The sequence below is a fragment of the Devosia sp. Leaf64 genome, assembly GCF_001421945.1.
Classification (GTDB): Bacteria; Pseudomonadota; Alphaproteobacteria; order Rhizobiales; family Devosiaceae; genus Devosia.
Genome location: NZ_LMLO01000002.1, coordinates 56,808 through 279,935, shown reverse-complemented (window position 1 = coordinate 279,935; position 223,128 = coordinate 56,808). Strand labels below are relative to the sequence as shown.

At 60.9% G+C, this 223,128-nt stretch carries 227 protein-coding genes and 2 tRNA genes (1 of these 229 cut by a window edge); 95 read left to right on the top strand and 134 right to left on the bottom strand.

Features of this window, described 5'->3' with window-relative positions; all coding sequences use genetic code 11:
• From ASE94_RS01380 to ASE94_RS01350, 7 genes are all read right to left on the bottom strand, one after another.
• On the bottom strand, positions 1-2,073 hold a 2,073-nt coding region (locus ASE94_RS01380; RefSeq protein ID WP_244483875.1), incomplete at its 3' end, for a methyl-accepting chemotaxis protein.
• Between the two features lie 107 nt (positions 2,074-2,180).
• The gene (locus ASE94_RS01375) at positions 2,181-4,262 is read right to left on the bottom strand and encodes a methyl-accepting chemotaxis protein (RefSeq protein ID WP_082460724.1); all 2,082 of its coding nucleotides are present in this window, start codon (positions 4,260-4,262) and stop codon (positions 2,181-2,183) included.
• Positions 4,259-4,756: a chemotaxis protein CheW gene (locus tag ASE94_RS01370; RefSeq protein WP_061911690.1), complete on the bottom strand. Its 498-nt coding sequence runs from the start codon at positions 4,754-4,756 to the stop codon at positions 4,259-4,261. The genes ASE94_RS01375 and ASE94_RS01370 overlap by 4 nt, the downstream gene beginning before the upstream one ends.
• Positions 4,753-6,828, bottom strand: coding sequence for a chemotaxis protein CheA (locus tag ASE94_RS01365; protein ID WP_062628883.1), 2,076 nt, complete (start codon positions 6,826-6,828; stop codon positions 4,753-4,755). The genes ASE94_RS01370 and ASE94_RS01365 overlap by 4 nt, the downstream gene beginning before the upstream one ends.
• Positions 6,825-7,193 carry a response regulator gene (locus ASE94_RS01360; protein WP_062628882.1) on the bottom strand — a complete coding sequence of 123 codons (369 nt, stop codon included), beginning with the start codon at positions 7,191-7,193 and terminating at the stop codon, positions 6,825-6,827. Before ASE94_RS01360 ends, ASE94_RS01365 begins: the two co-directional genes overlap by 4 nt.
• A gap of 19 nt (positions 7,194-7,212) precedes the next feature.
• On the bottom strand, positions 7,213-7,524 hold the full coding sequence (locus ASE94_RS01355; RefSeq protein ID WP_061911687.1) for an STAS domain-containing protein: 312 nt from the start codon (positions 7,522-7,524) through the stop codon (positions 7,213-7,215).
• A gap of 601 nt (positions 7,525-8,125) precedes the next feature.
• Complete coding sequence (locus ASE94_RS01350) at positions 8,126-9,175, bottom strand: LacI family transcriptional regulator (protein WP_244483873.1); 1,050 nt, start codon at positions 9,173-9,175, stop codon at positions 8,126-8,128.
• Between the two features lie 302 nt (positions 9,176-9,477).
• Between ASE94_RS01350 and ASE94_RS01345 the strand changes: the two genes are divergently transcribed.
• Both ASE94_RS01345 and ASE94_RS01340 read left to right on the top strand, forming a co-directional pair.
• The gene (locus ASE94_RS01345) at positions 9,478-10,578 is read left to right on the top strand and encodes a Gfo/Idh/MocA family oxidoreductase (protein WP_062628881.1); all 1,101 of its coding nucleotides are present in this window, start codon (positions 9,478-9,480) and stop codon (positions 10,576-10,578) included.
• A 301-nt stretch (positions 10,579-10,879) separates the two neighbouring features.
• Positions 10,880-11,089, top strand: a complete 210-nt coding sequence (locus ASE94_RS01340; RefSeq protein ID WP_061911684.1) for a cold-shock protein — start codon at positions 10,880-10,882, stop codon at positions 11,087-11,089.
• A 202-nt stretch (positions 11,090-11,291) separates the two neighbouring features.
• On the opposite strand, the gene ASE94_RS01335 is transcribed toward ASE94_RS01340, so the two are convergent.
• Genes ASE94_RS01335 through ASE94_RS20380 form a run of 5 tightly spaced genes read right to left on the bottom strand, consistent with a single transcriptional unit; the run spans position 11,292 to position 15,314 of the window.
• Positions 11,292-12,098 (bottom strand): heme ABC transporter ATP-binding protein, encoded by an 807-nt coding sequence (locus tag ASE94_RS01335; RefSeq protein ID WP_062628880.1) that lies wholly within the window; start codon positions 12,096-12,098, stop codon positions 11,292-11,294.
• A gap of 4 nt (positions 12,099-12,102) precedes the next feature.
• Positions 12,103-13,182, bottom strand: a complete 1,080-nt coding sequence (locus tag ASE94_RS01330; RefSeq protein WP_244483871.1) for an iron ABC transporter permease — start codon at positions 13,180-13,182, stop codon at positions 12,103-12,105.
• Between the two features lie 23 nt (positions 13,183-13,205).
• Positions 13,206-14,081 (bottom strand): ABC transporter substrate-binding protein, encoded by an 876-nt coding sequence (locus ASE94_RS01325; protein ID WP_062628878.1) that lies wholly within the window; start codon positions 14,079-14,081, stop codon positions 13,206-13,208.
• A gap of 12 nt (positions 14,082-14,093) precedes the next feature.
• Entirely contained in the window at positions 14,094-15,149 is a 1,056-nt protein-coding gene (locus ASE94_RS01320) for a hemin-degrading factor (RefSeq protein ID WP_062628877.1), read from the bottom strand.
• A 9-nt stretch (positions 15,150-15,158) separates the two neighbouring features.
• Positions 15,159-15,314, bottom strand: a complete 156-nt coding sequence (locus tag ASE94_RS20380) for a hemin uptake protein HemP (protein ID WP_082460720.1) — start codon at positions 15,312-15,314, stop codon at positions 15,159-15,161.
• Between the two features lie 196 nt (positions 15,315-15,510).
• Here ASE94_RS20380 and ASE94_RS01315 point away from each other — a divergent pair, with 196 nt between their 5' ends.
• From ASE94_RS01315 to ASE94_RS01290, 6 genes are all read left to right on the top strand, one after another.
• Positions 15,511-17,664, top strand: a complete 2,154-nt coding sequence (locus ASE94_RS01315; protein WP_062628876.1) for a TonB-dependent receptor — start codon at positions 15,511-15,513, stop codon at positions 17,662-17,664.
• Between the two features lie 156 nt (positions 17,665-17,820).
• Complete coding sequence (gene ytfQ, locus ASE94_RS01310) at positions 17,821-18,792, top strand: galactofuranose ABC transporter, galactofuranose-binding protein YtfQ (protein ID WP_061911678.1); 972 nt, start codon at positions 17,821-17,823, stop codon at positions 18,790-18,792.
• Positions 18,793-18,958: 166 nt separating this feature from the next.
• A complete protein-coding gene (locus ASE94_RS01305; protein ID WP_062628875.1) occupies positions 18,959-20,476 on the top strand; it encodes a sugar ABC transporter ATP-binding protein in 1,518 nt (505 codons plus the stop codon).
• Positions 20,473-21,477: an ABC transporter permease gene (locus ASE94_RS01300; protein ID WP_061911676.1), complete on the top strand. Its 1,005-nt coding sequence runs from the start codon at positions 20,473-20,475 to the stop codon at positions 21,475-21,477. Before ASE94_RS01305 ends, ASE94_RS01300 begins: the two co-directional genes overlap by 4 nt.
• Entirely contained in the window at positions 21,474-22,448 is a 975-nt protein-coding gene (gene yjfF / locus ASE94_RS01295; RefSeq protein ID WP_062628874.1) for a galactofuranose ABC transporter, permease protein YjfF, read from the top strand. Before ASE94_RS01300 ends, yjfF begins: the two co-directional genes overlap by 4 nt.
• Before the next feature lie 8 nt (positions 22,449-22,456).
• Positions 22,457-23,191 carry a FadR/GntR family transcriptional regulator gene (locus ASE94_RS01290; RefSeq protein WP_062628873.1) on the top strand — a complete coding sequence of 245 codons (735 nt, stop codon included), beginning with the start codon at positions 22,457-22,459 and terminating at the stop codon, positions 23,189-23,191.
• Between the two features lie 200 nt (positions 23,192-23,391).
• On the opposite strand, the gene ASE94_RS01285 is transcribed toward ASE94_RS01290, so the two are convergent.
• The 5 genes from ASE94_RS01285 to ASE94_RS01265 form a co-directional block, all read right to left on the bottom strand.
• Positions 23,392-24,330: a Gfo/Idh/MocA family oxidoreductase gene (locus ASE94_RS01285; RefSeq protein ID WP_062628872.1), complete on the bottom strand. Its 939-nt coding sequence runs from the start codon at positions 24,328-24,330 to the stop codon at positions 23,392-23,394.
• A gap of 92 nt (positions 24,331-24,422) precedes the next feature.
• The gene (locus ASE94_RS01280; RefSeq protein ID WP_062628871.1) at positions 24,423-24,773 is read right to left on the bottom strand and encodes a VOC family protein; all 351 of its coding nucleotides are present in this window, start codon (positions 24,771-24,773) and stop codon (positions 24,423-24,425) included.
• Positions 24,774-24,842: 69 nt separating this feature from the next.
• On the bottom strand, positions 24,843-25,625 hold the full coding sequence (locus tag ASE94_RS01275; RefSeq protein WP_082460718.1) for an endo alpha-1,4 polygalactosaminidase: 783 nt from the start codon (positions 25,623-25,625) through the stop codon (positions 24,843-24,845).
• A gap of 2 nt (positions 25,626-25,627) precedes the next feature.
• Positions 25,628-28,183 carry an FtsX-like permease family protein gene (locus ASE94_RS01270; RefSeq protein WP_062628869.1) on the bottom strand — a complete coding sequence of 852 codons (2,556 nt, stop codon included), beginning with the start codon at positions 28,181-28,183 and terminating at the stop codon, positions 25,628-25,630.
• A complete protein-coding gene (locus tag ASE94_RS01265; RefSeq protein WP_200913557.1) occupies positions 28,183-28,947 on the bottom strand; it encodes an ABC transporter ATP-binding protein in 765 nt (254 codons plus the stop codon). Before ASE94_RS01265 ends, ASE94_RS01270 begins: the two co-directional genes overlap by 1 nt.
• A gap of 130 nt (positions 28,948-29,077) precedes the next feature.
• Here ASE94_RS01265 and ASE94_RS01260 point away from each other — a divergent pair, with 130 nt between their 5' ends.
• Together ASE94_RS01260 and ASE94_RS01255 are read left to right on the top strand one after the other, a co-directional pair.
• Positions 29,078-29,596 (top strand): hypothetical protein, encoded by a 519-nt coding sequence (locus ASE94_RS01260; protein ID WP_062628868.1) that lies wholly within the window; start codon positions 29,078-29,080, stop codon positions 29,594-29,596.
• Positions 29,597-30,089: 493 nt separating this feature from the next.
• Complete coding sequence (locus ASE94_RS01255; RefSeq protein WP_062628867.1) at positions 30,090-30,302, top strand: hypothetical protein; 213 nt, start codon at positions 30,090-30,092, stop codon at positions 30,300-30,302.
• A 99-nt stretch (positions 30,303-30,401) separates the two neighbouring features.
• On the opposite strand, the gene ASE94_RS20795 is transcribed toward ASE94_RS01255, so the two are convergent.
• From ASE94_RS20795 to ASE94_RS01225, 7 genes are all read right to left on the bottom strand, one after another.
• Complete coding sequence (locus tag ASE94_RS20795) at positions 30,402-31,283, bottom strand: hypothetical protein (protein WP_156351741.1); 882 nt, start codon at positions 31,281-31,283, stop codon at positions 30,402-30,404.
• A 164-nt stretch (positions 31,284-31,447) separates the two neighbouring features.
• Positions 31,448-31,732 carry a hypothetical protein gene (locus ASE94_RS01245; protein ID WP_061911666.1) on the bottom strand — a complete coding sequence of 95 codons (285 nt, stop codon included), beginning with the start codon at positions 31,730-31,732 and terminating at the stop codon, positions 31,448-31,450.
• Between the two features lie 140 nt (positions 31,733-31,872).
• Positions 31,873-32,070 (bottom strand): hypothetical protein, encoded by a 198-nt coding sequence (locus ASE94_RS01240; RefSeq protein WP_061911665.1) that lies wholly within the window; start codon positions 32,068-32,070, stop codon positions 31,873-31,875.
• Positions 32,057-32,206 (bottom strand): hypothetical protein, encoded by a 150-nt coding sequence (locus tag ASE94_RS21190; RefSeq protein ID WP_164474162.1) that lies wholly within the window; start codon positions 32,204-32,206, stop codon positions 32,057-32,059. The genes ASE94_RS01240 and ASE94_RS21190 overlap by 14 nt, the downstream gene beginning before the upstream one ends.
• Positions 32,207-32,259: 53 nt before the next feature.
• Complete coding sequence (phnN, locus tag ASE94_RS01235; RefSeq protein ID WP_061911664.1) at positions 32,260-32,826, bottom strand: phosphonate metabolism protein/1,5-bisphosphokinase (PRPP-forming) PhnN; 567 nt, start codon at positions 32,824-32,826, stop codon at positions 32,260-32,262.
• The gene (locus tag ASE94_RS01230) at positions 32,823-33,959 is read right to left on the bottom strand and encodes an alpha-D-ribose 1-methylphosphonate 5-triphosphate diphosphatase (RefSeq protein WP_062628865.1); all 1,137 of its coding nucleotides are present in this window, start codon (positions 33,957-33,959) and stop codon (positions 32,823-32,825) included. The genes phnN and ASE94_RS01230 overlap by 4 nt, the downstream gene beginning before the upstream one ends.
• 2 nt (positions 33,960-33,961) lie before the next feature.
• Positions 33,962-34,651 (bottom strand): DUF1045 domain-containing protein, encoded by a 690-nt coding sequence (locus tag ASE94_RS01225; protein ID WP_061911662.1) that lies wholly within the window; start codon positions 34,649-34,651, stop codon positions 33,962-33,964.
• Between the two features lie 121 nt (positions 34,652-34,772).
• Here ASE94_RS01225 and ASE94_RS01220 point away from each other — a divergent pair, with 121 nt between their 5' ends.
• From ASE94_RS01220 to ASE94_RS01205, 4 genes are all read left to right on the top strand, one after another.
• On the top strand, positions 34,773-36,029 hold the full coding sequence (locus ASE94_RS01220) for a glycerate kinase (protein WP_062628864.1): 1,257 nt from the start codon (positions 34,773-34,775) through the stop codon (positions 36,027-36,029).
• 130 nt (positions 36,030-36,159) lie between these two features.
• A complete protein-coding gene (locus ASE94_RS01215) occupies positions 36,160-38,469 on the top strand; it encodes a Tex family protein (protein ID WP_062628863.1) in 2,310 nt (769 codons plus the stop codon).
• A gap of 82 nt (positions 38,470-38,551) precedes the next feature.
• Positions 38,552-39,157, top strand: coding sequence for a sulfite oxidase-like oxidoreductase (locus ASE94_RS01210; RefSeq protein WP_062628862.1), 606 nt, complete (start codon positions 38,552-38,554; stop codon positions 39,155-39,157).
• Entirely contained in the window at positions 39,150-39,893 is a 744-nt protein-coding gene (locus ASE94_RS01205) for an FAD-binding oxidoreductase (RefSeq protein WP_062628861.1), read from the top strand. Before ASE94_RS01210 ends, ASE94_RS01205 begins: the two co-directional genes overlap by 8 nt.
• Here ASE94_RS01205 and ugpC (ASE94_RS01200) read toward each other — a convergent pair.
• The 5 genes from ugpC (ASE94_RS01200) to ASE94_RS01180 form a co-directional block, all read right to left on the bottom strand.
• On the bottom strand, positions 39,890-40,948 hold the full coding sequence (ugpC, locus tag ASE94_RS01200) for a sn-glycerol-3-phosphate ABC transporter ATP-binding protein UgpC (protein WP_062628860.1): 1,059 nt from the start codon (positions 40,946-40,948) through the stop codon (positions 39,890-39,892). The genes ASE94_RS01205 and ugpC (ASE94_RS01200) overlap by 4 nt on opposite strands.
• 10 nt (positions 40,949-40,958) lie before the next feature.
• Entirely contained in the window at positions 40,959-44,153 is a 3,195-nt protein-coding gene (locus tag ASE94_RS01195) for a glycoside hydrolase family 38 C-terminal domain-containing protein (RefSeq protein ID WP_062628859.1), read from the bottom strand.
• The gene (locus ASE94_RS01190; protein WP_061911656.1) at positions 44,150-44,962 is read right to left on the bottom strand and encodes a carbohydrate ABC transporter permease; all 813 of its coding nucleotides are present in this window, start codon (positions 44,960-44,962) and stop codon (positions 44,150-44,152) included. The genes ASE94_RS01195 and ASE94_RS01190 overlap by 4 nt, the downstream gene beginning before the upstream one ends.
• Complete coding sequence (locus ASE94_RS01185) at positions 44,962-45,852, bottom strand: sugar ABC transporter permease (protein WP_061911655.1); 891 nt, start codon at positions 45,850-45,852, stop codon at positions 44,962-44,964. The genes ASE94_RS01190 and ASE94_RS01185 overlap by 1 nt, the downstream gene beginning before the upstream one ends.
• Positions 45,853-45,984: 132 nt before the next feature.
• Positions 45,985-47,301: an extracellular solute-binding protein gene (locus ASE94_RS01180; RefSeq protein ID WP_061911654.1), complete on the bottom strand. Its 1,317-nt coding sequence runs from the start codon at positions 47,299-47,301 to the stop codon at positions 45,985-45,987.
• Between the two features lie 297 nt (positions 47,302-47,598).
• Here ASE94_RS01180 and ASE94_RS01175 point away from each other — a divergent pair, with 297 nt between their 5' ends.
• Positions 47,599-48,615 (top strand): LacI family transcriptional regulator, encoded by a 1,017-nt coding sequence (locus ASE94_RS01175; protein ID WP_062628858.1) that lies wholly within the window; start codon positions 47,599-47,601, stop codon positions 48,613-48,615.
• Here ASE94_RS01175 and ASE94_RS01170 read toward each other — a convergent pair.
• The 3 genes from ASE94_RS01170 to ASE94_RS01160 all read right to left on the bottom strand — a co-directional run bounded on the left by ASE94_RS01170 (position 48,612) and on the right by ASE94_RS01160 (position 53,336).
• Positions 48,612-49,802, bottom strand: a complete 1,191-nt coding sequence (locus tag ASE94_RS01170; protein ID WP_200913556.1) for an OpgC domain-containing protein — start codon at positions 49,800-49,802, stop codon at positions 48,612-48,614. The two genes, ASE94_RS01175 and ASE94_RS01170, sit on opposite strands and share 4 nt — an antisense overlap.
• Before the next feature lie 28 nt (positions 49,803-49,830).
• Positions 49,831-51,588, bottom strand: coding sequence for a glucans biosynthesis glucosyltransferase MdoH (mdoH, locus tag ASE94_RS01165; protein WP_200913554.1), 1,758 nt, complete (start codon positions 51,586-51,588; stop codon positions 49,831-49,833).
• Positions 51,589-51,731: 143 nt separating this feature from the next.
• Complete coding sequence (locus tag ASE94_RS01160) at positions 51,732-53,336, bottom strand: glucan biosynthesis protein G (RefSeq protein ID WP_062628857.1); 1,605 nt, start codon at positions 53,334-53,336, stop codon at positions 51,732-51,734.
• 2 nt (positions 53,337-53,338) lie between these two features.
• Between ASE94_RS01160 and ASE94_RS21095 the strand changes: the two genes are divergently transcribed.
• From ASE94_RS21095 to ASE94_RS01110, 11 genes are all read left to right on the top strand, one after another.
• A complete protein-coding gene (locus tag ASE94_RS21095) occupies positions 53,339-53,554 on the top strand; it encodes a hypothetical protein (RefSeq protein ID WP_162236016.1) in 216 nt (71 codons plus the stop codon).
• 188 nt (positions 53,555-53,742) lie between these two features.
• Entirely contained in the window at positions 53,743-54,852 is a 1,110-nt protein-coding gene (locus ASE94_RS01155) for an S-(hydroxymethyl)glutathione dehydrogenase/class III alcohol dehydrogenase (protein ID WP_062628970.1), read from the top strand.
• 70 nt (positions 54,853-54,922) lie between these two features.
• Complete coding sequence (locus tag ASE94_RS01150) at positions 54,923-55,933, top strand: substrate-binding domain-containing protein (protein WP_062628856.1); 1,011 nt, start codon at positions 54,923-54,925, stop codon at positions 55,931-55,933.
• A 344-nt stretch (positions 55,934-56,277) separates the two neighbouring features.
• Entirely contained in the window at positions 56,278-57,429 is a 1,152-nt protein-coding gene (locus ASE94_RS01145; RefSeq protein ID WP_062628855.1) for an extracellular solute-binding protein, read from the top strand.
• On the top strand, positions 57,426-58,304 hold the full coding sequence (locus tag ASE94_RS01140) for an ABC transporter permease subunit (protein WP_062628854.1): 879 nt from the start codon (positions 57,426-57,428) through the stop codon (positions 58,302-58,304). Before ASE94_RS01145 ends, ASE94_RS01140 begins: the two co-directional genes overlap by 4 nt.
• A 1-nt stretch (position 58,305) precedes the next feature.
• Positions 58,306-59,130, top strand: coding sequence for an ABC transporter permease subunit (locus ASE94_RS01135; RefSeq protein WP_062628853.1), 825 nt, complete (start codon positions 58,306-58,308; stop codon positions 59,128-59,130).
• Between the two features lie 199 nt (positions 59,131-59,329).
• On the top strand, positions 59,330-60,370 hold the full coding sequence (locus ASE94_RS01130) for an ABC transporter ATP-binding protein (RefSeq protein ID WP_062628852.1): 1,041 nt from the start codon (positions 59,330-59,332) through the stop codon (positions 60,368-60,370).
• The gene (locus tag ASE94_RS01125; protein ID WP_062628851.1) at positions 60,367-61,203 is read left to right on the top strand and encodes a glycerophosphodiester phosphodiesterase family protein; all 837 of its coding nucleotides are present in this window, start codon (positions 60,367-60,369) and stop codon (positions 61,201-61,203) included. The genes ASE94_RS01130 and ASE94_RS01125 overlap by 4 nt, the downstream gene beginning before the upstream one ends.
• Entirely contained in the window at positions 61,200-62,012 is an 813-nt protein-coding gene (locus tag ASE94_RS01120) for an inositol monophosphatase (RefSeq protein ID WP_062628850.1), read from the top strand. Before ASE94_RS01125 ends, ASE94_RS01120 begins: the two co-directional genes overlap by 4 nt.
• Positions 62,013-62,127: 115 nt before the next feature.
• Entirely contained in the window at positions 62,128-62,871 is a 744-nt protein-coding gene (locus ASE94_RS01115) for a phosphotransferase (RefSeq protein WP_062628849.1), read from the top strand.
• A gap of 105 nt (positions 62,872-62,976) precedes the next feature.
• Positions 62,977-64,218, top strand: coding sequence for a sensor domain-containing diguanylate cyclase (locus ASE94_RS01110; protein ID WP_082460712.1), 1,242 nt, complete (start codon positions 62,977-62,979; stop codon positions 64,216-64,218).
• Between the two features lie 2 nt (positions 64,219-64,220).
• Here the strand turns inward: ASE94_RS01110 and ASE94_RS01105 are convergent, their stop codons facing one another.
• The 9 genes from ASE94_RS01105 to ASE94_RS20365 form a co-directional block, all read right to left on the bottom strand.
• Entirely contained in the window at positions 64,221-64,589 is a 369-nt protein-coding gene (locus tag ASE94_RS01105; RefSeq protein ID WP_062628847.1) for a DUF3088 domain-containing protein, read from the bottom strand.
• A 65-nt stretch (positions 64,590-64,654) separates the two neighbouring features.
• Positions 64,655-65,569, bottom strand: coding sequence for an ABC transporter substrate-binding protein (locus tag ASE94_RS01100; RefSeq protein WP_062628846.1), 915 nt, complete (start codon positions 65,567-65,569; stop codon positions 64,655-64,657).
• Positions 65,570-65,640: 71 nt separating this feature from the next.
• On the bottom strand, positions 65,641-66,675 hold the full coding sequence (locus ASE94_RS01095) for an LLM class flavin-dependent oxidoreductase (protein ID WP_062628845.1): 1,035 nt from the start codon (positions 66,673-66,675) through the stop codon (positions 65,641-65,643).
• A 104-nt stretch (positions 66,676-66,779) separates the two neighbouring features.
• The gene (locus ASE94_RS01090) at positions 66,780-67,709 is read right to left on the bottom strand and encodes an ABC transporter substrate-binding protein (protein ID WP_082460711.1); all 930 of its coding nucleotides are present in this window, start codon (positions 67,707-67,709) and stop codon (positions 66,780-66,782) included.
• A gap of 86 nt (positions 67,710-67,795) precedes the next feature.
• Positions 67,796-69,574, bottom strand: coding sequence for an amino acid ABC transporter permease/ATP-binding protein (locus tag ASE94_RS21555; protein WP_082460710.1), 1,779 nt, complete (start codon positions 69,572-69,574; stop codon positions 67,796-67,798).
• 94 nt (positions 69,575-69,668) lie between these two features.
• Positions 69,669-70,214, bottom strand: a complete 546-nt coding sequence (locus ASE94_RS01080; protein ID WP_061911636.1) for a GNAT family N-acetyltransferase — start codon at positions 70,212-70,214, stop codon at positions 69,669-69,671.
• 68 nt (positions 70,215-70,282) lie between these two features.
• Positions 70,283-71,617, bottom strand: coding sequence for an LLM class flavin-dependent oxidoreductase (locus ASE94_RS01075; protein WP_062628843.1), 1,335 nt, complete (start codon positions 71,615-71,617; stop codon positions 70,283-70,285).
• Positions 71,618-71,634: 17 nt separating this feature from the next.
• On the bottom strand, positions 71,635-72,645 hold the full coding sequence (locus tag ASE94_RS01070; RefSeq protein ID WP_061911634.1) for an MsnO8 family LLM class oxidoreductase: 1,011 nt from the start codon (positions 72,643-72,645) through the stop codon (positions 71,635-71,637).
• Between the two features lie 253 nt (positions 72,646-72,898).
• Positions 72,899-73,054: a DUF2256 domain-containing protein gene (locus ASE94_RS20365; protein WP_082460709.1), complete on the bottom strand. Its 156-nt coding sequence runs from the start codon at positions 73,052-73,054 to the stop codon at positions 72,899-72,901.
• A 232-nt stretch (positions 73,055-73,286) separates the two neighbouring features.
• On the opposite strand from ASE94_RS20365, the gene ASE94_RS01065 reads away from it, so the two are divergent.
• On the top strand, positions 73,287-73,625 hold the full coding sequence (locus ASE94_RS01065; protein ID WP_062628842.1) for a DUF3307 domain-containing protein: 339 nt from the start codon (positions 73,287-73,289) through the stop codon (positions 73,623-73,625).
• On the opposite strand, the gene ASE94_RS01060 is transcribed toward ASE94_RS01065, so the two are convergent.
• The 10 genes from ASE94_RS01060 to ASE94_RS01025 form a co-directional block, all read right to left on the bottom strand.
• On the bottom strand, positions 73,622-73,789 hold the full coding sequence (locus ASE94_RS01060; RefSeq protein ID WP_156351733.1) for a hypothetical protein: 168 nt from the start codon (positions 73,787-73,789) through the stop codon (positions 73,622-73,624). The genes ASE94_RS01065 and ASE94_RS01060 overlap by 4 nt on opposite strands.
• Before the next feature lie 58 nt (positions 73,790-73,847).
• The gene (locus ASE94_RS20790) at positions 73,848-74,009 is read right to left on the bottom strand and encodes a hypothetical protein (protein WP_156351732.1); all 162 of its coding nucleotides are present in this window, start codon (positions 74,007-74,009) and stop codon (positions 73,848-73,850) included.
• Positions 74,010-74,097: 88 nt separating this feature from the next.
• A complete protein-coding gene (locus ASE94_RS20785; protein ID WP_156351731.1) occupies positions 74,098-74,259 on the bottom strand; it encodes a hypothetical protein in 162 nt (53 codons plus the stop codon).
• A 120-nt stretch (positions 74,260-74,379) separates the two neighbouring features.
• Entirely contained in the window at positions 74,380-74,946 is a 567-nt protein-coding gene (locus ASE94_RS21215) for a helix-turn-helix domain-containing protein (RefSeq protein WP_200913552.1), read from the bottom strand.
• Positions 74,853-75,356, bottom strand: a complete 504-nt coding sequence (locus tag ASE94_RS21210) for a hypothetical protein (RefSeq protein ID WP_062628839.1) — start codon at positions 75,354-75,356, stop codon at positions 74,853-74,855. Before ASE94_RS21210 ends, ASE94_RS21215 begins: the two co-directional genes overlap by 94 nt.
• Before the next feature lie 166 nt (positions 75,357-75,522).
• Positions 75,523-76,059 (bottom strand): cyclic nucleotide-binding domain-containing protein, encoded by a 537-nt coding sequence (locus ASE94_RS01045; RefSeq protein WP_062628838.1) that lies wholly within the window; start codon positions 76,057-76,059, stop codon positions 75,523-75,525.
• 9 nt (positions 76,060-76,068) lie between these two features.
• Positions 76,069-78,933 (bottom strand): NHLP bacteriocin export ABC transporter permease/ATPase subunit, encoded by a 2,865-nt coding sequence (locus ASE94_RS01040; protein ID WP_062628837.1) that lies wholly within the window; start codon positions 78,931-78,933, stop codon positions 76,069-76,071.
• A gap of 2 nt (positions 78,934-78,935) precedes the next feature.
• Positions 78,936-81,101, bottom strand: coding sequence for an NHLP family bacteriocin export ABC transporter peptidase/permease/ATPase subunit (locus ASE94_RS01035; protein WP_062628836.1), 2,166 nt, complete (start codon positions 81,099-81,101; stop codon positions 78,936-78,938).
• On the bottom strand, positions 81,098-82,360 hold the full coding sequence (locus ASE94_RS21365) for an NHLP bacteriocin system secretion protein (RefSeq protein WP_062628835.1): 1,263 nt from the start codon (positions 82,358-82,360) through the stop codon (positions 81,098-81,100). Before ASE94_RS21365 ends, ASE94_RS01035 begins: the two co-directional genes overlap by 4 nt.
• 7 nt (positions 82,361-82,367) lie before the next feature.
• The gene (locus ASE94_RS01025) at positions 82,368-83,132 is read right to left on the bottom strand and encodes an adenylate/guanylate cyclase domain-containing protein (protein ID WP_062628834.1); all 765 of its coding nucleotides are present in this window, start codon (positions 83,130-83,132) and stop codon (positions 82,368-82,370) included.
• A 167-nt stretch (positions 83,133-83,299) separates the two neighbouring features.
• On the opposite strand from ASE94_RS01025, the gene ASE94_RS21550 reads away from it, so the two are divergent.
• On the top strand, positions 83,300-83,434 hold the full coding sequence (locus tag ASE94_RS21550; protein WP_280137158.1) for a hypothetical protein: 135 nt from the start codon (positions 83,300-83,302) through the stop codon (positions 83,432-83,434).
• A gap of 26 nt (positions 83,435-83,460) precedes the next feature.
• Positions 83,461-85,626 (top strand): SulP family inorganic anion transporter, encoded by a 2,166-nt coding sequence (locus tag ASE94_RS01020; RefSeq protein WP_062628833.1) that lies wholly within the window; start codon positions 83,461-83,463, stop codon positions 85,624-85,626.
• Positions 85,627-85,636: 10 nt separating this feature from the next.
• Here the strand turns inward: ASE94_RS01020 and ASE94_RS01015 are convergent, their stop codons facing one another.
• From ASE94_RS01015 to ASE94_RS01005, 3 genes are all read right to left on the bottom strand, one after another.
• Positions 85,637-86,689, bottom strand: coding sequence for a sensor histidine kinase (locus tag ASE94_RS01015; RefSeq protein ID WP_062628832.1), 1,053 nt, complete (start codon positions 86,687-86,689; stop codon positions 85,637-85,639).
• Positions 86,676-88,178, bottom strand: coding sequence for an ATPase domain-containing protein (locus ASE94_RS01010; RefSeq protein WP_062628831.1), 1,503 nt, complete (start codon positions 88,176-88,178; stop codon positions 86,676-86,678). The genes ASE94_RS01015 and ASE94_RS01010 overlap by 14 nt, the downstream gene beginning before the upstream one ends.
• A 137-nt stretch (positions 88,179-88,315) precedes the next feature.
• The gene (locus tag ASE94_RS01005) at positions 88,316-90,541 is read right to left on the bottom strand and encodes an EAL domain-containing protein (protein ID WP_062628830.1); all 2,226 of its coding nucleotides are present in this window, start codon (positions 90,539-90,541) and stop codon (positions 88,316-88,318) included.
• Between the two features lie 152 nt (positions 90,542-90,693).
• On the opposite strand from ASE94_RS01005, the gene ASE94_RS01000 reads away from it, so the two are divergent.
• Complete coding sequence (locus tag ASE94_RS01000) at positions 90,694-91,485, top strand: transporter substrate-binding domain-containing protein (protein ID WP_062628829.1); 792 nt, start codon at positions 90,694-90,696, stop codon at positions 91,483-91,485.
• A 29-nt stretch (positions 91,486-91,514) separates the two neighbouring features.
• On the opposite strand, the gene ASE94_RS00995 is transcribed toward ASE94_RS01000, so the two are convergent.
• Entirely contained in the window at positions 91,515-92,492 is a 978-nt protein-coding gene (locus ASE94_RS00995) for a YafY family protein (RefSeq protein ID WP_062628828.1), read from the bottom strand.
• Positions 92,493-92,597: 105 nt separating this feature from the next.
• On the opposite strand from ASE94_RS00995, the gene ASE94_RS00990 reads away from it, so the two are divergent.
• A complete protein-coding gene (locus ASE94_RS00990) occupies positions 92,598-93,068 on the top strand; it encodes a RidA family protein (RefSeq protein WP_062628827.1) in 471 nt (156 codons plus the stop codon).
• Between the two features lie 61 nt (positions 93,069-93,129).
• Here ASE94_RS00990 and ASE94_RS00985 read toward each other — a convergent pair whose 3' ends face one another.
• From ASE94_RS00985 to ASE94_RS00975, 3 genes are read right to left on the bottom strand one after another with little or no spacing between them, the layout of a single operon-like run.
• The gene (locus ASE94_RS00985) at positions 93,130-94,131 is read right to left on the bottom strand and encodes an NADP-dependent oxidoreductase (RefSeq protein WP_062628826.1); all 1,002 of its coding nucleotides are present in this window, start codon (positions 94,129-94,131) and stop codon (positions 93,130-93,132) included.
• 22 nt (positions 94,132-94,153) lie between these two features.
• Positions 94,154-94,954, bottom strand: a complete 801-nt coding sequence (locus tag ASE94_RS00980; RefSeq protein ID WP_062628825.1) for an oxidoreductase — start codon at positions 94,952-94,954, stop codon at positions 94,154-94,156.
• A gap of 10 nt (positions 94,955-94,964) precedes the next feature.
• Positions 94,965-95,744 (bottom strand): SDR family oxidoreductase, encoded by a 780-nt coding sequence (locus ASE94_RS00975; protein ID WP_062628824.1) that lies wholly within the window; start codon positions 95,742-95,744, stop codon positions 94,965-94,967.
• Between the two features lie 113 nt (positions 95,745-95,857).
• Between ASE94_RS00975 and ASE94_RS00970 the strand changes: the two genes are divergently transcribed.
• Positions 95,858-96,412, top strand: a complete 555-nt coding sequence (locus ASE94_RS00970) for a TetR/AcrR family transcriptional regulator (protein ID WP_062628823.1) — start codon at positions 95,858-95,860, stop codon at positions 96,410-96,412.
• Between the two features lie 587 nt (positions 96,413-96,999).
• Here the strand turns inward: ASE94_RS00970 and ASE94_RS00965 are convergent.
• The 4 genes from ASE94_RS00965 to ASE94_RS00955 form a co-directional block, all read right to left on the bottom strand.
• Complete coding sequence (locus ASE94_RS00965; protein WP_200913549.1) at positions 97,000-98,289, bottom strand: glycoside hydrolase family 125 protein; 1,290 nt, start codon at positions 98,287-98,289, stop codon at positions 97,000-97,002.
• Positions 98,290-98,478: 189 nt separating this feature from the next.
• The gene (locus ASE94_RS21620) at positions 98,479-98,856 is read right to left on the bottom strand and encodes an FAD-dependent monooxygenase (protein WP_348270940.1); all 378 of its coding nucleotides are present in this window, start codon (positions 98,854-98,856) and stop codon (positions 98,479-98,481) included.
• 104 nt (positions 98,857-98,960) lie between these two features.
• Positions 98,961-99,728: an FAD-dependent monooxygenase gene (locus tag ASE94_RS21615; RefSeq protein WP_348270938.1), complete on the bottom strand. Its 768-nt coding sequence runs from the start codon at positions 99,726-99,728 to the stop codon at positions 98,961-98,963.
• Between the two features lie 50 nt (positions 99,729-99,778).
• Positions 99,779-100,204, bottom strand: coding sequence for a DCC1-like thiol-disulfide oxidoreductase family protein (locus tag ASE94_RS00955; protein ID WP_062628821.1), 426 nt, complete (start codon positions 100,202-100,204; stop codon positions 99,779-99,781).
• A 100-nt stretch (positions 100,205-100,304) separates the two neighbouring features.
• Here ASE94_RS00955 and ASE94_RS00950 point away from each other — a divergent pair, with 100 nt between their 5' ends.
• The gene (locus tag ASE94_RS00950; RefSeq protein WP_162236021.1) at positions 100,305-101,156 is read left to right on the top strand and encodes an alpha/beta hydrolase; all 852 of its coding nucleotides are present in this window, start codon (positions 100,305-100,307) and stop codon (positions 101,154-101,156) included.
• A gap of 21 nt (positions 101,157-101,177) precedes the next feature.
• Here ASE94_RS00950 and ASE94_RS00945 read toward each other — a convergent pair whose 3' ends face one another.
• From ASE94_RS00945 to ASE94_RS00920, 6 genes are all read right to left on the bottom strand, one after another.
• Positions 101,178-102,293 carry an LLM class flavin-dependent oxidoreductase gene (locus ASE94_RS00945; RefSeq protein WP_062628819.1) on the bottom strand — a complete coding sequence of 372 codons (1,116 nt, stop codon included), beginning with the start codon at positions 102,291-102,293 and terminating at the stop codon, positions 101,178-101,180.
• Positions 102,294-102,297: 4 nt separating this feature from the next.
• Positions 102,298-103,659: an LLM class flavin-dependent oxidoreductase gene (locus ASE94_RS00940; protein ID WP_062628969.1), complete on the bottom strand. Its 1,362-nt coding sequence runs from the start codon at positions 103,657-103,659 to the stop codon at positions 102,298-102,300.
• Positions 103,660-103,675: 16 nt separating this feature from the next.
• Complete coding sequence (locus tag ASE94_RS00935; protein WP_062628818.1) at positions 103,676-104,410, bottom strand: ABC transporter ATP-binding protein; 735 nt, start codon at positions 104,408-104,410, stop codon at positions 103,676-103,678.
• Positions 104,386-105,285: an ABC transporter permease gene (locus ASE94_RS00930; protein ID WP_082460705.1), complete on the bottom strand. Its 900-nt coding sequence runs from the start codon at positions 105,283-105,285 to the stop codon at positions 104,386-104,388. Before ASE94_RS00930 ends, ASE94_RS00935 begins: the two co-directional genes overlap by 25 nt.
• Positions 105,286-105,310: 25 nt before the next feature.
• Positions 105,311-106,336 (bottom strand): ABC transporter substrate-binding protein, encoded by a 1,026-nt coding sequence (locus ASE94_RS00925; protein ID WP_062628817.1) that lies wholly within the window; start codon positions 106,334-106,336, stop codon positions 105,311-105,313.
• A 302-nt stretch (positions 106,337-106,638) separates the two neighbouring features.
• Positions 106,639-106,728, bottom strand: a tRNA-Ser gene (locus ASE94_RS00920).
• Between the two features lie 225 nt (positions 106,729-106,953).
• Between ASE94_RS00920 and ASE94_RS00915 the strand changes: the two genes are divergently transcribed.
• From ASE94_RS00915 to ASE94_RS00905, 3 genes are all read left to right on the top strand, one after another.
• Entirely contained in the window at positions 106,954-107,277 is a 324-nt protein-coding gene (locus ASE94_RS00915) for a hypothetical protein (protein ID WP_061908791.1), read from the top strand.
• 53 nt (positions 107,278-107,330) lie between these two features.
• Entirely contained in the window at positions 107,331-107,987 is a 657-nt protein-coding gene (msrA, locus tag ASE94_RS00910; RefSeq protein ID WP_061908789.1) for a peptide-methionine (S)-S-oxide reductase MsrA, read from the top strand.
• Positions 107,988-108,070: 83 nt separating this feature from the next.
• Positions 108,071-108,439 carry an MmcQ/YjbR family DNA-binding protein gene (locus ASE94_RS00905; RefSeq protein WP_062628815.1) on the top strand — a complete coding sequence of 123 codons (369 nt, stop codon included), beginning with the start codon at positions 108,071-108,073 and terminating at the stop codon, positions 108,437-108,439.
• 71 nt (positions 108,440-108,510) lie between these two features.
• Here ASE94_RS00905 and ASE94_RS00900 read toward each other — a convergent pair whose 3' ends face one another.
• On the bottom strand, positions 108,511-109,413 hold the full coding sequence (locus tag ASE94_RS00900) for a S1C family serine protease (protein WP_061908785.1): 903 nt from the start codon (positions 109,411-109,413) through the stop codon (positions 108,511-108,513).
• 196 nt (positions 109,414-109,609) lie between these two features.
• On the opposite strand from ASE94_RS00900, the gene ASE94_RS00895 reads away from it, so the two are divergent.
• Positions 109,610-110,020, top strand: a complete 411-nt coding sequence (locus ASE94_RS00895) for a DUF4260 domain-containing protein (RefSeq protein WP_244483868.1) — start codon at positions 109,610-109,612, stop codon at positions 110,018-110,020.
• Positions 110,021-110,040: 20 nt separating this feature from the next.
• Here the strand turns inward: ASE94_RS00895 and ASE94_RS00890 are convergent, their stop codons facing one another.
• On the bottom strand, positions 110,041-110,394 hold the full coding sequence (locus tag ASE94_RS00890) for a hypothetical protein (RefSeq protein ID WP_062628814.1): 354 nt from the start codon (positions 110,392-110,394) through the stop codon (positions 110,041-110,043).
• Between the two features lie 88 nt (positions 110,395-110,482).
• On the opposite strand from ASE94_RS00890, the gene ASE94_RS00885 reads away from it, so the two are divergent.
• Positions 110,483-111,190 carry a glutathione S-transferase gene (locus ASE94_RS00885; RefSeq protein WP_062628813.1) on the top strand — a complete coding sequence of 236 codons (708 nt, stop codon included), beginning with the start codon at positions 110,483-110,485 and terminating at the stop codon, positions 111,188-111,190.
• Between the two features lie 157 nt (positions 111,191-111,347).
• Here ASE94_RS00885 and ASE94_RS00880 read toward each other — a convergent pair whose 3' ends face one another.
• Positions 111,348-112,076 carry a TetR family transcriptional regulator C-terminal domain-containing protein gene (locus ASE94_RS00880; RefSeq protein ID WP_244483867.1) on the bottom strand — a complete coding sequence of 243 codons (729 nt, stop codon included), beginning with the start codon at positions 112,074-112,076 and terminating at the stop codon, positions 111,348-111,350.
• Between the two features lie 227 nt (positions 112,077-112,303).
• Between ASE94_RS00880 and ASE94_RS00875 the strand changes: the two genes are divergently transcribed.
• The 8 genes from ASE94_RS00875 to ASE94_RS00840 all read left to right on the top strand — a co-directional run bounded on the left by ASE94_RS00875 (position 112,304) and on the right by ASE94_RS00840 (position 122,010).
• Complete coding sequence (locus tag ASE94_RS00875) at positions 112,304-113,584, top strand: aspartate aminotransferase family protein (RefSeq protein WP_244483894.1); 1,281 nt, start codon at positions 112,304-112,306, stop codon at positions 113,582-113,584.
• A 63-nt stretch (positions 113,585-113,647) separates the two neighbouring features.
• The gene (locus ASE94_RS00870; RefSeq protein WP_062628812.1) at positions 113,648-115,144 is read left to right on the top strand and encodes a CoA-acylating methylmalonate-semialdehyde dehydrogenase; all 1,497 of its coding nucleotides are present in this window, start codon (positions 113,648-113,650) and stop codon (positions 115,142-115,144) included.
• A gap of 70 nt (positions 115,145-115,214) precedes the next feature.
• A complete protein-coding gene (locus tag ASE94_RS00865) occupies positions 115,215-116,465 on the top strand; it encodes a Zn-dependent hydrolase (protein ID WP_062628811.1) in 1,251 nt (416 codons plus the stop codon).
• Positions 116,466-116,533: 68 nt separating this feature from the next.
• Positions 116,534-117,985 (top strand): dihydropyrimidinase, encoded by a 1,452-nt coding sequence (gene hydA / locus ASE94_RS00860; protein ID WP_062628810.1) that lies wholly within the window; start codon positions 116,534-116,536, stop codon positions 117,983-117,985.
• Positions 117,986-118,016: 31 nt separating this feature from the next.
• The gene (locus tag ASE94_RS00855) at positions 118,017-118,802 is read left to right on the top strand and encodes an ABC transporter ATP-binding protein (RefSeq protein WP_062628809.1); all 786 of its coding nucleotides are present in this window, start codon (positions 118,017-118,019) and stop codon (positions 118,800-118,802) included.
• A 223-nt stretch (positions 118,803-119,025) separates the two neighbouring features.
• Positions 119,026-119,892 carry an ABC transporter permease gene (locus tag ASE94_RS00850; RefSeq protein WP_062628808.1) on the top strand — a complete coding sequence of 289 codons (867 nt, stop codon included), beginning with the start codon at positions 119,026-119,028 and terminating at the stop codon, positions 119,890-119,892.
• A gap of 239 nt (positions 119,893-120,131) precedes the next feature.
• Positions 120,132-121,001: an ABC transporter permease gene (locus tag ASE94_RS00845; RefSeq protein WP_320408920.1), complete on the top strand. Its 870-nt coding sequence runs from the start codon at positions 120,132-120,134 to the stop codon at positions 120,999-121,001.
• Positions 121,002-121,029: 28 nt separating this feature from the next.
• A complete protein-coding gene (locus ASE94_RS00840) occupies positions 121,030-122,010 on the top strand; it encodes an ABC transporter substrate-binding protein (protein WP_062628807.1) in 981 nt (326 codons plus the stop codon).
• Positions 122,011-122,078: 68 nt separating this feature from the next.
• On the opposite strand, the gene ASE94_RS00835 is transcribed toward ASE94_RS00840, so the two are convergent.
• From ASE94_RS00835 to ASE94_RS00820, 4 genes are all read right to left on the bottom strand, one after another.
• Positions 122,079-122,465, bottom strand: a complete 387-nt coding sequence (locus ASE94_RS00835) for a GNAT family N-acetyltransferase (RefSeq protein WP_062628806.1) — start codon at positions 122,463-122,465, stop codon at positions 122,079-122,081.
• A gap of 284 nt (positions 122,466-122,749) precedes the next feature.
• A complete protein-coding gene (locus ASE94_RS00830) occupies positions 122,750-123,400 on the bottom strand; it encodes a GNAT family protein (protein WP_062628805.1) in 651 nt (216 codons plus the stop codon).
• Positions 123,397-124,266, bottom strand: coding sequence for an SDR family oxidoreductase (locus ASE94_RS00825; RefSeq protein ID WP_062628804.1), 870 nt, complete (start codon positions 124,264-124,266; stop codon positions 123,397-123,399). Before ASE94_RS00825 ends, ASE94_RS00830 begins: the two co-directional genes overlap by 4 nt.
• A gap of 22 nt (positions 124,267-124,288) precedes the next feature.
• Complete coding sequence (locus ASE94_RS00820) at positions 124,289-124,966, bottom strand: glutathione S-transferase family protein (RefSeq protein WP_061908760.1); 678 nt, start codon at positions 124,964-124,966, stop codon at positions 124,289-124,291.
• 112 nt (positions 124,967-125,078) lie between these two features.
• Here ASE94_RS00820 and ASE94_RS00815 point away from each other — a divergent pair, with 112 nt between their 5' ends.
• On the top strand, positions 125,079-125,891 hold the full coding sequence (locus ASE94_RS00815; RefSeq protein WP_062628803.1) for an undecaprenyl-diphosphate phosphatase: 813 nt from the start codon (positions 125,079-125,081) through the stop codon (positions 125,889-125,891).
• Positions 125,892-125,959: 68 nt separating this feature from the next.
• Here the strand turns inward: ASE94_RS00815 and ASE94_RS00810 are convergent, their stop codons facing one another.
• Complete coding sequence (locus ASE94_RS00810) at positions 125,960-126,595, bottom strand: outer membrane lipoprotein carrier protein LolA (RefSeq protein ID WP_062628802.1); 636 nt, start codon at positions 126,593-126,595, stop codon at positions 125,960-125,962.
• Between the two features lie 97 nt (positions 126,596-126,692).
• Between ASE94_RS00810 and ASE94_RS00805 the strand changes: the two genes are divergently transcribed.
• Positions 126,693-126,992, top strand: coding sequence for a hypothetical protein (locus ASE94_RS00805; RefSeq protein ID WP_062628801.1), 300 nt, complete (start codon positions 126,693-126,695; stop codon positions 126,990-126,992).
• A gap of 170 nt (positions 126,993-127,162) precedes the next feature.
• Here the strand turns inward: ASE94_RS00805 and ASE94_RS00800 are convergent, their stop codons facing one another.
• The 3 genes from ASE94_RS00800 to ASE94_RS00790 all read right to left on the bottom strand — a co-directional run bounded on the left by ASE94_RS00800 (position 127,163) and on the right by ASE94_RS00790 (position 131,974).
• Positions 127,163-129,808 carry a DNA translocase FtsK gene (locus tag ASE94_RS00800; RefSeq protein ID WP_062628965.1) on the bottom strand — a complete coding sequence of 882 codons (2,646 nt, stop codon included), beginning with the start codon at positions 129,806-129,808 and terminating at the stop codon, positions 127,163-127,165.
• A 436-nt stretch (positions 129,809-130,244) separates the two neighbouring features.
• Positions 130,245-131,615 carry an ammonium transporter gene (locus ASE94_RS00795; protein ID WP_062628800.1) on the bottom strand — a complete coding sequence of 457 codons (1,371 nt, stop codon included), beginning with the start codon at positions 131,613-131,615 and terminating at the stop codon, positions 130,245-130,247.
• Between the two features lie 20 nt (positions 131,616-131,635).
• Positions 131,636-131,974, bottom strand: coding sequence for a P-II family nitrogen regulator (locus tag ASE94_RS00790; RefSeq protein WP_061908750.1), 339 nt, complete (start codon positions 131,972-131,974; stop codon positions 131,636-131,638).
• A gap of 315 nt (positions 131,975-132,289) precedes the next feature.
• Here ASE94_RS00790 and ASE94_RS00785 point away from each other — a divergent pair, with 315 nt between their 5' ends.
• Positions 132,290-133,504 (top strand): FAD-dependent oxidoreductase, encoded by a 1,215-nt coding sequence (locus ASE94_RS00785; protein WP_062628799.1) that lies wholly within the window; start codon positions 132,290-132,292, stop codon positions 133,502-133,504.
• Positions 133,505-133,519: 15 nt separating this feature from the next.
• On the opposite strand, the gene ASE94_RS00780 is transcribed toward ASE94_RS00785, so the two are convergent.
• Genes ASE94_RS00780 through ASE94_RS00770 form a run of 3 tightly spaced genes read right to left on the bottom strand, consistent with a single transcriptional unit; the run spans position 133,520 to position 135,372 of the window.
• Complete coding sequence (locus tag ASE94_RS00780; RefSeq protein WP_061908746.1) at positions 133,520-133,750, bottom strand: Trm112 family protein; 231 nt, start codon at positions 133,748-133,750, stop codon at positions 133,520-133,522.
• Positions 133,750-134,415 carry an LON peptidase substrate-binding domain-containing protein gene (locus ASE94_RS00775; protein WP_062628798.1) on the bottom strand — a complete coding sequence of 222 codons (666 nt, stop codon included), beginning with the start codon at positions 134,413-134,415 and terminating at the stop codon, positions 133,750-133,752. The genes ASE94_RS00780 and ASE94_RS00775 overlap by 1 nt, the downstream gene beginning before the upstream one ends.
• 12 nt (positions 134,416-134,427) lie before the next feature.
• The gene (locus tag ASE94_RS00770; RefSeq protein WP_062628797.1) at positions 134,428-135,372 is read right to left on the bottom strand and encodes a co-chaperone YbbN; all 945 of its coding nucleotides are present in this window, start codon (positions 135,370-135,372) and stop codon (positions 134,428-134,430) included.
• Positions 135,373-135,667: 295 nt separating this feature from the next.
• Here ASE94_RS00770 and ASE94_RS00765 point away from each other — a divergent pair.
• Positions 135,668-135,742: transfer RNA gene (locus tag ASE94_RS00765), tRNA-Gly, on the top strand.
• Between the two features lie 79 nt (positions 135,743-135,821).
• Here the strand turns inward: ASE94_RS00765 and ASE94_RS00760 are convergent.
• From ASE94_RS00760 to ASE94_RS00720, 9 genes are all read right to left on the bottom strand, one after another.
• On the bottom strand, positions 135,822-136,985 hold the full coding sequence (locus ASE94_RS00760) for an HPP family protein (protein WP_062628796.1): 1,164 nt from the start codon (positions 136,983-136,985) through the stop codon (positions 135,822-135,824).
• Positions 136,986-136,987: 2 nt separating this feature from the next.
• A complete protein-coding gene (locus ASE94_RS00755) occupies positions 136,988-137,803 on the bottom strand; it encodes an alpha/beta hydrolase (protein WP_156351729.1) in 816 nt (271 codons plus the stop codon).
• 103 nt (positions 137,804-137,906) lie between these two features.
• Complete coding sequence (ugpC, locus tag ASE94_RS00750) at positions 137,907-138,962, bottom strand: sn-glycerol-3-phosphate ABC transporter ATP-binding protein UgpC (protein WP_061908736.1); 1,056 nt, start codon at positions 138,960-138,962, stop codon at positions 137,907-137,909.
• 15 nt (positions 138,963-138,977) lie between these two features.
• A complete protein-coding gene (locus tag ASE94_RS00745; protein ID WP_062628794.1) occupies positions 138,978-140,057 on the bottom strand; it encodes a Gfo/Idh/MocA family oxidoreductase in 1,080 nt (359 codons plus the stop codon).
• A complete protein-coding gene (locus tag ASE94_RS00740; protein ID WP_062628793.1) occupies positions 140,054-141,073 on the bottom strand; it encodes a Gfo/Idh/MocA family oxidoreductase in 1,020 nt (339 codons plus the stop codon). The genes ASE94_RS00745 and ASE94_RS00740 overlap by 4 nt, the downstream gene beginning before the upstream one ends.
• 4 nt (positions 141,074-141,077) lie before the next feature.
• Positions 141,078-141,947 carry a carbohydrate ABC transporter permease gene (locus ASE94_RS00735; RefSeq protein ID WP_061908927.1) on the bottom strand — a complete coding sequence of 290 codons (870 nt, stop codon included), beginning with the start codon at positions 141,945-141,947 and terminating at the stop codon, positions 141,078-141,080.
• Positions 141,948-141,954: 7 nt separating this feature from the next.
• Complete coding sequence (locus tag ASE94_RS00730; protein WP_061908730.1) at positions 141,955-142,899, bottom strand: sugar ABC transporter permease; 945 nt, start codon at positions 142,897-142,899, stop codon at positions 141,955-141,957.
• Positions 142,900-142,902: 3 nt separating this feature from the next.
• Complete coding sequence (locus tag ASE94_RS00725) at positions 142,903-144,189, bottom strand: extracellular solute-binding protein (RefSeq protein WP_062628792.1); 1,287 nt, start codon at positions 144,187-144,189, stop codon at positions 142,903-142,905.
• A gap of 58 nt (positions 144,190-144,247) precedes the next feature.
• The gene (locus tag ASE94_RS00720; protein WP_061908726.1) at positions 144,248-145,540 is read right to left on the bottom strand and encodes an extracellular solute-binding protein; all 1,293 of its coding nucleotides are present in this window, start codon (positions 145,538-145,540) and stop codon (positions 144,248-144,250) included.
• 417 nt (positions 145,541-145,957) lie between these two features.
• Here ASE94_RS00720 and ASE94_RS00715 point away from each other — a divergent pair, with 417 nt between their 5' ends.
• Positions 145,958-146,878: a LysR family transcriptional regulator gene (locus ASE94_RS00715; protein ID WP_062628791.1), complete on the top strand. Its 921-nt coding sequence runs from the start codon at positions 145,958-145,960 to the stop codon at positions 146,876-146,878.
• On the opposite strand, the gene ASE94_RS00710 is transcribed toward ASE94_RS00715, so the two are convergent.
• The 6 genes from ASE94_RS00710 to ubiE form a co-directional block, all read right to left on the bottom strand.
• A complete protein-coding gene (locus ASE94_RS00710) occupies positions 146,875-147,633 on the bottom strand; it encodes a HesA/MoeB/ThiF family protein (RefSeq protein ID WP_062628790.1) in 759 nt (252 codons plus the stop codon). The two genes, ASE94_RS00715 and ASE94_RS00710, sit on opposite strands and share 4 nt — an antisense overlap.
• On the bottom strand, positions 147,596-148,345 hold the full coding sequence (locus ASE94_RS00705) for a DUF2259 domain-containing protein (protein WP_082460692.1): 750 nt from the start codon (positions 148,343-148,345) through the stop codon (positions 147,596-147,598). The genes ASE94_RS00710 and ASE94_RS00705 overlap by 38 nt, the downstream gene beginning before the upstream one ends.
• On the bottom strand, positions 148,299-148,757 hold the full coding sequence (gene dut / locus ASE94_RS00700; RefSeq protein WP_062628788.1) for a dUTP diphosphatase: 459 nt from the start codon (positions 148,755-148,757) through the stop codon (positions 148,299-148,301). Before dut ends, ASE94_RS00705 begins: the two co-directional genes overlap by 47 nt.
• A complete protein-coding gene (locus ASE94_RS00695) occupies positions 148,754-149,365 on the bottom strand; it encodes a hypothetical protein (RefSeq protein WP_062628787.1) in 612 nt (203 codons plus the stop codon). The genes dut and ASE94_RS00695 overlap by 4 nt, the downstream gene beginning before the upstream one ends.
• Before the next feature lie 133 nt (positions 149,366-149,498).
• The gene (ubiB, locus tag ASE94_RS00690; protein ID WP_062628786.1) at positions 149,499-151,046 is read right to left on the bottom strand and encodes a 2-polyprenylphenol 6-hydroxylase; all 1,548 of its coding nucleotides are present in this window, start codon (positions 151,044-151,046) and stop codon (positions 149,499-149,501) included.
• Between the two features lie 87 nt (positions 151,047-151,133).
• Positions 151,134-151,898, bottom strand: coding sequence for a bifunctional demethylmenaquinone methyltransferase/2-methoxy-6-polyprenyl-1,4-benzoquinol methylase UbiE (gene ubiE, locus ASE94_RS00685; protein WP_062628785.1), 765 nt, complete (start codon positions 151,896-151,898; stop codon positions 151,134-151,136).
• A 116-nt stretch (positions 151,899-152,014) separates the two neighbouring features.
• Here ubiE and mutM point away from each other — a divergent pair, with 116 nt between their 5' ends.
• The 8 genes from mutM to ASE94_RS00645 all read left to right on the top strand — a co-directional run bounded on the left by mutM (position 152,015) and on the right by ASE94_RS00645 (position 162,244).
• Positions 152,015-152,902 carry a bifunctional DNA-formamidopyrimidine glycosylase/DNA-(apurinic or apyrimidinic site) lyase gene (mutM, locus tag ASE94_RS00680; RefSeq protein ID WP_062628784.1) on the top strand — a complete coding sequence of 296 codons (888 nt, stop codon included), beginning with the start codon at positions 152,015-152,017 and terminating at the stop codon, positions 152,900-152,902.
• 206 nt (positions 152,903-153,108) lie between these two features.
• Entirely contained in the window at positions 153,109-153,375 is a 267-nt protein-coding gene (gene rpsT, locus ASE94_RS00675; RefSeq protein ID WP_061908707.1) for a 30S ribosomal protein S20, read from the top strand.
• A gap of 880 nt (positions 153,376-154,255) precedes the next feature.
• The gene (dnaA, locus tag ASE94_RS00670; RefSeq protein WP_062628783.1) at positions 154,256-155,719 is read left to right on the top strand and encodes a chromosomal replication initiator protein DnaA; all 1,464 of its coding nucleotides are present in this window, start codon (positions 154,256-154,258) and stop codon (positions 155,717-155,719) included.
• Between the two features lie 184 nt (positions 155,720-155,903).
• On the top strand, positions 155,904-156,284 hold the full coding sequence (locus tag ASE94_RS00665) for a hypothetical protein (RefSeq protein WP_062628782.1): 381 nt from the start codon (positions 155,904-155,906) through the stop codon (positions 156,282-156,284).
• 162 nt (positions 156,285-156,446) lie between these two features.
• Positions 156,447-157,568 carry a DNA polymerase III subunit beta gene (dnaN, locus tag ASE94_RS00660; protein WP_062628781.1) on the top strand — a complete coding sequence of 374 codons (1,122 nt, stop codon included), beginning with the start codon at positions 156,447-156,449 and terminating at the stop codon, positions 157,566-157,568.
• A 173-nt stretch (positions 157,569-157,741) separates the two neighbouring features.
• Positions 157,742-158,854, top strand: a complete 1,113-nt coding sequence (recF, locus tag ASE94_RS00655; protein WP_062628780.1) for a DNA replication/repair protein RecF — start codon at positions 157,742-157,744, stop codon at positions 158,852-158,854.
• Between the two features lie 124 nt (positions 158,855-158,978).
• Positions 158,979-161,432, top strand: coding sequence for a DNA topoisomerase (ATP-hydrolyzing) subunit B (gyrB, locus tag ASE94_RS00650; RefSeq protein WP_061908699.1), 2,454 nt, complete (start codon positions 158,979-158,981; stop codon positions 161,430-161,432).
• A 50-nt stretch (positions 161,433-161,482) separates the two neighbouring features.
• On the top strand, positions 161,483-162,244 hold the full coding sequence (locus ASE94_RS00645; RefSeq protein WP_062628779.1) for a metallophosphoesterase family protein: 762 nt from the start codon (positions 161,483-161,485) through the stop codon (positions 162,242-162,244).
• On the opposite strand, the gene ASE94_RS00640 is transcribed toward ASE94_RS00645, so the two are convergent.
• A complete protein-coding gene (locus ASE94_RS00640; RefSeq protein ID WP_062628778.1) occupies positions 162,241-162,423 on the bottom strand; it encodes a DUF3606 domain-containing protein in 183 nt (60 codons plus the stop codon). The two genes, ASE94_RS00645 and ASE94_RS00640, sit on opposite strands and share 4 nt — an antisense overlap.
• 167 nt (positions 162,424-162,590) lie before the next feature.
• Here ASE94_RS00640 and ASE94_RS00635 point away from each other — a divergent pair, with 167 nt between their 5' ends.
• The gene (locus tag ASE94_RS00635) at positions 162,591-163,613 is read left to right on the top strand and encodes an LLM class flavin-dependent oxidoreductase (RefSeq protein WP_061908693.1); all 1,023 of its coding nucleotides are present in this window, start codon (positions 162,591-162,593) and stop codon (positions 163,611-163,613) included.
• 3 nt (positions 163,614-163,616) lie between these two features.
• On the opposite strand, the gene ASE94_RS00630 is transcribed toward ASE94_RS00635, so the two are convergent.
• The gene (locus tag ASE94_RS00630) at positions 163,617-164,117 is read right to left on the bottom strand and encodes a hypothetical protein (protein ID WP_156351725.1); all 501 of its coding nucleotides are present in this window, start codon (positions 164,115-164,117) and stop codon (positions 163,617-163,619) included.
• Positions 164,118-164,203: 86 nt separating this feature from the next.
• Positions 164,204-165,025 (bottom strand): alpha/beta hydrolase, encoded by an 822-nt coding sequence (locus ASE94_RS00625; protein WP_062628776.1) that lies wholly within the window; start codon positions 165,023-165,025, stop codon positions 164,204-164,206.
• 304 nt (positions 165,026-165,329) lie between these two features.
• Between ASE94_RS00625 and ASE94_RS00620 the strand changes: the two genes are divergently transcribed.
• The 4 genes from ASE94_RS00620 to ASE94_RS00605 all read left to right on the top strand — a co-directional run bounded on the left by ASE94_RS00620 (position 165,330) and on the right by ASE94_RS00605 (position 169,502).
• Entirely contained in the window at positions 165,330-168,011 is a 2,682-nt protein-coding gene (locus tag ASE94_RS00620) for a PBP1A family penicillin-binding protein (protein ID WP_062628775.1), read from the top strand.
• Positions 168,012-168,067: 56 nt separating this feature from the next.
• Positions 168,068-168,547: a glutathione peroxidase gene (locus ASE94_RS00615; protein WP_061908685.1), complete on the top strand. Its 480-nt coding sequence runs from the start codon at positions 168,068-168,070 to the stop codon at positions 168,545-168,547.
• Between the two features lie 59 nt (positions 168,548-168,606).
• Positions 168,607-168,897 (top strand): SelT/SelW/SelH family protein, encoded by a 291-nt coding sequence (locus tag ASE94_RS00610; protein ID WP_062628774.1) that lies wholly within the window; start codon positions 168,607-168,609, stop codon positions 168,895-168,897.
• 83 nt (positions 168,898-168,980) lie between these two features.
• Positions 168,981-169,502, top strand: coding sequence for a CreA family protein (locus tag ASE94_RS00605; RefSeq protein WP_062628773.1), 522 nt, complete (start codon positions 168,981-168,983; stop codon positions 169,500-169,502).
• Between the two features lie 34 nt (positions 169,503-169,536).
• Here the strand turns inward: ASE94_RS00605 and ASE94_RS00600 are convergent, their stop codons facing one another.
• A complete protein-coding gene (locus tag ASE94_RS00600) occupies positions 169,537-169,818 on the bottom strand; it encodes a hypothetical protein (protein ID WP_062628772.1) in 282 nt (93 codons plus the stop codon).
• A gap of 275 nt (positions 169,819-170,093) precedes the next feature.
• On the opposite strand from ASE94_RS00600, the gene ASE94_RS00595 reads away from it, so the two are divergent.
• From ASE94_RS00595 to ASE94_RS00560, 8 genes are all read left to right on the top strand, one after another.
• Positions 170,094-170,729, top strand: coding sequence for a peroxiredoxin (locus ASE94_RS00595; protein WP_062628771.1), 636 nt, complete (start codon positions 170,094-170,096; stop codon positions 170,727-170,729).
• A gap of 439 nt (positions 170,730-171,168) precedes the next feature.
• Positions 171,169-171,522, top strand: a complete 354-nt coding sequence (locus ASE94_RS00590; protein WP_061908678.1) for a septal ring lytic transglycosylase RlpA family protein — start codon at positions 171,169-171,171, stop codon at positions 171,520-171,522.
• Positions 171,523-171,707: 185 nt separating this feature from the next.
• Positions 171,708-172,292, top strand: coding sequence for a hypothetical protein (locus tag ASE94_RS00585; protein ID WP_062628770.1), 585 nt, complete (start codon positions 171,708-171,710; stop codon positions 172,290-172,292).
• 76 nt (positions 172,293-172,368) lie between these two features.
• The gene (locus tag ASE94_RS00580) at positions 172,369-173,541 is read left to right on the top strand and encodes an MFS transporter (protein ID WP_062628769.1); all 1,173 of its coding nucleotides are present in this window, start codon (positions 172,369-172,371) and stop codon (positions 173,539-173,541) included.
• Entirely contained in the window at positions 173,538-174,728 is a 1,191-nt protein-coding gene (locus ASE94_RS00575; protein ID WP_062628768.1) for an MFS transporter, read from the top strand. Before ASE94_RS00580 ends, ASE94_RS00575 begins: the two co-directional genes overlap by 4 nt.
• Complete coding sequence (locus ASE94_RS00570; RefSeq protein ID WP_062628767.1) at positions 174,721-175,200, top strand: MmcB family DNA repair protein; 480 nt, start codon at positions 174,721-174,723, stop codon at positions 175,198-175,200. The genes ASE94_RS00575 and ASE94_RS00570 overlap by 8 nt, the downstream gene beginning before the upstream one ends.
• A 10-nt stretch (positions 175,201-175,210) precedes the next feature.
• Complete coding sequence (locus tag ASE94_RS00565; RefSeq protein ID WP_162236020.1) at positions 175,211-176,347, top strand: MFS transporter; 1,137 nt, start codon at positions 175,211-175,213, stop codon at positions 176,345-176,347.
• Positions 176,348-176,452: 105 nt separating this feature from the next.
• Complete coding sequence (locus ASE94_RS00560; protein ID WP_062628766.1) at positions 176,453-176,800, top strand: DUF1428 domain-containing protein; 348 nt, start codon at positions 176,453-176,455, stop codon at positions 176,798-176,800.
• Between the two features lie 6 nt (positions 176,801-176,806).
• Here the strand turns inward: ASE94_RS00560 and ASE94_RS00555 are convergent, their stop codons facing one another.
• Together ASE94_RS00555 and ASE94_RS00550 are read right to left on the bottom strand one after the other, a co-directional pair.
• Positions 176,807-177,358 carry an ActR/PrrA/RegA family redox response regulator transcription factor gene (locus ASE94_RS00555; protein ID WP_062628964.1) on the bottom strand — a complete coding sequence of 184 codons (552 nt, stop codon included), beginning with the start codon at positions 177,356-177,358 and terminating at the stop codon, positions 176,807-176,809.
• 56 nt (positions 177,359-177,414) lie between these two features.
• Positions 177,415-178,719: an ActS/PrrB/RegB family redox-sensitive histidine kinase gene (locus ASE94_RS00550; protein WP_062628765.1), complete on the bottom strand. Its 1,305-nt coding sequence runs from the start codon at positions 178,717-178,719 to the stop codon at positions 177,415-177,417.
• Between the two features lie 136 nt (positions 178,720-178,855).
• On the opposite strand from ASE94_RS00550, the gene ASE94_RS00545 reads away from it, so the two are divergent.
• From ASE94_RS00545 to ASE94_RS00530, 4 genes are all read left to right on the top strand, one after another.
• A complete protein-coding gene (locus ASE94_RS00545) occupies positions 178,856-179,314 on the top strand; it encodes a DUF2852 domain-containing protein (RefSeq protein ID WP_061908671.1) in 459 nt (152 codons plus the stop codon).
• A 149-nt stretch (positions 179,315-179,463) separates the two neighbouring features.
• Positions 179,464-180,213, top strand: coding sequence for a SprT family zinc-dependent metalloprotease (locus ASE94_RS00540; RefSeq protein WP_062628764.1), 750 nt, complete (start codon positions 179,464-179,466; stop codon positions 180,211-180,213).
• Between the two features lie 51 nt (positions 180,214-180,264).
• Positions 180,265-180,609, top strand: a complete 345-nt coding sequence (locus ASE94_RS00535; RefSeq protein ID WP_062628763.1) for a hypothetical protein — start codon at positions 180,265-180,267, stop codon at positions 180,607-180,609.
• A gap of 56 nt (positions 180,610-180,665) precedes the next feature.
• Positions 180,666-181,403: a L,D-transpeptidase gene (locus ASE94_RS00530; protein ID WP_062628762.1), complete on the top strand. Its 738-nt coding sequence runs from the start codon at positions 180,666-180,668 to the stop codon at positions 181,401-181,403.
• A 305-nt stretch (positions 181,404-181,708) separates the two neighbouring features.
• Here the strand turns inward: ASE94_RS00530 and ASE94_RS00525 are convergent, their stop codons facing one another.
• A complete protein-coding gene (locus ASE94_RS00525; protein ID WP_062628761.1) occupies positions 181,709-182,251 on the bottom strand; it encodes a hypothetical protein in 543 nt (180 codons plus the stop codon).
• A gap of 380 nt (positions 182,252-182,631) precedes the next feature.
• Here ASE94_RS00525 and ASE94_RS00520 point away from each other — a divergent pair, with 380 nt between their 5' ends.
• From ASE94_RS00520 to ASE94_RS00510, 3 genes are read left to right on the top strand one after another with little or no spacing between them, the layout of a single operon-like run.
• Positions 182,632-183,204, top strand: coding sequence for an ABC-three component system protein (locus tag ASE94_RS00520; protein ID WP_062628760.1), 573 nt, complete (start codon positions 182,632-182,634; stop codon positions 183,202-183,204).
• Positions 183,201-183,725 carry an ABC-three component system middle component 5 gene (locus ASE94_RS00515; RefSeq protein ID WP_062628759.1) on the top strand — a complete coding sequence of 175 codons (525 nt, stop codon included), beginning with the start codon at positions 183,201-183,203 and terminating at the stop codon, positions 183,723-183,725. The genes ASE94_RS00520 and ASE94_RS00515 overlap by 4 nt, the downstream gene beginning before the upstream one ends.
• On the top strand, positions 183,712-185,628 hold the full coding sequence (locus ASE94_RS00510) for an ATP-binding protein (RefSeq protein WP_156351723.1): 1,917 nt from the start codon (positions 183,712-183,714) through the stop codon (positions 185,626-185,628). Before ASE94_RS00515 ends, ASE94_RS00510 begins: the two co-directional genes overlap by 14 nt.
• A 72-nt stretch (positions 185,629-185,700) precedes the next feature.
• On the opposite strand, the gene lepA is transcribed toward ASE94_RS00510, so the two are convergent.
• Entirely contained in the window at positions 185,701-187,506 is a 1,806-nt protein-coding gene (lepA, locus tag ASE94_RS00505) for a translation elongation factor 4 (protein WP_061908921.1), read from the bottom strand.
• Between the two features lie 114 nt (positions 187,507-187,620).
• Here lepA and ASE94_RS00500 point away from each other — a divergent pair, with 114 nt between their 5' ends.
• Positions 187,621-188,535, top strand: coding sequence for an extensin family protein (locus tag ASE94_RS00500; RefSeq protein WP_062628757.1), 915 nt, complete (start codon positions 187,621-187,623; stop codon positions 188,533-188,535).
• Between the two features lie 31 nt (positions 188,536-188,566).
• Here the strand turns inward: ASE94_RS00500 and ASE94_RS00495 are convergent, their stop codons facing one another.
• From ASE94_RS00495 to ASE94_RS20780, 3 genes are all read right to left on the bottom strand, one after another.
• The gene (locus ASE94_RS00495) at positions 188,567-189,052 is read right to left on the bottom strand and encodes a YidB family protein (RefSeq protein WP_062628756.1); all 486 of its coding nucleotides are present in this window, start codon (positions 189,050-189,052) and stop codon (positions 188,567-188,569) included.
• A gap of 94 nt (positions 189,053-189,146) precedes the next feature.
• Complete coding sequence (locus ASE94_RS00490) at positions 189,147-189,647, bottom strand: hypothetical protein (protein WP_062628755.1); 501 nt, start codon at positions 189,645-189,647, stop codon at positions 189,147-189,149.
• A gap of 55 nt (positions 189,648-189,702) precedes the next feature.
• A complete protein-coding gene (locus ASE94_RS20780) occupies positions 189,703-189,849 on the bottom strand; it encodes a hypothetical protein (RefSeq protein WP_156351721.1) in 147 nt (48 codons plus the stop codon).
• A 110-nt stretch (positions 189,850-189,959) separates the two neighbouring features.
• Here ASE94_RS20780 and ASE94_RS00485 point away from each other — a divergent pair, with 110 nt between their 5' ends.
• Together ASE94_RS00485 and ASE94_RS00480 are read left to right on the top strand one after the other, a co-directional pair.
• The gene (locus ASE94_RS00485; protein WP_062628754.1) at positions 189,960-190,889 is read left to right on the top strand and encodes a LysR substrate-binding domain-containing protein; all 930 of its coding nucleotides are present in this window, start codon (positions 189,960-189,962) and stop codon (positions 190,887-190,889) included.
• Between the two features lie 17 nt (positions 190,890-190,906).
• A complete protein-coding gene (locus tag ASE94_RS00480) occupies positions 190,907-192,160 on the top strand; it encodes an FAD-dependent oxidoreductase (protein ID WP_062628753.1) in 1,254 nt (417 codons plus the stop codon).
• A gap of 184 nt (positions 192,161-192,344) precedes the next feature.
• Here the strand turns inward: ASE94_RS00480 and ASE94_RS00475 are convergent, their stop codons facing one another.
• Positions 192,345-192,572 (bottom strand): hypothetical protein, encoded by a 228-nt coding sequence (locus ASE94_RS00475; RefSeq protein WP_156351719.1) that lies wholly within the window; start codon positions 192,570-192,572, stop codon positions 192,345-192,347.
• Between the two features lie 146 nt (positions 192,573-192,718).
• Between ASE94_RS00475 and mbfA the strand changes: the two genes are divergently transcribed.
• A complete protein-coding gene (gene mbfA / locus ASE94_RS00470; protein WP_062628751.1) occupies positions 192,719-193,699 on the top strand; it encodes an iron exporter MbfA in 981 nt (326 codons plus the stop codon).
• On the opposite strand, the gene ASE94_RS00465 is transcribed toward mbfA, so the two are convergent.
• Positions 193,696-194,190 (bottom strand): DUF2306 domain-containing protein, encoded by a 495-nt coding sequence (locus ASE94_RS00465; protein WP_062628750.1) that lies wholly within the window; start codon positions 194,188-194,190, stop codon positions 193,696-193,698. The two genes, mbfA and ASE94_RS00465, sit on opposite strands and share 4 nt — an antisense overlap.
• 89 nt (positions 194,191-194,279) lie before the next feature.
• On the opposite strand from ASE94_RS00465, the gene ASE94_RS00460 reads away from it, so the two are divergent.
• Positions 194,280-195,062: a LytTR family DNA-binding domain-containing protein gene (locus ASE94_RS00460; protein WP_156351717.1), complete on the top strand. Its 783-nt coding sequence runs from the start codon at positions 194,280-194,282 to the stop codon at positions 195,060-195,062.
• Here ASE94_RS00460 and ASE94_RS00455 read toward each other — a convergent pair.
• From ASE94_RS00455 to ASE94_RS00430, 6 genes are all read right to left on the bottom strand, one after another.
• A complete protein-coding gene (locus ASE94_RS00455; protein ID WP_062628748.1) occupies positions 195,059-196,672 on the bottom strand; it encodes a GMC family oxidoreductase N-terminal domain-containing protein in 1,614 nt (537 codons plus the stop codon). The two genes, ASE94_RS00460 and ASE94_RS00455, sit on opposite strands and share 4 nt — an antisense overlap.
• Before the next feature lie 22 nt (positions 196,673-196,694).
• Positions 196,695-197,624, bottom strand: coding sequence for a LysR family transcriptional regulator (locus ASE94_RS00450; protein ID WP_062628747.1), 930 nt, complete (start codon positions 197,622-197,624; stop codon positions 196,695-196,697).
• Positions 197,625-197,709: 85 nt separating this feature from the next.
• Entirely contained in the window at positions 197,710-197,943 is a 234-nt protein-coding gene (locus ASE94_RS00445; RefSeq protein ID WP_244483862.1) for a BrnA antitoxin family protein, read from the bottom strand.
• Entirely contained in the window at positions 197,927-198,229 is a 303-nt protein-coding gene (locus ASE94_RS00440) for a BrnT family toxin (protein WP_062628745.1), read from the bottom strand. The genes ASE94_RS00445 and ASE94_RS00440 overlap by 17 nt, the downstream gene beginning before the upstream one ends.
• A gap of 31 nt (positions 198,230-198,260) precedes the next feature.
• The gene (locus ASE94_RS00435; RefSeq protein ID WP_082460762.1) at positions 198,261-199,271 is read right to left on the bottom strand and encodes a rhodanese-related sulfurtransferase; all 1,011 of its coding nucleotides are present in this window, start codon (positions 199,269-199,271) and stop codon (positions 198,261-198,263) included.
• A gap of 60 nt (positions 199,272-199,331) precedes the next feature.
• Positions 199,332-200,222 carry an NAD(P)/FAD-dependent oxidoreductase gene (locus tag ASE94_RS00430; protein ID WP_062628744.1) on the bottom strand — a complete coding sequence of 297 codons (891 nt, stop codon included), beginning with the start codon at positions 200,220-200,222 and terminating at the stop codon, positions 199,332-199,334.
• Between the two features lie 123 nt (positions 200,223-200,345).
• On the opposite strand from ASE94_RS00430, the gene ASE94_RS00425 reads away from it, so the two are divergent.
• A complete protein-coding gene (locus ASE94_RS00425; RefSeq protein WP_062628743.1) occupies positions 200,346-200,942 on the top strand; it encodes a hypothetical protein in 597 nt (198 codons plus the stop codon).
• Here the strand turns inward: ASE94_RS00425 and ASE94_RS00420 are convergent.
• A complete protein-coding gene (locus tag ASE94_RS00420; protein ID WP_062628742.1) occupies positions 200,939-201,322 on the bottom strand; it encodes a VOC family protein in 384 nt (127 codons plus the stop codon). The genes ASE94_RS00425 and ASE94_RS00420 overlap by 4 nt on opposite strands.
• 89 nt (positions 201,323-201,411) lie before the next feature.
• On the opposite strand from ASE94_RS00420, the gene ASE94_RS00415 reads away from it, so the two are divergent.
• Positions 201,412-201,990, top strand: a complete 579-nt coding sequence (locus ASE94_RS00415; protein ID WP_062628741.1) for a TetR/AcrR family transcriptional regulator — start codon at positions 201,412-201,414, stop codon at positions 201,988-201,990.
• On the opposite strand, the gene ASE94_RS00410 is transcribed toward ASE94_RS00415, so the two are convergent.
• Positions 201,979-202,296, bottom strand: a complete 318-nt coding sequence (locus tag ASE94_RS00410; RefSeq protein ID WP_280137159.1) for a tail fiber domain-containing protein — start codon at positions 202,294-202,296, stop codon at positions 201,979-201,981. The two genes, ASE94_RS00415 and ASE94_RS00410, sit on opposite strands and share 12 nt — an antisense overlap.
• Positions 202,297-202,311: 15 nt before the next feature.
• Positions 202,312-203,013: a DUF2793 domain-containing protein gene (locus tag ASE94_RS00405; RefSeq protein WP_062628739.1), complete on the bottom strand. Its 702-nt coding sequence runs from the start codon at positions 203,011-203,013 to the stop codon at positions 202,312-202,314.
• A 141-nt stretch (positions 203,014-203,154) separates the two neighbouring features.
• Between ASE94_RS00405 and ASE94_RS00400 the strand changes: the two genes are divergently transcribed.
• Entirely contained in the window at positions 203,155-204,033 is an 879-nt protein-coding gene (locus tag ASE94_RS00400) for a glycosyltransferase family 8 protein (RefSeq protein WP_062628738.1), read from the top strand.
• Here the strand turns inward: ASE94_RS00400 and ASE94_RS00395 are convergent.
• From ASE94_RS00395 to ASE94_RS00380, 4 genes are all read right to left on the bottom strand, one after another.
• Positions 204,023-204,835, bottom strand: coding sequence for a hypothetical protein (locus ASE94_RS00395; protein WP_062628737.1), 813 nt, complete (start codon positions 204,833-204,835; stop codon positions 204,023-204,025). The genes ASE94_RS00400 and ASE94_RS00395 overlap by 11 nt on opposite strands.
• Positions 204,836-204,920: 85 nt before the next feature.
• Entirely contained in the window at positions 204,921-205,814 is an 894-nt protein-coding gene (locus tag ASE94_RS00390) for a hypothetical protein (RefSeq protein WP_156351715.1), read from the bottom strand.
• Positions 205,811-206,710, bottom strand: a complete 900-nt coding sequence (locus tag ASE94_RS00385) for an ABC transporter ATP-binding protein (RefSeq protein WP_062628735.1) — start codon at positions 206,708-206,710, stop codon at positions 205,811-205,813. The genes ASE94_RS00390 and ASE94_RS00385 overlap by 4 nt, the downstream gene beginning before the upstream one ends.
• Positions 206,707-207,072: a GntR family transcriptional regulator gene (locus ASE94_RS00380; protein ID WP_062628734.1), complete on the bottom strand. Its 366-nt coding sequence runs from the start codon at positions 207,070-207,072 to the stop codon at positions 206,707-206,709. Before ASE94_RS00380 ends, ASE94_RS00385 begins: the two co-directional genes overlap by 4 nt.
• A gap of 117 nt (positions 207,073-207,189) precedes the next feature.
• Between ASE94_RS00380 and ASE94_RS00375 the strand changes: the two genes are divergently transcribed.
• Complete coding sequence (locus ASE94_RS00375; RefSeq protein ID WP_062628962.1) at positions 207,190-207,720, top strand: dihydrofolate reductase family protein; 531 nt, start codon at positions 207,190-207,192, stop codon at positions 207,718-207,720.
• Here the strand turns inward: ASE94_RS00375 and ASE94_RS00370 are convergent.
• Complete coding sequence (locus tag ASE94_RS00370) at positions 207,717-209,339, bottom strand: TadG family pilus assembly protein (protein WP_062628733.1); 1,623 nt, start codon at positions 209,337-209,339, stop codon at positions 207,717-207,719. The genes ASE94_RS00375 and ASE94_RS00370 overlap by 4 nt on opposite strands.
• A complete protein-coding gene (locus ASE94_RS00365; protein ID WP_244483860.1) occupies positions 209,336-209,764 on the bottom strand; it encodes a TadE/TadG family type IV pilus assembly protein in 429 nt (142 codons plus the stop codon). Before ASE94_RS00365 ends, ASE94_RS00370 begins: the two co-directional genes overlap by 4 nt.
• A 154-nt stretch (positions 209,765-209,918) precedes the next feature.
• On the opposite strand from ASE94_RS00365, the gene ASE94_RS00360 reads away from it, so the two are divergent.
• Positions 209,919-210,710 (top strand): siderophore ferric iron reductase, encoded by a 792-nt coding sequence (locus ASE94_RS00360; RefSeq protein WP_156351713.1) that lies wholly within the window; start codon positions 209,919-209,921, stop codon positions 210,708-210,710.
• On the opposite strand, the gene ASE94_RS00355 is transcribed toward ASE94_RS00360, so the two are convergent.
• A complete protein-coding gene (locus ASE94_RS00355) occupies positions 210,707-211,279 on the bottom strand; it encodes an SH3 domain-containing protein (protein WP_061908636.1) in 573 nt (190 codons plus the stop codon). The two genes, ASE94_RS00360 and ASE94_RS00355, sit on opposite strands and share 4 nt — an antisense overlap.
• Before the next feature lie 105 nt (positions 211,280-211,384).
• Here ASE94_RS00355 and ASE94_RS00350 point away from each other — a divergent pair, with 105 nt between their 5' ends.
• From ASE94_RS00350 to truB, 4 genes are all read left to right on the top strand, one after another.
• Complete coding sequence (locus tag ASE94_RS00350; RefSeq protein ID WP_062628731.1) at positions 211,385-212,401, top strand: D-glycerate dehydrogenase; 1,017 nt, start codon at positions 211,385-211,387, stop codon at positions 212,399-212,401.
• Between the two features lie 171 nt (positions 212,402-212,572).
• A complete protein-coding gene (locus tag ASE94_RS00345; protein ID WP_062628730.1) occupies positions 212,573-213,235 on the top strand; it encodes a hypothetical protein in 663 nt (220 codons plus the stop codon).
• A 33-nt stretch (positions 213,236-213,268) separates the two neighbouring features.
• A complete protein-coding gene (rbfA, locus tag ASE94_RS00340; protein ID WP_062628729.1) occupies positions 213,269-213,676 on the top strand; it encodes a 30S ribosome-binding factor RbfA in 408 nt (135 codons plus the stop codon).
• 2 nt (positions 213,677-213,678) lie between these two features.
• The gene (truB, locus tag ASE94_RS00335) at positions 213,679-214,587 is read left to right on the top strand and encodes a tRNA pseudouridine(55) synthase TruB (protein ID WP_062628728.1); all 909 of its coding nucleotides are present in this window, start codon (positions 213,679-213,681) and stop codon (positions 214,585-214,587) included.
• Positions 214,588-214,733: 146 nt separating this feature from the next.
• On the opposite strand, the gene ASE94_RS00330 is transcribed toward truB, so the two are convergent.
• From ASE94_RS00330 to irrA, 5 genes are all read right to left on the bottom strand, one after another.
• Positions 214,734-215,624 (bottom strand): ribokinase, encoded by an 891-nt coding sequence (locus ASE94_RS00330; RefSeq protein WP_062628727.1) that lies wholly within the window; start codon positions 215,622-215,624, stop codon positions 214,734-214,736.
• The gene (locus tag ASE94_RS00325; RefSeq protein WP_062628726.1) at positions 215,621-216,160 is read right to left on the bottom strand and encodes a DUF1697 domain-containing protein; all 540 of its coding nucleotides are present in this window, start codon (positions 216,158-216,160) and stop codon (positions 215,621-215,623) included. The genes ASE94_RS00330 and ASE94_RS00325 overlap by 4 nt, the downstream gene beginning before the upstream one ends.
• Before the next feature lie 33 nt (positions 216,161-216,193).
• Positions 216,194-216,781, bottom strand: coding sequence for a YdeI/OmpD-associated family protein (locus ASE94_RS00320; RefSeq protein WP_062628725.1), 588 nt, complete (start codon positions 216,779-216,781; stop codon positions 216,194-216,196).
• A 3-nt stretch (positions 216,782-216,784) separates the two neighbouring features.
• Complete coding sequence (locus ASE94_RS00315) at positions 216,785-217,636, bottom strand: arylamine N-acetyltransferase (protein WP_062628724.1); 852 nt, start codon at positions 217,634-217,636, stop codon at positions 216,785-216,787.
• A gap of 219 nt (positions 217,637-217,855) precedes the next feature.
• Positions 217,856-218,299: an iron response transcriptional regulator IrrA gene (gene irrA, locus ASE94_RS00310; protein WP_061908627.1), complete on the bottom strand. Its 444-nt coding sequence runs from the start codon at positions 218,297-218,299 to the stop codon at positions 217,856-217,858.
• A gap of 177 nt (positions 218,300-218,476) precedes the next feature.
• Between irrA and fabA the strand changes: the two genes are divergently transcribed.
• Both fabA and fabB read left to right on the top strand, forming a co-directional pair.
• The gene (gene fabA / locus ASE94_RS00305) at positions 218,477-219,007 is read left to right on the top strand and encodes a 3-hydroxyacyl-[acyl-carrier-protein] dehydratase FabA (RefSeq protein WP_061908626.1); all 531 of its coding nucleotides are present in this window, start codon (positions 218,477-218,479) and stop codon (positions 219,005-219,007) included.
• An 86-nt stretch (positions 219,008-219,093) separates the two neighbouring features.
• A complete protein-coding gene (gene fabB / locus ASE94_RS00300) occupies positions 219,094-220,320 on the top strand; it encodes a beta-ketoacyl-ACP synthase I (protein WP_062628723.1) in 1,227 nt (408 codons plus the stop codon).
• A gap of 273 nt (positions 220,321-220,593) precedes the next feature.
• Here fabB and ASE94_RS00295 read toward each other — a convergent pair whose 3' ends face one another.
• The 3 genes from ASE94_RS00295 to miaB all read right to left on the bottom strand — a co-directional run.
• Complete coding sequence (locus ASE94_RS00295; protein WP_062628722.1) at positions 220,594-221,493, bottom strand: hypothetical protein; 900 nt, start codon at positions 221,491-221,493, stop codon at positions 220,594-220,596.
• Positions 221,494-221,645: 152 nt separating this feature from the next.
• A complete protein-coding gene (locus ASE94_RS00290) occupies positions 221,646-221,840 on the bottom strand; it encodes a hypothetical protein (RefSeq protein WP_062628721.1) in 195 nt (64 codons plus the stop codon).
• A gap of 136 nt (positions 221,841-221,976) precedes the next feature.
• A protein-coding gene (gene miaB, locus ASE94_RS00285) for a tRNA (N6-isopentenyl adenosine(37)-C2)-methylthiotransferase MiaB (RefSeq protein ID WP_061908622.1) crosses the window boundary here: on the bottom strand, positions 221,977-223,128 show its 3' portion. 240 nt of this gene lie beyond the right edge of the window; only the last 1,152 of its 1,392 coding nucleotides appear in the window; its start codon lies off the right edge, out of view — the gene reads right to left on this strand; its stop codon occupies positions 221,977-221,979.

The window sequence follows — 223,128 nt, the reverse complement described above, 5'->3', positions numbered from 1 at the left end:
CGCCAGTTCTTCTGCCGTCGAGGAAAGCTCCTCGGAGGCGGAGGTGTTCTGCTGGGTGACCTTGTCGAGCTGCTGGATCGCGGTGTTGATCTGCGAGGCACCAGCATTCTGCTCGCGGCTACCAGCGGAGATTTCTTCCACGAGTTCCGCCGTGCGCTGAATATCGGGCACGAGCTTGTTGAGCATTTCGCCGGCCGATTGCGCTGCCTTCACCGTCGTCCCCGACAGGGTCGAGATTTCGGCTGCGGCAGCTTGGCTGCGTTCAGCGAGCTTGCGCACTTCGGAGGCGACCACCGCAAAGCCACGGCCATGTTCGCCGGCACGGGCTGCTTCGACAGCAGCGTTGAGTGCCAGCAGATCGGTCTGGCGCGCAATTTCCTGCACGACCATTATCTTCTGAGCGATGGTTTCCATGGCGCCCACAGCATTGGCCACTGCTTGGCCCGAGGCAATTGCGTCGGCAGCGGACTGACGGGCGATCTTCTCGGTCTGGGAGGCGTTGTCGGCCGATTGCTTGATCGTTGCTGCCATTTCTTCCATCGAGGCCGAAGCCTCTTCCGTGGACGAGGCCTGCTCGGTCGCGCCCTGGGAGAGCTGCTCTGCAGTCGCCGACATTTCCTGCGCACCAGCCGACACATTGTTGGCCGAGCTGATAGCGTCCGAGATCACGTCCCGCAGTTTTTCGACCATCTGCTCGAGCGCGATGCCAAGCGTGTCCTTGTCCGAGAGACGCCGTGGCTCGACCGTGAGGTCACCGCCGGCAATCTTTTCGGCAACAGCCGCGGAGGCGGCAAGACCATCCACCATGCGCTGCATGGACTGGCCTAAAACGTCCTTGTTCGAAAGCACCTTGGGCTTGGCGCTGAGATCGCCATAGGCCACCTGATCGACCACCGCGGCTGAAGCCCTGAGATTGTCGGTCATGACATTGACGGTATCGACGAGGTCCTTGATCTCGTCATTGCTCTTGATCTCGACGCGCTGGTCGAGATCGCCGATCGACACGGCCGAGACCACCTGCTTGACCTTGTTGAGGCCGCGGGAAATGCCAAGAACGATGACGGTTGCCGCAATGCCTGCGACGAGCGCCGAGCCGATGAGAAGGCCGATGAGCAGGGTGAGGCTCGAGTTATAAAGCTGGTCGGCCTGAACGCTCGCCTCTTCCATCAATTCCTTGTTGCGCGCCAGCATATTACCCAGTGTCTCACTGGCAGCGCGGCGAACGGTGGCTGCTTCTTCCGACTTCTGTTGTGCGAAATAGTCGCTTTTGGTGATGGCCATTTCGACCGCACTATCCATTGCGGTGACAAGCTCTGCGAAAGCAGCCTCTGCATTGGCAACCAGGGGTTGCTCAGCGGGCGACACGGTGCGCTGCAAATTGGGGAACAGCGTGCCCACTTCAGCGATGCCGGTCTTGTAGTCGTTGTACCATTCGTCCTGCTTGGCAGGATTGGTCGCTGCGAGAAGCACGTTGCGCTGCTGTCTGAAAATATCGGAGACGGCGAGGAAGGCCGAATTGGCGGCGGAATATGCAGAGAAGGCGCTGAGGTCGCCGGAAGACAGGCGTGTACCCGTGGCCCGGACAAGGGCGGTCATGGCGTCTTCGGTTTTCGACAATGCGGGGCTACCCACAGTGGTCGTAATCTTGAATGCCTCGGTGTCGCTATTGGCGAGCGCAAACGTTTTGGTCGCCTCGAGAAGCGGCACATATTCTTCGAGCTGGGTATCGAACTGCTCGAGCAGTGCACGCACCTGCGTGTCTTTGACATTGGCTTCGAGGAAGTCTCGCTTTGCCGCGATCGCTGCCAAGCTCTTGTCGATCTGGTCGATATTGCCCTGCATCGTTTCGACGTCGTTCGCCATGATGGTTGCGCGCAAACGCGCCCCGACATTTTCGAGGCTGGTCTGCATTTCAGCCATGGCGACGGTGTTGGGGGATCGAACATCGACGATCAGGCTCAGCGAGTTATTCAACTGACCGAGGTTTTGTACGGCGATGAACATGCTGCCGGCAGACAAAGCGACGATCGTCGCAAAAGTGGCCGCGAGCTTGGCCTTGATAGTAAGTCGCATTCTAGAGCCTCTTCTAGGCAGGGGTTGAGCGTCGCTTCGCGGCGGTCGGGGGGGAAGGATGCTGCGCTGTCCATCGCGGCATCCCGAGGTTCAGGGCAGGCTAGGCTTCACGCAGCGCTGCGGCGGGAGAATTCGCCGTCGAGGTCGTCCATGCCGCCTTCGAGATCGAGGTCGAACCCACCGGCATTGGGCTTAGCGCGGTTGGTGGCGCTCATGTGTGGAGCTGAAGCCATGACGGCCGAGCGGATATCGCGCTTGGCCGGCTTTCTCGACGGCGCCGAGAAGGCTGGTGCATTGGCGGTGTCGAGCCGGAAGTAGCTGATCGCGGATTGGAGCTGCTCGGCCTGGCTCGCCAGTTCTTCGGCCGTCGATGACATTTCCTCGGCCGCCGACGTGTTCTGCTGGGTCACCTTGTCGAGCTGCTGGATGGCCGTATTGATCTGCGACGCACCCGCATTCTGCTCGCGGCTACCGGCGGAGATTTCTTCCACCAGTTCTGCCGTGCGCTGGATATCGGGCACGAGCTTGCCAAGCATTTCGCCGGCAGACTGGGCGGCCTTCACAGTGGTGCCGGACAGCGTCGAGATCTCGGCCGCGGCAGCCTGGCTGCGCTCTGCAAGCTTGCGCACTTCCGAAGCGACCACCGCAAAGCCACGGCCATGTTCGCCGGCACGAGCCGCTTCGACGGCAGCGTTGAGCGCCAGAAGATCGGTCTGGCGCGCGATTTCCTGCACCACCATGATCTTTTCGGCGATCGTCTGCATGGCCGAAACCGCATTGTTCACGGCTTCACCCGAAGCAATTGCGTCGGCAGCGGACTGGCGGGCGATCTTCTCGGTCTGCGAAGCATTGTCGGCGGACTGCTTGATCGTAGCCGCCATTTCTTCCATCGAAGCCGAAGCCTCTTCGGTCGAGGAAGCCTGTTCGGTCGCGCCTTGGGAGAGCTGTTCGGCCGTTGCCGACATTTCCTGGCTGCCCGAAGCGACATTGCGGGTTGCAGACGTCACTTCCGCCACGACTTCGCGCAGCTTGGCGGCCATGGCATTGAGCGCCTTGATCAGGTCGCCCACTTCGTCGTCACCCTTGATCGATGCCGTGGCGTTGAGATCGCCGCCGGCGACGTCATTGGCGAGCCGCACGGCGCTCGAAAGAGCACGCGAGATCGACACGACGATCCAGGTTGCCGCGATACCGGCGATAACGGCCGCGCCGATCATCAGCGCGATCAGCAGCATACGGCTCTGTTCGTAGAGCGAGATCGCGTCGGTATTGGCCTGCGCCATCTGCTCGCTGTTGAGATCGATTATGGCGTTGAGCGCATCGACCGAGACCAAGCGGGCTTCACGCGCACCACCATTGGCAAGCTCAGCAGCGAAATATTCGCCATTGGTCTGGGCGGTCGACTGTGCCTGGGCAACGCCATCGAGCCAGGATGTGATCTGCTGCTGATAGGTCGCAAAGGCTGTGCGCTCGGCAACAGGCAGGGAGCGGCCGAGCGTTTCGATCTCGTTCAGCAGCGTCTGCTTCTTTTCCGTCAAAGCGTCGATATAGGTCTGCTGGCGCTCGGGCTGGTTCATGTTGAGAACCACGGTCCGAACTTCGCGCGAGATTTCCAGCATGGCGGTATCAAGCGACTTGAGCGCGCTGAACGTGCGGAAGTCGGCCATGTCGCCAGAGTTCAGAATATTGGATTCGAGCCGGGACTCGATACCGCGCAGGGTTTCGAACGCGGCGCGCTGCGTTGCGCCTGCAGTTTCGATCTGTTCGCTCGCAACGATGTCCGAGTTGAGCCCGGCCAGGCGGTTCACTTCTGCATGCTGGGCGAGATAGTCCATCCAGGCATCGCTGAAGGCATCAACCCGCGGCTTGCCCGCTTCGCTCGAAAGATCGCGCAGTTTAGCGGTTTGCTCGGTGATGGCGGCCTTTTCCGTTTCGATCTGGCCGGCAAACTGCTGGAATGTCTCATCGTCTGAGGCAAGGATGAGGTTCTTCTCATCGCGAGCGACACGCAGCGTCCGGGCGTTGAGATCGGCCGCGATCTGAATGCGCTCGACATTGCCGTCGACCATGGCTTCCATCGAGCTGCTGAGCGCGCCGAGGTTCTGGATCCCCATGAACATGCCCACCGCAGAGGTGGCCACAACGGTGACGAATGTCGCCGCAAGTTTTGTCTTGATGGTCAATCTCATGCTGCAGACCTTTCTTCTGACGCTGCCGCGGACGGACTTCTGCCGCCCGGTGATTCAAAAATCTTTTCCATGTCTGGGATGATGATGAAGCCGCCATTGCGCTTGCCGATGCCCTTCACGAATTCAGGGCGCCAGCGCATGCCGACTTTGGGAGCCTCTTCGATCGAGGCGGTTTCGATATCGGTGACGTCATGCACCTTGTCGGCCAAAATGCCGGCAATGGTGGGCTCGCCGTCGATATCGACTTCCATGACGACGATGCGCGTATCGGCATCGGGCTCGGGCCGGTCCATGCCGAACATGACGCGGAGATCGGCCAGCGGCACGATCGAGCCGCGGACATTGATCAGACCGCCAACAAAAGCCGGGGCGCTCGGCACTTTGGTGATCGGCACAAGATCGAGGATTTCGCGCACCCGGCTCGCCTCGACGGCAAAGAGCTCGTCTTCGAGGCGAATGGTCAGCGCCGTCATATAGGACTGGTCGTCGCTCATGCGGCTCTCCCCAGGTTGCGGTCGACATAGGATTGGCCGGAGGCCACGAGATGGGCGGTGTCGAGGATCAGGGCCACCGAGCCGTCACCGAGAATGGTGGCGCCCGAGAAGGACTTGATGCCCGAATGAAGCTTTGAGAGCTGCTTGATGACCGTCTGGTTGTTGCCGATGATCTGGTCGACCACGAGCCCGACACGGCCTTCGCCCGAGGAGACGATAACCACCTTCTGGTGCGCTTCGGCCTCGCCCTTGATCCCGAACACTTCGCGAAGGCGCAAATAGGGGACGAGCGACCCACGGATATCGAGGAAGTTGCGGCCCTTGGCATTGGCTTCGATGCCTTCGGGCAGTTCCACACATTCTTCGACGGCGGCGAGCGGGATGGTGTAACGGCCGTCGCCGACGCGAACCAACATGCCGTCGATGATTGCGAGGGTCAGCGGCAGGCGGAGGGTAAAGGTCGAGCCCTTGCCCTGGGTCGTCGTCACATCGATCGTTCCGCGCAGCCCGTCGATGGTCCGCTTGACCACGTCCATGCCGACGCCGCGGCCCGAAAGGGCAGTGACTTCCTTGGCCGTCGAGAAACCGGGCGCAAAGATCAGGTGGTTCAGTTCCTGCTCGGTCAGCTTGGCATCAGGGCCGATAAGCCCATTTTCTTCGGCCTTGGCGCGAATGCGTTCATGGTTGAGACCGGCGCCATCGTCGACCACCGAAATGGCGACTTCGGCGCCCGAATAGACGGCCGAGAGGCGCACTGTGCCCTTGGGATCCTTGCCCGCCGCGACGCGCTTTTCGGCGCTTTCGAGACCATGGTCGACCGAATTGCGGATGAGGTGAACCAGCGGATCGGCCAGGCGCTCGATGACGGTCTTGTCGAGTTCGGTTTCTTCGCCGGTCGTGATGAATTCGATCTGCTTGCCAAGCTCGCCCGAGAGATCATGCACAAGGCGGCGGAAGCGCGAGAAGATCGTCCCAATCGGCACCATGCGGATGCCCATGGTCGTATCGCGCAGACCCGAAGACAGGCGTTCCAATTCTTCGGCAATGGTTTTCAGCGAAAGATCGGCAGAACTCGCCGCGATCTGGCTGAGCCGCGCCTGAGCGATGACCAATTCGCCGACGCGGTCCATCAATTCGTCGAGCCGTTCGGCCGGAACGCGGAGCGAGGTGGCTGCCGGCTTTTCGGCTTCGGCCTTTTCCGCAGGTTTTGCCTTCTTCACCGGCGCCGCGGCCTTGGCGACGAGAGCCGCTTCGACGACGGGCTCGGGCACATAGGGCGCCTCGGGCATCGCATCTTCGCTCGGGGCCGGCGCGGCCACGGCAACCGGCGCTGCCGCCGGCGCGCCGAGCGGGGTCAGCGTCAGTTCCATATTGTCGCGGAGGAAGAGGAAGACGTCGTCGATCGCGGCGGTTGGATCGTCCGCGGTCTCGATATCCACCTGCCAGCTGATATGGCTGACTTCGGGGTCGATGATGTCGAGATCGGGAATGCGATCGGTGAGCGCCAGGATTTCGATCGGCCCGATCCCGGCAAGTTCCTGCAGCAGCAGTTCAGGGTTAGTGCCGTAGATCAGCGCGTCGGACGGCAGCGAGAAAACCAACCGCCAGCGCTTGGCGCTATCGGCCACGCTCGACACGCCAACCACTGGCCCAGCAATTGGCGCGGCAACAGTTTCGACAGGCGCCGGCGCTTCGACCGGGCCACCGTTCACGATCGCCCGGAGCGCAACGAGGATCTGTTCGCCACCTTCATTGGGCGCATCCGGATCTTCGATAAGAAGGTGGATATGGTCCTTGGCGTCGAGCGCCACGCCGATGAGCGCAGTATTGGCTTCGCTTTCCCCCTTGCGGACACGGTCAAAGGCCGTCTCGAAATCATGGACGAATTCGGCAACCGCCGTGAACCCGAACATCGCGCCCGAGCCCTTGATCGTATGAAGAGCGCGGAAGGTCGAATTGATCAGGTCGGAATTGGACGGATCCTGTTCCAGGTCCAGAAGGCCGGCTTCGAGCTGATCGAGCAGCTCGCGCGCCTCCTGGCGGAAGGTCTCGGAGGGATCGGAAATGTTCATGCCCCTGTCACCTTCTTGATGACGGCCAGCAACTGGTCCTGCTTGAAGGGTTTGACGATCCAACCGGTGGCGCCGGCTTCCTTGGCCTGGCGCTTGAGTTCCTCGTCGGACTCGGTCGTCAGCAGGATAATCGGGATGCCCTTGCTCGAGGGGTGCTGGCGATATTTGCGGATGAATTCGATGCCGTTGAGAACCGGCATGTTGAGGTCGGTGATAACGGCATGAACCGTATTGGTCGTCGCCTTGTCATAGCCATCCTGGCCATTGACAGCCTCGATGACGTCGAGACCCGCTGAGGTCAGCGTCATGGCGACCATCTGACGGATGGAAGCGGAATCGTCGATTGTCAGAATTGTCTTGGTCATGCCGTCAAGTCCCGTGGGATTAAGAGTGTTCGGTCCAGAAGGACGCTGCCGGCTGGGCCGGGTTCATGAACCCCGCGCCGTCGAGAACGGCCTGCAGCTTTGGGCCTGGAGTGCCCTTGAGAGTGAAGGATTTGCCCAGCGCCTGGGCCTTGTTGCGCGCCGCGAGAAGCGACTGCACGGTCGTGACATCGGCCTGGCCGATGGCGCTCGTGTCCACTGCGATTGCAGCGTGCTCGGCAATGGCCGATTTGAGCTGGCCGAGAAAATCCTGGGCCGATTTGACCGAGAGATCGCCGGTCAATGCGAGCGTGAAGGTGCTATTCCCGGTCATGCCAAAAACCGGGCTGGGTAGTTGATCCGCGATGTCATAATGCTCTCAGGCTTTGGGTCGTTAACAACCGATGAACGGTATGAAGTAATCAGGCGACGAGCGGTCGTCCGGCTAGATGTCTGACTATGCTCGAAGCCGTATTCCCATCCGGCCTGACACTGATAATTTCATGGATGACTTAATCATTGGTTACATGACCAAGTTTTTTACCAGTCTAGATCACGCATCCTTAGTATAACTTCCGAGTTAATACATGAGTCTCGCTAGAGTAACCCATGAATCGATTCAGAGTCCAAAGGGGAGGAGCGTGAATCCGGGCAAATAGACTCTGTGCTGATTCAGAGTCCAAGCTTTGCCAATATTATTTGATTCAACGCAGCTAATGCAGTCTTGACGCAAATGGGGGCCTAAAACCGCTCTCCGAGCGGCTCTTGGCCGACGCCAAATAAGGCAAAGTGACTGCCTTTATTCTGCCCAAATGTAAAACCGCATTTGGGACGTGTCAGAGCAAAACGCATCGAAAACGGCAAAAATGACCGCTCTCAAAGGTTTGCGCTCATTCGCGCAAAAAGCTGAACCCTTTTAGCAAGGCAGATTCGGATCAGCCTTGGGGCCAGTCGTAATGCGGTTTTGCGAGGTAGGTGAGATCGTCTGCGTCCCCGGCAATACGGCGGAGAAGTAACTCACCGAGATGCCGGCCAGCGGCTACGAAATCCTCGGCCACTGTTTCCGCTGCAGGCTGGAACTGCATGAACATCGAGGACGACTGCTTGGTCACGACATGCGCCGTCTTGCCCACAACAAGACCTGCTTCATTGAGCCCACCAATAATAGCAAGAGCCGAGACTTCGGAGGCGCAGATATAACCATCCGGGCCATCGGGGCGCTTTGAGCGCTTGATGACATAGTTGCGGATTGCATCGGTGGGGCTGCTGAGATTGACGTCCGCGGCAAACTCGAAGGCAATTCCCGCTTCGCGCGCGCCGCGCTCCACCCCGGCTTTCAAATGCCCGGTATAGGTCAGCGCACTATCGGGCAGCACGATCGACACCTTCTTGCAGCCGAGCGCCGCAAGGCGCAGCGTTGCGTGATAGGCATAGTCTTCATTGTCGAAATCGACGAAGGGATGAGCTTCGGGCCATTGGCTGCGACCATGGCTGACGAATGGAAAGTCATTGTCGAGCAAGAACCGGATGCGCTCGTCAAAGGCTTCGGCTTTCGAGAAGATGACGCCATCAGCCATGCGATTGCGCACGATATGCCGGATCGGCTCGATCGGCTGCATGTTGCGGAACAGCGGCGTGATGACGAGGTGATAGGCGGTGTCGCGCAGCGTCTCAGTAATCCCTGTCACGAGCGACGTACCGAAGCCATAGATCTGTTCGTCCGGCTCGAGCACCAGCGAAATCACATTGGTGCGGCCGGTCTTGAGGCGGAGAGCCGCGCGATCCGGCAGATAGCCGATTTCGGCCGCGATGCGCTGCACGCGGTCCCGCGTTTCCTGGGCCAGTTCCGGCGCATTATTGAGCGCGCGCGAGATGGTGGTCACCGCAAGGCCCGTCATCTGGGCAATCGTTTTCAGCGTGGGCTTGCCGGATGGTTTTACACCGCGCTTGGCGCGAGCGTTGGCCGGCACTTCGTCTTGCGACACGTTTATCCCCTCACCCGTCCACATGGGGACGACACCAAGGCCGAAACAACACCAGATTGGGCAGGATAGATCAAGAAAAAGAGCGTATCCGCGGGCTCATCCCAATGGCATTCGGCCGGAAAACCGTCAAATACCGGGTCCAACACGGTCTGGACTATTCTGACGTACGTATGTCACCATACCATACAAGAATCTGACCCTGCTGTGCGCCGCCTTTTGCGGCCACCGCAGAAGGGGTTCGGGATGCTGCCAAAGGCAGTGGGAGTTAAGGTTCGTGCTTTGGCACGGCGTGAGGAGACAAGATGCGCAAAGTTGGCATCGGCATTATCGGCTTGGGCAATATTTCGGCGGCCTATCTGAAGGCCGCCAAGGATTTTCCGGTTCTCGACATCAGGGCCGTGGCGGATCTCAACCCCGCGGCGGCCAGGGCCCGCGCCGATGAGTTCGGCCTCAGGGCAGTGACCATCGACGAGATCTTTGCCGATCCCGACATCGAGATCATCCTCAATCTCACCATCCCCAAGGCCCATGTCGAGGTCGGCCTCCGTGCCATCGAGGCCGGCAAGCACGTTTACTCGGAAAAGCCGCTTGGCGTCGTCTTTGCCGAAGGCAAGAAGCTCGTCGAAGCCGCCCGCGCCAAGAATCTCCGCGTCGGCTCCGCTCCCGACACCTTCCTCGGTGGCGCGCACCAGACCGCGCGCCGGGTGGTCGATGAGGGCAAGCTGGGCCAGGCCGTTGGCGGAACGGCCTATTTCATGTGCCCCGGCCACGAGCGCTGGCACCCCAATCCCGCCTTCTATTATGAAGAAGGCGGCGGCCCCATGCTCGACATGGGCCCATACTACATCACCGATCTCGTCAATCTCCTCGGACCCGTCGCCAGGGTCTCCGGCTTCGGCACCATGTTGCGCGACACGCGCACCATCACCTCCGAAGCGCGCAATGGCGAAGTCATCCCGGTTCATGTCCTGACCCATGTCTCAGGCACGCTGGTCTTTGCCAATGGCGCCATCGTCCAGATCTCGATGAGCTTTGACGTTGCCGGCCACAAGCACGTGCCGCTCGAGATCTACGGCACCGACGCGACCCTCATCGTCCCCGATCCCAACAATTTCGGCGGTCAGGTCGAGCTCATGGAAAAGGGCGGCCAGTGGACCAATGTCGACACCGACCAACCCTATGCCGACGGCAATTACCGCTCCATCGGTCTCGCCGACATGGCCCACGCCATCGTCGAAAACCGCCCGCACCGCGCCAATGGCGACCTCGCCTTGCACGTGCTCGAAGTGATGGAAGCCTTCGAAACCTCTTCGCGCACGGGTCAGGTCGTTGAGATCACAACGCCCGTCACCCGTCCGGCGCCACTCGCGACCTCGCTCGTCGATGGGAAACTGGGGCGATAAAACCAGCGCTCCGCCTTATCCTTCCTTCAGCCCTCGTGGTGATGTGCTTGCCTTGCCAGGTCACGCACCATGAGGGCCTTTGCGGACGACCAAAGTCCCAACGAAAATGATATGAATTCCGGGTCCATAACCGCCCAGCAGCCCGATCCACGCGGTCCAGCCCAATCCGGGGCGAAAATCTGACAGCCGCAGCGTGGTTTTTCGGCCCCAAAGCCGCTTTTTTCGGGCTTTGGGGACACATTGGACTTGTTACATTCGGAAAACTCGTTAGCTTGCCGATCCTCTAATCGGGAAATAAATCATGGCTATCAAAGGCACCGTCAAGTTCTTCAACACGACCAAGGGTTTCGGCTTCATTACGCCAGAAACCGGCGGCAAGGACGCATTCGTCCACATTTCTGCCGTGCAGCGCTCCGGCCTGGACGGTCTCTACGAGAACGACAAGGTTGAATATGACCTTGAGTCCGGCCGCGATGGCAAAGAGTCGGCTGTCAATCTCAAGCTGCTCTAATCTCGCGATCGACATGGAGGGGCGCTGAATGGCGCCCCCTATGGTTTGCCTGCCGCCGATCCGGGCATAGTTCCCGCCGAGCGGATAAGGCTGCAGCGCCAATGCGCTGCCAGCTCGCTCAGTCACAGGATGACAGAGTTCGAGCGCACAGTCCTAATGACTGCGCCGATCCTTTTGGTGATAAAACTCTAGGCCAATCGCCCTAAGCGGCACTCATCGCATCGGTACGCACCGATTGCGGCAGAACGAATGTCCCCGCCCGAGGCGCTATACCAACGCGCAAGGGTACATCGAACACGCTCTCAAGCACCGTGTCCGTCAGCACCGCCTCCGGCCGTCCGCTGGCGACGACCCGGCCATCGCGGAGGGCAAGGATCGTATCGGCATAGAGCGCGGTCAGGTTGAGATCGTGCAGCACGGCGATGACGCCGCCGCCCTGGCGGGCAAAGCGTTTGGCGACGTCCATGATCATCAGCTGGTGTTTTATATCGAGGCTCGATACGGGCTCATCCAAGAAGAGATAACGCGGCACGCCGTCGATGACCGGCTCCCACACCTGGCAGAGGACGCGCGCCAATTGCACGCGCTGCTGCTCGCCGCCTGATAGTTCGCCATAAAAGCGCCCGCCAAAGCCGCCGAGATCGACGCGATTGAGCGCCTCGTCCGGCAGGTGCTGCAGCGCCCGACGATCGACGCCCGGCCGCCCCGCCGTCAGCCCCATGGCGACGACTTCGCGCACAGTAAAGGGAAAGGGCAGATTGGACGATTGCGGCAGCACGGCGCGGAGGCTCGCGATTTCAAGCGGGCTCATCTGTGCGATGTCGCGCCCATCAATCGAAATCACGCCGGAATAGGCATGGTCGCGGCAGAGCGCTTTGAGCAGTGTCGATTTGCCCGAGCCATTGGGCCCGATGATCGCCGTCAGTTTTCCCGATGGCGCGCTCAGCGACACGTCGTGGAGGATCTGCCGCGCGCCGAGTTTTACCGAGACGCTATCGATGTCGATCATGGTGTTACCAGGCAAAGGCGCTGCGGCGATGCAGCAGGATCCAGAGGAAGAATGGCCCGCCAAAGGCTGCCGTGACGATGCCGATCGGCAGTTCCGCCGGCGCGACGATGGTGCGGCTCAGGGCATCGCAGAAGAGCAAAAAGGTGGCGCCGAGGAGCGCGCTGGCGGGCAGCAGATAGCGGTGATCCGGCCCGATCGCGAGGCGCAGAAGATGCGGCACGACGATGCCGACAAAACCAATGCCGCCGCTGACGGCGACGGAGGCGCCGGTCGCTGCGGCCACGGCAACGATGGTGATGCGCTTGAACCGCTGCACCGGCACGCCGAGATGCGACGCCGTTGCTTCCCCGAGCGTCATGGCATTGAGCCCCTTGGCGAGGAAACCGGCGACAACCAGCGCCACAAAAATGATCGGCCCGGCGGCAAGAACCTTGATCCAAGTGGCGCCCGCGAGCGACCCCATGCCCCAGAAAGTCAGGTCGCGAAGCTGGTTTTCGCTCGCGATATAGGTGAGCACACCGGAAAAAGCCCCGGCAAGCGCGCCGATGGCGATGCCGGCGAGAAGCATGGTGGCGATGGCCGTCTGTCCGCCGCGCGTCGCGACGCGATAGAGCACGAACGTGGTGACGAGGCCGCCGCCAAAGGCTGCAGCCGGCAAGGACCAGATGCCGAGCGCGGTCGTAAAGGGCGCCAGCGCCGTGCCGCCAAGCACGATGATGACGACCGCGCCAAGTGCGGCGCCGCTCGACACACCGACAAGCCCCGGATCAGCCAGCGGATTGCGAAAAAGGCCCTGCATCAGGAGGCCCGACACCGCCAGGCCAGCGCCGATCAGCACGCCAAGCACCATGCGTGGCAGGCGGATATTGACGATGACGGCATAGTCGCGCAGTGCATCGGCCCCTTCCGATCCCGAGATCAAGGAGCCGATGAGATTTCCAAGCGAGGCGCCCGAGGCGCCGGTGGTCATGGACAGAACCATGGCTGCCAGCAGCGCGAAGACCAGCGCAATGACGGTAATGCGGCCGATATGGCTGCGATCGCCGTCGGGCCGGGTCCGTGCGCCGCTTGCGGCAAGTGACATGGTGCTGTCCATTTCAAACCGCCTTAATGCGAGGCTTGTCCGTAAAGATGATCGGCAAGCTCAGTGGCGGCAGCCGCCGTGCGCGGGCCAAAGCCGAGGAGATAGGCGCCGTCCATGCGGTAGATCGCCTTGTTCTGCCCCGCCGGGGTCAGGGCGATGGCCGGGTGTTCGAGGAGCTCCGTTTCCGTCGCGCCATGGTCGCCACCGCGATCCATGAGGAGGATCACATCAGGCGCCGCAGCAGTGATGGCTTCCTCGGAGAGCGGACGATAGCCTTCATACTCGGTGACGGCATTTTCGGCGCCAGCCAGCGCGATGATGCCATTGGCCGCCGTGCCGGTTCCCGAAGCCTGAATCTGGCCGCCCTGGTTGGAGAGGATGAACAGCACCTTCTTCGGCGCTTCCACCGCATCGGTGCGGGTCTTGAGCGCGGCGAATTCGCCTTCGAGCTTTTTCGCCAGCGCCTCGGCCTTATCTTCAAGACCCAGCGCTTCGCCAACGGCCCGCACCTTTGTAAGAACGCCCTCAGCCGAATAGCCTTCCGGCACGGTCTGATATTCGACGCCTGCATGCGAGAGCACTTCAAGCGCTTCCGGCGGGCCGCTGCCTTCGATGACGAGGAGGCCGGTCGGATTGACCGACAACACGCCTTCCGGCGCCAATGCGCGCATATAGCCGACATCGGGAAGGCTCAGCGCCGCCTCTGGATAAAGCGCCGTCTGGTCGCGGGCGACCAGCGTGCCCTCGGCACCCAGCTCATAGATAATTTCGGTCAGCGAACCGCCGATCGACACCAGGCGGCTCGCATCGGCAAATTTGTGCAGTTCGGCGGCCGAAAGCGGCGCCACGGAAAGCGAAGCTGCCATCAGCACAGCAGCAAAAGAGGAAAAAATGCGCATGGTTGAAAGATCTCAGGCAGCGTTGGGGGTGGAGAACAGCGGCAATTGCTCGACGACAGCGCGCCATTCGTCGCGTTCGCCATGGCCTTCATGGCGCTTGCCGAAGAACTGGATGATCAGTTCGCGGTTCTCGTCATAGAGTTCGACCGAGGTGACATGGCCGTCCTTGGTGGGCTTGCGCACCGCCCAGGCCGCGACGACGTGGTCGATCCGCAAGTGGAGGTGGAAGGTTTCATCCATGACATTGAGCCATGGCCCCATGGGCGAGACCTTGTGGATCGGCCCGGAATGGATCTGGATGCAGCCTTCATTGCCGGCAAAAACCATGATGGGCAGGTCGGTGCCCGCCACCTTGCGGAACATGCCTTCGACGGCAGCATGGTCGAGCTGCCAGGCGAGATCCTCACCCACTGTTTCGAGCGCATCGAGCCGGGGATAGTTGAGCTTCTTGATCAGCCCAAAGAACTGGTGCGTGTCCGTCATCGCTTCCCAGCCCGCGCGAAGCTCGGAGAGCGGGGCGGGCGCAGCTTCCGGCGCGGCCTTCACATAAGCGGTGACATCGAGGGTATCGACCTGCTCGTCGTGACGCAGTTCGCTGACGAGCTTGGTCCAGGCCGCGACATCGGTTGCCGGGCGCGCATGCACCTTATGGACCGCATTGCCCGCACGGTCGAAAAACTGCAGTGAGCGCTTGGTCGTGCCATCTTCCATGGCTTTTTCGATTGCATAGCCATGCACCCAGCGGCTCGGGAAAATGCGGAGGTCGATCTGTTCGCCCAAGACGATCGAGGCATGGGCATTGACCGAGACGCCCTCGTAAACGCCGATCTTCTCATGTACCGCGCTTTCATTGCGCGTCAGCGCCATGACTTCGCCGACGCCCGTCAGGCCATGAAGCAGCATTGACATATCGACCTTGAGCCGCGTCGCCGTATGGCCGACTTCGGCGGCCACCAACTGGCCTTCGCTGATCGAATGAATGCGCGCAAAATCGCGTTCGCGCATCTGCGGATTGAGCGCCCGCAGGCGGCGGATGTCTTCGGCGGTTTTGGATGTCGGTTCGGTCACAGCGCGGGCCTATTTGGTGAGAATGAGCTTGTCCTGCCGGGTGACGCGCAGCCGGTAGATCATGCCCTTGTGCTCGATCTGCAGCTCGGAACCCCCATTCAGAATCTCGGAACTCGAGACAATTTTGATGGGGGAAACGGCGGAGTCAGAGCCACTCGGCGGCATGATTTATCCAACGACTTCATCGCCTTAAGTCATCCGGTATGAATGCCTCGGCAAGAGAATTAAACTTGACTCACATAGCCATATTAAATTATCAGCGCAATAGGTGAATGAAAGAGTCAGCATTCTTTCAACCGGTCAGCCCGCCTCCCGCCAGCCAGCCGATCACAAAAAGACTTTTAAAAAACTGGAGACAGACATGGGGCTGGTCAGGTCACGCGCGGCCGCGCTTTTGGGCGGCGTCGCGCTGGCGCTCGTCGCGCAGCAGGCAGCGCAGGCGCAGAACGTCAACGCAACGAATATTACTCTTCTTGAACGTCTGGTCATCGGTGCGGGGGCGCCGAAAGTTGCCATCAATACGCCTCAGGCGGTGACGGTGCTCGACCAGGCCGATATCGATAAGGAACAGGCCGACACGACCGGTGCACTCTTTGCCACCGTTCCCGGCGTCACCGTCGTCGGCAGCCAGCGCCAGTTCGGCGAGGCCTTCAATATCCGCGGCATCGGCACCACCGAAAACTCGTCGGACGGCTCGCGCGTCATCATCAACATCGATGGTGCGCCAAAGTTCAACGAGCAGTACCGTATGGGCTCGTTCTTCTCCGACCCTGAACTTTACAAGCAGGTCGAGGTGCTGCGCGGGCCTGCGTCCTCGACGCTTTACGGCGCAGGCGCCATCGGCGGCGTGATCAACTTCACCACCAAGGACGCATCCGATTATCTGCGGGACGGCAATAGCGGCGCGCTGCGGGTCAAAACTTCGCTCGACACCAATGGCTTGGGCACGCTGACCTCGGCGGTTCTCGCCCAGCAGGTCACCGACACATTCGAAATTCTCGCCGCCGGCAATTGGCGCCGTCGCGAAAATGTCGAGCTGGCCAAGGGTGGCGAACTCGCCGGCTCCGGTTTCGACACATTGTCCGGGCTCATCAAGGGCACCGGCCATTTCGGCGACAATAACGAGCAGGAACTCAGCCTCTCCTACCAGCGCTGGACCAGCGACGCCAAGGATCAGGCCTATGCCCAGACCGGCACGTCTTCGCTCTTTGGCGTCACCGATCGCGCCGTGCTCGACCAGACTGCGGTGCTGCATTGGGAAAACCCGGCGACCGACAATCCCTGGGTCGATCTCAAGGTCAACCTCAGCTATTCCGACACCCAGAACGACCAGACCAATCACCGCTACGCCCTCGGCGCGCCGCGCACCGTGATCGGGCCGGTCAATCCGGCCTTCCCCCAGAACGTGACCGCCGACAGCATCCTTCTCGATACCCGCTATGGCTATAAGACCTGGCAGCTTACCGCTGACAACACGATCGAATGGATCGGCGACGGGTTCGAGAACTATCTGACCACCGGCTTTGCCGCCTCGACGCAGGACCGCACGGTCGTGCGCCCAGGCACGGCCATTGCCTTGCCGGCACACCCGCAGGGCACCGAGAACAAGCTCGGCATCTTTGCCCAGAACGAATTCATCTGGGCCGAGAAGCTGACCTTGATCGCCGGCGCGCGTGGCGACTTCCACTGGGTCAATTCAACCACCGGCGCCGCCAATATCGAAGGCAGCGCCTTCTCGCCGAAGCTCGCCGCCCATTATGAACTGACGGACAATATCGGCGTCTTCGGCTCCATCGCCCATACCGAACGTCTGCCGACCATCGATGAGCTCTATTCCGTCGCGGCCGCTTCGCCGGGCCGGTCTGCACCAAAGTCGACCAGCCTTGGCCTCCTCAAGGAAGAAGCCAATACGATCGAAGCCGGCTTCTCGCTGTCGGGCAATGATCTGCTGACCTCCGGCGACACGGCTGCGCTCAAGACCACGGCCTTTTATAGCGACCTGACCAACCTCATCGCGTCCAACACCGCCCGTCCCTTCGGCGGCGCCACGGTTCCCTACTATGGCAATATCGGCAAGGCGCGCATTTATGGCGTCGAGGTCGAAGCCTCCTATGATGCGGAATTGCTCTATGCGAGCCTCGCCTATGGCATCACGGTGGGCGATAATCTCGTCAACAACACGCCGCTGACCACCGTGCCGCAGAACAAGCTGGCGCTGACCATGGGCATCCGCAATGTCGAATATAATCTCGACATGGGCGCGCGCCTCACCATTGCCGATCAGGGCCGCTACATCGTCGCCTCCGGTCCGTTCGGTGCCGATGGCCCAGCCGATGCCTATGCGACTGTCGACCTCTTCGCCTCGTGGAAACCCGAGACCGGTCCTCTCGCCGGTACCGAGTTGCAGCTCGGCATCGACAACCTCTTTAACGCCGATTACCGCCCGAACCTCTCGATCGATCGCTCGACCGGCCGCACTTTCAAGATTTCGGTCGCCAAGCAGTTCGACTGGTAAGCCTTTAAAATTCAGAGACTTACGACCCTCGCGGCGGCCTTCGGGCCGCCGTTTTCGTTCCCGTTGAAAGCCTCTTTACATATAATAGTACTTTATAATAGCGTCCTCCCATCGCCCGAAGCGAAAACGCCGGGCGGTCTTTTGGGAGGATTCATCGTGAGCATCATCACCAAGCTTGCCATCGCGGCAAGCCTCGCTACCGCCTTGTCTACCGCTGCCTTCGCGCAGGATATTTCGGGCAAGGTCGTCGGCTTCTCGCAGATCGGCTCGGAATCGGGCTGGCGCGCTGCCGAAACCTCGGTCACCAAGCAGCAGGCCGAAGAACGCGGCGTCGATCTGAAATTTGCCGACGCCCAGCAGAAGCAGGAAAACCAGATCAAGGCCATCCGCGGCTTCATCGCTCAGGGCGTTGACGCCATCCTCGTCGCTCCCGTTGTTGCCACCGGTTGGGACGATGTGCTCGCCGAAGCCAAGGACGCTGAAATCCCCGTCGTGCTGCTCGACCGTGGCGTCGATGCGCCCGAAGATCTCTACCTGACCTCGGTTGCCTCCGATCAGGTCGAAGAAGGCCGCGTTGCCGGTAACTGGCTCGTCGGCGATGTCGGCACCGAGCCGTGCAATATCGTCGAACTCCAGGGCACCGTAGGCTCCACCCCCGCGATCAATCGCAAGAAGGGTTTTGAGGAAGCCATTGCCGGCCACGACAACCTCAAGATCACGCAAAGCCAAACCGGCGACTTCACTCGCTCCAAGGGCAAGGAAGTCATGGAAGCCTTCATCAAGGCGACCAACAATGGCGCCGATATCTGCGCTGTCTATGCCCACAATGACGACATGGCCGTTGGCGCCATCCAGGCGATCAAGGATGCTGGACTCAAGCCTGGCACCGACATCAAGGTCGTCTCGATCGACGGCGTGCCGGATATCTTCACCGCCATCGCAGCCGGCGAAGCCAATGCCACGGTCGAACTGACCCCGAACATGGCCGGCCCCGCCTTCGACGCCCTCGCCAAGTTCTGGGCTGACGGCACGGAACCGGAAAAGTTCATCATCACCGAATCCAAGCTCTACACCTCGGCCGATGACCCACAGGGCGAATACGACCGCCGCAAGGGTCTCGGCTACTAAGGCTTAACCGCAGGATGGGCAGCGGCACACCGCCGCTGCCCAAACCCACGACGTCATTCCCGCGAAAGCGGGAATCCCTTTCCCGAGGTGGAGATTCCCGCTTTCGCGGGAATGACGCGGTGATGAATAATGGTTTCGCCGTCCGAAAGGCGGCAGGGGAGGGGCAATGGCGGAAACTGGCTACGCGCTCGAAGCGCGCGGGATCGTCAAGATTTTCGGCAATCACGTGGCGCTCGATAAGGTCGATTTCGGCCTCCGCCCCGGCGAAGTCCACGCCCTTCTCGGCGAAAACGGCGCCGGCAAATCGACGCTGATCAAGATCCTGACCGGCGCCTATCAGCCGACGCTGGGCGACGTGATCGTCGACGGTGCCCCCGTCACCCTCAATAATCCGCAACACGCCCAGACCTATGGCATCGGCACGGTCTATCAGGAGGTCAATCTCCTCCCCAACCGCTCCGTCGCCGAAAACCTCTATCTCGGCCACCAGCCGACCTGGTTTGGCTTCGTCGATCGCCGCAAGATGGAGCGCGATGCGCGCACTGTTCTGGCGCGCTATGGCCTAGACATCGACCCCTCGAGCGAACTCGGCGCCCATTCCGTCGCCGTGCAGCAGATCGTCGCCATCGCCCGCGCCGTCGAACTCTCGGGCAAGGTCCTCATCCTCGACGAGCCTACCGCGTCCCTTGATCGCAACGAGGTCGAGCGTCTCTTCGACATCATTCGCGACCTAAAGGCCCAGGGCCTTGCCGTCGTCTTCATCACCCATTTCCTCGATCAGGTCTTTGCCATTGCCGATCGCGTCACGATCCTCCGCAATGGCAAGCTGATCGACACCAAATCCCTCGACAATCTCACGCGCACAGATGTGGTCCGCCTGATGCTGGGCAAAGACATTGCCTTTTCCGGGGCTACCCAGCTTGAGGAAAATCGCCCGCTCGGCGAAGTGCTGCTCGACTATAGGGGCTATGGCAAAAAGCGCAGCGTCATGCCCTTCAACCTCACCATCCACAAGGGTGAGGTCGTCGGCGTCGCCGGTCTCCTTGGCTCCGGCCGCACCGAAATGGCGCGCATCATGTTCGGCGCCGATTCCGCTGACGAAGGCACTGTCTCCGTCGCCGGCAAGCCCACTTCCATTTCCAAGCCCACCGATGCCATCGCCCACGGTTTCGGCTTTTGCCCGGAAGATAGAAAAGCCGAAGGTATCTTTGGCAATCTTTCGGTGCGCGAAAACATCGTGATTGCCCTCCAGGGCAAGCTCGGCTGGTTCAGCGCCCTGACGCGCGACGAGCAGATGGAAATCGCCAGCCGCTATGGCGAATCCATGGATATCCGCGCCGCCTCGCTCGACATGCCGATCAAGCTGCTTTCAGGCGGCAATCAGCAGAAAGCGATCCTCTCGCGCTGGCTTGCCACCGACCCGACATTCCTCATTCTGGATGAGCCGACGCGCGGCATCGATGTCGGCGCCCACGCCGAAATCGTCCGCACCATCAATCGCCTGCGCGATGAGGGCCTGGCGCTCGTCGTCATCTCCTCCGAGCTCGACGAGGTCGTCGCCTATTCCTCGCGCATCGTCGTCATGCGCGATCGCGAACTGGTCGCCGAGCTCAATGGCGAAAACATCAATCCCGGGGTCATCGTGCAGGCCATCGCCAATCATAAAGACGGGGTGCAGGCATGATCCGTCGCTCGCTCCTCAAACTCGCCAATCCCCAGCTCCTCGCGCTGATCGGCGTCTTGCTAATCAATTGGCTCCTGTTCCCCAATTTCTTCCGCGTCACCTGGCAGGATGGCCGCTTTTTCGGCTCCTTGATCGACGTTCTCAATCGCGGCGCCCCGGTCGCCATTCTCGCCGTCGGCATGGTCGGGGTCATCGCCACCAAGGGCGTTGATCTCTCGGTCGGCGCCGTCATGGCCGTGGCCGGCGCTGTTGCCGCCACCATGGTCGTCGCCGGCTATCCCGCGCCTATCGCGGTTGTCGCCGCCCTCGTCGTCGGCCTCCTTTGCGGCCTCTGGAACGGCATCCTGGTCGCCATTCTCGATATCCAGCCAATCATCGCGACGCTCGTCCTGATGGTCGCCGGCCGCGGCATTGCCCAGCTCATCACCGAAGGTTTTATCGTCACCTTCACCGATCCGGTGCTCATCTATATCGGTACCGGCTCCTTCCTCGGTTTCCCCATGGCCGCGGTGATCGCGCTGGTTCTCATGATCATCGTGACGCTCGTCGTCCGGCGCACCGCCATCGGTCTCTTCATCGAGGCCGTCGGGGTCAATCGCGCCGCCGCCAGCCTTGCCGGCATCCGCAGCCGCATGCTGCTGCTGCTCGTCTATTCCCTCTCCGGCCTTTGCGCCGCCATTGCCGGCATTATCGTTGCGGGTGACATCCGCGGGGCCGATGCCAACAATGCCGGCCTCTGGCTCGAGCTCGACGCCATTCTCGCCGTCGTCATCGGCGGCACTTCGCTCCTCGGCGGCCGCTTCTCGGTGCCGCTCGCGGTCGTCGGCGCCCTCATCATCCAGGCGATGAACACGGGTATTCTGGTCTCGGGCTTCCCGCCCGAATTCAATCTCATCGTGAAAGCCGGGCTGATCTTCATCGTGCTCGTCATTCAGTCGCCGCTCGCGAGCCGCCTCGCGCCGCCCCGTATCAAACCCGTCGCCAAGGCAGCCGCGAAATGAACCGCTCGCTTCGACCCCTCGTCGCCACGGCGCTGATCTTTGCCATCGCCTATGCGCTGGCCGTCATGCAGTTCCCTTCCATGTTTTCGACCCGCGTGCTCGGAAACTTCCTCACCGACAATGCCTTCCTCGGCATCGCGGCCGTCGGCATGACCTTTGTCATTTTGTCCGGGGGCATCGATCTCTCGGTTGGGGCCGTCATCGGGTTCACGGGCGTCCTCGTCGCCGTGCTGATCTCCTGGCTTGGGCTCCACCCGCTCCTCGCCTTTGCCATAGCAATCATAGTGGCCGGCGCGTTCGGCGCGATCATGGGCCTCGCGATCCATTATTTGCAGGTGCCCGCCTTCATTGTCACCCTCGCGGGCATGTTCCTCGCCCGTGGCGGCGCCTCGGTGATCACGCGCGATTCCGTGCCGATCAACCACGAATTCTATGCCTGGATTTCCGACCTCACCATTCGCCTCCCCGGCGGCGGGCGCCTTAGCGTCATCGGCCTCACCATGGTCGCGATCTTCATCATCGGCGCCCTCCTCGCCCATCGAACCAAGTTCGGCTCCTATGTCTATGCACTTGGCGGCAATCCGGTTTCCGCTTCCCTGATGGGCGTGCCGGTCGCGCGCACCACCGTCGCGATCTATGCGCTGTCTTCCGTTCTCGCGGCGCTCTCGGGCATAGTCTTCTCGCTCTACACTTCGGCCGGCTATCCGCTCGCTGCGGTCGGGGTCGAGCTCGACGCCATCAGCGCCGTCGTCATCGGCGGCACGCTGCTTACCGGCGGCTATGGTTTTGTCCTCGGCACCTTTATCGGCGTGATGCTGCTTGGCCTCGTGCAGACCTACATCATTTTCGATGGCACGCTATCGAGCTGGTGGACCAAGATCGTCATCGGCATTCTCTTGTTCCTCTTCATCGTGCTACAGCGCCTGATCTTCGTGGCGTCCGCTCCTGGAGAGAAAACCTCGAAAGCCTAGTTGCCGCCATGATAGAAGCTGGCAGCCTCATCCGGTCCCTTTCCGGCCGGCACGCTGCGCGCAATTTCCATACGTTCGTGATCAACGAAATCGGCCGGGCCATCATCAGTGGTGAGTTCCCGGTCGGCTCCGTTTTGGCCAGCGATGCCGTCATGATGGAAACCTATGGCGTCTCCCGCACGGTCCTCCGCGAGGCGCTCAAAACGCTCGAAGCCAAGGGATTGGTCGAAGCCCGCCCCAAAGTCGGCACGCGCGTCTCGCCCAAAAGCCGCTGGAATTTTTTCGATAGCCAGGTCCTCGCCTGGCATTTTCACGCCCCGGCCGACCCGGTCTTTTACAGCAATCTCTTCGCCGTCCGCGCCGCCCTCGAACTCCCCGCCGTCGAAGGCGCCGCCCGCCACCGCACCGCCGAAGACGTCCGCATCATGAAATACTGGCTGCACCAGGCCGCCACCGCGGGCGACAGCGTGGAACAATTCGGCCTCGCAAGCCTAGAAATCCACGGCCAAATCGCCGAAGCCTCGCAAAACACCCTTCTGCGCGGGGTGGTGGGTGTCGTCGAACTGCTTCTAGCGCTGGCGCTAACCCGGCAACCCGAAACGCTGCAGGCCTATTGCGCAGAAAGCATCGAAAATCTGGAAGCTGTCATCCAGGCAATCGAGGCGGGGAAGGTGGATGCGGCACGGGACCATCTCGCGGCAGGCATCGAGTTGGATCACAAACGGATTTTGGACGGAGCCTGATCCGCCTATCACTGCTATCAGCCGCCCCTGACAGCATTCCAGTAGATCTCATGGTGAGGTGCGGAGCGCAGCGCAGCCTTGAACCACGAGGGCGTGGCACCAAATCATCGCGGCACGCCCCCGCCCTTCGAGGCCGCTGCGCGGCACCTCAGGGTGAGGGCTACTTATGCTTGGCTACTCAAGTGCCAGGCGCCCAGCCCCTACCACTCAAACGCCGGCCCATTGACCCGCGCGCCCAAGAAAAACACGTCCGACATCAGCCGCAACGGCGCTGCATCGACATCGCTTTCGTGGGCTTCCAGCAGATCCGCGAACCGGTCATACATGGCCGAATATTCGAGATCGCCATGCTCGAGCACGACCTCGCCATTGACCCGCAGCGTGCGTCCGCCGCGTTCCAGCTTGATCTCGTTGCCCTGGCCGGTCGTAAACCGGATGGTCCAGACCTCGCCATTCTCCTCCAGCCAGTTGAACCCGCACGAGAGGTCAGGCTGATGCGCCTGGCTCGATTTGAAGGCAATTTCGACATCGACCGGCGTCTGCCGGTTTTCCGGAAAGGTCAGGGTTGCCTTGTCGACAAAGACCGGGAACGGCATGACCTTGGTGAAAATCGAAAATGCATTGATGCCGGGATCGCAGACGCCGAACCCGCCGGGCTCCCACACCCAGTCCTGTCCCGGATGCCACTTGCGCACGCTTTCGCGCCAGTCGATGCGCGCCGACGTCACGCCTTCTTCAGCGAGGATCACCTTGGTCCGATCGACCGCCGCGTTAAACTGGCTGTGCCAGGTCTGGTAGAGCACGCGATCAAGGCGCTTGGCATGCGTGATCAGGTCGTCGAGCTCGGAAATCGTCGTCGTCGGCGGCTTTTCCATCATCACGTCCTTGCCGGCGTCGAGCGCCTCGCGAACGTAGGTGTGGCGAATGCCGGGCGGGGTGCAGATGGAAACGAGCGACACGTCCGGCATGGCGGCATAAAGCTCGGCCGGCGTCTTGAACACCGGCACGCTGCCATGGCCGACGCCGCGCGTCGAAACCGTCGCGGCCAGTTCGAAATCATCCGAAGCATCGATTACCGGCAGGTGCTGGTCCTGAGCGATCTTGCCGACACCAATCACCGCGATTTTGCGCTTGGCCATAAACAGTCTCCAAAAGCCTTCGGCAGGCTATAGAGCAGAGCCTGCAAACGCCGCCAAGACCCTGCCGCGCAAAAGTATGATTTTAGTGCTTATTAGGATGCCGGCGGCTCCCAAAGCTCGATCTGGTTGCCCTCGGGATCATGGATGCGCGCAAAGCGCCCGGTCTCGGGCGTGTCCCACTCATCCGGCCGCGTCTCGACGGCGATATCGGCGTTCCTGAGCTGGCCAATCAGCCCATCAAGATCGTCCACGCGGAAATTGATCATCCATTGCTTGTCGGCCGGGAAATAATCGGTGCTGTCCTTGAACGGCGCAAACACCGTCATGCCCGCATCCTGGCTCCAAAAACCCGGCACGCCGAGATGGGTTTCGTACCATTCCGCGAGCGCCTTCGTATCCCGCGCCCGAAAGAACACGCCGCCAATGCCAAGTGCCTTTGCCATTTCCAGTCTCCGCTGATGCCCACCGATCTTGGCACGATCCCATCTAAAACGCGATGAGATCCGCCTTTTTCAGCAGGACCGATACGTATAGCCCGGCATGCCCGGCGGCTGCAGGTTGCGGTCTCGAAGAATGATGGAAAATTGGCCGCCACGCGCAGCGCAGGCTTGTTCGAAGAAGCGGCTTTCGGTGTCGGTATATTCGATCTCGAGCACTCGGGCGCCGTAGCGCTCGGCATAGGGCCCGCATTCGTCATATACCTGGCAGGATTCGGTGATGGCGAAATCGAAGGCCGGAAGGTCCGCGCGATCGAGGAGTCCCACGCCATTCTTCTGGCCGAACGCAAGCCAGAGATCATGTGCTTTCTCGATAAGCAGCCCAACAAAGGCGAGGTTATCCTCGATCTTGAGGCGACCGTCAGAGCGAGAATAAGTGTCGAGATTGTCCGCCTCGATGGCGTCGTAGCCATCCCTGGCGCAGCCCTCGATCCAGTCGCCGATAATGTCGGCAAGGGCGCCGCGCTTGGCCGCGGTGCTGGTATCGAGCAGATATTCGCCCGGCCAGTTTTCGTCCTCGACCGGCCGCCCCTCGGCGGTGAGGATCAGGTCCGGGTGGTTGGCCTGCCACCAGGCGTTTTCGCCTGGCTGGGTCTGGAAGGCGTTGACGTAGCAGACATTATAAAGCCCCGGCGCAGGCGCTTCGCTCCGGTCGCGGCTGACGATCCTGGTGCCCGCTGGCGGCGTATAGGCGCCGCCGAGCTGTGAATCATATTGCGCTCCGGCCGCCGGAAAATCCTTGGCCATTACGCTCGCCGAAGACAAGCAGGCGAGTAGGATGAGGGCCAGCCGGCTCATGGCTAAACGCTCGACATTTCGCGCAAGAGCAGCGCTGGGCGGATGGACAGCACGCGGAGCAATGTCGTTGCGCCCAGAATTGCGGTGACGCCGATGAGGCCGACAACGACGATGCCGATCGTCGAAGCATCCACGGTGAAGGCGACATTGAGCAGAACCTGGGTCAGCAGCCAGGCCGTAAAGATGCCAGCTGGTATCGCAATCAGCGCGGCAAAGAGCGAGAGCAGCAGGAACTGCAACAGCGCAGCGACGAGGATTTCGCCGCGCCGCGACCCCAGGACCTTATAGAGCACCGCATCGGATTCGCGCTGGCGACGGCCGGCGGCAAGGCTGCCGATGAGGATGAGAAGGCCATTGAGCACCGCAATGCCGCCAACGCTCGAGACAGCGAAAGAAAGCTGGCTCAGCGCCTCGGTGATGCGGGTCAGGGTCGCGCCGATTTCAATGAATTTGATGTCGAGGAATTCCCCGGCGAGAAATCGCTCGACGTCTTCTTCGCGGCCCGGCTCGGCCGTGACGGCGGCCAGCAGCGTCGTCGGATAGGCATCGAGTGCGCCGGGCGAGAAGGTCACTAAAAAGTCGATGCCGCCCTGCCAGGCATAGTCGCGGAAATTGCCGACCTTGGCGGTGATGGTTTCGCCAAAAATTTCAAAGGTGATCTCGTCGCCGAGTTTGACGCCAAGCCCCTGGCGCAGGTTCTGATGCAGCGACACCAGCGGTTCGCCCGAATAATCTTCCGGCCACCAAGTGCCTTCGACAAGGCGCGAAGCTGGCGGCAGGACGGCGCGAGAGGTCATCGGGATTTCGCCCGAGAGGAGGAACGAGGCTTCTGGCCCATTGGCCGAGAGGCTGTCGACCGGCGTGCCAGCAATAGCGGTGACGGCGCCGCGCAACATCGGGGTCGAGGTGACGAGCGCAATGCCGTGCTCCGGTCCGACATCGGCTTGCAGCGCTTCCATTTCGTCGGGGAAGAGATCGGAGGCGACAAGCGTCGGCGCATCGAACACCGAGGCGCCCAAAAACTCGTTGCGGAGATTGATCGCCAGAACCTGGACGACGACGAGGATCACCATGGCTAGGCCCACGGCGGTGACAACAGCCGAGGAATTGCCCGCCGAGCCAATGATGGCGCGGAGGCTTTGCCGCAGCGGCCGCCAACGCGGCGATGGCAGGCGCGACAGACCCGATAGCGCAAGGCGGCTGCCAAGCTGCAGCAGCAGCGCCGCGCCAATGGCGGAGCCGACAAAGGCAAGAACGAGCAGCCAATCACCGGTCAGTACAACAGCGAGCCAGAAGAATAAAAGGATCGCGACGGCGAGCGGCAACAGTTCGGCCGAACGCAGGAAACGGCCCCATTGGATGCGCGGCGCACCCAGCCCCTTCGAGCGGAAGAGGCTCGCAGGCGACACCATCTGCGCCTGAACCAGCGGCAGATAGGAAAAGGCAAAGGCGGTGAGGAGACCCACAGCGCCGGCAACGAGAATAGCCAACACATCGATATCGCGCGCCAGCGGAATACCGATGGCGGTGCCGACGGCCGGCAGCACGAAGAGGCCGATGGTGACACCAATCACCACGCCAAGGCCAACTCCAATGAGGCCAAGCGCCAGCACCTGAACGAGGAAATGCACCAGCACGCGCCAGCGCGCAGCCCCGAGACTACGCAGTACCGCAATAACACCCGCACGCTCGGCGATATAGGCCGACATCACGCTCCAGACGCTGACGCCGCCGATCAGCAGCGAGCCGAGGCCGACGACGAGCAGGAAGCCGGTGAACAGCTCATAATAGCGCAGCATGGGCCCGAGCCCATCGAGCGCCGAACGAACCTCCCAACCGGAATCACCGAGCTCGCCGACGAGCCGCGCGCGTTCGCCTTCGGTGTCGCTGCTCGCGAGAAGCAGCTTGTAGCGGAAGTTGGTGCCGAGGCCGGGCAGCGGCGAGGTGCGATCGGACACATGAGCAAAGCCATCAGTGCTCAAAAGCGTCGCAAGTCCGAGGCGGAAGCCGCGCACGGGACCATCGGGGAAACCGGTGAGAACGCCGCGCACCTCGAAATCGGTGCCGCCGATCATGATGGTGTCGCCGGTCTTGAGGCCAAGCTGGTCGAGCATGACCGGATCGACCAGGGCCCCAAACATGCCGTCGCGTTCTTCGAGCGCCGTGAAAGGCGCGGTCTGCGCATCCGCATTATCGGTATAGACGCCGCCGAGGAGCGGATAATTGGGGCCAGCCGCGACGAGATCGACAAAGGCTTCGCCTGTCGCTGATTCAGCGCTGAGATTGGTTTCGACCGTGCTCGCAAGGGTGCCCGCCTGTTCGAGAATGGCGATTTCGCTGGCATTGGCCGGACGATCGGAGCGGGTGAATTCGAGATCGCCGCCCATCAGCAGCGCCGCGTTCTGGTCGACGGCGCGGGTAATGGCCGATGAGACCGAGGACACGCCCGCGATCAGCGCCGTGCCGACGGCAAGGCAGATGATGAGGAGGGAAAAGCGGGCCCAATCGCCCGCCATTTCCTTGAGGCCCACGCGGGCCGCGGCAAAGAAGGCGCGCATCAGATCTGGCCCGTGGTTTCGGTCAGTTGACCCTGTTCCATGGTGAACTTGCGGTCGGTGCGCTCGGCCAGGTGCGGGTCATGGGTGATCATGACGATGGCGGTGCCGTTCTGGCGCGCCAGGTTGAACATCAATTCGACGACGACGGCGCCGGTCTTCTGGTCCAGATTGCCCGTCGGTTCATCGGCGAGCAGCAATTTGGGCTTGGTGACGAGCGCGCGGGCCAGACCGACGCGCTGCTGTTCGCCGCCAGAGAGGGCGGCAGGGCGATGATCCAAGCGCTTGCCAAGGCCAACGGCCTCAAGAGCGGCCGCAGCTTCCTTGCGCACTTCGGCCAGCGGCAGGTCGGGCCGGGCGATTTCGAGCGCGAGCCCGACATTGTCGAGCGCGGTCAGGGACGGGATGAGATGAAAACTCTGGAAGACGATGCCGAGCGTCTGGCGGCGGAACACCGCCATGGCGTCTTCATCGCGCTTGGTGATGTCGGTACCCGCAATCGTGATCGAGCCGGCGCTGGCGCGTTCGAGCCCGGCAAGCAGCATCAAAAGCGAGGTTTTCCCGCTGCCTGAGGGTCCGACAATGGCCACGACCTCGGCCGGGCGCACGGTCAGATCGACACCCCGCAAAATGTTGAGCGGCTTGCCTGCGACCTCAACGCTATAGTCGACGTTATGAGCCGTAACGAGCGCATCGGCAGAAGGCGTCGCCCGTTCGCGGATATCGGACTTGCCCGGAATGGTCTGGGTCGGTTCAGACGACTGCACGCTGCCTCCGGCGTTTGCTCTAGCTTACTATGATGCTGCATATTTGCTGGATCACATTAAACTGGCATTGTTGGATGAAATGCTAAAGTCATGAGGTCCATGGCGGACACTTGGGAGAAGAGGGAAAGACGTGGTTAAGGACAAGAAAAAGTCCATTCTGGCAGCGCTGGTCCTTCTGGGCCTTGCAACCGGGCCAAGCCTGGCCGGGCCAAATGAAGAAGCCTTGCTTGCCGGCTATGTCGGCAACTGGCGCGGCGAAAGCATGCTGCAGGGCGGCGACAAGCCCGAACCCTTCCGCTGCCGCCTGTCGGTGAGCCCGGGCAATTCGGGCAAGATCAATTATACCGGCCGCTGCACGCTTGTGAACATGAACCTCTCGGTTTCGGGCACGATCGGCTATATCGCGGACAAGTCGCAATATGAGGCCGTAATGACCTCCAATGCCGGCTTCTCGGGTACTGCAGTCGGCCGTCAGTCGAGCAAGGAGATCGGTTTCGATCTTGTTGAGCGGCAGAAGGATCGGGGCGGCAACGACCTCCAGATCGGCTCGCGGCTCTTTCTTGTCGGCGATGCCATCCGCGTCGAATTCCAGGTGGAGTTCAACGATTCGGGTGATGTGCTGACAGCCAGCGTGCCGTTCACGCGCTGATCTACAGCTTGCCTCGCCTATAACCTGACTCAAACGCTCAAATTTTCAGTGCTCGACGAAAGTCGAGCACGCTTTTTCGTTTTTTTGTCGCTTTGCGCACGCTGATGGACTTTCAAATCCGTGAAAGCTCCCCTATCTTGCCATCGCTGCGCCGCAAAATGCGCGCTTCCATACAGTCAACACTCGCAAGGAGAGGAATGACGATGACGACATCGCAAACCATTACCATCCATGCCGTGTGTTCGACCGTAGTATCCCGCCGATATCATGCCAAACGCTGGCAAGGGTTCTGTCGCTCGAAACGAATGTGACACGTCACATTGCCATGTGACTGAGGTCATGTTCTCGGTGTGAAACAGCCAAAGAGAAATCTGGCAGCAGTCACACCACCGTCTCAGAGTATCGATAAGACCCGCAGCGAGCAGGCTTCACCGGCGTGGATAGGCCCACTGCCCGTGTTTTCCCTATCGTCGCGCAAGTGGAGATTCCACCCATGCAGGAAAACAGTTTCAAGAAGGCCGAAACGCTTCGGCCAACCGTGATCGAAGTGGCAGGCGAGCCGCAGGGCGTCGTCGTGCCGGCCGAGGGCGGCTATCGCTTCCTCGCCGTCAAGCTGCCGGCCTTCGTGGTCGATGGCCAGCACTTCGCCTCGATCGAGATCGCCCATCAGGCGGTGCGTGACGCCGTTCAGGGCGTCGCGCTCTAAGCCATTATTCCGCCTCTGCGGCTGACCCCTTGCTGAAATGACCAAACCGGCTGCCTTACGGCAGCCGGTTCGTCGTCTTCTGGAGCTGGGGCGCAGGGGTCAGAAGACGTAGACGGTGAGGGTGGAGCCGGTGGACTGCACCCCGATGACATTGCCCGGCTGATATTTGGTGCGGCTGAGCGCAGCGTTGATCAGTGCATCGGACGACACGGCGCCGACCATGCGGTGGAAATCCTGGTTACCGGCCAGCCAGCCTGCCAATTGCTTGCGCACTTCGGCGCAGACCGGCACGGGAACGAGTTGGATGCTCGTTGCACGGTCCCAGTTGCGGATGCGGGTGGACTCAAAGAGGTTCACCAACTGGTTTGGATTGGTGCCGGCGCAGGCCGACGTAGCAATGAAGCCGCCATTCGAGCCCGAGTTGCCGGAGCGGTTGATTACGGTGCCATTGCCGTTGGAGCCATTATTCCCCATGGCGCCGTTATTGCCGCGGCCATTGGTGCCGTTCGTGCCGTTGCCGCCATTGCCCCCGTTTCCACCATTGCCGCCGTTTCCGCCATTGCCCCCATTGTTGCCATGGCCCCCGCCGCCGATATTGACGCCGACGCCGATGAGGCCACCAGAGCCGCCAACATTCACATTGGCATCGACAAGACCGCCGACATTGGCGTTGACGTCGAGAAGGCCGTTGCTGCCGCCGAGATTGACATTGGCATCGACGAGGCCGCCTCCGACATTAGCATCGAGCAGGTTGCCGCCACCGCCGCCAAGACCCACATTGACGAGGCCGCTATCGCTGGCCGAACCACTGCTGATCGTCACCAGTTCACCGCCCGTGACGGTGTTGACCGTTTCGGTGACCGTGCTGGTGACGGAATCGAGCGTGCCCCCCAGGCCGCCGAGATCGAGCGCCATGGCCGTGCTGGACCAGAGTGCGGCAGTCAGGCTCAGGGCAATCGCAGTCTTATTCATTCTGAACATCGTTACCTCCTTGGTGAACAACAAGTCTTCTTGCTGTCTTGAGGTAGATGTTGCGCCGCTCACGGCTGACGATAAATTCGAGACTCTACGTATATTATTTTCTTGTATTGAACTGGGTTATTCGGACGTTACTTCATAAAATTGATTCCAATAGATTCTTTATTTTATCTATTCGCTTTTTGATGGAGTTTTGGAAATGAAGCCGGCCAATAGGCCAGCGGTTCCATGACGACCAGCAGGTCGGCATCGTCCGGGAGGTCGGCCATCAGCCGGCAGATACCGAGCACCAAATCGTGGGGCGAGGGATCCTCGGGCACACGGCGGTCGAGCCGGCCATCGGCGCGGTGCTCGAGCGCTCCGGCGCAGAGTTCGTTCTGGTGCACGAAAAGCAAAAGGGCCGTCTGGCCCAGCGGAATATGATCGGGGGAGACGCGAATATAGCGCGCCATTGTCTTGGCTCCACACAGCACACCTCATGAGTGAGGCAATGCCCAAGTGTGCGCCGTGACGATTGGCGGGAAATTTCCGCCCATATGGGGGAAAGAGGAGGGGCCCTAGAGGTTTTGCCGAGGCCCCTCAGGACTATCCCTTAGCCGTCATTGCTTGAATTGAGCTCCTCGGGCCGGCGGCCCTCGGCGGCTGGGCCAGTCGGTTCGATCGATTGCAGCACGGCTTCAGCCAGCGCCTCGACATCGATGCGCTGCGCGCCGGCTTCCGCCTGGCGCTGCAGTTCGACGGTGATCGCAGTCGTGACGGCGGTCCGCTGCAGGTCCTTATCCGTTTCCATCGATCGACACTCCCTGCTGGTCAATGCGCACTTCGACACCCGGGCGGGCCTGCTGCTGCTGATAGGTGTAGACCGCAAAGCCAATCACCGCGATGGCAAGCACTGCCACCAGGGCGTAAAGTCCGTTTCGGCTCATGAAAAACTCCTGACGCTGGATATCCCTTCCAAACGCAGAAGCCCCGCAAGGGTTCACTCTTCGGCAAGGGCCCTGAGCGACATGACAAAAGCCGTTACGCCGATGCCGACCGAACTCGAATTGTCGATGACGATGGGCGAGACGCCCTCGGGCAGGGACGCTCCTTCGCGAGCAAGGCGCGCGGTGATCTGATCCCGATTTTCCCGGCCGCGCTGGGCAAGACGATGGGCGCGGAGCGAAATTTCGGCCGTGATCATGACGACGCGGCAGGCGGGATATTTGGCGATAGCCTTGCCCACCACATGGCGCGAGACATTAGCGACGACGATACGCCCAAGCGCGAGATCGGTATCAACGCTGATCGGCAGCGCATAATTTAGCCCGTGCGCTTCCCAATCGAGCGCCAGGCGGCCATCGCTCCGGGCACGGAAAAACTCCTCGGGCTCAATGGACAGATGGTCCTCGAGATCGATATCGGTGGGTCGGGTGACGAGCCGCCGCACAAAGCTGAAGCGCTTGTCGGCATCGAGGGCGTGGCGGGCGCCTGTGATCAGCGTGTCCTTGCCGACGCCCGAAGGCCCAATGACAAGCACCAGCAGTCCAGGCGGACGTTCGCTCAACTGACCCGCACCCCTTGTTTCAAGACGCTCCGCACTGCCGGAATCCGTCCCTGCCCCGACACTCGCACCAGGTCGGCCCGCTTGCCAATGGCGATCTCGCCACGATCCACAAGCCCGGCTGCCGCAGCCGGATTGCGGGTCACGAGCGCGACGGCCTCGGGCAGGCCGATATCATCGATACGCTGAGGCAGCAGGAACACGGCCTGCAAAAGCGCAAAAGGCACATAATCGGAGCTGAGAATATCAAGCAGCCCCGCGGCGACGAGATCGCTGGCCGAGATATTGCCCGAATGCGAGCGACCGCGGACGACATTGGGCGCACCCATCAAAACCGCAATCCCGGCATCCTTGGCGGCAGCAGCCGCTTCAAGCGTCGTCGGGAATTCGGCGATGGCAATTCCGTTTTCCGCTGCTTCCTCGACATGGGCGATGGTCGCGTCATCATGGCTTGCAAGCGCGAGACCGAGCTTTTGCGCCAGCGAAACAATCGCGGTGCGGTTCTTGGCCGAGTGCTGCTCGTGCTCGGCCTGGCGCGCATCGATATAGGCCTGCATCTGCGCTTCGCTCTGGCCCATATGCTTGGAATAGAAGCGCTTATAGTCCTCGAGCGAGCGGAACTGGCGCTGGCCGGGCGTATGATCCATCACCGAGGCGAGCTTGGTCAGCGGATGATCGGCAAAAGCCTCGAAGTGTTCGAAGACATCATGGCTCGGCAATTCGCAGCGCAGATGCAAAAAGTGCTCGGCACGCAGCCAGCCCTGCTCAGGTCCCTGGCGAATAGCCTCGACCATTTTGCGCGAGTGCTCGAACATTTCGGGCATGTCGACATCCGAGCCGATGCGAACGGCATCGAACACCGTCGTAATCCCCGAGCCGGCGATCTGCACGTCATGCGCATGGAGCGCCGCAAGCGGATCCCAGAAAACGCCGGGACGCGGACGATAATGGGTTTCGAGATGGTCGGTATGGAGTTCGACAATGCCGGGGATCAGATAATCCCCCTCGAAATCCTCACCCTGCTCTACGGGGCCCGTGGCGATATCGGTGATCACACCATCGCGCACCCTGACGCTACCGGAAACGACGCTATCGGCGAGAACGAGGCGCGCGTTCTTGATGACCAGTTCGGACACGCTCAGGCTCCCAGGCGAAAATCTTCAAGGCGGCGGAAATAGGAGGCGGGCTCTGGCTCATGATAGAGCACGAGCCGGTCAAAGGTCAGAGGCTCGGCGAGGTCCGGCGCGAACCAGGCCTGTGCTGCCGCCATGACTTCGGCATGATCCTCTTGGCTCAACCGATCCGTCAACGTCATATGGAAGCGGAATTCGTCGAACACATAAGGGTAGCCATAGGCGTCGAGCAGTTCTTCCTGACGCGGCGTCAAACCCCGCGCAAGGCGCGCGGCGCGATCCTTCAGACTGAGCGGGGCGCGATGCGGCTCGAATTCTTCGACGACCGATGCGGCGAAATCGACGAGCGCTTCATTTTCGGCTTCCGGGATCAGTGCCAGAAAGCCATCGAGCGAGGCAACGGTTAGCTTGCCGATCGAAAAGGGCGATTGACGCTTGGCAAAATCGGCAAGGCTCGCGCGCAAATCATCCACTGTCGCGCCATCGGCCAGCGCCATGGGCGGCTTGATGGTGGCGTGGAAGGCATAGCGATTGGCCGATTGGGTGAGATTGAGCAGCCGATTGCGCTCGATCCCGGCAATCGCGCCCTCGAACAGTTCATTGGTCAGCGGATCGCGCCCAAGCCAGGCCGAGGCCCGGTCCCAGAGGGGGCTATTGGCGGACGGCGCATAGTAAATGGCGAATCGTTCGGTCACATAAAACTCCCTGCGCCTGCCGGTACTGCCTCTATGTGTCCACCTTTTGACAGGCTGGCAAGGCTGGACAAGGACGGATGCCCCCGTCACAAAGGCGCGGGGAAAACGGCCGGAGGACCAAATGGATCGCGAAATCCTGCAATCGCTGTTCGAGCTTGCCGTAGATCGTGCCCAGCCCGCGCTGGCCGTCGAGCGGCATTTGCCCGAGGCGCCGAAGGGGCGGACAATTGTCATCGGCGCCGGCAAGGCTTCGGCGCAGATGGCGCGCGCTTTTGAACAGGCTTGGCCGCACGAGATCCACGCGGGTCTCGTCGTCACGCGCTATGGCTATGCCGAAGCCTGCGAGCGCATCGAAATCGTCGAAGCCGCCCACCCCGTTCCGGACGCCGCAGGCTTTGCCGCGGCTCAGCGGCTCAAGGATTTGGTTTCAGGCCTCACGCCCGACGATCTCGTCGTCGCCCTGATTTCGGGCGGCGGCTCCGCCCTGCTCCCGGCACCGGCCGATGGCCTGACGCTAGAAGACGAGCAGGCGGTCAACCGCGCCCTCCTCGCATCCGGCGCCCCGATCGGCGTGATGAACCTCATCCGCAATCAGTTTTCGACCATCAAGGGTGGTCGGCTCGCGGCATTGGCCGCGCCGGCGCGCGTCGCAACCCTTGTCGTCTCCGACGTTCCCGGAGACGATCCGGCCCTCGTCGCGTCTGGGCCCACCATTTCATTAGCGGGCACGCGGGCCGAAGCGCGTAAATTCGCCGATCTCTATCGGCTGGTCCTGCCAGAAGCGGTGCAAGCGGTTCTCGCAGGCGACGACAACCCAGCCCCGCGTTCGGACGACCCGCGTTTTGTCGGCAATTCGGTGGTGACCATCGCCTCGGCGGCCCTGTCGCTCACCGCAGCGGCAGAAGAAGCCCGCAAGCGCGGCATCGGCGCGGCCATCCTCTCCGATTCCATCGAGGGCGAAGCCCGGGACGTGGCGCTGGTCCATGCCGCGATTGCCAAGGAAATCGCGGGGCGCAATCAACCCTTTGCCAAGCCGGTCGTCCTGCTCTCGGGCGGCGAAACGACTGTTACCCTACGCGGCACGGGACGCGGCGGACGCAATGGCGAATTCCTGCTCGCGCTTGCTATCGCGCTCGACGGCGTCGCCGGCGTCACAGCGCTGGCGGGCGATACCGACGGGATCGATGGCTCCGAGGACAATGCCGGCGCCTTCGTCGACGGCACGTCCGCCCAGCGCATGCGCGCGGCAGGGATAGATCCACTGGCCGCTCAGGCCAACAACGACGCCTATAGCGCCTTCGAAGCGATCGGGGACCTCTTTGTCACCGGCCCGACCGGCACCAATGTGAATGATTTCCGCGCCATTCTGATCCGGTAGGCTGTGGCCTGCCGGTCACCGGGTCTCAGGGCGGAGCAGTCCTCGCTTTCCACAACCCCGCACCCGCCGCATGTGTTTTCGCCAAATTCCCCATTATGGTCGCGCCAGTTCGACTCAACTTGGCTGACCCATGGCGCTCCCCTCCCAAAACCTTGCCACCCGCATCGCTCAGGAAATCGGCGCCAAGCCCGATCAGGCCAAGGCCGCTATCGAATTGCTCGATGGCGGCGCGACCGTCCCCTTCATCGCGCGCTACCGCAAGGAAGTGACCGGCGGGCTCGACGATACCCAGCTCCGCACGCTTGAAGAACGCCTCGGTTATCTGCGCGAACTCGATACCCGCCGCGACGTGATCCTCAAATCGATCACCGAGCAGGGCAAGCTCACGCCCGCGATCGCCCAGGCCCTCGCCGCCGCGCCCACCAAGGCTGAGCTCGAAGACATCTATCTTCCCTTCAAGCCCAAGCGACGCACCAAGGCAGAAATTGCCCGCGAGCGGGGTCTCGGCCCCCTTGCCGAAGCCATCCTCGGCGATCGCCGCCTCGTCCCTGCCGATCTCGCCCAAAAATATCTCACCGACGATGTTCCCGACGTAAAAGCCGCGCTCGATGGCGCCCGCGACATCATTGTCGAACAGATGGCCGAAAACGCCGATCTCGTCGGCCGCCTCCGCACCTATATGAAGGACCGCGCCACCATCCGCGCCAAGGTCATCAAGGGAAAGGAAGAAGCCGGCGCAAAATTCTCCGACTATTTTGACCACACAGAACGCTGGGCCACGGCCCCCAGCCACCGTGCCCTCGCCATGCTGCGCGGCCGCAATGAGGAAGTGCTCTCCGTCGATATCGAAGTCGATGCCGACGACACGTCCGTCGTCAAACCCGCCGTCCGCATGGTCGCCTCCGCTTATCAGGTTGGCGGCTCCCTTCCCGGCGACAAATGGCTCCTTGAAGTCGCCGGCTGGGCGTGGCGCACCAAGCTCTATGTGCATCTCTCGCTCGATCTGATGCGTGATCTGCGCGAACGCGCCGACGAAGAAGCCATTCACGTCTTCGCCCGGAATCTCAAAGACCTGCTGCTCGCCGCCCCCGCCGGCTCTCGCGCCACAATGGGTCTCGATCCCGGCATCCGCACCGGCGTCAAAGTCGCCGTCGTCGATGGCACCGGCAAGGTCCTCGCCACTTCGACCGTCTATCCCTTCCCGCCGCGCAACGATGTTTCGGGCACTCAGGTCGAGCTCGCCAAACTCATCCGCGCCCACAATGTCGAACTCATCGCCATCGGCAATGGCACGGGCTCACGCGAAACCGAAAAGCTCGTCGCCGACATGCTCGCAAGCATGCCCGCGCCCAAGCCGATGAAGGTCATCGTCTCCGAAGCCGGCGCCTCGGTCTACTCCGCCTCCGCCCTCGCCGCTGCCGAATTTCCCGGCCTCGACGTCTCGCTCCGCGGCGCCGTTTCCATCGCCCGCCGCCTTCAGGACCCGCTGGCCGAACTGGTCAAGATCGAGCCCAAGAGCATTGGCGTCGGTCAATATCAGCACGACGTCGATCAATATCGCCTCGCCAAATCGCTCGATGGCGTCGTCGAAGATGCGGTGAACGCCGTCGGCGTCGATCTCAACACCGCCTCGGCCCCGCTCCTCTCCCGCGTCTCCGGTCTCAGCGGCTCGATCGCCGAAGCCATTGTCAACCATCGCGACGCAAACGGACCGTTCAAGACGCGCAAAGAACTGCTCGCCGTCGCCCGCTTGGGCCAGCGCACCTTCGAGCAAGCCGCCGGGTTCCTGCGCATCACCGATGGCACGGAGCCGCTCGATGCTTCCTCAGTCCACCCCGAAGCCTATGGCGTTGCCCGCAAAATCGTCGCCGCCTGCGGCCGCGATGTCCGCGCCCTGATGAGCGATCCCTCAGCGCTCAAGGCCTTGGACCCGCGCGTCTTCGTCGACGAGCGCTTTGGTCTCCCTACCGTCCGCGACATTATTGGCGAACTCGAAAAGCCCGGCCGCGATCCCCGCCCAGCCTTCAAGACCGCGACCTTTGCCGAAGGTGTCGATGACATCAAACACTTAAAACCCGGCATGCAGCTCGAGGGCACCGTCACCAATGTCGCCGCCTTCGGCGCCTTCGTCGATATCGGCGTCCATCAGGATGGCCTCGTCCACGTCTCCCAACTCGCCGATAAATTCGTCAAGGACCCGCACGAGGTCGTCAAAGCCGGCGATGTGGTGAAAGTCACCGTCGTCGAAGTCGACGTCCCCCGCAAACGTATCGGCCTCACCATGCGCCGCGATGGCGGCGCCTCGGCCCGCGAGGATCGTCCGCAGCAACAGCGGCCAGCCAACAGCCGGCCGTCCCAGCAGCGCCCCGCCCCCGCGCCCAAGGCCAGCGACCAGGGCGCTTTCGGCGCGCTTCTCAGCGCTGCCATGAAAAAGAAGTAACCCGTCTCCCCGCCAGCGCGGATTGCCTGAAACGCCGCGCTGGTTTCTACTGAGCTCCAGCTTCACGCCGGAGGAAACGACCATGGCGACACGCGGCTTTACCGGACGCCCCCGCGAACCCGAGCAAAAGGATCGCGTCCCGCCGGGCCAGCATCTCGTCGATTATTTTCCCGTGCTCACCGCCGGCCCGACGCCCCAAATCGCGACCGAAAGCTGGAAGTTCACCCTAAAAGTCGGCCCGCGCCCGGTCAAAACCTGGACCTGGGCCGAGTTCAACGCGCTCCCCATGACGAAGATGGTGAGGGATATCCACTGCGTCACCACCTGGTCGCTGCTCGACACCACCTGGGAAGGCGTTCTCATCGACGATCTCCTCGCCGACGCCTTTATCGAGCCGCCGACCAAGTTTCTGCTCGCCCATTCCTATGATGGCTATTCGACCAATATCCCCGCCGCCGATCTCCTCACCGGCAAGGCGATGGTGGCCCTGAAATATGGCGGCAAGCCGCTAGAGCGCGACCATGGCGGCCCCGCCCGCCTTCTCGTGCCGCATCTTTATTTCTGGAAGTCGGCCAAGTGGGTCAACGGAATCCAATTCACCGAGCGCGACGAAGCCGGCTTCTGGGAATTGCGCGGCTACCATATCTATGGCGATCCCTGGAAAGAGCAGCGCTATACCGATGATTGATACGATCACTCGCGAGATCCGCTGGCAAGAAGCCAGGATAACGCGCGTCGTCCCGCGCACAAAGACGCTCTCGAGCTTCTTTTTCCTGCCGCCCGAGCCTTTTGCCCATCGCGCTGGCCAGCATGTCGATCTGCGCCTCACCGCGCCCGATGGCTATGTCGCCCAGCGCAGCTACTCCATCGCCTCGGCGCCCAATACCGGTCCCGAAATCGAACTCGCCATCGACCGGCTCGATGATGGCGAAGTCTCGCCATTCTTCCACGATGTCGCCGAGGTGGGCGACGAGATCGAACTGCGCGGCCCACTCGGCGGCCACTTCGTCTGGAGCCCCACCAATGGCGGCCCGCTCCTGCTCATCGGCGGCGGCTCCGGCGTCGTGCCCCTGCTGGCCATGATCCGCCACGGCTTTGCCGAAAAATCCGACGCCCGCGTGGTGCTTCTCTTCTCGGCTCGCACCGCCGCCGAAGCACCCTTCCTCGACGACCTCCTCGCCATCGAAGCTGAGTGGGAAAACTTCACCCTGCGCCTCGCCCTCACCCGCGAAACGCCCAGTCGCCCAAGCGACTACGCTCGCCGCATCGACGGCCCGATCATCACAGACACGATCAAAACGCTCGGCGCCGCGCCAAAGCACGTCTTCATCTGCGGCAGCAATGCCTTCGTCAACGTCGCCGCCGACCGCGCGGTCGAGGCCGGCATTCCCGCCGATATCATCCGCACCGAGCGCTACGGCTAGGCGCGGATCGCCCGTCCCTCTCCATCAAACAAATGCACCTCGCCGGGCGGCAGTGCGATATGCATCGGCTGGTGCAATTCGAGGTCCGGCGCGCCGTCGAGTTTGACCGTCACCATTTCCCCGTCCGGCAGTTCGACATAGGCCAGCGCATATTCGCCGAACTGTTCGATCACGGCGAGCGTCCCGCTCAGATGCGCGCTTTCCGGGCTCGCCAAAGTCAGATGCTCGGGCCGTGCCCCGATGGTTTTAACCTTTGAGAGATCGACGCCGCTCAATGTTAACGGAATGTTACCCGGCAGGCGCAGTTGATTGCCCTCTGGCGTCACGGAGATAAAGTTCATGCGCTGGCTGGCGATAAACCCCGCAACGAAGGTGTTGACCGGGTTGCGGTAGAGATCGAGCGGCGAACCGACCTGCTCGATATTACCTGCATTGAGCACCACGATCCGGTCCGCGAGGGTCATCGCCTCGACCTGGTCATGGGTCACGTAAATCATTGTCGCATCAAGCGTATCGTGCAGTTTTGCAATCTCGACCCGGGTTTGCGCCCGCAGCGAAGCGTCGAGATTGGACAGCGGCTCGTCGAACAAAAACACCTTTGGATTGCGCACGATCGCACGCCCAATGGCGACGCGCTGCCGCTGCCCGCCAGAAAGCGCCTTGGGCATGCGATCGAGATAGGCTTCGATCTGCAAAATCCGCGCAGCTTCCCTAACCCGTTGATCCACCTCTTCTTTCGGCGTCTTCTTGAGCTTGAGGCCAAAGGCCATGTTCTCATAGACCGTCATATGCGGATAAAGCGCATAAGACTGGAACACCATGGCGATGCCGCGCTGGGGCGAGGGCACGTCGTTGACCACCCGGCCCTCGATTGAAATCTCGCCGCCCGTAATCGGTTCGAGCCCGGCGATCATGCGCAGAAGTGTTGATTTTCCGCAGCCCGAGGGCCCGACGAAGACAACGAATTCCCCGCTTTTGATCTCGAGATCGACCCCATGGACGACCTCGAGGTTCCCATAGGATTTCCGGACTTGGCGAAGCGTGACATCGGCCATGAAAACCTCCTCAGACTTCCAGGAGAAGCGTTGTGATTTCGAAGGGGCGCAGCTTCAAGGTGACGCTATTGTCCTTGATTGCCAAAGGCTTGCTCGGCCCCTCTTCCATTAGGTTGACGGTGCGCACGCTCTTGACCTTGACCCCGAAGGAGATGGTCGCCTCGGCCCGGATATTGGCGTGCTCGAAGACGCGCAGCACCACGGCGTCGGATTTCTCGGCCTTTTTCACCGTCTCGATGGTAACGTTATCCACGTCCACCTGAGCGAAGCTAAACTGGGCGAGTTCACCAGCCTTCGCCGCCGAAGGCGTCAGATTGCCGATCACGGCGAGGGGGTTGTTGAAGCGTTCGGCCGCGCGATGCACCTGGGCCAGATCCGCCACGCCTTCATGGATAAAGAGCGCATATCGGATGCGATGTTCGCCGAGGTCAGCGTCGGGTGCCGGGAAGGTCGAACCCCGCACCAAAGTCAGCCGAACCGATTGCTCGTGGCAATCATAGGCATATTTGCTGTCATTGATCAGCGCGGCGCCAAAGTCGGATTCGGAAATATCGACCCAACGATGCATCGAGGCCTCAAACCGCGCGCGGTCCCAGGTGGTATTGCGATGGGTCGGGCGCTTCACATGGCCGAATTGGATTTCCGAGCGGATTTCGGAAATGTTGAGATCGAACGGGAACTGCGCCTTGATGACCTGCTGCCGCTCCTGCCAATCGATGAAGGTGTCGAACTCGACCTGACGCGCACCGGCGGAAATCGAAATCACCTGCACAATCAATGACTTTTGGTATTTTCGTTCGACACGGATCGCCGCGCGGTGCGGCCCGGTTTCGACGACCGAAATCTTCGTCGGGCTATCGGCCAGCGGCCAGAACTGTTCTTCGAAATAGCGGTCGATATCCCAGGCGTCCCATTCCATGGGCTTGTCTTCGTAGGCAATCAGACGATTGGCCGTCTTGCCCGGCGCCAGCACATCGCGCTGCCGCTTCTTGTCGAAGATCCCTGTGATCTCGCCCGCCTTGTCGAAGTCGACGCGGATCAGCTCGTTTTCGAGATGCTTTTCGGAGACCGAGACACTGGAGGTCATGACCAGTGGTCCCGCCACGACCTGTGCCGCCGTCCAGCCGAGCGCCGCAATATTACGCACCGGCGCCACGGATTCCGTGCTGCCATCGGCGCGGGTAATGGCCTGGATCGGTGCCGAGCCATTCGCCGTCGCCAGCGTATTGCCATCGGCAACCTGGCCGAGGCTCACCAGTTCCGCGCGGTTCTGGCTCGTGAAATTGAGCACGCGAAGCTGATCCTTGCCGGGCTTGGCAAAGGCCTGGGCCGCCGCATGCCATGGCCCGTTTTGCGAGGAGAGCGTCGAGAAAATCTGGTGATATTCGCCATCGCTATCCACATAAACTTCCGGAATAGATGTGCCCGGCAGGATGTCGTGGAACTGGTTGATCAGTACCAGCTCCCAGAATTCGGCAAGCGTTTCAGTGGGATAGGCATGGCCCGCCTGGGTCAGCGCCATGATGCCGACAAATTCGAGCTCGCGCAAACGGCGCTCGGCATTGCGGTTATTGGCCTTGTTCTTGGCGACCGAGGTCAGCGTGCCGCGGTGATACTGCAGATAAAGCTCGCCATTCCAGGTCGGGAATTTGCCGGGGTTCGCATTCATCGCCGTGCCCAGGCGATCAAGGAATGGCACGATGCCCTCAAGCTTGACCTTGGGCGCGCCGGGAATGCCACGCTCGAGCCGCGTGCCACGCTCGATCATGGCGCGCGTCGGTCCCCCTCCGCCATCGCCATAGCCATAGGACATGACGACCTGATCATAAGCCGCCTTGGGCTCATAGCGCTTCCATGCGCCCATGGTCTCAGAGACCGAGAGATCACCATTATAGGTCGTGAAAATCTGTTCGCTGTCATACCTTTGCGCGGTGATGAGCTGGGCCTTGGTCACCGTCCCATCGATGCCGCGCCAGAAGAACGTGTCATAGGGATGCCGATCCGTGTCGTTCCAAGAGAGCTTCGAGGTCACGAAATATTCGAGCCCGGATTTCTCCATGATCTGCGGCAGGTTGGCCGAATAGCCAAACGTATCCGGCAGCCAGACGGTCTTGGGCGTCACCTTGAAGTTTTCGATATGGAAGCGACGCCCGCGCATGATCTGGCGGACCAGCGACTCCCCCGAGGCGATATTAACGTCCGGCTCCACCCACATGGCGCCTTCGATCTCGAACTGCCCGGATTTGACCTTCTTGAGCATGCGCTCCCAGATTTCGGGATAGTCCTTCTTCAGGAAATCGAAGAGCACCGACTGGTTGTACATGAAGACGAACTGCGGATACTCCTCCATCAGGTTGAGCACCGTGGCAAAGCTGCGCCCGGTCTTGTCGCGCGTATGCATCACGCGCCAGAGCCAACCGACGTCGAGATGGGTCGAGCCCACCGCCGTGATCTGCGGCTGCACCTCGGTATCGACCAGATCGTAGATTTCCTTGGCAATCTTTTCGGCCGCCGGCAGGGTCGCTTCGAACTCGGGCGTATGCCCATCGCGCCGATCAAGCGCGCGCAGGGCACGGTCGACAATATTGAGAATCGCCTGCCGCCGCGGATCGTTCTGATAGAGGCGCACCGCCACATCGAGCGGGGTCTGCAGGTCATAATAGAGTTTTTCCGCGCGCTCATTGCGCACCAAGAAATCCACTTCGAACCCAACAAGCGGCCGGTCAAAGAACGTAAAGGCATTGACCAGAATGACGTGCTTGTTGCCCGGCTTGGCATTGCGCTCAATGACGAGTTCAGTGTGATTGCCGTCCAGCGCCTGCGCGATCTTGCCGTCGAGATAGGCGAGACATTGCGGGTCGGTCGAACCAGGCCGGTCCTGCCATTGGCTGGTGAAATGGGCGACAAACACCTTGCCCTTCGCTTCTGCCGGCACGGTAATTTCAGCGGCGAACCAAGTGTGTTCCTGATGCTTGGCCCAGACAGAGTGGCTGCCGAACTTTTCCCAAGTCCGCCAATCCGCCTTCAGTGCCTCGGCTGCCGTAAACCCGTCGGCGCGCTGCACGTGCCACTGGAATGGCACATTGGCGAGCGGCGTGCGGATCTTTGTTTCAAGGTCCTTGCAGAGGCGGAGGAGCTTTCCTTCCATCTTGAGGTCGTCATCGAGAAGACCGAGCTTGGTGGATTGGGGATTGGAATAGGTCATCCTTTGACTCCGACACCGGCGAACCCTGTGTTCATGTTCCGCCGCAACAAGAAATAGACGGCGATGGCAGGCGCCGCATAGAGAATGGAAAAGGCCGTGAGGAAGCCATAGTTGATGGCGCCCTGCTGGCCGAACGCTGCGTAAAGCCCCACCGACATCGGGAAGGCATCCTGCACGCGCGCAAAGATTAGCGGCAGCAGGAACTCGTTCCAGGCTCCCGTGAAGCTGAAGAACCAGACCACCGCAATGCCCGCGCGCGACATGGGCAACACGATTTTCGTGACAATCTGAAGAAGCGTTGCGCCTTCCACATAAGCGGCTTCCTCAAGCTCGATCGGCACCGTGTCGAAGAAGTTTTTCAAGAGCAGCAGCGTGAAAGGCAGATTGAGAATGGTCAGCGCGATGATGACGCCGAGCTGATTGAGGAGGCCCGAGCGCTGCGCCGCAAAATAGAGCGGCACGAGCACGCCGGCCGATGGCAACATGCGCAAGAGCACCAGCGTCCAGAGGAAAGCGTTGCGCCCCGGAATGCGCAGGCGCGACAGCGGATAGGCCGCCGAAATGCCCACCACGACCGAAAGCGTCGCCGTGCCCGCCGCGATTATGAAGGAATTGAGAAATTGCCGCCCGGCATTGCCGCTGACAGCGAGCCCAAAATTGTCAAAGCCAAATGCCCTCGGAATTTCAAGCTGGCCGGTCGAGAGCGGATTGAAGGCGTTGAGGATCAGCCAGGAAAAGGGGCTGACCCAGATCACCGCCATAAAGGTGAGCGCAATGGCGGTCAGGCGCGAGGGGCCGGTATTGTCCATTATTTTGGCTCCCGCAGAAGACGGAGATAAAAGAGCGACAAGAAGCCGACGATCAGCAGCATGGCGACCGAAATCGCCGAGCCAAAGCCCAGATTGCCGCGCGAAAAGCTCTGATTATAGAGGAACACGGCGAGCGTTTCCGTCTGCCGCCCCGGCCCTCCGCCGGTCATTGCGAAGATCAGCGGGAAATAGGTGAAGGTCCAGATGGTGATGAAGAGCATATTGGTCGCGATATGCGGCCGGATGATCGGCAATTGCACGAGCCAGATGCGTTGGAGCGGCGTCGCGCCATCGACCTTGGCCGCCTCGACCACCTCACGGCTGACCGAGTCGAGGGCTGCGGAAAACAGCAGATAGGACCAGGCCGTACCCTTCCAGATATTGGCGATCGTCACGACCGGCAGGGCGTAATTGTTGATGAAGTTGATCGGCGGAAAGCCAAGCGGCACGACGATCAATTGGTTGATGAGGCCGGTCTGGCTCGTCGTTGCCGACCAAAGGAATGCCGCGACGATATCGGGCAAGAGCCAGCCGAGCATGATGCAGACTTCGACCACCGTGCGCAGCGTCGATTGCGTGCCGCGCAGCGTCGCCGCTAGCAGGAAACCCAGCACCGACTGGCCGACAATGGCCGAGAAGAACACGAAGATAACCGTGGTCCAGAGCGATTCAAGAAAACCGCGGCGCGTAAACAGCCGCTCGAAATTCTCGAGCCCCACCCAGCTCCACTCAACGCTCTTCCGCCCGACCAGTGCGAGATCGGTGAACGAAAAGGCAAAGGCCCAGGCGGTGAAATAGAGCAGCGCACCAATCAGGACGATGGCTGGCAACATGCCGATGACAAGCACATAGAGATTGCCGGTGAGCCAAGGATTGACCTGATTTTTCATGGATTTTTTCTCACTGGCAGAAGATCGGCCACGCATCCCGCGTCAGCCCCAAGAGGGCGACAATCGAGAATAAAACTCCCGTCGCGGCGGCACCCGGAGGACTAGTGGGCGCCGCCGCGTCGGGAGGATTCTTTATTCGTAGGTGATGACGTTCTCTTCGCCGAACTCGTCGACGAGAGCGTTGTGATAGGTCTCGATCACCTCATCGACCGACACACCATCGAGCAGATCCGAAGTCGCCTGCTGGATCAGGGCCGATACCGTCTGATAGCCCGGAACCGTGTCGCGGCCGGTCGTATCGGCCGCAAGCGCCGTTGCCTTGGCAAGGAACGGATCAGCCATATATTCGGGCGAATCCGAGATGTCGGTACGGACAGCCATGCGGTGCGTTTCAAGGGTCCAGGCCTTGAAATTGGCTTCGTCGAAGATCGAGGTGATCAGCTTGAAAGCCAGTTCCTTGTCCGAAGCCTTGGCGTTGACGCCAATGGTCCAGCCGCCCGAAATATTGGTCGTCGCCTTGGTGCCCGGCTCACCCGAACCCGGCCATGGCGTCCATGCCACTTCCGCATCGCGGACTTCGCGGGTGGGCGGGTTGTTGCAGTCCCAAAGGCATGCATCTTCCCATGAACCCGAAGCGAGGATACCGAGCTGATCGGCAGCGAGAGCCGCGCGAACGGCTGCGCCGATATCGGTGGCGTAGTTCAGATCAGCCGGATTGAGCTGATCTTCGGAATAGACCTTGGAATAGAGCTCGAACGTGCGGCGCAGGGCCGGGCTGTCGCCAATCCACTGATTGGTTTCGCGGTTGAGGAGGCGATTGCGATCGCCCTCGGGCACGTCGGCACCGAGGAGGGCCATATAGACGCCCTGCATGGTCGACGCTTCGCCCTGCTTGGTGCCGGCCGGAAGCTGGAACGGATACTGGACGCCCGCATCCTTGAGCTTTTGCGCGGCATCAAGAATGTCCTGCCAGTTCTTGGGCTCCCATGGGGTCGGAATGCCGGCCTTTTCGAAATTGGACAGATCGTACCAGAGCATGCGCACGTCGGTATCGGTCGGCAGCGCGTAGACTTCGCCCTGATAGGAAGCGACTTCCAGGAGGCCCGGCAGATAATATTGGGACTGGTCCCAGCCCTTGAGGTGTTCGCCAAGCGGCTCGAGATAACCGGCGGACGCCAGTTCGGACACCATGAACGAATCCATCAAGGCGACATCGGCGGCAGTGCCGGCGCTGAGATCGAGCGCGATGCGCTGATCATAGCCCTGGCCCGGCAGCTTGATGGCGTTGACCTTTTCACCGGTCTCTTTTTCGAAATTGGCAATGCCGGGCTCGACCAAGGCGGCGATCCAATCGGCATACATGAATGATATTTCAGCCCGTGCAGGCAGCGTCGACGCGGCCATCAGCGTTAGGGCGGCAACGGTCGACAGGAAACCGGTTTTGAGCATTAACTCCTCCTCTGCTCTTTGGCCGCGCTTTGCACCGCGGCTTTGCACCGGACCTCCATATCCAGCACGGCCCGAGGTAATCACAACCTCTGCAACGTTGCAATGGCCTCGTGCCATTTGTCATCCCTGCTGACCTATCCGGTTTTTTATCTAATGATATCAGCGCTTCGATCCGAGCTGTATCGTTTCCATCTAACCGTGCGGCGTATAGAACGTTACAAAAAATTCGCATTGGATTGGCCGTGCGGCCATGTGTAGACTCGCGGTCCAGATAATTCATGAACAGCCAAGACGACAGTGACCAAAGCCAGTAGCGGCAATCAGCGCGTGACGCTGAAAACCATTGCCGAAATGACGGGGCTGAGCCTCTCGACCGTCTCGCTCTCCTTGCGCGGCGGCACGACGCTCAAGCAAGAGACCCGCGACAAGGTCAACGAGGCCGCGCGCGCGCTCGGCTATGTGCCGGACCGTGCCGGGGTGCGCCTGCGCACCGGCAAGACCAATGTCATCGCGCTGGTTCTCGATGGCGCCGAAGACTCCATCGATTTCGCCCGCTCGATGATCCAGGGCATTGGCCACGCCATTCGCGGCACGCGCTATCACCTGACGGTCATCCCCGAATTCGAGCAGCACCCCACCACCGATACGATCGGCTACATCCTCTCCAACCGCACCGCTGATGGTGTCATTATCACCCATACTGGCCCGCGCGATCCGCGCGTGCAGATGATGATCGATGCCGACTTCCCCTTCGTCAGCCATGGGCGCACCGAGTTTTACACGCCGCACGCCTATCACGATTTCAAGTCCGAGGAATTTGCGGCGCTTGCCGTCAGGCGCCTCGTAGACCTCGGACGCAAGGACATCATGCTGGTCATTGGCGATGACAGCACGACCAACTACCAAAACATCGTCACGAGTTTTCGGAAAAACGCCGCCCGCGCCGGCGTCGAGGCGCGCGTACTGGAAGGGACGGCCAAACTGCCTCCCGCGGAGATGCGCCAAGTCGGCTTGAAACTGGCCGCCGCGCCCGACCGGCCGGATGGCATCATTTCAGACAGCGAAATGCGCACCATCGCGCTCGTGGGCGGGCTCACCGAGGGCGGGGTCGTGCTTGGGCGGGAAGTGAGCCTGATTTACAAGCAAACCTCCGGCATTCTGCCGACGCTCTTTCCGCAGATGGACAGCATTCGCGAGGACATTTTTGGCGCCGGCGGCGAATTGACCCGTCTCCTCCTCCGCCGCATCGACGGCGCGCCTATCACCGACTTGCAGACGCTTGCCGAACCCCAGCCGCATTGGCGGAGTGACTAGGGCGCCACCGGCCCCGTTGGCACGGCCTTAGTCCGTGCTTCGCCTGCCCGCATCTTGACGGTGTCGGTCAGGGCGTAAGCCAGGCCCACCTGAATGCCGAGGCCCACAATCAGGATAAGCGCGTCAGTCAGCGTGCTCGCCGGCGTCCCGGCCTTCACGGCCTGGAAAAAGAGGCTCAGCGCAGTGCCGGTCGAGAATACCGCGAGCCCCTGTCGCCCCATGACCCGGAGCGGCGAGACCCAGCGCGAGGCCGCAATGGTCTGCATGGCCGGGATCGAGGCGAGCACATAGAACAGACACAGCGCATGCAGCAGCCGCGGCAGCGACAGGAAGGTCTTGTCGAAGGAATGGATGTAGAACGGAAAGCCCGACTTCCAGAGGAAGGTCAGGAAGCCATTGCCCATGGCGCCAACCGGCTTCACCTTCATCCAGAAAATGGTGAGGATCAGAAAACCCAGCGCCAGCAAAAACGCCAAAGGATTGACCGGGAAGAACCGTCGCGAGGTCTTCATGCCGATGCCGGCAAGAAGGCCGATGACGAAGATCAATTGCCAGGAAAGCGGATTGAAGAACCAGCCGCCAGAATTGGGATAGTTCGGGAAATTGAGCCGGAACTGTCCGGCAATGGCCCAGACCAAGACCGACCCGGCGAGCACCCAATAGGGCTTTTTCAGCGCCGTCATGATGAGGAACGGCGTGAACAGCAGCAGCGTCAGATAGAGCGGCAGGATGTTGAGATAGCCGAACTGGTGCGTCAGCAGCGGAATGCCGATCAGCGTCGGCAGGGGATCGCGCGCCAGGGCTTTGAGATTATTGGTTTCGAGTAGTTCGAAGAGCCCGAAATAGTGTGCAGCTGCGGCAAAGGTGCCGAGGAAGATAAAGGTCAGCGTCAGGTGCACGAAATAGAGCTGGCGCGCCCGTGCCCAAGGCCGGGCGACCGAGAGCCAAAGCGGCGCTTTCTTCAGGATAGAGCCCGAATAGGCCAGCCCCGCGGCGACGCCCGACATGAAGACAAAGGCTTCAGCCGCGTCGGAAAAGCCAAAATTGCGATTGGTGAAATATTCGAAGACCGTGCCCGGCACGTGGTTGATGAAGATCATCACCAGCGCGAGGCCGCGGAACATGTCGAGCCGTTCGTCGCGCGCGCCGGGGGGCAACGGAGCCGGCCCCGCCATGATCGATCGCATGAATGGAATTGCCCCCCAGAAGGAAGGCCTAGGCTGGAGCATGGATACCCACTTCGGCAAGACCCGATGTCTTTACCGGGGCGGTCGCACGCCAGCCGGCAAGAATCAAGTCCGCTTCGCGGATAATCGCGCTTGGTGCCCGCTCGCTGGGCACGCTGAAGAGCCAGGAACTGACCGGCGCATCGCCACCGCGCGAGCTCGCCCAGATGACGAGCGGCGCGGCGAGCGCCGGGGCTGCCACGGGCAGAAGCCAGGGCAGATAGGCCAGAGCGAAGAGCGCCATGAAGACGAGCGTTGCCAACGCGGTCACGACGATCCACCAACTGGCAGCAAAGGCTGTTTTCATCGACACAGCCTTGGCATCCCGTTCGGTCGCCGGCCAGCCACCGTCGAACCCGAACAGAATTTGGAAAACGGCGCGGCTCTGGAAAGCGAGCAGCACCGGAGCGATGACGGTCGAAATGACAATCTCGCTTAAAACCGAAGGAATGATGGCCCAGCCGCCAAACCGCGCATTGGTGCCGTCAATGGCGCCGCGCAGGGCAATGGCGAATTTGGGCAGGAGCAGCGTGGTCAGAACACCGATACCGATGAGCCACGGCGTCGCGCCCCAGCGGTCACCGCCACTATCGGGCAAGATGCTGGCCGCAATGCTGGCGATCAGCAGCAGCAGCCAGAGTGGCGAGGCCAAATAGGCCATGATGCCCTGGACGAAGGTGAACCGGCTCCAGAATTTGAGGCCTGGTGCCGCAATCAGCCGACGATGCTGCAGGTTGCCCTGGCACCAGCGGCGATCGCGCTTGGCATATTCGATGAGGTTTTCCGGGCCCTGCTCATAGGAGCCGCCGAGCTCAGGATCTACCTCGACCTTCCAGCCACCACGGGCAAGCAGGGCTGCCTCGACATAGTCGTGGCTAAGGATATGGCCGCCATAAGGTGGCTTGCCGGAAAGCACGGGCAGGCCGCAGCAGGACGCGAAGGCTCGCACGCGCACGATGGCATTGTGCCCCCAATAGGGACCATGTTCGCCCTGCAGCATGGCGGAGCCACGCGCGAAATAGCGGGAAAAATAGGCCGAGGAATACGCCATCATGCGGCCAAAGACCGTGCGCGCCGCGATCACGACGGGCACGGTCTGTAGAAGGCCCATTTCCGGATCGGTATCCATGCGCCGCACCATGGCCACCATGGTGTCGGCTTCCATCAGGCTGTCGGCATCGAGGATGATGGCATAGTCATAGGCGCCACCCGAGCGGGCGACGAAATCTTCGATATTGCCGGCCTTGCGCCCGACATTGCGGTCGCGGCGGCGATAAAAGATGCGGCCAGCGGCCTCGGGCTCGACGATCAGGCGCTCGAATTCGCTCGCTTCTTCCGCTGCCACCTCAAGCGAGGTCGAATCGGAAAGAATGACGAAGTGAAACTGTGGGCCAAAGCCGCGCGCCACGATCTGGCGGTTCATCGCCGCGATGCGCGCAAAGGTTTCGACCGGATCTTCGTTGTAGACCGGGATCAGCACGGCCGTCTTGCCCTCGGGCCGGCCGACATCGCGCCGCGGTTTCGGCGCCGGCGACAGCGCGCCAAGTAGGCCGATCGTGCCGCCCCAAACCAGCCAAAAGCCGGTGAGGACCAGAAGGGTTGTCCTCACCCAATCGAGCAAAACCGGACGGTTGCCTCCGATCAGGTCGAGAAAGACCGTGCCGGCGGTCAAGCTTACGGCCGCGGCAAAGCTCAGCGTAAGTAGCCTTAGCCACTCAGCCTGCCCCATCGTGTGCCGATTGCTCATACGTTCACTGTCCTAGCCACGCTGCCATACGAACAGGAAAGCACGCCAAAACGATCCAAATGCGGCAGGACGCTCAAGCGCCTGCTTTGGCATGGACAAGGGTGCATTCGGCAAGCCATCTAGGGGCTGGAAATTCTGATGCTTCATGCGGGTACTCCACGCCATTGGTAAAGCCAGGCTTCGGTCAGCGGTTCTCCGCCCGATCCGATGCTGGCTCGCAATTCAATTAGGCTCTGCCCCTCGGTCTCGACATCGAGCACCAACCGCCAGAGGCCATTGGCTTCGATCTGAGAAAAGGTCGATCCCACGATCTCGCCGGCCGATGCTGTCGCCTCGACTTCAAAGACCGTATCGGGCGAAAGTTCGGCGAGCCTGCCGCCATCGAAATCGATGACGAATTTTCTAAGGCTTGCGGCGTTTTCGACACCGGAGACACCGCCCTGCCCGATGCGCGTCTCGACCACATGGGCAAGAGCATCATCGTCGCGCGGCATCAGATCACCCCAGATTAGCCGATAGCCATATTCACGGGCTTCGCCTGCCTTCGGGGGCTCGTTGGGAATCCAGAACGCGCCAATATTGTCATCGGTTTCCGACTTGGCCGGAATTTCAATGAGACGAACCTGGCCCTGCCCCCAATTGCCTGTCGGCTCGACACGCATCGAGGGGCGGCGTTCATAATGGGCGCCGGCATCCTGGTAGGATTCGAATTCGCGATTGCGCTGGTAAAGCCCAAAAGCGCGGATATTGGCGTCCCAGAAGTAGGAATTGCCGAGCTGCTCGTTGTTGTTGAGCTGGCGCCATTGCGGCAGGCCAGCTTCGGGCTCGATGACGAGACCGGAACAATCATGCACCTGGGGCCGGAAATCGTCGAATTCATGCCGGTTGGTTTCGGCAAAGAGGAACATCGAGGTGAGCGGGGCAATGCCCATCTCGGCGATATCGGTGCGGAAATAGAGCCGCGCCGTCACGTCCATGATGGTTTCCTGCTGGCTTTCGCCGGCGGGATGAATGACGAACCGATAGGCGCCGGTGACGCTCTGGCTTTCAAGCGCGGCATAGACCGTCAGCGGGCCTTTCTCGCTTGGGCGCTCGATATAGAATTCGCTGAAGCGCGGGAATTCTTCCGGTCCATCGCGCCAGGAATTGATCAGTAGGCCACGCGCGCTCGAGCCGTAGATATTGCCGCGGCCAAGCGCGCGGAAATAGCTCGCGCCCAGAAACGCGACGAGTTCGTCGGCCACATCCGGACGGTTGAGCGGATAGTTGATGCGAAAGCCGGCGATCCCTGGAAACTCGGCGGTCTCCATCTTCTCGCGCTCGGCCTTGTCATCGAAATGATAGATGAAATCGTCCGAGTTGAAGGCGAAGGGATGGGAATCCCCGTCGGTGATCTCGTAGACCGAGACCTTTTCCTTGAAGAGCCAGCCGGGCGGGAAAGCCTGGATCTGGAAACCATGATCATCGCCGAGCCAGCGCGCCTTCTTGGTGTTGAACTGCACCCGGCGGTAGCCGTCATAGTTGAGGCCGGTATAGGCCTCGGAATCGATCAGCTCGGGGCTCTGATAGGGCTGGCCGGCTAGATCGCGCATGCGCGCGGAAAAACTGTCGAAGTCGAACTGGCCCGAAACGGGTTCGAGCGCCATCGCCGCGCCGGTGAGCGACGTCGTGGAAAGCAGGGCAAGTGTCGCCGCGGCGCTGGTCAGAAAAGCGCGGCGGGAAAAGCGATGGGAATGAGCGGTGAGCATTTGTGACGCTTGTTGTTCTTTGCTTTCCATCAATTTCCGGCAACGCCGCCAAGGTGGGAAAGTTGTTGCATGGCGGGCATGCGAATCACGCATACCCAAACGGCTCTCGTTTCCGCCTTCTGGCGGCCTTGTTCCACGCGTTAAAAATGCGTGAACAGCGCCTCGCTAAGGGTCGATTGGGGCGAAAGGCAGGCGATCAAAAAATGAACAAAAATTGATTTGGTTCCACTAAACCGATGAAATTCCTCAAAATCTCAGGACTCTCGGTGTTTTGATCAGCTGTTTTGCTGGCTTTGCCCGCTTTCGATGCGCCGACTTGCCGCAGATGAAGCCACTCTCGGGGTGACTTGCACCCCGGAGCATGGGCTTGTACCTCACGATCAAGACCGACTTGAGGAAGCCAGCCATGAAATCCCGCGCCGCCGTCGCCTTTGCGCCAGGAAAGCCGCTTGAAATCGTCGAGATCGACGTCGCTCCGCCCAAGAACGGCGAGGTGCTGATCAAAATCACCGATACCGGCGTCTGCCACACGGACGCTTTCACACTCTCAGGCGATGATCCGGAAGGGCTCTTTCCCGTCGTTCTAGGCCATGAAGGCGCGGGCGTCGTTATCGAAGTCGGCGAAGGCGTCACCTCGGTCAAGCCCGGCGACCACGTCATCCCGCTCTACACCGCCGAATGCGGCGAATGCCTCTTCTGCAAGTCGGGCAAGACCAATCTCTGCACGTCGGTCCGCGCCACCCAAGGCAAGGGCGTCATGCCCGATGGCACCACGCGCTTTTCCTATAATGGCGAGCCGCTCTACCACTATATGGGCTGCTCGACTTTCTCCGAATATACGGTCGTCGCCGAAGTCTCTCTCGCCAAGATCAATCCTGAGGCGAACCACGAGCACGTCTGCCTTCTCGGCTGCGGTGTCACCACCGGCATCGGCGCTGTTCACAACACGGCCAAGGTGCAGGAAGGCGACACCGTCGCCGTCTTCGGCCTCGGCGGCATCGGCCTTGCCGTCATCCAGGGCGCCCGCCAGGCCAAGGCCAGCCGCATCTTTGCCATCGACACCAATCCGGGCAAATTTGATCTCGCCCGCGAATTCGGCGCCACGGACTGCATCAACCCCAAGGATCACGACAAACCGATCCAGCAGGTCATCGTCGAAATGACCGGCTGGGGTGTCGACCACTCCTTCGAGTGCATCGGCAATGTCAACGTCATGCGCGCCGCCCTCGAATCCGCTCATCGTGGCTGGGGTCAGTCGATCATTATCGGCGTTGCCGGCGCCGGCCAGGAAATCTCCACCCGCCCCTTCCAGCTCGTCACCGGCCGCAAGTGGATGGGCACCGCCTTCGGTGGCGTCAAGGGCCGCAGCCAGCTCCCCGGCATGGTCGAAGACGCCATGAGCGGCAAGATCGACCTCAAACCCTTCGTCACCCACACGATGGGCCTTGATGAGATCAACCACGCCTTCGATCTCATGCATGAAGGCAAGTCGATCCGCTCGGTGATCAAGTACTGATCACCATCGCCTCTTGACGGGGCGTGGAATGAAAGCAACATCGCGGGCCCGACACTCGAGGCCCGCGATCATGACTGAGGAACGCCGCCCCTTCGTCAGCGCGCGCACCGTCGCCGAGCGCGCCGGCGTTTCCCGCTCCGCCGTTTCCCGCACCTTTACCGATGGCGCCAGCGTTTCCGAGGAAACCCGCCGCAAGGTTCTCGAGGCGGCCGGTGAGCTCGGCTACCACGTCAATCACCTCGCCCGGGGCCTGCGCGAGCGCAGCAATATCGTCTGCCTCGTCGTCGCCGACATGACGACGCCCATCCGCGCACGGCTGATCGACGTCCTGACACGAAAGCTGCAGGCCGCCGGCAAAGTCACCATGGTCATCAATACCGGCACCGACGAGCAAAGCGTCGCCTCGGCCATGCGGCAGACCCTCAATTATCGCGCCGATGCCACCGTCTTTCTCTCCGGCACTCCATCGGCAAAGCTCATTGAAACAAGCCTCACCAATGGCCAGCAGGTCGTCCTCATCAATCGCGACGATCCGCTGACCGGTTGCCACAATCTCGGTGTCGACAATGAAATGGCGGGTCGCGAGGCTTTCTTCCTCCTCCGCCGCGCCGGCTGCACGCGCCTTGCCCTCGTCACTTCTACCGCCCATACCGCAAGCCTGATCGAGCGCGAACGCGTCTTCGTCTCCGTCGCCGAAGCTGCGGGCCTCTCGGTCACCGTCATGGCTGCCGGCCCCACCACCTATGCCTCGGGCTATGAAAGCGCGCGCCGCCTTTTTGGCCGCTCCGACGGTCCCGATGGCGTCTTCTGCGTCACCGATCTGCTCGCGCTCGGCTTCATGGATGCGGCCCGCCACGAGTTCGGCCTCACCCTCCCCGATCAGCTTTGCCTTGTCGGGTTCGACGATATCGAAGAGGGCGCCTGGGAATCGTATAAGCTCACCACCTTCGCTCAGCCCTTTGCCGAAATGGGCGATCACGTGGTCGACCTTCTGGCTGCACCAGTGCCGGTTATCCCCGGCCGCCGCATTTTTCAGCCCGTCCCGATCTGGCGAAAAAGTATAAGAGCCTCAGCACTCTAAAAAGTGCACTGCACAGACAGAAACGCCTTGCACACGTGCGCAGGCTTTCACTGTCATCAAAGCGTTACCCAAGCAAAATATTGAGCACAGTCGAAAGAGATGGAATTGCACTTGTGTGCAAGCATCTTTCGGTGTTGTCTGGTGCTGCAACGATGCACAAGATCGACCCGGCAAAAGATTGGGCTGTCTTCCGCACGCTGCCGCAATGAGGAGGGGAGCCCATGAGTTGGGTGGATGCGAGCTGGCCGCGCATCCGCTGATCGGCCAGCGTGCCGGTTCATGGACTCCGTCGCCAGCGAGAGCGAAGGTAAGCTCGCCCTGAGCTGCCGACACGGGAGAGACTGATGAAACGCCGCCATTTCCTGATTTCCGCCGCCGCTATTTCGGCTGGCGTGACCCTGATGCCCCGCATGACCTTCGCTGCCGAAGGCGTGATCGACGTCTATTTCACCTCGGACCAGAACGTCATCGACTTCTGGACCAATGTGGTAAAACCGAAATTCGAAGCCGCCAATTCCGGCATCACGCTCAATCTGGTTGACGGTGGCGACGGCCCCGGCGTTGCCGCCATCGGCGACCGTGCTCTTGCGGCCCTCGCGAGCGGCGCCGATCCGCAGGCCGATCTTTTCGAAGGTTACGACACCCGCGTCAATGCCGGCGCCATCGACAAGGGCCTCTTCGTCGATTTCTCCGCCGCTGGCCTTTCGAACTATTCCAAGGTCAATCCGCTCGCCAACGACATTCCGACCCGCCTCCCCTATCGCGGGTCGCAGGTACTCCTCGCCTATGACACGACCAAGCTCGATCCGGCCAATGTGCCCAAGACCTGGGCCGATCTCGTCACCTGGATCAAGGCCAATCCGGGCCAGTTCATCTACAACCGTCCCAACAAGGGCGGCTCGGGTGGCAATTTCGTCCGTCGCGCCATTTTCGAAGCCAATGGCAATGACCCCAAGAAATTCACCGTCGACAATTTCACCCCTGAATTTGCCGAAGAAGCCCTGACCCCCGCCTGGGCCATGCTCAACGACCTCGCCCCGTCGCTCTTTGAGAACGGCGCCTATACTTCGGGCAATACCCAGTCGCTGCAGCTGCTCGGCCAGTCGGCCGTCACCATGATCCCGGCCTGGTCCGATCAGGCCCTCTCGGCCATCCAGCAGGGCGTGCTGCCGGAAACCACCGGCCTCGTCCAGCTGCAGGATCTCGGCCTTCCCGGCGGCTTCACCTATATCGCCGTGCTCTCGAACGGCGCCAACAAGGATGCCGCCCTCAAGCTCGCCGACTTCCTCCTCACCGAGGAAATCCAGTCTGCCGTTCTCACCGAACTCGGCGGCTTCCCCGGCGTCTCCTGGGACTATGTTGCAGCAGACCTGCGTGAACGCTTCGCCGATATCATCCCGGAATCGATCCCGACCTTCCCGGGCGGCAAGTGGGAAACCGCCATCAATGATGGCTGGTACCGCGCCGTTGCACCGAACGTGGACCCTGCCTCGTGACATCGACAGAAGCGGGCGCCCTGGCGCCCGCACCCACGCAACGCAAGAGGCCGATCGGCCTCTTGCTCGTGGCCGTGCCCGTTCTTCTCGTTCTCTGGCTCATCATCTGGCCGATCATTTCGGCGGTGATCCAGACCCTCTGGTTGCCGACGCCCGATGGCGGGCGCACCTTTTCGACGGAAAGCTACGAGTTCTTCGTCAGCGATCCCTATAGCCGGGCGAACCTCTCGATCACGCTCTGGACCACCGGCGTCTGCGCCGTGCTGCTCCTCGTGATTTGCTTGCCGATCGCGCTCTATCTGCGCTTTTCCAATTCCAAGATCGCCGCTTATGTGCAGGGCCTCGCCATCTTCCCGATGTTCGTGCCTTCCATCATCCTCAGCTTCGCATTCATCCGCGTCCTGGGGCCAAACGGCACCGTCGATCTGCTCCTCAATTCGGTAGGTCTCCCCAAGATCAAATCGCCCTATTTGACCCCCTGGGGTCCGGTAATCGGTCTTGTCTGGGACAATATCCCGCTGACCGTCCTGATCCTTCTTTCAGGCCTCGGCAATGTGTCCAATCAGGCGATTGAGGCCGCACGCGATGTCGGCGCGGGGCGCTTCGCGCTCCTCTGGCACATCATCCTGCCGCGCATTTCCAATTCCATCCTTGTCGCCATTTCCTTTGCCGTACTCGGCATCTTCTCGGCCTTCACCCTGCCCTATGTGCTCGGTCCTGCCGCTCCGGAAATGATGGGCCCCTTCATGCAGCGCACCTTCCGCGATCTTTTCGATCCGACAAATGCCATCACCCAGGCCGTGATTACCTTCGGCTTCTGCATCGTCTTCGGGCTCTTCTATGTGCGCTCCGTCGCCAAGAACAGGACGCCCTGACATGAGCACCGCTGTAAAAATCAGAGCGCCGATCGACTGGACCGGCATCTTTTTCGCCGTCGTCCTGACCCTCGTCATCGTCGCCCCGCTCCTCGTCGTCGGCACCTGGGCCTTCACCAATGTCTGGCGCTTTCCTTCGGTCATCCCGCAGGAATTCGGACTCAAATTCTGGTACCAGACCCTGGCCCGCGCCGATGTCTGGTCCTCGATCACCATGAGCCTGACGCTTGCGACCACGGTGACGGTGCTCTCCGCCGTCATCTGCCTCCCTGCCGCCTACGCCTTTGCCCGCCTCGACTTCCCCGGCCGCGATATTTTGTTCTTTTCGTTTCTCGCCGGGCACGCCTTCCCGAAGTTCGGGCTTCTCGTCGCCATTGCCGGCATCTTCCTGCAACTGAACCTCATCGGCACATTCTGGGGCGTCGTCCTCATCCAGCTCGTCGGCACGCTGCTGTTCATGATTTGGATCCCTGTCGCCGCTTTCCAGTCGGTCGATCGCAAGATGGAAGAAGCCGCCCGCGACGTTGGCGCCTCACCCTTGCGCGTCTTCTGGTCGATCACCCTGCCACAAGCCGGCCCGACCATCGCCGCCGCCATTCTCCTCAGCTTTGTCGGTACCTTCTACGAAACCGAAGGCGCCTGGCTCATCGGCGCCCCCCAAGTCCGCACCCTCCCGGTTCTGATGATCTCCTTCATCAACAACCAGCCCGTCATCCAATACGGCGCGGTGCTCTCGGTCTTGCTGTGGGTCCCCAGCTTCATCGCCCTCTTGTTTGCAAGGCGGGTGGTCAATTCGGGTTCGTTTGCCAAGGGGTTCGGTGCTTGAGCATGGCCCAGCACACCCCCTCCCAACCTCCCCCATCAAGGGGGAGGTGTCCGATCCAGTTTGAGGCAGCTTCTCGCCTAAACCACCGTCCCTTCACCTCCCCCTTTGATGGGGGAGGCCGGGAGGGGGTGTGGCCAAACTCACCGTTCTCCAGTCGCGCAGCGACCCTTCCCCGCGACCGCGTGACCTAGGAATAAAAATGTCCGTCCTCACCATCAAAGACGTCACAAAGCTCTTCCCCGGCGGCACCAAGGCTGTCGACTCCTTCTCCCTCGAAGTCGCGGACGGCGAACTCGTCTGCCTGCTCGGCCCCTCGGGCTCGGGCAAGTCGACGCTTCTCCGCATGGTTGGAGGTTTCGAGACCCCAACCTCGGGCCTCATCGCCATCGATGGCGAAGACATCACCCGCACGCCGCCGGAAAAGCGTCCGACGGGCATGGTGTTCCAGAGCCACGCGCTCTGGACGCACATGGACGTCGCCAAAAACCTCGCCTTCGGCCTCAAACTCCGTCGCCTGCCGGCAGACGAAATCAAGCGCCGCGTCGAAGCCGTGCTCGAGCTCGTCGGTCTTGGCGGCTATGGCTCGCGCCGCGTCACCCAGCTTTCGGGCGGCCAGCAGCAGCGCGTCGCCTTGGCCCGCTCGCTGGTGCTCGAACCCAAAATCCTCCTCCTCGACGAACCCTTTGCCAGCCTTGACCAGCATTTGCGTGAACGCCTCCGCGAAGAAGTCCGCGACATCCAGCAGCGCGTCGGGATCACGACGCTCTTCGTCACGCACGGCCAGGACGAGGCCCTTTCCATGGCCGATCGCATCGTCGTCATGCGCGATGGCCGCACCGAGCAGATCGATCGCCCCGACGTCGTCTATCGCAACCCGCAGACGCCTTTCGTCGCAGGCTTTATCGGCACGATGAATCTCATCGAAGGCACGGTCAGCAACGGCCAGTTCGCCCGCGCCGGTTTCTCCCATCCGCTCGCCATCGGCGACGGCCCGACCACCCTTGCCGTCCGCCCCGAAGCGCTTGATATCGTCCCGGCTGAACCCGGCGCCGGCAAAGTCCATCGCGTCACCGATTACGGCACCCATGGCCTCGTCGATTTCGACCTCCCAGATGGCAAGCGCCTGAAAGCCATGGTCAATCAGCCCGGCCAGTTCCAGCACGGTCAAGGCGTCAACCTCATGCCCCGCGCCGTCGCCGCCTATCGCGACGACGTCCAGGTGTTCCGGAGCGCCCCATGAGCGATCCCCTCTATCTCGAGCGGGATGGTCACCGCACTTCTATCAAATGGCATCGCGGCCGGCGCAAGCCAATCGATCCGGTGTTCACCGGCAGCCGCATCCTCGAAGCCATGCGCCTCGGGGCCAGTGTCGAAGTCGATCTCGTTATCCACGCCGACCACGGCTGCGCTATCCTTCATAACTTCGCGCTCGATGCCGAAACCACCGGCACGGGCCTCGTCCGCGAAACGCCGGCCTCGGTTCTCCGCGAGCTGAACCTTCGCGGCAATGACGGCCAGCCGATCGCTGACAAGGTTATGCTGCTCGAAGACCTCTGTGCGCTTCTTTCCAAAGAGAAGCCGCACCCCGACGCACTGCTGCAGCTCGATTTCAAGGAAGGCCACGCCGCCCTCACGCCAAGTATCGTCGCCAATTTCGGCGCGAGTGTCGCGCCTGTCGCCGATTACCTTATTCTCTCCGGCGGCGACTTCGATGCTATCGGAATGCTAACGAATTCGGCCCCGAAACTGCGCAGCGGTTACGACCCTTGCTACGGGGAATCCCTCGCCAAGCTACAAGCGACCGGCGACTACCAGACCTTCATTTCCGAGGCCCTCGCGACCGCCCCAGACGCGGACATGATCTACCTCGCCTACGAAATTGTCCTCGCCGCAGATAAGTCCGGCTTCGATATCGTCGCGCCCATCCACGCGGCCGGCAAGCGCATCGACGCCTGGACGATACGCCAAGTGGATTCATCAACCATTCCGCTGATCGAGCGCCTTCTCGCGCTCAAGGTCGATCAGATCACGACGGACGATCCGGAGGGGCTCGCCGCAGCCTTTGCCTCATGAGCCACGATTACCCAAACATTCTCGCCGACATGGTCGCCACCGCCCGTGAGGCCGGCGCACTCACCCTTGAGCATTTTGCGCGTTTCCGCGATCTCGAAATCGGCGTCAAAGGCCCGGGCGACTTCGTCTCCGATGCCGATCGCGACTCTGAAACCCTGATCCGCGAGCGCCTGCTTTCCGCCTATCCCTGGGGCCTGACGGGCGAAGAGTTCGCGCCGGCCGAACGTGATGACGAGACCCATCGCTGGCTCGTCGATCCGATCGATGGGACGACCAATTTCCTCAATGGCCAGCATTATACAATCACCATCGCCCTCCGCCGGGGCAACGAAACCATGTGCGGCCTCATCTACAATCCCGTCTCCGACGAGATGTTCACCGCGCTCAAGGGCGGCGGCGCCTTTCTCAATGGCGAGCGCCTTCATGTCAGCCGCTCAACCGATGTGGCCATGATGTGCATCGGCACAGGCCTCCCAACACCGAACCTGCAGCTCTATCCCGGCGCCTATAGCCGGCTCGACGCCATCCGCGCGCCGACCGGCGCCGTCCGCATCGTCGGCAGCGCCGCCAATTCCTGCGCCTATGTCGCCTGCGGGCGCCTCACCGGCTACTTTGAGGAAACCGGCTTCGTCGACACCGCCGCCGGGATTCTGCTCGTCGAAGAAGCCGGCGGGATCGTCACCGACTGGTGGGGCCGCGGTCCGGACATTTTTGAAAAGACCGGCACACTGATCGTCGCCAATGCGGCAACCCACGCTTTCCTCATGGATCAGCTCAAGGACGTCCCGCGGAAAGATCCCAAACCGTAACCAGATATCCCCGCCCCGGCGCATGGCATTTTCCGCGCCGCCTCCCGACTTATTCCCGGCCCTCCAATCCTGTGGCATGCTCATCGCCAGCAAGGGCTGATGATTTGAACCGCAAATGAGTTGGGATGCGCTGACACTTTGGGACGCGACGCGGATAAAACCGCTCACCGGCGGCTCGTCCAACGATGTGTGGAGCGTCGATATCGGCGGCACAATCGCGGTGGCGCGCTTGGGCAGGCGGAGCGCTGACGATCTTGCCTGGGAGGTCGCGCTGCTGCAGCACCTCGATCGCGCAGGCCTGACCGTGCCCGTGCCGATCCCTACAAAAGATGGCAGGCCGTTCGCGCATGGGCTGATGGTGATGACCTTTATCGAGGGTGGACCGCCGGCCGATGCCAGCGATTGGCGGCGCGTAGGCGAGACGCTGCGCGCGCTTCATCGACTGACAGCGAATTGGCCTCAACGCCCGGGCTGGAAGGCGTCGCTCGAATTATTGCGCGCCAATCACGGCACCCGCATCGATCTCACCGCCATGCCGGACGAAGCCGTCAAACGCTGCCGCGCGGCTTGGGCCCGTCTTGCGGGGCACGAAATGTGCGTCGTCCACGGCAATCCCAACAACCCGGCCAATATCCTCATGACAGGCGATCGGGTCGGCCTTGTCGATTGGGATGAAGCCCATGTCGATGTGCCCCTCCTCGATCTCGTCCTGCCGTTTAATGGCGGCGCGTTGGAGGGCGCCGAGGGTGATGCCGCGGCCCAAGCCTCTGCCGCATGGGAGGCTGCCGTCTGCTGGAAGGATGATTATGCCGAGAATAGGCTGGCCGAAGTGCGTGCCGTGTCAGCCTCTAGAGATTAATTCAAATCCCCTTGTCGCTGAACATTTTTTGGCCCAGACAGCGCGCAGAATGCCGTCATGCCCTTGATGGTGAAACTTCAATGTCCGTAGCGTCAGGACAAGACCATGCCAACATCCCTTACACCTGATTATCGTCAGGTGGCCGCCGATCCCAACCGTCTCGATGCCCTCGAGCGGCTTGGCATTTTGGACACGCCGGGAGAAATGGTCTTTGACCGCGTTGCGGCCTTGATCAAGCTGATCTTCGGGGTCGAAATCGGCATCGTGTCGATGATTGATGCCCATCGCCAGTGGTATAAGGCCGTCGATGGCCTTGAGAATACCGAAGTCTCTCTCGACAGCACGTTTTGCAAGGATACGCTGCAACTGGGCCGGCCGCTGATCGTGCCCGATGCCAGTCAGGACGAGCGCTTTTTCGACAATGCGCATGTCACGGGCGGGCCCAAAGTGCGCTTCTATGCCAGTGCGCCAATCATGACAGGCGACGGCCTGACCATCGGCACCGTGTGCGCGATCGACGGCACCGCCCGCGAGTTCAGCGAACGCGACACCGCCATCCTTACCCATCTTGCAGCCATCGTCATGCACGAGCTGGAGCTGCAACAGGAGGCATCGACGGACGTGCTTACAGGCGCGAGAAGCCGGCGTGCCTTCCAGGATGAGGCGGTCAAACATCTCGCCCTCGCTATCCGTTATGCGGCGCCGCTTAGTTGCATCGCCTTCGATATCGACCACTTCAAGCAGGTGAACGACACCTATGGCCATGCGGCAGGCGATCGTGTGCTGGCGTCGGTCGCAAAGGCCCTCAAGGACGGGTTGCGTGAGAGCGATCTCGTCGGTCGCGTCGGCGGGGAAGAGTTCGCGATTATCCTCCCCCGCACCGAGCACAAGGCGGCGATGGCGACCGCCGAAAAACTCCGGGCCATCGTTAAAGCGCTTGATTTTCCTGGAACATTCCCGCCCATTGCAGTCACTGCATCCTTCGGCGTCTCGACCATCGGCGAGGGCGACGATCTCGATACGCTGCTCGAACGCGCGGATCAGATGCTCTATGTCGCCAAGCGCTCCGGCCGCAACCAGGTGTGCGGGTCGGACGCGCCGACCGAACCACCAAAGCCCAACCGGCGCCGCGTGCTCAAAGCCGGCCAGGTCATCTTCGATGGCGGCAGATCGACATACGATTGCACCATCCGATCGCTCTGGGATGGCGGCGCCGAGTTTGCCGTCTCCCTGCCGATGATCGTCCCCGACGAATTCGAATTGGTCATCAAGGGCACGGCCGAGCGTCATGCCTGCACGCTGTCCAAACGCTCGGCAACGAGCCTTGAGGCCACTTTCGCAGCCTGAGCTCAGGCGACCTTGCTCGCCCCCGCCGCTGGTCGGAGAAGCCGCGGAAACCTATGCCGCTCGGCAAGCAATTCCAGAATGCGCTCGGTGTCGGAAACAAAATGCAGACCATCGTGCACGCGCGCATCACCGGGTGGCTTATCGCCGAGGATCAACAGCGGAAGCCCTTGGTTTGCCTCGCCGACCAAGGCCACGACCTCCTGTCGTGGTCGGGGAAATGCTACCCGGACCACCTCGATATCAAGCGATAGCTGCGGAAAACTGGCGAGCAGCCCTTCAATCTGATTGCAGAACGGACAGACGAAAGGTCCATCGTCCCGGCCCGTAACCTCAAAGCCGGGATCGATCAGAAAAAGCCGGTCATGCGCCATGGTGAACTCCACTCTGGTTGAGAGCATGGGGCGGCCGGCTCTCGCACGGCCGTCGTTTTGATGCGTCAGGTCTTGGGCAGGCCCGGAGGATTGGTCTGGGATTGTTCCACCGCCTCAGCGCTGATGTTCCAGCGTTCGAGGGTCTTGCCGTAAAGGCCTTTCTCGATCAGGCCATTGATCGCGATGGTCACGGCCTCTGCCAGACCGGACCCTTTGCGCGTCGTTGCCGCGATCTCAGCCTTTGCCGGCCAGCCACCGCTTTGCACGCCGACGAGGCGCGTATCGCCGCTCACGGCCGAGGAATAGGACAGCGTTGGGTTGGGGTTGAACTCGACATCGGCACGGCCCGATTGCAAGGCAAGCGTACTGGCCGCGGAGTCGTCGTAGTACTGGATTTCAACCGGTGCGAGGCCCGCTTCCTGGTTGAGGCGATCCCATTCGAGGATGATCTTTTCCTGATTAGTCCCGGCGCCGGTGATGACTTTTAGCCCCGCGACATCCTTGGGCTCGGTGATTGATTGGATGGGGCTATCGTTGCGGACATAAAAACCTACGACGTCCTGGCGGTAGCTCGAAAAGTCGAACTTTTCCTTGCGCTCTTCGGTGACCGTGACGTTGGAAATCACCGCATCATACTTGCCCGAAGTGACCCCGAGCGGCCAATCGGCCCAGGCGGTGGCGACGAGATTGAGCTCGAGGCCTAGGGAGTCGGCGATTAGCGATGCGAGGTCCGGGTCGGCACCTACTACCGTTTGGCCGTCCGTCGCATAGGTGGCGATCGGTGGGTCCCAAGGCGAAACCGCGACGGTAAACTTGCCTTCGGCAGCAAATTTGAAATCAGCCGGAATCGCCGCAATGGCTTCCTGGTTGGGTTCGGCCTTGAGGCGGGCCGGCTGCTCCGGGCTCAGATCGAACTCGGCCGCGTGCACGGCAGTCGCAAGCGCCAGAATGGCAAAGCCGGCAAGAAGAGTAGTTTTCATGATTTCATCCAGATGTCGGAAAAAGTGCGCTTAAGGGAGGGCTTGGCGTCGCGCGGGCGCCGGAGCCAAAGTCATTCGGCCGCGAGAGCGGGCTGGGGTTTTGCGCGCCAACCCAGGGCCGGCGCGATGCGGGTGATCGTGTCCGAAAGGATCTGCTCGTATTCCTCGCGCTTGAACTCGTAGGGAAGTTCGAGGCGCAGCTCCGAGACGAGCGGCAGCACCGGATCATCGAGCAGCCATTCGACGATCTGCTCGGCAGGTCCGACGAGATCGCGCGGAAAAAGCGTGCGGCGTTCGCCCTGTGGCTTCAGCGTGCGATCGAAACGCGACGCGGCAAAAGCCTCATAACGCGTGATACGCGAGGGCGGCGCCGAGTCCGTCGGGACGATGACGCGGCCAAGGGCAACGCGCCCAGACCGCCCGCCTAAAGCCTCGCGCCAGGTGTTGATCAGATTGACCTGGGCCAGATGGAAATCATCCGTTCCTTCGCCGGAAATGACATTGCCGGTGAGGAGGTTAAAGCCATTCTCGCCCGCCCATCGCGCCGACCGCAGCGAGCCGCCGCCATACCAGAGACGATCGACCAGGCCCTCCGCATGCGGCTGGAGGCGTGGGCGCTGCGGGCCAAAAGGCGTTGCCACGAAGGTCTCTTCGTCCCCGAGATAATCACCGCGCAGATTGTCGCGAAACCGCTGGATCCGCGCATGGCTCAGATCATGCTGGCGCCAGTCGCCGTCATGGATCAGGTGCGCGATGAGATGGCTATGCGGTGGCACGCCGGCACTGAGGCCGACATTAAGCCGACCGCCCGAGAGCACATCGACCATTGAGAGGTCCTCGGCGAGCCGGAATGGGCTTTCATAGCCGATCTGGATCACGGCTGACCCCAGTTGGATAGTGCTGGTGCGCTGGCTGGCGGCCGCAAGAAACACGGCAGCAGAGCCGATGCCTGGCTCGAGGTGGCGCTGGCGTACCCAGGCGCTGTCAAAGCCGAGCTGCTCGCCCTGAGCGATGACCTCGAGCGTATCCTCGATGCCGGCAGAGGGCGCGGCATTGTCGAAATTGCCAGGAATGAGGAAGCCAATCTCTTTGATGTGCGCGGTCATGGTCTGTCTCGAGAAGGAGGGGGCGCGGGCGGAACAGGGAAGGAGGGAAGCCACCGCCCGCGCGAGGGACCGATCGTCGTTGGGTCGACCGGCCCCTAAACTAGTCAGGGTTTTGGCAGGCCCGGTGGATTGGTCTGAGATTGCTCGACGCCTTCGGGCGTCAGGTTCCATTGCTCGAGGAGCTTGGCGTAAGTACCGGTCTCGATGAGGTGGTTGATGGCGGCGGTGAAGGGTTCGGCAAGGCCGCTGTCCTTGCGGGTCGTCACGCCTACCTCGGCTGGATTGGGCCAGCCGGAGCTGATCGTGCCGACCAGTTTCGTATTGCCGGTCAGCGCCGCCTTATAGGCCAGCGGGCCATTGGGGTTGAGTTCGACATCGGCGCGACCGGAAGCGATGGCGAGGTCAGAGGCGGCATCGTCGTCGTAGTATTGAATCTCGACCGGTGCGAGCCCAGCTTCCTGGTTGATCCGATCCCATTCGAGCGTAATCCGCTCCTGGTTGGTGCCCGATGCGGTAATGATCCGGAGGCCCGCGATATCCTTAGGCTCCTTGATCGAGGTGATCGGGCTATCGGCCTTGACGTAAAAACCGTGGACGCCCTTGCGATAGGTCGAGAAGTCGAACTTCTCCTTGCGCTCCTCGGTCACGCCGACATTTGAAATGACGGCATCATATTTGCTGCTGCTGAGACCCAGCGGCCAATCGATCCAAGCAATGGGGACGATTTCAACTTCGAGGCCAAGCACCTCGCCTACAAGCCTTCCGAGGTCGGGATCGAACCCGACGACCGTCGCGCCATCGGTGGCATAGGTCGAAATCGGCGGGGCGCCGGCGGCGATGGCGATGCTGAGAACGCCATCCTTGGCATAATCGAAATCGGCCGGCAGGAGCGCTGCGATCGCGTCGACCTTTTCGGCATGGAGCCGACTTGGCGGATTGGGGCTGAGATCAAAGGCCTGAGCGAAGACGGCGGCTGGTGCGGCGGCAAGAAGAAGCGCCGTGGCGCCGATAAGGAATGAACGTCTGAGAAGCATGATAAAACCGGGGTTGAGATCTGGACGTGCGCCATCCTGCCGCTGACCGGCATGGAAGAGGGAGGAGGGCGCAGAGTTGGGAGTGGCTAGAGAACCTTGGCGAGGAACTCGCGAGTTCGGCTGTGCGAGGGCGCGCTAAAGAGGCGTTCTGGCGGCGCGATTTCGAGGATCCGTCCGTTTTCCATGAAGACGATGCGGTCGGCGACTTCGCGGGCGAAGCCGATTTCATGGGTGACGATCACGAGCGTCGTGCCGGATTTAGCCAATTCCTTGATCACGTCGAGCACTTCGCCGACGAGCTCTGGATCAAGCGCCGATGTCGGTTCATCAAAGAGCAGAACTTTTGGCCGTAGCGCCAGCGCGCGAGCAATCGCAACGCGCTGCTGCTGGCCGCCAGAGAGATGACGGGGATAGGCATCAGCCTTATCGGCAAGCCCGACCCGCGCGAGGAGATCCCTGCCCTGCGCCAGGGCTTCGTCCTTTGGAACGCCGGCCACCGACACAGGCGCTTCGATGATGTTTTCCAGCGCCGTGAGATGAGGGAAAAGATTGAAGTTCTGGAACACCATGCCGACACCGGCGCGGCGGCGGCGAATGGCGGGCTCCTTGAGTTCATAGAGCGTGTCGGCGCGTCGTTCGTAGCCGATGAGCTCGCCATCGATGGCGACGATACCGGCATCGACGCGCTCCAGATGATTGATGGTGCGCAGAAGTGTCGATTTGCCGGCGCCCGATGGGCCGATAATGGCCACCACCTCGCCAGAGTGCACGGTCAGATCGATCTTATCGAGCACTTTGAGCGCGCCGAAGGACTTGTTGACGCCGTGGATCGACACTTCGCCACCGATACGGCCGCTTTCGAAACCGGCAAGCGGCTTGCGACCGGCGACCACTGACATGGGCGAGACGGGTGCTGCATCCGGCGCCTTGCGGCCAATAGTGCGGAAGAAGCGATCGACCAGCGGCGGCAGAGCTTCGCGCTTGGCGCCGCGCGAATAGTATTGCTCGACGAGATACTGGAAGCCCGAGAGCACGACCATGATCACGAGGTACCAGACGGTTGCGACCATCAGGAGCGGGATGACCTCGAGATTGCGGCGATAAATCACCTGCACAGTGTAAAACAGCTCGGGCAGCGCCAGCACGTAGACGATGGACGTTGCCTTGGCCAAGCCGATGATTTCGTTGAAGCCCGAAGGCAGAATGGCGCGCATGGCCTGCGGGAGAACGATATGCACTGCCTGGCGCCAACTGCTGAGGCCAAGAGCGGCAGCGGCTTCGTGCTGACCCTGATCGACAGAGAGAATACCGCCGCGGATAATCTCGGACGAGAACGCAGCTTGGTTGAGGCTGAGGCCGATAATCGCGACGGCGAAGGGGCTCAGCGTCTGAACGGTATCGAACTGGGCCCAGAGGATATCGGTGAACGGCACGCCAAGATTGATGCTGGCGTAGAGATAGCCAAGATTGTTGAGCACGAGCAGCAGCACAATCAGCGGGATCGAGCGCAGGAGCCAGATATAGCCCCAGGAAAGCCCCGACAGCAGCGGCGACTTTGATACCCGGGCGAAAGCCAGAAGGCCGCCAAGGATAAAGCCGATGACGGCGGCAATGCCAGTAAGCATCAGGGTTCGCCCGAGGCCTGAAAGCACTGGGGCGGAGAAGAAATATTCCGCGAAGACCGGCCAACCCCAGCGCTCGTTGGTGAACACCGAGTGGAGCGTGATGAGGATGACGGCAGCCGCAAAAATGGTTCCGGCGACGCGCCAGGGATGACGTGCCTCGACCACTTTGAGGCGGTGAAGGTCTTGCGGCGCGGTGCGCTTGGGGGCGCTCTCCAAACCGATGTCAGTAACCGAAGCCATGGCCACACCTTTAATCTACAGAGTTAGTATATATTAATTTGAGAGTGGTGGCGTTGAGAAGCGACGCCATTCTGTGTTTGGAGAGGAGAGGAAACTATTTGCGCGCGACGGCGGCTTGCAGCGCACTGCCATTTTCATTCGCAAATGCTGCACGCGGTGCGACGAGCGCTTTCTCGAATGCCAGAATCTGGATGCTTTCCGGATCGGCTTGAAGATCGAAAAGCGCGGTGTAGCCGGTGCGCAGATAAAGCTCGCGCGCTTCGGGTTGGCGGAAGCCGGTCGTAAGATAGACCCGGCCATATCCTTGGCGCAGCGCCTGCGCTTCGAGCTCGACGAGAATTTTCCGCGCGAGGCCCTGGCGACGATGATCACGATCGGTCCAGACGCGTTTGAACTCGGCCGTCGTCTCGTCGTAGCGCATGAAAGCGCCGCCAGCGATGGGTTTTCCGTTCCGCAGAAGCAGGACAAATGCGCCATCGGGCGCGCCAAAGCGCTCTGGCGGATAGCGGTTCATTTCCTGTGCTGCGCCGCCCTCTTCGAAATAATTGCCGTAGCGGGTTTGGTACTCTTCGGTCAGTTGCTCGACGAGCGGCAGGGCCACGGGATCGGTGGGAAGCGTATAGAGAAAGCTGTCGGTCACGACCGGGCCTCCGCGCTGATGGTTATTAAGTGGGGCGGAGAGCCGCAAAGCCCCCCGCGGTTGGTCGGTCAGCCGGCTGCCTTTTCCGCGGGCAATGCATAGCGGCTTTCGCGGAACGGCAGGCCGAGATGATCGCGTAGCGTCGTGCCGATCTGCTCGCGGTTATGGCGGCCGCGCTTTTCGAGGATGGGCAAGACCTGTCCGTCAAAATCGGTCCAGCCTTGTGCCGAGACCGGAAAGCCAAGAACGAAGCCGTCGGCGGCGCCGGTATCGACCCATTCCTCGATCTTGTCGGCGATCTGCTCCGGAGTGCCCTGAAATTCGCTGCGTGGCGTCGTTTGTTCGAGAGCGACCTCGCGCAAGCTTTGCCCATGCTCCTTGGCTCGGGTCTTGATCCGATCGGTGCCCGACTGGAAATTGTTGCGGCCGATTTCGCCCAATTCGGGGAATGGCGCGTCGAGATCGTATTGGCTGAAATCGTGGTGATCGAAATAGCGCCCGAGATAATGCAGCGCTTCGGTGATGTTCACGAGACCCGCGATCTCCTGATATTTGCGTTCGACTTCCTCATCGGTCGAGCCGACGATGATGCCGACGCCGGGCAGGATTTTGATGGCATCGGCCCCGCGGCCGTGGGCGATGGCGCTTTGCTTGAGTTTTTGGGTCAGCACTCGGTTTTCGTCGATCGATGTGGAGGCCGCAAAAACAGCATCGGCATGGCGACCGGCAAGCTCGATACCGGCCGGCGATCCACCGGCCTGGAACAGCACGGTCTGGCCCTGTGGCGAGCGTTCGATATTGAGTGGGCCTTCAGCGGAGTGAAACTTGCCCTTGAAATCGAGGCGATGGAGCTTGGCGAAATCGGCAAACTGGCCGCTGGCGCGGTCGCGGGTAAAGGCGCCGTCGTCCCAGCTATCCCAGAGCCCTTTGACGATCTCGATATGCTCGGCCGCGATTTCATAGCGGAGGGCGTGGTTGGGATGCTGGACGCGGCCATAATTTTTGGCAGAGCCTTCAAGAGGCGAGGTCACCGCATTCCAGCCGGCGCGGCCGTTGCTCAGGAGATCGATGGAGCCAAACTGCCGCGCCACGGTAAACGGGTCGCTATATGAGGTCGACAGCGTACCGACGAGGCCGATCGTGCTGGTCGTTGCTGCCAGCGCAGAAAGCAAGGCGATCGGCTCGAACCGGTTAAGGAAATGCGGGATCGACTGCTCGTTGATGTAGAGCCCATCGGCAACGAACGCGAAGGCGATGCCGGCCGCTTCGGCCTTCTTGGTCTGCTCTAGCAGGAATTGGAAATTGACCGAGGCATCGGCGGGGCCGCTTGGATGCTTCCAGGCATTCATATGGCCGCCCGGGCCATGCAGCATCAGGCCGAACGGAATGCGGGTCTTGGTCATGGTCTATCTCCGAAAAATCAGGCGGAAAGTGCTGTCGGCGCGGCAGCGCGCTCACGCGCATCGGCGATCAATCCGATGGCGTCGAGGCGGCTATCGCCGGGATTGAAAAGATCGAGAATGAATTCTTCGATGCCATATTGGCGGGCGAGCGCATCGAGCGCCGCAACGATGTCGTGGCCATCGCCGGCAAGGACATTGGCCTTACGCTTTTCAACTTTGAAGTCGGTGACGCCGGCCTGACGAGCATATTCGGCGGCCTGCGCCTCGCTGCCGACGGTGACGCTTTGACCGCCCGGGATGGTGACGCGGAAGGGCGTGAAGCCGGCTGCGGTTTCGCGCGCCTTATTGCCATCCTTCTCAACGATGGCTGCCAGTGCCACGATCGGAGTGCGATGGTTCAGATCGCGATAAGTCGAAATGGACGTTGCCAGCGCGACATCATCACCATTGAGGTGGCGGGCGAACACGAAGTTCCAGCCAAGACTCGCGGCCAGTTCGGCGCTTTCGACACTCGCCCCGAGCAGGAAGCGCTCACTGGTGCTGGCCGGTTGAGGCGTCGCGGAAAGACCTTCCACGCGATCGCCAGTGCCCTCGCCCAGATAGGCGTTAAACTCGCGCAGTTGGGTTGCAAAGTCGGGACGGACTGCAGCGTCGCGGCCGGCCTGCAGCGCCTTGGTCGACAGCGGCAAGCCGCCGGGCGCCTTGCCGATCCCGATATCGATGCGTCCCGGGGCGAGGCTTTCGAGAAGATTGAAATTTTCGGCGATTTTGTAGGGGCTATAGTGCTGCAGCATGACCCCGCCGGACCCGACCCTGATGGTTTTGGTCGAGGTCGCCAAAGCGGCGATCAGGATCTCGGGAGACGAACTCGCAAGCTCGGGCGCGTTGTGGTGTTCAGCGACCCAGAACCGATGATAGCCCAGCGTTTCCGCCCGTTGCGCATAGGCAATCGTCCGCTGCAAAGCCCGGTGGGCGGTTTCGCCCTTGGCAATCGGGCTCTTGTCGAGCAGGCTGAGGCGATAGGTCATGCATGATCCCCTTGGTACAGGGCGCCAGCATAAGTCTAGTATTTTTATAGATAAATAGCTTAGGGATTGCGGGACCTGAAGATGGCAAGTCTTTTTCCCGTCTTACAACCGGCGGAAGCGGCTGCTTTTGTTGATATAGCTTCGTAGGAAACGTTCTGCCTCAAATCATGCATGCAAGAGCAAGCTGCCGAACGACCTTCACCATCGGGCTGACAGGCGCCGCTGCGGATGAATGGCACGCCGAATTACGCCGCTATCCCACCTTGCTATTTCTTTGGGCCCTGCAAGCGTCAGAGCAATATTTGACCTCATCCCAAACCTTGGCCCACTTCTTGCGCCAGACGAAAGGGCGCTCGCAGACCAAGCAAGTCTTCACCGGCAGATCGCTTTTCTCGATGCGCTTGGCCATGCCGAACACCTCGTTCGTTTTTCAAAAGATGCCTCGAAGCCAACCGCAAAAAGGTGTGCCCTTGGAAGACGGATATAGAACTAGGCCTTCCTTGCATGCTCAATAGCAGTGCAAAACAAAAACGCGGCAGAATGGGACGAAGCGTCGGGGCAGGCGACTAGGTTTTTTACGGCCAAGGCGCTATCCAAACCGGACGGCCTCAAGACGTCAGCGCGGGCCGGGGAAACACGCCATGCCCTTCGGTCCGGTCGAGATTTTTGCCCTCATGATCTTTGGGCACATGCTGGGCGATTATCCGCTTCAGGGCGATTTCCTGGCCAAGGCCAAGAACCGGTTCAATCCCTTGCCTGGCACGCCATGGTATCATGCCTTGGCGGCGCACGCCGTGATCCATGGCGGGCTGGTGTTTCTCGCGACAGGCAGCCTGATCCTCGGCGTATTGGAAACCATCGTCCACGCCATTATCGACGACACGAAATGCCGCGGGGCGATTTCCTTCAACATCGACCAGGCCCTGCACATCTGCTGCAAGGTTATCTGGTTGATTATTCTGGTCGTGTGGGCGCCTTAAGTGTCCTTGATCTCGCTGCCGCGACTGTAGGTAACCGTTTCAGTGGCTTGAGAGTTGAGGCCGCCTCCTCCGCCAGCAACCTTATCCAGGGCACTATCCGGCAATTCATCCTTGGCTTTTTTCGAAATTTTCGTGGTGGGTTTCATCCCGGTCTTCTCGGTCATTTTGTCGAACACTGTGAGCAGTAGGCTGACCATCGCAGGCTGTTTGGCCGCGATTAGGTTAGGACGGCTTTACCTCAGGAGGACGCAAGACGACTGCGCCTACTGGATCGCCGCCTTGGGCACCAAAATGCCCCCCGCCCGCTACCTTATCGAGCGCAGCGTCTGGCAGTTCGTCCGTCTTGCCGGTCACGGCGGGCTTCGATTTCGGCTTCAGGGTCACAATCGTCTCCGTATTTATTCAGGCTTCATAGAATTGGATGCACAGGTCGCGAGGAGACAAGCACCACCCTCGCGACCGGCGCAAAGGCTCAGCCGCGGTCGTACTTGCCGTACTGATCGTCAGGTTCGGTCCCATAACCCTTGCTGCCACCCTCTCTCTTGTCACCGCCAGCGACCTTATCGAGCACGCTATCGGGCATTTCGTCTTTCGCTAGCGTCTTTGCTGCAGGCTTCTTGGTTTCGTTTGCCATCATTACCCTCCCTCAATGATGAGCCAAGCTACCATTTTGCCTGACCCTCCGAGAGCGGAGGCTCAATCGGTTTCATCCCAAACCGCTGTGTTTTCGTCCCTAACGCGGCCTTTGCAGTGACTAGGCGCCTGTGCCAGCGGCATTGAGACCCTTGAGCCAGGCCTGCATCCAGTTCTGATCCGCCTCCACAATATCGCTCTTGCTGGCCGCCCGACGGCCAGCCTCAATGATCGCCTCGCGCGCGTTCATGCCATAACGCTGGCGGAAGGCGCGGGAAAATGCCGCTTCATTGGAAAAGCCGTTCATATAGGCAAGCTTGGCGACGACGCCGCGATTGGTCCCGACCGACGATAGCCGTAGGAATGCCCGATTGAGCCGCCGGTCGCGGATATAATCGGCCACCCCGCCCAAGGGCTCGAACGTACGGTAAAGCGCCGACCGCGACAGACCGAAATGGCGCATGACCATCTCAGGCGTCAGGTTTTCGTCGACAAGATGCTTTTCGATAAAGCCCTGGATCGCCTGGACGCCCGTGCCAAGGAGATCAGCCTCAGAAGCCTGCCCCGTCACAGCCGCCGACAGCCCCGCCGAAATCAGTACCGCCCCCACTTCAGTCGCCAGTTTGCCATCGGGGCCACCGAGCCGCGGCGCCACCTTGGCGAGCGACAGCAAATGTTCGCGCAGCAAAATGCCAAGGGAGGTTTCCCCATCCAGAACGGCCCCGTGCAGCGTGTCGAATGTCGTCGGCGCCAGGCCATCAATTGGCGCGGCACGACGAGGCTGATGGTATCGAGCTGCGTCGTCGCTGATTTCATCTGCCGCGATAGATCGAAACAGACGAGATCGCCGGCTTTGCCGCGTGTCTGATAGCCTTCTACATCGAATTCGCAGCTACCATTGACGTAAAGCTGCACTAGCAGATGATCTACACCCACGGCCGAGACCAGATTGGCATCGCGTTGAAAGGTCTGCGGCGAGGCGCTGGTTTTGCCGATCAGGAAACTACCAAGATTATAGGTCGCCATATCGGCGCTGAACGTGTCGAGTTCGCCATCGAGCGGATTGGCCTCAAAAAGGCTCGCCAGCCCATGCGCCACTGTTCGTAGTTTTCCTCTTGCGACAGCGCACTGGAATGGATGGCCTGGCTGGGCGCCGCACTGTCTGCCATGGGGGCTGTCTACCGTCTCAATTCGCAGCGGATGGAGGAGAATGACTAAATTCATTCGCATGAGGAAGATAGTCGCGTAAAATGTGATCGAAGGGCTAGGCGCGTGCGGCAGAGAGGATGGACATCATGTGATCAAAGCGCGCTCCGGCCAGCGACACCTGATCGAGAATGTTTTCGTCCAGTTCGTCGTCCATGATGGCGCCCGCCTTCATGCCCGAATTGCTCTTTTGTCGGTTGGTGGTGCTGCGCAGGCGATCGGCAAGGAAGATCGCCAGGGCCTTATAAAAGCGCCCTGCGAATCCCGGCTCGTCGCGAAGACGCAGCTCGATGGCGCGCTTGTCGATGGCAAGGATCAGGGAGCCAGGCGTCGTTTCGACGGTTACCGACGGCGGCGCGCTATCGATCAGTGACATCTCGCCCACAACTTCGCCGCGCCCGAGTCGCGCCACCTCGCCGACCCCGCTGACCTTGACCACGGCCTCCCCGCCGATGACGAAAAACAGGTCATCGGTTGCCCTTCCCTCTTCGATCAGAACGCTCGCATGACGCGCCTTGATGCGGCGACCGGTGCGGGCCATCCACTCGACGTCTTCATCGTTGAGCTGCCCCAGAATGTAGAGAACCTTGCGCATGGGTGTTTCCTAGATCAGCTGGCGCTTGGCCAGAATGGAAAACGGGCCATCGGCATTGATGAGGTCGTCATAAGTGCCGCTTTCGACCAGTCGGCCCTTTTCGAGCACCAGCACACGATCCACCTCGCGAATGGTGCTGAGGCGATGGGCGATGACGATGCGCGACACGTTGATGCGCGCCAAGGTCTGGGTGACGATGGCCTGCGTGCGATTGTCGAGCGCGCTGGTCGCTTCATCGAGCAGCAGGAGATTGGGCCGCCGCACCAGCGAGCGCGCCAGCAAAACGCGCTGCCTCTGCCCGCCGGAGAGCGTACCGCCGCCGTCCGTAAGCACGGTGTGCATGCCCATGGGCATGGCTTCGATGTCGCGGGCAAGATCGACGAGCCGCGCTGCCGTCCAGGCATCGTCGATGCCAAGTCCCGACGCCCCGACGATGTTTTCGAACATCGAGCCGACGGTAATCCGCCCGTTCTGCAGAACGACGCCGATCTGCGAGCGCAACATGGCCCGGTTGAGCCGCTCGGCCGGCTTGCCATCGAAAAATACCTCGCCGCTTTCGGGTCGATCAAAGCCCAACAGCAGGCGCAGAATGGTGGATTTTCCGCCGCCCGATGGCCCGACAATGGCGACATATTCGCCCGGCTTCACCGAGAAGCTCACATCGTCGAGGGCCAGCGGACTTTCGCTGGTATAGCGAAACCGCACCTGCCGCACTTCGAGCGCGCCGGTCAGGCGGCCCGGATCCTCGCCGCGCTCCTGCTTTTCGGGCGTCGCTTCAAGCAATGGCTTGGTGCGTTCGAGCAAAGGCTCCACAGTCAAAATCTGCGTGGTCGCGCCGACCGCCGTTGCCATAGCCGCTGAGACTTGGCCAAAGGCCGCGATAAAGGCGACGAATTTTCCAGCTGTTATTCCCGGGACAGCTCCACCTGCGCCACCCGGCAACAGCGCGGCCAGCGCCGCTCCCGCGGCATCGGCCTTGGCGAGCGCCACGACCATGAGAAAAATCGACAACAGCGCCAATGGATAAAACACAGCCTGCGCCACGGCCTGCCGCCCAGCCCACGTGCGGGCGCGCACAAAGGCATGCCGCTGCGGCGCACTGCGCCAGGCCCATTCTGCTAGCCCACGTTTTTCGGCCGCCGCACCGCGCAGCTTGGCAATGCCGACCATCAACTGCAGCACAAAGCCCTCGACGCGCCCATTGATGCGCACGCGCTCGCGCTCATGGCGCAACTGCCGCCAGGACAAAAACCCGGATACAGCAGCAATTACGAGAATGGGCACGATGGCCATCAGCGCCATGCGCCAATCGAGCAGCGCCATGGCAGTACCGCCCGAAACAATGCCGATGGCGCCAAAGAGGCCAGCAAGCGCGCTCCCACTAACCAACTGGCGGATTTCCTGCAAACCGAGAGTTCGCTCGGCAAGATCACCGACCGAAAATTTACGGAAGAACGTCACCGGCAGATGCAGCAATCGATGAACCACGGCGGCTTGCAACTTGGCATCAAGCCGCGCCTCCAGCCGCGCCACGCCCAGCGCCCGGACAACTTCGAACATAGTTTGACCGAGCGCCAAGGCACACAGCGCGACGAGGATCTGCACGAGGTTCGAGCGATCCCCGAGCGGCACGACGCTTTCGAAAATAATACCAGTTGCGAAGGGCATGGCCATGAGTGTCAGCGCTGCAAAAACCGACATCAGGCCGATGCGCCGCACATCACGCCCCGCCCCGCTGATCCCGAACCCAAGGAGATCGCGCATGCCGAGCGCCCGGTCGGGAAGGCTTGGATAAAGCTGAAGCGCGCCAGCCGAGATCGTTTCGACCAGCTTGGCAGTCACCACGCCATCCACGCCCGGTCCGCGCGCACGCCAGCGACCGCCACCGATCGGCACGATCGCCAGAGGCCTGCCGTCCCGCGTCTCGGCCAGGAAGGGCAGGCCATCGCGTTTCCACCAGTCCCCGGCGAGCCGTACCGGACGATAGGGCAGATCGAGAAAGCCAAGGACCTGCAGCAGCCGGTTGCCGCCATCGGAAATAGGCAGCGGCCTCGGCAATTCCGGCCCCTTGTGCCCTGCCGCCGCCAGCACCGTTATGATCGCCGACAAGGCCGGGTCGCGCGGCAGTGGCCGGCTCGCCTCCGAGCGCCCCACCAGCGCCGTCATGGCATCGGCCAGTGCCGCATCGGAAACCTGCTGCCGGCCGACAAAACCGGCTTCGGACTGACTGCGCTCCGCCTGCAGCCGTTGCGCAATCAGCATCACGACAGACCCATTGAGCGAGGCAATGGCATCCTGCTGCTGAACTGCACTCGGCCGCTCGATCAGCGTCAGTCGACCGCCCGATGGAGTATCGAACCGCGCGGGCGCCATTGCTGGCATCATTGTGCGAGCCTTTAGCTCCATCCCCTGCCATCGGACAACGCCGCCGTCGACCCGAAGCCAAAGCAATCGCCGCGCGGGCACACCGTAATCGCTGCCGGGTTCAAGTGCCGTCGTCGCCTCGATCAGATATCCCGGCCAATCCTCGCCGCGCGGGCTAGTCGCCGCGCTCATATCCTCGATCCAGCGCTCAACCTGCGCCGTTTCGGCCAATGCCAGATCAACCGCAACAGCTTCGAATGCCGAGCCGAGCGACCCGACTGCAATCAGTGTCCCGCCCGTCGCGGCGCCGCCAAACATGGTGGCGCCATCGCTGGCCCGGAACAGGTGCCGACGCCCATTCCCCGCAGCATCGGCCACGAAAATATCGGCATAGCCACTGACGATGCGATAGGCGACTGCCGCATCATCGAGGCTCAGAGGCCGGTTGCTGCCGCCTTCAATCGGCGGAGCCGGTGGCATGGCGCGCAGCGGGGAGAGGTTGGGCGCCATGCTCAATAGCTCCCCACCAGCGCAACATACTCGCCGTTGAGCGCCATCAGCGTCTCATGATCCCCGCGCTCCACGATACGCCCAGCCTTCATGACGATGATCTCGTCGGCATCGCGAATGGTGCTGAGGCGATGCGCGATGATCAGGCACCCGCAGCCACGGCGGCGGAGATTGTCGTCGATCAGTTTTTCCGTAACCGGATCAAGCGCCGCCGTCGCCTCATCGAGAATAAGAAAACTGGGATTGCCGACCAGCGCCCGTGCAATTTCCAAGCGTTGCCGCTGACCACCGCTGAAATTTGTTCCACCCTCGTCCACCTGACAATCGATCTGCCCCTGCCGCGCGACGATATCGTCCAGCACCGCCGCATCGGCCAAGGCGCTGACGATCCGCTCATCGTCGACATTGGTATTCCAAAGCGTCAGGTTCTCGCGCACTGTGCCTTCAAAGAGGAATATCTCCTGATCGACATAGCCGAGCAGCTCGGACCGCCGCGCATGCGACAGGCGATCCGCAGGCACGCCCCCGACGACAATGTCACCGCCCCAAGGCTTTGCGAGCCCCGCAAGCAAACGCCCCACCGTACTCTTGCCGCTGCCCGATCCGCCAACCAGCGCCACACGCGCACCGGGCTTCAACACAAGCGAGAAGTCTTCGATCAGCGGCAGATCGAGCGGGCTATAGCCAAAGCTGATGGATTGAACGTCGATCTCGTCGGAAAGCGGCACGCCATCCTGTCCCGCCTCGCTATCTGTCTTGGCGCGCAGCACATCGGCCACACGTAACAGGTCGGCACGGATCATCTGCATCTGCCCGGCGAGGGATACAAGTCCCAAAACAGGCGCCCCAAAACTCGCCGCAAGGCCCTGAAACGCCACCAGCGTGCCCAGCGACATCTGGCCGTTCATCACTTGGAGACTGCCGAGCCCAAGCACCAACACGACCGTTAGCGCCTGCAAGAGAACCGGCACGGCATTGATGATCACTTCGGTGACGCCAAGTTCGGCCCGGATATTGAGAAGACGCGCCTGATGGCCGGCCCAGCGATGAAAGAACTGCTCTTCGAGATTGGAGGATTTGACCGTCTCAATGGCGCGGATCGGCCCCAGAGTCGCCGCCACCAAACGCCCGACTTCGGTGCTTTGCTTGATCGCACCCGCTAGTTGCCGCTTACCGCCCCAAGTGATGACGAAGGCATACACCAGCTGCACGGCGAACACCGCAAGCGCCAGCATCGGGCTGAAAAACACCATGATGGCGCCATAGGCCAGCACCGAGATAAGGTTGAAGGCATTGGTCGCCAACTGCCCGGAGAGAAGTTGCGCGATGCGGTCATTTGCCCCCAGCCGGCTCGCCAGTTCGCCCGGATGGCGCTGCATGAAGAACGACATCGGCAATTGCAGCATGCGCCAGAGCAATTGCGTCGCCGGCACCACGGCAATCTTGGCCTCAAGCCGCACCAATCCCCATTGCTGGATCAGCGTCATCACCCCGCGCAAGGCAATGACGATGCCGAGCGCGAGGATAAACGGCACGAACCAATCCTCCTGCCGCCCAATGAGAATATCGTCGATAAAAACGCGTGAAAAAACCGGCAGTGCGATCCCCGGCAGCACCAGAGCCAGCGACGCGACGAGGACGAACAGCAGACCAAGCTTGGAATGGCGCAGCCGGTCGAGCAGCAGCGGCAGGGCCAGCGGTTTTGCACCTTCTCGGAAGAAACCATCGTCGGGCTCGAACGCCAGAACGACGCCAGTAAACGCGTCCGACAATTCGCTTAGCGACACTGTCCGGCGGCCAGAAGCGGGATCGTTGATGAAGGCGCTTTTGCCCACGATGCCTTCAAGCACGACGAAGTGGTTGAAATTCCAATGGAGGATCGCCGGCCATCGCACCTCGTGCAATTGGCTTGCTTCCTTGCGAAATCCCTTGGCGACGAGGCCAAAGCTGCGCGCGGCCTTGAGCAGATTGCTCGCCTTGGTGCCATCGCGCGACACGCCAGCGGCGAGTCGCAAATTTTCCAGCGACACCCAGCGCCCGTGATGGGCGAGGACCATCGCCAGCGAGGCCGCGCCGCATTCGACCGCCTCGATCTGCAAAATACTCGGCGTCTTCCGCCGGCGCGGCGGCAGCTTGAACCGGTGCGCAAAGGAGACTGTTTCGCTCACGCGCCGCCCGCCTGTCGCAGGAAAGGCAGAACAAAGCTGAGCGGGCTGCGCGTTTCGACGGTCACCTTGCCGCCGCCGAGGGTTCCGGCGCTCAGGGGCGTCGTCGCGCCCGAGCCGCCCGACCATTGATAGCCGCTTGGGCTCGATGGATCGGGAATAAGCTGCACCACGACGGCAAACGGCGCGCCGCCTTGCGAAAATTTACCGACCAGAGTGGTATTCTGCGTCACCGCCAGAATGCCCTCGGGGGTCGCGGGAAACGGCGAAACCGAGACAACCTCACCGACCAGCGTGCCCCACTGCTCCTTCTTGAAGCCCTCGAGCTCCACATTGACCGTCATGCCTGTCGTGATGCGTTTGGCCTCGCCCGGCGGCACATAGAGCATGAACTGGAGCTGTCCCTCTCCGCTCGCAACGCTCGCCACTGGCCGCCCAGCCCCCGCCTGCGTCCCGAATGGCGCCTTCCATTCGACCAAAACGCCATCGACTGGACTGACGACCTTGCCGAACTGGTCATTCTGCAAGGTCAATTGGGCGACCTCCGCCTGCGCCGCAGCCAGTTGCTGTTGGGAATTACGCAAGTCGCGCTGCTCGACCGCCTGCGCCGCCAACAGATCAGCGTCGATAGTCAGAAGCCCTGCGCGGGCCGAAGCGAGATCCTGATTGGCCGACGCCAACTGCTCCCGCACCTGCTGCACCGTTGCATTAGCCGCATTACCGCTGGCCGCCAGCCGCTCCTGCGCCTCAAGCCGCGCCGCATAAGCCTCCTGCCGCTGCCCAGCGGCCGCGACTTGATCGACATAGGCCGCCCGACGCGCCTCGGCATTGCTGGCTCTGGCACTGCTGAGCCGGGCCTGTTCCCCCTCAAGAACGTTGAGCGCATCCGAGAGCGCCACAACACGCTCGCGCGCCGCTGCAAGCTGCAGCACCACTTCGGGCTGTTCGATCTCCGCAAGCACAGCGCCGCGCGGCACGTGCTGGCCAATCGAATAGCCTGCCGTACTCAACGTCCCCGAGGCGAGGCTGACGGCATCGACCACCTGCCCGCCACCGGAAAACAGCATGCCCTGACCCTCGATGCGCGTCGGAATCGCGCCGAGGATCGCCCAGGCCACAAAAGTCGCGGCCAACAACAGAATCCCGATCAACCCCGCCCAGGCGCCAGTGCTTGAAATCGAGATCATCTCGTCCAATTGCTCGGGCGAAGAAAGACGATCCAGCGCCTCCTTGCGGTAAAGACTATCGCCCGACTGGCTCATGTGATGCTCATTTCGATTGCGCCGTGAATGTGCCGTCCCACCCGTCTGGAACCGGACCCTCGATCAGTACGGCGAGGCGTTCGGCATAGAGATCGTAGAGCTTTTCGAGCCCGGCCCGTCCATGGCTGCGCGCGCGAGCAAGGCTATCGACGGCCGCTCCAAATCGCCCCCCGGCGTAATCAGACCAGAAGGCCTCGTGGTCTAGCCGGTGCGCCTTGAAGGCATCGGTAGCGGAGAGATCGGCATCCCCCAGCAGCGCATAAAGCGCCACAGGTTCGGTGCGGCCGACGACGCGCACGCGATCTGCTTCGAGAAAGGCGAGATCGGTCGCCTCTTTGTGCGTGTGTTCCGTCACGGCAATCGAGAGACCATAAAATTTGGTGAGGCTTTCGACGCGCGAGGCCAGGTTCACGCTGTCGCCAATCGCCGAATAGGAAAATCTCTGGTTTGATCCGAGATTACCAACGCAAGCTGGCCCGGTATTGAGCCCAATGCCGATGCGAATATCGCTGCCAGTTTCACGGTTGAGCCGTTCGACTGCGCCAACCATGTCGAGCGCGGCAAGGCACGCCTTGCGCGGATGCGCCGCAATATCGAGTGGCGCCTTCCAAAACGCCATGATCGCATCGCCAATATATTTGTCGATCGTCGCCTCGCGCTTGAACAGCACATCGGTCATCGGCGTCAGGAAAGAGTTGAGGAGCGCTGTCAGCGCCTTGGGATCGAGCTTTTCAGACATCGCGGTAAAGCCGCGAATATCGGAGAACAGCACATCTCCTCAAACCTCCGATATGCTTATCGGTCCCCGAAAACCTGTGCGACGGCCATAGCGCAATATTCCGTCCCGCGATGTCTCGCTTTTGTCCCACTCCCAAGACAACCCCTTGCCCACACCAGCAAAGCGCTTGTTAGATCAGCGCCAAAGATGGAGATTGCACGTTGAAGAAGACCAAGGATATTAAACCCAAGACGAGCAAGGACGATCTGCCCCACGCCTCGCTCGACAAGGTCGCCGGCGGCGGCAACCAACCGACTGCAACGATCGAGTCGACTGGCAGCATCAAGACCCTTTAGTCCACCGGGCTGCGGCCTGACCTTGGATGAACACCATTTCCAATCCAACCACTTCGTCCGCCGCACCCGTTTCACTGCGCAGCGAACTCGTTGCGGGTGTTACCCTTTCGGTCATTGCGCTCCCAAGCTCGATGGCCGCTGGGGTCGTCGCCTATCAGGCGCTGGGTCCTGAAATGGCCGCCGCTGGCTCTATTGCCGGTCTTGCAGGCGCCGTCTTTGCCGGCCTTGTCGGTGCCTTGGCCCGCACGCCGAGCCCGGTCCCGACCACGCCCGGCGTCATGGTGGCGCTGTTGCAGGCCAATTTCGCCACAACCATGCTGGCGACCACCGGCAATCTCAATGCCACCATTGCCGCCATGGCGATCTGCGTGGCGCTGGCGGGTCTCTGGCAGGTGCTGTTTGGGCTGGCGGGGCTCGGCAATGTCGTGCGCTACGTGCCCCACCCGGTTCTTGCCGGCTTTGGTCTTGGCGTCTCGCTCCTGCTCTTTATCGGCCAGATGCCCATGCTCTTTGGCCGCACCTCGTTCGGAGCTTTGGTCACCACGCCCTTCGGCGCGTCCGAGCTGGCCATGCCGCTGATCGGCCTCGTCCTGATCGCCGGCATGCTGCTTCTCGTCCGGCGCTTTCCGCGCCTGCCGGTGCCGCTGATCGGTCTTTTCGCAGCCATCGTATTTTACCATGGCCTCCACCTGGTTTTCCCCGGCATTGCGCTGGGCCGAACCGCCAGCGGTGATACCCTTGGGGAACTCGCCGGGATTGTCGGCGCGGCTCTTGGCAGCTTCGCAACGCTCCCTCGCGAAATGATCCAGCCGATCATTCTCAATTCCGTCGCTGTCGCCGCCATTGGCATTTTCGATACGCTGCTCACGGTCCGCGCCAGCAAGGGCTATATCGAGACCGATGCCACCCCGCGCCGCGAACTAGCGGGACTGGGCCTTGCCAATATGGCCGCCAGTGTGTCCGGTGCCGCGGCGATGACAACGTCGCTCTCTGTCGCCGTCCCCGCCTATCTTGCCGGTGGACGCACCACGCTGACGCGCATCGTCGGGTGTTTCGCGCTCCTCGCCATTGCCCTCATCCCCGGCTTTATCGGCTCTATGCCGCTGCTGGGCTTGACGGCGCTGACCCTTTTCTTCGTCGTACGCTCGATCAACTGGTCGGTCATCGACATGGTGCGCGACGCCATTCGTCCGCAATATCCGAGCCTCCGCGGCCGCGCTTGGCGCGATCTGTCCATCCTTCTCGCCGTCATGCTCGGCATTCTGCTCGTCCACCCCACGATGGGCGTGCTGATCGGCGTTGTCCTCTCCTGCCTCCTGTTCATCACCGATATGGCGCGGCCGATGATTGTCGCGCGCACCACCGGCGCAACCCTCCTCTCCCGCCGTGGCCGTTCGGCGCATGACATGGACCTCTTGCGCCAGAAAGGCGAACGCACGCTGGTACTCCGTCTTCAGGGCGTGCTGTTCTTCGGCAATTGCGATGATCTCGATACCGAACTGCGCCGGCTCGAACCAGAGTTCGACACCGCCATCCTCGATATGCGCCGGGTGACCGATATCGACGCCACCGGCAACAAGCTTCTCAACGACATGCGGGCCCGCCTTGCCAAGAACGGGCGCAACCTCTGCATTGCCGGACTTACGCCAGAACTAGCACTCTTCATTGGCCTGGCCATCGAGACCCTGCCCGACCTTGATGCGGCCCTTGAGCGGTTCGAGGAAAAGTCGCTCGGCGAGCATCTCAATGCGCCGCATGCGCAGGACGACCTTGAATTCCTCCAATCCCTGTCCATCGACCGCCGCAAGATTTTCACGGCGGCGGTAGAGCATCGCGCCTATGCCCCTGGCGATATCCTTTGCCGAATGGGCGATGCGGGTGACGGCATGTGGATCATTCTCTCGGGCAGCATCAGCGTCCGCATTCCCGCAACCAGCGGCGCGCTGCGCGTCGCCGGCATCGCTGCGGGAGCCCCAGCTGGCGAACTTGCCCTCCTCGAAGGCAATCCACGCTCCGCCGATCTCCTTGCGGACGGTTCGCTGCAAACCCTTTATCTCAGCAAATCAGCCTTCGAGACGCTCTCGGACGAGGCGCCCGATATCGGCCAGGCCATCATCACCTGGATCGCCATCATCACGGCCCAACGCCTCCGCTCCTCCTCCGAGGCCCTGCGTTTCGCCGCGTCGGAATAGCCGGTGGATGTCAGTCGGTTGGGGTAACGGACTGGGCAAGGCCTGCCAGATCGCCGGTGAAAGCCAGTCGAAAACCCTCTTCTGCGTAACTGATCTCGGATTGGCCCAGGCCTCCGAGGGTCGCGCGGATCAATCGGCTACCAAAGCCCTTGCGCGCCGGGGCTGAAACCGGCGGTCCACCACTCTCCCGCCAATCGAATTTCAATTGGTCGCCATTCGGGCCAGGCTGGATTTCCCACATGACGTCAACCTGGCCGGACTGGTCTGAAGACAGCGCGCCATATTTGATCGAGTTCGTCGCCAGTTCGTGGATGACGAGGGCGAATGACAATGCGGCCTGTGGCGAGAAGTGAATTTCTGGGCCTTTAATGACGAAATTTCGACTATGGACAGAGAGCGTCTGCCGCACCAGTTCGCCGAATTCGGCCTCCTGGAAATCGGTGCTGAACAGCAGGTCATGCGTTCGTGCCAGGGCCGAAAAACGCTCGACGATCTGTTCCTGAACATCGGCCATTTCAGGATGGGGCCGCATAGTCTGCCCAACGATGGATTGAAGCATGGCGATGGTGTTCTTTACCCGGTGTGCCAGTTCGCGCGTCAACAGGCGCTGCTGTTGTGCCCGGCGCTCTAGTTCATCAAGATGAGACTTGGTAACGAACTGACGACGCCGTCCGGCCAATGCCCAGCGGACCGCGCTCAATAGCGCAGTCGAACTCATGGGACGCTCGAGCACCATGACATTGGCGACTTCAGGCGGGAACAAGCGATAGACCGCTTCGGTCTGAACGGCAGAGCGCTTCTGGCTGATTAGCAGGATGAAGGGATAAGACGACCATGTCGGCTGATTGTGGACAGCCTTGAGGAGGGCCGACCAATCCGCCTGCACCAGCGCCTCTTCGCTCATCAGCACCGCGCCGAGGCTTTCGCCGAAATGCCCCACCAGATCGGCCAGCGACGACGCGGTATCCGTGTCGAAATGCTCGCCCCGCAGCAACCCAACTATGCTGGCTGAATCCTTCGCATATGGCGCATAAACGACGACCTTGCCGTCACTGGCTATCATTGGGGCGGCTTTCCATAAGCGGGCCGCGATCACCGACATATTCCGGAGTACCAGTCAGGACGCCCCTGAAGGCAACCAAGGGATCGCCCATACGAATGCCGTGACTGTCGAACTTTATTTCTCTGATTGCATCCTCATGTGCGCCGGCTCGGTTTTTGAGCACTGACATAGCTTTGCGAAGACGGCCCTCGGCTTCGAAAAACCGGAACAGGAACACGACGTCCGCAATGTATGAAATGTTGAGCGCGCCAGAGTGCATCGTACCAACCAATCCCTGCTGCGGATTGATCAGTAGGGTCAGCACACCTTGCTGGTTCAGATAGGAGAGCAGCTCATGCATCTGCAAAATGAGCTGCTTTTCTTCAGGCATCGATGACAGATAACCATTGAGACTATCGAGCACGATGACCTTGACCTGACGCTCTTCTACTTCCTTACGCACCATCCAGGCAAACTGCCCCGGCGTCACGTCGGCAGGGTCCATCTGGATGAGCTTGAGGCAGCCAGCCTCCATTGGCCCATCGGGATCCTGCCCCAAAGAGCGGGAGCGGGCAATCAGGGTGCCGATACGCTCATCGAACTGATAAACGGTGGCATTTTCGCCCCGCCGGCAGGCTTCGAGGGCATAGGAGAAGGCGACCGAGCTTTTGCCCGTACCGGGGGGACCCGTCATGATGGCGCAAGTGCCGCGCATCGGTCCGCCATTGAGCAATGCATCGAGTTCTGGAATGCCGCTCGGCACTGGATCGCCGACAAATGGCGTATGAAAGTCCGAAGCGATGAGCCGCGGATAAACTTTAAGTCCGCTCCGCAGGATTTGGACATCATGATATCCAGCCGAAAAACTGACGCCGCGCAGTTTCTGGATCTGGATCGTGCGGCGGGCAGCGCCGAATTCCAGCGTATTGCGCTCGAGCGTGATGACACCATGGGCGATCGAATGGAGGTGAGCGTCACGCTCGCCATGTTCGCCGGTCAGATCGTCGACGAGGATCACCGTAATATTGCGGCCTGCAAAATACTGTTTCAGGGCTAGTACCTGCCGACGATAACGCAGCGGATCCTGAGACAGGAGACGCAATTCGGACAGGCTATCGAAGACCAAGCGCCGCGGCTGCACCTCTTCGACCCGCTTGATGATCAGGTCGACCGTCGCACTCAGTTCGATTTCCCAGGGGTGAATGATGGTCTGGCCACGACCATCGCCCAACACTTCCTCTGCCGAGGACAGTTCGAAAATGTCGATGCCGTCCAGCGTCCAGTCATGCGAGGCGACGACGGCGGCCAATTCTTCGTGGGTTTCGGAAAGCGTGATGTAGAGGCATCTTTCGCCCTGCCGCACACCCTCCATCAAGAATTTCAGACCCAGCGTGGTTTTGCCCGAACCGGGCGCTCCTTCGAGAAGGTAGAGGCGCGATGGCGTCAGGCCCCCATTCAGTACGATATCGAGGCCTTCGTTTCCGGTGGAAATTCGGGGGTCAGCGGTCATCTATTCGTCCATCGGAAATCATCAGCGCTTGTCAGATGTAAGCTTATTCACCCACTGCCTGCGAGCGTAATAACGCAGATAGAATGATCAAGTTTCTTAAGGCGAATGATGACGCAATTCCCGAAACGGCGTTTAACTTAAGCGATTGACAGGCCGCTTGACCGCAAATCCGTAGCCGCCTCATCGACAACACCCATATCGGGGTTGGGGACGGGCTTTGAAAGCAAAAATCCCTGAAGATCGTTGCAACCTGCAGCCACGAGAAAATCGCGTTGACCTTCGGTTTCAACGCCTTCCGCCGTCGTCGATAAATTAAGGCTATGGCTAAGTGCAACGATTGCCGACACAACCGCGGCGCCATCAGCGCGACTGCCAAGCAGCTTGACGAAAGACCGGTCGATCTTGATGCGATCGATACCGAAGCGGACGAGGTGGCTGAGCGAGGAATAGCCAGTGCCAAAATCATCAAGCGCTATTTTGATGCCTGCATTGCGGAGGCGCGCCAATGTATCAGATACCACTGCCTCGTCGGCATCGAGCAGTGCGGTTTCAGTCAGTTCGAGTTCCAGACGCTCAGCGGCAAGCCCGGTTTGTTCCAGCACCTTCACCACGGCGTCGACATAGTCGGGACGGCGAAGCTGAAGGGGCGACACGTTGACCGAGACGAATTGCGTGCTGTCCCACCCTGTCGCCGCGGCGCAGGCTCTTTCGAGCACCACCATGCCAAGCTCATGGATCATGCCGCTGTCTTCAGCGAGCGTGATGAACTTATCGGGCGTGAGGAGACCATGCGTTTCGTGGCGCCAGCGCACCAGAGCCTCGGCGCCCGAAACTGCATGGCCCGGCGCGGTGCAGTGGATGGTCTGGAAAAAGACCTCAAGGCCGAATTCGGACTGAGGATCTGTTCCACCAGTGCTCAACAATGTCTGCAGCTCGGACTTCAACTCAGCGCGCATTTGCGCCGAGCTATCAAGCCGTGCCGAATATTCGACGCAACGGTTGCGGCCGGTACTCTTGGCTTCATAAAGCGCGATATCGGCCAGGTGCAGCACTTCGCTGGTCGTCTGGCGTGCACTCGTCAGGCTCGTGGCGCCAATCGAGCAGCCAATGGTGGCCGTCACCTTGCCATCGAGCAGCGGAAAGGGCGCATTGAGCGAGGTGATGATCCGCTGAAAGAGTTCGAGATGCGATCGATCTGTCTTGGCGCGGTCAGGCAATAGCAGGGCAAATTCATCGCCACCGAGGCGGGCGAGGGTATCATTGGGCCCAAGCAGGGCACGGATATGATCGGCGACCGCGGTCAGCAATTCATCGCCCGCGCCATGTCCGAACGTGTCGTTGACGGCCTTGAACTTGTCGAGGTCGATCAGCGCCACGACCGAGCGCGTAACATTGAGGCGCTGATCTTCGAGACAATCAGTGAGACGACGGCCAAATAAAATTCGATTGGGCAAGTCAGTGAGGGCGTCATGGAGCGATTGGCGCCGGGCCTTTTGTTCGCTGTCGGTCAGTTCCGACATCGACTTCTTGAGCAACAACATCAGCATGGCCAGAAGCGAGGCAATGATGAGCGCGGAAGCGGCGAGGGCCGGGAGAAGCCGGCTGACGACGCGCGAGCCCGGCAAGTCCGGCGTCCAGATGATAAAGCCGATCGGCTCGCCCGTGCTTGTGGCACGAATTTCGAAAGTGACTTCTTCGATATCCGGGTCAGCAGCGCGCGCGAAACGGGCGCCGTTGAGGCCCTGTTCGCGGCTGAAAGCATCGAGTGCCGGACCATCGATATAGCGATAGGCAATCAGATATAGTCGATTGGTCGGCGCGACGGGCTGCGATCCAAGCGTAATCGCCTTGATGCCGGCAATAGACGGGCGGCCTTCAAGGCGCATCAGTTCGACAACTGGCAGCGGCTCATCCTGCTGCCGCAGCCTTGTCAGCAGCGGAAGCAGCAGCGGCTTCGCCCAGTCATATCGCGACGCGATTTCCGCATCGGTCTCAAGGGCAAGCTTGCCGTCGCCGTCGATAACAAAGACCTGATCGTATCCGAAGATCGACTTGATGAGGTGGCTGAACCCCTTGCCGTCCTGCGGGCTGACATTGGTTTCGTCGACAGTGGAAATCGAGCTGGCATAGCCCTCGGCCATCAAGTCGAGTTCGTGGGCAACGCGTTCGATTTGTGTCGAAAGCCGCGTGTTTGAAAGTTCGCGCTGTCGATCGAGCGCAGCAAGGTCGCTTTCTCGGCTAGCCCAGATAGCCGAAGCCAGCACGAGCCCAATGGTCACCACACCGCCAATGGCGATCAGGGTGAGGAGCGCGCCGGACGAGGTCCATTTGAGGGCGGGACGAAGCAAGGGAAGGCCAATCATGCCGAGTACGCCTAAAGGCTCTACTCAAACAATTACGATTGTCTTGTCATAAAGGCCCACAAATGGGCCGATGACGTAAGTTGTGATTGTAGATTTTGTGTTTTGCTGATGGGCGAAGAGCGCGTGCATGCGCCAGCGCTAGGGAGACGGCAATGAACGGGCAGAGCGGAACGACGCATTGGGCATTGGGCATTCTTGCAGCGGTCGGCATTTTTGCTGCACCCCCTTTGGTCCTCGCCCAGGACAACCCCATCCGCATCGCCATCGAGGGACAGTTCCCGCCCTTCAATTATCTCGACACCAGTGGCGAGCTCCAAGGGTTCGACGTCGAGATCGCCGATGCCCTTTGCGCGGCGATGAAGGCTGAGTGCGAATATGTCACGCAGGACTGGGACGAGATGATCCCCGGCCTTCTCGACGACAAATATGATGCCATCATCTCCTCCATGTCGATGAGCGACGAACGCCGCGCGGTCGCCGATTTCACCGAGCGCTACTACGACAGCCCGTCCATCTTCATCACCAACAAGCAATCCGACCTCGAGGCTTTCGCGCCGGATGATCTCGCCGGCAAAAGCATCGGCGTGAGCCTTGCGACCTCTCAAGAGGCCTATGCCAAGAGCCTTTATGGCCGCTCGGACATCAAGGTCTATGGCACGTCGCCGGAGCTCTACGACGGACTTGCCAAGGGCGAGGTCGATGTCGTCTTCGAAGACAAACTCGCTGCCTATGATTGGCTGACCAATACCAAGACCGGACAATGCTGCGAATTCCGCAGTGAAGACATCAAGGATGCCGCCTTTTTCGGCGATGGCGCAGGCATCGCGGTACGCAAGGAAGAGCAGGCCCTGAAAACCGCACTCAATGCCGCGCTGGCCACGATTACCGAAGACGGTACCTACAACATGATCAACGCCAAATATTTTCCGTTCAGCATCCGATAGCCAGGACAATGGGCGGCTTCCGGCGGTCGCTATCCCTCCGGCTTCGCTGACGACCGATACATCTTCGCCAACGAAGCAATGATTTCGGTCATCTTGGCTCTCAGTTCCGGAGGCTCAAGCACTTCAGCATGAGTGCCGAAGCGGAGCATTTCGGCAGCGGCGTGGTCGAGCGAGCCGACAGCGATGGTCACCTGCCTCCAGCCATCTCTGTCGGGCTCCGGCGAAATCACGGCCCCGCTGCGGATATAGGGCGGCAATAGGTCATCGAGCATTGCGAGACCGGCCGGCGATACGCGGATGGTCGCTTTATTGGGATGCAGGTCAACTTCGTAGCGACGAATGCTTTCGGCCCAGTGGTCTGCCAGATCAAAACTCTTGGGATAGTCGCAGGTCTTTTCAAGCAACGTGACGTCGCTCATGCGGGCAATCCGAAAGGTCTTGGTTTCGCCCTTCACACCGGCAACGAGATACCAAGCCCCACCTTTGAGCACGATACCGAGTGGGTCGACTTGTCGTTCACCTAAGGCGGTCCGGCTTGCATAGCGAAAGCGCAGTGCCCGCTCGCTCCAGACGGCAGCAGCCACTGTAGGAAGCTGGGCCAATGTCTCGGGTTCTGCAAACCAGGCCGGCGCATCGAAATGAAAGCGGGACCGCGCCGCACCCGACCGCATCTCTTCGGGCAAGGCCGCCAACACTTTGTTCCGCGCGCTTGCCGCCGCCGATCCCATCCCTAAATCTGCGGCTTGCTGTGTCAGGCCCCCGAGAAACAGCACCTGCGCTTCGCTTGACGACACGCCATTGAGGCGCACGCGATAGCCGTCGAGCAGGCGATATCCACCACTGCTGCCCTGCACGCTATAAATCGGCACCCCTGAGGCGCTGAGTGCATCCACGTCCCGGTAGATGGTCCGAACCGAAACCTCGCACTCGTCCGCGAGGGCCTGGGCGGTAACCTGCCCTTTGGCCTGGAGTGTAGTGAGGATCGAGAGGAGCCGACTTGCACGCATAAAGTCGAAATGGCTCCAACCAACCTGACAGCAGATGACAGGTATGGTCGCCTATTCTCCTCCCATCAGCAACTCGAAACGCCTCACGTCAAAGGACCACCGGTCATGCCTCGGGCGATCAAGACGCTACTCATAAAGGGAATGATCATCATGCAATTTTCCGCTGCCGCTGCCGCGCAGGACCTCACCATCATCAATCCTCCGAACCTGGGCGATCCGACCGCCAATGGGTACAGCACTGCGGTTGTAGTGCCGGCCAATGCGCGCATCGCCTATATCTCCGGCCAAGGCGGCCAGGATCAGACCGGCGCTCTCTCGCCCGATTTCGGCACGCAAGTGGCTCAAGCCTATGCCAATCTCGGCGTGGCTATCGAAGGCATCGGCGCCAAGCCTGAGCAGGTGGCTAAACTGACCGTCTATGTCGTGGACCATGACATGTACAAGCTCGGCGTGCTCACCCAGAACGTCATCGCCCTGTTCGGCGACAAGCTTCCGGCCCAGACCCTCGTCCCCGTTCCCAAGCTCGCCATCGACACCATGCTCTTCGAAGTTGAGGCCATCGTCGTGTTCCGGTAAAACCAGCACGGCGTGGATCTACCGGTTGTCAGGTATCGCCGAGACAACGGGTGCACTGGCCTTATCGGAGAGTAACGACCACCTTGCCCTTGGCCCGGCCGGTTTCGAGATAGGCCATGGCTTCATTCAGCGCCTCGAAAGCAAACACCTTATCGATAACGGGACGAATAGCGCCGGCCTCGATGAGTTTGGTGATCTGTTCGAGCTGCGCTCCGCTGCCGTTCATAAAAAGAAACGTATAGCGGATGCCGGCCTGCTGGGCCTTTTTGCGAATGCCTCTGCTGAGCAGTCGAAATACCAATCCGATGATCGGATTGAGTTTCTTCTGCTTGGCGAAAGCGGGATCGGGCGGACCGGAAATGGAAACGGCGACACCACCCCTGCGGAGAACGCGCAAGGACTTTTCCAGCGTTTTCGTATCCTGACTGTTGAGCACCACGTCGTAGCCCAAGAGCTCCTTCTCGAAGTCCTGCTGGCGATAATCGATCACCACATCGGCGCCAAGGTTCCGCACAAGCTCACCATTGGCAGCGCTCGTCGTCGTGGCGACCTTGGCGCCAAGATGCTTGGCGAGTTGGATGGCGAACGTACCGACCCCGCCAGATCCGGCCTGGATAAAGACCTTCTGGCCAGATCTGAGGTTTGCCCGATCGACCAATGCCTGCCAGGCGGTCAAGCCTACGAGTGGAACCGAGGCGGCCTCGGCAAAGCTCAGGGTCTTGGGCTTGAGCGCCAGGTCTTTCTGGTCGATGGCAATACGTTCTGCAAAAGTGCCGATGCGGCCATCGCTCGGCCGCGAATAGACCTCGTCACCGACGTTGAATTTTCGCACTTGGGCGCCAACCCGAAGGACGGTGCCCGCCACATCATGGCCGGCGATAAAGGGCGGCCTGTAGGGTAGAATGGGCTTAAATTCACCGTCGCGGATCTTGGAGTCGAGGAGGTTAAGGCTGACGGCATGAACCTGCACCAGCACATCGTTGGGCCCAACGTCTGGCTCTGGTGCCTCCCTTAGACGGAGGAGCGAGCCCTTTTTGTAGGCATCGACAAAATAGGCGTACATGGCATGGATGTCCTGTCTGGAATTACGCGGGAAGGCGCAATTGCTGGCGCAGGGCTTTGTCGAAGATTTTTGCAGGCATCAGCCGCCGCAGGAGGCTGATCTGTCCGGCAACTTTACCGACGGTGTAGCGACGCTTCTGATCCTTGTCCGTCGCCGCTTTCAGCACTGCCTCAGCCACCATTTCAGGTGTATCCGCCGTGGGCATGACATCCTGAACGAAGCCAAGAACTCTCGAACGTGCCTCGTCATATTCCGGCAGCTTCCTGTCCGGCTCGAGCGAGTTTTGGTCGAATGGGCTGCGCACGTAAGCGGGTTCGATCAGGGAGACCCGGACGTTGAAGGCGCGGATTTCATGGTCGAGCGATTCCGAATAACCCTCCAATGCATGCTTGGTCGCCGCATAGTGGGCCGAATAAGGCGCAGGCGCGAAGCCGAGACCTGAACTGACATTGATGATCCGGCCTTGTCTCTGCCTACGCATGGTTGGCAGCACCGCGTTGGTCATCCGCAGAACGCCAAAGAGGTTCACGTCGAAGAGCGCCTGAACTTGGCTGATAGAAGACTCCTCCGCCCCACCGAGGAGGCCGACGCCGGCATTGTTCACCACGACATCGATCCGGCCTGCGCGCTCAAGGACGGTGTCTACCAGAGCCTTTACGGAAGCATCGTCGGTTACATCGCAGGTGAGCATCTCTAATCCGGCAGGCGAAATCCCACCCGTCTTCCGACTAGTACCGAAGACCGTGAAACCCGCTTTCGCAAGCGCTTCAGCGGTGGCTCGGCCGATGCCGGATGAAGCTCCGGTCACTATTACCGTTTTCATGGGCGTACCCTCACTTTTGCAAACGATAGCGTTCGGCCGGCTTTGTGCCGCCGAGACCGCCCAAGAGTCCATGACGGGCGCTTTCTAGATTCTGCCACAGTGCCTCGTCGCCAAGCGGCGGAATGGTCACGAGCTCTTTGCGATCGAGGCCAACCAGTGCCGCATCGACGAGATCATCGACCTCCATCAGGTTGGGCAGTGTGTTTGCGTCCACCCCGCTCCGCTCCCAGATCGCCGTGCGTGTCGCTGCGGGCACCACGGCCTGCACGTGAACACCCTCGGACCCAAGCTCGGTGGCAAGAGATTGCGAGAGGGTCAAGATATAAGACTTGGTCGCAGCATAGATTCCCGAAAAGTGCTCGGGCATGAAGCCGACGACGGAACCGATATTGATGATCGTCCCCGTACCCCGCCGGGCCATCCCGCTTGCCGCTGCCGCTGCCAAAAGAGTTGGCACGGTCACATTGAGCGTCACCAGCTTTTCAAGATCGACAGGCTTCGTTTCAGCGATAGTGCCGGCAATATTGTCGCCGGCATTGTTGACCAACACATCGATGGGCGATCCGTCCCGTAGCCGGTTCTCGACCGTCTGCCGCTGTGTGGCATTGATAAGGTCAGCGGTGAGGAATTCTACTTTGACGCCATATGCCGCGCGTAACTCTGCGGCTAGGTCTTCGAGCTTCTGAGTGGTGCGCGCGACAAGAACCAGATCGTGGCCGCGACTGGCAAACCTCCGCGCGTATACCGCGCCGATGCCGCTTGAGGCGCCAGTGATAAGTGCAGTGGACATAGTTATACCTGCTGGAAATTGACCCGAGTGTCGCAATCAAGATGTTGTCCATCATCTTGATTGTCAAGATGATGGTGATCATCTAAAACATCGAAACACAGGAGTGGCCGGTCATGGGAACAAGTCAGCAACAGAAGGCGACGAGCCGCGCCGCCATTGTCACTGCAGCAGCAGAACTGTTTCGCGAACGCGGGCTGGAAGGGGTCAGCGTCGCCGAGATCATGGACGCGGCTGGCCTCACCCATGGCGGCTTTCCGCGGCATTTCCCGAACAAGCAGGCGCTCGTTGCCGAAGCGCTCGCCTTGGCGTTGGAAGGCTCTGGAAAGTCGCGCCTGATTTCGGCCGATTGCGTAGATGCCTTTGCAGACGACTATCTGACCAAGCTCCATCGCGATAATCCGGGCAAGGGATGTGTTTTTGCAGCTCTCGGTTCTGAAGTCGCCCGCGCCGACCCGCAGGCCCGCAGCGTCATGAGTAACGCCATCCACCGGCAGATCGAGGAATTCACGGTGTCTCGCGAAGACGGCGAAAACGAGTTGAATGCCGAGGCACTCGGGAAATGGGCCACCATGATCGGCGCCCTAGTTCTGGCCCGCATCTCTGATTCCGAAGCTGTTTCAGAGCAGATCCTGACGGCGACCAGAACCTACATCGGCGTTTCGAAATAGTCTTGCGACGCCCTTTGGGCGTCGCGTCCCAGATCCTCAAAGACTGTAAAAGACCTTCTCGGGCGCGTTCCAGAGAGTGGCATATAGATGCCGCCCGAAGGGCCGTAAATCGGATCGGTCGGCGCGCTATCGGCCGTCGCCCAGCCTTTGGTCTAGGAGTAAGTCCCCGCGACAACGCAAGGCAATTGATCCGATGACGCCGCTATTTTGCCACGAGGGCACATCGCGACTCCAAGACTGTTTTTGGGAAGCTCGTGCGGGTCAGTCTGAGACAACCCTCCAACGCCCCCAGATACACTACCTCCTGTTCAGGTGCGGGGACTCCGCTTTTCTAATCCCCTCTGCTATCGCAGCTCGCCCGGGGCCATCCGCGGCGTACGACCGAAAGTGCGCTGTGGGAACTATAGCCAATCTCTTCGGCCATGCCGGCGACCGGCAGCATCGTCGTCAAGCCAACAGCGCAGGATTAGAGGGACGCGGACGGTTCATTAAAAGCCGGTCAAACCCTGCGTAAAGAGCAGCAAAGTTTCAATTCCCGCCCTCTTGCGATCTGTTGCGCTGTTTATCCGCCAGTACCGTTGTACTTCCTAACGGACAGCGGAACGGCGATAGCTGCGTAGGCCGGCAACGTCCAGTGCGAGTTCGCAAAACATGGCATTGGCCCAGGAGAACCATGGTCGCGTGAATGTTGTGGGATCATCGACATGGAAGGATTCGTGCATAAGGCCAGTGCCCCCATCGGTTGCGAGCAGCAGGTCTAGCAAGCCACGCTTTTCAGCGGGGCTGTCGCAGGTCAGCCCCTGTACGGCGAGGGCAATGGGCCACACTTGGTCGGGTGGCGTATGCGGGCTGCCGATCCCAGACGCAGCCTTCCCGGCATAGAAATACGGGTTGGCCTTGCTAAGGATGCGGGAGCGGGTCGCCAGATAGATTGGGTCAGTTGCGGTGCACCAACCCAGCATGGGCAGCGAGAGTAGGCTCGGCACATTGGCGTCGTCGGCCAGTAGACTATTGCCAAGACCGTCGACTTCGTAGGCATAGACCAGGTCTTTGCCATCGGCCTCCACCAGTCCGAAACGCTCGATGCCCTTCTCGATTTCCTCCCGGAGGAGGTCGGCGTCCCGCCCAAGGTTGTCGTTTCCAAAAACTGTGACAGCCACTTCTGCAATGTCGCGCAGCGCGACTACAGCAAAGGCGTTGCCGGGAATATTGTAGCCGTAGACACAGGCATCGTCGCTCGGCCTGAAGCCCGCCCAGGTCATTCCGGTATGGCCCGTGATCGGCCCTAAACCTTCGCGCGTCAACGTATCACTCTGCGGACAGTCCACACGCTCGAAGCGATAGGTCGAATTGCGCTCGTGGTCTTGCTCTGTCCGCCATGTTTGGATGACGACCTTCGCTACCGCCTCGAAGCTTTTTAGATGGTCGGTTCTGCCCGTTGTCGCCCACAGGTCGTAGGCCAATTGGATCGTATAGGCGAGCGAGTCGATTTCGTATTTGCGCTCCCACACCCAAGGCGACTGGGGAAAGACGTCCTTATGCCCTGCAGCATTATCGGTGGCGTTGAAGGCATTGGCATAAGGATCGAGCAGAACATAGTCGAGCTGGCGACTGGATACGGCGGCAATGAGATCGGCCAGCCCGGCATCCTGATGCGCAAAATGCAGGAATGGCGCCAGCTGTGCCGTGGAATCCCGGAGCCACATTGCCGGAATATCGCCCGTTATGACGAACGCCGTCCCGTCGGGCAGATGCGTGACGGTCTTTGTCAGCATATCGACCAGGCAGCGCTCGACGGTTTCGCCCACCTGTGCGCCCAGCGTCTCCCCGACCTGGTTCGAGATTTTCTGAACGATTGGGTAAACTGACTCCCCCATCACGGCCGTCTCCATCTATTGGCGCTACTCACGCACTTCTAATTATCTCATGGCTTCAGATTCGGAGCCTAACCAGAGCGCAGCACATCGACAATGCGCCAGCGTCCGGAATTCGAAGCCGGTCCCAAATCTTTCATTTATCTGCCAGACCAAACAACACCAAGGCGCCCAGCCCGAAGCGCTCCTCAATCAAACGACCTTATGCCCGGGTGCTTCACCACGGCCTGCTTTCTCAGAGAGAAGCAGAGGGTTGTGCGGCAGCAGAAGCTGCCCCGAGATTAGTTTGGCCAATAGCCACGGCAGCGGTGCGATCTTACCCAGGCTGCCGGCACCGATATCGCGAAACATCGGATAGATAGAGCTGTCAGACTGGTAAAGCGGCGTCAGCACGTTGGAGAGAAACTGATAGAGCCGCACATGCCAGCGCCGCATCTGCGCATAAGCGGCAAGCGCCGAGGGGATGTCATTCGTGCTGTCCATTGCCCAGGCCAGCGCTGCTGCGTCCAGCAAGGCCATATTGGCCCCCTGCCCCAATTGCGGGCTCGTTGAATGCGCGCTGTCGCCGATGAAAACTATCCCATCGCCTGCGGGAATTTTGAGGGTCGAGTGCGTATATCGGGCGAGAGTGAGTTGGTCGAAATGCGCAACATTTGCCAGATGCGGCTCCGTCTCTAACCAATATTTGCGAACGTCTGACCGCCAGGCTTCAATACCGGCGCTGCGGATGGCCTCATAGTTAGCGGTCTTAAAACTCCAGAAGAAAGCTGCGAGGTCTGGCCGTCTGCAACCTGCTTGCCGGCCGGAAGGACGCCGATCATCACGCTCGCCTTGCGATAGCGCTGCACGAGCGCGCGCCGGTCGAAACCCTCGTCGATCCAAGGCAGAGTGGCCCAGAGCGCACCGAACGAGAGAGCACGCGCTGTTGGCTTGTGCCGGGCGAACTGGCGCAGGCGCGACAAGGAGCCGGTCGCATCAACTATAAGATCAAACGCGCCTTGGCGCCGATTGCCGCTGTGGAGATAATAGCCGGAGCGGGCGCGGGACATATCGGTGACGGCAAAGCCTACCGATGTTTCTATGCCCTCTGCCACAACCGCATCGTGCAGAACACTGAACAGCGCCGCGCGGTGGACCGCCAGGGCGTGGACATCAACGCCCAGCGGGCGATAACTGACGTCGAGTACCGTTCGGCCCGAACGAAAATCCGTCCCGACGAGCCGATCCACCGGCGATCCCAGCGCGTTGATACCCTCGCTCAGTCCAAGCGCCTCGAGAACTGCCAGACCGGTTGGTTGCAGCATGAGGCCCGACCCGACAGGTTGGGGCGTTTCGAAGCGCTCGAATAATTGGACCCTGTGCCCTTGCCGCGCAAGGAACAGGGCAGTCGCCAAGCCACCCAGGCCTGCACCCGCGACTGCGATATCGAGGCGTTTACGCAAAAGCGGCTCCCCATTTGATCTGCAAGGTGGCGACCAATCTGACCGAGTGTCTAAAGCACACGCTTGGCTTGATCCGGTGTCGGCAGCCAGCACGCGTCTCGCTTACCGAAGATGCGGTAGCGATTGCGCGCGATAAAGCGATAGATTGGATCGCGGAGAAACCGGGGGATGACCCGAAAAATCGAGAGCATTCGCCACGGCCAGCCCAGGCCTTCATAAATGGAGAGAATAGCGTCACTGTTCCGCCGAACACGCTCCCCAGTCACGACCACCATAGTATCGGGTTGAGAAGGATCGATACCGAACTTGCGGTAGATTGCGCTGCCAACTTCGCCCTGCATGGATGCCAACAGAAAATGGCCGCGGCTATCGTTGTTGAGAACAAATTGCGCATTGGCCGAGCAGAGTACGCACATTGCATCAAAGACAATTATGGGACGCTGCGATCCGTCGGTCTCGCTGTGAAAGTCTTCCATGCTGTCTTCTACGCCGGTTTAGAAGGGAACAACAATCGGCCGTTCCGATTGCGAACTGCCCGATCTCGCCCCTAACTCTATGCAAAGAGAGCGTGAAGCCGTGCATATAGAAACCTCCGGCATGCTTCAAAGGCATCGTCTCGACAGCGCTTCGGGCGTTACGCTGACCTATGCGGAATACGTGCCCCGCCGAAGCTCCGCAACCGACATCGTATTGGTGCACGGTCTCGCATCGTCCGGCCTGCAGTTCCACAATGACGCAGTGCGTTTTGCCGAGAGCGGCCATCGGGTGATCGTGCCCGACTTGAGGGGACATGGAGCTTCGGGCGTGCCCTCCGGACCCATTCGTGCCGCCGATTTTTCCATCGCCACCATGGCGCAGGACGTCCTCGCTGTACTTGAGCACGCCAATGCCGGGCAGGTTCACTGGGTTGGCAATTCACTCGGAGGCATCCTGGCTCTCCATCTCCTGGGAACACCGCAAAGCGATCGGCTGGAGAGCCTAGCGCTGTTCGGCACCTGTTTTTCGATGCAATTGCCTGCGCAGGCGGCCCACGTCCTGCGCCTGTCGTTTTTGCCCGGCGCGCCCGTGACCGCTTGGTTGACCGCTCGAACGACGACGCAAAGCTTGTTTGGCCGACAGTCGATTGAGACAGCCATACGGCAATTCAAGGTTGGGGCTGGCGCGGCAATTGTCTCTGGTCTGCGCCGCTACGACTTCATCGCCAATGCGCTCAGCTACGATCGCCCCGTGCTCGTGCTTCGGGGCGGCAAGGATCATGCGGTTAACCTGCGGCTGCGCCACGATATCCGCAGGTTAGCCCACCGGCCCAATATCGATCTGATTGACCTTCCCAAAGGTGGCCATTGTGCCAATCTGGATGTTCCCGAAGCTTTTTGTGCGGCATTGGAAGAGCACTGGAGGCGCGCGGAACTGCGCGCAAGCACTTAGCCCGGGCACACTTGTAGAGGCCTAATTCACTAGTTCCGGCTCTATTTCCTGCGCATCTCTATCTGCCGGGACGCTACGGAGCAGCGGCAGCAGATGCCGGCCCTGACGTCTGATCTCATCAAGATAGGGCGTATCGGACAGCACAAACGTATCGATACCCAGGGCGCGATATTTCTTGAGGCTATTGGCGACGCGTTGGGCCGAACCGACGAGCCAGGTTGTTCCGGCGCCACCCCCGCCGAATTTTCCTGGCGCAGTGTAGAGATTATCGTCGAGCACCTCGCCGCGAGCATGCAGATCCAACAGCCGCTTCTGACCCACGGCAACCTTGCGGTTGTGATCGTGCCACCCCAAACCCTGATGCCTTGCCATTTCAGCCACCTTGGCCTCGGCATCCCGCCAGGCCTCTTCGGTCGTGTCACGCACCAAAGTGGTGATCCGCAGCCCAAACTTGAGCGGCGGCAGGTCGCGATCGAGCTCGAGACTGAGCGCTTTGAGCCGAGCGATGCGCTCGGCAATGCCCTCGAGCGGTTCACCCCAGAAAAGCTGCACATCGGCTTCAGTGGCCGCCACGCGCTCCGCGGCTTCGGACGCCCCGCCAAAGTAAAGCTTGGGATGTTTGCGATCGCCTCGAACGATCGGTCGTGGCACAACGGTGCTGTCGGTCACCGAGAAATGCTCACCGGCAAAGGTGACGTTTTCCGCCGTCCAAAGCCGCCGGACGAGCCTCATGAATTCCTTGGTCCGCGCATAGCGATGCGCTTGGTCACCTTCGCTGTCGCCATAGGCGGCCAGTTTATCCTGACCCGACACGATATTGATCCGCACCCGCCCACCGGTGAGGTGATCGAGCGTCGCCGCCGCAGACGCGAAATTGGCCGGGCGCCAATAGCCGGGCCGGATGGCGATTAACGGTTCGAAGGTCCGGGTGCGCGCAGCCAATGCCGTCGCAAGCGTAAATGTGTCGGGCCGCCCCCAACCGGTTCCGATCAGCGCACCATGCCAACCATTGTCCTCAAGCGCCTCGGCCTGCGCGGTCAATATATCGAGGCTGTTGTGATCGACGGCAACGGGCTCGCCGCGATGGCCGGGGTTCACCTGATTGGGGATATACCAAAGAAATTCGGGAGTGCTCATGTCTCTAGACGGCCTTACGCTGGAGGGCAGGCAGGGCAAGCCCGTTGGCCGGACGCAACAGTCCGAGATTTTCGCGCAGTGTCTGGCCCTCATACTCGGTCCGGAAAATCCCTCTTCTCTGCAGGATCGGGACAACCTGATCGACAAAGTCGCTAAGGCCGGTCGGCAGAATGGGCGGCATGATGTTGAAAGCATCCGCGGCGCCGTTGTCGAACCAATCCTGGATCGCATCGGCAACTTGCTCGGGCGTACCGACGACAGTGCGGTGTCCACGAGCGCCCGCAACCGCCAGATAAAGCTGCCGAAGAGTCAGGTTATTGCGCTCGACAAGATCGGTTACGAGCTTGAGCCGGCTCTTGTTGAGCTCGGTGTTCTGCGGCAATGGCGGAGCGCGGTCGTCGAGCGAATATCCCGAAAGATCGATGCCCTTGTACTGGCGCTCCAGAATTGTCCAGGCGATCGAGGGGTGGATGAGGGACTGGATATAGTCATACTCTTCCTGCGCCTCCTTCTCGGTGCCGCCGAGCACGGGGAAGATGCCAGGACTGATGAGGAGCTCATTGGTGCTTCGGCCGTAGCGACCAAGTCGGCCCTTCACGTCCGAATAAAATTCCTGCGCATCTTCAAGGGTCTGATTGGCGGTAAAGATCATTTCGGCGGTCCGGGCCGCGAGCTCACGTCCCGGCTCGGAGGCACCAGCCTGCACGATTACTGGATAGCCCTGCACGGGACGCGCGACATTGAGCGGACCGCTGACGGTGAAGAATTTGCCCTGGTGATTGAGCTGGTGGATTTTATCGGGATCGAGATAGACGCCGCTTGCCTTGTCGCGCACGAAAGCATCGTCCTCATAGGAATCCCACAACCCTTTGACGAGATCGACGAACTCCTCGGCGCGCTCGTAACGATCCGCATGGGCGGGATGTCCTGGGATGGAAAAATTCTTGGAGACGTCGGCCCCGGTTGTCACCACGTTCCAGGCAGCCCGACCCTTGCTGATATGATCGAGCGAGGCAAATTTTCGCGCGAGGAGATAGGGATCCTCGTAGGTGGTGGATGCCGTCGCCACAAAGCCGATATGGCTCGTCACCTGCGACAGGGCTGCCCAAAGCGTTATCGGTTCGAAATGCGCGCCCTGGCTTGAGCGTCGCAGCGCTTCCGGATCCTTGGCACGCTCCCACCCCGCCGGACTGTCAGCGACGAAGACGAGATCGAACTTGCCGCGCTCGGCAGTCTGAGCCAGGTCCTTATAGTGGTCGATATTGTGTCCTGCATCGGCTTGCGAGGCTGGATGCCGCCAGGCCGAAACATGGTGTCCGGTCGCCATGATAAAGGCGCCGAGCTTGAGCTGTCTTTTCTCACTCATTTCAGTGTCCTTTCGTTTAGGCAGCGCTTCGGTCGTCGACGTCGACGCCAAGCCGCGACAGCAATTGGGATCGGATGGCACCAAAGCGTGGATCGCTGTGGCTGCGACGGCCCTTGATGTCGACCTTGAGGTCTTCCACCAAGCGGCCCTGGTCGAGCACCAGAATGCGATCGGCCAGAGAGATCGCCTCGTCGACATCATGGGTGACGAGGAGCACTGCCGGCCGGTGGCGCGCACAGAGCTCGCGGAGCAAGTCGTGCATCTTGAGCCGCGTCAGCGCGTCGAGCGCCCCAAAAGGCTCGTCGGCCAGGAGCAATGCGGGCTCCCGTACCAGCGAACGGGCCAGCGCCACGCGCTGCTGTTCGCCGCCGGAAAGCTGGATCGGCCAGGCCGTTTCGCGACCTGCGAGCCCTACCTCTTCAAGAGCTTTTCGGCCAGGCTCACGTCCTGCCCCACCAAGGCCCAGCGTGACATTCTGGATCACGTTGCGCCAAGGCAGGAGCCGCGCATCCTGAAACACGACGGAGAGCTTTTCCGGCGTTCGGAGTGACCCGGTGCCGTCCACCTCGTAGTCGAGCCCGGCCAGTGCACGCAGGAATGTGCTCTTACCTGAACCGCTCTTGCCTAAAAGAGCCACGAATTCGCCCTGGGCAATGTCGAGGTCGAGGTCGTCGAGGATGGTGACGTCGCCAAAGCGGCGGGTCAGCCGGCGGACTTCAACCGCCTTTAATGAGCGAGCGTGCGGCGCCATGACAGCAGTCTCCTTTCAAGCAGACGGACGACGCCGTCGGAGGCAAGGCCGAGGACGGCATAAACCACGAGCCCAACGATGATGATCTGGGTTTGACCATAGGTGCGGGCGAGTTCGATCATGTAGCCGAGGCCCGAGGTGGCATTGATCTGCTCGACCACCACCAGCGAAACCCAGCACAGCGTGACGGCAAACCGTAAACCCAGGAGGAAGCCAGGCACTGCACCGGGCAGCACGACTTGCAACAGGAAATCACGCTGACTCATGCGCAACGTTTCAGCGAGTTCGACATAGCGCTCGTCGATGGCCCGCAGCGCATTATGCGTGTGCATGTAGATCGGCACGACGACGCCAAGCGTAATGATCGTAACCTTCATGGTCTCGCCGATCCCCAGCCACAGCATCAGGAGTGGGATCATGGCGAGTGTCGGTACGGCGCGCTTGATCTGGATGGGCCCATCGATGAAGGCCTCTCCAACCCGTGAAAGTCCGGAGATGACCGCAAGCAGAAGACCGATGACGATGCCGAACCCCAATCCCAGCAGCGCTCGTACCGACGAGGTAAGGAAGTTCGATTGCAGCCGCCCATCGGCGATAAGATCACCAAAGGTGCCAACAATTGCCCATGGCGCCGGCAGGATGCGCGGATCGAGCAGCCCGAACGCCGACGCCGCAGTCCAGATCAACACCAGGGCGAGAGGCCCGATCTGGAGACCGAAGGGAATGGCCGGACCCGGCCCCAGGCGCCGGCGGCGCCGGGGCGAGTTTTCGACAAAGGCTGGTGGGCGGAAGCTGGTCGGCGGGGCATAGCTCGCCGGTCTCTCCCGGTCGAGGACATCGAGCCTTCCACTATGGCTGCTGGTCACATCGGTCATCGCGGAACTCCAGGTTCAGGGAAGTCTATTTGGCGCTTAGGGCTGCGGCGGCGATTGTTTCGAAGCGGCGGTCGAAGATGTTCTCGGCGCTGAAGGGCTCGTAGCCGAGCTCGGCGCCCAGGAGGTCGATGGTCTTCTGATGGCGGGCGACGACCTCGTCCCAGTTATCGGGGATGATCTGATTACCCACGAGCTCGACGAGATACTCGCCGTCTTCCTTGCTCAGGCCCTGATCCCCAACATAGTAGCCCTCGACCCACGCCTCGGGGTTCTCATTGACCCATTGCGTGGCGCGGGCCCAGAAGCCGACATAGACGGCCAGCGCCGCGGCCTTGGCCGGATCGTCCAGCACCCATTGCGGTGCGTAGAGATGGCTCGGATCATCGCGCAGCCCGTGCTCGATCACCGTCGCGCCATCAGCGCCATACTGGTTCACATAACGCCGGATATAGACCCCACCGATCGGCGCCACATCGACCTGATGGCTGGCAAGTGCCACAGGATAGACATCGCCCGTACTCGGCAGTTCGACCAGGGTCACGTCGTCGCGCGTCAGCCCCGCCGCCTGTAGAGCCCGCAGCACCAAAGCGCCCTGGGCCTGGCCGGGGCTAAAGGCAATGCGCTTGCCGCGGAAGTCGGCGAGAGTCTTGACGTCCACGCCTGGGGCGATGCCGAACCGATAGATCGGATGGCCGATAGGATCTTCGCGTTCGCGATAGGCAATGTTGCGGACCGGCAGGTCATTCCAGTTGGCAAAGATCGATGGAATTTCAGCCACCGAGCCAACATCGAGCGCCCGCGCCCGGAAGGCTTCCGAGGTCTGCGGCCCACCGCTGAGATTGGTCCATTCGATCTCGAAGGGAATCTCGTCGATGAGACCGGAAAGCTGCAGCGCCACCTTGGTCTGCGGGTCACCCACCACGAGCTTCGTGCCCGCCGGAACGTCGGCGAGAAGTGGAGCGCTTTCCTGGGCGTGCACCAGGCCGAAACTTGCTAGTGATAGAAGCGAGGATGCGATTAAAAGGGTCGCGGTTCGACGGCTCTGCTGCATGTCTTTCCATCCGATCAGTGATGGAGAGAACGTTAGCCTTCAATATCCACTAATTCTATAGACTAAAGAAGATCGATTTCCTGAATATGGGAAGCGATTGAGCATGGCACAGCTGTCGACGGTGCGCTCGCGCAGCGCACTATATCGTTCATTCTGGCTATCGTGCAGCGTCCTATGACTTGGGGTTCCAGCAACGTCGCTAGAATAGCGCAACTTGCGCCACGCCTCCCCCGAAGCAGTAAGGCGTTACGAAGAGCTCTGATCTACGAGCGTTTAAACGTTTCCGAAGGTCTTGGGAAAACTGGCGGAGAGAGAGGGATTCGAACCCTCGAGACGGTTACCCGCCTACACACTTTCCAGGCGTGCGCCTTCGACCACTCGGCCATCTCTCCGCATCGCCGTGGCAGGTCCGGAACCGGACTGCGCGCGACCACGTTGGGCCGTTGCGAGCGTGGCGCAATATAGCGATGAACTTTGCGGGCGCAAGCCAGAGATTGGACCTGTTACCCATGTTTTTCGATATGGCGCCAATCTCTTGTGGAGCGAAGGCAGGACGTGGCACAATCATTGAGTGCAGGGGCGGAGCGGTCGCCGCCCGCGAGCACGGGACGGGGTAAATGCGGATAGCCTTGCGTATCATAGGCACATGGCTCATCGGGCTTGCACTGGTGTTGCTGGTCATCGATGGCACAAAGACATTGGCAAGCAATGTCGCCACCTTCACGTCTCTGGGCGATGTGTGGATGCAGGTCAGCGCGCAAAACCTTGATGCGCTTCGACAATTTTTGCATAGCCGGTTCTTCGCGACGCTGCTCGACAATGCGCTCGATGTGCTTTTGACCTATCCGGCCTTTGCCGTCATCGGCTTGCCCGGCATTCTCTTTGCGCTGCTGGGCCGCTCGCCACGTCGTGAACGGTTTTTGCGCGCCGAAGAAATCTGAGCCTACAAAAGAGACCCGCAAATCCCCATATCATGGGGCGAAAGGAGCATTTCATGTTCTTCCGCACCAAGCCGACATCTATTCCTTCTGCTGCTGAGGCCCTGCCGGGCCGGACGGTGGAAATGCCTGTGGCACCTGAACATTTCGTCAATGGCAAGAGCCTAAAAGGCCCCTATCCCGAGGGGTTCGAGACCGTCTATTTCGGGCTCGGCTGCTTCTGGGGCGCCGAGCGGCTGTTCTGGAAACTGCCGGGCGTTTACGTGACCGCCGTGGGTTATCAGGGCGGACATACGCCGAACGCCTCTTATGAAGAGGTATGTTCAGGCAAGACTGGGCATACCGAGGCGGTCAAGGTGGTCTATGACCCCAAGGCTATCTCATTGGAAACACTGCTGAAAACCTTTTGGGAAGAGCACGATCCGACCCAGGGCATGCGGCAGGGCAATGATGTGGGGACCCAGTATCGGTCTGCCATCTATACGACGACGCCCGAGCAGGCAGACATCGTCGCCCGCAGCAAGGACGCTTACCAAAATGCCTTGCGTGAAAAGGGCTTAGGTCCGATCACGACGGAAATTGGTGAGGCTGGTCCGTTCTATTATGCCGAGACCTATCACCAGCAATACCTCGCCAAGAACCCGAACGGCTATTGCGGGTTGAATGGCACCGGCGTCTCTTGCCCGATCGGGCTGGGCGTGGCTGCCGAGTAGCATTTTTTCACGGCGTAGCGGTTATCCGCTGCGCCGTTTCTGTTAGCAGTCCGTTAACATTGAGCACCCCCTACCTCACTATCATGACCCGGCCGGGCTTCGAAGCCTTCGTCGCGCGCCTGCCCGCCGTTTCCGTGGTGCGGCAATGGCGTGACGATTCGGTCGCCAAGGTCGGGGATAAGATTTTTGCGCTGCTCGATCGCGACCCCGGCGAGGTGTGGTGCAAGGTGTCGGAGATGTCGTTCGATCTGCTCACCGAGATGCCAGGAATCCGACCGGCGCCTTATTTTGCGCGGGCGGGTTGGGTGGCGATTTCGGTCGATAGCCCGCTGACGGGTGACGAGGTGGAAGCCTATGTGGTCGAGGCGCACCAGATTATCGCGGCAAAGATGAGCGCGCGGAAACGACGTGCGCTCGGGCTTGATCATCTGGAGATCAAGGGGCTGGATTAAGGCCCCCTCACCCGCCGCGTTGCGGCGACCTCTCCCCCAGAGGGAGAGGTGCGCTTCGCGCTCCACCAGCTCTACTGCAGTTGCGGCTTGACCAGAAAATCGTTGCGGTCGGCGGTTTTGACGCGGACCCAGGATTCGCGGCCGGAGCGGACGATGCGGAGGGCGAATTCGGAGCCGGCCGGAGCCTTGGCCCAGAGTTTTCGGTAAAAATCGCCGAGGCCTTCGATTTCCTCGCCGTCGAGTTCGGAAATGATGTCGCCGCTCTTGAGGCCAGCTGTATCGGCCGGGCCGCCATCGGAGACGTTCATCACCACGACGCCATTGTTGCGCTCGGCAGAAAAGACGCCGAGCCATGGCCGTGCCTCGCGCGCGGCCTGGCCAGTCGTGACGAGATCATCGAGAATGGGTTTGAGGAGATCGATGGGCACGACCATGTTGATATCGGTCGTGTCGCCGGCATTCATCATCTGGAGGCGCAACGAGCCGATGCCGATGAGATTGTCATTGTTGTCGAGCAGCGCGGCCCCGCCCCAAGAGGGGTGGAAGGGCGAGGTGAAGATCGCCTCGTCGAGCATATATTCCCAATAGCCGGCAAATTCCTGGCGGGCGACGACCTCGTTGACGACCTCTTCGCCCTCGCCGTCGATGATGCGGCCGATATCGCTGACACGCGCGCCGGCCGAACTGCCAAGCCGCAGGGCCGGCAGGTCGAGATCGCCCATGGCCTGGACGAGGCCAAAGCCGGTGACCTGGTCGATGCCGACGACATGGGCGGGCACGACGCGCTCGTCATGGGTCGTCAGCCACACTTCCTCGGCTTCGGTGACCAGATAGCCGATGGTGACGATGAGACCCTTGTCGTTGATGACGGCGCCGCTGCCTTCGCGCACGGTACCGAGGGTCGAGGCCGTGAACGCGGTTTCGGGGATTTGAGCCCGCAAGGCGACGACGGAATGGCGCGGATTGGTGGACATGGGGCACTCCCCTTCGCTTTGGTGTTGCTCCATTAGATATGCCGCGATGCGGCCAAAGCAAGGTGAGCACACGAAGGGCTGATCTGCAGGACGGGTCAGCGAGGCATTCAAGAGTGAATAGCCAGCCGCCACATTTGGTCAATTCTATACGGGGATGGCGAGAACTATACCTTGTTCAACAGAACAGGAGCTTGCCATGACCATCGACGGAACGACGATGTCCCTTTCTCAGCCTGCCGCCAACCCAATCAAGGGCACCGCCTTGCTGCTCCGCCTCGAAGCCCTTGCGGCCGTGGTTTTTGGCGTGACCGCCTATGCCATGCTTGGCCAGTCATGGATCGTTTTCGCGGTTCTGTTTCTCGTGCCCGATGTCTTCATGGCCGGCTATCTGGTGTCACCGCGCGTTGGCGCGTGGAGCTATAATCTCGTCCATACCTATGTGACCCCGGCGCTTGTTGCGGCCAGCGGCTTTGTGTTCGGGCCGATCGCCTTTGGAATCGCGGCGATCTGGGTGGCGCATATCGGCATGGACCGCATGCTGGGCTATGGGCTCAAGAAGGAAACCGGCTTTCAGGATACGCACTTGGGTCGTATTGGGAAGAAGTGAGTTTTCCAACGTCCACTGCGTCATTCCCGCGAAAGCGGGTATCCCTTGGATCTGGAAAAGAGCTTCTCGCTTGCGCGGGGATGACCCGGAGGTGGGTTATTGGCTTGAGTTTGCCGGGCGGCCAAAATCCAGCCGCGCCAAGAGTCTTCCCAAACGGTTTCGCCGGGGGCGGCGAACATGTTGCGGCCCATGATGAAGGCGCCGTAATCGGTGACGGCCTTGACCTCATCGGCATTGTTGGCGCCGTCTTCAAACATCCAGCGCGCGAGGTCACGCGGATTGATGGTGCCGAACGGACTTTCACGCGTCTGGTTGAGCCCCGTGCCGAAGCCGTCGAGCGTCAGCATCATATGGGCGGAAACAATCTGGGGCATGGCCCAATCCTCACGGTCTGCCCGTGAGGAAAGGACAGCGCTGCAAAACTGTCAAGGAACGGCTCGCAACCCCGCGCATTTCGGGCCTATGACTTACGAACTTTTTTATTGGACCGGCATCCAGGGCCGGGGCGAATATGTGCGGCTGGCGCTCGAAGAAGCGGGCGTGTCCTATGAGGACATGGCGCGGGTCGAGGGCGACGGGGTGATCGAGGCGCTGGCGGAGAAGATTGCTACGCCGAGCTTTGCGCCGCCAGTGCTGCGGCATGGCGATGTGGTGGTCGGGCAGACGAGCGCCATTCTGTTTTATCTCGGCGGCACGCTTGATCTGGCGCCGAGGGATGAGCGGCTCAAACTCTGGACGCATCAGATTCAACTGACCATCGCCGACTTCGCGCTTGAGGGGCATGACGTGCACCATCCGGTAGGGATGGGCAAATATTACGAGGAGCAGAAGCCGGAGGCGCGGCGTCGGGCCGCGGAATTTTGCGACGAGCGGGTGCCGAAGTTTCTAAAATGGTTCGAGACGATCTTGGCGCGCAATCCGGCGGGACCTGAGTTTCTGGTCGGGGATCGGCTGAGCTATGCAGACCTCTCGCTGTTTCAGGTGATGGAGGGGCTGCATTATGCCTTCCCCAAACTGATGGGACGGATCGGCGGAGAGTTTGAGCGGGTCGAGGACTTGCGCGAGCGCGTGCGGGCGCGGCCGAATGTGGCGGCGTATTTGCGGAGCGAGCGGCGGCTGGCGCCGAATGAGAGTGATTTGTTCCGGCATTATCCGGAGCTGGATGGGTAGGGCTGGTTAGGGCACATCGGGGCTCACATCACCCCCTCCTAGCCTCCCCCATCAAGGGGGAGGTATCTGCCGGTGGTTGCCGTAGGATCGCGCCACAAGAGTGGAGCGGCACCTCCCCCTTTGATGGGGGAGGTTGGGAGGGGGTGATCCCCAGACGCTATCCCTTCGGCCTCGGCGTCAGCCCGTGCAAGAAGAGCTGCTCCAAATATCTTGCCGCATCCTCGAACCGCCCTTCCCCGCCGCGGCCCTTGCCGAGGATTGCCCGCACCTGGACGTCGAAATCGGCATAGTGCTGGGTGGTCGCCCAGATCGAAAAGATCAGGTGATAGGGATCGGTGCGGGAAATCTTGCCCTGGTCCATCCAGGTGAGCAGCACTTGGGCTTTTTCCTCGACCAGGGCCTTCAAATCCACTTCGAGCATATCGATGATGTGCGGCGCGCCGCGCAACATTTCATTGGCAAAGAGTCGGCTTTGGCGGGGAAAATCGCGCGCCATTTCGAGTTTCCGACGGATATAGGAGCGGATCTCGACGAAAGGATCGCCATCGGCGCGCATTTCTTCGAGGGGAGCGAGCCAGGTGACGAGGAGCTCTGACATCAGGCGGCGATGGATCTCTTCCTTCTTCGGGAAATAATAGAGCAGGTTGGGTTTGCTCATACCGGCCACTTCGGCGATCTGATCGATCGTTGCGCCGCGAAATCCGTGGACCGAAAAGACCTCGAGCGCGGCTTCGAGAATGATGTCCTGTTTTTCGCGCTGGATGCGCGTGACCGGCCGCGGCTTTGCGGGGGCCGTGGCGACTTTGGCGTCCGCCTTGTGCTGGCGCTTCGGAGCGGGCGATGAGCCATCCGTTGCCATCACCTTCGATGACGCTGGCGCGATCATCTTCGATGACGCTGAGATCACCTTCGGTGACGCTGGAGATTTGTTTTTGGGCGCCATTTTCGTCTTGCGGGAATGAACAGGAGTGCTAACATTTTTCCAACTGGTCAAAAATCTGGCGAATGCGCTTCCCTGTCAAGCGCCCGCGCAAAATGACCGGACCATGCCAAGGGAGCGACTTCGCCGTGTCCACTTCAACCGTCGTGCCGAACGATCTCAACGCGTTCTGGATGCCGTTTACGGCGAACCGGCAATATAAGAAGGCGCCGCGCATGTTCGTGGCCGCCAAGGACATGCACTATACGACATCGGACGGCCGCCAGGTGCTCGACGGGACGGCCGGGCTCTGGTGCTGCAATGCGGGCCATGCGCGGCCAAAAATTGTCGAAGCGATCGCCAACCAGGCCGCCGAACTCGACTATGCGCCAGCTTTCCAGATGGGACATCCCAAGGCATTCGAACTCGCCAATCGCATCATCGACATCGCGCCCACGGGGCTCGACCATGTGCTGTTCACCAATTCCGGTTCGGAATCGGTCGAGACGGCGCTCAAAGTGGCGCTCGCCTATCACAAGGTGAAGGGCGAAGGCTCGCGCACGCGTCTAATTGGCCGCGAACGCGGCTATCACGGCGTCAATTTCGGCGGCATTTCGGTCGGCGGTATCGTCACCAACCGGAAAATGTTCGGCACGCTCCTTACCGGCGTCGACCATCTGCCGCATACGCATAACCTTGCCAAGAACGCGTTTTCGAAGGGCCTGCCGGAGCACGGCGTCGATCTCGCCGACGAACTCGAACGCATTGTCACCCTTCATGACGCTTCGACCATCGCGGCGGTTATCGTCGAACCGGTGGCCGGGTCGACAGGCGTGCTCATTCCGCCGCCGGGCTATCTGCAGCGCCTCCGCGATATCACCAAGAAGCACGGCATCCTGCTGATTTTCGACGAAGTGATCACCGGCTATGGCCGTTTGGGCACGCCGTTCGGCGCCGACTATTTTGGTGTCGTGCCCGACATCATGGTCACCGCCAAGGGCCTGACCAATGGCGTCATCCCCATGGGCGCTGTGCTGGTTTCGGCAGAAATCCACGATGCGTTCATGAACGGGCCGGAACACGTCATCGAATTTTTCCACGGCTATACCTATTCGGGCAATCCCGTCGCCTCGGCAGCGGGTCTTGCTACGCTCGAAACCTATCGCGAAGAGGGTCTTCTCACCCGCGGTGCGGAACTGGCGCCGAAATTCGAGGCGGCGCTGCATTCGCTCAAGGGCCTGCCGCATGTGATCGACATTCGCAATATCGGTCTTGTCGGCGCCATCGAGCTCGAGCCGATTGCGGGGCAACCGACCAAGCGCGCCTTCTCGGCCTTCCTCAAGGCGTTCGAACAGGGGCTTCTCATTCGCACGACGGGCGACATCATCGCGCTCTCGCCGCCGCTGATCGTTTCGGAAAGCCAGATCGACGAAATCGTCACCAAGCTTGCAGGGATCCTCAAAACGCTTGAGTGAAATGGAACAAATATTCTACACACTCTAAAATAGAATTTTTGTTCCCAAGGAGGGGCGGCCAAAATGCAGATCATCGAGAATGCCGTAGGCGGCAAGCGCTACACATCGAGTTCGACGCGGCGCGTCCCCGTGTTCAATCCCGCAACGGGCGAGCAGAGCGCCGAACTGCCGCTCTCGACCCTCGACGAGCTGAATGCGGCCGTCGCCAATTCGGTCAAGGCGCAGGTCGCCTGGGGCAATACCCCGCCGATGAAGCGGGCGCGCGTCATGTTCAAGTTCAAGGCGCTGCTCGATCAATATTCGGACGATATCGCGCGCGAGATCTCGAAAGAGCACGGCAAGGTGCATGACGATGCGCTGGGCGAAGTCGCGCGCGGCATCGACTGCGTCGATTTTGCCTGTGGCATTCCGCAACTGCTCAAGGGCGAATTCTCGCGCAATGTCGGGCCATCGATCGACTCTTACTCCGATCGCCAGCCGCTCGGCGTCGTTGCGGGCATTACCCCGTTCAACTTCCCGGCCATGGTGCCGATGTGGATGTTCCCGGCGGCCGTCGCCTGCGGCAATGCGTTTATCCTGAAACCCTCCGAACGTGATCCCTCGGCTTCGCTCCTCATCTGGAACCTCTTCATGGAAGCAGGTCTCCCCGAGGGCATTCTTAATATCGTTCATGGCGACAAGGAAATGGTCGATGGGATTCTCGACCATCCCGATGTGAAGGCCGTCAGTTTCGTCGGCTCGACCCCAATCGCCGAATATGTCTATCAGCGCGGCACCAAGGCCGGTAAGCGCATGCAGGCGCTGGGCGGCGCCAAGAACCACATGATCATCATGCCCGATGCCGATCTCGACCAGGCGGCCGATGCGCTGATGGGCGCGGGCTATGGCTCGGCCGGCGAGCGCTGCATGGCAATCTCGGTGGCCGTGCCGGTGGGTCAGAAGACGGCCGATGCACTGGTCGCCAAGCTCAAGCCGCGCGTCGAGAGCCTCAAGATCGGCCCCTCGACCGACAAGGACGCCGAAATGGGTCCAGTGGTCACGAAAATGCACCGCGACAAGATCGTCGGCTATATCGACTTCGGTGTCGAACAGGGCGCCGAGCTCGTCGTCGATGGCCGCGGCTTCAAGCTGCAGGGGTATGAAAACGGCTACTATGTCGGCGGCACGCTGTTCGACAATGTCACCCCCGACATGACCATCTACAAGGAAGAGATTTTTGGGCCGGTGCTCTCGGTCGTGCGCAAGAACAGTTTTCAGGAAGCGGTCGATCTGATCCACGGGCATGAATATGCCAATGGCACGGCGATTTTTACCCGGGACGGCGACGCGGCGCGTGAATTTGCCGACAAGATCGAAGTCGGGATGGTTGGCATCAACGTGCCGATCCCGGTGCCGGTGGCCTATCACTCCTTCGGCGGCTGGAAGCGATCGCTGTTCGGCGATCACTCCATCTATGGGCCCGAAGGGGTTCACTTTTATACGCGGCTCAAAACCGTCACCACCCGCTGGCCCGCCGGCATCAAGGGTGGAGCGGAGTTTACGTTCCCAAGCCTGAAGTAGCATTCCCGGCCCTGCCCTCGCGCTGCGATGGCGGGGCCTTTTCTTATCCACGAGACTAAAGAGTAAAAGCATGACCTCTCCCGGCGAGAACCTTCGGATCAATGGCGACCGGCTCTGGGAGAGCCTGATGGACATGGCCAAGATTGGTCCCGGGATTGCGGGCGGGAACAATCGGCAAACGCTGACCGATAGCGACAAGCAAGGCCGCGAGCTGTTTCAGCGCTGGTGCAACGCGGCCGGGCTCACCATGGGCGTCGACAAGATGGGCACCATGTTCATGACGCGCGCCGGGACCGACCCGGATGCTCTGCCGGTCTATATCGGCTCGCACCTCGATACGCAGCCGACGGGCGGCAAATATGATGGCGTACTGGGCGTCTTGGCAGGGCTCGAAGTCGTGCGTTCGATGAATGATTTGGGCATCAAGACAAAACATCCGATCGTCGTGACCAACTGGACCAATGAGGAAGGCGCGCGCTTTGCGCCGGCCATGGTGGCTTCGGGTGTGTTCGCGGGCGTTCTCAGTCTCGACTATGCGTATTCTCGCAAGGACATGGACGGAAAGCTGTTCGGCGATGAGCTGAAGCGCATCGGCTGGGTGGGTGACGAAGAGGTCGGCGCGCGAAAGATGCATGCCTATTTCGAATATCATATCGAACAGGGGCCGATCCTCGAGGCCGAGGACAAGCAGATCGGCGTCGTCACCCATTGCCAGGGGCTGTGGTGGCTCGAATTTACCCTGACGGGCAAGGAAGCCCATACCGGCTCGACGCCGATGACCATGCGGGTGAATGCCGGCCTCGCCATGGCCCGCATCATGGAGATGGTGCAGGACGTGGCAATGGGCGAGCAGCCGGGGGCTGTGGCGGGCGTCGGACAGGTGAAATTCTCGCCCAACTCGCGAAACGTGTTGCCGGGGACGGTGGTGTTCACGGTCGATTTGCGCACGCCGAGCCAGGAAAAGCTCGACCGCATGCGCGCGACGATCGAAGCCAAGGCGGCGGAGATTGCGGCGGAGCTCGGGGTCGGGTGTTCGGTCGAGGCTGTGGGCCATTTCGATCCTGTCACCTTTGATCCGACGCTGGTGGGCCGCGTGCGCTCGGCAGCAGAAAAACTGGGTTACAGCCACATGAACATCATTTCCGGCGCCGGGCACGATGCCTGCTGGGCGGCGAAGGTGGCGCCATCGACGATGATCATGTGTCCGTGTGTTGGTGGGCTCTCACACAATGAAGCGGAAGAGATTTCGATGGAATGGGCTGCGGCGGGCTGCGACGTGCTGTTCCATGCGGTGGTGGAGACGGCCGAAATCACTGAATAAAAACAACAGGCTCGCCAAGGCGCTGAGGGGTGCGGGGCGGGCTGATAAGACTGCAAGGGAACGAAGATATGAGTAAAGTTATCAAGGGCGGCACCGTCGTCACGGCGGATCTTTCCTATGTCGCCGATGTCAAAATCGATGGCGATGTCATTGTCGAGATCGGGCAGAACCTGTCGGGCGATGAAGTTTTGGACGCGACCGGCTGTTACGTGATGCCTGGCGGCATCGATCCGCATACCCATCTCGAAATGCCGTTCATGGGCACCTATTCCGCCGACGATTTCGAAAGCGGCACGCGGGCTGGGCTTGCCGGTGGCACGACGATGGTCGTCGATTTCTGCCTGCCCAATCCCGATCAGTCGCTGCTTGAAGCGCTGCAGATGTGGGACAACAAGACGTCGAAAGCTTCGGCGGATTATTCGTTCCACATGGCGGTGACCTGGTGGGGCGAGCAGGTTTTTGATGAAATGGCCGAGGTGGTCGATCGCGGCATTACCTCGTTTAAGCATTTCATGGCCTACAAGGGCTCGCTGATGGTGAACGACGACGAGATGTTCGCCTCGTTCCAGCGTTGCGCGGCGCTGGGCGCCCTGCCGCTGGTGCATGCGGAAAATGGCGACGTCGTTGCAGCAATGACGGCGAAACTGCTCGCCGAGGGCAATAATGGGCCGGAGGGCCATGCTTATTCGAGGCCGCCGGAAGTCGAGGGCGAAGCGACCAATCGCGCCATCATGATCGCCGATATGGCCGGCGTGCCGCTTTATGTGGTGCATGTGTCGTGTGAGCAGGCGCATGAAGCCATTCGCCGGGCGCGGCAGAAGGGCATGCGCGTCTATGGCGAGCCGCTGGTGCAGCATCTGACGCTTGATGAGAGCGAGTATTTCAACGCCGACTGGGACCACGCGGCGCGTCGCGTGATGTCGCCGCCGTTCCGGAACAAGGCGCATCAAGATTCGCTTTGGGCAGGTTTGCAGGCGGGATCGCTGTCGTGTGTCGCGACGGATCACTGCGCCTTCACCACCGCGCAGAAGCGCAATGGCGTCGGCAATTTTGCGAAAATTCCGAATGGGACGGGTGGGCTTGAAGATCGATTGCCGGTGCTGTGGACGGCGGGGGTCAATACCGGGCGGCTGACGCCGAATGAGTTCGTGGCCGTCACGTCGACGAATATCGCCAAGATTCTCAATATGTACCCCAAGAAGGGTGCCGTGATGGTTGGGGCGGATGCCGACCTGATCGTCTGGGACCCGAAGCGCAAGAAGACGATTACGGCGAAGAGCCAGCAGTCGGTGATCGATTACAACGTGTTCGAGGGTTTTGAGGTGACGGGCATGCCGCGGTTCGTTCTGAGCCGGGGTAAGGTGTCCATCGTCGAGAACGAGGTGAAGGCGGAGCCGGGCCACGGGAAATTCGTGGCGCGCGAGGCGAAGAATGCGGTCAATCGCGCGCTGAGCCAGTGGAAGGACATCGTCGCGCCGCGCAAGGTCGAGCGGACGGGCATTCCGGCGACGGGGGTTTGATGGTGGGGTTTTCGCTAGAGGGGGCCTTACTATGACCCCCGTCGTTCAAGCCCAAAACCTTGGCCTCACCTTCCCCGCTGGCGATGGGGACATCGTGGCGCTGTCCCACGTCAACCTGACCATCGAGAAGGGCGATTTCGTTTCGTTCATCGGACCTTCGGGCTGCGGCAAGACAACCTTCCTCCGCACGATTGCCGATCTCGAACAGCCCACCTCGGGCACGCTGCGAATCAATGGCCAGACGCCGGAGAATGCGCGAAAAGATCGGGCCTATGGCTATGTGTTCCAGGCGCCGGCGCTGTATCCTTGGCGGACGATCGAGAAGAACATCGCGCTCCCCCTCGAAATCATGGGGCATTCGCAGGCTCAACAGGCCGAGCGGATCAAGCGGACGATGGATCTGGTGAACCTTTCGGGGTTCGAGAAGAAATATCCCTGGCAGCTTTCGGGGGGCATGCAGCAGCGGGCGTCGATTGCGCGGGCGCTGGCATTTGATGCCGATCTCTTGCTGATGGATGAGCCCTTTGGGGCGCTCGATGAGATCGTGCGGGATCACCTTAATTCTGAACTTTTGAAGCTGTGGGACCGGACCAAAAAAACGATCTGCTTTGTGACGCATTCGATTCCCGAGGCGGTTTATTTGTCGACGAAGATCGTGGTGATGTCGCCGCGGCCGGGGCGGGTGACGGATGTGATCGAGAGCAATCTGCCGCGCGAGCGGCCGCTCGATATTCGCGAGACGCCGGAGTTTTTGGCGATCGCGGCGCGGGTGCGGGATGGGTTGCGGGCTGGGCATAGTTATGAGGAGGTGGTGTGATGGGGCTCATCGTGCTCCCACCCATCGGCCTCCCTTCTCCCCTTGTGGGAGAAGGTGCCCGAAGGGCGGATGAGGGGTATTCTTTCTTGCGTTTAACGCGTTCCCCTGCGGAGGAAAGAATACCCCTCACCCTGAATAATCTGCTGAACGCAGATTATTCTGCCCCTCTCCCACAAGGGGCGAGGGGTGGGCCGGTGGGCGGGGCGATAGTGGTGGCTGGCCGATGAATCGCATCATCCCTATCCTCACCATTCTGCTCGCCATCTTCGTTTTCTGGTACGCGGCCGCCATATGGATGAACGCCCCCTGGCAGACCATTCTCAATGGCCGCGCCAATCTCACCAATGTGCCGTTCCTCGAATTCGCCCAGCAGACCTGGGCGCAGGACAAACCGATCCTTCCGGCGCCGCATCAGGTGTTTTCGGAGATCTGGAATGCGACGATGGGGCTCGAATTTACCTCGCGGCGGTCGCTCGCGCTCCATGCCTGGATCACGCTGTCGGCGACCCTCCTCGGCTTTGTGCTCGGCACGGGGCTCGGGGTCATTCTTGCGGTCGCGATCATTCACAACGATGCGGCAGATCGCTCGCTGATGCCTTGGATCATTGCCAGCCAGACGATTCCCATCCTCGCCATCGCGCCGATGGTCGTCGTGGGGCTCGGCGCGATCGGGCTGACGGGGCTCGTGCCAAAATCGCTGATTTCGATGTATCTGAGTTTCTTCCCGGTCGTTGTCGGCATGGTGAAGGGGCTGCGCTCGCCGGAGGCCATTCAGCTCGATCTGATGCGGACCTATGATGCAAATCCGTGGCAGGTGTTCTGGAAGCTTCGCTGGCCGGCGGCGCTGCCGATGCTCTTTGCCTCGATGAAGGTGGGCATTGCCATTTCACTGATCGGCGCGGTGGTGGCTGAACTCTCCAATGCCGCCGGTGGCGGGCTTGGCGTGCGGCTGCTTACCGGCTCCTATAATGGACAAACCATTCAGATCTGGGCGGCTTTGTTCATTGCGGCGGGGCTGGCGGCTGTGCTGGTGGCGATCGTCGGTGCGGCTGAAAAGTTCGTCAATGCGCGCAATGGGGTGCGGGCATGAAGAGCGGGCTGACACTGTTGCAAATTGTGCTGGCAGGCCTTGCTGGCGGCATGGCGCTGTTGGGGCTGGTCGGCGCGGCGCTTTCTGCGGATGCACAGATCTTGCTGACACTTGCCTTCGGCCTTGGGGCGCTGACCCTAGTGCGGTTCGTGTTTCGGCCGGTCAATTTCTGGCTCGATGGTCTCGCCGCCGTGCTGATTGCGACGGCGCTGGTGCTGGCCTTGCCGCGCGGGACTGCTATGCCCGGCCATTATTGGTTTGGCATGGGCGCGGCCTGGGCCTTTGCCTGGCTGTTCGTCGATCAGCTTTCGGGCGAAATCCGCAAGGGCACGGTGCCGCGCCGGTCGATGGGGCTGCTCATTCCGGCCGTGTTCGGGGTGGCGTTGCTCGTCATGTGGGAGGTGATTGCGCGCGGGGCTAATGTGCCGCCCGTGATCCTGCCAGCGCCGTCAGCCATCGGCGCGCAATTGGCCAATTCGGGGACGATCCTCTGGGCCGATTTCGTCCAGACATTCGTGAAATCGGTCATTCCCGGCTATATCATGGGCTGCCTTGCCGGGCTCGTCGTCGCCATTGCCGTCGATCGCTCGCCTTTCCTCAAGGCCGGCCTGATGCCAATCGGCAATTTCATGTCGGCCCTGCCGATCATCGGCATCGCGCCGATCATGGTCATGTGGTTCGGCTTCGATTGGCAATCGAAGGCCGCCGTGGTCGTCGCGATGACGTTCTTTCCCATGCTGGTCAATACGGTGGCGGGGCTCAATGCAGCCTCGAATATCGAGCGCGACCTAATGCGAACCTATGCTGCCTCCTATTGGCAGACGCTGCTTAAACTGCGCCTCCCCGCTGCGGGGCCGTTTATTTTCAATGCCCTCAAGATCAACTCGACACTGGCCTTGATCGGCGCAATCGTAGCGGAATTCTTCGGGACGCCTGTTGTGGGGATGGGCTTCCGAATTTCGACCGGGGTGGGGCGTCTCGCCATCGACCTGGTCTGGGCGGAGATCGCTGTTGCCGCGGTCGCGGGATCCGCCTTCTACGGGGTGCTCGCCCTCATCGAAAGGGGCGTCACCTTCTGGCATCCGTCGGTCCGTGGTGGACGGGCGTAAGTTGAGAACAGGGAAAAGGGAACGACATATGAAAACGATTATTATGGGCCTTCTCGCCGGCACCATGGCACTTGCGGCCATGCCGAGCGCCTTTGCGGCCGATGCGCTGACGCTTCAGTTGAAGTGGGTCACGCAGGCTCAGTTCGCCGGCTATCTTGTCGCCAAGGAAAAGGGCTTTTATGACGAGGAAAATATCGACCTGACCATCCTGCCTGGCGGCCCGAACATTGCCCCGGAACAGGTGATCGCCGGCGGCGGCGCCGATATCATCGTCACCTGGATGGCCGCGGGTCTTGCTGCGCGCGATACCGGCGTGCCACTCGTCAATATCGCCCAGCCGTTCAAACGCTCGGGCCTGATGATGATCTGCCCCAAGGAAAAGGAGATCAACACGGTCGCTGATTTCCCCGGCCATACGCTGGGCGTCTGGTTCTTCGGCAATGAATATCCGTTCTTTGCCTGGATGAACAAGGAAGGCATCAAGACCGATGGCTCGCCCGAGGGCGTCACTGTCCTCCAGCAGAGCTTTGACATCCAGCCGATGATCCAGGGCCAGGCCGATTGTATCTCGGTGATGAGCTACAATGAATATGGCCAGGCGCTCGATGCCGGTTATGGGCCGGATAACCTGACCATTTTCAACTATACCGAAATGGGCAATGACCTTCTCGAAGACGGTCTCTATGTCATGGAAGACACCCTCGCCGATCCGGCCAAGGTCGATGCCTATACCCGCTTCGTCCGCGCCTCGATGAAGGGCTGGGATTATGCGCTGAAGAACCCCGAGGAAGCCGCCGAAATCGTTGTCGAGATGGACGAAACCGGCGCGGCCGAATTGGCGCATCAGCTTTACATGGTCGGCGAGGTGTCAAAGCTCGTCGATGCCAATGACGCGGCGCTCGATATGACGACCTATGATCGTACGGTGAAGGCGCTCCTTGATCAGAAGATCATCAAGGCGCAGCCGGAAGGCGCTTACAGCACCGCGGTGACCGACGCTCTCAAGTAGAGATTTCCGGTTTTCTGTGAAGCGGGCCGGGAGCGATCCCTGCCCGTTTCTTTTGGATGGGCTTAATGCTAAAGCCCGATCAGCCCGGCTTCGGTCGCCCGAAAGCCGCAGGCGCGATAAAACCCCGCCAGATGCGGTTCGAAATCGACATGCAGCCATTGCGCTCCGCGCGCCCGCGCCGCGTCGGTCGCAACCTTCACCAGCCGCGTCGCAATACCCTGTCGCTGAAAGTCGCGATGGACCGACGTATCGAGCAGAAAAGCATGGATGCCGCCATCCCAGGCGACATTGACATAGCCCACGAGCTGCTCGCCCTCATAGGCACCGACATGCACAAGGCTCCGCGCCAGCACGGTCTGCCAGGTCGCCGGCCCCTCGTCGCCCCAGGCGGACCGCCAAAGCGCCCGCAAGGCATCGTCGCTCGGGAACGGATCGGTCAGAAGAGAAATGGTCATGGTCGCTCCCGGCGGGGTTTTTATCTTTTGAGCTGAACAGCTCCAAACGCGAATTCATCCACGCGCCAGCGGCACTTTTCTTTAAGCGTATTTAGCCAACCCACCGGCCTTCCCTCGGGCTTGACCCGAGGGGCACTCGCGTAAGCATAAACATCTGTGGCTCCCGCACGGGCCCTCGGGTCAAGCCCGAGGGAAGGATAGTGGGGGGAGTTCGGGATGGGCCCCGGCCTCCGCCGGGGCGACAGCCATGCGTACATCGGCCAATGCGCCCAGGGATCAAAAAATCACCGCACAGCCAGCTTGCTCTTCTGCTGCCCGGCCGCATCAAAATTGTCCGGGTTCAGCCAGCGCTCATATTCGGCGCGCAGGGCCGACCATTCGCTATCAATCATCGAGAACCAGGCGGTATCCCGGCTTTCGCCCTTGAGGATCATGTCGTTTCGGAAAATACCCTCAAAGGTGAACCCAAACCGCGTCGCCGCAGCTTTGGAAGGTTCGTTGCGGTCGTTGCACTTCCATTCGAAGCGCCGGTAGCCGAGGTCGTCGAAAGCGTGTCGCGCAAAGAGATAAAGCGCTTCGGTCGCAAGACGGGTGCGTGCCATCGGCAGGCCCCAATAGACGCCGCCGATTTCGATGGAGCCGTGTTCGGGCCGAATGCGCATCCAACCCTGTTGGCCCAAAGCCTTGCCAGTCGCCTTATCGACGATGGCGACATAGCGGTCCGGACCAGCGTCTGCCTCGGCAATCCGCGCTTCGAGTTGGGCCAACGACGTCGGCGCGTCGCTGAAAAGCCAGCGATAGCGCTCGGCGCCGCCATCCATGGTGGAGACCGCGTAGAGATCGGCGGCATGCTTTTGCGCGAGCGGTTCAAGCCGCACATAGCGCCCGTCGAGCACGATTTTTTGAGGGGCTGATTTGGCCGGCTGCAGCGTCATGAGCGCGCCTCCCAGATGGCATCGAGCCCAGCGCGATAATTGGGATAGAGCATCTCGATCCCAAGCGCGGTCTTGATCGCCTTGTTCGAAACCCGCTTGTTGTCGCGGTAAAAACTCTTGGCCATGGGCGACATTTCCGCCCGTTCGAACGGCACTTCGGGGGGCGGCTCAATGCCCATCTTGCCGGCCGCATAAGTGATCAGATCCTGCGGCGACGCCGGCTCGTCGTCGGCGAGGTTGAAAACCCCATCGAGCCGCTGTTCTGCCGCGAGCTTGGTCACCCGCGCGATATCGGCCACATGGATGCGGTTGAACACCTGCCCCGGCTTGATCACCCGCCGCGCTGTACCGTCCGCAAGCTTGTCGAAGCTCGATCGCCCCGGCCCATAGATCCCGGCCAGCCTCAGAATGGTCAGCGGCACGCCACGCGCCTTGGCATAGGCGATCCATTCTTCCTCGGCCTTGACGCGAAAGTCGGAACGGAGATTACGCGGCACCAGTTCAGCTGTTTCGTCGATCCAAGCGCCGTCGAAATCCCCATAGACCCCGACCGTGGAATAATAGCAGAGCCACTGCAAATTCGGCATGGCATCGATATCGGCGCGGTGGTGGCGGAGCACCACATCGCCCTCGGCATCGGGGGCAATGGAAATGACGACATGGCTGGTGCTCTGCAGCGCGTCGGCCACTGTCGGGCCCGGCTGCGTGCCATTAAAGACCAGCGTCTCAAGACCGCTTGCTTGTAGCCGATCCGCCTTGTCGGGCGTTCGAACCGTTCCCCAAGTGCTAACAGTTTCGCCGCCATTCCGGAGCAGATGCGCACTCGCTTCCGAGGAATAACCGAGCCCGAAAAACCCCACGCGCATGATTTATCCCCGGCCGAAAATTCTAAAAGTCGAGGTCGGCATATCCCTTGCTCGGCTGCATGGCAACGACGCGATCGTTGAGCAGCGTGCGGAAGGCGGGACGCGACTTGAGCCGCGAATACCAGTCGGCCGTCTCGGCGGCCTTGGACCAATCGATATCGCCCATATAGTCGAGCGTCGACAGATGCGCCGCGAGCGCAAAGTCGGCCAGCGTCATCTCTTCGCCGGCGAGCCACTTGCGGCTGGCGAGCAGCCAGTTGAAATATAGCATGTGCTCGGCAAGGTTGGCCTTGGCCGCCCGGAGCACGGAGGGCTCAGGCGTCGCGCCCTTCAGGTCGCGCTTGGAAATCTTTTCTTCAAAGAGATAGCGCGTCACTTCGTCGTTGAACTTGACCAGCATCCATTCGACTAGCCGCCACATTTCGGCGCGATCGAGCGGATGGGTCGGCACCAATCCGCCAACGGTTTCAAGCGTGTAGATATCTTCCACCGCATGGATCGCGGCCAGAATGCCGATGATCGGCACCTCGTCGTCAGTGACGAGAATGGGCAGCGTCGCGGCGGGATTAAGATCGAGCAGATGCGGCTCGCGCAGCCAGGGCTTTATTTCTTCGACATCCAGCGGCACCCCATATTCGGCACACATGAGCCGGATAAGGCGCGAGGCGGGATCGAGCGGATAATGCACGAGCGTTGGCATGTACGGAACCTGGTTGACGCGCAGCTGACTTGCTAGTCCCCCGCTTGGCGCTCAAGTCGAACACGGATAAGAGAGGGGCGCAAACCAGCCCATAAACGAGTTAGGGGATCAGATGAACGCCGATCAAGGTCTTTTTGTGCCGCTGATCTTGGGAATTCTGGAAGGCCTTACCGAATTCCTACCAGTCAGCTCCACCGGCCATCTCCTTCTGGCTGGTCATTTCTTCGGTTTGACGCAGCCGGCGACCTTCATCGTCCTCATTCAGCTTGGCGCCATTCTCGCGGTGGTCACTGTCTATTTCGCCAAACTCGGCATGCTCATTCGCGATGCGCTGACCGGCAAGCGGTATGCCTGGCAGTTCGCGCTCTCGGTCATTCTCGCCTGTTTCCCCGCCGTCATTGCCGGCGTGCTGCTGCGCGATTTCATCCAGGGCGATCTCTGGGAATCGGCCGCGCTGATCTGCTGGAGTCTGCTGATCGGCGGTTTCGTGCTGCTCATCGTCGACCGGCTCAATCTCAAGCCGAAATACGATGATATCTATACCTTCCCTTGGCATCTCGCTGTGATCATTGGTCTTTTCCAGATGATATCGCTGATACCCGGCGTCTCGCGCTCGGGCTCGACCGTGGTCGGCGGCATGCTGTTTGGTGCGTCGAAGCGCGCCGCGGCCGAATTCACCTTCTTCGTCGCGCTCCCCATCATGGTCGGAGCCTTCGGCTACGATCTCTACAAAAGCCGCGACCTGATCGACACGTCCATCGCCCTCAACGTCGCGATCGGCTTTGCAGCCGCCTTCGTCGTCGGCGCAATCGTCGTGCGTTACCTCCTCAATTTCGTCTCCCGCTATGGCTTTGCCCCCTTTGCCTGGTGGCGCATTGCGGTCGGTGTTTTCGGCCTTGTCGGCATCTACTTCTTCGGCCGCTGAGACCGCTTTGTTGCCAAACAAAAAGCCCTCCAAACGGAGGGCTTTTTTTATTCCGGTGATCGGAAGATTTAGCGGCGCGTCGAGGGATCGAGACCCGTATAGGTCGCGGGGATCGAGAAATAGGAGCGCGGAATTTCAACGCCCTTCTCAACATCATAGAGCGAGAAGGTCAGTTCCGCACCGCTCGGCTCGACCAAGCTCCACTGCGCGAGATCCTTGGTTTCCGTATCGAAGACCAGCGACACCTGCACGGTGCCCGCTACCGTTTCATCGACCACCGTGATGGTCATATAGCCATCGGACGATGCCACATCGAGTACATTGGCATTGAGCAGGTCGATCTTGTCGCCAAGGAACTGGCGCAGCGGGATCGTGTCCTGCGGATAGGCGTAATAGGTTTCGTCCTGGCGATTGAGGACGTAGAAACCGCGGCCGACGGAGACGATCTCTTCGCGGCTCGGCGGATTATAGCGGAAGCGCACCTTGTCAGGGCGCTCGAGGAAGAACGTGCCTTCGGTGCGCCCGCCATTTGTATCGATCTGCAGGAAGCGGCCAACCATGGTGCGAATGGCCGAATTGTGCGCGTTGATTTCGCCGATCAGCGTCTGCTCTTCGGGGGTCAGGGTGCGTCCCTGCGCAAAGGCTGGCATTACGGGCGCCAGGGCAGCAGCGACACCGAGCAAAAGAGCGTGGCGGCGAATCATGGACAGGGTATCCTCGCGGGTTTTTAGTCAGTCAAACTAGCGTAGGCAGCAATTGCGGCAAGAGGTGGAAAGTTCCACCAAAGGCGGGAGAAGAGACATGCTGAAGATCATGACGTGCTTAACGCTTCTCGTGGCAGCGGCCACGCCAGCCCTCGCCGCGCTGCCGCCGCAATTCCAGCAGCAGGCCGAATTCACCGCCGTGCTGGATGCGGCGACCGAGGCACTGGGTGTTAGCCGATTGATCCAAGTGATCGAGATGACTGAGCCCGATGTCTTTGTGGTGAGATCGGACGAGTGTTCGGTGATCGTGCGTATTGTGGATGCGCCGAGCAAGAAAGAGCCGGGCTGGGTGGGTCCGAGAGAATTCGAGGCTAAGGCTGATGCGGTGGTGTGCTGAGCTTGGTAGTCTTGCACCGCGTCATTCCCGCGAAAGCGGGAATCTCAGTCTTGGTGCAAAGGGATTCCCGCTTTCGCGGGAATGACGCCGAGATTGTTGAGAACGCTGAGCAATCAAAAACAAAAAGCCCCGGCTAAACACCGGGGCCTTCCGCTCAAATCACATAACGCTCAATACCCGTCGGCATTGTTCCCGACGAGGATTTCGCGCTTACCAGCATGGTTGGCCGCGCTGATGACGCCTTCGCGTTCCATCCGTTCGATCAAGGTTGCCGCCTTGTTGTAGCCAATGGCGAGGCGCCGCTGGACGTAGGACGTGGATGCCTTCTTGTCGGTCAAGACGACATGGACGGCCTTATCGTAGAGTTCGTCGCCTGAGCCGGCATAGTCGTCGCCGCCACCTGCAGAGCCGGCATCGCTGCCGCCGTCTTCCTCGTCATCGATGACCGAGTCGAGATAATCCGGCGCGCCCTGGCTCTTGAGGTGATTGACCACGGCTTCGACTTCGGCGTCGGACACGAAGGCGCCGTGGAGGCGCTTGGTGCGGCCGCCCGAGGCCATGTAGAGCATGTCGCCATTGCCCAGCAGCTGTTCGGCGCCCTGTTCACCCAGAATGGTGCGCGAGTCGATTTTCGACGTCACCATGAAGGAGATTCGGGTCGGGAAGTTGGCCTTGATCGTACCGGTGATGACGTCGACGGACGGACGCTGCGTTGCCGTGACGATGTGGATGCCGGCGGCACGGGCCATCTGCGCGAGGCGCTGGATGGCGCCTTCGATGTCCTTGCCTGCCACCATCATCAGGTCGGCCATTTCGTCGACGATGACGACGATATAGGGCAAGGGCTCGAGGTTGAATTCTTCGCTTTCATAGATCGCTTCGCCGGTTTCACGGTCAAAGCCGGTCTGGACCGTACGCGAAATGACGCGGCCTTCCTTGGCGGCCTCGGTGACGCGCTGGTTGAAGCCGTCGATGTTACGCACACCGATCTTGCTCATCTTGCGATAGCGATCTTCCATCTCGCGCACGGCCCACTTCAGCGCCACGACGGCCTTCTGCGGGTCGGTCACCACGGGCGTCAGCAGATGCGGAATGCCATCATAGATCGAGAGTTCGAGCATTTTGGGGTCGATCATGATCATGCGGCACTGCTCGGGCGTCATCTGGTAGAGCAGCGAGAGAATGAAGGTGTTGATACCCACCGACTTACCGGAACCGGTGGTACCGGCGATCAGCAAGTGTGGCATGCGCGCGAGGTCGGCGATGATCGGCTCGCCGCCAATGGTCTTGCCGAGGCAGATCGGCAGCTTGCCCTTCATCTTCTCAAAATCGGACGAAGCCAGCATTTCGCGGAAATAGACGGTTTCGCGTGTCTGGTTGGGCAGTTCGATGCCGATGGCATTGCGGCCGGGAACTACGGCGACGCGGGCCGAGATCGCCGACATCGAGCGGGCGATATCGTCGGCCAGCGAAATGACGCGGCTCGATTTGATGCCGGGCGCCGGTTCGAGTTCGAACAGAGTGACGACGGGGCCGGGGCGCACATTGATGATGTCGCCCTTGACGCCAAAATCGCTCAGGACCTCTTCGAGGCGGCGAGCCATGGCTTCCAAACGTTCCGGCGCATGTTCGGGCGATGGGCCCAAGCGCTTGGGTTCGGCAAGAAGGCTCAGTGCCGGCAGTTCAAAACCCTGCGGCTCGTCGAGAAGGCTTGGCTGGGCCTCGCGGAACACGCGCTGGCCCTGAGCCGGGCGTGGTGCAGGCGCCGCAACGGCCGTACGGGGCGCGGTGTGGTCGACCGGCTGAAAGCGCGAATCGCCGCGCTGGGTGTGACTGACGACAGCCGGATGCTGGACGATCGGCATTTCGGGAACGAAGGGCACCGCGTCATCGTCGGCTTCGTCGGGATAATCGATTTCGGTTTCGTCATAGGCCGGGCGCGCATTGACACGCGGCGACGCGACGACCGGCTCTTCATCGAATGCCGGCTCGACCGGAGCATGGATGCGGCGCTGAGCCGGCGCCATGACCGACTCGACCTGCACGGCGCCACGGCTCACGGGCGCGCCATCGAGATTGGGCTCGATATCGTGCTCGTGGTCCTGTTCGTCCTCTCGCCGGGCCGCATGTTCGGCCCGGGCGCGGCGCCAGGCGGTACGGAGCGAATAACCCATATGGAAGAGCGAGCCGAGCGCCACTTCGACGAGCGGATTGGCTTCGCGCTCATCGTCTTCCTCGACAGCAGCGGCCTTGCGGCCAGCCTTGGCCGGCTTCACGGCGACGGCAGTGCCGATGCCCATGGCGACCCAGAGCATGGCGAGCGAAGGCACGGCGAGAATAACGCCAAACAGTGCGCCGGTGATCGGCTGGGGATCGGCGCCGGCGATCATGCCGGCAAGATTGGTGAAGAGCATGCCCGAGAGCCCACCGATGCCGGTTGGCAGCGGCCAGGTGGCGGGCGCCGGCAGAAAAGCGAAGACGCCGGTCGAAACAACAGTCGCGCCGATCCAGCACAGCGTGCGCAGCACCATATGCGTCGGGCGGCGCTTGCGCGCCATGGCCCAACCCCAAAGGGCAAGCGGCACGGACATGACGATGCCGCCTAGCCCTAAAAACTGGAAGACCAGATCGGCAATCACCGCGCCGGGATAGCCGAGCCAGTTCTCCGCGATCTTGCTCGTTGCGTAGGAGAGCGATGGGTCATCGACGCTCCAGGTGCTGAGCGACACCAGAATCACCGCCACGAGGCCGAGCATGATCATGCCGGCGATGCGGAGCGGGATGCGGATGGCGATGACGGGCGCCGGCTTTGGCATCGCCGCCGCCGTTTTCTGGCGGGCCGCACGGGGCGGCACGGGGCGAATATCGTCGAGCGTCGGGACGGGATGGCTGGGCATGACACGCATTACTGTTCCGGGGCAGCGACCCATTCGCGGCGCCCCGTATCGTCCTGCATGCTAAACTTGTGTGGTTAATCGGGTGCTAACCTTCGAACCGGCCCGGAGGGGCAAAATCGTCCCAGTGGGACGATTTTAGGTGAGAAGGCCATGAGAGCTACGCTCGAATGGCGCGGCCAGATGCACCGTTTACATAACCGGTGCGAAAAATCGGCACGTGGCCCTGCCACGCTTTTCCGAGGAGTGCGGCCCACCGGTGTGCGTGGGAAGCCTCTGTGGCGGGCCAAGAGGAAGTAGGCCGCACACCACGGAAAAGTGGGTGCAGGCGGCGCCGGAGCGCCGCCCACGGGGAGGATTAGTTGTAGGCGCGTTCGCCATGGCTCGAGAGATCGAGACCATCGCTTTCGGCAGCTTCGCTGACGCGAGCACCACCGAAGATTGCCTTGACGATGAGCATGGCAACGAAAGCCACGACACCGGACCAGACGACGGCGATGGCAACGCCGGTCAGCTGCACCATGAACTGGCCGCCGATCGAATAAGCTGCCGCATCGCCGAGCGGGTAACCGCCGAGACCTGGCGCAGCAACGATGGCCGTACCGAGCGCACCGATGATGCCGCCAACGCCGTGGATGCCGAACACGTCGAGCGAGTCGTCATACTTGAGGAGCGGCTTGAGCGTGACGACGGCCCAGAGGCAGACGACGCCGGCAATCGCGCCGAGGACGATGGCGCCACCGACACCGGCAAAGCCGGCAGCCGGGGTGATGGCGACGAGACCGGCAACGGCACCGGAGACCGCACCAAGAGCCGACGCATGGCCACGGGTAATGCGTTCACCGAGGGCCCAGGCCAGAGCGCCGGCAGCGGGAGCGAGAACCGTGTTGATCAGGGCAACGGCGGTCAGCGCATTGGCTTCGAGGTTCGAGCCGGCGTTGAAGCCGAACCAGCCGAACCAGAGGAGGCCAGCACCGATATAGGTGAGGACGAGGTTATGGGGCGGGATCGGTTCCTTCATGAAGCCGAGGCGTGGCCCGAGAACGATGGCAGCGACGAGGGCGGCAACACCGGAATTGATGTGAACCACGGTACCGCCGGCAAAGTCATATGCGCCCATGCCGAACAGAAGGCCCGGACCCGACCAGACCATGTGGGCCATCGGGATATAGGAGAAGGTGAACCAGATGGCGAGGAAGGCCATCAGCGCGCCGAACTTCATGCGCTCGGCGATACCGCCGACGATGAGGGTCGAGGTGATGCAGGCAAAGGTGAGCTGGAACACCACGAACACCATTTCGGGCAGTTCGAAACCAGCCGAGAAGGTCGCCGCACGCGAATCGAGCGTCACGCCATTGAGGAAGAATTTTGAGAGATCGCCGACGAAAGCCGAGAGACCGCCTTCGGTCGGGCCGGCAAAGGCGAGCGAGTAGCCATAGGCCACCCAGAGAATGGAAATCATCGAGAAGGCGAGGAACACCTGGGTCAGGACCGAGAGGATGTTCTTGGCGCGGACGAGACCGCCATAGAAGAGCGCGAGACCGGGAATGGTCATGACGATGACGACCATGGTCGAAACCAGCATCCAGGCGACGTCGCCCTTGTCGACAACGGCAGTGACTTCAGCGGCAGCTTCGGCAGCCGGCGCGGCGGCGTCCTGGGCAAAGGCTGGCAGGGCCAGCAGCAGGGAGGCCAATGCGGCGCCTCCGAGAACCTTGTTTAACTTCATCTTGTTTCTCCCCAAGACACTTAAAGGGCGGACGCGCCGGTTTCACCGGTGCGGATGCGGGTCACGGCCAAGAGATCGAGCACGAAAATCTTGCCGTCGCCGATACGGCCGGTCTGGGCCGAATCGCGGATGGCATTGCTCACCGCGTCGGCGAGCGCGTCATCGACGGCGATTTCGAGTTTGAGCTTGGGCAGGAAGTGCACGGCATATTCGGTGCCGCGATAGATTTCGGAATGACCCTTTTGGCGCCCATAGCCTTTCACTTCGGTCACGGTCATGCCGTGCACATCGAGTGAATTGAGCGCCTGCCGGACCTCTTCCAGCCGGGACGGCTTGATGATGGCAACCACCAGTTTCATTTGACCCCCTTGGCGCCGCTCTGGCGCATTTTGGATGCACACTTAGAGTCAAACCGCGTGCCAAACTGGACGAGGCCCAAAAAGTCAGCGTTTACAGAGCCTTAATCTTGCCGCATTGAAACCGACTCAGAAATGGGCACGAAATTGCCCATTAATTGCGCAAATTCCACCGCACCTGCACACCAATTAAGCGCGTGATGACGACTGAGGCAGACCGGAGCTGTTTGCGCGCAAAGATGCAGCGCGTTGCGGCAACCCGCGCACTTGTTCTTCCCGTAGCCGCGCGCGAAAATGGCGCGCAACAGGAGACCGAACATGTCCAATGCGCAGCCCGAAAAATTCGACGTCGTCATCGTCGGCGCCGGGCCCGTGGGCATGACGCTGGCGCTGGCGCTCGCCCAATCCATGCGCGGGCTCCGCGTCGCGCTGGTTGATCGCCGCGAGCTTTCGGTACCCAAGGACAATCGCGCCTCGGCAATTGCCGCGGGCGTCCGCCGCATCTTCGACGCGCTTGGCGTCTGGTCGGACATGGCGGCTGAGGCTCAGCCGATCACCGCCATGCGCATCACCGATTCAGGCAATGGCGATATTTCGCGCCCCCTGTTTCTCACCTTCGAAGGCGAAGTCGCGCCAGGCGAACCCTTCGCCTATATGGTCCCCAATCAAGCCAGCTCCGCCGCATTGATGACCGGCATGGCCGACCTCGTCACCATCATAGCACCCGCCGAAATCGCCGATTGGTCCGAAGGCCGCCTGGCCCTCGCCGATGGTCGTGTGCTCACCGCGCCGCTGATCGTTGCCGCCGATAGCGCCCGGTCCGAATTGCGTGAGCGCGCCGGGATCGCCACCACGGGCCACGATTATCGCCAGACCGGACTTGTCGCGACCATCACTCACCAACTGCCCCATAACGGCGTCGCCTACGAGCACTTTCGTCCGGCCGGACCCTTTGCGAGCCTCCCCTTGCGCGGCAATCGCTCGTCCCTCGTCTGGACCGAAAGCGCCGAGGGCGCCAAGCGCTTTCTCGCCATGGATACGGCGAGCCAAGAGGCCGAAATCGAAGCGGCCATGGGCTCGACACTCGGCAAGGTCACGCTCGAAGACAAGCTCAAGGGATTTCCCTTGCATCTCCAGATCGCCCGCAGCTTTGTCGGGCCCCGTCTAGCGCTGGTCGGAGATGCGGCCCATGTCGTCCACCCGATCGCCGGGCAGGGGCTCAATCTTGGCCTTAAGGATGTGGCAGCGTTGGCCGAAGTCATCGTCGATGCTCTCCGCCTGGGCATGGATCACGGCAGCGAAGAGATTTTGGAACGGTATCAGGCCTGGCGCCGCCTCGATACGGCGAGCATGGTCGCTGTTACCGATGGCATGAACCGGCTCTTTTCCAACGACCTACCTCCCGTCCGCGCTCTGCGCGATTTCGGCCTTGGCCTCGTCGACCGCGCCGAGCCGCTCAAGGACGCCATGATCCGCGCCGCATCGGGCCTGTCGCAAAGCGGTCCGAAATTGCTGAGCGGGCTTCCTATCTAGCCGATATGGCCCCCTCTATGACCTGCGTGAAAGCGCTTGAACCTCTTCCGGCTCGACATTGCGCGCTTCATCCAAACTCAACAGCGGCACGCCCTTCACAATCGGGAATGCCAGCCGGGCCGCGATCGAAATCAGCTCCTTGCGATCCGCCGAGAGCGTCAGGCGTGTCTTGGTAAGCGGACAAACCAGCATCTCGAGCACCTGCCGCTCGATCGTGTGGCGCTTGTCTTCGGCCGTCTCGGCCATCAGTTGAGCGGAACGGCGCCTTTGCCGCCGCGCGCCATTTCATATTCGGTCATGGCGATCAGCGTCTCGGCCCGATCGTTGAGCGTCTGCGCTTCGAGCAAGAGCTGCTTTTCCTTGGGCCCATAGGGCGAGACCATGGCGCAGAAATTGACGAGATCCGCCGTGCCGGTGCGTTCGATTTCTTCCCAGTTGAGATCGATGCTGGCAAATTCGGCATAGTCGCGCATCATCCTAACGAAGCGCGCGCGATCGACAGCCTCCTCGCCGACATTGCGGGTGAAGTCATCGGCGAATTCGCCGGTCGAAATCGCCGCCATGCGGTAAGGCGTGCCGCGATCGGCCTCTTCGCCGAGCCGGAAGCGCGAGAGACCTTCGAGGATGATGAAATAGCGGCCATCGCCGCTTTCCTCGAAATGCGTCAGGCGCCCGAGGCACCCGACCTTCTTGAGGGCTACCTGCCCCTGCGGGCTTTCCTCGCTCTCGTCCTCGGGCTGCACCACACCGATCAGCCGATCGGTCGAGAGCGCAAAGTCCACCATCTCGAGATAGCGCGGCTCGAAGATATTGAGTGGACGATGCGAATAGGGCAGCAGCAGCGCCCCGCTCAGCGGAAAGATCGGGACGATCTCAGGCACCTCGGCTGGGCTGGTCGGGCGCTGCGGCATAGGAAAATCCTTTTACGAGAAGAGCGCGGCCGAGAGCAGGCGCCGGCCCTTGAGCGTGGCCGGGTCCTTGGCGCCCCAAGCCTCGAAGAATTCCAGCAGCTTCTTGCGCGCGCCATCTTCATTCCAGGTGCGGTCGCGCTTGAAAATCGTCACGAGCACTTCGGCAGCTTCGACACGCTTGCCCTCGGCATTGAGCACCACCGCAAGATCGAATCGCGCCTGATGATCATCCGGATTCGCCGCGACGGCAGCTTCGAGCGCGGCCGATTCGGAAAGGCCCGAGGCCTCTTCCTTGAGGCGGATGGTGTTGGAAACAGCGGTATAGGCTTCGCCCTTCCGCTTGTCCTCGGGCACCATATCGAGCGTTGCCTGAGCCTGCTCGAATTCGCCGGCTTCGACATAGACACGGGCGAGCCCAATCAGGGCCACGTCGTTTTCCGGCGCGTGCTGCAGCACCATGCCAAAGATCTGCGCCGCCTGGCCGAGATCACCGGCGCCAAAAGCCTCCTCGGCAACCTTGAGCGCATCGGCGATCTGGGCTTCGATCGAATCGGCAGGTGGGGCGCCAGCGGGGGCCGCCGAAATCACGCGATCGGCAAATTTGCGCACTTCGCCTTCCGGCATCGCGCCCATGAAACCGTCGACCGGACGGCCGCCCGAAAAAGCAAAGACGGCAGGAATCGACTGCACGCCCAGTTGCCCTGCAACGCCGGGATGGTCGTCGATATTGATTTTGACGAGCTTGATCTTGCCCGCCTTCTCGTTGACGACCTTTTCAAGCGTCGGGGTCAATTGGCGGCATGGGCCGCACCAGGGCGCCCAGAAATCGACGAGAACCGGCGTGTCGCGCGAAGCCTCGAGCACATCGGTGCGGAAACCGGCATCCGACGATTCGCTGATCAGGGCGACTGGGGCGGCATTGGCAGCGCTTGGAGCGCCATTGAGAGAAATCGACATAAGGGGCTCTCGCGAATGAGCAAAGTGAGCAGTCGCGGGCCTTTTTGCGCCCGCACCATCCCGGTTGCAAGGTTTAACGCATATCCCGCTGGAAACCCTAGGGCTCCGACGAATGAGACATGCGCCGAAACAGAGAGTTAAGGCCTTGCGGCCCGATCTTAAAGGGCGCGGCAGAGGTTAGTTCCCACAGGCATTCAACAAGATGACATGAAAGCGCAAAACTGGGGTTGCAATCGCTCTGCTGATTGGGCATATAGCGCCTCGTTGACGCGCTGCACGGCGCTGCGACACGGATGCGGGTGTAGCTCAGGGGTAGAGCATAACCTTGCCAAGGTTAGGGTCGAGGGTTCGAATCCCTTCGCCCGCTCCAATTCTCTCAGGTTGGCAAGCCGAGAGAGAAACAAAGGGTCCTTCGGGACCCTTTTTGTTTTTCTGAGGTTTTGTTCGGTTCAAGCCGGTCTTGGCAGGCTCGTCATTTCGGCGCCCATGAAGGCGGCGTTGAGGTCGACCTGGGTGACCATGCCCGCCAGCGTGCCGTCGTCGTTGACCACCGGCAGATGGTGGTGGCCGGTTTCCAGCATCACGCGCAGCACCATGACGATGGGCATGGCGACGGGGACCATGGAGACGACAGGGGTCATCACGTCCTGCACCTTGCCGCGGAGGGGCCGGTCCGAATTGCTCATGGCCCGCAGGCGCCAGCCGAGACCGGACGAGGCATGGATAGGGCCCCAGGTGGCTTTTTCGATGAGATCGGTCTGGGTCAGGATGCCCACGACCCTTCCGCCTCCGTCGACGACCGGAAGAGCCTTGAGGTGATGCTCGCGCATCTGCCGCAGTGCTACGCGGAGCGTCGTCTTGGGCGAAATGGTAATAACAAGCCGCTGCATGACCGCGCCTGCCGTCACGCCGCCTGAGCGCCGCGCAAAGGCGAGCATGGCCGCCTGCTGCAACACTTCGTCGAGATCGCTGGGATCGACCGACAGCACTTCGTCCCGCGCTTCCATGGCGCTTCGGAGATCGTCGACGGTGATCCCGAGCCCGGCATTGGGCGAGAAGGGCAGCACATTGGCGGCCATGGGCACCGCAGGCGCCGGCCGATGCGGATAGGTCTTGCCGGTCATGCGGTTGAAGAGAATCGCCGAGACCAAGAGCAGCAGCGAATTGATCCCCACGGGCCAGAGCACGAAGGCATAGCCAAGCGCCGAAATCACCGGCCCACCAATCACCGCCGTCAGCGCCACCGCCCCGCTTGGCGGATGGAGGCATCGAAAGGTCAGCATGAGCCCGATGCTGACGGAAACAGCGACCGCGGCAGCAAGCGTCACATCGCCGATCAGGAGATGGGCGGTGACGCCCGCGACTGCCGCAATGCCATTGCCGCCAAGGATCGACCATGGCTGCGCCAAGGGGCTCGATGGCACGGCAAAGAGCAGAACCGCCGATGCCCCGATCGGCGCCATCAGCAACGGTACGGCCGGCCCATGTCCGAGAATAAGCGTCGTGACAAAGGCCGTCACCATTATCCCGACAAAAGCGCCTATCGCGGCGCGTAACCGCTCCCGGGCGCTCACCGGCACAAGATTGGGGAGCCATTGACGGAAACGCGCCACTTTTAATGCACCTGCACCGAGCCGCGCTCGAAAAACACCGTCAGGAGCGGCGCGAGGACTGCCGGATCATATTCGTGCCCCTGATCGGCGAGCGTGACCCGCTCGACATTGTGGAGGGTGGAGGCGACCCAATCGGCCCCCGCGGCCATGAAGGGCAGGCTTTTATCGCCATCGAGCACCAGCACGGGCATGATGGCATTCTGCCAGCGCTCGGGCGGGGCATCGCTCGCCCGCGCATCGGCCAAAACCCGATAGTCATGCTCCAGCGTCAGGCCAGCCGCCGCATAGATCGGCCAGATCGGATCATCCTGAAAGCCCTTGAGCACATCCTCGCTCATCCCCACGCCAAGGAGAAACCGGCTCATCATATCGCTCGCACGCCCCTCGGCCGCTAGCGTCGCCATGGTTCTGTGCTCGTCCCGATAATGCGCGATGCTCGCGGCGGGATCGATCGGTGGCTCATAGAGCGCCAGGGATTTTATGACCCGCGGCATGGCCGCCGCCGCCTCCATCGCTAGGACGGCCCCGGACGACATGCCGAAAATCCGCGCCTCGCCACCATTTGCTGAAATCAGCGCTGCAATATCCTCGATCTCGCGCGCTACGGCGTAGGGCCAGGTGTCGCTCGAATCACCGCGGCCCCGCCGGTCGTAATTGATGACGGTAAATTGCCGGGCCAATTGCTTTTGCAGGCTTGGCGTCCGCGTCCGGTCGATGGCGCGATATTGCGTCGCGCCGGCCACGAGAATGACGAGCGGCCCATGCCCCTCGATATCATAGCCGATCACCGTGCCGTCTTTTGAGATCACCTCGGGCATCTGCGCCTCCATTTGCCTTGGCACTAATCACGCGCGCTCGGCTTCGGCCAGCAAAAAGCCGGCCCCGGATGTCCGGAGCCGGCCATAAATCGAGACGCCGATCTTAGCGGATCACTGCGCCTTCGGCATTGAACACCTGAACCTTGGCCGGATCGACATAGGCGGTCACGGTCGAGCCGAGCTCGACCTGCCGCTGGCCTTCGAGCACGACGGTCATGGCCTGGCCGTCCGATGTCGTTGCATAAACCACAGTCTGCCCGCCGAGATTTTCGACGAGATCAACGCGTAGATCGGCAAAGCGCACGCCCGAGCCTTCGGTCAGCGTGATGTGTTCGGGGCGCACGCCGAAGGTTGCCGCACCCGCCACATTGCGCCCGAGCGCCACGCTGGCGCCCGCCGTCTTGACCGTCTCACCCTCACCCGAAGCGGTAAGAAAGTTCATCTTCGGGGAGCCGATGAAGCCGGCGACGAAGAGATTGCGCGGGTTGTTATAGAGGTCGAGCGGCGCGCCGGCCTGTTCGATGATGCCTGCACGCAGCACCACGATCTTGTCGGCCATGGTCATGGCTTCGACCTGGTCGTGGGTCACGTAGATCATGGTGTTCCCAAGATCGTTGTGCAGCTTGGCGATTTCGACGCGCATCGCGACGCGCAATTCGGCGTCGAGATTGGACAGCGGCTCGTCGAACAAGAAGATCTTCGGTTCGCGCACGATGGCGCGGCCGATGGCAACGCGCTGGCGCTGGCCGCCCGAGAGCTGCTTGGGCTTGCGCTTCAAGAGCGGCTCGATCTTCAAAATCTCGGCCGCGCGCTGCACGCGCTTTTCGATCTCGGCCTTCGGCATCTTGGCCGTTTCGAGCCCGAATGCCAGGTTCTGGTAAACCGACATATGCGGATAAAGCGCATAGGACTGGAACACCATGGCAATGCCGCGCTTGGCCGCCGGCACTTCGTTCATGCGCTGACCATCGATCAGGAGGTCGCCCCCGGTGATGGGTTCAAGGCCGGCGATCATGCGCAGAAGTGTCGATTTACCGCAGCCCGAAGGACCGACGAAAACGGTGAAATCGCCCGGCTCGATAGTGAGGTCGACGCCATGAATGACCTGGACATCGCCATAGGCCTTCTTGAGCTTATGCAGTTGAATGCTCGTCGCCATATCTGTTTCCTCAGCTTATCGGAACGCGGCCGGCACCCAGCTCTCATAGAGCGGATGATCCGGCCCCAGGGGGAGAACGACCTCCTGGTGCGTCGATGATGAATGATAGAAGGCCGTGACCAGTTCGAGCGAGCGGCGCGAATCGGCCGAAGTCACGGGCAGCGGGCGCTTGCCCTCGATGGCTTCATGGAAGCGCACCATTTGCGTCTGGAACCGGCTCGGCACATGCGTCCAATTGGCGAGCAGCGCGTCGATCTTGGCTTTCACCTCGTCATTGCGCGGCAGGATTTTCCAGAGTTCCTTGCCCGGATTATAGGGGGCGTGGTCGCTTTCGATGGTCACATGCTCGAACTGCAGGCGGATACGGGTGATTTCATCAACCGAACCGAGCGTTGCCGTAAAGCTCGCCAGCGCCCCGCTCTGCATTTCGAGCGAGGCGGAAATCGTGTCTTCCACCTCGATCGGGTTCACCCGGGTCGCGACGCGCCCGAAGATGCGCGCGATATCGCCCATCAAATACGTAAAAATGTCGTGCGGATGGATGGCGTGACCCATGAGGACGCCACCGAGTTCGGTCTTCCACTTGCCGCGCCAGGGCACGGCGTAATAGGGCGCTTCGCGGCGCCACATGGTTTCGACGGTTCCGGCATAAGGCTTGCCCGCCAGCCCGGCATCGATGACGGCCTTGGCCTGTTCGATCCCGTCGCCGAAGCGATACTGGAAGACCGGCATAAGCAGGCCCTTGGCCTTCTTTTCCGCTTCCATGATTTCATCGACCTGGCGGAGCGAGCCGACCAGCGGCTTTTCGCAAACGACATGCTTGCCCGCTTCAAGCGCCTTGATCACCATCGAATAGTGCACGCCCGGCGGGGTGCAGACATCGATGATGTCGATATCGTCCATGGTGAGAAGATCGTCGAAATTGGTGATCCGGCGTTCGACACCGAATTCTTCGCCCACCTTGGCCATGCGTTCCGCATCGAGATCGCAGAGCGCCAGAACCTTGAACTTGTCCGAATTGGGCTGGTAGCCCTCGACGATATGCGAGCGGCCGATGCCGCAACCGACGATGGCGACGTTGAGGATACGGCTCATTTCACCCACTCCGTGCCGGCTTCTGCATTGGCCTGCGCCGTCAGCGCCATCTTCATGGCATTGTAGCAGCGCTCCTGCGGCATGGCGGTCTCGGTGCGATTGCGCACATCCTCGAGGAACTGGCGGCCAAAGGGCAGGTCGGTTGCCGAGCAATCGATATGCTGCACGCCCTTTTTGTCGACGAGGAACAGGTGATCCGTGCCCGGACGCCCGGCAATGTCGATATATTTCCGGAGTTCGATATAGCCCTCCGTGCCCAAAATGGTCAGGCGGCCATCGCCCCAGGTTGGCAGACCTTCGGGGGTAAACCAATCGACGCGGATATAGCCCGTAGTCTTGTCGGTGCGCACATGGGCGTCGCCGACGTCTTGCAGGCCCGGACGGTTCGGGTGATTGCGATTAGCAACGCTCGAGGAGACCACCTCGCCATCATTGGCGCCCGAGAAGAACAGGAACTGTTCGAACTGGTGGCTGGCGATATCGCACAAGATGCCGCCATAGCGGTTGCGGGTGAAGAACCAGTCGGGGCGATTGTTGAGGCGCAGCGAATGCGGCCCCATGCCAATGGTATTGACCACTTGCCCGATGGCGCCCTGAGCAATCAGGTTGCCCGCTTCGACGGCCGCAGGCACTTCGAAATGCTCGGAATAGAGCACGGAGAAAATTCGGCCCGTTTCCTTCTGCACTTTTTTGATCTCTTCGAGATCGGCCAGCGTCGTCATGCCGGGTTTGTCGGTCAGCACATCCTTGCCATGGCGCATGGCAGCAAGGCTGATCGCAGCGCGGTCGCCCGGAATGGCGGCCGTCACGACGACCTGGATGGAGGCGTCTTCGAGGATCGCAGCCGGATCCGAGACGCGTTTCGCCTCGGGATATTTTTCGCCAAAGGTTTTGGCCAGATCGTCTTCGACAGCGTGGAAGGCGACAAATTGTGCCCCTGCCCGCTTGAGACAGTCGACCTGTCCATAGATGTGCGCGTGATTGATGCCGATGGCGGCAAACTTCAGATCAGTCATAGGTTTAACGCTTCATACCGGTCGTCGCGATGCCCTCGATGAGCAAGCGCTGGAAGATGAGGAAGAAGAGGAAGATCGGCACGAGGCTGAGAACGCTCATGGCGAACAGCCCGCCATAGTCCGAGGTGCCGGTCGAGTCGGTGAAGGTGCGCAGACCCAGCATCACCGTATAGTCGCTCATCTTGTTGAGATAGATGAGGGGCCCGAAGAAGTCGTCCCAGGTCCAGATGAAGGTGAAGATCGCAGCCGTCGCCAGAACAGGCGTCGAAAGCGGCAGCATGATCTTCCAATAGATGCGCCAGGGTCCGGCGCCGTCCATCATTGCGGCCTCATCCAGTTCTTTCGGAATGCCGCGGAAGAACTGGACCATGAGGAAGATGAAGAAGGCATCGGCCGCCAGGAACTTTGGCACCACGAGCGGCAGGAAGGTATCGACCCAGCCAAGCTGGCGGAAGAGCACATATTGCGGGATCAAGGTCACCTGATAGGGCAGCATGAGCGTCATCAGCATCAGCGCGAACCAGATCTTGCGGCCGCGGAATTCGAGGCGCGAGAAGGCAAAGGCCGCCAGCGAACAGGCGAACACGTTGCCGATCACCGAGAGGATCGAGATGATGAAGCTATTGGTGAAGAACACCGAAAAGCTGGTGCGGAGACCATTCCAGCCGCGGAAATAGGCGTCGATGCTCCAGGACGAGGGAATGAGGCTCGCCGAGGTGAAAATCTCGTTCTCCGGCCGGAACGAGGCCGCGAGCATCCAGAGCAGCGGATAGAGCATCAGGATCGATGCCCCGATCAGCAGCGCGTGGCTGACGACGGAGGTCAGTTGCTTGCGCCACTTCGGCGTCTCGACGCCAACCACGGTCAGTTTCATGGGGGCATCAGTCATCGTAGTGCACCCAGTATTTTGAGGTGAGGAACGAGAAGGCGGTAAAGAGGGCTACGAGTGCGAGCAGCACCCAGGCAAGCGCCGAAGCGTAGCCCATGCGGAAGAAGCCGAAGGCCTCCTGGTAGAGATAGAGCGTATAAAAGAGCGTCGAATTGATCGGGTTACCCGTGCCGCCGGAGATGATGAAGGCCGGGGTAAAGCTCTTGAAGGCTTCGATGGTCTGGATGATGGCGTTGAAGAACACGACCGGCGTCAGGAGCGGCAGGGTGATCTTCCAGAACTGCCGCCATTTGCTGGCGCCATCCAAGCTTGCCGCCTCATACATATCCTGCGGAATCTGGCGAAGACCGGCAAGGAAGATGATCATGGGCGAGCCGAACTGCCAGATCGAGAGCACGATCAGGGTCCAGAGCGAATAATTGGGGTTTGAAATCCAGCTTGGGCCGACAATGCCGAAGATGGAGAGGAACTTGTTGACGAGGCCGTCACCGGCAAAGATCTGGCGCCAGAGGATGGCGATGGCCACCGACGCGCCGAGCAGGCTCGGTAAATAAAACAGCGAGCGATAGATCGTCAGGCCCTTCATGCCGCGATTGAGCAGCAGCGCCACGCCAAGCGCGAAGGCGAGCTTGAGCGGCACCGAGAACACGACGAAGAACAGCGTCACGCGCATCGATGCCGAGAATTTCGGATCGTTGGTGAACATGCGCATATAGTTGTCGAGGCCCGCCCAGCGCGGCGCCGTCAACAGGTCGAAATGGTTGAAGCTGAGATAGAACGAATAGATCATCGGCCCGAGCGTCAGCCCGAAAAACCCGATGAACCAGGGCAGGAGGAACAGGTAGCCGGGGGCATCCTGCTGCCAGATGCGCCGCCAGCCGGAGACTTTTTCAACCTCCGCTGACGGCGGTGCCGAAGCGACGTTTTGAATGCTCATGCTTTAGCTCGACCTCCCCAGGGTCTGGATGACCTGGTCGTAGAAAGCGGGACCGGCATCGGCGGGCGATTGCGCGCCGAAAGCGACTTCCTGGCTCTTGGTTTTGAGGGCAACTTCGATTTCGCCGGCCGAGGCAGGCGGCGTCGGTGGCACATCGCCGGCAATCTCACCGAGATCGGCGATATATTTGACGACCATCTGGCTCCGCTCGTCGAGCGCCGGGGTCACCGCATCGCGCATGGCCGAGGAGGCCGGCACGCCGCGTTCGACGCCGAGAATGGTCGCGGCCTCGGGCGTGTTGACGAAGAAGTTGATGAACTTGATCGCAGCTTCAGGCGAAGCGCTCGTCGAAGAGAGCGCAAAATACTGCGAGGAATTGCGGTAGTGGCCGCCCTTGGAATCAGGCGAGGTCGCGGGGAAAATCGCGATCCCGAGCGGATCGGGCACCAGCGTCTGATAGGCGACGAGCTGGTTGGACGTGGTGAAATTCATGGCCGACTTGCTGCGCACGAGCGGCGCGGTTTCAAGCTGCCCGGTATCGATCGCCTGCTCGTCGGGCGAAATGATCGCCTTGGCATTGCGCAATTCGGTCCAAAGTTCGAACCATTCGGTCACGTCTTCGGGGGCAAAGGCCGGCTGGCCATCGGCATAGAGCGCCTTGCCCTTCTGGCGAAGCCAGTTTTCAAACAGCAGTTCGATGCCGCTGCCATCGGGGGCCATCGCCATGGCGCCGCCAGTCGATTCCGACACTTTGGGGCCAAGGTTAAGGAGGTCGTCATAGGTCCAGCGCATCGGGTCGATCTCGACGCCGGCGTCAGCCAGAACCTTGGTATTGAAAACGGTGGCGCCGGCAGCGACGCCGAGGCTGACGCCGATCAGCTTGCCATCGATCGTGCCATTGCGCAGCTGGTCTTCGTCAAAGGCCGAGAGGTCGAGATCCTTGCCGACAAAAGCATCGAGCGGGGCGAGCGAGCCGCGGCGCGCATATTCCCCGATATAGCGGTAGTCCATCTGGATGATGTCGGGCTGGTTGCCGCCGGCGGTCTGCGTCGCGACCTTGGGCCAATAGTCGGCCCAGCCCAAGAATTCGCCATCGATGGAAATGTCCGGATTTTCCGCCGTGAAGAGATCGACCACGCCATAGGTGCGGTCGGCACGGGCCTGTCCGCCCCAGAAGATCAGCCGCAGATTGGCGGCCTGTGCAAAGCTCGGGATCGTTCCGAGAGCGCCAGCGGCAAGGGCTGCGGTGCTCGAGAGGAGGAACTGACGGCGGGAAAGCGGAAAAGTCATTTGGTCACCAATAAAATAAGCCACGCGCCCCGGAATGGGGGCGCGTGGGGTCGTGATGTCAGGTCGCGCGTTCGAGAATGGCCGTTGCTTCGGAGACGAAGTACGGGCCAGCATCTTCCGGCGTACGCGCACCAAAGCCAACTTCCTGGCCGATGGTGCGCAGAAGCGAAGAATCGATTTCACCGGCAGCAGCCGGGGGTGGTGGCGGCAGTGGGCCAAGCAGATCGCCGAGATTGGACACGAAGTTGAGTGCAATCTGGTTCTGCTCGTCGAGGGTCGGAGCGACGATATCGCGGGTCGCCGGCAGGCAGGGAATGCCGCGCTCGACGCCGAGGATCTTTGCCGCTTCGGGGTTCGAAATGAAGAAGTTGAGGAATTCGGCTGCCGCTTCCTTGTTGGCGGAGGAGCCGCCGACCGAGAAGAACATCGACGGCTTGCGGTAGTGACCGCCGCCAACGCCAGCCGCGATCCGCGGATAACCGATCATGTCGAGCTTGTCGGGGACGAGGGTCTGGAACGCGACGAGCTGGTTCGAGTTCGACGGCATCATCGCCGCCTTGCCCGAAACGAGCATGGTGGTTTCGAGCGGGCCGGTGTCGAGCGCCTGGTTGTCAGGCGACACGATGATGCCAGCATCGCGCATGGTCTTCCACATGGTCAGCCATTCGACCATTTCGTCGGCGCCAAAACCGAGCTTGCCTTCGGCGGTATAGAGCTTGAGGCCCTTCTGGCGCAGCCAGTTATCGAGCATCGGCTCGGAATAGGAGGCGTCCATCATCATCTTCATGCCATTGCGGATATTGGCCTTGGCAAAGGCCTCACCCTTGGTCATGAGCTCGTCATAGGTCCAGGCATTGGTCGGGATCTCGACCCCGGCTTCCTGGAAGGCTACGGTGTTGACGAGCGTCGCGACCGAATTGGCACCGAGCGAAATGCCATAAAGCTTGCCACCGACCTTGCCGCCTTCGAGCTGGTCAGCGTCGAAATCGTCGAGCTTGAGGGCGCCGCCGACGAATTCATCGAGCGGGGCAATGGCGTTGCGCTTGGCGTATTCGACGATATAGCGGTAGTCCATCTGGACGATATCTGGCGCATTGCCGCCCGCGGTTTGCGTCGCAAGCTTGGGCCAGTAGTCATTCCAGGCGAGGAACTCGCCGTCGATCTTGTTGCCGGTATCGGCTTCGAAAAGATCGGTCACGCCATAGGTGCGATCGGCACGGGCCTGGCCACCCCAGAAGATCAGGCGCAGGTTTGCCGCCTGGGCAAAGACCGGGCTGATGCCGGCGACGCCGGCTGCCATAAGGGCCGACGTTCCCATCAGGAACTGGCGGCGTCCAATACGAAATGTCATGTTTTTCCTCCCATGAACGATACAGCTTCGAAAAGCCCGAAGCGAATAGGCTGAGCGACCTCCCCGTCGCTAAATCACCAACCAGTTACTAAAGTGAACAGATGCTCTACTTTGTCAACTGCGATCACGCAGTGGTTTAAAGTCGCTCTCGTTCTGCAAATAACCAGCCAGTTACCCTTTACCACACCGCGTCGCCGACCGGCAACAATCCTTGTATGGAAGATTTTGCGATATGGTGCGGCGTCTTTGAGCCCGAAAACGTGGCCCTTGGTCTGTTCTCCCCGTCTGCCGGTCATCGGGCTTTGCGCCGTCCGGACTTTATCGTTGCCCTGACAGTGGCCCAAAAAGCCCCGCTAGAAAACTACAAAATTACCGCTCATATTATAGAAAATATCTATAGCCCAAGGCGCAGAGCATATGGACAAGCTTTTGACCCAATTCCTCGCTGTCGCCGATGCCGGCTCGATGAGCGGGGCGGCCTCTACCCTGCTCGTCACCCAGCCGACCCTCACTTTCAACATGAAAAAGCTCGAGGAAAATATCGGCGCGCCGCTCTTCGAACGCTCCTCGCGCGGCGTCCGCCTCACCCGTTATGGCGAAACGCTTTATGAAAATGCCCGCCTCATGCAGCGGCTTTACGACAACACGCTGACCTCCATTGCCGGCCAGCAGCGCGGCAGCGACCGGGGCCTCGCGCTCGGCACCGGCTATTCCTGGTGGACGATGTTCCTCCGCGATCTCGTCGTCGCCTATCAGCGCGAATTTCCCATGGCGCCCGTGCAAGTAAGCCTTGGCAATCAATTGCGCCTCATGGACCAACTGCTCTCGGGCGACGTCTCGATGTTTCTGGCCCATGAGATCGATGGCCTCAGCCCCGCCGTCGGCACCGATTTCGTGCCGCTCTCGCGCGTCTACAATGCTTATTTCGTGCGCGCCGGCCATCCGCTCCTCGGCAAGCCCCGCTCTGGTGCGGAGGTTAGCGATTTCCCCTCGATCATTTCCTCGCTCGCCGAGAGCCGCCACAACCGGTTCTTCGATCCCTCGCGACGCCGGGCTCGCGTCGAAACCGTGTTCGATCGCACCCACTTCGCCTTCCGCTCCAATTCGCTGGCCGCCTGCGTCGATTATGCCCTCGCGACCGACGCCGTCCTCGTCCACACCCATGTCATGCGCGAGGAATTTGCCGCCCGCGGCCTCCATGAAGTCGAACAAGCCGATCCCGTCCGCCAGATGATTGCCGGCCTCTATGTGCTGCGGGAGCGCCGCGGCGAAGAGCGCGTCGAAGACATGATCGAGCGCATTTCCAAAGCGGCCAAGGCCAGCCTGCCGCCGCTCTAATAGTCGAGTTCTGAGAACTTTGCCTCGCGGCTATCATAAATGAGCAGCCGCCCGATCAGCGGCGTGCCGACCCCGGTCACGAGCTTGATCGCCTCCATGGCCATCAGCGTGCCGATAACCCCCGTGACCGGTCCCAAAATTCCATTGAGCTCGCACGATGGCAGGCTCGCATCGTCCGCCTCCTCGGCAAAAACCGCGCTATGCGGCGGCCCGCCGAGATGGGGCGCAAACACCGTCACCTGCCCCGAAAACATCGACACCGCCCCCGACACCAGCGGTTTTCTATGCTTTTCGGCCGTGTCCGCCACGAGACGGCGCGTCACGAGATTGTCCGAGCCATCGAGCACGATGTCATAAGGCGCCATCAGCGCCTCTGCATTCTCCGACGTGATCCCATCCGTCAGCGGCTCGACCACCACATGCGGATTGATCCCTTCGGAAAACCCCTTGGCGCTCTCGGCCTTGTTGGTGCCGATATCCCCAACCCCATGCACCACCTGCCGCTGCAGGTTCGAGACTGAAACCGTGTCAGGGTCGGCAATGCCCAGCCGACCCAGCCCCGCCGCTGCGAGATAGGCAATTGCCGGGCTCCCCAATCCTCCCGCGCCGATGACAAGCACGCTCCCGGCCTTGAGCGCCTGCTGCGCCCCGCCCCCAAAACCTTTCAGCACGAGATGGCGCGCATAGCGCTTGGTTTCGTCGGGAGACAAAGCAGGATCAGAAGGCAAAGGGCACCACGAGAAAGCGCCGGTCATTGCCTTCGAAACTGCCGGCATAGACCGCAACGATGACCGCTCCGGTTTCAGCCTCGCCATCGAGCGCCGGCAGGGCCACGCCATAAATCCGATAATCCATGGCGCAGCCGCGCGAAGCGGGCAGTTTTCCATCGTCGCGATGAAGAATTTTGGTCTCTCCGTCGGCCGTCATCGTCAGCTCGAAGCCGACTGGCGTGGTGCCAAAATAGGTCTCGCAGTCCTCGGTGGATTGGCTCTCAAAACTCAAAATCGCGAGGTCCCGCTCGTCGAGCACCGTGCCCTCATTATAGCCCGGCCGCCCGAAGGCCAGCGTCTTGCCATCGAGCCCCGGCTGCCCGTCGCCATTGAGCGCGACGAGATCGGCGGCCACCGCAATATCATTGCCTGTTATCAGCGGCAGTGCCGCATTCATTGCACCGGTGCGCACGGTCTGCAGGCTTTTGCTCTCGTCATCGGCCTCGCGCCGGATCGGCGAGCCGGACACCCACGCGTCCTCCGTCAGGTCGACGACGAAAATGCTCGAATAAGCGAGCCCGGACCCATCCCTGATCCCGAACTCTTCAAAGGCGAAATAGCGCGCATCGGGCGAAAAGCCGATGAGGTCGATCTGCGCCCGGTCCCCCGCCAAAGCCGGAGCGGCCAGAAAACCCAAAAGCCCGAAAAGACTAGCGGCCCGTCGAGCCGAAGCCACCGGTTCCACGCGCAGTTTCATCCAGAGTCTCCACCACCTGAAAAGCCGGCTGCACCACGGGCGCGATCACCATCTGCGCAATGCGCTCGCCGCGGGTAATGGTAAAAGCCTCGTCCCCGAGATTGATCAGGATGACTTTGACCTCGCCGCGATAGTCGGCGTCGATCGTACCGGGGGAATTGAGCACCGTCACCCCATGCTTTGCCGCAACGCCCGAACGCGGCCGCACCTGCGCCTCGTAGCCCGGCGGCAGGGCCATGGCAAAGCCGCAGGGCACGATGGCGCGCTTGCCCGGCGCCAGTTCGAGCGGAGCCTCTGCAGGAACGGCCGCACAGAGATCAGCCCCCGCCGATTGCTCGGTCTGCACTTTTGGCACGGGCAGGCCCAGCCCATGCTCGAGCCAGAGAAAGTCGATCGGGAGAGAAACGGTCATGGAAGGCGCACCACAGCATAGAATTCTTGAGGCAATTCGGCTTTTCCCGTGACGAGGTCAAGCAGCGGATAGACCACCTCGGCGCTCTCCTTATCCTTGGAGAGCGTGAGATTGGTGTCGGTTACAGCGCCACCGCCGATGCGGATGGTCATGGTATGTCCGGCAAAATAGGCTTCGGCCATTTCCCGGGTTTCGCCGTCGACCGTCATCTCGACTTTAGCCCCGGCCATATCGCGGAGCCCCTTTGTGCTCATGCTGACCCGAACGAGACCATTGCCCGCCGGCTCGAACGTGAGGTCGCCGCTCGTGCCATTGAAATTGCGCAGCGTCGCAAACGACCCTTCCCTCACGACGGTACAGGTCGCCCCGCCATCTTCGGTCTCGGTGAGCTCGCCCACCGTGCAGAATTCATCGAGCGCCGAATAATCCGCGTCCTCATCGGCACGCTTGAGCATGCCATAGGTATCGGCATTGATAACCTGCACCGCCTCGATCCGCGCCGTCGTCGCGCTCGTCACCGAAACCTCGATCGTGCCATCGAAACAGGCGGCCAGCGGCAATGCGAGCAGAACAGTTGCCAGAAGTTTAGCAGCCAGTTTGAGCATCATATCGGGCCTCGCGCCCTCCTGGAAATCACGGCGTCATTCCCGCGAAAGCGGGAATCCCTTCGCCCACAAGCAGAGATTCCCGCTTTCGCGGGAATGACGCGGTGGAGGCTGGGAGACCTTTGAGCAAAAAATCTCAAAGCTCACCCGACAGCAACCGCCACCCAGCCAGCACCAGCACGATAAACGCCGCAACGAGCACCGCCATCAGCGCTCCATTTGCAAAGCGGTTCTGCGGTCTCGCCATCATGACACGGTGCTCGGCCAGCGCCAGTTCTGCTTCGGCGATCAGCACCGGCACGCGTCCCAGCGCCTCGGTCATCCGGTTGAAATGCCCCACAAAGTCTTCGATGCGCCCGACCGGGCCTTCCTCGCGCCGCAGCCAATCGCCGACGACCGGTTCGGCCACTGTCCAGATATCGAGGTCGGGATCGAGATTGCGCGCCACCCCTTCCACCAGCACCATGCTCTTTTGCAGCAGCACCAGTTCTGGCCGCGTCTGCATGTTAAAGAGTTCGGTGATGGTGAAAAGCTGCCCCAAAACCTTGGCCATCGAAATGTCCGAAGCCGTGCGGCCATGCAGCGGTTCGCCGATCGAACGGATGGCGAGCGCGAAATCCTCGACCGATTGGCCCTTGGGCACATAGCCGATATCGAAATGCCGCTGCGCGACGAGGCGATAGTCGCGCGTGATAAAACCATAGAGAATATCAGCCAGGAACCGCCGCTCGCGCATCGAAAGCCGGCCCATAATGCCGAAATCGACCGCGATCACGTCGCCCGATTTGCGATCGGCGAAAAGATTGCCTGGATGCATGTCGGCATGGAAAAAGCCGTCGCGAATGGCGTGCCGCAAAAAGGACTGCAGCAGCTTTGATGCCAGCGCCTTGCGATCAATCCCGGCCGCATCGATCGCGGCATGGTCGCGAATGGGGATGCCGTCGACCCAGGTCGTCGTCAGCACATTCTGCGCCACCTGATCCCATTGCACTTGCGGGATGATGAAGCCGGTATCGTTCTTGATATTTTCGGCCAGTTCCGAAATCGAGGCCGCTTCGAGGCGAAGATCGAGCTCGAGCCGCATGGAATGGTCGAGCGTCCGCACCACATCGGTCGGCCGCAGCCGCCGAGCCGATGGCGCAAAGACTTCGGCGAGCCGCGCCCCGGCATAGAGCGCATTGGTGTCGGCATGAAAGCGTTCAGCCACGCCCGGCCGCAGCATCTTGACGGCCACGGTCTTGGGCAATTGTCCCGGCTCGCGCAATTGTGCCCGATGTACCTGAGCAATCGAGGCCGCGGCGATCGGCGGGCTGATCTCGGTCAGGTTTTGGGCCTTGGGCCCCAGCGCTAGGTCGAGAATGCCCGGCACCAGTGTCGCATCGAATGGCGGCATACGATCCTGCAGGCCCGCAAGATCGGCGGCAGCCTGCGGCCCGACGATATCGGGACGCGTCGCCAGCGTCTGGCCGAATTTCACATAAGATGGCCCAAGCTTATGCAGCGCGGCATTGAGCCGGTCGACATGCCCGGTCTTGCGCACGCTCGGCCGCTCGATCACCCGCGCCATCCCGATGCCGAGCTTCATCATCGGCGGCAGCGATTCCACCGGCAAAACCGAGAACGCCCCCTCCCGCGCCAGCACCCAGCCAGCCCGGAAGAAGCGGAAATAAGAGACAAGGCCCATTTTCTTACCTCTCCCTATGGGGGAGAGGTCGACGGCAACGCCGGCGGGTGAGGGGGCCTTCAGCAACCATCTGCAAACTCACGGCCATCAAATCTTCCAGCCCGAAAACAGGGTCGCGATATTGCCCGAAAAGGCGGTGTGCTTGACCCTCGAAAACCCGGCCGCCGCGAGCATGGAATCGAAGCGCGCCGGATCGGGGAATTTGCGGATGGATTCAACGAGATACTGATAGGGCTGCGCATCGCCCGTCACGGCCCGGCCAATCGGCGGAATGACAGCATCGGAAAACCCGCGATAGACGGCATCGAATCCCGGCACGTCGACCTGCGAAAATTCGAGCACCAGAATGCGCCCGCCGCGCTTCAAGACGCGAAACGCTTCGTTGAGCGCCTGCTGGATGCGCGGCACATTGCGAATACCGAAAGCGATCGTATAGGCGTCAAAGCTCTTGTCGGGGAAAGGCAGTTCTTCGGCATTGGCTTCGACGAAGCTCGCCTGAGCCGGAAAACGCCAGGATTTGGCGCGCTCGGCACCAACCCGCAGCATGTCGCCATTGATGTCGGAAACCGTCACCTCAGCATAGCCGTGGCTTGAATTGACGATGCGCTCGGCGATATCGCCGGTGCCGCCCGCCATGTCGAGCACCTTATAGCCGCGACTGCCCGTGCGCGGTGGCGCGAGTTCGGCGACCATGGCGTCTTTCCAGAGCCGGTGAACCCCAAAGCTCATCAGGTCGTTCATCAGGTCGTAGCGATCGGCCACATCATGAAAGACCTTGTTGACCAGGCCCTGCTTGTCTTCGAGCGCCACTGTCTGCTCGCCGAAATGGGTGGTTTCGTGCGCTTCGGTCATGGCTCAAGCCTCTTTGCTGGTCTATGCAGACACCCAGATGGGATCGGCGCGCACCATATATAAGGCGTTATCAAAAGCCCATGGCGCAAACCCGCGCAGGGCGAAGGAGTTTTGCTGTGCCTGAACTGCCCGAGGTCGAAACGGTCCGCCGTGGTCTTGAACCCTGGCTTGTGCATGCCCGCATCGAAGCGGTCGAGCAAAAGCGCCCCGATCTCCGCTTTCCGTTCCCGGAAAACCTCGCCCAGAAAATCACCGGCGCTACCGTCACCAATGTCGGCCGCCGCGCCAAATACCTTCTTATTGCGCTCGACAATGGCCTCACCATTTTGAGCCATCTGGGCATGACCGGCTCCTGGCGCTTTGCCGAACACGGCATCGACAAGCCGCCGCGCTATTATGAGCCCGGCACCGAGCCCAAGCACGACCATCTCATTTTGTCCATTTCTCATCCCCAGCACGGCCAGAGCCACCTTATCTATGCCGATCCGCGCCGCTTCGGATTTCTGGACCTGTTCGAGCATCCCGAGGACAGCCCCTATTTAAAAGGTCTTGGGCCCGAGCCGCTCGGCAATGATTTCAATGCCGAGGAAATGGCCGCCGCCTTCAAGGGCAAGAAGGCGCCGATCAAGGCAGCGCTCCTAGATCAACGCGTCGTCGCGGGGCTTGGCAATATCTATGTCGCCGAAGCCCTTCACCGGGCACATATCCTCCCCACCATCGAAGCGCGTACACTCCTCACCAAGGCTGAGAAGCCGAAGAAGGCGCTCGAGGATCTGTCCTACGCCGTGCGCGAGGTTTTGATCGAGGCCATCGAGGTCGGCGGCTCGACCCTGCGCGATTTTCGCAATGCAGAAGGTGGCTCGGGCTACTTTCAGCATCGCTTCGCCGTCTATGATCGGGAAGGCGATCCCTGCCCGACACCCCTTTGCACCGGCACTGTTGCCCGCATCGTCCAATCCGGGCGCTCGACCTTTTATTGCCCTGTATGCCAGAAGCAGCCATAACCAATTCGCGTTCAGCGCGGCTCGATGGTAACGTGATGCTACCGGAACCGGGCCCGATGGACCAAAGCTGTTGACGCCCCGGTGCCTTTCCCCTATAGCACCACCGACTTGGCGGCAGCTTGCCGCCGCTTTCATTTCAACCCGGCTGGTTCAGGACGCCTCGAGCGGATTTTGACCTGCCGGCCGGACGTTTAAAGAGGACCGAAATGGCCAATACGCCGTCAGCCAAGAAGGCGACCCGCAAGATCGCTGCCCGCACCGCGGTCAACAAGTCGCGCCGCAGCCGCGTGCGCACCTTCATCCGCAAGGTTGAAGAAGCGATCACTGCCGGCGACCACGCCGTCGCCTTCGCGGCCCTCAAGGCTGCCGAGCCGGAAATCACCCGCGCTGCGACCAAGGGCATCGTTCATGCCAACCTCGCAGCCCGCAAGGTCAGCCGCCTCAATAGCCGCGTCAAGGCTCTCCAGGCCTAAGACACGCAAGGCTGCGGCGCCGCCAAAGGCAGACGCGGTCAGATAGGAAACAAGGCTCCGCAAGGGGCCTTTTTTCTTGGGCCGAATTTGGCAGTTTTTCGTCGCCTCCCTGTCACATGATAGTTTCGTGACCGCACAAATAAAGCGGTGGATTTCCTCGATTTGACTTGAAAGCCCTTGAATCAGAAAGCGTTAGCCCCAAATCAGGGCCAAAGCTAAACTTCGATCAAGTCGACATAAAATCGGTGAGTTACGGCGACTAGAACATTTTTTTCACCGCTCCTTAACTCTGGGAAAAAGCGATTCTGTATGGAGTCACAGGCTCTTGTGGAAAGGCAATTTTGGCCCTCGCGGAAGGCTTAAATCTCTGCGTCTGAGTCAAGACCCTATTTCAACGATTCACCTGTTGCGGGGCTAAAACCAACCCCCTAAAGTAATCTGGTCAGCACGGAAAACGGGGCGTCCAAACGACCCCGGCACGGTGCAGGCAGTTCACTTCGGGGCAAGTATTGGGAGCTCTCTCGAACCCAAGGCGAGAGAGGGCATGGGCTGATTATGACCAATTTATTCAGTCGGTGTGCGTCCGGTTTTCTCCGGGGTGGCACGACGAGATAGTTTTCGGCTCGCGCCGGATCCAATGACAATTCGATAGGCCAAAGGCAGCCATGCCGATGGTTCAATGCTCCCCTCTCCGGGGCGGCAGGGTGGTGCTCGTTCCCAAACGAGACAAACACAATAGTCACGACGGCATGCGGACCGATCGGACACAACGAAACAGGGCTGAGAAACCATGATGCGACAGGCAATTGCGGGAAGGGATGACTGGTCTTCGGCCACCACACCCTCCTCCTCTTCCGTTAACTCGAGCGGTGAACCTGTCATGGGCGATTCTGGATCTCAGCGTGATGTCTGGGAGCGCGTACGCGCCCGCCTCAAAGCCGGTGTCGGTGAGGATGTCTTTGCCTCCTGGTTTGCCCGTCTCGAGCTTGAAGAGCTGGTCGACGACCTCGTCCATCTCTCGGCCCCAACCCGGTTTCTCTGCTCCTGGGTGCAGTCCAATTATTCCGACCGGATCGTCGAAGCCTTCCGCCACGATGTGCCGGAAGCCGGCCGTCTCCAGGTCACGCTCCGCGTCAATGGCCAAGCCCGCCCGCGCCTCAGCCCGGCGCCGGTCGTTGCGGCAGAACCCGTTGAAGACGCTCCTGTCTTAAAATCTGCCGCGCCCGTTGCCGCTTTCGTCGAGCCGGCCAATGCCGCTCCGGTTGCGCGCCTCGTTCGCGAAGCAAGCAAGGGTGATGCCCTAGCCGGTAGCGCCATCGATTCTCGCATGACCTTCGACACATTCGTGTCGGGCGAAGCCAATGAAATGGCTTTCGGTGTCGCCAAGCAAATCGCCAATGCCGCGATCAACAACACCGTCACCTTCAACCCGGTCTATATCCACTCGACCGTCGGCCTTGGCAAATCCCACCTGCTCAACGCCATCGCCCACGCCGTCAGCCAGGCCGATAGTTCCAAGAACATCGTCTATCTGACTGCCGACCATTTTATGTACCACTTCATCACGGCCGTGCAGCGCCAGTCGGCGCTCGGCTTCAAGGAGTGGCTGCGCAAGGTCGATCTGCTCCTCATCGACGACATGCAGTTCCTGCAGGGCAAGTCGGCCACCGAATTCGGCCACACGCTCGGCGCGCTTCTTACTGGCGCCAAGCAGGTTGTCGTTGCTGGTGATGCACCGCCACGTGATCTTGAAATGCTCGATGAGCGTGTTCGCTCGCGTCTCTCCGGCGGCCTCGTCGTGCCGATCTCGACCTTCGACATGGATCTCCGCCGCGCCATCGTGCAGCGCCGGGCCGATCAGTCGACCGCCCGGTTCGGCATGCATTTCCCGCCTGCCGTGCTCGATTATGTCGCCCGTGCGGTCACGAGCCACGGTCGTGATCTCGATGGCGCCGTCAATCGCCTCGTCGCCGCCAACCAGTTGACCGGCGAACTGATTACGGTGCCGCTGGCCGAAAAGACCCTGGCCGACCTGATCCGTGCCCGCGACGCCAAGCGCGTCCGTATCGAGGACATCCTCAAAATCGTCTCGCGCCACTATAAGGTGCCGCGCAACGAACTGCTTTCGGCCCGCCGCTCGCGCGATGTCGTCCGTCCGCGCCAGATCGCCATGTATCTGGCCAAAGCCCTGACTTCGCGCTCGTTGCCCGAAATCGGCCGCCGCTTCGGTGGTCGCGATCACACCACGGTGCTTCACTCGGTCCGTAAGGTCGAGCAGATGATCAAGGACGATCTCGAACTCGGCCAGGAAATCGAACTCCTGAAGCGCATGCTGGAGGAGTAAGATTCGGGGGCGGGCTTGCCCGCCGCAAAATCGCTCCAGTGGAGCGATTTTAGGATTGAACGCCCGGAGAGCTATGCTCGCAGGGCCAAACGGCCGCGCGACCTTTTGGCCACGCGGCAGGTATGTTTCTCTTCAATCGGCTGTCCGCCACGTTTCAGCCTGAGATGGTTTGCAGGAGCGCGTGATGAATCAGTTTCTCGCTCTTGCCCTCGCCAGTGTTATGCTGGTCACACCAACTCTGGCCCAAGGCCTCTCGCCCGAGGCGATGGCCAAGCAAAACCAGGCCATTGCCGTACGCGTCCAGCAGCAGCTCATGGCGTGCTGGAATGTGCCGCCGGGTGAAACTGCGCAGCGTCTCGCGCTCGATATCGTCTTCTTCGGCGATGGACGGCTGAATGGCGCGGCGGCCTTTTCTGCCGATGATGCGAAGCTGGCGAGCAAGCACCCCATGCTTGCGAGCAGCATCCTTGCGGCGGTCGAGAAATGCGTGCCATTCGAAGGGCTCGTGGCGCTCGGCGCGGAAATGGACGAGGAATTTTCTGTGACGATCTATTTCCAGAGCTAACCCCGCGCAAACATGCGGTTTCCTGCGGAAAACCGGACAGGGAATTGGACCCAGACAGGCGAAACGCCGCAGCGCACTTGCCAATATCTTATGAAACTGTAAACGTCCCTCCCCGGCCCCAGCCGGGATTGTCGTTGCATATCGCCAGGATAGATGCCGATTATGAAAGTCACGCTCGAACGCAACCATCTGCTCAAGTCGCTGAGCCATGTGCATCGGGTGGTTGAACGCCGCAACACCTATCCGATCCTGGCCAACGTGCTGTTCAAGGCCAGCGACGACCATGTCGAACTGCGCGCCACCGACCTCGATATCGAGGTGACGGAATCAGTGCCTGCCATGGTGTCTACCCCCGGCACGACGACTGTTCCTGCCCACACGCTTTACGAAATCGTCCGCAAGCTTGCCGATGGCGCCGAAGTGCGGCTCGAAACCGATGGCGGCGAGAACATGGTTCTTACCTCCGGGCGCTCGCGCTTTAACCTCGCGTGTCTCTCGCCGGACTCGTTCCCGGATTTGAAATCAGGTGCGTTCGCGCATGAATTCGACGTGTCGGCATCGCTGCTGCGCGAGTTGATCGAACGCACCCAGTTCGCGATCTCGAACGAAGAAACCCGCTACTATCTCAACGGCATCTATTTCCACGCCGTCGAAAACTCGCAAGTTGGCTCGCTCTTCCGTGCTGTCGCCACCGACGGCCATCGCATGGCGCGCGCTGAAATCGCGGCGCCCGAAGGCGCGGGCGGGATGAGCGGCATTATCGTGCCGAAAAAAACCGTCGGCGAAGTGCAAAAACTGCTCGATGGCGTCGATGGTGATGTCCATGTCGAAGTCTCGGATACCAAGATCCGCTTCACCGTCGGCCCCGTGGTGTTGCTTTCAAAGCTCATCGAAGGCACGTTCCCCGACTATGATCGCGTGACCCCGAAGAACAATGAAAAGCAGATGCTGGTCGATCGTGGCGCCTTTGCCGTGGCTGTCGACCGCGTCTCAACCATTGCCTCGGATCGCGGCGGCAAGGCTGTCAAGCTTTCGGCCCATGATGGCCTGCTTGAACTGTCGGTGACCAATCCTGACCATGGCACGGCCAGCGAAGAGCTTGCCGTCGACTTTGACATCGATGCCTTCGAAATCGGCTTCAATGCCCGCTATCTTCTCGACATCATCGGCCAGATCCGCTCGGAAAGCGCCGTCTTCCTCTTTAACGACGCCAATTCGCCGACGCTCGTGAAGGAAGAAGGCGAGGCCAACGCGCTTTACGTGCTGATGCCGATGCGCGTTTAGTTTCAGATTTTTCTTGAAGTGAAGGCCCCCTCACCCGGCCCTGCGGGCCGACCTCTCCCCCGGAGGGCGAGGTGTCGCTCCGCGACGTTAGCATCCTCCCACCTCTCCCTCTGGGGGAGAGGTCGACGGCAAAGCTGGCGGGTGAGGGGAGCTTCCCTAAGCGGACCAAAAAAATGATCCGCCACATCTCCCGCCTTCGCCTCACCGCTTTCCGGAACTACGCCTCCGCGGCGCTCGATCTCGACGAGCGCCATGTCGTCCTTACCGGTCCCAATGGCTCTGGCAAAACCAATCTTCTTGAAGCCGTCTCAGTCCTCTCCCCCGGGCGAGGCCTCCGCGGCGCCAATTTCGAGACGCTGCAGCAGCAGGGCTCAGATATCGGCTGGGCTGTAGCCGCAACGATCGAGACCGATAGTGGACCCGCCGATATCGGCACAGGCGCCACGCCCGATGGGGGGCGCCGGGTGCGCGTCAATGGCGCCAATGCCCGCTCCATCGAAGCCATGAGCGACTATCTGCGCGTGCTTTGGCTGACCCCTTCGATGGACGGGCTGTTCTCCGGGCCCGCAGGCGAGCGACGCAGGTTCTTGGATCGCTTGGTGACGACGCTGATCCCCTCGCACTCGCTGGCTGTCAGCGACTACGAAAAGGCCATGCGCCAGCGCAACAAGCTGCTCGAAGACAGCAGTGATCTGCGTTGGCTGTCGGCGGTCGAAGCACAGATGGCGGAATTTGGGGCGTCCATCCACCTCAACCGCACCGATAGCCTGGCCCATCTTCAGTCGCTGATCGTCGAGAGCCTCAATGATGACAGTTTTCCCGCAGCCATGCTGTCGCTGACGCCGCTCTTCGAGGATGGGGTGGAGCCACCGACCTCGGCCGAACTCGAGGCCGTGCTGGCGCAGCGCTGGCATGCGGCGCGCGGCCTTGATCGGGCAGCGGGGCGCACCACATCAGGACCACACCGGGTCGATCTCGATGTGCTCCATGCGCAAAAGCACATGCCTGCCGCCTTGGGGTCAACCGGCGAGCAAAAGGCGCTCCTTATCGGGCTCATCCTTGCCCATGCGCGCCTCGTTCGGTTGCGCACCGGCATCGTGCCTTTCCTGCTCCTCGACGAGATCGCGGCGCATCTCGATCCGGATCGACGACGGGCGCTTTTTGCCGCGCTCGATGGGCTCGAAACCCAGTGCTTTTTGACCGGCACTGATCCACTGCTGTTCGAGGCTTTGGAGGGGCGGGCGCAACGTTTTGTCGTGCGCGAGGGGCGCGTTGGGTTCGACTAGCCAGAGGCGAGCCCACAGCGCCTGCTTTTGCCCACGATAAGCCGCAAAAACCGGCAATTTTCTTGGGGTTGCGGCCCCGTTCCGCTAGAACAAAAAGACCAGAAATACGAGTGATTCGGACCCAATGAGCGATAGCGAAAATCCGACCCCGAACGAGTACGGCGCCGACAGCATCAAGGTGCTGAAGGGTCTCGACGCGGTGCGTAAGCGCCCCGGCATGTATATCGGGGATACGGATGACGGCTCAGGCCTTCATCACATGGTCTACGAAGTCGTCGACAACGCCATCGACGAAGCCCTGGCTGGCCACGCCGACCTCGTGACGGTGACGCTCAATGCCGACGGGTCTTGCTCGGTCAACGACAATGGCCGCGGTATTCCCACCGACATCCACAAGGAAGAGGGCGTTTCGGCCGCCGAGGTCATCATGACCCAGCTTCACGCCGGCGGTAAGTTCGACCAGAATTCCTATAAGGTTTCCGGTGGTCTCCACGGCGTCGGCGTTTCTGTCGTCAACGCGCTCTCGGTGTTCCTGAAACTCAATATCCGCCGCAATGGCTCGATCCACGAGATGAGCTTTACCCATGGCGATGCCGATGCACCGCTCAAGGTCGTCGGCTCCTATGTCGAGAACAAGCAGGCAGGGACCTACGAAGGCCGGTCGGGCTCGGAAATCACCTTCCTGCCCTCGACCGATACCTTCACCATGGTCGAGTTCGATTTCAAGACGCTCGAGCATCGCCTGCGCGAACTCGCGTTCTTGAATTCAGGCGTTCGCATTCACCTGCGCGATCATCGTCACCCGGAACATGTCGAGGTCGAGCTCTTCTACGAAGGCGGCCTCGAAGCCTTTGTTCGGTATCTCGACAAGTCCAAGGTGCCAGTGATCGAAACCCCGATCACCATGATCTCGGAAAAGGATGGCATCACTGTCGAAGTGGCGCTGCAGTGGAACGACAGCTACCACGAAAACGTGCTGTGCTTCACCAACAACATCCCGCAGCGCGATGGCGGTACGCACCTTGCCGGGCTTCGCGGCGCGCTGACGCGCCAGGTGACGGGCTACGCCGCCTCGTCCGGCATCGCGAAAAAGGAAAAGGTCGAGCTTTCGGGTGACGATACGCGCGAAGGCCTGACCTGCGTTCTTTCGGTCAAGGTTCCGGACCCCAAATTCTCGTCCCAGACGAAGGACAAGCTGGTCTCCTCGGAAGTGCGGCCCGTCGTCGAAAATATCGTCAATGAGAAGCTCGGCCAATGGTTTGAAGAGCATCCGAACGAAGCCAAGGTCATCGTCGGCAAGGTAGTCGAAGCCGCCGCCGCCCGCGAAGCCGCGCGCAAGGCGCGTGAACTGACCCGCCGCAAGGGCGCGCTCGAAATCTCCTCGCTCCCCGGCAAACTCGCAGATTGCCAGGAACGCGATCCGGCCAAGTCCGAAATCTTCATCGTCGAGGGCGACTCGGCAGGTGGTTCGGCCAAGCAAGGCCGCGACCGGTCCAATCAGGCAGTGTTGCCGCTGCGGGGTAAAATCCTCAATGTGGAACGCGCGCGCTTTGATCGCATGATTTCGTCCGATCAGGTCGGTACGCTGATTACTGCACTTGGCACCGGCATTGGCCGTGAAGAGTTCAACGCCGACAAGCTGCGCTACCACAAGATCATCATCATGACCGACGCCGACGTCGACGGCGCCCATATCCGCACGCTGCTGCTCACGTTCTTCTTCCGCCAGACGCGCGAGCTACTGGAGCGCGGGCATATCTATATCGCCCAGCCGCCGCTCTATAAGGCGACCCGTGGCCGCTCCGAACAATATCTCAAGGACGAGCGGGCACTTGAAAACTACCTGCTCGATGCCGGGCTCGACGAAGCCGTATTTACGACCCGAGATGGCGTTGAACATGCGGGCCCCGACCTCATGTCGATCCTGCAGCAGGCGCGCGATATCGACTATGCGATCAAGAACCTCAACCTGCGCTATAACCGCAATCTCGTCGAACAATCCGCAATCGTTGGCGCGCTCGATCCCGATGGTATGGCCGATCCCGAAAAGAGCGCCGAGACATTGAAGCGCGTTGCCAATCGCCTTGACCGCATTTCGGATGAACTGGAACGCGGCTGGAGTGGCACGATCACGGACGACGAAGCTTTGGCCTTTTCGCGCACCGTGCGCGGCGTCAACGAGACGCATCAAATCGACCGTGCGCTGCTGCAGTCGGCCGATGCGCGAAAACTCCGCCAGCTTGCTGGGCGTCTCGATGAATTGTTCGGCGGCGTGCCGACGCTCAAGCGCAAAGGCGAGACGATCAATATCTTTGGGCCAAGCACGCTCTTCAAGGCCGTCACCGATGCCGGCCGCAAGGGCGTCAGCCTTCAGCGCTATAAGGGTCTTGGCGAAATGAACGCCGAGCAGCTTTGGGAAACGACCCTCGACCCCAATGCCCGCACGCTGCTGCGCGTCGAGATCGACCAGACCGACGAAGCCGACCAGATTTTTACCGCTCTGATGGGCGACCTCGTCGAGCCCCGCCGCGATTTCATCCAGGACAATGCGCTCAATGTGAGCAATCTGGACGTCTAATCCCAAGGCCGCCTCCGGGCGGCCTTTTCTTTGCTAAGGCGGGAATTGACATGGTCGGATCGCCCGAACGCATCGCCATCATGTCCGACGTCCACGGCAATCTCACCGCCCTCGAAGCGGTTCTTGCCGATATCGAAGCGCGTGGCATAACCCGCATTTTCAATCTTGGCGATCTGGTCGGCAAGGGGCCGCGGTCCGCCGAAGTCGTTGATCGCTGCCGGCAGGTCTGTGAGGTGGTCGTTCAAGGCAATTGGGATGCTGACGTCGCGAGCGGCCGAAAGGCAACTCCCGCGACGCTATGGCACCAGAGCCAGCTCGGACCGGAGCGAAATCACTATCTGGCCAATCTGCCAGGAAGCGTGGATTATATGTTCGGTGGACACCCGGCGCGGTTTTACCACGCCAGTCAGGTAAGCCCTTTCAACCGGGTCTATGAGACTGCCTCGCGCGAGGTCCATCGTCAGATGTTTGCCAATACCGACTTTACCGGACACGGCACGCCGCCGGTACTGGTCGGCTATGGCGATATTCACACGCCCTACATGGTCAGCTTCGAAGGCCACACGCTCTTTAATGCAGGGAGCGTTGGCAATTCGCTGGATGTGCCTCTGGCTTGCTACTGCATCATCGACGTCGGCCAAGATACCGCCGCAGGTTGGTCGCTGAGCTTCGTGCGCGTGCCTTATGACATCGAGGCCGAATTACAGATCGCGCAGCAGAGCGGCATGCCGCATTATGAGTATTACGCCAGCGAACTGCGGACCGCAGTCTATCGCGGCATCACGAAGAAGCAGAAGGCAAAGCGGCCCTAGTGCTTGAGTTCTTTCTCGACCGCCTTGCGCGAATTGCCGGCAGATTTCACCGCTGACTTTACCGCGTCCTTGCTCTTACCGGTCTTGTCCGCTTCGTAGCGGACTTCATGATCCTGGTTTCCGGCAACCTTGGCGCGATCCTGGCTGCGGCCACGCGATGTCTGGGTAGTGTTGGCCATGATAGTTCTCCTTGGCGTTATCTTCTGTAACGCCTCTCGACTCCATGGGTTCAATGCACCGCAAATCCAGTGTTCGGTGATCCTTTCCAGTCCGTCTCGCGAAACCTGGCTTTAATCTCGGCACACGAGCGCATAGCTAAGAGCCAAGGTATTCACGCGAGGCTCACATGAAAAAGATTGGTTTCTTGTCCTTTGGTCATTGGAGCCCTTCGCCGCAGTCCGGTACGCGGTCGGCCGGTGACGCGTTGCTACAATCCATCGACTTGGCGGTTGCTGCCGAAGAGTTGGGAGCCGATGGCGCCTATTTCCGCGTGCACCATTTCGCCCGCCAACTCGCCTCGCCCTTCCCGCTGCTTGCGGCAGCCGGCGCAAAAACCAAGAAGATCGAGCTCGGCACGGCCGTGATCGACATGCGCTACGAAAATCCGCTCTATATGGCTGAAGACGCTGGTGCAGCCGACCTGATCGCCGGTGGCCGCCTGCAGCTTGGCATTTCGCGCGGTTCGCCAGAGCAGGTCATCGACGGCTGGCGCTATTTTGGTTTTGGGCCCGAAGAGGGCAAGACCGACCAGGACATGGCGCGGCAGCACGCCGAAGTCTTTATGGAAGTGCTAAAGGGCAAGGGCTTTGCACAGCCCAATCCGCAGCCCATGTTCCCCAATCCGCCGGGCATGTTGCGGCTCGAGCCACATTCGGAAGGTCTGCGCGAACGTATCTGGTGGGGCGCCGCCAGCGACGCCACCGCGATCTGGGCGGCGCAGATGGGCATGAACTTGCAGTCCTCGACGCTCAAATTCGACGAGAGCGGCAAGCCATTCCACATCCAGCAGGCCGAACAGATCCGCGCCTATCGTGCCGCCTGGAAAGAAGCGGGACACAGCCGTGAGCCCCGCGTCTCAGTCAGCCGGTCGATCTTCGCGCTCGTCAACGATCAGGACCGCATGTATTTCGGCGCCGGCCGTCCGGAGCAGGACCAGTTCGGCTATATCGAGCCGGAAAAGCGCGCCGTGTTCGGTCGCGGCTATACTGCCGAGCCCGACAAGTTGATCGAAGAACTCAAACGCGACGAAGCCATCGCAGAAGCCGATACACTGCTGCTGACGGTGCCGAACCAGCTTGGCGTCGACTACAATGCTCATGTGATCGAGAGCATTTTAACCCATGTCGCCCCGAGCCTTGGCTGGCGGTAAGGATTAGCGCGGCAGGCTGAAAGCGCTTGCCGCGCAGTTGTTGGCGGCCCAATAGCGGTCGACCGGCGTGAATGTGCCGGTCGCTGCCTCTTCAACCCTGGCGGCGAAGGCCATGGCCCGGCATTCGTCGGGCCCGGCCACAACATGCACCATTTCATGGATGATCGTCAGGCGCCGCAATGCATCGGCACCGGGCGTCGAAAACTGCGGGCAGAGCGTCAGGACGAGTTTGCCGTCTTGCGGCGGCAGTCGTACAAAGGCGGCGAAGTCTTTGCAGGAGCGCTCGGCGCCCTCGCCGGCTTCCGCAACGCCCAGCGAAATGCTCCCGCCCCAATAGGCGGACCGGAACTGCCGCAGAGTGAGCGCATCGCGATAGGTCGCGATATCGACGCCGACCAACTCGGCCGGCAGATTGGGTAATGCGGCCTCGAAGAGATCGATCGCCTCGCTAAAGGCGGTCTGGGCTGTTTCGGCTCGCGCCGAAAGGGCGCTGAAAACAAACAAGAAAAAGACAAGGCAGAAGCGCATAGCGCTTTCTGCCCTGCCATTTCGGGGCCGGCAAGAAAAGATTGCCATGCTTCCAGGCCGGTTTAGCGGGCGAGGAAGTCCTTGATGTCGGCCATCAACTGATCCTTGTGAGTGGCAAACAGGCCGTGTGGGGCGCCGTCATATTCAATCAGCGTCGCATCGGCGATGCCGGCCGCAGCCGCGCGTGCCGAGGCATCGATCGGCACGGTCTTGTCGGCCGTGCCGTGTACGATCAGCGTCGGGACGCGGAAAGAAGCAAGGTCAGGGCGGAAGTCCGTCGTTGCGAAGGCCTTGGCGCAATCGAGGGTGGGTTTGAGACCCGCCTGCATCGCAACGACCCAGGCGTGATGCGCTTCATCGTCCGAGGTGGGATGATCCATCAGCGAAATGCCGAAAAAGGTCTTGAAGAAATGGGCGAAGAACTTTGCCCGGTCTTCCTTCATGCCCTTGGTCATTTCGTCGAACGTATCCTGCGGCGTGCCATCGGGATTGTCGTCAGTCTTGAGCATATAAGGCACGACCGAAGCGATAAGTCCGGCCTGGCTGATACCCTTGCCGCCATGACGCGACATGTAGCGCGCGACTTCTCCGCCGCCCATGGAGAACCCGATCAAGGCCGCATCTTCGGCGCCAGTGGCTTGAATGACATCGGCAAGGTCGTCGGCCAGAGTGTCATACTCATAGCCCGAATAGGGTTGCTCCGAGCGGCCAAAGCCACGGCGGTCATAGGCAATGGCGCGATAGCCGGCTTCCGCGAGAACGAGCGCGCCATCGTCCCAGCTATCGGCCGAAAGCGGCCAACCGTGCAGCAGGATCACCGGGCGCCCCTCGCCCCAATCCTTGGCGTAAAGGGATGTACCGTCGCGCGTTTTAATCATTGGCATGAGAAAGTCCTTAATTAACAATGCTCTCCCAATTCGTTACGCAGTGATCCTGTTCCCGCCGAAAGCTGCTGCCACTGCAAAGTGATCGATGTGTCGAACCGGACACACTTGCTTCAGGACTGTGCTTTCTCACATAAACCGGCCACATTTACTGCAGAGAACGGGTGCTGTCCGAAAGAAGGACGCGTCAGGCATATTGGCATGAAGCGCACCGCCTGACTTTAACCGCTCACTTACCTTTTGTTTCCCTCCTGGGGCGAACAGGGTAGAAGCGGCATCAGACCCCCTGGATTAGGTTTGCTCGATGGACTTCCGCATTTCGGCCGATGACCGTGTTGGTGCCCAGCCCAAAAGAACGGCCAAGCCCCAAGCGCAGACCAAGAAGGGTGCTCGGGTCGAACCGAGCCTCGGGCAGTCCGTCGGCAGCTTTGTCGACGATGAACGTTCAGGTGGCCCAATCGGTGGCGGCGGCGGCGGTAAGCCGCCGAGCAACAAGAAGCCGCCCCGGGGCGAAAAGCAGCCGCGCCGCGGCAAGGCCGAAACCGCCAAGCCCAAAAAGCGCCGCTCCCGCAGTGGCGGTTTTCTCATGGGGCTTTTGTGGTGGGGTTTCGTCGCCTGCCTTTGGGGCGGGCTCGCCGTTATTGCGGTCGTCGTTTATTACGGCGCCCAGCTACCGTCTTCGACGAGTTGGGCTATTCCCGACCGACCGCCCAATATCCGAATTCTCGCGGCTGATGGCAGCCTGATTTCGAACCGTGGCCAGACGGGCGGCGAGGCCGTGACCTTCCGCGAATTGCCAGCCTATGTGCCGGCGGCCTTCATCGCTTCGGAAGACCGTCGCTTCATGACCCATTTCGGCGTCGACCCGATCGGCCTTTTGTCCGTGGCGATTGAATCGATCGAAGCGCGCGGCGTGACCCGCGGCGCATCGACCCTGACCCAGCAGGTCGCCAAAAACCTCTTCCTGACGCCGGACCAGACCCTTGGCCGTAAGGTGCAGGAAGCCATCCTCGCGGTGTGGCTCGAGCAGAACTACACCAAGGAAGAAATTCTCGAACTCTATATGAACCGCGTCTATTTCGGCGCCGGCGCCACCGGCATCGAGGCCGCAGCGCAGACCTATTTCGGCGTTTCCGCGCGCAATCTATCGCTCGGCCAAGCCGCAATGCTTGTCGGCATTTTGCCCGCACCATCGGCCTATAATCCAAAGGCCAATCCGCAGCGCGCCATCGAGCGCCAGCGCATCGTTCTCAACCTGATGGCGCAAGAAGGCTATATTACCCGCGAAGAAGCGGATGCCGCGCAGATCGACTCCAGCCAGGAAACCGTGCGTACCGTTGTCGCCGGTTCGGAATCTTACGTGGCCGACTGGGTCGAAAGCCTGATGACGTCCTATATCGGGGACATCAAGGATGACGTCGTGGTGCAGACCACCATCGACTGGAAGATGCAAAAGGACGCCGAGTTCATCGTCAAGGAGGCTGTCGCTAACGAGGGCAAGAAGCGTGGCTTCAGCCAGGGCGCACTCGTCTCCATGGATGTCGACGGGACCGTGCGCGCCATGGTGGGCGGCGTCGATTATCAGGCGAGCCAGTACAATCGTGCGGTTACCGCCAAGCGCCAGCCCGGTTCGACCTTCAAGCCATTCGTTTATATGGCGGCCATGGAAAAGGGCTATACGCCCGACACCTTGGCCGAGGACGCCCAGTTCGAATATAATGGCTGGAGCCCCCGCAATGCCTCGGGCAAATATGCCGGCACGGTGACGTTGCGGCAGGGTCTGGCCTATTCGCTCAACACCATTGCCGGGCGCCTCGCCATCGACGTGACGCCTGAAAAGGTGATCGAGGTTGCAACGCGCATGGGCATTTCCTCGCCCATGACCCCGGTGCCGTCGATTGCCCTCGGCACGCAGGAAGTGAACCTTCTCGAGCTCACCTCGGCTTATGCACCCTTTGCCAATGGCGGCATGGGCGTCATCCCCAATGTGATCACCAAGATCACCGGCAAGGATGGCACGGTGCTCTATGAGGCTTCAGACGCGGGTCCTGGACGAGTTGTCGATCCAAACGTGCTCGGCGAAATGAACGACATGCTTGAGACGGCGGTCGAAGTGGGCACCGGTCGCGGCGCCAATCTCGGCGGTTGGGAATTCGGCGGCAAGACCGGCACCAGCCAAAACGCTCGCGACGCACTCTTTGTCGGCTACACCTCCGCCATGGTCACCGGCGTTTGGCTTGGCAATGACAACGACACCAAGACGACGCTCTCCGGCGGCAATGTGCCGGCGCAGATCTGGTCCGAATATATGACCAAAGCGCATGCCGGCCGCTCGCCACAGGCTATTCCCGGCGGCTCCTATCAGGGCCAGATGGTTGCCCAACAGGTGATTGACCCGGCTACAGGCCAGCCGGTGATCGACCCCACGACGGGGCAGCCACAGGTTCAATATGTCGATGGCGGCACGGGCCAGCCCGTGCAGACCATGACCGACCCCGCAACCGGGCAGGTTGTGGCGATCGATCCAGCGACTGGTCAGCCTAATCCGGCATTGACGCTCAATGACGGCGCGGCAACGATGAACCCGCCGATCCAGACCGGCACGATGACTGACCCAGCCACCGGCCTTCCGGTCGAAGCGACGCAGCCGCAATATGATGCGCAGGGCAATCAGATCGATCCGGTTACCGGCCTCCCCTTGCAGACAACGCAACCCAATGGGTTCGGCGCCGCGCCGGTGGACAATTCTGCGCCTATCGATCCGCAGACCGGGCTCCCCATGGTGCTGGTCGTTGATCCGGCGACGGGTCAGCAGGTCTGGGTGCCCAGCGCGCCGGCGGCCAATAATCAGCCGCAGCAGATCCAGGGCCAGCAGGTGCAACCGGTCGACCAATTCGCGCCACCTGCGCCAGTTGGTGGCCAGGAGCCCGCCTATCAGAACGAGCGCTCCCAGCGCACCTTGATGGATCTGCTGTTCGGAAACTAAAAGAAGGCCCCTCGTTGGGGCCTTTTTCTCAGCGTTACCTTCTCCAGGACCAAACCATGACGACCCTTGCCGATTTCACCCTGCCGCTGCTCTCGGGCGCCGCTCAGCCACTGGCCGATTTCGACGGCAAGGTCGTTCTTATCGTCAATGTCGCGAGCCAGTGTGGACTAACCCCGCAATATGCGGGGCTCGAAGCACTCTATAAGCAGTTTGGTGGGCGCGGCCTGGTCGTCCTCGGTTTTCCCTGCAATCAGTTTGCGGGCCAGGAGCCGGGCACCAATGAAGAAATCGCCAGCTTCTGCGAGGTCAATTACGGCGTGACCTTTCCGATATTTTCGCGCATCGACGTCAATGGCGACGAAGCGCATCCGCTCTACAAATGGCTCAAGGAATCCGCGCCCGGCATTTTGGGTAGTGAGGCGATCAAATGGAATTTCACCAAGTTCCTTATCGATCGCTCGGGCGCCGTGGTCGAGCGCTATGCGCCAACGACAGAACCTGCCGATATTGCCGGCGATATCGAAAAGCTGCTTTGATCCCAGTGCTGGCCGTCTAAGCCTGGGGGCGCAACTCAACAATGTCGGAGCGGGGACGCATGACAACTGATGCGCCGAAGCTGGCGATCTCGATCACCTATTGCACGCAGTGTAACTGGATGCTGCGCTCCGCCTGGATGGCGCAGGAACTGCTCTCGACATTTTCGCTTGAATTGGGCTCCGTCACCCTCGTCCCCGGTACGGGTGGCATTTTCGAGATCAGTTTTGGCGAAGAGCTTGTTTGGGAACGCAAGCGCGATGGCGGCTTTCCGGATATCCGCGTGCTCAAGCAGATGGTGCGCGACAGGATCGATCCCGAGCGCAGTCTCGGCCATGTCGATCGCGTCTAGGCGAGCGAGTAGGGCGTACTGAACGATTAGTCTTGTCACGCGTTCGGTTGCGCCCCATGTCTTTGGGGTCTTGGAGGACCCTTATGAAGATTTTTGCGCGCATCGCCATGGTTTCGGTTGCCGTTCTCGCCCTTGCCGCCTGTGGCAATCGCGATGAAGTGGGCAGTGTCGGCGTCGATTGGACAGGCAATGACATTTCGGTCGAAGCTGTGGCCGATCCAGACGTAGAGGGCGTTGTGTGCCACTTGGCCTTCTTCAACCGCTCCTTCATCGACCGGATCAGCCAGGGCAACTGGTTCGAAGACCCGTCTTATTCCGCACTCGATTGCTCGGCGGTTGGACCGATCACCGTTGGGGATATTAAGACCAGCGGCAGCCAGGAGATCTTCCAGCAGGCGCGGTCGCTGATCTGGAAATCCTTGCGCGTTACCCGCATTTACGACCCAGCCAACAATTCGCTGATCTATCTCGCCCATGCGCGGCAGATCCAGCAGGGCTCGGGCAAGATGAGTCTTTCCGTCGTGCCGCTTAATGGGCTCGATGTGACCTGGAAAAACGGCGCGCCGACAGGTGGCGCCGTCTCAGGCTCGGTTATGGTGCAGTAGAAAAAAAGAAGGCCCGCCGAAGCGGGCCTTTTTATTACTCGGCGCTATCGTCCGTGCCTGGGCACGTGACCTCATCACCAACGGCTGGGGCAAGACCCTGAGCCGGTGGGTTGTCGGTCGCGTCCTGAGAATCGTTGCTATCAGCATTGGTTTCAGTCGCAAGGGAATCGCCTGGCGCTGTTGCACCTGCGCCTTCCTGCACAAGGCAGTCATTGAGGGTGGTTGGGGCTTCTACAGCCTCCTGCGCGAAGAGGGCAGCGCTGCCACCAATGCTGAGGGCGAGAGCGGCAGTCATAGCAATGAGGGAGGATTTCATCTTGGTTCTCCAAATGCGCTAAACGTGAAATTTCAATTGAGCAACACTAGGCAAACGCCTCAGCACCGGATCGGTTCGCTCAATAATCCACTTGAATGCCGCGCCTGTTCCAAATTGGTGCGTCCTCAGCGCCTGGTACCACGTTGGAATGTCGTCGCGTCATAACCGGTCAATGCACAAAAGAATTCCATCTGACACCCCTTCAAGCGCTGGCCGACAGTACGATATTCTTCATCGAACGATACGGCTGCGCCAACCGGCGAAGGAAGAGAACGATGGCAATTCTGATTGGCGATACCGCCCCCGATTTCACCCTCGAATCCACCGAGGGCACCATTCACTTCCACGATTATATCGAAGGGTCCTGGGCTGTGCTTTTCAGCCACCCCAAGAATTTTACCCCGGTCTGCACCACTGAACTTGGCTACACCGCCAAGCTCAAGCCGGAATTTGAGAAGCGTGGCGTAAAGGTGCTGGGCCTTTCCGTCGACAAGCTCGAAGATCACGGCGGCTGGGCCAAGGATATCGAAGAGACCCAAGGCGCTTCGCTCAACTTCCCGCTCCTCGCCGATACCGAAGGCAAGGTCGCGCGTCTCTATGACATGATCCACCCGAACGCCGACAACACGCTGACTGTCCGCTCAGTCTTCGTGATTGGCCCCGACAAGAAAGTGAAGCTCAAGATCGAATATCCGGCCTCGACGGGCCGCAACTTCGACGAGGTCATCCGCGTCATCGACAGCCTGCAACTGACGGCCAAGCACCAGGTGGCAACGCCCGTGAACTGGAAGAACGGGGAGGACGTCATTATCGTCCCGGCCGTGACCAACGCAGTCGCCAAGACCAAGTATCCCGAGGGCTGGAAGGAACTGAAGCCCTATCTGCGCATTGTGCCACAGCCGCGCTCCTGAGCGCTGGCACCTGTCTTCTCCCTGACTGACCTGGGCGATGGAGCTTCCATCGCCCTTTTTCTTGGCCGCAATCGCGCGGGAAATCCTGCCACATTCGCGGCTCGGAATGCCACAAATGGAGATTTCCGCGTTATTCACAGGCCAAAAGTCAGCAAATCCGGGTTTTTTCTTATCTTCTGCGGAACCGTTGCACTCAGGCCACAATGAACAATGTGGTTTCCCAAATCTTACCGATCAGCGGCTCATACGCGACGATTTGGCGAGTCTTGAGATTCAGTTTCTAAGAATCCGCCAAGTCTGGGCTAATGGTTAACAGTTCCCTGCCGCCAATCTGCGGCATCAAGGCAACAATTAACCCCGTGATCGCAAAGCGCCCACAATCAGGCCGCTCCGCCACATTATTCACCAGTCCATCGAAAACTTCAGTGAGCATGGACCATTGGTAAGAAAAGCCGTTCTCGTCGCCGCAGCGGCGGCTGCCCTCGCACTCTCAACTTCGGCAGCTTACGCACAATGTGGTGGCGCTTCCTGGTACGGCCCCGGCTTCAACGGCAAGCGGGCAGCATCGGGAGATGTATTTAACGAGAACGCCATGACGGCGGCACATCGTTCCCTTCCCTTCGGCACGAAAGTGCAAGTCACCGATCAAAACAGTGGTAAGTCGATCGAAGTCGTCATCAACGACCGCGGTCCATTCCATGGCAAGCGCATCATCGATCTTTCCAAGGCTGCAGCGACTGCTCTCGGTTTCCGCAATCGCGGCACCACCACCGTCTGTCTTGCCCAGGACTGACGCGCCGTTGCTTCCAAACCCCATTACACGGCCGCCCTCTGGGCGGCCTTTGTTTTGTTCGGCTTAGACCCATCAGCATCTGACTTACAAATACTAGATAAGGCCAAATACTTTGGCGTCTGTTATCCAGTCGTTATCCACTCCGCTTTAACGTTCGCTCCGTAAACACGCGGGGGGCAGTTCTGATGAAGGCTTATGCCTATATCGTCGGACCACAAGACAAGACTTGGTCCTCTCTTTTCGGCACGGCGACGGACCTCGGCTTTACCGGCGTCTCAAGCTATCGCGGCCTCAGTCAGGTCGAGCAACAGGCTGACGAGACGCCCCTCTGTTATTTCCTGTTTTCCGGCGTACCCAATATCGCCGAGCTGCGGCAAGTGGCGCGCGATATTCGCTTTTCGGCTAATCCTGCCGTACGGTTTTCGCCGATGGTCTACTGTGCTGAAGATTTGTCGGTCGAAGCCACCATTGGCTGCATCAATCTCGGCTTTGACGATGTCATTGCTCTTCCGCAAACCGAAGCGGCATTGCGTGCTAGGCTTGAACGGCAGGTGGGTCGGCACGTCGTGTTCTATGAGGCTGCGGGCTATTTCGGCCCAGACCGCCGCAACCGCGTTTCGACGCTGCCGGTGACCGGCCAATCTGGCCGTATGGGCGGCCCATTCCGCCGGCTTGAAGTCATGCGCCATGTGCGGGAAGGCATCTCGATCAAACGCGATGAGCTCTTCCAACCATCCGGTAGCGGACAGCCAATGCAAACGTTGCAATAAAGCCTTTCGGCCCTATTTCACTCAAAGCCGAAATCGCCTAGCGTCGCGCTGTCTGATCTTTCGAGCATTTTCCATCATGCGATTCGGCATCGATTTGCCGCCCCAGATCAAGGTCTTCGGGGCGTTTTTTGTTTATTCCTTCTGCATGGGCAGCATCTTCCCGCGCCTGCCCGATATTCAGGAGGCGATGCAGGTCGGTGAGGGCGCTCTTGGCCTGGCGCTGATCGGATCTGCTTGCGGCACGCTGATCTCGCTGACCTTTGCAGGCCACTTCGTCGAACGCATCGGTTATCGCCGCGTCCTGCTGTTCGCTATTCCGCTGTTGTCCGCCCTTTACGCGCTTGCAAGCTGGGCGCAGACCCCGCTGGCCTTCTTCTTGCTTCTCGTGCCTGTCGGTCTCACCATCGGGGCCATCGAGATCATCATCAATGTCGAGGCCGATCGCGTCGAGCACGCCATCGGCCGGCGCATCATGAGCCGCGCCCACGCCTTCTGGTCGCTGGGCTTTTTCGCCGCAGGCATTGTTGGATCCTTCATCGCCCAAGCTGGCCTTGAGGTGCATTACCACCTGATGCTGATGATCCCCGTGGTTATCCTCGCAACACTTCTGCTGCTCGGCCGCTTCCAACCCGCGCCCCACCGCGCCGGCGGCAGCGACGAAGAGCCGCCCCGCTTTGCCCGCCCGACCCTGCCGATCATGGCGCTTGTCGGCGTCTGTCTTTCCGCCATGCTCATGGAAGGCGCCGGGATCGACTGGTCGGCGATCTATATGCGCAATCTCTTTGACGCCGAGCCCTTCTTCGCCGGCCTTGCCGTGGCCACTGTTGCCGGCTCGCAGGGCGTTGCCCGCTTCTTTGCCGATAGTTTCGTCGAACGGTTCAGCCCGGTCGTGGTGGCCCGCGTGCTGTTGACCCTTCTCGGCATTGGCGTGCTGCTGGCCTTCTTTGCCGGCGCCGCCTGGGTCGCTTACCTCGGCTTTGCGCTGATCGGCGTCGGGTCGAGCGCGCTGTTCCCGCTCGCCATGTCGGCGGCCGCGCAGCAGACTGATCGCCCCGCTTCGGTCAATGTGGCTGCGCTCGCGCAGTTTTCTTTCACCGCCTTCCTGTTAGGCCCGCCGCTTCTGGGCTATATCGCTGAGCACTTCGGCATTCAGTGGGTTTTCGGCGTCGGTATTCCCCTTGTGCTTCTTGGCTTCTTCACGGCCCCCACATTGGGCCGGAAGCCGCTCGCTCATGAGGTTACGCCATGATGATCCAGGCCCAGCATCGCATCTATGCGAGCTTCTTTCTCTTCGCGGTCACAACCGGCGCACTGATGGCGCGCCTGCCCGATATCCAGACACATCTACAGATCTCTGAGGGCCAGCTCGGTCTCACCATGATCGGCATGTCCATCGGTTCGCTGATTTCGCTGACCGTCGGCCCGCCCTATATCGAACGCCTCGGCTTCCGGAAGACGGCGCTGCTGACCGTCCTCGGTCCCGCCGTGCTCTTTGCCACCATTCCATGGCTACCCGTGGCTCCAGCCATGTTCGCCGTCCTGTTCTTTGCCGGCCTTCTGGCCGGGGCGCTCGAAATCAATCTCAATGTCGAGATCGACCGGCTAGAAATGCAGACCGGCAAGCGCTTCATGAACCGCGCCCACGGCTTCTGGAGCGTCGGCTTCTTCGTCACGGCCCTCTTTGGCGCCATGATCCGTCAGTCCGGTATCAGCGCCGCCTGGCATCAGGGTATCGTTGCCTTGATCGTGCTTCTCGTCGGTGGCTATCTCCTCTTCAGCGCCACCGAAGCGCCCAAACCTGTGCATGCCGAAGGCGATGCCGGTCATCGCTTCGCCTTCCCCAATTGGGGTCTTTTGCCGCTTTGCCTCATCGGCTTTGCCGCTTTCCTCGTCGAAGGCGCCGGGATCGATTGGTCGGCGATCTATATGCGGAACGTCTTCGCGGTTGAGCCTTTTGTCGGCGGCATGGGCCTTGCCCTCTTTGCCTTCTTCATGGCCGCGATGCGCCTCTCTGCCGATCCGATCGTCGCCCGCTTTGGCCCGCGCAATGTCGCCATGGTCATGCTGACCGCAGCCAGCGGCGGCGCTTTGCTCGTCGGCACCGCGCCATCGCCGGAACTGGCTTTGCTCGGCTTTGCTCTGATGGGCGCCGGTTGCTCGGCGGTTTATCCGCTGGCCGTTTCCGCCGCCGCGCAGCGCACCGATCGTCCGGCTGCCGTCAACGTCGCGGCCATCGGCCAGGTGAGCTTCGTCGTCTTCTTCCTCGCTCCGCCGCTGCTCGGCTTCGTCGCCGAATATCTCGGCATCCGCATGTCTTACCTGATCTGCCTGCCGCTGCTGCTTGCTGGTCTTTGGGCCTCGAGCTTTGCGCTCGGCACGAGAAAGGTCGACGCGCCGCATGGCATGCCGCCCGAGCCCCTCGGGCCCAATGGCTGAGGACGGGCAGCACAGCGACCTGCCGCCGATTGTCGATCTCCGGCAATCGGCAACCGCCCTGCGTGTTCAGCGCGGCGTCATGCGCATGCTGCGCGAGCGGCACGACATGGCCTGCTATGCCGAAGTGCCGCTCAGCAACGGCCGCCGCGCCGACGTTTTGGCGGTGGGCCCCAAGGGAGAGATCTGGATCATCGAGATCAAGTCGAGCCTGATTGACTTTCAGGTCGATCGGAAATGGCCCGAATACCGGGAGTTTTCCGACAAGTTCTTCTTCGCCAAGCCACCCGAGCTCGATAGCGAAATCTTTCCCGAGAGCGAAGGGCTGATCGTTGCCGATGGGCACGATGGCGCGATCCTCCGCGATAGTCCCGAAACCCCGCTCGCTCCGGCGCGCCGCAAGGCCCTGATGCTCAAACTCGCCAGGCTCGGCGCCGACCGCATCCACGTGTTGCTGGATCCTGGTCCGCGCTGATCGGATGGAAATGAACTGCACCCGCTGGCGCATCGTCGCGCTGTTCTTCACCCATGCCTTGGCCGCCGGCGCTATCCATACGCGCATTCCGGATCTGCAGGAGGCGATGAACATTTCCGAGGGCCAACTCGGGCTCGTCCTCATGGGCCAACCACTTGGTGGCCTCGCCATGTTCCTCTTTTCGAGCGCCATCATCGAACGCTTCGGGCCGCGCCGGACTATTCTCGCAGTCCTGCCGATCGTCATCATAACGGCGGCGCTCTCGACGGTGTTGCTGACCCCCTTCGCTCTTTTCACCCTGCTCGCCATCAACGGCACCGGCTTTTCGCTCAGTAATATCGCGATGAATGTCGAAGCCGATCGCGTCGAGGCAGGAACGGACCAGCGCGTGATGAACACCTGCCACGGCGCCTGGAGCGTCGGGTTCTTGTTCACCTCGCTTCTGGGCGCGGCTCTGCGTGGTCTCGGCGTTTCCCCCGAAATCCATCTCTGGAGCATGGTGCCCCTACTCCTGGCGCTGCTGCTCTTTGTCGTCGTGCCCATGGTGCCGATGCCGCCCCGCGCCTATACGGGCGAGAAGGCCAAGAAGCTGGCTCTACCGACCTTGGCCACGCTGGGGCTGGTAGCTTTCGGCCTTGGCGCGGGTCTCACCGAAGGCGCCTCGCGCGCCTGGTCGATCATCTATCTTCGCGACAGTTTTGACGTCCCAGCCTTTGTCGAATCCCTCGCGCTGCCGGCCCTGCTTGTCGCCATGGCTGCCGGGCGTCTGGTTGCCGACCGGTTCATCGATCGATTCGGCCCCGTCGGTGTTGCGCGGACGCTGTCCTCTGTCGCGATCGCGGGCATGGCGCTGACGGTGCTGGCGCCCAATGCCTATATCGCGCTCTTCGGTTTCCTCGCCGTCGGCATCGGCATTTGCGTGCTCTATCCGCTCATGCTCTCGGCTGCAGCGCGCCTTGGGGATCGTCCGGCGTCGCAGAACGTCGCGGCGACGACGCTGATTTTCCAGCTCGTCAATCTCGGTGCCCCCGCTCTTATTGGGGCGGTCGCACAGGGCGTGGGCGTGCGCCTGGCCTTTGCCATGCTCATCCCGCTTCTCATCCTTACCTTCGCCATGGCAGGACGGTTGCAGCCGAAACCGGTTTGAATATCCGCGGTGTCGAACCGTGGTAGTCTCGTTCGTCGCGATGGCGACAGGCGCTGGTTCAGCGTCTGGCGCTCAGTCGAATATGGACCCAAGAGGAGAGACCGAATGACCTATGTCGATGGATTTGTCGCCGCCGTGCCCAAGGCCAATAAGGAAAAGTACATCACCCACGCCAAGGCTGCTGCCGTGCTGTTCAAGCAGTGGGGCGCAACGCGGGTTACTGAAAACTGGGGAGACGACGTGCCTAAGGGTGAACTCAACGATTTTTACACCGCCGTCCACGCCAAGGACGATGAAGTCGTCGTGTTCTCCTGGATCGAATATCCTGACAAGGCAACGCGCGACGCCGTTCAGCAGAAGATGATGAGCGACCCGGAAATGGGCGCCATGGAAATGCCGTTCGATGGCCGACGCATGATCTATGCCGGTTTTACCAATCTGCTCGACGCTTAAATTGAACTAGCGGGGCGCGCGCTTGGCGAGAATTCGCTGCAGCGTGCGCCGATGCATATTGAGCCGTCGCGCTGTTTCAGAGACGTTGCGATCGCAAAGCTCATAAACGCGCTGAATATGTTCCCAGCGCACCCGGTCGGCCGACATCGGATTTTCCGGCGGCTCGGGCTTATCTTCGCCGGTTGCCAGGAGCGCATTGATGACATCGTCGGCGTCGGCGGGCTTGGAGAGATAATCCATCGCCCCAAGTTTCACGGCCGTAACGGCCGTCGCGATATTGCCATAGCCGGTCAAAACCACTGCGCGCGCATCGGGACGCTTCTGATGCAGCGCCGAAACCACGTCGAGCCCGTTGCCGTCCTCAAGCCGCAAATCCACCACAGCAAAAGCCGGCGGCTGTTCGTTCACCGCCGCGATGCCATCGGCAACCGTGCTGGCGATGCGTACGGAAAAGCCGCGCCGGTCCATGGCGCGTTCGAGGCGGGAAAGAAAGGCCGTGTCGTCATCGACGAGCAACAGGCTTGGATCGGCGGCCAACATGTCTTCGAGCGTGTTCATGACCAATTCCATACGGGGTTGCTAGTGTTACGTCAAAACCCAAGCTTTGGATCGTATCAGACGGTTTGACGCGGCCATGTTACATGGACCCGCGCATGGCCAGTCGCCTTTTCATTGGCAAAGCTTAGCCGCGCCCCGGTGCGCTCGAGGAGGGTCTTGGCGATAAAGATACCCAGCCCTAAGCCACCCGGCTGGTGCGAGTCGGAACCATGCGGATCGCGCGGGCGGCTGGTCAGGTACGGCTCGCCGAGCCGGGCGATCAATTCGGGAGCAAAGCCGGGACCATCGTCGGTGATGGTGACGCTGATGCTCGATTGGTCCCAGGCTGTATCGATGCGAACCGTCTCCTTGGCAAAATCGCTGGCATTTTCGATGAGGTTGCCAAGGCCATAGAGGAGGCCCACCGAGCGCGGAAACACCGGCGGTTCGCCCACGGCGCGCTCGGAATAAAAGAGGATCGCCTTGCCGCGCCCCTCATGTGGCCGCGACACTTCGGCCAAGATATCCATCAGCGGCGCTTCGGCGAAGGGGTCTGCCGGATCACTGCCAAGATTGCGCAGCTTTGAGAGAATGGCCCGACACCGCGCCGCCTGCGAGATGATCAGCTCCACGTCTTCGGCCAGTGCGCTGCCTTCCTCGGCTTCGGCGCGCATTTCCTTTGCCGCCAGGGCGATGGTGGAGAGCGGCGTGCCCAATTCGTGCGCTGCGGCTGCAGCGAGCCCATCAAGTGCGGTCAACTGCTCGCGATGCGACAGCGCCAGTTCCGTCGCGGCCAGAGCATCGGCGATTAGACGCGATTCATGCGCCACGCGGATCGTATAGGCGGCAATGAAGGCAATGCCGCAGACAATCGAGACCCAGATGCCGATCACATAGATGCGGTTGAACTCCAGCACTTCGCCGGGCAACCACGGAAGCGGCATGTGCATAATGGCGATGAGCGAGGCGACCATGGCCGCAAGGACGGAGATAAACAGCGTCTCGCGCGGCGGTAGCGTCGTCGCCGACACCGAAACCGGCGCGAGCAGCAGCAGCGAAAACGGATTGAGAAGGCCGCCGGTCAGCGCCAAGAGGCCACCCAACTGGCAAAGGTCGAAAGCAAGCTGGATCGCGGCAAAAGTCGGCGAGAGTTCGCCCTTGGCGCCATAGCGAAAATAGAGCCCGACATTGAGCGCTGCCGAGAGTGCGATCAGCAAGAGGCACTGCCAAAGCGGCAGCGGAAAGCCGAGCCCCATTTGCACGAATAAGACGCCGATGGTCTGACCGGCGACTGCCAACCAGCGCAAAAGCACGAGAGTCTGCAGGCGCAATGGGCGCCAATGGGAGATGTCTTCGCTGGGCGAAACGGCAAATGGGCTCATGCTGAACCGGAACGACTATGCGCCGCATAGGAAGAGAAAAACGTCATTTCAAGCCTAGAAATCCCATAGGCACATTCTTGATCCTGACCCAGGGAGGGCCACGTTATGCGCATCGTGACTGGGAGACTGAAACGACATGAACACAGCAATCATCAAACCGCAATGGTCGCCACTGACCATCGCCCTTATGGTTATGGGCTTCATCATCTTCTGGCCCTTGGGCTTGGCGGTGTTGGGCTACATCCTCTGGGGTGAAAAGTTCGGCGGCTCCGCCGAAAAGGCACAAACTTACTGGAACAAGGGATGCGGCTTTATGCGCTCGAACAAGAAGCATTTTTCCGGCTTTGGCCGTGACTATTCGACCTCGGGCAATGCCGCCTTCGACGACTACCGCGCCGACCAGCTTCGTCGTCTCGACGAAGAACGCGCTCGCCTCGATGCCGAAGTCGATGCGTTCCAAGACTATATGGCGAACCTGCGCAAGGCCAAGGATCGTGAAGAGTTTGACCGCTTCATGAGCGAGCACCGCGGCAATCGCCAGGGCTATGGCGACAACACCCCGCCGGCCAATAGCTGGGACAACAATAACGGCTAAAGCCGATCCCATTTCCTTCTGAAAACCTCCAAGTGAACTGGCGCCCCCCAAGGGCGCCATTTTTGTTCGGATGAAAGGGGACGGGGATAAGTTTGATCAACTTTGCCAACAAACCGCACTAAACTGACCTGAATTGATTCTGCGGCCCCATGTTTTCATTCCTGCGCCAAGCTACTAAACCGCCCAAAAGCGTCACCGTCGATCTCGACGGACGCCCGGTCGAGGTTGCGGTCAAACTCAGCAAGCGGGCCGCGAGTTTTCGCCTGTCGCTGCCGGCGACGGGGCCACTTCTTACTATTCCCGAACGCGCGCGCTGGGCCGATGCCGAAGCGTTTCTTCTCAAGCACCGCAATTGGCTTGCCGCACGGCTTCCCCGCGCGGCCAAGCGGCAGACACTGGAAGCTGGCGCCGAAGTGCCCGTGCGTGGGGTACCCCATCTCGTCGTCGGCACGGGCCAATCGCGCGGCCGGGTTGAGCGGGTGGAGTTGCTCGATCTGCCGGAATTGCGGGTGCCAGGTCTTGTCGAGCACCAGCCGCGGCGGCTGTTTGATTGGTTGAAGGGCGAGGCTCTCGCCGATTTGACCGAGCGCAGCGCCTTTCATGCCGCTCGTCTCGAGGTCACGGTCAAGGACATTAAATTGCGCAGCCAATCGAGCCGCTGGGGATCCTGCTCCTCGACCGGCTCCATCAATTACAATTGGCGCCTGATCCTCGCGCCGCCCTTTGTCCTCGATTATGTCGCGGCTCACGAAGTCGCCCATCTCGTCGAGATGAACCATTCCGATGCCTTCTGGGCGACGGTGAAGCGCACTTTGCCCGATATGGAGCGGGGGCGAGCGTGGCTAAAAGCACACGGTCGCGAATTGATGGCGTGGCAACCGCCGGGATCGGCAAGCTAGATCCACCTCTGCCCCCTTCTTGCCGCATTTGAGCCCCAGCACCGGCTGGACATGCAGCGTCTTGCCCTTCTCATCGCGATTCTACTCGCCTTTTCCGCCACGGCGGGAATGACGACGGGTCATGCGCATCGCTATGTGGCGACCCCGATCGTGGTGCTCAACCATGTCGATGCGGCAAACCAGCCGATCCGGGTGACGGTGCAGGTGCAGCGCGGCGAGATCGATCTTGGCCAGGGCATCATCATGCCGTGTGGCTCGCATCTTGCCATTGCGCCAACCGCGCCAGTGTTGCCCGCCGTCTCGGAAAAAGAGGAAACCGCGGTTTTCCTCGCCAAGGTACTGGCAACTTGGGAAGGCAGCATTTTCCTCCGCCCGCCGATAAAGATCCTCGCCTGAAACACGACGCTCCTTCTGCTCTGTTTTAGCGCCTCCGCGTGAGGCCGAGGATTATTATGACTGAACTTTCTTTGAGCGCGACGCCGTCGCGCCGCACCATGCTGGCCGGGTTCGCCAGCCTTGCCGCACTGGCGCTGGCCGGCTGTTCGACGACCGGTTCGACCCGCCCGACCGTGGCGACTGCCGAGCCGCCGATGCGGGTGGTGCCGCCCGAGGTGCTGGCCATGTACGGCCCGCTGCCGGATGAAGATTTTCCCATTCCCGCGGCGCCGATCCATCTGCTCGATCCGATCTATTGGCGGCAGGAGGTGGAGAACACGACCGGGGAGGCCGAGGGCACCGTGGTGGTCGATACGGCCAACCGGTTCCTTTATTGGACCGAACCGAATGGTCGGGCCATGCGCTATGGCGTCGGCATCGGGCGGGCGGGGTTCGAGTGGAACGGGCGCGCGCATATTGCTTATAAGCGCAAGTGGCCGACCTGGACGCCGCCGAGCGAGATGATCGAGCGCCAGCCGGAAATCGAAAAGTATCGCCATGGCCAGCCGCCGGGGCTCGATAATGCGCTGGGGCCGCGCGCGCTCTATATTCATCAGGGCAATACCGACACGCTTTATCGCGTGCATGGCAATATGGATGTGCATTCGATCGGCAAGGCGGTGTCGTCTGGCTGTGTGCGGCTGCTCTACCAAGACATCATCGATCTTTACGAACGCGTCCGCCCAGGCGCGCCGATCGTCGTGCTCGCCGATCCTGCAGCTGGGCTCGCGTTGCCGACGACGGCAGCCGTTTGACGTGCAAAAGCGCCCGCGGGGCCGGTTTCGGCCACGCGGGTGTTTTTTGGGAAGTCAGGCAGTCCCGCGGTGGCATTTGCCCCCTCAGGGTAGTCAATACGGGGCAAAAGCCACCGCGGGAAACCGGCGTTTTAGGACAGCATCCACAGCGCCTCTTTGATCGCTCGTCGCGAGGCGGCCGATGCCCGAACCCGCAATCCATGCGAAGGGACCGCGACCGGCTCACCCCGCTCAGTTCGCATGCAGTCTGCCCGCGCGAGGTGATGGCTCAACTATAGCTGCGCCTGCCAAAGCGGGGATAAGTTTTATGCGTCAGGGTTGGCCGGGGGCAGCGGCGGTCCGATGCGCGCGGCTAGCCCCGCCTTAAACCCCATCTCGAAAATGTGGCGATTGCGCTGTTCGAGGCGCTTGGCCAGAAGCTCGCGCATATTCTTGCCGTCATGGGTCTGGAGTTCATATTGTTTGACCTCCTGGCGCAACCGCCCGACGGGCACGCCCACACCCTCCCCCGTGATGCGCCACACCCGGCAAAACCGCTTGCCGTCCCAATGGGCATGGCGATTTTCAAAATCCTCCAACCGCGCCATGAACTGCCCGAGCTGCACGGCAAGCCCGGCAAAATGCAGCGCCGCAGCCGGCAGCGGCTTGATGGGTTTTGAGAGAAACGGCCGCATATCGTGGATCAGCCCTTCGGCGACGATCCGCTCGCTTTCGCCCACCAGCGCGTCGGGCTTTTTGGCAGCAATGGCGCAGATGTCTTTATGGAGCGAATGAAAGCGTAGCCAGAGCGCCTCGTGGCGCATGGCGAGGGCGCGGCTGATTGTCTGGTTGAACGACGCGAGGGGCATCGAAGTCTCCTGTCTTTCGGCGATGTGCCGGACAAGAGAGGGTAAGGCGGGATGCAGGGGCGGGGATTAGTTGTTTCGATTCGACGAAGGCGGGTTTCTGAGATGTTTAATCTTTTATATAAACGTCTTGAGACGCATCATGGTCCACGCTGTTCGCTTTACTATCGACGTGAAATTTGTGATACGTCCGCTATGGGGGAAACTATGGCAGAACTTTGGGCGGAATATTCAGAGATCATTACGGGGATACTTGGGTTTATATTCGGGTGTGGCGTCACTATAACCGTGACCAAACTTCGCCAAGGCACGAATGCCAATTATGCCAATCAGTCTAGATCAACTGTTGGCCGTGATCAGGTTGGCCGCGACGCGCGTCGCTAATGTTAGGCACCGACCAATCAAAATCGTCTGTTGGTCGCGATCAAATCGGACGCGACCAAAACAATATTACGACGAATAATATTGTCTACGAGAGAAAATCAACACAATTATCGCGTCTACTCGGCAAGCTTTCTCAGCAAATTGCGGAGAACGATAGAACTGGCGAGTTTGTAGAAAATTTGAAATTCTACATTGACGCTAGAGATATTTACGACATCGTTGGCTTGAAAAATAAACTTGAAAAAGTAGGACGATCTTCCGAGTTTAACAGCGCCATTGAGAAAAAAGAAGAATTTGTAAAACTTCTATTGAAATTTGAGAATTTCTCAAGTGCACAAGAAATATTTGCCTACGTTCTGTCTATAATACATGATGTATTTGAATCAAAGATAATACCACAATGCGATTGTTTGCAATACTCAGAGATTGAGGATATTGTGAACCAAGATATAATTGGCGTGATTATCAATGAAATCGACGAGGGCTCCGATCATTTCACAATAAACAGGACCCATATAAGGGGAATGGTTTATTGGCTCGCTGACAAATGTTTTGTTAGGTGGCACAAATGATGTCAGTGACGTATGTGGCTGCGTACGACCCATATCATGCAGTGTTTCGAATTCTTGTGATGCTGTCACTAGAACAGGAAACAATTTTAGACATTGAAGCGGCTCGAATAGTTGATTTTTATATTTGTTACCCTTGGTTGGTGGGCAACTTCAAGGCAGCTAGAGAAATCTCGGGACAGCTTAAGGCTGCAAATGCTGCAAAGCGGAAAAACACTCCTTCGGCCTATCAGGTCGCCCCGGAACCTAGCCTTATATTTAGGAGAATGCGCCCCTCACAACTCGCAGCAATGAGTTCACTTGCCTCTAAGGGGCTGGTCGATAGAGACCGTTTAGCCCTTGGCGCACTCCAACGGACTCAGAAACGCTTGCCCGAAAAACTCTCCGCAGCTGTCGACCGAGAGCTTGCAGATAGGCCCGAGTTATACACCTTCATCACCAGCATTTTGAAGTTACCCCTGAAGGGCATCGGAGGGCTCAAATCGCGGTCTGGCCTAGAGGAGTTTCGATATGACACTGTATAAACCGAACCTCCAAGTAACACGGATGGTAGTTCATTCGCGCGGCCAGAGGGTGTTCGACGAGCACTTCCATAGCGGGCTTAACATAATCCGCGGGGAAAACAGCTCAGGGAAGTCTACTGTAATGGACTTCCTTTTCTACGGTCTGGGCGGCGACCTCTCGAGCTGGCGGGAGGCCGCGCTGAAATGCGAAACTGTTACCCTCGGTGTACTGCTCAACGACAGACCAGCGACGCTCTCTCGGGATATCTCTGAACAGGGCAGCCGACCAATGCGCATCTTCATGGGCGATGTTGAAGACGCGCTACTTAGCTCAACGGATGGTTGGGAGACATATCCCTACGGCCGAGGCAGCAAGGAAAGCTTCTCGCAGGTATTGTTTCGATTGATTGGACTTCCAGAGGTTCAATACGGCGAGACCGATACAAAAATAACGATGAACCAAATCTTGCGGCTATTGTATGCGGATCAATTGAGCCCTGTAGAGAAAATTTTTCGTTTTCAGAGATTCGACGACGCTATAACTCGTCAGACTGTTGGTGACTTGCTGTGTGGGGCGTTCAGTTCGAAATTCTACCAAGCCAGACTACGCTCTGCTGCAGCCAATAGCGAATTCAAGGAAGTTGCCGCAAGTATTAAGTCGCTTATTAGGTCAAATTCTTATGATGGCCACCCTTTGACGCTTGAATGGTTGGCGAGCGAGGAAGCGTTATATACGAACGAGCTTAAAGAAACGAATGCCCAAATAGACGCATTGGAAGCTGATATTTTTCACGCCCAGTTCGAGGATAGGCTGACCCTCAATGATCAAGAGGAGACCTATGAACGAGTTGTTGAGCTTCAGAAAAAATTGGCGGGGGTGCAAGAACGCATAGACCGCGTATCGCTTAATCGCGCCGATTCGGCCATGTTTCTAGCTGCTTTGGAAGATAAATTATCTCAACTCGAACAATCTGATACCGTTATTGAACAGATGAAGGAGATCGAGTTTGAGGTTTGTCCTTCCTGTTTAGCTCCGATCGAAAAGCATGAGCACAGCGGCGCATGTACGCTTTGTAAGACACCCTTCCGTTACGAGGATTTGCGTTCTAGATCTCTGAAGTTAATAAATGAATATTCTCGTCAGAGAGAAGAATCCCAGCAACTACAGACGCAAAGAACTGAAGAATTGGAAGCGCTCCGTTTGGAGATGGCTGCCTTAAAGTCCGCATGGGAACAAGCTGAACGTCACTACAGGGTGGCCGTCAAATCGCCGACCACCGAACTTCGCGCCAAGCTTCGGTCGCTTAGCCGAAGGGCTGGATATCTGGTACGCCAGCTTGAAGATCTCGCTTTAAAGCATGGGGTAGTAGAACAACTAACTCTGCTGACGAAGAGACGAGATGATCTGCAATCTGAACTTGATCAGCTCGGCGGTATAATTCAAGCGGAACAAGCGAGAAGCGCTGCCCAGGTCGCAGCGGCTAGATTGCGTATCGAACGGTTAGTGATTGAATTTTTGAAACGTGACCTGTCAAGACAGAGCACGTTCCTCAATGCAACTGACGTTTCGTTCGAATTTGATGGAGATCGCATCGCGGTAAACGGCGATAGCTTCTTTTCCGCAAGTTCCATGGTTTATCTCAAGAATAGTTTTCTAGCCTCGTTCCTCTTTGCTGCAGCTATTGACTCTAATTTCAATCACCCGCGCCTGCTCATTATGGATACTATTGAGGACAAAGGCATGGAACCAGACCGTAGCCGAAATTTCCAGCTGCTGCTTGCGGAGTATTCGAGACGTGTTGGCACTGAGCACCAAATCATCATCGCAACATCAATGATCGCGAAAGAACTCAACAATAGGGACTTCACCGTCGGTGATTTCTTCACGCACGAGAACAGGACGCTGAAGACTGTAATGGCCTAATGGGTCGAAGCAAGCAGGGCGACGCTTGAGCGCCGCCCTGCTTGCTTCGTCAGTGTGAAAGCTAAATGTAGCCTATTCGTCACCCATTTTCAGCGCCTTGATGAACGCTTCCTGCGGAATGTTGACGTTCCCATATTGCCGCATCTTGGCCTTGCCTTTTTTCTGCTTGTCCAAGAGTTTGCGCTTACGCGTCGCGTCGCCGCCGTAGCATTTTGCCGTGACGTCCTTGCGCATGGCGCGGACGGTTTCGCGGGCGATGATCTTGCCGCCGATGGCGGCCTGGATCGGGATGACGAAGAGATGGGGCGGGATCAGCTCCTTGAGCTTTTCGCACATTAGGCGGCCGCGGGATTCGGCGACCGACCTATGCACCAGCATCGAGAGGGCATCGACCGGCTCGGCATTGACGAGGATCGAGAGTTTCACCAGATCGCCCTCGCGATGGGTATCGAGGTGATAATCGAAGCTCGCATAGCCCTTTGAGATCGATTTGAGTCGATCGTAGAAATCGAAGACCACTTCATTGAGCGGCAGGTCGTATTCGACCATGGCGCGATTGCCGACATAGCTAAGATTGTTCTGAATGCCGCGGCGGTCCTGGCAGAGTTTCAGGATCGCGCCGAGATATTCGTCGGGCGTCAAAATCGTCGCCTTGATCCAGGGCTCGCGGATTTCCTCGATCTTCATCACATCCGGCAAATCGGCCGGATTGTGCAGCATGATCTCTTCGCCATTGGTCATCTGGACCTCGTAGACCACCGAGGGAGCGGTGGCGATGAGATCGAGATCGAACTCGCGGGAGAGACGCTCCTGGATGATTTCGAGGTGCAATAGCCCCAAAAAGCCGCAACGGAAGCCGAAGCCGAGCGCGGCTGAAGTTTCCATTTCGAAGGAGAAGCTGGCGTCATTCAGACGCAGCTTGCCCATGGCGGCACGCAGTTCGTCGAAGTCCGACGCATCGACGGGGAAGAGGCCGCAGAAGACGACCGGCTGGGCCGGACGGAAGTCGGGCAGTGCCTCGGCGGTGGGCTTCCTATCATCGGTGATGGTATCGCCGACATTGGTATCGGCGACTTCCTTGATCGAGGCGGTGAACACGCCCAATTCGCCGGGGGTCAGCTCCTTGACCTCGACGAGCTTTGGCGTCTGCACGGCGACGCGATCGAGCTCATAGACGGCGCCCGAGGCCATCATGCGGATGCGCTGGCCCTTCTTCATCACGCCATCCATGATGCGGACGAGCACGACGACGCCGAGATAGGTATCGTACCAAGAATCGACCAGCAGCGCCTTCAATGGCGCATCGATATCGCCCTTGGGGGCGGGCAGGCGCGTGACGATGGCTTCGAGCACGGTGTCGATGCCGACGCCGGTCTTGGCGGAGATTTCGAGCGCATCGGACGCGTCGATGCCGATGACATCCTCGATCTGCGTCTTGACGCGCGGGATATCGGCGGCGGGGAGATCGACCTTGTTGAGGACCGGGACGATCTCGTGATTGGCGTCGAGAGCGTGATAGACATTGGCGAGGGTCTGCGCCTCGACGCCCTGGGAGGCGTCGACCACAAGCAGCGAACCTTCGACGGCGGCCATCGAGCGCGAGACTTCATAGGCGAAGTCGACGTGGCCGGGCGTGTCGATAAGGTTGAGGACGTAGTTCTCGCCGTCCTGCGCCTTATAATTGAGGCGCACGGTCTGCGCCTTGATGGTGATGCCGCGCTCGCGCTCGATATCCATCGAGTCGAGGACCTGTTCCTTCATCTCGCGCAGATCGAGCCCGCCCGTCATCTGGATGAGGCGGTCGGCGAGCGTGGATTTGCCATGGTCGATATGGGCGACGATGGAAAAATTGCGGATATTCTTGATCGGCGTGGTCATGGCCGCGCTGATAGCAGAAGGCGGAGGGCGGAGAAAGATGGTTTCCGTTCGGTAAACGGCAGTTTCCCGCAAGGCGAACGGCAACGTTGGCCGGGGCGGCGCGTTTGTCTGCCCATGCGTCACACCCTTTCCATTCTCGCCCTCCTCGCCGCCCTGACCGGCCCCACGCTCGCGCAGGATTGGCTCGCGCCGCTGCAGAATTTCGCGAGGGAGATTTCGCCGCAGCGGACTACGCCGAAACCGGCGCCGAAGGCGGAGGCGCCGGCAGCGGTACCGGTGGATGAGGACGAGGCGGGGACACCAGCGGATGAAGCGCCGCCGCCGATTCCGCGGCCGCGGCCGGAGGGGTTGGGGGAAGAGGCAGAGCCGGTGCCTGTGCCGGATGTGGCGCCGGAAGCGGTTGAACCACCGGCGCCGGTAGAGACTAGGGATGAGGAACCTGCCGCGCCGCCAAAGCCGGCGGATGACCGTGTCTATCAGACGGCCTGTCCGGCGCTGCTTTCGGGGCGCGTGGTTGGAAAAATGCTGCCGCCGATTGCGGAGGGGATGTGCGGGGAGCGCTCGCCGCTGTTGCTCGAAGGGATCAATGCCAATGGGCGGACCATTCCGCTGTCGAGCCCGGTGACGACCAATTGCGAAATGGCGGGGGGGCTGGCGGAATGGACCGCCGATGTCGACGCCTATGCCAAGGCCGCGATGGAGAGCCCGATCGCGGAATTGACCACCGGCACATCCTATATGTGCCGCGCGCGCGTTGGCGGCGACGAGGGTTTTACCTCGGAACACGGCTTTGCCAATGCCATCGACCTCGTGGGTTTTACGCTTGAAAATGGCGAAAGTGTTTCGGTGAAGAACGATTGGCTGCCAGCGACTGCGCCCGAGGGCAAATTGTTGCGGCAATCACACGGCGCGGCCTGCGGGATATTTACGACGGTGCTTGGGCCTGAGGCGAATGCCGACCACGAGGATCACCTGCATCTCGATCTCGGATGCCACGGGCAGACGTGCACGGCGCAGATCTGCGAGTGAGGCCCGCCTCTGACGAGACGGGCGCTCACGGTTAGCCGAGGAGGCTGCGGCGGGCTTCTTCGTCGGTCGTGGGGAAACGTCCGTCCGGGGTCAGACGATCGACGGCATCGGGAATGTTAGACGACAGGCGTTTGAGCAGTTCTTCATAGGAAAGACCGGTCGACTGGCTGAGTTCGGTCAGCGTCTCGCGGCCGATGGCGGCTTCCACTTCGGGCGGGGTCAGGCCTTTGGTGGGCACGCCGACAGTCGTCCAGGAGTCAGCCGTGTCCTTTTGGCCATTGCCGCGGAAACTGTCGAGCAGATCGTTCAAGCCGCCAGTCAGGACATTGCCGCTGCCTGGTTTGCCGCTGATGAGATCGCCAAGGCCACCGAGGACGCCACCAAGACCGCCCTGGCTGCCACCACCGCCTGTATTGTTGGACGCGCCCTTGAGGGCCTCCTGGATCTTGTCGCGATGCTGAAATCCAGCGACCGCCAGTAAACCGAGCAATGCGACGAGAGAGGATGATTTGGCCATTGCAGTTGTCCTTGCTGGTGAATGTGAGACGTCGAACGATAGCGCGGAACCGATAGTTCCGAGTGCCATCGTCCGGCGATCACCGTTTGCAAGATTACTGTGCAGGCGTGGCGGGGGTTGCCGGAGCCGCTGGGTCGGCGGGCGTGGCGCTTGGGGCCGGCGCCGCCGGGTCCATGGGCGAAGCGGGCTGGGCTGGGGTGGCGCCGGCGCCGGAATAGATGGCGATCACTTCGGCGGTCTGCTGGCGGTCCTTGCTGCCCTCGGCGCAATCGACGCCCGCTTTTTCGACATCGCCCTTGATGGCGGCATAGGCAGCGGCAGAGGTGGCATCGTCCATCCGCATTTCGGATTCAAGCTGGCGGCGATGGGCATTCATGGCCGTGGTCGCGGGCTCGCCGGCTTCAACCGAGCAGAGTTCGATCGTGGCCTGCGTCGCATAAAGACCGGTGAGCAGCGTGCCCTGCTGGGGCATGGAATCGACGATGGCGCGCGGATCGACGGTGATCTTGGGCGAAGTGGCTGGCGCCGCCTCCTGCGCATAGGCAGCAGGAACGAGGACGGCGAGCAGGGACAGGGCGAGGGAAAGGCGGGGCAAAATGGCACTCCGAGCTCGTGAGGAATTTTCCCGCATTTTGAGCCCGATTATGGCTTCAGCACGGCGTGCACTCGGCCTTCGGGTGATGCGGGGGCAGGTCTGCCCAATCCCTGGGGGTCAGATCGGGTTCCAAATGTGCAGCGGCAACGGGGGCATTGAGCCAGGCAAAGGCAAGGTGCAAAAGTTCGATCAGGCGGATCATGGCCTGTCTCCTCGAAATAGATTTTGGGGCTGGTTGAAGTGTCCCCACACTGCGCCCCGCAGCGCGTCGCAGCAATGGACAAGGCTTTTGCGCGGGTATAGAAAATCTATATGAGCAATCCCTTTCCCATCCCGCTCAATGCCCTGCGCGCCATCGAGATCGTGGCGCGGGCCGGCGCACTCGCTCCGGCAGCAGAAGAATTGGGGGTGACGGTCGGGGCGGTTAGCCAGCATTTGCGGCGAGCCGAGGAGCGGCTGGGGATGGAGCTTTTCGCCCGCACGCCGCAGGGTTTGAAGCCAGTGCCGGAGCTGATTGAAATCTTGCCGCAGCTGTCGGCCGGCTTTGCCTCGTTGCGCGATGGCCTTGCGACGCTAACCGGGGCGCATGAAGGCGTGCTCAACGTTACCGTCGGATCGGTCTTTGCCTCGCGCTGGCTGATCTGGCGGATCAACAAATTCTCTCTACGTCATCCGGGGCTCGAAGTGCGGCTGACCGTTACCGGCGCTATGCTCGACCTGACGCGGCCGGATCTTGATTGCGGCATTCGCTTTGGCGACGGGACATGGCCTGGCGTCACGACGACGTTGATCGGCGGGCGCGCCTATCAACCGGTCTGCGCGCCTGAGCTTTTGCGCACCCATCCCGATCTTTCGGACCTGACAAAAACCCCCGTGATCGCTGATCGCACCAGCATGCTCGACTGGCCTTTGTGGCTCGAACATGCCGGCCGCGATCCCACTATCAAGCTTTCGGGGCCAGTCTATTCCGACGCGTCGCTTGCCTTTGATGCCGCCATTTCGGGCCAGGGGCTTTTGCTGGCCGCGGACATGATGAGCGCCGATCCGGTCTGCGACGGACGGCTGGTGCGCCCCTTTGCGGCACCGGTCGATGGTGTGCATGGCTACTATCTTGCCACGGCAAAAGGCCGACGGGAATCGAAAAAACTGAAACTGTTTCGCGATTGGCTGGACGAGGAAGTGCCGGCCAGTGTCGGCGGCTATCTGGCCCAGCAGCAAGGCCATGTTCGAGTGGCCCACTGAGGGCAAAGGAGACCGCAATGCAAGACGTGTTGATCCTCGGAGCCGGTATTGTCGGCATCGCGACCGGCATTCATCTGCTCAAGCGCGGTCGCAGCGTGACCCTTGTCGACAAGAACCAGCCGGGGCGCGAGACGTCTTATGGCAATGCCGGGATCATTCAGCGCGAGGGGGTGCGTCCGCATCCGTTTCCGCGCGATTTGACGACGTTGATGCAGGTGGGCCTGCACCTCTCCACCGCCGCGCGCTACGAACCGCTGGCCCTACCGCGCATCGCGCCGCCACTCCTCAAATATTGGTGGGCCTCTTCGCCTGAGCATTACCGGCATGTGGTCGAGAGTTATGCGCCGCTGATCGGCCGCTCGATCGAAACGCATGAGGCGCTGATCAAGGAAGTTGGGCCGGAAGCGGAGAAGCTCATCTCCAAAGATGGTTGGTATCTGGTGTTCCGCACCGCCGAAAAGCTGCAGCGCGAGGCGGCCAAGGCCGAGGGCGACCGGGAAAAATTCAATATCCATCATGAGGTGGTCGATTGGGCGGGGCTGAAGGCGCTGGAGCCGGACCTGATCGGCGGACTGGTGGGCGGCATTCACTGGACCGATCCCTGGACGGTGCGCGATCCCGGCGCGCTGGTCGCCAGCTATTTTGCGCTATTTCAAAAGCTGGGCGGCACGTTTGTTTCGGGGGAGGCCGATGGGCTAACCCAATCGGGCAATACTTGGCAGACCCGGATCGGCGGGACGCTGCATTCGGCCAAGCAAGCCGTGGTGGCGCTGGGGCCCTGGGCGCCGGAAGTGCTCGATCGCCTGGGCTATCGCCTGCCGCTCTTCGTCAAGCGCGGCTACCACATGCACTATAAGCCGCAGCCCGGCGCGAAGCTCGACCATCTGCTGCTCGATGCGGAGGTGGGCTACGTGCTGGCGCCGATGGCGCAGGGCATTCGCCTGACGACGGGGGCGGAATTTGCGCTGCGCGATGCCTTGCCGACGCCGGTGCAGATCGGCAAGGCAGAAGCAGCGGCGAAGGAGGTTTTCCCGCTCGGCGATCGGGTCGATCCGCAGCCCTGGAAGGGTGCGCGGCCCTGTACGCCCGATATGATGCCGATCATTTCAAAAGCGCCGAAGCATGAGGGGTTGTTTGTCGGGGTCGGCCATGCGCATCACGGCTTTACGCTCGGGCCGGCGACGGGCGAGCTGTTGGCGCAGATGATGACGGGGGAAGCGACGGCGATCGATGTGAACCCGTTCCGGATGGGGCGGTTTTTGCACGGGTAGGGGCAGGGCCCCCTCACCCGGCGCTTTGCGCCGACCTCGTTCTTAAGGTGTAGACGTGCTGGAGGAGCGCATACATGCTGGCTCCCGCACCCCCTCCCGGCCTCCCCCGTCAAGGGGGAGGTGCAGGTCAGTGGTTGTTTCGTCTCTGTGCACGAAGTGAAATTCTGCTGAGAGGCAAGCGGCTTCACCGCACCAAAAGCGCGATCGCCATGGCGGCGAGCGCGGCAAAAATTAGAAATGTCCAAATTCCTGGGAAGCCGGAGCGCTTTCCCGGTAGCCGGGCCACGCCGCGCGATCCCTTGAACGCTTGCCGCGGATCGCCCCACTTCACCTTGCGGAACGCATAGACGTTGGAGCGCGTGCGTTGCGTTTCGAGATTGGCGTGTTCGCGAATGTCCTGATCGTCGGTCATGGCAATCACATGGGCATGGACGAGCGGGGCCGCAACGGCCTGCGGCGGCGCGTCGCAAAGAGGGTTAATCCCGCGCGTTTGCCGCTTGCCCAAACTTTAGAACCGTTCTAATCATTGTTTGGAACAATTCTAATGTTGAGACGATCATGTTCACCCTCTGGCCGGACAATCGGCGTGCGTTTACGAGCCTCTCCGAGCGCGAAATCCTGTCGCTGGCCATTGCGGCCGAGGAAGAAGATGGACGTATCTATTCCGAACTGGCGGCGCGGCTCGGCGAGACCTATCCGGGCTCGGCATCCCTTTTGGAAGCCATGTCGGCCGAAGAGGACGACCATCGGCGGCGGTTGCTCGATATCTATGTCGATCGGTTCGGCAAGCGGCTCGTGCCGATCCGGCGCGAGCATGTGCGCGGATTCCTCAACCGCAAGCCGGTCTGGTTGCTCAAGACCCTGACGCTCGAACAAGCGCGCCAGCAGGTTTGGGAAATGGAAGAGAGCGCCTATCATTTCTATCTCGAAGCGGCGAAGCAGACCAATGATGTGGGCATCCGCAAACTTCTGGGCGATCTGGCGCGGGCCGAGCGCGGCCATGCGGCGACAGCGACCAAGCTCGATGAAAAACTGCTTGGCGAGGACGGTCGCGATACCGAGAAGGACGAGGCGCATCGCCAGTTTCTGCTGACCTATGTGCAGCCGGGGCTGGCGGGGCTGATGGATGGATCGGTGTCGACGCTGGCGCCGGTTTTTGCGGCGGCCTTTGCGACGGGCGACACGCACCAGACCTTTCTCGTTGGCCTCGCTGCCGCGATCGGCGCTGGCATTTCCATGGGCTTTACCGAGGCCGCATCGGACGATGGCAAGCTGACCGGGCGCGGTTCGCCCATCAAGCGCGGCTTTGCGGCCGGGATCATGACAGCGGTCGGCGGGCTCGGGCACGCCCTGCCCTATCTGATCCACGATTTCTGGACGGCAACTGGTATTGCCGCGGCTGTCGTGGTGCTCGAACTCTGGGCCATTGCCTATATTCAGAAGCGCTATATGCAGACCCCGTTCTGGCGCGCGGTGTTACAGGTCGTCATCGGCGGCGCGCTGGTGTTTGGGGCGGGTGTGTTCATCGGCATGGCTTAGGCCGCGACCGGACGGCGCCAGCGCAGCCAGAGGAAAGCCGCGACAGCCAGAATGGAGCCAATCGCGAGCAGCGATGGCGTCCAGCCGGCATCGGGCCCGAAGAGGACCGCGTTCATGCGCCGGCCGGGCAAAAGCGTGAAGGCGCCGGCGAGAAGCAAAGCGCCGACATAGAGCCCCTGCATATTGCCGCGATGCCGCGCGACATCGTGGTGGACGATGATGGCGCGGAGGCCGTCGAAGAGCGCGACATAGGTGAAGATCGTAAAGAGATGGATCGGGCTGAATGGCCCGATCAGCCGGATTTCGTGGATGAAGAGTGCGCTGGTGGCGGCGATGAACATCAAGACCACCCAGACCCTTCCGAGCAGCTTGTGAAGCGCCGTGCCCTTCTTGCGCCAGAGCACGAAGCCGCCGATCGGCACCGCAAGGCTCGCGGTGAAGGCATGGATCTGGATACCGAAATCGGCGGAGAGCAGCGGGGCAAGGGTCATGGCAAATGTCCGTCTGGGGTATGAAGCCAAGCCTTGTGCCGCTAGATTGACGCGCGCAAACGCCAATCCTTGAGCCGCATGTCCGCTTCGTGAACGACACCGCATTGCAATCCACGCTTCGCCAAATGCAGGCCCTGATGCGCGACGGGCGGAGCTGGATGCTGCTCGCGCTCATGGGTCTTATTGCCGGGCTGGTCGGTCCGTTCGGGACCTATGAAGCCGTGCCGCTTGTGCCAAGGGTGCTCTATTGGATCGCCGTGATCATCGGCACGGGGGCCATGGGCACTTTGGTGGCGGGGCTGGCCGAGCGCAGGCTCAAGACGTGGTTTCCCCTCTCCGTCGCTGCGCTGATCGGCGGCGCACTGGCCGGGCCGCCGATCACGGCAGTGGTGGCGCTGGTCAATCTTCTGGCATTCGGGCCGGACACGCCGATCGGGCTTCTGACATTGCTGGTCTATTGCACCGCCATCGCTGCGGCGGTGACATTGCTCAGCGCCTTGCTCGACATGCGGCCGAAGGCGTCGGAGGCGGAGGTTGCGGCGGCGATTGTGCCGAATGAGCCTGCTCTGGTCGAGCGTTTGCCGCGGCCGCAGCGCGGAAGGCTGCTGCATATTGCCGTGTCCGACCATTATGTCGATGTGAGTACGGAGAAGGGCACGACGCTGGTGCTGATGCGGTTGTCCGACGCCATCCGCGAGACTGCGCCCGAGCCGGGACTGCAGGTGCATCGCTCGCATTGGGTCGCGCTTGCCGCCGTGCGCAGGGGATTTCGGCAGGGCGGCAAGCCGGTGCTTGAGCTCGAGAACGGCACGGTCGTGCCGGTGAGCCGGACGTTTGTGGATGCGGTGAAGGCGGCGGGGTTGCTGGGTTAGCGCCCCGCAACCAGGCTCGCCGCCTTGGATCCGATGGCCATGGCGGGGGCATTGGTATTGCCCGAGACGATCTGGGGCATGATCGAGCAATCGATCACCCGCAGGCCTTCGACCCCGCGCACGCGCAGCTCGCTATCGACTACCGCTGTCGGATCATCCGCCCGCCCCATGCGCAGCGTGCCGACGGGGTGGTAGTTGGTCTTGACCGTCTGCCCGCAATATTTTTCGAGCGCTTCGGGATCGTCCATCACCGCCTGACCCGGCAGAAGTTCGGTGTCGATCTTTTCCGCGAGGGGAGACGACTTCAGCAGTTTTCGTGCTTCGTGCAGCGCCGCGATGGTGAGGCGAAGATCGTCGGGATGACCGAAGAAATTGCAATCGACCACTGGCTGATCGGCTGGGTTGGCCGAGCGCAGCGTGACGCTGCCGCGGGCCTTAGGGCGGAGGAGGCAGGAGGTGAAGGTGACGCCATAGGTGGGCTTGGCGGCCGAAACGTCGCGATCAAGATAAACGATCGGGGCGCAATAAAGCTGGATGGTCGGGCGTGGGCCGCCATCGGGATCGAAGAACATGCAGGCTTCGATGCCTGTCGTCGTCACGGGACCGGAATTGGTGAGGAGATATTGGAGACCGTTGCGGATCATGTTCCAGCCGCGGTCCTGACCGAAGTAGCCCGACTTGCCTTTGGTGGTGGCGATAACGGGGACTTCGTGGTGGTCCTGAAGGTTCTGGCCGACGCCGGGGATATCGGCCACGACGGCAATGCCATGCTGGCGGAGATGATCGGCCGGGCCGATGCCCGATAGCATCATCAGCTTGGCGCTGTTATAGGTGCCGGCGCCGACAAGCACTTCGCGCTCGGCGCGGACGGTATGGCTCTCGCCGTTCCTGGTGTAGATGACGCCGGTCGCCTGGCCATTTTCGACGAGGATCTTGTCGACGCGCGCTTCGGAAATGATCGTCAGCCGCTCGTCGCCTTTGAGTGGATCGAGGAAGGCTTTGACGGCGTCCGAACGCTCCTTGTAGCGACCCCATTGTGCATAGGTGTGCTGCATGATGCCGACGCCGAACTGGGTCGCGCCATTGAAATCGGGGTTCGGCTTATGGCCCAGCGCCTCGGCGGCGGCGATGAAATCATGCGTCGTCTGCGTCGTGTAACCGGGATCTGAGACCCGCAGCGGGCCACCCGCGCCGTGGAAGCGATCGTGAAGCCGGGCATTGTCTTCGATGCCGGTAAAGTGGGGCAATATGCCGTCATAGGACCACGATGGATCATTGCCGAGGCTTTGGGCCCAGCCGTCATAGTCCTCTTTCTGGCCGCGCATATAGACCATGGCATTGACCGAGGAGCCGCCGCCTAAGACCTTGGCGACCGGCACGATCGGCGCGCGGCCGCCAAGCTGGGGCTGCGGCACGGTCTTGTGCATTTCAAGGAAGGTGTCTTGCCCGAGATATTTCATATAGCCGGCGGGCATAGCCATGATGCGATTGGTCCGCGCGAGCCCGCGCTCGAGCATCAGCACGCGAAAACCGAATTCCTTGACCAGCCGCCGGGCGGCGACCGACGCAGCCGAGCCGCCGCCGGCAATGACGAAGTCGTATGTTGGCATGATATCTCCTCTTGCGTGGAGACTAAGCCGCAGGCAGCAAGTCTTCTAGTCGGCTATCGAGGATTGTGCCCACCCGCGCGCATTCGCCCGCGATTTCACGGATAAAGTCGACCAGCATCGGCCTATCGAGCGCGGCGAGCGAGCGGACGACCATGGCGGTGTCGCGATGGAGCGGCTCCGCATCGACGGGCTGGATTTCGACCAGCCGCACGGCTGCGAGATCGTCGGCAATGGCGGATTGGACGAAAAAGCCGGTGCCTTCGCCCTTGATCGCCAGCCGCCGCGCGGGTCCGGTCGGCAATTCGACGCTCGTCTGCGCCATGCGGGTAAAGGCGGAGGCGCCTTCGGGCTCGACCTGCCACCAGCGCAGCGAAATGACCCGCGGCACGTGATCGAGAATGTTGGCCAACGTCGGCCTCGCCGGGAGTTTGGCAGCAATTTCCGGCGTGACGACCAGGGGCACCCGCTCGCGCATGGTCAGCAGCGGGACGAGATCGACGGCCAGTGGCTCAAGATTGGGCCAACAGAGGATGCCGAGCTCTGACTGACGCTCATGCAGCATTTCAGCGATCTGCGCCTGCCGTCCCTCATTCACAACCACGTCGACCGATGGGTACTTTTCCTGAAAGCGTAGCAGGCTTTCGGTAATCAGCGGGGACACTAGGCTTCGGAGCGAAGCGATGGTGATGCGCCCACGCTCGACGCGCCGCAGCGCTTCTCGCGCCTCCTGCGCTGTGCCGATCATGCGGCGCGCAAAGGGCAGAAAGGTCATACCCTGATCGGTGAGCGTAACGGTGCGGCCGCGCACGAAAAGCGAGACGCCTAGAAGCTGCTCCAGCGCGCGCATGCGCATCGAGGCTGTCGCCTGGGTGATATTGAGATAGGCCGCCGCCTTGGTAAAACTCTGCTCGCGAACGATGCGGTCAAAAGTGCGAAGCTGATCGAGGTCCATTGGATTGGCTTATGCGAATAGGTCGATAAGCCGGAATATCCGCCGTCGCATTGAAAGAGTCTATGCGTTGAATGGCACAGGTGTTTCAGCCCGCTTTCTTCATTGCCCGCACATAGGCTTCCAGAACCGCGTTCATGCGCGTCTGGTAGCCCTTGCCGTCGGCCTTGAATGCTTCGAGGACCGAGGTTTTGACGCGCAGAGTGACGGGTGTCGTCCCGGATGGTTCAACCAGTTTGGCATTCTTCCAGAATTCATCGTCGAGTTCCGGGATATCGCTGAAGTCGATATCCTTGTCGGCAATGTTAGCTAGCTCTTCCATCGTCAAGGGCCGAGAGTAAGGCGGTTTCATAGGTCTTTCTTTCCCTGGCGGATGCGGGGCGCGCGGAAATCAAGCGCGTTGTGCCACCGCGGTCCGTATGGATGACGACAACGATCAGGACATCATGCATCTTGCCCATACTGATCTTGCGCTCTTCGCCGTAATCGAAACGGGTATCGATGACGGTAAAAGTCCATCCGGAAAAGATGGTGGCAGCATCGGCAAAATCGATGCCGTGCTTGATCAGGTTGGTCCGATATTTTGTCTCGTCCCACTCGAAGTCCATCGTGCGATGTTAGTACATTTGTATGTACAACTCAATCCTCGCTATTTCGCACCCGCGACTCCTCGGCGCGCGCGATTTTCTCCGCCTTGGCCCGTGCCGCGATTTCCTTGACGGCGTCGCCAAGGTGGGCTGTGCCGCGTTGTTTGGCGAGGTCCATCTGGTGCTGGCGTTCGGCGGCGGCCTGGTGCTTGGCGGTGTCGCCGGCGCAATAGGGGCAGGAGAGGCCCTCGGCGAAATCCTTGTGGGCGCGGTCGGCTGCCGTCAGCGGATGGCGGCAGGCGCGGCATAAGGTGGCGTCGCCGAGTTCGAGCCCGTGGCCAACAGAGACGCGATCGTCAAAGACGAAGCACTCGCCGGCAAAGCGGCTTTCTTCCTTCGGCGTCACTTCGAGATATTTGAGGATGCCACCCTTGAGGTGAAACACCTCCTCAAAACCCTGGCTCAGAAGATAAGAGGACGCCTTTTCGCAGCGGATGCCGCCGGTGCAGAACATGGCGACTTTCTTGTCGCGCGCGGGATCGAGGTTCTTGGCGACATAATCCTTGAACTCGACAAAGCTCGCCGTCTTGGGATCGAGAGCGCGCTGGAATGTGCCAAGGCCGACTTCGTAGTCGTTGCGGGTATCGACCAAGACGACATCGTTGCGATCGATGAGGTCGTTCCAATCTTCCGGCTCGACATAAGTGCCGACCTGTTTGGAGGGGTCGGCCTCGGGCGCGCGGAGGGTCACGATCTCGAGCTTGAGGCGGACCTTCATGCGCAGAAATGGCGCTTCGTCGGCGAATGAGTACTTTACTTCTGCGCCCTGCAGCCTCGTGTCGAACGGACCGGAGACGAACAAGAAATCAGCCAGCGCATCGATAGCGTCGGGCGTGCCGGCGACGGTACCGTTGATGCCCTCGGGCGCCAGAATAAGGGTACCCTTGATGTCGCGGCCGCAACAGAAGGCGGCGAGCGGCGCCTTGAGGGCTTCGGCATCGGGGAGGGAGGCGAACTTATAGATCGCCATAACTTTGAAGGGATGGGCGTGAGGCGCGGTCATGCCGGCCTCATAGCACTGCCGGGCGCAATCGTCACGGCCCGGCAGCATCTGGCAAGGCTGCTAGTCGAGCAGCGAATGGTGGCAGTTGACGCCGGCGAGATTGCCCGCGGCCATGGCGAGGGGCACGGATTGGCGAGGGCTCGCGACATCCCCCGCGGCGTAGATGCCTGGCACGCTCGTTTGATACATCTCATCGACATGAATGATCTGACCAAGCGGCATCTCGTCCATGACGAGCCCAAGCTGGGCATGAAGGTTAGTCGACGGTTTTTGGCGCGGGCCGACGAACAAAGCGTCGAGACCGATCTCGGCGCCGCTTGCGACTTGCACTGCCGACAGGACGCCACCGGCTTCGATGATGCCAGTTACCTTGGGTTCGACCAGTTTGATATTTTTGTGCGCGAGCTTGGCTCGAAATTCCGGCTCGACTTCGTGGCCATCGGCAAAGACCGTCAGGTCTTCGGTCCAATCTTGCAGCATGGCGGTGACATGGGCCGAGAGCGGGCCGAAATAAAGCACGCCCAGGCGTCGATCCGCCACTTCGAAGCCATGGCAATAGGGGCAATGGAGCACCGTCTTGCCCCAGGCGCGAGCAAAACCAGGAATATCGGGCATGATATCGGTAATCCCGTGGCTCAGGATGATGCGGCGCGTTTCAATGCGGTCACCACTGAAAAGCGTGACGACGAAACGATCTTTTTCGCCTTCGATCAGGCTTGCGCCGTCGTTCCGGAAGGTGACGCTGCGATAGGGGAGAAACTGGGCGCGGGCCGCGGCGAGAATATCCTGTGGCGCCTTGCCATCATGGCCCAGGATCCCATGGGCGTGGTCGGCAAAGCGGTTGCGGGGCGTGGCGGTATCGAGCACGGTGACTTTCCGACGCGCTCTCCCGAGCTGCAGGGCTGCCGAGAGCCCGGCAAAGCTGCCGCCGATGATGACTACGTCCTGCATGACACTGCCTTTCCGTCGAATTAGGGAGGTCAGATAAATGTTATACCATAACGCTTGTCAAGCGTGGGTTGCCTCCGGGCGTCTTTTCCCTAGACTGCGGACAACCCTGCCCTGGAGGACAAGATGCGCTTCGCCCTGACCTGTTTCGTCACTGCAATGGCCAGCCTCACCCCTGCTTTGGCTTTTGATACGAGCGTCAGTGAGGTTCTTGACCGCATGAAGATCGGCAAAGCTCTGCCGATCTCAGAAGTGGCGACACTGATGAAAGAGTCGGAGCGGTGGTGCTACAATCAGGAGGGCGAAGGCTGCGCCTGGTCCGATATTTATCTCGATGTGACCGATACCAGCGCGACCTTCGAAATCGGCAATGCCTGGGACGACGAGGTCAATGTCCTCTTTACCGACCAAGGCACGTTTGAGGACAATCGCTTTATCTGCGAATCGACGATCGATTGGCTGCCGACCCTACGCGCTACGCGTCGCGATGATGGGATGCCGATCGGCGGCCGGGAGCTTTGGGCCATTCGCAGCCAGATGAGCGGCAATACCGGACCGACGGATTGTTTCGACTATGTCCTGAAGAGTTCGGACGAAGCGGCCGAAACCATCACGCTCTTGCAGCGCAAGTGGACCGATGGCGCCACCAATGAAGCTCAGGACGCCACTGTCACCATTCATTTCGATCCGGCCAGTGCTGCTGCGCTGACCTGGTATTTTTAAGCGCCCTGCGCAGCGAGCCATTCTGGATCGGGTGCGATCGGGGTAATCACGTCGAGCAGGATGCCGTTTGGATCGGCGGCTATGAAGTGGCGCTGACCGAAGACTTCGTCTCGCAATGGCTGCACGATTGGCACGCTGGCGGTTTCAAACTGTGCCGCAAGTTTGGCGGCGTCCTCGACCTCGAAGCTGAGGATGAGCCCGGAAGTCGGCCTGCGGCCCGCTTCGGGGATGCTGTCATGATGGTAGTCGATGATCGCCAGTTCGTGCGCCGAATTTGGCGCGCGCAACTGGACATACCAGTCGCTTTTGAAGACCGTGGTGAACCCAAACGTGTCGCGGTAAAATTCTGCGGTACTGTGGACGTCGCTGACCTGAAGCAGCGGATAAAGCGCTTAGAACATCGGTTTCGCCTTGCATTGATGACATATTTTCATACACTGAGTATGTCACTAACAAACATGATGTATGTATGCAAGAGCGAAGAACGCAGGAGGCGCGGCGGCAGGCAACGCGGAAGGCGCTTTTGGACGCCGCGCGACGTCATTTCGCTGAGCGTGGTTATGCCGGAACCACTACGCCCGACGTGGTTGCCGAAGCCAGGGTGACGCGAGGGGCGCTTTATCATCACTTCGACGATAAGAAGGCGTTGTTTGTCGCAGCGGTTGAAGCAGAACATGCGAGCCTTGCGGAGGCGATAAACGCGGCCGCGGATGGCGATGAGCCGGGTCCGGTCAAAGCCCTGATCGAGGGGGGCGACGCATATCTCACAGCAATGGCGGATGAGGGACGTCGCCGCATTCTGCTGATCGACGCACCAGCCGTCTTGGAGCGGGATGTGCTTAACGCCATCAATGCGCGCTATGGTCTCAAGACTTTAGTTGATGGCGTCGGCGCCGCTATCAAAGCCGGCGCTATTCGCGATTTGCCGGTCGAGCCTCTGGCGCAGCTCCTCGATGCACTTTTTGACCGGGCAGCTCTGGCGCCGCCCGAGCAACTTCCAAACTATCGCAAGGCCATCAAGGCGCTGATTAGGGGGCTAAAGACCTGATTCCAGTTTTTTGACCCGCGCTTCCAAAGCCTGCACGGCGGCGATCAGCGGGGAGATGAAGCTCGAATAGCGGAGGGCCTGTTGGCTGTTGGCGTCTTCGGGATCGACGAGGACATGGCCGCCAAATTGCTGCACCCCAAGCGCTTGCGCCGTCGCCAGCACCTGCTGCGCGAGTAGCCCATATTGGATCACCTCATCTTTGCCTTCGCGCCAGCGATAGCGCACCGGTTCCAGGGCAAGGATGAAATCGAGCCCGAGATCGCTGGGCATAATGTCGGTCTTGAGCCGGGCGTCCGAAGTCTGGATCGTGCCGGTTGCCGATCAGATGGCGCTCCAGCGTGCGCCGCTGGCGCCAAGGGTCTGCGCATTGTCGGTAGCCGGTTTTACCGCACCCGTAAATGTCGCGCTGCCGTCGGCCGCTAAAGTCAGCGCGTTGGTCCAAGTGCTGCCATCGGCGCTGACTTTGATGCGCCAGGCATTGTCGCCCATAAGGCCCATTTCGGCGCGGCCCGACCAGTTGCTTTGGAAAAGCACGCTCGCGGTCTGGCCCGTCGAGGCTTTGTTGATCTTGAGCTGATGCCCGGCGCCTTCATGGGTGAACAGGCTGGCCGGGGCGGAAATGCTCAAGCGATTGGTGGGGTCGGCGCTGCTGTTGATGCCGAGTTGCAGGAGACCGGAACCGGTCGAGGCAAGGGCAATCCAGGCCGTGCCTGAAAACACGAGGAGGCTGTTACTGGCCTTGTCGAAGACCTGCCAGCCGGTCGACGGATCATAAAAGGTCCAGGCACCGGCCTGGAAGGCTGCGATCTCGCTCGTGTGACCAGCCCAAGCGCCTGTCGCACCGGTCGGCACGATGAAGGCCTCGCCATCGAGCGGCGTAGTCGGCGGGCTGCCGAGCGTTGCTGACTCGACGCTTGCCTGCACGAGCAGGTCGAGCCGCAGCAGCGCTTCGTTGTGTGTGATGTGTTTCATGGCCTGCCCGCCGATGATTTGCGGCAGGCCGAGGCGCGGGGTGTCGTCCATGATGATGCTCCGAAATTGGCTGGAGCCATCATGGAGGGGACGCAGAGCGCGGGGATAAGCGGCATAGATCGGGGCACCAACACTCTTCCCTTTGCCCGCCGAGGCTTTATGAGAGGGAAAAATACGAGAGCCTGAGCCCGCATGAGCGCACCCATCCATATCGTCCTTGCCTTTGACGACAATTTTTGGGCCCCGGCCTATACGGTCATGCGCTCGATCTGCATTTCGACGCATCGGCGGAAGGATCTGGTCTTTCACCTGCTTCATCTGCCGCTCAGCGACGGGCACCGGCACGATCTCGAAGGCATTACCCGCGAGTATGGCGCGACGCTCAGCTGGCATCCGCTCGACAAATCCGAGCTGTTCGATTTCTTCGTCGCCGAGCTACCGGCCAGCAAGCGCTGGCCAAAGGTCGTCTATGCAAGGCTTTTGCTTGCGGACTTGCTGCCTGCGGACCTTGATCGCGTCATTTATCTCGACTGCGACATGATGGTCCGCGCGCCCATCGAGCAGCTCTACGAGATGGACCTTGGCGCCCAGCCGCTCGGCGCAGTGCAGGATTCGCTGCACCCCTTCATCGCGGGCCGCCGCGACATGCGCCAGAACGCCGGCATTTTCGACACCGCCGATCCCTACTTCAATTCCGGCATGCTGCTGATCGACCTTGCGCAATGGCGCGAGATCAATCTCAAGGCCGAAGTTGCCGTGCTCGCTGCCAAGGGCTGGATGAGCCGGCTTTATTACGACCAGGACGTGCTCAATCTGGTCTTTCGCAATCGCTGGCAAAAGCTGCCCTGGCGCTGGAACACCATCGACGCGCATATGGCCCATGAGGGGCTCGATCCGGCGATCCTCCATTACACGCGCACCGCAAAGCCCTGGGGGCTGCTCTCGGGCATTCTCCATAGCTCGGCCTATGCGCGCTGGTATCGGCACGTCATGACCAATGAACTGTTTTACAGTTTTCTGCGCCACCGATGGAAACGCTGGTGGCTCAAGAAACTGGGGCTCAGGAAATAGGCTTTGCCGGGTCGATCCCCTCGGCGGCGCAGAGGGCAGCGAGCGCGCTGCCTGCTTCGGGCAAGGGCAGGTCAGCGCGGCCACGGGCGGTGAGTTGGCTGCGCCAGAGGTGGATGGCGAGCGTGTCAGGCTTGATGGCCGTTTCGACTGAAGAGCCGGTCTGCATCAGGGCAGGGATACCCTCATAGGGCACGGGGTAAAAACTCGCCGAGGGCAGGACGCGCGCGGTCAAACCGTGTTTGGCGACGAAGTGGGTCAGGGCCATGGGGCCGGTCGCGCCATATTGCATGTGTTCCGGTGTTACCCGGTCGCCAACCAGCCGGCGAATGGCGACTTCGACGCGCCGGAGCGGGGGCAGATGCGGCTCGAAAAGCGGGCGCTTTTCGGTTTCGAAGATGGTGAGAAGATCGGCCAAAAGCGGCGCGTCGGGGGGCATGTAGAGCACCGCGCCATTGACCGAGCCGGGCCGTTCCCAAGCCATCAGGTAATCCGGCGGTCCTTCGATCGGCTTGACGCAATAGATGTCGAGATCGGCATAGACGCCTAACCCCGCGCGCAGGGCGGCATAGCGGAAATGGTCGGAAAAGACACCAGGCGTGCCGCGTCCTTTGTAGAAGACCAGCTTTTCCTCTGGCAGAACGTCGCGGGCGTCGCGCCATTCGGCGGCGGCGGGCAGGCCGGGAATGGGCGCGTAGGAATAAACGAGGACGCGATGGCCGTTGCGGGTGAAGGAAGCGATGGAGAGCGCTTCGAGCCAGCTCATTGGGCCGTGCCAGAAACTGACAATGGTGGGCAGGGTCATGGAAGCGGTCCTAAATGGACAAAAAGAAAGACCTGAGGCGCAGTGCGCTTCAGGTCTCGCTCCCTAGCATTTGCGGCGGCAGGCCTCAATTGGCCGAGGCGCGGCGGCGGTACTCGCTGGCGATATAGAGTGCGACGAGCGCGAAAACTGCTCCGATCAAAACCTGGAGCCAATCGGTCTTTCCGAGGAGATCGACGGCAAAGGCGTTGAGATCGAAGCGTTCGCCGGTGGCCAACCAGACGTCTGGATAGCCGTTTTCACTCAGGGGGAAGGTTGAGCGATAGCTGAGGTAGTTCCATGTCCGCGTAGTGAAGGGATGGAGGCCACCAAGCGTCACCCATTCGAGCGTTGCGACAAGGCTTGGAAGCAGGAGCGAAACCGGAATGGCCCAGCGCCCCAAAGCCGTCGCCAGTGCGCCGACCAGCCCGATATAGGGCAGATACCAAAGAAGCCCGACGATGAGCGCGAGGAGGATCGCGCCGGCCACCTGCAGGTAGATCGAGGCGACGCTGCCGAGCATGGCAAAGCTTGCCGTGCCGTTGATCGACATGGTGGTAAAAGCCACGGCGAAAAATAGAAGCCCGCTCAGGAGCGCAATGGCATAGACCGTGCCCGGCAGGATGGTCAGCGCTGCGGCAAGCTTTGACAGCAGCATGCGGAAATCGCTGACCGGCATCGACTTCCAGAACAGCATGGAATTGTTGCGCTTGTCGGCGGCAAAACCATCCGCGCAATAAAAGAACAGCACCGCCAGAAGATAGAGCATCCAGGCGACGCCAAAGGCGAGGAAGCCGAATTCATAAAAGCGCAGCGGCGCGACGGTGAAAATGGCGCCCGAAAAACGGACATCGATCCGCCCGACGGTGAAGGCCAGAATGGTCGCGCCGAAAAGGACGGCAACGAGGATCAGCGGGCCGATGAGAAAGGCGCCGCGATGTTCGATGAACTCGCGACGGATGAGCGCAGCAAAAGCCATCATCGCGCAGTCTCCGGATTGGCGGTCGGGCGCTGCATTAGCGCGACGAAGAGATCGGACAATGTGGGCGTGGACACTTTGCCGAGCGGCTCCAGTTGGTCACGCGGGACCCCATCGAAAATGAAGACTGTCTGGCCGAAGCGGGTTTCCTCATAGACCGGAGCGAGCGCACGCGCAGCGGCCTGCGTTTCCGGTTCATTGGCGACGAGTTGGGCAAATTTCTCGTTCACCGTTTCCATCTGCATATGGAGGATCAGGTCGCCATCGCGAATGAACATGATGTCGGAGAGCATGAACTCGATCTCGTCCACCTGATGGGTGGTGATGATCAGGGTCCGCTCCTCGGTCATATAGTCTTCGAGAAGGCGACGGTAGAAGCGCTTGCGATAGGTGATGTCGAGCCCGAGCGTCGGCTCGTCGAGGACGAGAAGCTTGGCATCGATCGCCATGACGACGGCGAGATGGAGCTGCGCCATCATTCCCTTGGAGAGTGTCTTGATCTTCATTTCCGGCTTGATGTCGGTGCCGGTTAGAAAATCGCGCGCCTTGTCGGTCGAAAAATTGGGGTGAATGTTGGAGAGGAGCGCAAACAGTTCGCGGACGCGGAGAAAGCGCGGCAGGCTCGCGACGTCGGATATAAAAGCGACGTTTTCCATCAATTTGGCGCGGCGGGCGAAGGGGTCTTCGCCGAGCACGCGAATGGTGCCCTCATAGCTCGTGAGGCCCAGCATGGCATTGAGCGTCGTCGTCTTGCCCGCGCCATTATGGCCCACAAGGCCATAGATGCGGCCGGCGGGAATGTCGAAATCGAGCCCGTGCAGGATTTCCTTGCCGCCGAATTTCTTCTTGAGGCCGCGAGCGGTAACGACCGGCTCGGCGAGAACGGGTGTGTCGGTCATGACTGGGACTCCTTGGCGGTATCGGCAAAAAGCGTCTTGGGGTCGAGATCGAGCGCCTTGATCTGGGCGACGATGCGCGGCCAATCCTCGGCCAGGAATTTCTGGCGCTCATGGGCGAGCAGCGTTTCGCGTGCGCCTTGCGTTGCAAACATTCCAAGACCCCTTCGTTTTTCGACCACGCCGATATCGACCAAAGCTTCGAAGGCCTTGGTGACCGTCAGCGGATTGACCGAAAGCTCTGCAGAGATCTGGCGCACCGAAGGCAGGGGATCGCCCGCCTTCACCGCGCCGCGCAGGATCATCTCGATCAGCCGCTGCCGGATCTGCACGAAGATCGGCTGGCTTGTGTGAAAATCATCCATGTGTCGTGCCTATGTAGTGTGCTATATTTGTAGCACACTAATTCACTACGTCAACCCTGATTGCTGCACGCTGGAAAACGCTCCATAGTCGGCATGGCAAACCGCGGGGAGGCGATTGTGGCCAAGTTCATTTATGCGCTGAATGTGTCGCTCGATGGCTATGTCGACCATGACAAGTTCATGCCCGACCCCAAGCTTTTCCAGCACTTCATCAAGGATGTCTCGCAGATGACGGCCACCATTTATGGCCGCCGGATGTATGAGATCATGCGCTATTGGGACGATGAACAGCCGGACTGGGACCAAGCCGAGCGCGACTATGCCGCGGTGTGGCGGCGTGGGGCAAAATATGTGGTTTCGACCACGCTCGATGCGGTGGGACCCAATGCGACGCTGATCCGTTCCGATTTTGAATCGAGGATCCGGGCGCTCAAGGAAGAGCTGTCCGGCAATGTCGAGGTCTCGGGGCCAAAGTTTGCGGCCTCGTTGAGCGCGTGGGGGCTGATCGACGAGTATCGGCTTTATGTGCATCCGGTGGTTCTGGGCGAAGGCGCGCCATACTTTGCCGGCGTCCGGCCTTCTCTCAAACTCGTGGCGCATGAGCGCATCGGCGATGTTGCCATTCGTCTGAGCTACGTGCCGGCCTAACCGACGAGGACCGGTGTCGCGCAGCGGACGCCATAGACCCGCACATCGGCCTCGCCGATCCCAAGGCCGAGCGTCGTCAGCACGCTGTTGAGGATCGCATCGAGCGGCGGTCCCAGCGGGGCGACGACGGTTTTGAGCGCTGTGTTGATAACGCTGGGCAAGCTCAGGCCTAGGCCCAGGATCGAAATATCGAAGTTGAGGCCGGAGACGAGGCCTTGTGCGAGGGAGGTCACAGGGGTCGTTACCTTGGCCATCTTGAGGCGCGCCACGCCGATATCGGCGGAACTGAAGGCTAGCGGCACTGGCGAAGTCTGCGCGATGCTGAGATGGCCAGAGGCCGAGACCTGCAACAGCGTTGCATCGAGAATCCGGACCGGTGCCAGCGGCAGCGGCGTGCCGAAATCGCGCATCTCGGCATTGCTCGGCTTCCCCACCGCTAAGATGGCGACACCAGGCAGGACCGCGATCTCGGCCGTGCCATTGGGTTCGGCGCGATTGGGGCAGGTGGCGCTGACTACCTTGGCCTCGGAGGATGCGAGATCCAGCCAGAGAGGCAGGCGGATCAGCGCGTTCTGGAGGGTCAGATTGCCTGCGATTTGTGCGTCGATGCGCAGCCGGACTTGCGCCGTGCGCACCACAGTGCCTGCCGGACCAATGCCGAACCAGCCACCTCCCCCTGCCGGTTCGCCCACGGCAAGATCGAGCGAGAGCGCCGCGACGCCCGGAATGCTGCCCCCGAGGCCCAGCCAGACCTGCCTTTGCCCATCGGCGAGAGCCGCCGCAGCCGACAGGATCTCGAGCGCCGAGATTTGCGCCCCCAGGCCTTTGCCGCCGCCATTGACGCTCATCCGTCCATAGCGCCCGAGAGTAAGCAGTTTTTTGAGCGGCACAGGACTGCCAGCGCTGGCGCGCGAGAGGGTTTCGAGCGCAAGCCGCGCCGGTCCGGAAACACCTTTGGCCAAAGCGCCGACCAGCGTTCCCGCGCGGACCTCATGCGTGAGCAGCGCATCATAGGTCCCCGCGGTTATCCCGAGCGATCCAGCTAACCCATCCAAAAAACCGATGGTTTCGACCCGCGCATCGGCGAGCGCAGTGTAATCGGCAAGGCTGAAATTGACCGTCGTGCCGAGCAGCGTGCCCAGCACCGCATTGGCCAAGCCACCATTGAAGCTTGCCAGTCGCGAGCCGATGGAAAACGACACTTCCGGCACCACCATCGCCGTGCCGGTCGCCGCGATTTCGGGTGGGTTCATCAGGTTGGCGCCGAAATAAAGCGTCCCTGTCTGTCGATACGACACCCGCACGGCATTCACCGGCCCCCTGCCCCGGACGAACCGCATTTCAGGAGATTTCGCGGGATCGGCGCCATAGTGCCCGACTTCCACCACGGGATCTTCTACAAAGCCCGCATCGCGGAGGACGGTGCGCACGAGACTTTCCGCATTGTCGGGATCAGCAGTCGCGGTGATCGCCGCCAGATCGACGGCGGCCTGCACCATTCGGCTTTCGCGAAATAGCGCGGCGGAATCAACGGAGATCGCGCCAACGACCCCGGCCAGCGACAGGGCGGCGGCAAAGAGAATGCTCATATTGCCGCGCTGATCGCGCCAGAAAGTCACAGCCCGCCCTGCCGGATCGTTGCGCCCTGAACCAGAAACCGACTGGGGAGCGGCAGGGGCGGATAGAGGTTCCAGATCGGGAGTTCGACGGCGTCGTAGCTGATGGTAACGCGATATTGCGTGCCGTCGCGCGGGTCGGTGCCGATGGCATAGGAGAGGTGCGCAGCGTCGATCAGCATATAGGCGCCGCCATTTTTCTCGAGATAATCGCCCACGAGTTTGTCGCGCTCGGCGGTATCAAGGCCGGAAATTGAGATGCGGGCGGCATCGGCTGCCAATTGCTGCAGGGAATGGGAGGCGCCGAAATAGAGCCCATAGGCCAGCATGCCGGCGAGCATCAGCAGATAAAGCGGCGCCAGAAGTGCGAATTCGACTGCGGCGCCGCCGCGTGTATCGCGCCGCAGGTTTTGGGCGAGGCGCGCCATGATCCTCTCCATGCTGTCCATGGTCGGTCCATGCTGCGCCGCGCATCTGTTCGCGCAGTAAAGGCCTGGCCTAGGTCTCGCCCTGATCCTGATAGGGCAATTGCGTGCCGCGGCATGGGTGGACTATAGAAAAGCTGATAGTCAGGAGCAGCTTTTGGCCGCGCGCAATTTTCTCTTTGCCCTCGATAGCGACGATGTCGCGCTGACGCGTCTTCTCGAAGCGGCGGCGCGCGTTACTGGCTTCATGAAGGGCGTGCCCGGCGGGCCGCTGCCGGGCTGGCATGTGCCGGGCGGCGACAACGAAAACCTGCTGCGCGCGCTTTATGCGGAGTTGGAAGCGACCTACCCAAAGGCCGGCCAGCCCTTTTATGCCGTGCGCCTCTGGACGAACTTGATCTGGCAACCGGCTTTCCTCGCCGTCATCGCCGTTCATGTCCACGGCGCCCTGCCCCGGCTTGCGGCCATGAGCCAGGAGCGCCGGGGTATCGACATCAACGGATTTCGCCTCCTGCCCGGGCCGCAGTGCAAGGACACGACGAACGCCATGATCGACGCGGCGGGCAAGGATCTGCGCGCCATGGCCGATGGGATCCTGGCCGAAATCAACCAAGTGACCAAGCTCAAGCGCGTGCCGGCTCTGCGGCTGCTCGCCGATCGTATGCTCGGATTGATGGTGCGGCTGCGGGACTATGTGCCCGGAATTTCGATTTCCGAGCAGCGCCGGCTTTGCGATCTCTGGCTAGCCGCCCTTGGCATTACGGGCCAGGGTGATCTCGAAACGCTTGATCTCGCCGATGGCCGCCAGGCGCTGATCATCGCGCGAAAAGGCTGCTGCCTCGATTACCTTGCGATGCCTGGCACCTATTGTGCCACCTGTCCGAAACAAGACGAGGACATACGCCTCGCCCGCCAGCGCAGCGACGCGCTGGCGGAATTGGGAGCCTAATCAAAGACCTCGTCGGGATAGACGCCCCAGATTTCTTCCTGGCGCACATAGCCTGAGAAATTGGCGCGCTCGCCCGGCTGGCCGGCAGTCACGGTGCACCACTCGCCATCGCATTCGGAAATATTGACGCGCACGCCTGGTGAAAGCCGGGCGCGGAGGCCCGCATCGGTCGAGCGCGACGCATACATGTCCACTTCGCCATTGGCGACGAGCGGGGTCGCGTAACCGGCGCGCGAACCGACGAGCAGGCTCTGGTGCACCCAGCCTTCGGTGCCGTCCATGTCACGGATTTTACGCCAGGTATCGAATTCCTGGATGATTTCGACGGGCACGCCGGAAACGGTATAATTCCAGGCGATGTCGTATTTGGTGCCCGGCCCGACGCGCACATTGATCGGGTTGGATCGTGTGGTGACGAAGCGCGGGAGTTTGAGCCCCGAAACCGATTCGGCCTGGCCATAGGCCACAGGCGCGTGGACGAAAACGCTCGCCAGGATCAGCGGCAAAACGGCGAAAAAGCGAAGAAAATGGGTACGGGCACGGCCCGATCTGGCGTGCGAAATGAACATGACTTTGCAGACGGATTGGAATTGCCCTATCAGTACGCCATGATCCTTAATGGTCCATAAAGGATAGGCTGCGGCCTTGATGGGGACCGGCTCGCAAGGGTGCGCATGACATCGAGCAAACCGAAGATCCTTCTCACGCGTCGCCTGCCGCAGGTTATCGAAGCGCGCATGGCAACGCTCTTCGAAACCGATGTGAACGAGACCGATCAGACCCTGACTTCTGACGATATCATGATCGGGCTCGAGGGAAAGGATGTCCTCGTTTCCACCATCACCGATCGCGTCGATGCCGATCTGATTTCCCGCCTGCCCCAAAGCGTGCGGCTGATTGCCCAATTCGGCAATGGCGTCGACAATATCGACCTTGAAGCCGCATGGGCTGCCGGGCTGACCGTCACCAATACACCAAGCGTTCTGACGGAAGACACGGCGGACATGGCCATGGCGCTGATGCTGGCTTTGCCGCGGCGCTTAGTCGAAGGCGCCAATCTCTTGCTTCATGATCGCCGCTGGGCCGGCTGGTCGCCCACCTCGATGTTGGGTAATCGGCTGCGCGGCAAATCGCTCGGGATCGTCGGCATGGGCCGTATCGGCACCGCCGTCGCCCAGCGTGCCCGCGCCTTTGGGCTCAATATCCACTATTTCTCGCGCAATCGGCGACCGCCCGGCGTCGAGGAGCCACTTGGCGCGACCTATTGGCCCGAACTCGACGCCATGCTCGAAGCTGTCGATATCGTGTCGCTTCATACGCCGCTGACGCGCGATACGGCCAATATCATGTCGGCTGAGCGCCTGCGCCGGCTCAAACCGGGCGCTTATCTGCTCAATGTCAGCCGCCCCGAACTTGTCGATGAAACGGCACTCGTCGTCGGTATCGAAGCGGGGCACCTGGCTGGCGCTGCGCTCGACGTCTTCGACAATCGCAATGGCATCAATCCGCGCCTCCTCGCTCTCGCCGAAGCCAATCGCGTCGTGCTGACCGGCCATATGGCTTCCGCCACGCTCGAAGCGCGCGTCGAAATGGGCGAAACCGTTATCGTCAATATTCGCACTTTTATGGACGGCCACCAGCCGCCGCATCGCCTCTTGCCGGATCGGCCAGTGGCGAGGGCAAGAGGCTGACCGCTCCGGTCGACTTAAGTGTTGCAGCTTCGCCCCAGCGACAGCACCATCCGCAACACCACCCCTCGTTCAACTTGCGTCGCGAAAACAACCTTTCTAATCGTCACTGCACCTGACGGCCTTGGGGGCTTGGCCGCCATGGCTCCCTGTCTTTGGGCGAAGGAGTGCCCCGTGACGCAGATCAGAATTTTGAGCCTTGCCCTTTTTGCGCTCGCTGGAGCGATGACGCCCGCCATCGCCCAAGTGCGGACACCGGCGCCTCTGGTCGAGGATGGCGGCAGGCTCGTGCTGGACGCCATGGGACACAAACTCGATCTGCCCCTGCCCGATTGGCTCGAAACGCCCGACAATGCCATTGGCCGAGTGGAAACAACTTTCGTTGCCGACGATGGCCAGGCGCTGCTTGAAATCTATCCCAAGGGCGAAAGCGAAGCGCTCTGGACGACGCTTTACGGCGCGCGCCTTAGCCGCGACGAAAACGAGCGCACCCTCGCAGACTATCGCGCGGCCCTGATGGTGCTGCACGCCAATAGCTGCAAGCCGGAACTGACGGGGTTCTTCCAACTCGGGCCGGACAAGGACGACAATGATCTCGCCCCGCTCGGCTTCGTTTGCGGCGGTTATCTCGATCGCTACCGCACCTTTGCCGGCCTTGGCGAGGTGATGGTCGCGAGCTTCAATCGCACGGAAACGGGCGTTGCCATCATCTATCAGGAATGGCGCGGCAAGGCGTTCAACCCGGGCGATCCCAAGACTTGGCCCGTGGCGACCGATGTCGTCCAATCCCGCGCCAATGAGCTCAAGGCGCAGGTGGCGCTCAGCAAGGCGGATTGACGGAAAGCCCCTAAGGGCCTAAGCCGCTTGCCCATGAAAAAAGAGAATAAGCCCCTCGGCCCGAGCCAGCGCATGCTGCGCGTGGGCGAACTGGTCCGTCATGCTCTGGCGGACATTTTTGCGCGTGGTGAAATCGAGGACGAGGCACTCGTCGGCTCGGTCGTCACCGTGCCCGAAGTGCGCATGACGCCCGATCTCAAGATCGCCAATGCCTATGTCATGCCGCTCGGCGGCGTTCACGCCGAAGAGATCGTCGCGGCGCTCAATCGGCACCAGAAATTCATCCGTGGCCGCATCGCGCCACGCATCAATATGAAATATGCCCCCGACGTCCGCTTCTATGTCGACGAGACATTCGAAGAAGCCGGCCGCATCGATGCACTTCTCCGCTCCGATCGCGTCCGCCGCGATCTCGATGATGAAGAAGACGGGCAAGACTGACCGTGACCGAACAGAAGAAATCGAAAAAGCGCCCCATCTCCGGTTGGGTGGTGCTCAACAAGCCATATGATTTTACCTCCACGCAGGCCGTGGGTAAGGTGCGCTGGCTGTTTTCGGCGATGAAGGCGGGCCATGCCGGCACGCTCGATCCGCTCGCGACCGGCATCCTGCCGATCGCGCTCGGCGAGGCGACCAAGGCTGTGCCGCAGGTGCAGGACGGCACGAAAGTCTATCGGTTTTCGATCCTCTGGGGCAGCGCCACGACGACCGACGACCGGGAAGGCGAGGTCGTCGCGACATCGGACGTGCGCCCCGAACGCGCCGCGCTCGAAGCGCTGCTGCCCAATTTTATCGGCACGATCATGCAGCGCCCCCCGATCTATTCGGCCCTTAAGATCGATGGCGAGCGCGCCTATGACCTCGCCCGCGCTGGCGAAACCGTCGAACTGGCGCCGCGCCCTATCGAGATCGATGCGCTTGAACTGATTTCGCATGGCCCGGAAGAATCCGTGCTCGAAGTCACCTGCGGCAAGGGCACCTATGTCCGCGCCATTGCCCGCGATCTTGCCGAAGCGCTCGGCACGCGTGGCCATGTCGGCAGCCTCCACCGCGCCGCCGTTGGCCCTTTTTCCGACGAAGACGCAGTCACTATCGAAGAGTTAGAGGCCCTTGAAGCTGGCGACGCCCGAGATGCTCTGCTTGCGCCCGTTTCTGCCGGGCTGGCCGACCTGCCTGAAATCCGGCTCGATGCCGGCCAAGCCGGTGCCGTGGGCAATGGCAATGCCATTTTGCTCACCGGTGCCGCGGCGCCGGCTCAGCTCGACGAATGCTGGGTTAGTTTCAAGGGCAAGGTTTTGGCCACGGGGTCGGTTGAATTCGGCCAGTTCAAGCCGCGGCGGGTTTTTAATTAGGGATTGGTGCGTGGGGCTTCACCCCCTCCCAGCCTCCCCCATCAAGGGGGAGGTGTCGCATCGAGTTGGGGGCACGATCAGTTCTTGGCTACCGTCCCTTCACCTCCCCCTTGGGGGAGGCAGGGAGGGGGTGACCCCGTCTCGCCTCAAACCAGCGCGTCGACTTCTTTCGCCAGTGGGATTGCTGGCTGCGCGCCCGGATTGAGGCACGCGAGGCTGCCCGCCACCGCAGCCCGCCGCATCGCCTGTTCAAGACCCAACCCGGCATCGAGGCTTGCGGCGAGATAGCCGCAGAACGTGTCGCCGGCCCCAACTGTGTCGACTGGGGTCACCTTATGGGCTGGCACGGCAAATTTGCCCTCGGGCGAGGCCGCCCGCGCGCCATCGGGGCCGAGCGTAACGACCACGGTGCGACCGGTCTTTTTCACCCAATCTTCCATCGCCGCCTCAAGCTCCTCGATGGGCCGGCCCGAGAGCAGCGCAAACTCGGTTTCGTTGGCGACGACGATATCGGCTAAAGCTGCGAGGTCAGGCGTATCGCTGAGGAAAGGGGCGGTGTTGATCACCGAGCGAGCGCCCTTTTCGCGCGCGATTTCGAGCGCCTTGCGTGTGCCGTCTTGCGGGATCTCCTGCTGCACGAGGAGTGTGTCCTTCGCCGTCAAACCGGCGAGTGTCGCCTCCGCCTGGGTCGCGCTCACGGTCGCATTGGCGCCGGGCAGGACGGCGATGACATTTTCGCCTTGGGCATCGACAAAGATCATGGCGATCCCGGTCACGGCTTCCGCCTTCTGGACTTGGCCGAGATCGACGCCGCCCTTGTCGAGCAGATCGAGCGCGAGATCGGCAAAGGCATCATTGCCGACCGCCGACACGTGCCGCACTTCGGCGCCTGCCCGGCGCGCCGCCAGCGCCTGGTTGGCGCCCTTGCCGCCAGGGGCCATGGAAAAGGTGCCGCCGGCAACGGTTTCGCCCGGCTTTGGAAGCCGCGAGACGGTGCCGACCTGATCGAGATTGGTTGAGCCGAAAACGACGATCACTTGAGGACCTTTTCCATAGTGTTCCAATTGCGCGCGGTGTCGAGCACCGTCTTGCCGAGCTTGGCCCGGAGCGGCTTCAACACCTCATCCATGCTTTCCGTATAACGGCCATTGGGCTGGCGATAGGCGGCTATGTAAATTTCCGTGGGATCGATGCGCATGACGTCGACTTCCCCCGGCCGGCCCTCAAGCTCCAACCCATCGGGCAAGGTACGATCGAACAGCAGCACATGCCGCGCCACATCGGCCTCGGGGTCGAGGGTTTTAAAGGGATGCTGCTCCAGCATCGCGGCGATCTCTTCTTCGCCCCGCAAGACGACGCCCACGGGAAAGCCAAACTGTTTCTCGATCACCGATTCGAGGAGGAACTTGGTCTTTTCCGGCGTATCGCGGCGCGCAAAGCGTACATTGCCACTCGCGAGTATGGTTTTCACCGCCTCAAAACCCGCCGCTTCCATGCAGGTCTTTAGGTGGGCCATCTTCATCTGCCGTTTGCCGACATTGATGCCGCGCAGAAAAGCGATATCGTTTGGCATTGGGTATCCTCCGGGCGCGAACTTAGCCCCCGCTCAGCCCTGCGGATAGATGGTTTCGCCCTTGTACAGCATCTCGACGAAGGCGGCGATTTTCTTTTTCCGCCCCGCCTCGGTTTTGAGGCTGTTGACCCGAAAGATCAGGGCAAAGCGGTTCTGCGCCGAGAGTTTTTCATAGAGCGCCTGCGCCGCAGGCTCCGCCGCGATGGCAGCCAGGAGATCAGCCGGCGCATCCATCGTAGTTTTGTAGGCGGCCTCCCAACGGCCATCGGCCTTAGCGGCCTCGACATGGCGAAGACCATGGTCTGTCATCAGGCCATTTTCACTCAACCGCGCGACATTATCGCGATTGATCTGGCTCCAGACCGATTTCGGGCGGCGCGGACAATAGCGCTGCACGAAGCTGATCTCGTCCCAGCTTTTCTTGATCGCATCGATCCAGCCCCAGCAGAGCACGGCATCGATGGCCTCGACCGGCGTAATGGTCTGGCGGCCGCTGCTCTTTTTGAAAATCCGGATCCAGGCTTCGTCGGCGGTGTCGTGATTGGCGGCGAGCCAATCGTAAAACGACTGGAAATCGGCGAATTCGTGCACGGCCTCTTCGCGAACCACGACCGGCGCCATGGCTCAGCCCTCGGTCTCGGGCGTTTGTGCGGGCTCTGCCGGCAGGAAAGCCAGAAGCTTGGCATCGAGCTTTTCGCTTTCGGGTACAGTGATCCCGAAATCCTCGGCTAGGACCGCCCGAATTTCTGCCAGCGTCGTCAGGGCGCGCTTTTCCGCATCGCCGTCGCTGGGCTGGATGGTCAGGCGATCATTGTGCAATTTGAGCCGCCGGCCGCTTGGCGCCAGCGCCACGCGCAATTCCTGGGTGAACGGGGAATTGGGATTGCTCGAGAGATCGCGATTGAGGTCCCAGAGGTCCACCTCGTCGACCTTTTCGGTCGTGAACACATAGACCCCGCGCCACTCTTCGCCGATCTTGACTTCGAGCGTCCATTCGGGCGCACCGCCGGTCAGCCTGAACGTTTCGTGCGGACTTGATTGTTCGGTATCGGCGCGCAGCCGCAGCGGCGTCGTTAGCGTCAGGCCACCAAAACCGACATCGGCGATATAGTTCTGGCCTTTAATGTCGACCACCAGCGCCATGTGGCTCGGCGGCGCCGAGATGGCATCGGGATTGGTCCAGATCACCCGCGCCAAGAGCGGCCGCACCTCGTAGTCGAGATCGGCCAGCATGCGCATGAAGAGGAAATTTTGCTCGAAGCAAAACCCACCGCGCCGCTTTTCACCCAGCATCTTGCGCTCGAGGCTCTGCTGATCGAGCAAAACCTGCTCGCCCATCAGCGGGCTCAGGTTTTCGAATGGAATGGCGGCCGGATGGAGGGCGTGCAGCAGTTCAAGGGTCTGAACGGTCGGGGCGATAGAACCGGCAAAACCGATTCGCTCGAAATAGGCGTTGAGATTGACCTTTTCGGGCATCGACTACCTTCGTCGCTATTGGCTGGGGCTAGTATATGGGCAATGGGGGTGGATTTGTCACGGGGGCGGCGAGCACAGCCGGCATCGGCCATGAAACGCCATTACCCATTACCGCGACATTCCCGCGAAAGCGGGAATCCAATCTCGGACGCCAAAAGGGCGGAATTCCCGCTTTAGCGGGAATGACGCCGTGCAAGTCAAACCTTCTGGCGAAACCGCTCAGCTCGGCGCCTTGCGCACGCGGATCACTACGTCGACATGGGAGACTTCCATGCCCTTGGGCGGCTGGGGCAGCGCCTTGAACTCGACCGATGAAGCTGGAATGTCGATCATCCGCTGCTCGTCTTCGACGAAGAAGTGGTGATGGTCCGATGTGTCGGTATCGAAATAGGAGCGCGCGGCATCGATCGCCACTTCGCGCAGCAAGCCCGCTTCGTGGAACTGGTGCAGCGTATTGTAGATGGTCGCGAGCGATACGTTCACATTGGACATATTCGCTTCGGAATGGAGCTGCTCGGCGCTGACATGGCGATGCGGGCCACCGAACAGGAGTTCGGCCAGGGCAACGCGCTGCCGGGTGGGCCTGAGGCCGGCCATGCGCAACACCGCCGTCAGGCAAGGCGTGCGGGACGGGGACCGGTCGGCAAGGTCACTCTCGGACATTGGGCAGTGTTACTCGTCGTTATGTAGAGACATAAAGCTTTGACTTCTTATAGGGGCGTGGCGGGGCCGAAACAAGTCGTTGGCCCAGAAGACACTTGGGGTCATTCCTTGGGCTGTCTTGACCCCCCCTCTGCGCCCCTATACGAGACAAGGCTTGAGTTCTGTGGGGAAGGGCATATGGCGGACCGGCAACACGCATTTGGTTATGAAGAGCTGCTGGCGCATGGCCGGGGTGAATTGCCCGGTCAAATGGACGCCCGGCTGCCCGCGCCTCCGATGCTGATGTTCAACCGCATCACCCATATCGACGAAACCGGCGGTGCCTTTAACAAGGGTTCTGTGACCGCCGAGCTCGACGTCAATCCCGATCTCTGGTTCTTCAAGTGCCATTTCATCGGTGACCCCGTCATGCCCGGCTGCCTAGGCCTTGATGCCGTCTGGCAGATGACTGGCTTTTTCCTCGGATGGATCGGCCAGCCCGGCCGCGGCCGCGCCCTTGGCGGGGAAATCAAGTTCACCGGCCAGGTAACGAACGACGTCAAGCTCGTGGAATATGGCATAGACATCAAGCGCGTCATGCGTTCGCGTCTCACCCTTGGCATCGCCGATGGCTGGGTGAAAGCTGACGGCAAATTGATCTACGAAGCCAAGGACTTGCGCGTTGGTCTCTTTACCGACACCCAGCTCCAAGAGCAGAAGACCGCGTAACCGGCCTTAATGCAGACGCGAGCAGACCTATATATATGCGAGGCGCCAGCCCCGGCGACCCGCATGAAGACTGAAACGAGGACGAGATGAGACGAGTAGTGGTAACCGGCATGGGTATCATCTCTTCGATCGGCAACTCGCTCGACGAAGTGACGACGAGCCTGCGCACGGCCAAGCCGGGCATTGTCTTTGCCGAAGACTATGCCGAGCTGGGTTTTCGGTCGCAGGTCAAGGGCGACCCGCGCCTCGATCCGTTTGAAATTCTCGATCGCCGCGTCACCCGCTTCATGGGCAAGGGCGCGGCCTGGAATTATCTCGCCATGCAGCAGGCCATCGCCGATGCAGGGCTCGAGGCATCCGACATTTCCAATCCGATGACTGGTATCGTCATGGGTTCGGGCGGCGCGTCCACGCGTACCATCGTCGAAGCGGCCGATGTCACGCGCGAGAAAAAATCCCCAAAACGCATCGGGCCACTTGCCGTGCCCAAGGCCATGGGCTCGACGGCCTCGGCAACGCTTGCGACTGCTTTTGCCATCAAGGGCGTCAATTATACGATCACCGCGGCCTGCGCGACGTCCAAACATTGCATCGGCAATGCCATGGAACAGATCATGCTCGGCAAGCAGGACATCGTCTTTGCCGGCGGCCATGAAGATCTTGATTGGACCTTGTCCGATCTCTTCGACGCCATGGGCGCGATGAGTTCCAATTATAACGACACGCCCGAAAAAGCCTCGCGCTGCTATGACGCGGCCCGTGATGGTTTCGTGATTTCAGGCGGCGCTGGCGTGCTGGTGCTCGAAGAGCTCGAACATGCCAAGGCGCGCGGCGCAAAGATCTGGGCCGAACTCGTCGGCTATGGCGCGACGTCCGATGGCCTCGACATGGTTGCACCCTCGGGCGAAGGCGCGGAGCGCTGCATGCGCATGGCGCTGAAAAACATCACGGCGCCGATCGACTATATCAATCCGCACGCGACCTCGACTCCAGTCGGCGATCTCAAGGAAATCGAAGCCCTCCGCGCCGTCTTCGGCAACGAGGAGAAATGTCCGCCAATCTCGGCCACCAAGTCGTTGACTGGCCACAGCCAGGGCGCCACGGGTGTTCATGAATCGATCTATTCGATCCTGATGATGAAGAACCGCTTCATCGCCGAGAGCGCCAATATCGAGGTCTTGGACCCAGCCTTTGCCGACATGCCTATCCTTCGCCAGCGCCGCGACGACGTGGACCTCGGCTATGTGCTGTCTAACTCCTTCGGGTTTGGCGGCACCAATGCTGCTTTGGTGTTCAAGCATCCCGACGCCTGATATTTTTGGCGATGTCGAAATGAAAAGATCCTCGCGAAAGCGGGGATTTTTGTTTGGCGATCTTCGCTATGTGCTCACACCCACCGGCCGTCACCCCGGCGCAGGCAGTGATGGACATAATCGCCGCCACCCTTCACGGGCCAAAAACAAAAACGGGGCCTTTCGGCCCCGCTTCGTTACGTCACGATAAAGATGATGATGATCAGCCAGATCGGCACGCCGAGAAGCCAAAGTGCGAGACCTTTGAACATGGTGTTGTCCTTTCTTGTCTGATCAGAAGCGACGGAAGATGTCGGTGAAAACGGTGTTTTCGTCGCGGTGGTTGCCGCCCTTCTGAGCCGCCCAATAGGCGCCGATAGCGGCGACAAGGGTGGTGGCTGCGAGGAGGAAGGCAGCGATGATGGCGGTGTTGCGAGCAATACGAGCCGCCTCCGCTGCACGCTGCTTGGCAGCATCGATTTCGACGATCACGCGATCGACCCGAGCCCGAGCTTCCTCGGCAGTGAGACCGGTATTGGCCGCAACGACGTTGGACAGGTAGGTCAGATCTTCTTCAGGCACGGTACCGTCACCAAGCGCGGCCTGGGCAAAGATACGGCCTGCTTCAGCGCGGCTAGCCTCGGTATTGCCATTGGCGGCCGGCTGTTCGGTGCGGAACAGCATATCGGTGAAGTAGGCATTGGGATCGAGTGCATCCGCCGTGCCCTCAGCAACGTTCGATGCGGCATTGGTTGCGGTCGAAATCACCGAGCCGGCGGTCGAGGCCGCAGCGCCGATACCACCGATGGCGATCATCACGCCGAGAACCGTTGCGCCAGCCCAAACGATGAGGCCATGGGCACCATCGCGCACATCACTTTCATCCTCGGTCGCGTCGAAATGACGGCGGCGAAGACGGCCGGCGAGATAACCGCCAGCCATGAGGCTCGATACCTGCACCCAGAGGAACCAGCTTGCCGCAGCAATGCCGATCAGGATGCCGGGGGCACCTTCACGCGAATTAAAATCGAGGAAATTGAGGCCAATGGCGGAGCCGAAGCTGATCAGCACCACGGAAATGGCAGATGCGAACACAATGCCGGCAATGATCGCCGACCAGTCCACATAGCTCGCGCTTTCGCGCGTCGATGACGTATCCACAACGGCAACTGGTGCCGGATCAACCATGCTCATACCGGCCCCCTTATGCGAGGCCGATGAAGGACAGGATTGCCATAACGATGACCACGAGGCCAACGAGATAGATGATGGAATTCATGAGAGAGCCCTCCGTATAGTGTTACTCATCACACAACAGAGAGCAGCCTGAATCGTTCCGGGCGGATTTAGCCAGTGTATTGCCGGATATAGGCAATCACCGGCGCGAGCTGCTGTGGGTTGGTGTAGAGGAACCAAGCGCCCGCCGCGAGCGCCAGGACGATAGCGATCCCAACCACTTTCTTGACCACCGAAAAGACCAGCCAGATGACGACGATGGCGCCAATGCCGACGCCCATCAGCGTCATGGGATCATTGGGCATGCATCTCTCCCCTGGCTTTTGGGCCTTGTGCCGGTCATCGATGGCAATTTTAAGAATGGCAGGCGCACCGGTCGAACCGGTACGTCCGATCTTCTGACGGCAGATTTACGGCTGGGACGTCAGGTTGCTCGTCTGATCAGGCGGCAACAGCCTGCTTCAAACGGCCAACGAGCGAATTGGTGCTGGTGCCGATGATTTCGACGTCGTGGATGGCGCCGATGAGGTCGGTGGAGCCATCGAGGTGAACCGCCTGCAGGTAAGGAGAGCGGCCGCCGATCTGGCCGGGCTGGCGGCCGACGCGCTCAATCAGGACGGGCAGAGTTTTGCCGACGCATGAGGCGTGGAAGTCGGCGGTCTGCTGATTGACCAGCTCTTGCAGGCGCGCGAGCCGCTCGACCTTGACCGCTTCTTCGACCTGTTCGGTCAGGTTCGCACCAGGCGTGCCGGGGCGGGTCGAATATTTGAAGGAATAGGCCGAGGCATAGCCGGTGTCGCGGATGATTTTGAGCGTGTCTTCAAAGTCGGCGTCGGTTTCGCCGGGGAAGCCGACGATGAAATCGCCAGATAGGGCCATGTCGGGACGGGCCGTCTTAATGCGGTCGATCAGCGCCAGATATTCGGCTGATGTGTGCTTGCGGTTCATGGCCTTGAGGATCCGGTCCGATCCCGACTGCACTGGCAGGTGAAGATAGGGCATGAGGAAAGGCAGGTCGCGATGGGCCGCGATCAGCGCGTCGTCCATGTCGCGCGGATGGCTGGTGGTGTAGCGCAGGCGCTGCAGACCCGGAATTTCAGCAAGGAGGTAGGCCAGTTCGCCGAGACCGACCGCGCGACCCGAACCGTCCTCGCCATGATAGGCATTCACGTTCTGGCCGAGGAGAGTGATTTCCTTGACCCCGGCATCGGCGAGGCGGCGGGCTTCTTCAAGCACCTGGGCGACGGGGCGACTGACTTCAGCGCCACGCGTATAGGGCACGACGCAGAAAGAGCAGAACTTGTCGCAGCCTTCCTGGACCGTGAGGAAAGCGGTCAAGCCGCGACCGATAGTGACGTCTTTCTTGGCCGCGGGAAGATGGGCAAACTTATCCTCTTCGGGAAAGTCTGTGTCTACGACGGAACGGCGCAGCGCCGGATGCAGATGGCGGTTGGCTTCAGCCTTGGCCAGCATATCCGGCAGGCGATGATAGGCCTGGGGCCCAAAAACCATATCGACCATGGGCGCGCGACGCGCGATTTCTTCGCCTTCGGCCTGCGCGACGCAACCGGCCACGCCGATCATCATATCGCC

Excerpts from the sequence above, each read along its gene's own strand:
- ASE94_RS01375 (WP_082460724.1), bottom strand. The coding sequence starts at position 4,262 with ATGAGATTGACCATCAAGACAAAACTTGCGGCGACATTCGTCACCGTT.
- ASE94_RS01370 (WP_061911690.1), bottom strand. The coding sequence starts at position 4,756 with ATGAGCGACGACCAGTCCTATATGACGGCGCTGACCATTCGCCTCGAA.
- ASE94_RS01365 (WP_062628883.1), bottom strand. The coding sequence starts at position 6,828 with ATGAACATTTCCGATCCCTCCGAGACCTTCCGCCAGGAGGCGCGCGAG.
- ASE94_RS01360 (WP_062628882.1), bottom strand. The coding sequence starts at position 7,193 with ATGACCAAGACAATTCTGACAATCGACGATTCCGCTTCCATCCGTCAG.
- ASE94_RS01355 (WP_061911687.1), bottom strand. The coding sequence starts at position 7,524 with ATGACCGGGAATAGCACCTTCACGCTCGCATTGACCGGCGATCTCTCG.
- ASE94_RS01345 (WP_062628881.1), top strand. The coding sequence starts at position 9,478 with ATGCGCAAAGTTGGCATCGGCATTATCGGCTTGGGCAATATTTCGGCG.
- ASE94_RS01340 (WP_061911684.1), top strand. The coding sequence starts at position 10,880 with ATGGCTATCAAAGGCACCGTCAAGTTCTTCAACACGACCAAGGGTTTC.
- ASE94_RS01335 (WP_062628880.1), bottom strand. The coding sequence starts at position 12,098 with ATGATCGACATCGATAGCGTCTCGGTAAAACTCGGCGCGCGGCAGATC.
- ASE94_RS01330 (WP_244483871.1), bottom strand. The coding sequence starts at position 13,182 with ATGTCACTTGCCGCAAGCGGCGCACGGACCCGGCCCGACGGCGATCGC.
- ASE94_RS01325 (WP_062628878.1), bottom strand. The coding sequence starts at position 14,081 with ATGCGCATTTTTTCCTCTTTTGCTGCTGTGCTGATGGCAGCTTCGCTT.
- ASE94_RS20380 (WP_082460720.1), bottom strand. The coding sequence starts at position 15,314 with ATGCCGCCGAGTGGCTCTGACTCCGCCGTTTCCCCCATCAAAATTGTC.
- ASE94_RS01315 (WP_062628876.1), top strand. The coding sequence starts at position 15,511 with ATGGGGCTGGTCAGGTCACGCGCGGCCGCGCTTTTGGGCGGCGTCGCG.
- ASE94_RS01305 (WP_062628875.1), top strand. The coding sequence starts at position 18,959 with ATGGCGGAAACTGGCTACGCGCTCGAAGCGCGCGGGATCGTCAAGATT.
- ASE94_RS01300 (WP_061911676.1), top strand. The coding sequence starts at position 20,473 with ATGATCCGTCGCTCGCTCCTCAAACTCGCCAATCCCCAGCTCCTCGCG.
- yjfF (WP_062628874.1), top strand. The coding sequence starts at position 21,474 with ATGAACCGCTCGCTTCGACCCCTCGTCGCCACGGCGCTGATCTTTGCC.
- ASE94_RS01290 (WP_062628873.1), top strand. The coding sequence starts at position 22,457 with ATGATAGAAGCTGGCAGCCTCATCCGGTCCCTTTCCGGCCGGCACGCT.
- ASE94_RS01285 (WP_062628872.1), bottom strand. The coding sequence starts at position 24,330 with ATGGCCAAGCGCAAAATCGCGGTGATTGGTGTCGGCAAGATCGCTCAG.
- ASE94_RS01280 (WP_062628871.1), bottom strand. The coding sequence starts at position 24,773 with ATGGCAAAGGCACTTGGCATTGGCGGCGTGTTCTTTCGGGCGCGGGAT.
- ASE94_RS01275 (WP_082460718.1), bottom strand. The coding sequence starts at position 25,625 with ATGAGCCGGCTGGCCCTCATCCTACTCGCCTGCTTGTCTTCGGCGAGC.
- ASE94_RS01270 (WP_062628869.1), bottom strand. The coding sequence starts at position 28,183 with ATGCGCGCCTTCTTTGCCGCGGCCCGCGTGGGCCTCAAGGAAATGGCG.
- ASE94_RS01255 (WP_062628867.1), top strand. The coding sequence starts at position 30,090 with ATGCAGGAAAACAGTTTCAAGAAGGCCGAAACGCTTCGGCCAACCGTG.
- ASE94_RS20795 (WP_156351741.1), bottom strand. The coding sequence starts at position 31,283 with ATGTTCAGAATGAATAAGACTGCGATTGCCCTGAGCCTGACTGCCGCA.
- ASE94_RS01245 (WP_061911666.1), bottom strand. The coding sequence starts at position 31,732 with ATGGCGCGCTATATTCGCGTCTCCCCCGATCATATTCCGCTGGGCCAG.
- ASE94_RS01240 (WP_061911665.1), bottom strand. The coding sequence starts at position 32,070 with ATGGAAACGGATAAGGACCTGCAGCGGACCGCCGTCACGACTGCGATC.
- ASE94_RS21190 (WP_164474162.1), bottom strand. The coding sequence starts at position 32,206 with ATGAGCCGAAACGGACTTTACGCCCTGGTGGCAGTGCTTGCCATCGCG.
- ASE94_RS01220 (WP_062628864.1), top strand. The coding sequence starts at position 34,773 with ATGGATCGCGAAATCCTGCAATCGCTGTTCGAGCTTGCCGTAGATCGT.
- ASE94_RS01215 (WP_062628863.1), top strand. The coding sequence starts at position 36,160 with ATGGCGCTCCCCTCCCAAAACCTTGCCACCCGCATCGCTCAGGAAATC.
- ASE94_RS01210 (WP_062628862.1), top strand. The coding sequence starts at position 38,552 with ATGGCGACACGCGGCTTTACCGGACGCCCCCGCGAACCCGAGCAAAAG.
- ASE94_RS01205 (WP_062628861.1), top strand. The coding sequence starts at position 39,150 with ATGATTGATACGATCACTCGCGAGATCCGCTGGCAAGAAGCCAGGATA.
- ugpC (WP_062628860.1), bottom strand. The coding sequence starts at position 40,948 with ATGGCCGATGTCACGCTTCGCCAAGTCCGGAAATCCTATGGGAACCTC.
- ASE94_RS01195 (WP_062628859.1), bottom strand. The coding sequence starts at position 44,153 with ATGACCTATTCCAATCCCCAATCCACCAAGCTCGGTCTTCTCGATGAC.
- ASE94_RS01190 (WP_061911656.1), bottom strand. The coding sequence starts at position 44,962 with ATGGACAATACCGGCCCCTCGCGCCTGACCGCCATTGCGCTCACCTTT.
- ASE94_RS01185 (WP_061911655.1), bottom strand. The coding sequence starts at position 45,852 with ATGAAAAATCAGGTCAATCCTTGGCTCACCGGCAATCTCTATGTGCTT.
- ASE94_RS01180 (WP_061911654.1), bottom strand. The coding sequence starts at position 47,301 with ATGCTCAAAACCGGTTTCCTGTCGACCGTTGCCGCCCTAACGCTGATG.
- ASE94_RS01170 (WP_200913556.1), bottom strand. The coding sequence starts at position 49,802 with ATGCGATCGATCATGGCGGGGCCGGCTCCGTTGCCCCCCGGCGCGCGC.
- mdoH (WP_200913554.1), bottom strand. The coding sequence starts at position 51,588 with ATGAGCAATCGGCACACGATGGGGCAGGCTGAGTGGCTAAGGCTACTT.
- ASE94_RS01160 (WP_062628857.1), bottom strand. The coding sequence starts at position 53,336 with ATGCTCACCGCTCATTCCCATCGCTTTTCCCGCCGCGCTTTTCTGACC.
- ASE94_RS01155 (WP_062628970.1), top strand. The coding sequence starts at position 53,743 with ATGAAATCCCGCGCCGCCGTCGCCTTTGCGCCAGGAAAGCCGCTTGAA.
- ASE94_RS01150 (WP_062628856.1), top strand. The coding sequence starts at position 54,923 with ATGACTGAGGAACGCCGCCCCTTCGTCAGCGCGCGCACCGTCGCCGAG.
- ASE94_RS01145 (WP_062628855.1), top strand. The coding sequence starts at position 56,278 with ATGAAACGCCGCCATTTCCTGATTTCCGCCGCCGCTATTTCGGCTGGC.
- ASE94_RS01135 (WP_062628853.1), top strand. The coding sequence starts at position 58,306 with ATGAGCACCGCTGTAAAAATCAGAGCGCCGATCGACTGGACCGGCATC.
- ASE94_RS01130 (WP_062628852.1), top strand. The coding sequence starts at position 59,330 with ATGTCCGTCCTCACCATCAAAGACGTCACAAAGCTCTTCCCCGGCGGC.
- ASE94_RS01125 (WP_062628851.1), top strand. The coding sequence starts at position 60,367 with ATGAGCGATCCCCTCTATCTCGAGCGGGATGGTCACCGCACTTCTATC.
- ASE94_RS01120 (WP_062628850.1), top strand. The coding sequence starts at position 61,200 with ATGAGCCACGATTACCCAAACATTCTCGCCGACATGGTCGCCACCGCC.
- ASE94_RS01115 (WP_062628849.1), top strand. The coding sequence starts at position 62,128 with ATGAGTTGGGATGCGCTGACACTTTGGGACGCGACGCGGATAAAACCG.
- ASE94_RS01110 (WP_082460712.1), top strand. The coding sequence starts at position 62,977 with ATGCCAACATCCCTTACACCTGATTATCGTCAGGTGGCCGCCGATCCC.
- ASE94_RS01105 (WP_062628847.1), bottom strand. The coding sequence starts at position 64,589 with ATGGCGCATGACCGGCTTTTTCTGATCGATCCCGGCTTTGAGGTTACG.
- ASE94_RS01100 (WP_062628846.1), bottom strand. The coding sequence starts at position 65,569 with ATGAAAACTACTCTTCTTGCCGGCTTTGCCATTCTGGCGCTTGCGACT.
- ASE94_RS01095 (WP_062628845.1), bottom strand. The coding sequence starts at position 66,675 with ATGACCGCGCACATCAAAGAGATTGGCTTCCTCATTCCTGGCAATTTC.
- ASE94_RS01090 (WP_082460711.1), bottom strand. The coding sequence starts at position 67,709 with ATGCTTCTCAGACGTTCATTCCTTATCGGCGCCACGGCGCTTCTTCTT.
- ASE94_RS21555 (WP_082460710.1), bottom strand. The coding sequence starts at position 69,574 with ATGGCTTCGGTTACTGACATCGGTTTGGAGAGCGCCCCCAAGCGCACC.
- ASE94_RS01075 (WP_062628843.1), bottom strand. The coding sequence starts at position 71,617 with ATGACCAAGACCCGCATTCCGTTCGGCCTGATGCTGCATGGCCCGGGC.
- ASE94_RS01070 (WP_061911634.1), bottom strand. The coding sequence starts at position 72,645 with ATGACCTATCGCCTCAGCCTGCTCGACAAGAGCCCGATTGCCAAGGGC.
- ASE94_RS20365 (WP_082460709.1), bottom strand. The coding sequence starts at position 73,054 with ATGGCCAAGCGCATCGAGAAAAGCGATCTGCCGGTGAAGACTTGCTTG.
- ASE94_RS01065 (WP_062628842.1), top strand. The coding sequence starts at position 73,287 with ATGCCCTTCGGTCCGGTCGAGATTTTTGCCCTCATGATCTTTGGGCAC.
- ASE94_RS01060 (WP_156351733.1), bottom strand. The coding sequence starts at position 73,789 with ATGACCGAGAAGACCGGGATGAAACCCACCACGAAAATTTCGAAAAAA.
- ASE94_RS20785 (WP_156351731.1), bottom strand. The coding sequence starts at position 74,259 with ATGGCAAACGAAACCAAGAAGCCTGCAGCAAAGACGCTAGCGAAAGAC.
- ASE94_RS01045 (WP_062628838.1), bottom strand. The coding sequence starts at position 76,059 with ATGCGCAAGGTTCTCTACATTCTGGGGCAGCTCAACGATGAAGACGTC.
- ASE94_RS01040 (WP_062628837.1), bottom strand. The coding sequence starts at position 78,933 with ATGGCGCCCAACCTCTCCCCGCTGCGCGCCATGCCACCGGCTCCGCCG.
- ASE94_RS21365 (WP_062628835.1), bottom strand. The coding sequence starts at position 82,360 with ATGAGCCAGTCGGGCGATAGTCTTTACCGCAAGGAGGCGCTGGATCGT.
- ASE94_RS01020 (WP_062628833.1), top strand. The coding sequence starts at position 83,461 with ATGAACACCATTTCCAATCCAACCACTTCGTCCGCCGCACCCGTTTCA.
- ASE94_RS01015 (WP_062628832.1), bottom strand. The coding sequence starts at position 86,689 with ATGATAGCCAGTGACGGCAAGGTCGTCGTTTATGCGCCATATGCGAAG.
- ASE94_RS01010 (WP_062628831.1), bottom strand. The coding sequence starts at position 88,178 with ATGACCGCTGACCCCCGAATTTCCACCGGAAACGAAGGCCTCGATATC.
- ASE94_RS01005 (WP_062628830.1), bottom strand. The coding sequence starts at position 90,541 with ATGATTGGCCTTCCCTTGCTTCGTCCCGCCCTCAAATGGACCTCGTCC.
- ASE94_RS01000 (WP_062628829.1), top strand. The coding sequence starts at position 90,694 with ATGAACGGGCAGAGCGGAACGACGCATTGGGCATTGGGCATTCTTGCA.
- ASE94_RS00995 (WP_062628828.1), bottom strand. The coding sequence starts at position 92,492 with ATGCGTGCAAGTCGGCTCCTCTCGATCCTCACTACACTCCAGGCCAAA.
- ASE94_RS00990 (WP_062628827.1), top strand. The coding sequence starts at position 92,598 with ATGCCTCGGGCGATCAAGACGCTACTCATAAAGGGAATGATCATCATG.
- ASE94_RS00985 (WP_062628826.1), bottom strand. The coding sequence starts at position 94,131 with ATGTACGCCTATTTTGTCGATGCCTACAAAAAGGGCTCGCTCCTCCGT.
- ASE94_RS00980 (WP_062628825.1), bottom strand. The coding sequence starts at position 94,954 with ATGAAAACGGTAATAGTGACCGGAGCTTCATCCGGCATCGGCCGAGCC.
- ASE94_RS00975 (WP_062628824.1), bottom strand. The coding sequence starts at position 95,744 with ATGTCCACTGCACTTATCACTGGCGCCTCAAGCGGCATCGGCGCGGTA.
- ASE94_RS00970 (WP_062628823.1), top strand. The coding sequence starts at position 95,858 with ATGGGAACAAGTCAGCAACAGAAGGCGACGAGCCGCGCCGCCATTGTC.
- ASE94_RS00965 (WP_200913549.1), bottom strand. The coding sequence starts at position 98,289 with ATGGGGGAGTCAGTTTACCCAATCGTTCAGAAAATCTCGAACCAGGTC.
- ASE94_RS00955 (WP_062628821.1), bottom strand. The coding sequence starts at position 100,204 with ATGGAAGACTTTCACAGCGAGACCGACGGATCGCAGCGTCCCATAATT.
- ASE94_RS00945 (WP_062628819.1), bottom strand. The coding sequence starts at position 102,293 with ATGAGCACTCCCGAATTTCTTTGGTATATCCCCAATCAGGTGAACCCC.
- ASE94_RS00940 (WP_062628969.1), bottom strand. The coding sequence starts at position 103,659 with ATGAGTGAGAAAAGACAGCTCAAGCTCGGCGCCTTTATCATGGCGACC.
- ASE94_RS00935 (WP_062628818.1), bottom strand. The coding sequence starts at position 104,410 with ATGGCGCCGCACGCTCGCTCATTAAAGGCGGTTGAAGTCCGCCGGCTG.
- ASE94_RS00930 (WP_082460705.1), bottom strand. The coding sequence starts at position 105,285 with ATGACCGATGTGACCAGCAGCCATAGTGGAAGGCTCGATGTCCTCGAC.
- ASE94_RS00925 (WP_062628817.1), bottom strand. The coding sequence starts at position 106,336 with ATGCAGCAGAGCCGTCGAACCGCGACCCTTTTAATCGCATCCTCGCTT.
- ASE94_RS00915 (WP_061908791.1), top strand. The coding sequence starts at position 106,954 with ATGCGGATAGCCTTGCGTATCATAGGCACATGGCTCATCGGGCTTGCA.
- msrA (WP_061908789.1), top strand. The coding sequence starts at position 107,331 with ATGTTCTTCCGCACCAAGCCGACATCTATTCCTTCTGCTGCTGAGGCC.
- ASE94_RS00905 (WP_062628815.1), top strand. The coding sequence starts at position 108,071 with ATGACCCGGCCGGGCTTCGAAGCCTTCGTCGCGCGCCTGCCCGCCGTT.
- ASE94_RS00900 (WP_061908785.1), bottom strand. The coding sequence starts at position 109,413 with ATGTCCACCAATCCGCGCCATTCCGTCGTCGCCTTGCGGGCTCAAATC.
- ASE94_RS00895 (WP_244483868.1), top strand. The coding sequence starts at position 109,610 with ATGACCATCGACGGAACGACGATGTCCCTTTCTCAGCCTGCCGCCAAC.
- ASE94_RS00890 (WP_062628814.1), bottom strand. The coding sequence starts at position 110,394 with ATGCCCCAGATTGTTTCCGCCCATATGATGCTGACGCTCGACGGCTTC.
- ASE94_RS00885 (WP_062628813.1), top strand. The coding sequence starts at position 110,483 with ATGACTTACGAACTTTTTTATTGGACCGGCATCCAGGGCCGGGGCGAA.
- ASE94_RS00880 (WP_244483867.1), bottom strand. The coding sequence starts at position 112,076 with ATGATCGCGCCAGCGTCATCGAAGGTGATGGCAACGGATGGCTCATCG.
- ASE94_RS00875 (WP_244483894.1), top strand. The coding sequence starts at position 112,304 with ATGCCGTTTACGGCGAACCGGCAATATAAGAAGGCGCCGCGCATGTTC.
- ASE94_RS00870 (WP_062628812.1), top strand. The coding sequence starts at position 113,648 with ATGCAGATCATCGAGAATGCCGTAGGCGGCAAGCGCTACACATCGAGT.
- ASE94_RS00865 (WP_062628811.1), top strand. The coding sequence starts at position 115,215 with ATGACCTCTCCCGGCGAGAACCTTCGGATCAATGGCGACCGGCTCTGG.
- hydA (WP_062628810.1), top strand. The coding sequence starts at position 116,534 with ATGAGTAAAGTTATCAAGGGCGGCACCGTCGTCACGGCGGATCTTTCC.
- ASE94_RS00855 (WP_062628809.1), top strand. The coding sequence starts at position 118,017 with ATGACCCCCGTCGTTCAAGCCCAAAACCTTGGCCTCACCTTCCCCGCT.
- ASE94_RS00850 (WP_062628808.1), top strand. The coding sequence starts at position 119,026 with ATGAATCGCATCATCCCTATCCTCACCATTCTGCTCGCCATCTTCGTT.
- ASE94_RS00845 (WP_320408920.1), top strand. The coding sequence starts at position 120,132 with ATGCCCGGCCATTATTGGTTTGGCATGGGCGCGGCCTGGGCCTTTGCC.
- ASE94_RS00840 (WP_062628807.1), top strand. The coding sequence starts at position 121,030 with ATGAAAACGATTATTATGGGCCTTCTCGCCGGCACCATGGCACTTGCG.
- ASE94_RS00835 (WP_062628806.1), bottom strand. The coding sequence starts at position 122,465 with ATGACCATTTCTCTTCTGACCGATCCGTTCCCGAGCGACGATGCCTTG.
- ASE94_RS00830 (WP_062628805.1), bottom strand. The coding sequence starts at position 123,400 with ATGACGCTGCAGCCGGCCAAATCAGCCCCTCAAAAAATCGTGCTCGAC.
- ASE94_RS00825 (WP_062628804.1), bottom strand. The coding sequence starts at position 124,266 with ATGCGCGTGGGGTTTTTCGGGCTCGGTTATTCCTCGGAAGCGAGTGCG.
- ASE94_RS00820 (WP_061908760.1), bottom strand. The coding sequence starts at position 124,966 with ATGCCAACGCTCGTGCATTATCCGCTCGATCCCGCCTCGCGCCTTATC.
- ASE94_RS00815 (WP_062628803.1), top strand. The coding sequence starts at position 125,079 with ATGAACGCCGATCAAGGTCTTTTTGTGCCGCTGATCTTGGGAATTCTG.
- ASE94_RS00810 (WP_062628802.1), bottom strand. The coding sequence starts at position 126,595 with ATGATTCGCCGCCACGCTCTTTTGCTCGGTGTCGCTGCTGCCCTGGCG.
- ASE94_RS00805 (WP_062628801.1), top strand. The coding sequence starts at position 126,693 with ATGCTGAAGATCATGACGTGCTTAACGCTTCTCGTGGCAGCGGCCACG.
- ASE94_RS00800 (WP_062628965.1), bottom strand. The coding sequence starts at position 129,808 with ATGCCAAAGCCGGCGCCCGTCATCGCCATCCGCATCCCGCTCCGCATC.
- ASE94_RS00795 (WP_062628800.1), bottom strand. The coding sequence starts at position 131,615 with ATGAAGTTAAACAAGGTTCTCGGAGGCGCCGCATTGGCCTCCCTGCTG.
- ASE94_RS00790 (WP_061908750.1), bottom strand. The coding sequence starts at position 131,974 with ATGAAACTGGTGGTTGCCATCATCAAGCCGTCCCGGCTGGAAGAGGTC.
- ASE94_RS00785 (WP_062628799.1), top strand. The coding sequence starts at position 132,290 with ATGTCCAATGCGCAGCCCGAAAAATTCGACGTCGTCATCGTCGGCGCC.
- ASE94_RS00780 (WP_061908746.1), bottom strand. The coding sequence starts at position 133,750 with ATGGCCGAGACGGCCGAAGACAAGCGCCACACGATCGAGCGGCAGGTG.
- ASE94_RS00775 (WP_062628798.1), bottom strand. The coding sequence starts at position 134,415 with ATGCCGCAGCGCCCGACCAGCCCAGCCGAGGTGCCTGAGATCGTCCCG.
- ASE94_RS00770 (WP_062628797.1), bottom strand. The coding sequence starts at position 135,372 with ATGTCGATTTCTCTCAATGGCGCTCCAAGCGCTGCCAATGCCGCCCCA.
- ASE94_RS00755 (WP_156351729.1), bottom strand. The coding sequence starts at position 137,803 with ATGCCCGAGGTGATCTCAAAAGACGGCACGGTGATCGGCTATGATATC.
- ugpC (WP_061908736.1), bottom strand. The coding sequence starts at position 138,962 with ATGGCGACGAGCATTCAACTGCATAAGCTCAAGAAGGCCTATGGCGAT.
- ASE94_RS00745 (WP_062628794.1), bottom strand. The coding sequence starts at position 140,057 with ATGAGCCGTATCCTCAACGTCGCCATCGTCGGTTGCGGCATCGGCCGC.
- ASE94_RS00740 (WP_062628793.1), bottom strand. The coding sequence starts at position 141,073 with ATGACTGATCTGAAGTTTGCCGCCATCGGCATCAATCACGCGCACATC.
- ASE94_RS00735 (WP_061908927.1), bottom strand. The coding sequence starts at position 141,947 with ATGAAACTGACCGTGGTTGGCGTCGAGACGCCGAAGTGGCGCAAGCAA.
- ASE94_RS00730 (WP_061908730.1), bottom strand. The coding sequence starts at position 142,899 with ATGAGCATTCAAAACGTCGCTTCGGCACCGCCGTCAGCGGAGGTTGAA.
- ASE94_RS00725 (WP_062628792.1), bottom strand. The coding sequence starts at position 144,189 with ATGACTTTTCCGCTTTCCCGCCGTCAGTTCCTCCTCTCGAGCACCGCA.
- ASE94_RS00720 (WP_061908726.1), bottom strand. The coding sequence starts at position 145,540 with ATGACATTTCGTATTGGACGCCGCCAGTTCCTGATGGGAACGTCGGCC.
- ASE94_RS00715 (WP_062628791.1), top strand. The coding sequence starts at position 145,958 with ATGGACAAGCTTTTGACCCAATTCCTCGCTGTCGCCGATGCCGGCTCG.
- ASE94_RS00710 (WP_062628790.1), bottom strand. The coding sequence starts at position 147,633 with ATGACCGGCGCTTTCTCGTGGTGCCCTTTGCCTTCTGATCCTGCTTTG.
- ASE94_RS00705 (WP_082460692.1), bottom strand. The coding sequence starts at position 148,345 with ATGAAACTGCGCGTGGAACCGGTGGCTTCGGCTCGACGGGCCGCTAGT.
- dut (WP_062628788.1), bottom strand. The coding sequence starts at position 148,757 with ATGACCGTTTCTCTCCCGATCGACTTTCTCTGGCTCGAGCATGGGCTG.
- ASE94_RS00695 (WP_062628787.1), bottom strand. The coding sequence starts at position 149,365 with ATGATGCTCAAACTGGCTGCTAAACTTCTGGCAACTGTTCTGCTCGCA.
- ubiB (WP_062628786.1), bottom strand. The coding sequence starts at position 151,046 with ATGGGCCTTGTCTCTTATTTCCGCTTCTTCCGGGCTGGCTGGGTGCTG.
- ubiE (WP_062628785.1), bottom strand. The coding sequence starts at position 151,898 with ATGACCGAAGCGCACGAAACCACCCATTTCGGCGAGCAGACAGTGGCG.
- rpsT (WP_061908707.1), top strand. The coding sequence starts at position 153,109 with ATGGCCAATACGCCGTCAGCCAAGAAGGCGACCCGCAAGATCGCTGCC.
- dnaA (WP_062628783.1), top strand. The coding sequence starts at position 154,256 with ATGGGCGATTCTGGATCTCAGCGTGATGTCTGGGAGCGCGTACGCGCC.
- ASE94_RS00665 (WP_062628782.1), top strand. The coding sequence starts at position 155,904 with ATGAATCAGTTTCTCGCTCTTGCCCTCGCCAGTGTTATGCTGGTCACA.
- dnaN (WP_062628781.1), top strand. The coding sequence starts at position 156,447 with ATGAAAGTCACGCTCGAACGCAACCATCTGCTCAAGTCGCTGAGCCAT.
- recF (WP_062628780.1), top strand. The coding sequence starts at position 157,742 with ATGATCCGCCACATCTCCCGCCTTCGCCTCACCGCTTTCCGGAACTAC.
- gyrB (WP_061908699.1), top strand. The coding sequence starts at position 158,979 with ATGAGCGATAGCGAAAATCCGACCCCGAACGAGTACGGCGCCGACAGC.
- ASE94_RS00645 (WP_062628779.1), top strand. The coding sequence starts at position 161,483 with ATGGTCGGATCGCCCGAACGCATCGCCATCATGTCCGACGTCCACGGC.
- ASE94_RS00640 (WP_062628778.1), bottom strand. The coding sequence starts at position 162,423 with ATGGCCAACACTACCCAGACATCGCGTGGCCGCAGCCAGGATCGCGCC.
- ASE94_RS00635 (WP_061908693.1), top strand. The coding sequence starts at position 162,591 with ATGAAAAAGATTGGTTTCTTGTCCTTTGGTCATTGGAGCCCTTCGCCG.
- ASE94_RS00625 (WP_062628776.1), bottom strand. The coding sequence starts at position 165,025 with ATGCCAATGATTAAAACGCGCGACGGTACATCCCTTTACGCCAAGGAT.
- ASE94_RS00620 (WP_062628775.1), top strand. The coding sequence starts at position 165,330 with ATGGACTTCCGCATTTCGGCCGATGACCGTGTTGGTGCCCAGCCCAAA.
- ASE94_RS00615 (WP_061908685.1), top strand. The coding sequence starts at position 168,068 with ATGACGACCCTTGCCGATTTCACCCTGCCGCTGCTCTCGGGCGCCGCT.
- ASE94_RS00610 (WP_062628774.1), top strand. The coding sequence starts at position 168,607 with ATGACAACTGATGCGCCGAAGCTGGCGATCTCGATCACCTATTGCACG.
- ASE94_RS00605 (WP_062628773.1), top strand. The coding sequence starts at position 168,981 with ATGAAGATTTTTGCGCGCATCGCCATGGTTTCGGTTGCCGTTCTCGCC.
- ASE94_RS00600 (WP_062628772.1), bottom strand. The coding sequence starts at position 169,818 with ATGAAATCCTCCCTCATTGCTATGACTGCCGCTCTCGCCCTCAGCATT.
- ASE94_RS00595 (WP_062628771.1), top strand. The coding sequence starts at position 170,094 with ATGGCAATTCTGATTGGCGATACCGCCCCCGATTTCACCCTCGAATCC.
- ASE94_RS00585 (WP_062628770.1), top strand. The coding sequence starts at position 171,708 with ATGAAGGCTTATGCCTATATCGTCGGACCACAAGACAAGACTTGGTCC.
- ASE94_RS00580 (WP_062628769.1), top strand. The coding sequence starts at position 172,369 with ATGCGATTCGGCATCGATTTGCCGCCCCAGATCAAGGTCTTCGGGGCG.
- ASE94_RS00575 (WP_062628768.1), top strand. The coding sequence starts at position 173,538 with ATGATGATCCAGGCCCAGCATCGCATCTATGCGAGCTTCTTTCTCTTC.
- ASE94_RS00570 (WP_062628767.1), top strand. The coding sequence starts at position 174,721 with ATGGCTGAGGACGGGCAGCACAGCGACCTGCCGCCGATTGTCGATCTC.
- ASE94_RS00565 (WP_162236020.1), top strand. The coding sequence starts at position 175,211 with ATGAACTGCACCCGCTGGCGCATCGTCGCGCTGTTCTTCACCCATGCC.
- ASE94_RS00560 (WP_062628766.1), top strand. The coding sequence starts at position 176,453 with ATGACCTATGTCGATGGATTTGTCGCCGCCGTGCCCAAGGCCAATAAG.
- ASE94_RS00555 (WP_062628964.1), bottom strand. The coding sequence starts at position 177,358 with ATGAACACGCTCGAAGACATGTTGGCCGCCGATCCAAGCCTGTTGCTC.
- ASE94_RS00550 (WP_062628765.1), bottom strand. The coding sequence starts at position 178,719 with ATGAGCCCATTTGCCGTTTCGCCCAGCGAAGACATCTCCCATTGGCGC.
- ASE94_RS00545 (WP_061908671.1), top strand. The coding sequence starts at position 178,856 with ATGAACACAGCAATCATCAAACCGCAATGGTCGCCACTGACCATCGCC.
- ASE94_RS00540 (WP_062628764.1), top strand. The coding sequence starts at position 179,464 with ATGTTTTCATTCCTGCGCCAAGCTACTAAACCGCCCAAAAGCGTCACC.
- ASE94_RS00535 (WP_062628763.1), top strand. The coding sequence starts at position 180,265 with ATGCAGCGTCTTGCCCTTCTCATCGCGATTCTACTCGCCTTTTCCGCC.
- ASE94_RS00530 (WP_062628762.1), top strand. The coding sequence starts at position 180,666 with ATGACTGAACTTTCTTTGAGCGCGACGCCGTCGCGCCGCACCATGCTG.
- ASE94_RS00525 (WP_062628761.1), bottom strand. The coding sequence starts at position 182,251 with ATGCCCCTCGCGTCGTTCAACCAGACAATCAGCCGCGCCCTCGCCATG.
- ASE94_RS00520 (WP_062628760.1), top strand. The coding sequence starts at position 182,632 with ATGTTAGGCACCGACCAATCAAAATCGTCTGTTGGTCGCGATCAAATC.
- ASE94_RS00515 (WP_062628759.1), top strand. The coding sequence starts at position 183,201 with ATGATGTCAGTGACGTATGTGGCTGCGTACGACCCATATCATGCAGTG.
- ASE94_RS00510 (WP_156351723.1), top strand. The coding sequence starts at position 183,712 with ATGACACTGTATAAACCGAACCTCCAAGTAACACGGATGGTAGTTCAT.
- lepA (WP_061908921.1), bottom strand. The coding sequence starts at position 187,506 with ATGACCACGCCGATCAAGAATATCCGCAATTTTTCCATCGTCGCCCAT.
- ASE94_RS00500 (WP_062628757.1), top strand. The coding sequence starts at position 187,621 with ATGCGTCACACCCTTTCCATTCTCGCCCTCCTCGCCGCCCTGACCGGC.
- ASE94_RS00495 (WP_062628756.1), bottom strand. The coding sequence starts at position 189,052 with ATGGCCAAATCATCCTCTCTCGTCGCATTGCTCGGTTTACTGGCGGTC.
- ASE94_RS20780 (WP_156351721.1), bottom strand. The coding sequence starts at position 189,849 with ATGATCCGCCTGATCGAACTTTTGCACCTTGCCTTTGCCTGGCTCAAT.
- ASE94_RS00485 (WP_062628754.1), top strand. The coding sequence starts at position 189,960 with ATGAGCAATCCCTTTCCCATCCCGCTCAATGCCCTGCGCGCCATCGAG.
- ASE94_RS00480 (WP_062628753.1), top strand. The coding sequence starts at position 190,907 with ATGCAAGACGTGTTGATCCTCGGAGCCGGTATTGTCGGCATCGCGACC.
- ASE94_RS00475 (WP_156351719.1), bottom strand. The coding sequence starts at position 192,572 with ATGACCGACGATCAGGACATTCGCGAACACGCCAATCTCGAAACGCAA.
- mbfA (WP_062628751.1), top strand. The coding sequence starts at position 192,719 with ATGTTCACCCTCTGGCCGGACAATCGGCGTGCGTTTACGAGCCTCTCC.
- ASE94_RS00465 (WP_062628750.1), bottom strand. The coding sequence starts at position 194,190 with ATGACCCTTGCCCCGCTGCTCTCCGCCGATTTCGGTATCCAGATCCAT.
- ASE94_RS00455 (WP_062628748.1), bottom strand. The coding sequence starts at position 196,672 with ATGCCAACATACGACTTCGTCATTGCCGGCGGCGGCTCGGCTGCGTCG.
- ASE94_RS00450 (WP_062628747.1), bottom strand. The coding sequence starts at position 197,624 with ATGGACCTCGATCAGCTTCGCACTTTTGACCGCATCGTTCGCGAGCAG.
- ASE94_RS00445 (WP_244483862.1), bottom strand. The coding sequence starts at position 197,943 with ATGGAAGAGCTAGCTAACATTGCCGACAAGGATATCGACTTCAGCGAT.
- ASE94_RS00440 (WP_062628745.1), bottom strand. The coding sequence starts at position 198,229 with ATGGACTTCGAGTGGGACGAGACAAAATATCGGACCAACCTGATCAAG.
- ASE94_RS00435 (WP_082460762.1), bottom strand. The coding sequence starts at position 199,271 with ATGACCGCGCCTCACGCCCATCCCTTCAAAGTTATGGCGATCTATAAG.
- ASE94_RS00430 (WP_062628744.1), bottom strand. The coding sequence starts at position 200,222 with ATGCAGGACGTAGTCATCATCGGCGGCAGCTTTGCCGGGCTCTCGGCA.
- ASE94_RS00425 (WP_062628743.1), top strand. The coding sequence starts at position 200,346 with ATGCGCTTCGCCCTGACCTGTTTCGTCACTGCAATGGCCAGCCTCACC.
- ASE94_RS00415 (WP_062628741.1), top strand. The coding sequence starts at position 201,412 with ATGCAAGAGCGAAGAACGCAGGAGGCGCGGCGGCAGGCAACGCGGAAG.
- ASE94_RS00405 (WP_062628739.1), bottom strand. The coding sequence starts at position 203,013 with ATGGACGACACCCCGCGCCTCGGCCTGCCGCAAATCATCGGCGGGCAG.
- ASE94_RS00400 (WP_062628738.1), top strand. The coding sequence starts at position 203,155 with ATGAGCGCACCCATCCATATCGTCCTTGCCTTTGACGACAATTTTTGG.
- ASE94_RS00395 (WP_062628737.1), bottom strand. The coding sequence starts at position 204,835 with ATGACCCTGCCCACCATTGTCAGTTTCTGGCACGGCCCAATGAGCTGG.
- ASE94_RS00390 (WP_156351715.1), bottom strand. The coding sequence starts at position 205,814 with ATGATGGCTTTTGCTGCGCTCATCCGTCGCGAGTTCATCGAACATCGC.
- ASE94_RS00385 (WP_062628735.1), bottom strand. The coding sequence starts at position 206,710 with ATGACCGACACACCCGTTCTCGCCGAGCCGGTCGTTACCGCTCGCGGC.
- ASE94_RS00380 (WP_062628734.1), bottom strand. The coding sequence starts at position 207,072 with ATGGATGATTTTCACACAAGCCAGCCGATCTTCGTGCAGATCCGGCAG.
- ASE94_RS00365 (WP_244483860.1), bottom strand. The coding sequence starts at position 209,764 with ATGGCGCGCCTCGCCCAAAACCTGCGGCGCGATACACGCGGCGGCGCC.
- ASE94_RS00355 (WP_061908636.1), bottom strand. The coding sequence starts at position 211,279 with ATGTTCATTTCGCACGCCAGATCGGGCCGTGCCCGTACCCATTTTCTT.
- ASE94_RS00350 (WP_062628731.1), top strand. The coding sequence starts at position 211,385 with ATGACATCGAGCAAACCGAAGATCCTTCTCACGCGTCGCCTGCCGCAG.
- rbfA (WP_062628729.1), top strand. The coding sequence starts at position 213,269 with ATGAAAAAAGAGAATAAGCCCCTCGGCCCGAGCCAGCGCATGCTGCGC.
- ASE94_RS00325 (WP_062628726.1), bottom strand. The coding sequence starts at position 216,160 with ATGCCAAACGATATCGCTTTTCTGCGCGGCATCAATGTCGGCAAACGG.
- ASE94_RS00320 (WP_062628725.1), bottom strand. The coding sequence starts at position 216,781 with ATGGCGCCGGTCGTGGTTCGCGAAGAGGCCGTGCACGAATTCGCCGAT.
- ASE94_RS00315 (WP_062628724.1), bottom strand. The coding sequence starts at position 217,636 with ATGCCCGAAAAGGTCAATCTCAACGCCTATTTCGAGCGAATCGGTTTT.
- irrA (WP_061908627.1), bottom strand. The coding sequence starts at position 218,299 with ATGTCCGAGAGTGACCTTGCCGACCGGTCCCCGTCCCGCACGCCTTGC.
- fabA (WP_061908626.1), top strand. The coding sequence starts at position 218,477 with ATGGCGGACCGGCAACACGCATTTGGTTATGAAGAGCTGCTGGCGCAT.
- fabB (WP_062628723.1), top strand. The coding sequence starts at position 219,094 with ATGAGACGAGTAGTGGTAACCGGCATGGGTATCATCTCTTCGATCGGC.
- ASE94_RS00295 (WP_062628722.1), bottom strand. The coding sequence starts at position 221,493 with ATGAGCATGGTTGATCCGGCACCAGTTGCCGTTGTGGATACGTCATCG.
- ASE94_RS00290 (WP_062628721.1), bottom strand. The coding sequence starts at position 221,840 with ATGCCCAATGATCCCATGACGCTGATGGGCGTCGGCATTGGCGCCATC.